The 181,284-nt window shown below is 64.0% G+C and carries 168 protein-coding genes, 9 tRNA genes, 1 other RNA gene, 1 pseudogene and 2 riboswitches; of the genes and pseudogenes, 108 read left to right on the top strand and 71 right to left on the bottom strand.

The window, feature by feature from the left end; translation table 11 throughout:
• Nucleotides 1–252 precede the first annotated feature (252 nt).
• The gene (gene rsmD, locus ACX80A_RS09125; RefSeq protein WP_459259380.1) at nucleotides 253–831 is read left to right on the top strand and encodes a 16S rRNA (guanine(966)-N(2))-methyltransferase RsmD; all 579 of its coding nucleotides are present in this window, start codon (nucleotides 253–255) and stop codon (nucleotides 829–831) included.
• 55 nt (nucleotides 832–886) lie between these two features.
• Here rsmD and ACX80A_RS09120 read toward each other — a convergent pair whose 3' ends face one another.
• The 9 genes from ACX80A_RS09120 to ACX80A_RS09080 form a co-directional block, all read right to left on the bottom strand.
• Nucleotides 887–1,975: a phosphotransferase gene (locus ACX80A_RS09120; RefSeq protein WP_459259379.1), complete on the bottom strand. Its 1,089-nt coding sequence runs from the start codon at nucleotides 1,973–1,975 to the stop codon at nucleotides 887–889.
• Nucleotides 1,972–3,183, bottom strand: coding sequence for a phosphotransferase family protein (locus tag ACX80A_RS09115; RefSeq protein WP_459259378.1), 1,212 nt, complete (start codon nucleotides 3,181–3,183; stop codon nucleotides 1,972–1,974). The genes ACX80A_RS09120 and ACX80A_RS09115 overlap by 4 nt, the downstream gene beginning before the upstream one ends.
• Nucleotides 3,180–5,144 (bottom strand): ABC transporter ATP-binding protein, encoded by a 1,965-nt coding sequence (locus ACX80A_RS09110; protein ID WP_459259377.1) that lies wholly within the window; start codon nucleotides 5,142–5,144, stop codon nucleotides 3,180–3,182. The genes ACX80A_RS09115 and ACX80A_RS09110 overlap by 4 nt, the downstream gene beginning before the upstream one ends.
• Nucleotides 5,141–6,274 carry a glycosyltransferase family 4 protein gene (locus tag ACX80A_RS09105; protein WP_459259376.1) on the bottom strand — a complete coding sequence of 378 codons (1,134 nt, stop codon included), beginning with the start codon at nucleotides 6,272–6,274 and terminating at the stop codon, nucleotides 5,141–5,143. The genes ACX80A_RS09110 and ACX80A_RS09105 overlap by 4 nt, the downstream gene beginning before the upstream one ends.
• Nucleotides 6,271–7,569 (bottom strand): glycosyltransferase family 4 protein, encoded by a 1,299-nt coding sequence (locus ACX80A_RS09100; protein ID WP_459259375.1) that lies wholly within the window; start codon nucleotides 7,567–7,569, stop codon nucleotides 6,271–6,273. Before ACX80A_RS09100 ends, ACX80A_RS09105 begins: the two co-directional genes overlap by 4 nt.
• Entirely contained in the window at nucleotides 7,556–8,806 is a 1,251-nt protein-coding gene (locus ACX80A_RS09095) for a glycosyltransferase family protein (RefSeq protein ID WP_459259374.1), read from the bottom strand. Before ACX80A_RS09095 ends, ACX80A_RS09100 begins: the two co-directional genes overlap by 14 nt.
• Nucleotides 8,807–8,998: 192 nt before the next feature.
• Nucleotides 8,999–9,289, bottom strand: coding sequence for a DUF1540 domain-containing protein (locus ACX80A_RS09090; protein WP_459259373.1), 291 nt, complete (start codon nucleotides 9,287–9,289; stop codon nucleotides 8,999–9,001).
• Nucleotides 9,290–9,451: 162 nt separating this feature from the next.
• Nucleotides 9,452–10,312, bottom strand: a complete 861-nt coding sequence (locus ACX80A_RS09085; RefSeq protein WP_459259372.1) for a spermidine synthase — start codon at nucleotides 10,310–10,312, stop codon at nucleotides 9,452–9,454.
• Nucleotides 10,309–11,547: an aminotransferase class I/II-fold pyridoxal phosphate-dependent enzyme gene (locus ACX80A_RS09080; RefSeq protein ID WP_459259371.1), complete on the bottom strand. Its 1,239-nt coding sequence runs from the start codon at nucleotides 11,545–11,547 to the stop codon at nucleotides 10,309–10,311. Before ACX80A_RS09080 ends, ACX80A_RS09085 begins: the two co-directional genes overlap by 4 nt.
• A gap of 78 nt (nucleotides 11,548–11,625) precedes the next feature.
• Here ACX80A_RS09080 and coaD point away from each other — a divergent pair, with 78 nt between their 5' ends.
• Together coaD and ACX80A_RS09070 are read left to right on the top strand one after the other, a co-directional pair.
• Nucleotides 11,626–12,099 (top strand): pantetheine-phosphate adenylyltransferase, encoded by a 474-nt coding sequence (coaD, locus tag ACX80A_RS09075; RefSeq protein ID WP_459259370.1) that lies wholly within the window; start codon nucleotides 11,626–11,628, stop codon nucleotides 12,097–12,099.
• A 52-nt stretch (nucleotides 12,100–12,151) separates the two neighbouring features.
• Entirely contained in the window at nucleotides 12,152–12,406 is a 255-nt protein-coding gene (locus tag ACX80A_RS09070; RefSeq protein WP_459259369.1) for a hypothetical protein, read from the top strand.
• A gap of 60 nt (nucleotides 12,407–12,466) precedes the next feature.
• Here ACX80A_RS09070 and ACX80A_RS09065 read toward each other — a convergent pair whose 3' ends face one another.
• The 7 genes from ACX80A_RS09065 to ACX80A_RS09035 all read right to left on the bottom strand — a co-directional run bounded on the left by ACX80A_RS09065 (nucleotide 12,467) and on the right by ACX80A_RS09035 (nucleotide 22,737).
• On the bottom strand, nucleotides 12,467–18,172 hold the full coding sequence (locus ACX80A_RS09065; protein WP_459259368.1) for a fibronectin type III domain-containing protein: 5,706 nt from the start codon (nucleotides 18,170–18,172) through the stop codon (nucleotides 12,467–12,469).
• A 244-nt stretch (nucleotides 18,173–18,416) separates the two neighbouring features.
• Nucleotides 18,417–19,454: a sulfate/molybdate ABC transporter ATP-binding protein gene (locus ACX80A_RS09060; protein WP_459259367.1), complete on the bottom strand. Its 1,038-nt coding sequence runs from the start codon at nucleotides 19,452–19,454 to the stop codon at nucleotides 18,417–18,419.
• A complete protein-coding gene (locus ACX80A_RS09055; protein ID WP_459259389.1) occupies nucleotides 19,451–20,179 on the bottom strand; it encodes an ABC transporter permease in 729 nt (242 codons plus the stop codon). The genes ACX80A_RS09060 and ACX80A_RS09055 overlap by 4 nt, the downstream gene beginning before the upstream one ends.
• Before the next feature lie 119 nt (nucleotides 20,180–20,298).
• The gene (gene modA, locus ACX80A_RS09050) at nucleotides 20,299–21,129 is read right to left on the bottom strand and encodes a molybdate ABC transporter substrate-binding protein (RefSeq protein ID WP_459259366.1); all 831 of its coding nucleotides are present in this window, start codon (nucleotides 21,127–21,129) and stop codon (nucleotides 20,299–20,301) included.
• The gene (locus ACX80A_RS09045; protein WP_459259365.1) at nucleotides 21,119–21,535 is read right to left on the bottom strand and encodes a TOBE domain-containing protein; all 417 of its coding nucleotides are present in this window, start codon (nucleotides 21,533–21,535) and stop codon (nucleotides 21,119–21,121) included. The genes modA and ACX80A_RS09045 overlap by 11 nt, the downstream gene beginning before the upstream one ends.
• A 157-nt stretch (nucleotides 21,536–21,692) precedes the next feature.
• Complete coding sequence (locus ACX80A_RS09040; protein WP_459259364.1) at nucleotides 21,693–22,031, bottom strand: DUF3140 domain-containing protein; 339 nt, start codon at nucleotides 22,029–22,031, stop codon at nucleotides 21,693–21,695.
• A gap of 112 nt (nucleotides 22,032–22,143) precedes the next feature.
• Complete coding sequence (locus ACX80A_RS09035; RefSeq protein WP_459259363.1) at nucleotides 22,144–22,737, bottom strand: YdcF family protein; 594 nt, start codon at nucleotides 22,735–22,737, stop codon at nucleotides 22,144–22,146.
• A gap of 263 nt (nucleotides 22,738–23,000) precedes the next feature.
• Here ACX80A_RS09035 and ACX80A_RS09030 point away from each other — a divergent pair, with 263 nt between their 5' ends.
• The 6 genes from ACX80A_RS09030 to ACX80A_RS09005 all read left to right on the top strand — a co-directional run bounded on the left by ACX80A_RS09030 (nucleotide 23,001) and on the right by ACX80A_RS09005 (nucleotide 27,684).
• Nucleotides 23,001–23,567 (top strand): YceD family protein, encoded by a 567-nt coding sequence (locus ACX80A_RS09030; protein WP_459259362.1) that lies wholly within the window; start codon nucleotides 23,001–23,003, stop codon nucleotides 23,565–23,567.
• Nucleotides 23,568–23,569: 2 nt separating this feature from the next.
• Nucleotides 23,570–23,773: a 50S ribosomal protein L32 gene (rpmF, locus tag ACX80A_RS09025; RefSeq protein WP_024476178.1), complete on the top strand. Its 204-nt coding sequence runs from the start codon at nucleotides 23,570–23,572 to the stop codon at nucleotides 23,771–23,773.
• Between the two features lie 63 nt (nucleotides 23,774–23,836).
• Nucleotides 23,837–24,643, top strand: a complete 807-nt coding sequence (gene rnc / locus ACX80A_RS09020; RefSeq protein ID WP_459259361.1) for a ribonuclease III — start codon at nucleotides 23,837–23,839, stop codon at nucleotides 24,641–24,643.
• A gap of 8 nt (nucleotides 24,644–24,651) precedes the next feature.
• Nucleotides 24,652–25,638 (top strand): bifunctional DNA-formamidopyrimidine glycosylase/DNA-(apurinic or apyrimidinic site) lyase, encoded by a 987-nt coding sequence (gene mutM / locus ACX80A_RS09015; RefSeq protein WP_459259360.1) that lies wholly within the window; start codon nucleotides 24,652–24,654, stop codon nucleotides 25,636–25,638.
• 329 nt (nucleotides 25,639–25,967) lie between these two features.
• Nucleotides 25,968–26,128: riboswitch (cyclic di-AMP (ydaO/yuaA leader) on the top strand.
• A gap of 3 nt (nucleotides 26,129–26,131) precedes the next feature.
• The gene (locus tag ACX80A_RS09010; protein WP_459259359.1) at nucleotides 26,132–27,022 is read left to right on the top strand and encodes an NlpC/P60 family protein; all 891 of its coding nucleotides are present in this window, start codon (nucleotides 26,132–26,134) and stop codon (nucleotides 27,020–27,022) included.
• A gap of 107 nt (nucleotides 27,023–27,129) precedes the next feature.
• Nucleotides 27,130–27,684, top strand: coding sequence for a DinB family protein (locus tag ACX80A_RS09005; protein WP_459259358.1), 555 nt, complete (start codon nucleotides 27,130–27,132; stop codon nucleotides 27,682–27,684).
• Between the two features lie 24 nt (nucleotides 27,685–27,708).
• On the opposite strand, the gene ACX80A_RS09000 is transcribed toward ACX80A_RS09005, so the two are convergent.
• From ACX80A_RS09000 to ACX80A_RS08990, 3 genes are read right to left on the bottom strand one after another with little or no spacing between them, the layout of a single operon-like run.
• On the bottom strand, nucleotides 27,709–28,680 hold the full coding sequence (locus ACX80A_RS09000; protein ID WP_459259357.1) for an NAD-dependent epimerase/dehydratase family protein: 972 nt from the start codon (nucleotides 28,678–28,680) through the stop codon (nucleotides 27,709–27,711).
• Nucleotides 28,677–31,319, bottom strand: coding sequence for an alpha/beta fold hydrolase (locus tag ACX80A_RS08995; RefSeq protein WP_459259356.1), 2,643 nt, complete (start codon nucleotides 31,317–31,319; stop codon nucleotides 28,677–28,679). The genes ACX80A_RS09000 and ACX80A_RS08995 overlap by 4 nt, the downstream gene beginning before the upstream one ends.
• On the bottom strand, nucleotides 31,313–32,335 hold the full coding sequence (locus tag ACX80A_RS08990; RefSeq protein ID WP_459259355.1) for a 3-oxoacyl-ACP synthase III: 1,023 nt from the start codon (nucleotides 32,333–32,335) through the stop codon (nucleotides 31,313–31,315). Before ACX80A_RS08990 ends, ACX80A_RS08995 begins: the two co-directional genes overlap by 7 nt.
• 237 nt (nucleotides 32,336–32,572) lie before the next feature.
• Here ACX80A_RS08990 and smc point away from each other — a divergent pair, with 237 nt between their 5' ends.
• Nucleotides 32,573–36,175 (top strand): chromosome segregation protein SMC, encoded by a 3,603-nt coding sequence (smc, locus tag ACX80A_RS08985; RefSeq protein WP_459259354.1) that lies wholly within the window; start codon nucleotides 32,573–32,575, stop codon nucleotides 36,173–36,175.
• A 4-nt stretch (nucleotides 36,176–36,179) separates the two neighbouring features.
• Here smc and ACX80A_RS08980 read toward each other — a convergent pair whose 3' ends face one another.
• The 4 genes from ACX80A_RS08980 to ACX80A_RS08965 all read right to left on the bottom strand — a co-directional run bounded on the left by ACX80A_RS08980 (nucleotide 36,180) and on the right by ACX80A_RS08965 (nucleotide 38,228).
• Entirely contained in the window at nucleotides 36,180–36,950 is a 771-nt protein-coding gene (locus tag ACX80A_RS08980) for a class F sortase (protein ID WP_459259353.1), read from the bottom strand.
• Between the two features lie 86 nt (nucleotides 36,951–37,036).
• Nucleotides 37,037–37,711, bottom strand: coding sequence for a hypothetical protein (locus ACX80A_RS08975; protein WP_459259352.1), 675 nt, complete (start codon nucleotides 37,709–37,711; stop codon nucleotides 37,037–37,039).
• Nucleotides 37,711–38,031 carry a hypothetical protein gene (locus tag ACX80A_RS08970; RefSeq protein WP_459259351.1) on the bottom strand — a complete coding sequence of 107 codons (321 nt, stop codon included), beginning with the start codon at nucleotides 38,029–38,031 and terminating at the stop codon, nucleotides 37,711–37,713. Before ACX80A_RS08970 ends, ACX80A_RS08975 begins: the two co-directional genes overlap by 1 nt.
• Complete coding sequence (locus ACX80A_RS08965) at nucleotides 37,950–38,228, bottom strand: hypothetical protein (protein WP_459259350.1); 279 nt, start codon at nucleotides 38,226–38,228, stop codon at nucleotides 37,950–37,952. The genes ACX80A_RS08970 and ACX80A_RS08965 overlap by 82 nt, the downstream gene beginning before the upstream one ends.
• A gap of 68 nt (nucleotides 38,229–38,296) precedes the next feature.
• On the opposite strand from ACX80A_RS08965, the gene ACX80A_RS08960 reads away from it, so the two are divergent.
• Nucleotides 38,297–38,830 (top strand): response regulator transcription factor, encoded by a 534-nt coding sequence (locus ACX80A_RS08960; protein ID WP_459259349.1) that lies wholly within the window; start codon nucleotides 38,297–38,299, stop codon nucleotides 38,828–38,830.
• On the opposite strand, the gene ACX80A_RS08955 is transcribed toward ACX80A_RS08960, so the two are convergent.
• Entirely contained in the window at nucleotides 38,827–40,095 is a 1,269-nt protein-coding gene (locus ACX80A_RS08955; protein ID WP_459259348.1) for an MFS transporter, read from the bottom strand. The genes ACX80A_RS08960 and ACX80A_RS08955 overlap by 4 nt on opposite strands.
• Nucleotides 40,096–40,159: 64 nt before the next feature.
• On the opposite strand from ACX80A_RS08955, the gene ftsY reads away from it, so the two are divergent.
• Entirely contained in the window at nucleotides 40,160–41,362 is a 1,203-nt protein-coding gene (ftsY, locus tag ACX80A_RS08950) for a signal recognition particle-docking protein FtsY (protein ID WP_459259347.1), read from the top strand.
• Here the strand turns inward: ftsY and ACX80A_RS08945 are convergent.
• Nucleotides 41,359–43,125: a hypothetical protein gene (locus tag ACX80A_RS08945; protein ID WP_459259346.1), complete on the bottom strand. Its 1,767-nt coding sequence runs from the start codon at nucleotides 43,123–43,125 to the stop codon at nucleotides 41,359–41,361. The genes ftsY and ACX80A_RS08945 overlap by 4 nt on opposite strands.
• Nucleotides 43,126–43,387: 262 nt before the next feature.
• On the opposite strand from ACX80A_RS08945, the gene ACX80A_RS08940 reads away from it, so the two are divergent.
• Together ACX80A_RS08940 and ACX80A_RS08935 are read left to right on the top strand one after the other, a co-directional pair.
• Complete coding sequence (locus ACX80A_RS08940) at nucleotides 43,388–44,686, top strand: ammonium transporter (protein WP_459259345.1); 1,299 nt, start codon at nucleotides 43,388–43,390, stop codon at nucleotides 44,684–44,686.
• Nucleotides 44,683–45,021 carry a P-II family nitrogen regulator gene (locus ACX80A_RS08935; protein ID WP_019482927.1) on the top strand — a complete coding sequence of 113 codons (339 nt, stop codon included), beginning with the start codon at nucleotides 44,683–44,685 and terminating at the stop codon, nucleotides 45,019–45,021. The genes ACX80A_RS08940 and ACX80A_RS08935 overlap by 4 nt, the downstream gene beginning before the upstream one ends.
• Before the next feature lie 114 nt (nucleotides 45,022–45,135).
• On the opposite strand, the gene ACX80A_RS08930 is transcribed toward ACX80A_RS08935, so the two are convergent.
• Nucleotides 45,136–46,506, bottom strand: coding sequence for a glucose-6-phosphate dehydrogenase (locus ACX80A_RS08930; RefSeq protein WP_459259388.1), 1,371 nt, complete (start codon nucleotides 46,504–46,506; stop codon nucleotides 45,136–45,138).
• 167 nt (nucleotides 46,507–46,673) lie between these two features.
• Here ACX80A_RS08930 and ffh point away from each other — a divergent pair, with 167 nt between their 5' ends.
• The 21 genes and pseudogenes from ffh (at nucleotide 46,674) to ACX80A_RS08825 (ending at nucleotide 62,882) form a co-directional block, all read left to right on the top strand.
• Nucleotides 46,674–48,251 carry a signal recognition particle protein gene (gene ffh / locus ACX80A_RS08925; protein WP_459259344.1) on the top strand — a complete coding sequence of 526 codons (1,578 nt, stop codon included), beginning with the start codon at nucleotides 46,674–46,676 and terminating at the stop codon, nucleotides 48,249–48,251.
• Nucleotides 48,252–48,287: 36 nt separating this feature from the next.
• Nucleotides 48,288–48,992 carry an alpha/beta fold hydrolase gene (locus tag ACX80A_RS08920; RefSeq protein WP_459259343.1) on the top strand — a complete coding sequence of 235 codons (705 nt, stop codon included), beginning with the start codon at nucleotides 48,288–48,290 and terminating at the stop codon, nucleotides 48,990–48,992.
• 149 nt (nucleotides 48,993–49,141) lie between these two features.
• The gene (locus ACX80A_RS08915; protein ID WP_459259342.1) at nucleotides 49,142–49,636 is read left to right on the top strand and encodes a GNAT family N-acetyltransferase; all 495 of its coding nucleotides are present in this window, start codon (nucleotides 49,142–49,144) and stop codon (nucleotides 49,634–49,636) included.
• A gap of 231 nt (nucleotides 49,637–49,867) precedes the next feature.
• Nucleotides 49,868–50,758 (top strand): VOC family protein, encoded by an 891-nt coding sequence (locus ACX80A_RS08910; RefSeq protein ID WP_459259341.1) that lies wholly within the window; start codon nucleotides 49,868–49,870, stop codon nucleotides 50,756–50,758.
• Between the two features lie 174 nt (nucleotides 50,759–50,932).
• Nucleotides 50,933–51,352 (top strand): 30S ribosomal protein S16, encoded by a 420-nt coding sequence (gene rpsP, locus ACX80A_RS08905; protein ID WP_459259387.1) that lies wholly within the window; start codon nucleotides 50,933–50,935, stop codon nucleotides 51,350–51,352.
• A gap of 1 nt (nucleotide 51,353) precedes the next feature.
• Entirely contained in the window at nucleotides 51,354–51,599 is a 246-nt protein-coding gene (locus ACX80A_RS08900) for an RNA-binding protein (protein ID WP_019482920.1), read from the top strand.
• 106 nt (nucleotides 51,600–51,705) lie between these two features.
• Nucleotides 51,706–52,329 (top strand): ribosome maturation factor RimM, encoded by a 624-nt coding sequence (rimM, locus tag ACX80A_RS08895; protein ID WP_459259340.1) that lies wholly within the window; start codon nucleotides 51,706–51,708, stop codon nucleotides 52,327–52,329.
• The gene (gene trmD / locus ACX80A_RS08890; RefSeq protein WP_459259339.1) at nucleotides 52,330–53,139 is read left to right on the top strand and encodes a tRNA (guanosine(37)-N1)-methyltransferase TrmD; all 810 of its coding nucleotides are present in this window, start codon (nucleotides 52,330–52,332) and stop codon (nucleotides 53,137–53,139) included. It begins immediately after the preceding gene.
• 199 nt (nucleotides 53,140–53,338) lie between these two features.
• The gene (gene rplS, locus ACX80A_RS08885) at nucleotides 53,339–53,698 is read left to right on the top strand and encodes a 50S ribosomal protein L19 (RefSeq protein WP_019482917.1); all 360 of its coding nucleotides are present in this window, start codon (nucleotides 53,339–53,341) and stop codon (nucleotides 53,696–53,698) included.
• Between the two features lie 21 nt (nucleotides 53,699–53,719).
• On the top strand, nucleotides 53,720–54,388 hold the full coding sequence (gene lepB, locus ACX80A_RS08880; protein ID WP_459259338.1) for a signal peptidase I: 669 nt from the start codon (nucleotides 53,720–53,722) through the stop codon (nucleotides 54,386–54,388).
• 31 nt (nucleotides 54,389–54,419) lie between these two features.
• A complete protein-coding gene (lepB, locus tag ACX80A_RS08875) occupies nucleotides 54,420–55,250 on the top strand; it encodes a signal peptidase I (RefSeq protein ID WP_459259337.1) in 831 nt (276 codons plus the stop codon).
• Nucleotides 55,247–56,026 (top strand): ribonuclease HII, encoded by a 780-nt coding sequence (locus ACX80A_RS08870; RefSeq protein ID WP_459259336.1) that lies wholly within the window; start codon nucleotides 55,247–55,249, stop codon nucleotides 56,024–56,026. Before lepB (ACX80A_RS08875) ends, ACX80A_RS08870 begins: the two co-directional genes overlap by 4 nt.
• A 7-nt stretch (nucleotides 56,027–56,033) precedes the next feature.
• Nucleotides 56,034–56,360, top strand: a complete 327-nt coding sequence (locus ACX80A_RS08865) for a DUF2469 domain-containing protein (RefSeq protein ID WP_019482913.1) — start codon at nucleotides 56,034–56,036, stop codon at nucleotides 56,358–56,360.
• A 52-nt stretch (nucleotides 56,361–56,412) separates the two neighbouring features.
• Entirely contained in the window at nucleotides 56,413–56,763 is a 351-nt protein-coding gene (locus ACX80A_RS08860; protein ID WP_459259335.1) for an ArsR/SmtB family transcription factor, read from the top strand.
• On the top strand, nucleotides 56,760–57,254 hold the full coding sequence (locus tag ACX80A_RS08855; protein WP_459259334.1) for an SRPBCC family protein: 495 nt from the start codon (nucleotides 56,760–56,762) through the stop codon (nucleotides 57,252–57,254). Before ACX80A_RS08860 ends, ACX80A_RS08855 begins: the two co-directional genes overlap by 4 nt.
• A gap of 165 nt (nucleotides 57,255–57,419) precedes the next feature.
• The gene (locus tag ACX80A_RS08850) at nucleotides 57,420–57,776 is read left to right on the top strand and encodes a YraN family protein (RefSeq protein ID WP_459259333.1); all 357 of its coding nucleotides are present in this window, start codon (nucleotides 57,420–57,422) and stop codon (nucleotides 57,774–57,776) included.
• Complete coding sequence (locus tag ACX80A_RS08845; RefSeq protein ID WP_459259332.1) at nucleotides 57,776–59,320, top strand: YifB family Mg chelatase-like AAA ATPase; 1,545 nt, start codon at nucleotides 57,776–57,778, stop codon at nucleotides 59,318–59,320. Before ACX80A_RS08850 ends, ACX80A_RS08845 begins: the two co-directional genes overlap by 1 nt.
• Nucleotides 59,317–60,534, top strand: a pseudogene (dprA, locus tag ACX80A_RS08840) (DNA-processing protein DprA). Before ACX80A_RS08845 ends, dprA begins: the two are co-directional and overlap by 4 nt.
• 28 nt (nucleotides 60,535–60,562) lie before the next feature.
• Nucleotides 60,563–61,207 carry a methylated-DNA--[protein]-cysteine S-methyltransferase gene (locus tag ACX80A_RS08835; protein ID WP_459259331.1) on the top strand — a complete coding sequence of 215 codons (645 nt, stop codon included), beginning with the start codon at nucleotides 60,563–60,565 and terminating at the stop codon, nucleotides 61,205–61,207.
• A gap of 81 nt (nucleotides 61,208–61,288) precedes the next feature.
• Nucleotides 61,289–62,209: a tyrosine recombinase XerC gene (locus ACX80A_RS08830; RefSeq protein ID WP_459259330.1), complete on the top strand. Its 921-nt coding sequence runs from the start codon at nucleotides 61,289–61,291 to the stop codon at nucleotides 62,207–62,209.
• A 169-nt stretch (nucleotides 62,210–62,378) separates the two neighbouring features.
• The gene (locus ACX80A_RS08825) at nucleotides 62,379–62,882 is read left to right on the top strand and encodes a DUF3145 domain-containing protein (RefSeq protein WP_459259329.1); all 504 of its coding nucleotides are present in this window, start codon (nucleotides 62,379–62,381) and stop codon (nucleotides 62,880–62,882) included.
• A gap of 115 nt (nucleotides 62,883–62,997) precedes the next feature.
• Here the strand turns inward: ACX80A_RS08825 and fabF are convergent, their stop codons facing one another.
• The 6 genes from fabF to aceE form a co-directional block, all read right to left on the bottom strand.
• Nucleotides 62,998–64,233: a beta-ketoacyl-ACP synthase II gene (gene fabF, locus ACX80A_RS08820; RefSeq protein ID WP_459259328.1), complete on the bottom strand. Its 1,236-nt coding sequence runs from the start codon at nucleotides 64,231–64,233 to the stop codon at nucleotides 62,998–63,000.
• Between the two features lie 104 nt (nucleotides 64,234–64,337).
• Nucleotides 64,338–64,583 (bottom strand): acyl carrier protein, encoded by a 246-nt coding sequence (locus tag ACX80A_RS08815; RefSeq protein ID WP_459259327.1) that lies wholly within the window; start codon nucleotides 64,581–64,583, stop codon nucleotides 64,338–64,340.
• An 83-nt stretch (nucleotides 64,584–64,666) separates the two neighbouring features.
• Nucleotides 64,667–65,719 carry a beta-ketoacyl-ACP synthase III gene (locus ACX80A_RS08810; RefSeq protein ID WP_459259326.1) on the bottom strand — a complete coding sequence of 351 codons (1,053 nt, stop codon included), beginning with the start codon at nucleotides 65,717–65,719 and terminating at the stop codon, nucleotides 64,667–64,669.
• Nucleotides 65,716–66,681 carry an ACP S-malonyltransferase gene (locus ACX80A_RS08805; RefSeq protein ID WP_459259325.1) on the bottom strand — a complete coding sequence of 322 codons (966 nt, stop codon included), beginning with the start codon at nucleotides 66,679–66,681 and terminating at the stop codon, nucleotides 65,716–65,718. Before ACX80A_RS08805 ends, ACX80A_RS08810 begins: the two co-directional genes overlap by 4 nt.
• Before the next feature lie 96 nt (nucleotides 66,682–66,777).
• Nucleotides 66,778–68,013, bottom strand: coding sequence for a PucR family transcriptional regulator (locus ACX80A_RS08800; protein WP_459259324.1), 1,236 nt, complete (start codon nucleotides 68,011–68,013; stop codon nucleotides 66,778–66,780).
• 171 nt (nucleotides 68,014–68,184) lie between these two features.
• Nucleotides 68,185–70,923: a pyruvate dehydrogenase (acetyl-transferring), homodimeric type gene (gene aceE / locus ACX80A_RS08795; protein ID WP_459259323.1), complete on the bottom strand. Its 2,739-nt coding sequence runs from the start codon at nucleotides 70,921–70,923 to the stop codon at nucleotides 68,185–68,187.
• 377 nt (nucleotides 70,924–71,300) lie between these two features.
• Between aceE and ACX80A_RS08790 the strand changes: the two genes are divergently transcribed.
• The 5 genes from ACX80A_RS08790 to ACX80A_RS08770 all read left to right on the top strand — a co-directional run bounded on the left by ACX80A_RS08790 (nucleotide 71,301) and on the right by ACX80A_RS08770 (nucleotide 73,749).
• Complete coding sequence (locus ACX80A_RS08790; RefSeq protein WP_459259322.1) at nucleotides 71,301–71,720, top strand: DUF3052 domain-containing protein; 420 nt, start codon at nucleotides 71,301–71,303, stop codon at nucleotides 71,718–71,720.
• A gap of 1 nt (nucleotide 71,721) precedes the next feature.
• Nucleotides 71,722–72,210, top strand: a complete 489-nt coding sequence (locus ACX80A_RS08785) for a peroxiredoxin (protein WP_459259321.1) — start codon at nucleotides 71,722–71,724, stop codon at nucleotides 72,208–72,210.
• Complete coding sequence (locus ACX80A_RS08780) at nucleotides 72,207–73,139, top strand: NAD-dependent protein deacetylase (RefSeq protein ID WP_459259320.1); 933 nt, start codon at nucleotides 72,207–72,209, stop codon at nucleotides 73,137–73,139. The genes ACX80A_RS08785 and ACX80A_RS08780 overlap by 4 nt, the downstream gene beginning before the upstream one ends.
• A 93-nt stretch (nucleotides 73,140–73,232) precedes the next feature.
• A tRNA-Val gene (locus tag ACX80A_RS08775) sits at nucleotides 73,233–73,305 on the top strand.
• A gap of 87 nt (nucleotides 73,306–73,392) precedes the next feature.
• Nucleotides 73,393–73,749, top strand: coding sequence for a DUF732 domain-containing protein (locus ACX80A_RS08770; protein WP_459259319.1), 357 nt, complete (start codon nucleotides 73,393–73,395; stop codon nucleotides 73,747–73,749).
• On the opposite strand, the gene ACX80A_RS08765 is transcribed toward ACX80A_RS08770, so the two are convergent.
• Nucleotides 73,750–74,484, bottom strand: a complete 735-nt coding sequence (locus ACX80A_RS08765; RefSeq protein ID WP_459259386.1) for an SGNH hydrolase domain-containing protein — start codon at nucleotides 74,482–74,484, stop codon at nucleotides 73,750–73,752. It abuts the gene before it with no gap.
• The gene (locus ACX80A_RS08760) at nucleotides 74,477–75,712 is read right to left on the bottom strand and encodes an acyltransferase family protein (RefSeq protein ID WP_459259318.1); all 1,236 of its coding nucleotides are present in this window, start codon (nucleotides 75,710–75,712) and stop codon (nucleotides 74,477–74,479) included. Before ACX80A_RS08760 ends, ACX80A_RS08765 begins: the two co-directional genes overlap by 8 nt.
• Nucleotides 75,713–76,007: 295 nt before the next feature.
• Here ACX80A_RS08760 and gndA point away from each other — a divergent pair, with 295 nt between their 5' ends.
• Nucleotides 76,008–77,447: an NADP-dependent phosphogluconate dehydrogenase gene (gene gndA, locus ACX80A_RS08755; protein ID WP_459259317.1), complete on the top strand. Its 1,440-nt coding sequence runs from the start codon at nucleotides 76,008–76,010 to the stop codon at nucleotides 77,445–77,447.
• A 63-nt stretch (nucleotides 77,448–77,510) separates the two neighbouring features.
• Here the strand turns inward: gndA and epsC are convergent, their stop codons facing one another.
• The 3 genes from epsC to msrA all read right to left on the bottom strand — a co-directional run bounded on the left by epsC (nucleotide 77,511) and on the right by msrA (nucleotide 79,682).
• Nucleotides 77,511–78,098, bottom strand: a complete 588-nt coding sequence (gene epsC / locus ACX80A_RS08750) for a serine O-acetyltransferase EpsC (protein WP_459259316.1) — start codon at nucleotides 78,096–78,098, stop codon at nucleotides 77,511–77,513.
• Nucleotides 78,099–78,121: 23 nt separating this feature from the next.
• Nucleotides 78,122–79,057 carry a cysteine synthase A gene (gene cysK, locus ACX80A_RS08745; protein ID WP_459259315.1) on the bottom strand — a complete coding sequence of 312 codons (936 nt, stop codon included), beginning with the start codon at nucleotides 79,055–79,057 and terminating at the stop codon, nucleotides 78,122–78,124.
• A gap of 100 nt (nucleotides 79,058–79,157) precedes the next feature.
• Complete coding sequence (msrA, locus tag ACX80A_RS08740; RefSeq protein WP_459259314.1) at nucleotides 79,158–79,682, bottom strand: peptide-methionine (S)-S-oxide reductase MsrA; 525 nt, start codon at nucleotides 79,680–79,682, stop codon at nucleotides 79,158–79,160.
• Between the two features lie 110 nt (nucleotides 79,683–79,792).
• Here msrA and ACX80A_RS08735 point away from each other — a divergent pair, with 110 nt between their 5' ends.
• The 3 genes from ACX80A_RS08735 to ACX80A_RS08725 all read left to right on the top strand — a co-directional run bounded on the left by ACX80A_RS08735 (nucleotide 79,793) and on the right by ACX80A_RS08725 (nucleotide 82,603).
• Nucleotides 79,793–80,746: a Nif3-like dinuclear metal center hexameric protein gene (locus ACX80A_RS08735; protein WP_459259313.1), complete on the top strand. Its 954-nt coding sequence runs from the start codon at nucleotides 79,793–79,795 to the stop codon at nucleotides 80,744–80,746.
• A gap of 129 nt (nucleotides 80,747–80,875) precedes the next feature.
• Nucleotides 80,876–81,616, top strand: a complete 741-nt coding sequence (locus ACX80A_RS08730; RefSeq protein WP_459259312.1) for a zinc ribbon domain-containing protein — start codon at nucleotides 80,876–80,878, stop codon at nucleotides 81,614–81,616.
• Between the two features lie 9 nt (nucleotides 81,617–81,625).
• Complete coding sequence (locus ACX80A_RS08725) at nucleotides 81,626–82,603, top strand: reverse transcriptase-like protein (RefSeq protein WP_459259311.1); 978 nt, start codon at nucleotides 81,626–81,628, stop codon at nucleotides 82,601–82,603.
• A 5-nt stretch (nucleotides 82,604–82,608) separates the two neighbouring features.
• Here ACX80A_RS08725 and ACX80A_RS08720 read toward each other — a convergent pair whose 3' ends face one another.
• Nucleotides 82,609–83,373: a YaaA family protein gene (locus tag ACX80A_RS08720; protein WP_459259310.1), complete on the bottom strand. Its 765-nt coding sequence runs from the start codon at nucleotides 83,371–83,373 to the stop codon at nucleotides 82,609–82,611.
• A 42-nt stretch (nucleotides 83,374–83,415) separates the two neighbouring features.
• Here ACX80A_RS08720 and rnpB point away from each other — a divergent pair.
• An RNA gene (rnpB, locus tag ACX80A_RS08715) (RNase P RNA component class A) lies at nucleotides 83,416–83,823 on the top strand.
• 115 nt (nucleotides 83,824–83,938) lie between these two features.
• Nucleotides 83,939–85,222: an MFS transporter gene (locus ACX80A_RS08710; protein ID WP_459259309.1), complete on the top strand. Its 1,284-nt coding sequence runs from the start codon at nucleotides 83,939–83,941 to the stop codon at nucleotides 85,220–85,222.
• A 26-nt stretch (nucleotides 85,223–85,248) separates the two neighbouring features.
• On the opposite strand, the gene def (ACX80A_RS08705) is transcribed toward ACX80A_RS08710, so the two are convergent.
• From def (ACX80A_RS08705) to orn, 4 genes are all read right to left on the bottom strand, one after another.
• Nucleotides 85,249–85,821 (bottom strand): peptide deformylase, encoded by a 573-nt coding sequence (def, locus tag ACX80A_RS08705; RefSeq protein ID WP_459259308.1) that lies wholly within the window; start codon nucleotides 85,819–85,821, stop codon nucleotides 85,249–85,251.
• A 44-nt stretch (nucleotides 85,822–85,865) separates the two neighbouring features.
• The gene (locus ACX80A_RS08700; protein ID WP_459259307.1) at nucleotides 85,866–87,020 is read right to left on the bottom strand and encodes an acyl-CoA dehydrogenase family protein; all 1,155 of its coding nucleotides are present in this window, start codon (nucleotides 87,018–87,020) and stop codon (nucleotides 85,866–85,868) included.
• 115 nt (nucleotides 87,021–87,135) lie between these two features.
• A tRNA-His gene (locus ACX80A_RS08695) sits at nucleotides 87,136–87,211 on the bottom strand.
• Nucleotides 87,212–87,350: 139 nt separating this feature from the next.
• A complete protein-coding gene (gene orn / locus ACX80A_RS08690; RefSeq protein ID WP_459259306.1) occupies nucleotides 87,351–87,953 on the bottom strand; it encodes an oligoribonuclease in 603 nt (200 codons plus the stop codon).
• 455 nt (nucleotides 87,954–88,408) lie between these two features.
• Here orn and mptB point away from each other — a divergent pair, with 455 nt between their 5' ends.
• From mptB to ettA, 5 genes are all read left to right on the top strand, one after another.
• A complete protein-coding gene (gene mptB, locus ACX80A_RS08685; RefSeq protein ID WP_459259305.1) occupies nucleotides 88,409–89,938 on the top strand; it encodes a polyprenol phosphomannose-dependent alpha 1,6 mannosyltransferase MptB in 1,530 nt (509 codons plus the stop codon).
• A 55-nt stretch (nucleotides 89,939–89,993) separates the two neighbouring features.
• On the top strand, nucleotides 89,994–90,404 hold the full coding sequence (locus ACX80A_RS08680; protein ID WP_459259304.1) for a DUF3224 domain-containing protein: 411 nt from the start codon (nucleotides 89,994–89,996) through the stop codon (nucleotides 90,402–90,404).
• Nucleotides 90,405–90,654: 250 nt separating this feature from the next.
• A tRNA-Arg gene (locus ACX80A_RS08675) sits at nucleotides 90,655–90,730 on the top strand.
• A 337-nt stretch (nucleotides 90,731–91,067) separates the two neighbouring features.
• On the top strand, nucleotides 91,068–91,757 hold the full coding sequence (locus ACX80A_RS08670; protein WP_459259303.1) for a single-stranded DNA-binding protein: 690 nt from the start codon (nucleotides 91,068–91,070) through the stop codon (nucleotides 91,755–91,757).
• A 109-nt stretch (nucleotides 91,758–91,866) separates the two neighbouring features.
• On the top strand, nucleotides 91,867–93,549 hold the full coding sequence (ettA, locus tag ACX80A_RS08665; protein WP_459259302.1) for an energy-dependent translational throttle protein EttA: 1,683 nt from the start codon (nucleotides 91,867–91,869) through the stop codon (nucleotides 93,547–93,549).
• 93 nt (nucleotides 93,550–93,642) lie between these two features.
• Here ettA and ACX80A_RS08660 read toward each other — a convergent pair whose 3' ends face one another.
• The gene (locus ACX80A_RS08660) at nucleotides 93,643–94,524 is read right to left on the bottom strand and encodes an acyl-CoA thioesterase (RefSeq protein WP_459259301.1); all 882 of its coding nucleotides are present in this window, start codon (nucleotides 94,522–94,524) and stop codon (nucleotides 93,643–93,645) included.
• 173 nt (nucleotides 94,525–94,697) lie between these two features.
• Here ACX80A_RS08660 and ACX80A_RS08655 point away from each other — a divergent pair, with 173 nt between their 5' ends.
• Together ACX80A_RS08655 and ACX80A_RS08650 are read left to right on the top strand one after the other, a co-directional pair.
• Nucleotides 94,698–95,180, top strand: coding sequence for an acyl-CoA thioesterase (locus ACX80A_RS08655; protein ID WP_459259300.1), 483 nt, complete (start codon nucleotides 94,698–94,700; stop codon nucleotides 95,178–95,180).
• 3 nt (nucleotides 95,181–95,183) lie between these two features.
• Nucleotides 95,184–95,852 (top strand): hypothetical protein, encoded by a 669-nt coding sequence (locus tag ACX80A_RS08650; protein WP_459259299.1) that lies wholly within the window; start codon nucleotides 95,184–95,186, stop codon nucleotides 95,850–95,852.
• A 70-nt stretch (nucleotides 95,853–95,922) separates the two neighbouring features.
• Here the strand turns inward: ACX80A_RS08650 and ACX80A_RS08645 are convergent, their stop codons facing one another.
• Complete coding sequence (locus ACX80A_RS08645; RefSeq protein ID WP_459259298.1) at nucleotides 95,923–96,399, bottom strand: globin; 477 nt, start codon at nucleotides 96,397–96,399, stop codon at nucleotides 95,923–95,925.
• Nucleotides 96,396–97,001 carry a mechanosensitive ion channel family protein gene (locus tag ACX80A_RS08640; protein ID WP_459259297.1) on the bottom strand — a complete coding sequence of 202 codons (606 nt, stop codon included), beginning with the start codon at nucleotides 96,999–97,001 and terminating at the stop codon, nucleotides 96,396–96,398. Before ACX80A_RS08640 ends, ACX80A_RS08645 begins: the two co-directional genes overlap by 4 nt.
• A gap of 93 nt (nucleotides 97,002–97,094) precedes the next feature.
• Here ACX80A_RS08640 and ACX80A_RS08635 point away from each other — a divergent pair, with 93 nt between their 5' ends.
• On the top strand, nucleotides 97,095–98,084 hold the full coding sequence (locus tag ACX80A_RS08635) for an NAD-dependent epimerase/dehydratase family protein (protein WP_459259296.1): 990 nt from the start codon (nucleotides 97,095–97,097) through the stop codon (nucleotides 98,082–98,084).
• Here ACX80A_RS08635 and ACX80A_RS08630 read toward each other — a convergent pair.
• Nucleotides 98,081–98,575 (bottom strand): OsmC family protein, encoded by a 495-nt coding sequence (locus ACX80A_RS08630; RefSeq protein WP_459259295.1) that lies wholly within the window; start codon nucleotides 98,573–98,575, stop codon nucleotides 98,081–98,083. The genes ACX80A_RS08635 and ACX80A_RS08630 overlap by 4 nt on opposite strands.
• A gap of 30 nt (nucleotides 98,576–98,605) precedes the next feature.
• Complete coding sequence (pepN, locus tag ACX80A_RS08625) at nucleotides 98,606–101,155, bottom strand: aminopeptidase N (RefSeq protein WP_459259294.1); 2,550 nt, start codon at nucleotides 101,153–101,155, stop codon at nucleotides 98,606–98,608.
• A 174-nt stretch (nucleotides 101,156–101,329) separates the two neighbouring features.
• On the opposite strand from pepN, the gene ACX80A_RS08620 reads away from it, so the two are divergent.
• A complete protein-coding gene (locus tag ACX80A_RS08620; protein WP_459259293.1) occupies nucleotides 101,330–101,803 on the top strand; it encodes a ribose-5-phosphate isomerase in 474 nt (157 codons plus the stop codon).
• A 5-nt stretch (nucleotides 101,804–101,808) separates the two neighbouring features.
• Nucleotides 101,809–102,726 (top strand): Fpg/Nei family DNA glycosylase, encoded by a 918-nt coding sequence (locus ACX80A_RS08615; RefSeq protein WP_459259292.1) that lies wholly within the window; start codon nucleotides 101,809–101,811, stop codon nucleotides 102,724–102,726.
• 89 nt (nucleotides 102,727–102,815) lie between these two features.
• Here the strand turns inward: ACX80A_RS08615 and ACX80A_RS08610 are convergent.
• Nucleotides 102,816–102,889: transfer RNA gene (locus tag ACX80A_RS08610), tRNA-Gly, on the bottom strand.
• Nucleotides 102,890–103,021: 132 nt separating this feature from the next.
• Between ACX80A_RS08610 and ACX80A_RS08605 the strand changes: the two genes are divergently transcribed.
• The 6 genes from ACX80A_RS08605 (at nucleotide 103,022) to ACX80A_RS08580 (ending at nucleotide 108,429) form a co-directional block, all read left to right on the top strand.
• A tRNA-Pro gene (locus ACX80A_RS08605) sits at nucleotides 103,022–103,095 on the top strand.
• A gap of 86 nt (nucleotides 103,096–103,181) precedes the next feature.
• The gene (gene tig, locus ACX80A_RS08600; RefSeq protein ID WP_459259291.1) at nucleotides 103,182–104,729 is read left to right on the top strand and encodes a trigger factor; all 1,548 of its coding nucleotides are present in this window, start codon (nucleotides 103,182–103,184) and stop codon (nucleotides 104,727–104,729) included.
• A gap of 244 nt (nucleotides 104,730–104,973) precedes the next feature.
• On the top strand, nucleotides 104,974–105,570 hold the full coding sequence (locus tag ACX80A_RS08595) for an ATP-dependent Clp protease proteolytic subunit (protein WP_459259385.1): 597 nt from the start codon (nucleotides 104,974–104,976) through the stop codon (nucleotides 105,568–105,570).
• A 53-nt stretch (nucleotides 105,571–105,623) separates the two neighbouring features.
• Nucleotides 105,624–106,298, top strand: coding sequence for an ATP-dependent Clp protease proteolytic subunit (locus ACX80A_RS08590; RefSeq protein WP_459259290.1), 675 nt, complete (start codon nucleotides 105,624–105,626; stop codon nucleotides 106,296–106,298).
• A gap of 160 nt (nucleotides 106,299–106,458) precedes the next feature.
• Nucleotides 106,459–107,751 (top strand): ATP-dependent Clp protease ATP-binding subunit ClpX, encoded by a 1,293-nt coding sequence (clpX, locus tag ACX80A_RS08585; RefSeq protein ID WP_459259289.1) that lies wholly within the window; start codon nucleotides 106,459–106,461, stop codon nucleotides 107,749–107,751.
• A 48-nt stretch (nucleotides 107,752–107,799) separates the two neighbouring features.
• Nucleotides 107,800–108,429: a mycothiol-dependent nitroreductase Rv2466c family protein gene (locus ACX80A_RS08580; protein ID WP_459259288.1), complete on the top strand. Its 630-nt coding sequence runs from the start codon at nucleotides 107,800–107,802 to the stop codon at nucleotides 108,427–108,429.
• Between the two features lie 73 nt (nucleotides 108,430–108,502).
• Here ACX80A_RS08580 and valS read toward each other — a convergent pair whose 3' ends face one another.
• A complete protein-coding gene (valS, locus tag ACX80A_RS08575; RefSeq protein ID WP_459259287.1) occupies nucleotides 108,503–111,121 on the bottom strand; it encodes a valine--tRNA ligase in 2,619 nt (872 codons plus the stop codon).
• Nucleotides 111,122–111,152: 31 nt separating this feature from the next.
• Between valS and ACX80A_RS08570 the strand changes: the two genes are divergently transcribed.
• The 7 genes from ACX80A_RS08570 to ACX80A_RS08540 all read left to right on the top strand — a co-directional run bounded on the left by ACX80A_RS08570 (nucleotide 111,153) and on the right by ACX80A_RS08540 (nucleotide 119,759).
• Complete coding sequence (locus ACX80A_RS08570; RefSeq protein ID WP_459259286.1) at nucleotides 111,153–111,923, top strand: SDR family oxidoreductase; 771 nt, start codon at nucleotides 111,153–111,155, stop codon at nucleotides 111,921–111,923.
• A gap of 313 nt (nucleotides 111,924–112,236) precedes the next feature.
• Entirely contained in the window at nucleotides 112,237–115,599 is a 3,363-nt protein-coding gene (gene ileS / locus ACX80A_RS08565) for an isoleucine--tRNA ligase (RefSeq protein ID WP_459259285.1), read from the top strand.
• Nucleotides 115,596–116,990, top strand: a complete 1,395-nt coding sequence (locus ACX80A_RS08560) for a bifunctional folylpolyglutamate synthase/dihydrofolate synthase (RefSeq protein ID WP_459259284.1) — start codon at nucleotides 115,596–115,598, stop codon at nucleotides 116,988–116,990. The genes ileS and ACX80A_RS08560 overlap by 4 nt, the downstream gene beginning before the upstream one ends.
• A gap of 12 nt (nucleotides 116,991–117,002) precedes the next feature.
• Entirely contained in the window at nucleotides 117,003–117,476 is a 474-nt protein-coding gene (locus ACX80A_RS08555; protein ID WP_459259283.1) for a DUF4233 domain-containing protein, read from the top strand.
• Between the two features lie 41 nt (nucleotides 117,477–117,517).
• Nucleotides 117,518–117,934 carry a nucleoside-diphosphate kinase gene (ndk, locus tag ACX80A_RS08550; RefSeq protein WP_459259282.1) on the top strand — a complete coding sequence of 139 codons (417 nt, stop codon included), beginning with the start codon at nucleotides 117,518–117,520 and terminating at the stop codon, nucleotides 117,932–117,934.
• Between the two features lie 71 nt (nucleotides 117,935–118,005).
• Entirely contained in the window at nucleotides 118,006–118,971 is a 966-nt protein-coding gene (locus ACX80A_RS08545; protein ID WP_459259281.1) for an aldo/keto reductase, read from the top strand.
• 53 nt (nucleotides 118,972–119,024) lie between these two features.
• Nucleotides 119,025–119,759, top strand: coding sequence for an EAL domain-containing protein (locus ACX80A_RS08540; RefSeq protein ID WP_459259280.1), 735 nt, complete (start codon nucleotides 119,025–119,027; stop codon nucleotides 119,757–119,759).
• A gap of 72 nt (nucleotides 119,760–119,831) precedes the next feature.
• On the opposite strand, the gene ACX80A_RS08535 is transcribed toward ACX80A_RS08540, so the two are convergent.
• From ACX80A_RS08535 to ACX80A_RS08515, 5 genes are all read right to left on the bottom strand, one after another.
• A complete protein-coding gene (locus tag ACX80A_RS08535; protein WP_459259279.1) occupies nucleotides 119,832–121,952 on the bottom strand; it encodes a 3-hydroxyacyl-CoA dehydrogenase NAD-binding domain-containing protein in 2,121 nt (706 codons plus the stop codon).
• Nucleotides 121,949–123,208 carry a thiolase family protein gene (locus ACX80A_RS08530; protein ID WP_459259278.1) on the bottom strand — a complete coding sequence of 420 codons (1,260 nt, stop codon included), beginning with the start codon at nucleotides 123,206–123,208 and terminating at the stop codon, nucleotides 121,949–121,951. The genes ACX80A_RS08535 and ACX80A_RS08530 overlap by 4 nt, the downstream gene beginning before the upstream one ends.
• Nucleotides 123,209–123,323: 115 nt before the next feature.
• Nucleotides 123,324–124,631 (bottom strand): HRDC domain-containing protein, encoded by a 1,308-nt coding sequence (locus ACX80A_RS08525; protein WP_459259277.1) that lies wholly within the window; start codon nucleotides 124,629–124,631, stop codon nucleotides 123,324–123,326.
• A gap of 81 nt (nucleotides 124,632–124,712) precedes the next feature.
• Nucleotides 124,713–125,321 carry a DUF3000 domain-containing protein gene (locus ACX80A_RS08520; RefSeq protein WP_459259384.1) on the bottom strand — a complete coding sequence of 203 codons (609 nt, stop codon included), beginning with the start codon at nucleotides 125,319–125,321 and terminating at the stop codon, nucleotides 124,713–124,715.
• Nucleotides 125,322–125,430: 109 nt separating this feature from the next.
• Complete coding sequence (locus ACX80A_RS08515) at nucleotides 125,431–126,516, bottom strand: threonine aldolase family protein (protein ID WP_459259276.1); 1,086 nt, start codon at nucleotides 126,514–126,516, stop codon at nucleotides 125,431–125,433.
• Between the two features lie 167 nt (nucleotides 126,517–126,683).
• On the opposite strand from ACX80A_RS08515, the gene ACX80A_RS08510 reads away from it, so the two are divergent.
• The gene (locus ACX80A_RS08510) at nucleotides 126,684–128,294 is read left to right on the top strand and encodes an LTA synthase family protein (RefSeq protein ID WP_459259275.1); all 1,611 of its coding nucleotides are present in this window, start codon (nucleotides 126,684–126,686) and stop codon (nucleotides 128,292–128,294) included.
• 12 nt (nucleotides 128,295–128,306) lie between these two features.
• On the opposite strand, the gene ACX80A_RS08505 is transcribed toward ACX80A_RS08510, so the two are convergent.
• From ACX80A_RS08505 to ACX80A_RS08490, 4 genes are all read right to left on the bottom strand, one after another.
• A complete protein-coding gene (locus tag ACX80A_RS08505) occupies nucleotides 128,307–129,059 on the bottom strand; it encodes an SDR family NAD(P)-dependent oxidoreductase (RefSeq protein ID WP_459259274.1) in 753 nt (250 codons plus the stop codon).
• Entirely contained in the window at nucleotides 129,056–130,462 is a 1,407-nt protein-coding gene (locus ACX80A_RS08500) for a DUF6421 family protein (RefSeq protein ID WP_459259273.1), read from the bottom strand. Before ACX80A_RS08500 ends, ACX80A_RS08505 begins: the two co-directional genes overlap by 4 nt.
• 129 nt (nucleotides 130,463–130,591) lie before the next feature.
• A complete protein-coding gene (gene msrB / locus ACX80A_RS08495; RefSeq protein ID WP_459259272.1) occupies nucleotides 130,592–131,014 on the bottom strand; it encodes a peptide-methionine (R)-S-oxide reductase MsrB in 423 nt (140 codons plus the stop codon).
• A gap of 14 nt (nucleotides 131,015–131,028) precedes the next feature.
• Nucleotides 131,029–131,520: a hypothetical protein gene (locus tag ACX80A_RS08490; protein WP_459259271.1), complete on the bottom strand. Its 492-nt coding sequence runs from the start codon at nucleotides 131,518–131,520 to the stop codon at nucleotides 131,029–131,031.
• A gap of 114 nt (nucleotides 131,521–131,634) precedes the next feature.
• Here ACX80A_RS08490 and ACX80A_RS08485 point away from each other — a divergent pair, with 114 nt between their 5' ends.
• Entirely contained in the window at nucleotides 131,635–132,876 is a 1,242-nt protein-coding gene (locus tag ACX80A_RS08485; protein ID WP_459259270.1) for an alpha/beta hydrolase family protein, read from the top strand.
• A gap of 18 nt (nucleotides 132,877–132,894) precedes the next feature.
• Here the strand turns inward: ACX80A_RS08485 and ACX80A_RS08480 are convergent, their stop codons facing one another.
• Both ACX80A_RS08480 and ACX80A_RS08475 read right to left on the bottom strand, forming a co-directional pair.
• Nucleotides 132,895–133,341 (bottom strand): SufE family protein, encoded by a 447-nt coding sequence (locus ACX80A_RS08480; RefSeq protein WP_459259383.1) that lies wholly within the window; start codon nucleotides 133,339–133,341, stop codon nucleotides 132,895–132,897.
• A complete protein-coding gene (locus ACX80A_RS08475; protein ID WP_459259269.1) occupies nucleotides 133,335–134,234 on the bottom strand; it encodes a sulfurtransferase in 900 nt (299 codons plus the stop codon). The genes ACX80A_RS08480 and ACX80A_RS08475 overlap by 7 nt, the downstream gene beginning before the upstream one ends.
• A gap of 152 nt (nucleotides 134,235–134,386) precedes the next feature.
• Here ACX80A_RS08475 and zapE point away from each other — a divergent pair, with 152 nt between their 5' ends.
• Entirely contained in the window at nucleotides 134,387–135,418 is a 1,032-nt protein-coding gene (gene zapE, locus ACX80A_RS08470; protein ID WP_459259268.1) for a cell division protein ZapE, read from the top strand.
• A gap of 114 nt (nucleotides 135,419–135,532) precedes the next feature.
• Here zapE and ACX80A_RS08465 read toward each other — a convergent pair whose 3' ends face one another.
• Nucleotides 135,533–135,784: an antitoxin gene (locus tag ACX80A_RS08465; RefSeq protein WP_459259267.1), complete on the bottom strand. Its 252-nt coding sequence runs from the start codon at nucleotides 135,782–135,784 to the stop codon at nucleotides 135,533–135,535.
• Between the two features lie 159 nt (nucleotides 135,785–135,943).
• Nucleotides 135,944–136,005: riboswitch (guanidine-III (ykkC-III) riboswitch) on the top strand.
• Between the two features lie 15 nt (nucleotides 136,006–136,020).
• Between ACX80A_RS08465 and ACX80A_RS08460 the strand changes: the two genes are divergently transcribed.
• Entirely contained in the window at nucleotides 136,021–136,335 is a 315-nt protein-coding gene (locus ACX80A_RS08460) for a DMT family transporter (RefSeq protein WP_459259266.1), read from the top strand.
• 37 nt (nucleotides 136,336–136,372) lie between these two features.
• Here ACX80A_RS08460 and ACX80A_RS08455 read toward each other — a convergent pair.
• From ACX80A_RS08455 to ACX80A_RS08440, 4 genes are all read right to left on the bottom strand, one after another.
• Nucleotides 136,373–136,449, bottom strand: a tRNA-Gly gene (locus ACX80A_RS08455).
• 51 nt (nucleotides 136,450–136,500) lie between these two features.
• Nucleotides 136,501–136,572: transfer RNA gene (locus ACX80A_RS08450), tRNA-Val, on the bottom strand.
• A gap of 26 nt (nucleotides 136,573–136,598) precedes the next feature.
• A tRNA-Cys gene (locus ACX80A_RS08445) sits at nucleotides 136,599–136,672 on the bottom strand.
• A 54-nt stretch (nucleotides 136,673–136,726) separates the two neighbouring features.
• Nucleotides 136,727–136,800 (bottom strand) — tRNA-Gly (locus ACX80A_RS08440).
• A 173-nt stretch (nucleotides 136,801–136,973) separates the two neighbouring features.
• Between ACX80A_RS08440 and ACX80A_RS08435 the strand changes: the two genes are divergently transcribed.
• From ACX80A_RS08435 to rpe, 5 genes are all read left to right on the top strand, one after another.
• Nucleotides 136,974–137,825, top strand: a complete 852-nt coding sequence (locus ACX80A_RS08435; protein ID WP_459259265.1) for a cytochrome — start codon at nucleotides 136,974–136,976, stop codon at nucleotides 137,823–137,825.
• Nucleotides 137,826–137,993: 168 nt separating this feature from the next.
• Nucleotides 137,994–138,614, top strand: coding sequence for a peptide deformylase (def, locus tag ACX80A_RS08430; RefSeq protein ID WP_459259264.1), 621 nt, complete (start codon nucleotides 137,994–137,996; stop codon nucleotides 138,612–138,614).
• Complete coding sequence (fmt, locus tag ACX80A_RS08425; RefSeq protein ID WP_459259263.1) at nucleotides 138,611–139,579, top strand: methionyl-tRNA formyltransferase; 969 nt, start codon at nucleotides 138,611–138,613, stop codon at nucleotides 139,577–139,579. The genes def (ACX80A_RS08430) and fmt overlap by 4 nt, the downstream gene beginning before the upstream one ends.
• 13 nt (nucleotides 139,580–139,592) lie before the next feature.
• Nucleotides 139,593–141,125, top strand: a complete 1,533-nt coding sequence (locus ACX80A_RS08420) for an RsmB/NOP family class I SAM-dependent RNA methyltransferase (RefSeq protein WP_459259262.1) — start codon at nucleotides 139,593–139,595, stop codon at nucleotides 141,123–141,125.
• Between the two features lie 319 nt (nucleotides 141,126–141,444).
• The gene (gene rpe, locus ACX80A_RS08415; RefSeq protein WP_459259261.1) at nucleotides 141,445–142,119 is read left to right on the top strand and encodes a ribulose-phosphate 3-epimerase; all 675 of its coding nucleotides are present in this window, start codon (nucleotides 141,445–141,447) and stop codon (nucleotides 142,117–142,119) included.
• A 48-nt stretch (nucleotides 142,120–142,167) separates the two neighbouring features.
• Here the strand turns inward: rpe and ACX80A_RS08410 are convergent, their stop codons facing one another.
• Nucleotides 142,168–142,824: an acVLRF1 family peptidyl-tRNA hydrolase gene (locus tag ACX80A_RS08410; RefSeq protein WP_459259260.1), complete on the bottom strand. Its 657-nt coding sequence runs from the start codon at nucleotides 142,822–142,824 to the stop codon at nucleotides 142,168–142,170.
• Between the two features lie 93 nt (nucleotides 142,825–142,917).
• Between ACX80A_RS08410 and ACX80A_RS08405 the strand changes: the two genes are divergently transcribed.
• The 14 genes from ACX80A_RS08405 (at nucleotide 142,918) to ACX80A_RS08340 (ending at nucleotide 156,040) form a co-directional block, all read left to right on the top strand.
• Complete coding sequence (locus ACX80A_RS08405; protein ID WP_459259259.1) at nucleotides 142,918–144,315, top strand: replication-associated recombination protein A; 1,398 nt, start codon at nucleotides 142,918–142,920, stop codon at nucleotides 144,313–144,315.
• A 284-nt stretch (nucleotides 144,316–144,599) separates the two neighbouring features.
• A complete protein-coding gene (rpsD, locus tag ACX80A_RS08400; protein WP_019482828.1) occupies nucleotides 144,600–145,226 on the top strand; it encodes a 30S ribosomal protein S4 in 627 nt (208 codons plus the stop codon).
• A gap of 146 nt (nucleotides 145,227–145,372) precedes the next feature.
• Nucleotides 145,373–145,747: a DUF948 domain-containing protein gene (locus ACX80A_RS08395; protein ID WP_459259258.1), complete on the top strand. Its 375-nt coding sequence runs from the start codon at nucleotides 145,373–145,375 to the stop codon at nucleotides 145,745–145,747.
• Nucleotides 145,748–145,754: 7 nt separating this feature from the next.
• Nucleotides 145,755–146,012, top strand: coding sequence for a DUF6167 family protein (locus tag ACX80A_RS08390; protein ID WP_459259257.1), 258 nt, complete (start codon nucleotides 145,755–145,757; stop codon nucleotides 146,010–146,012).
• A gap of 99 nt (nucleotides 146,013–146,111) precedes the next feature.
• Nucleotides 146,112–148,790: an alanine--tRNA ligase gene (gene alaS, locus ACX80A_RS08385; RefSeq protein ID WP_459259256.1), complete on the top strand. Its 2,679-nt coding sequence runs from the start codon at nucleotides 146,112–146,114 to the stop codon at nucleotides 148,788–148,790.
• Nucleotides 148,791–148,808: 18 nt separating this feature from the next.
• Complete coding sequence (gene ruvX, locus ACX80A_RS08380; protein ID WP_459259255.1) at nucleotides 148,809–149,405, top strand: Holliday junction resolvase RuvX; 597 nt, start codon at nucleotides 148,809–148,811, stop codon at nucleotides 149,403–149,405.
• Nucleotides 149,402–150,640 (top strand): endolytic transglycosylase MltG, encoded by a 1,239-nt coding sequence (mltG, locus tag ACX80A_RS08375; protein WP_459259254.1) that lies wholly within the window; start codon nucleotides 149,402–149,404, stop codon nucleotides 150,638–150,640. The genes ruvX and mltG overlap by 4 nt, the downstream gene beginning before the upstream one ends.
• Nucleotides 150,641–151,552, top strand: a complete 912-nt coding sequence (locus ACX80A_RS08370) for a shikimate dehydrogenase (protein ID WP_459259253.1) — start codon at nucleotides 150,641–150,643, stop codon at nucleotides 151,550–151,552.
• A 32-nt stretch (nucleotides 151,553–151,584) separates the two neighbouring features.
• Nucleotides 151,585–152,784: a chorismate synthase gene (aroC, locus tag ACX80A_RS08365; protein WP_459259252.1), complete on the top strand. Its 1,200-nt coding sequence runs from the start codon at nucleotides 151,585–151,587 to the stop codon at nucleotides 152,782–152,784.
• Complete coding sequence (locus ACX80A_RS08360) at nucleotides 152,784–153,371, top strand: shikimate kinase (RefSeq protein WP_459259251.1); 588 nt, start codon at nucleotides 152,784–152,786, stop codon at nucleotides 153,369–153,371. Before aroC ends, ACX80A_RS08360 begins: the two co-directional genes overlap by 1 nt.
• Nucleotides 153,361–154,470, top strand: a complete 1,110-nt coding sequence (aroB, locus tag ACX80A_RS08355; protein ID WP_459259250.1) for a 3-dehydroquinate synthase — start codon at nucleotides 153,361–153,363, stop codon at nucleotides 154,468–154,470. Before ACX80A_RS08360 ends, aroB begins: the two co-directional genes overlap by 11 nt.
• Nucleotides 154,471–154,593: 123 nt before the next feature.
• Complete coding sequence (efp, locus tag ACX80A_RS08350) at nucleotides 154,594–155,157, top strand: elongation factor P (protein WP_459259249.1); 564 nt, start codon at nucleotides 154,594–154,596, stop codon at nucleotides 155,155–155,157.
• The gene (gene nusB / locus ACX80A_RS08345; RefSeq protein ID WP_459259248.1) at nucleotides 155,154–155,564 is read left to right on the top strand and encodes a transcription antitermination factor NusB; all 411 of its coding nucleotides are present in this window, start codon (nucleotides 155,154–155,156) and stop codon (nucleotides 155,562–155,564) included. The genes efp and nusB overlap by 4 nt, the downstream gene beginning before the upstream one ends.
• A gap of 113 nt (nucleotides 155,565–155,677) precedes the next feature.
• On the top strand, nucleotides 155,678–156,040 hold the full coding sequence (locus tag ACX80A_RS08340; protein WP_459259247.1) for a nuclear transport factor 2 family protein: 363 nt from the start codon (nucleotides 155,678–155,680) through the stop codon (nucleotides 156,038–156,040).
• Nucleotides 156,041–156,141: 101 nt separating this feature from the next.
• Here ACX80A_RS08340 and ACX80A_RS08335 read toward each other — a convergent pair whose 3' ends face one another.
• A complete protein-coding gene (locus tag ACX80A_RS08335) occupies nucleotides 156,142–157,341 on the bottom strand; it encodes a PrsW family intramembrane metalloprotease (RefSeq protein ID WP_459259246.1) in 1,200 nt (399 codons plus the stop codon).
• A 131-nt stretch (nucleotides 157,342–157,472) separates the two neighbouring features.
• Between ACX80A_RS08335 and pyrR the strand changes: the two genes are divergently transcribed.
• The 13 genes from pyrR to ACX80A_RS08270 all read left to right on the top strand — a co-directional run bounded on the left by pyrR (nucleotide 157,473) and on the right by ACX80A_RS08270 (nucleotide 172,655).
• Nucleotides 157,473–158,072, top strand: a complete 600-nt coding sequence (gene pyrR, locus ACX80A_RS08330) for a bifunctional pyr operon transcriptional regulator/uracil phosphoribosyltransferase PyrR (RefSeq protein ID WP_459259382.1) — start codon at nucleotides 157,473–157,475, stop codon at nucleotides 158,070–158,072.
• Nucleotides 158,069–159,079 (top strand): aspartate carbamoyltransferase catalytic subunit, encoded by a 1,011-nt coding sequence (locus tag ACX80A_RS08325; protein ID WP_459259245.1) that lies wholly within the window; start codon nucleotides 158,069–158,071, stop codon nucleotides 159,077–159,079. Before pyrR ends, ACX80A_RS08325 begins: the two co-directional genes overlap by 4 nt.
• A complete protein-coding gene (locus ACX80A_RS08320; RefSeq protein WP_459259244.1) occupies nucleotides 159,076–160,419 on the top strand; it encodes a dihydroorotase in 1,344 nt (447 codons plus the stop codon). The genes ACX80A_RS08325 and ACX80A_RS08320 overlap by 4 nt, the downstream gene beginning before the upstream one ends.
• Nucleotides 160,407–160,979, top strand: a complete 573-nt coding sequence (locus ACX80A_RS08315) for a PH-like domain-containing protein (RefSeq protein WP_459259243.1) — start codon at nucleotides 160,407–160,409, stop codon at nucleotides 160,977–160,979. The genes ACX80A_RS08320 and ACX80A_RS08315 overlap by 13 nt, the downstream gene beginning before the upstream one ends.
• Nucleotides 160,980–161,020: 41 nt before the next feature.
• Nucleotides 161,021–162,184, top strand: a complete 1,164-nt coding sequence (gene carA / locus ACX80A_RS08310; protein WP_459259381.1) for a glutamine-hydrolyzing carbamoyl-phosphate synthase small subunit — start codon at nucleotides 161,021–161,023, stop codon at nucleotides 162,182–162,184.
• Nucleotides 162,185–165,499 carry a carbamoyl-phosphate synthase large subunit gene (gene carB, locus ACX80A_RS08305; RefSeq protein WP_459259242.1) on the top strand — a complete coding sequence of 1,105 codons (3,315 nt, stop codon included), beginning with the start codon at nucleotides 162,185–162,187 and terminating at the stop codon, nucleotides 165,497–165,499.
• Nucleotides 165,486–166,376, top strand: a complete 891-nt coding sequence (gene pyrF, locus ACX80A_RS08300; RefSeq protein WP_459259241.1) for an orotidine-5'-phosphate decarboxylase — start codon at nucleotides 165,486–165,488, stop codon at nucleotides 166,374–166,376. The genes carB and pyrF overlap by 14 nt, the downstream gene beginning before the upstream one ends.
• 104 nt (nucleotides 166,377–166,480) lie before the next feature.
• Nucleotides 166,481–166,810, top strand: coding sequence for an integration host factor, actinobacterial type (gene mihF, locus ACX80A_RS08295; protein WP_459259240.1), 330 nt, complete (start codon nucleotides 166,481–166,483; stop codon nucleotides 166,808–166,810).
• Nucleotides 166,811–166,848: 38 nt separating this feature from the next.
• Nucleotides 166,849–167,418: a guanylate kinase gene (gmk, locus tag ACX80A_RS08290; protein ID WP_459259239.1), complete on the top strand. Its 570-nt coding sequence runs from the start codon at nucleotides 166,849–166,851 to the stop codon at nucleotides 167,416–167,418.
• Nucleotides 167,419–167,475: 57 nt separating this feature from the next.
• On the top strand, nucleotides 167,476–167,739 hold the full coding sequence (rpoZ, locus tag ACX80A_RS08285; protein ID WP_459259238.1) for a DNA-directed RNA polymerase subunit omega: 264 nt from the start codon (nucleotides 167,476–167,478) through the stop codon (nucleotides 167,737–167,739).
• 19 nt (nucleotides 167,740–167,758) lie between these two features.
• Nucleotides 167,759–169,051 carry a bifunctional phosphopantothenoylcysteine decarboxylase/phosphopantothenate--cysteine ligase CoaBC gene (gene coaBC, locus ACX80A_RS08280; protein WP_459259237.1) on the top strand — a complete coding sequence of 431 codons (1,293 nt, stop codon included), beginning with the start codon at nucleotides 167,759–167,761 and terminating at the stop codon, nucleotides 169,049–169,051.
• Nucleotides 169,052–169,132: 81 nt separating this feature from the next.
• On the top strand, nucleotides 169,133–170,347 hold the full coding sequence (metK, locus tag ACX80A_RS08275) for a methionine adenosyltransferase (protein ID WP_459259236.1): 1,215 nt from the start codon (nucleotides 169,133–169,135) through the stop codon (nucleotides 170,345–170,347).
• A gap of 73 nt (nucleotides 170,348–170,420) precedes the next feature.
• Nucleotides 170,421–172,655, top strand: a complete 2,235-nt coding sequence (locus ACX80A_RS08270) for a primosomal protein N' (protein ID WP_459259235.1) — start codon at nucleotides 170,421–170,423, stop codon at nucleotides 172,653–172,655.
• Here the strand turns inward: ACX80A_RS08270 and ACX80A_RS08265 are convergent.
• The 4 genes from ACX80A_RS08265 to ACX80A_RS08250 are packed head-to-tail and all read right to left on the bottom strand — an operon-like array spanning nucleotide 172,652 to nucleotide 176,554.
• The gene (locus ACX80A_RS08265; protein ID WP_459259234.1) at nucleotides 172,652–173,773 is read right to left on the bottom strand and encodes a glycosyltransferase family 4 protein; all 1,122 of its coding nucleotides are present in this window, start codon (nucleotides 173,771–173,773) and stop codon (nucleotides 172,652–172,654) included. The two genes, ACX80A_RS08270 and ACX80A_RS08265, sit on opposite strands and share 4 nt — an antisense overlap.
• Nucleotides 173,770–174,666, bottom strand: coding sequence for an alpha/beta fold hydrolase (locus ACX80A_RS08260; protein WP_459259233.1), 897 nt, complete (start codon nucleotides 174,664–174,666; stop codon nucleotides 173,770–173,772). The genes ACX80A_RS08265 and ACX80A_RS08260 overlap by 4 nt, the downstream gene beginning before the upstream one ends.
• A gap of 3 nt (nucleotides 174,667–174,669) precedes the next feature.
• Complete coding sequence (locus ACX80A_RS08255) at nucleotides 174,670–175,506, bottom strand: aldo/keto reductase (protein WP_459259232.1); 837 nt, start codon at nucleotides 175,504–175,506, stop codon at nucleotides 174,670–174,672.
• Between the two features lie 28 nt (nucleotides 175,507–175,534).
• Nucleotides 175,535–176,554: a sugar-binding transcriptional regulator gene (locus ACX80A_RS08250; RefSeq protein WP_459259231.1), complete on the bottom strand. Its 1,020-nt coding sequence runs from the start codon at nucleotides 176,552–176,554 to the stop codon at nucleotides 175,535–175,537.
• Between the two features lie 122 nt (nucleotides 176,555–176,676).
• On the opposite strand from ACX80A_RS08250, the gene ACX80A_RS08245 reads away from it, so the two are divergent.
• The 3 genes from ACX80A_RS08245 to glpK all read left to right on the top strand — a co-directional run bounded on the left by ACX80A_RS08245 (nucleotide 176,677) and on the right by glpK (nucleotide 180,915).
• Nucleotides 176,677–178,425, top strand: a complete 1,749-nt coding sequence (locus ACX80A_RS08245; RefSeq protein WP_459259230.1) for a glycerol-3-phosphate dehydrogenase/oxidase — start codon at nucleotides 176,677–176,679, stop codon at nucleotides 178,423–178,425.
• Nucleotides 178,426–178,557: 132 nt separating this feature from the next.
• Nucleotides 178,558–179,304, top strand: coding sequence for an MIP/aquaporin family protein (locus tag ACX80A_RS08240; RefSeq protein ID WP_459259229.1), 747 nt, complete (start codon nucleotides 178,558–178,560; stop codon nucleotides 179,302–179,304).
• Nucleotides 179,305–179,400: 96 nt separating this feature from the next.
• The gene (gene glpK / locus ACX80A_RS08235) at nucleotides 179,401–180,915 is read left to right on the top strand and encodes a glycerol kinase GlpK (RefSeq protein WP_459259228.1); all 1,515 of its coding nucleotides are present in this window, start codon (nucleotides 179,401–179,403) and stop codon (nucleotides 180,913–180,915) included.
• Nucleotides 180,916–181,284 lie beyond the last annotated feature (369 nt).

Genomic DNA, 181,284 nt, shown 5'->3' with positions numbered 1-181,284 from the left:
ACGATCGAAGTCAGGGACCGGGTTCCCTGGTTCATCCCACCCCCGTATATTGACCCAACCCAGAAACCCCGACAAAACCACTACCACCGAGACCGAAACCCACTGCTCTAATCCGCGGCGTCGGCTCGACCCGCATTCTTTGGGCATGCGTATTCTCAGGATGAGCAGTACGTCGTTGTCCGCCAGCTATCGCGCTTATCAGCTGGCTATGAGACGCACGGGCGGCACTCCCGGACTCGATACAGTGGAATCATGAGTCGAATCATTGCCGGAGCCGCTGGCGGCATACCGTTATTCAGTGTTCCGGGAACGGCAACACGACCCACCACCGACCGCGTCAAAGAGGCACTTTTCTCACGGTTGGACGCGTACGAAGTTATTGCCGATGCCCGGGTCCTCGACCTCTATGCCGGGTCCGGATCTCTCGGTGTTGAAAGTGCCAGTCGAGGGGCAAAGGTCGTCGATCTGGTGGAATCGGGCGACAAAGCTGCAGCCGTCAGCCGGACCAATGCTGACCTGGTGAATAAAACCCTCAAAGACCAAACCGTTCGAGTGCATCACCTCAAGGTCGAGACCTACCTGGATCGTGCCGTCCCAGAGGACCAGTGGGACCTGGTCCTAATGGACCCTCCCTATTCGGTAGAGAACGAGACACTAACCGGCCTCCTCGAAGCCCTGGTTCCCCATCTGACTGAGGGCGCCGTGGTCGTCCTCGAACGTTCATCGCGGTCTAAAGAACCAAAATGGCCAAGCGGCCTGGAACGGTTTGCCGAGAAGAAGTACGGAGAAACCAAACTGTGGTTTGCGGAGCCGTCGACCGTGGCTCTCTAGGGTCTGCACCGCTTTGACTCTAGGGTCTGCACCAGCCAAGCTTCAAGGTCTGGACCTATGCCGTGGATGACTCAGCGAGATCCTGTTCAAGACGCTCAAACCAGAGGTGGGCAACGGTTCTGTAGGGCGGGCGAAACGCGTACAGACACGCCAGCCGCAGTCTGGTCGATGCTGCATAGGCGTGCATACGCGCCTCGGACACCTCCATGGTCGACGCAGTTGCCAGGATCGCCTGCTTAGCAGTGTGCGTGGCAGCAGCAGAATAGACTCCCTGCGCTTTACGGAGATCGATATGGACCAACAGATTCGCCAGATCCAGCGCAGGCTCAGCGACAGCAACGGTGTCGCAGTCGATCAGCCCAACCGAGCCTGAATCAGCATTGAACATCAACTGCTTATCGTGGAGATCCCGGTGGGACAGCACAGCCGTCTGGGGAGCCCCGGAAATCAGTAGACGGGACACCTGAGCTGACGCCTGCTGCAACCGATCAGCCGACACCGGCAACACACCGAACTGCTGGGCATAGTTCACCCAACGAAACACGGTGCGAGCCTCATCCCGGGTTGAGTGGGTTGGCAGTTCAGGCACTCCACCTGTTGCCGACTCCTGTGAAACTGCCAACAACGGCCACCGCGCCGACCACTGCTGCCAGGCCCCGGCCCAGTTCTCCTTCGCTAGCAGATCCGCCTGAGAATCAATTTGCCCCAACTCATGAAAACTGACGCCGTGGACAGCGGTCAAGGTAACACTTTCCGGATGGTGAACCACCACGTCCGGAATCACGATCCCCGACGACCGCGCTAACGAACGCATCAACCGATGAGACGTAGCAACCGCTTCAGCCTTACCCGGCGCCAAAAGCTTGGTGAATCCCGCAGCATCGCGCACCACGGCACGGCGCTTGTAGCGGTGAACCAACAACTGTCCCTGAGCCGCAGCACCAGGTAGCCCAGACAGCACCGGATCTTCCGCAAACGGAGACAGCCGCACCCGGCCGTCAGCCTCGACCGCTCCGGCACGAATCTGGCCGCAGTCACTGTCCGATGCTTCAAAGATGAGTCGACCGCCATCCCGCGGCCACGCCCGATGAATGGTCAACTGTCGCCCGGCACGGTCGGTCACCGCCTCGGGAATAGTTGTCACCACAGGATGTCCTCCATCAGACCGAGACGGTCAGCCATGTCCTGCCGCCAGGTGGGGGAGCAGGAGCGAAAAGGGTCACTCAGACGACTGAGCAAATGAAAAATGGTCCAGGCCAACACTTCGGAGTCGGTGGCACCGGAAGCCCCCGCGCTGTACCCATCGAGCATCGCCGCGGTGCGGGGAAGTGACAGAACATCCGTGCCTCCAGACAGTGGGGTGCTGTGCAAAATTTCCACAGCAGCAAAACTGCCCAGGTCTGATGCACCAGCACCATAGGTGCAGCGCTCCAGATCGGTGAGACGAATATCGCTGCCCTCAACCAGCACCTGATCGGCGGAAAAATCGCCATGCATCAGGGCTGCCCGTCCGGGTCGACGCAACAGCGGCTCCAACCCGGCCCGCAACCGCTCCAGCCGCCCCGCAAGCTCCGGAGACAGCAGCGAATTCTCTTCGACCAGATCCTGCAGCGAACCAGCCGGTGCCCGCCACCGATGAGTACCAAAGGCAGGAGGCTGCGCATGCAGGAGCGCCAATGCCATTCCGGCAGCATGCGAAGCTGCGCCCGCAACCCCTGACTTCACGGTGCTGAGGTCACCCGAACCAAACCACCTGAAGTACTGGGCATGGCGGGGGAGGGGCAATCCTGACGGCTCGACGGCTTCCAGCACAGGCACTCCGCTGGCCACCAGCGTCGTCAACAGCTGTCCGTCAGCGTGAGGCTTGGAAGCCCCTACCTTGCACACCAACCGTTCATCGTTGTGGCGCAGTTCAAAGACCACCCTGCGCTGCGGGTTGTAGTTGAGAACCGTCACCACCCGATCGGTGAAGATCCGTCCCATCCCCGCCTCACGAAACCGTGTGAGCGGCTTATAGAGACGATGGTCCAGGTCGATTGGCCCAGACACCAGATGGTGGTCCGGATGGTCCGGCACAGTGATGTGTTCAATCTCCAGGCCACTGGCGGTCGCCCGACTGACCGCCTTCTCCAGCTTCACCGCTGCAGCCGGACTATAGGTAGCCAGCCAACGGATGCCGCCGTCGTTCTCCCGAAGCCTCGCGATCGCCGACGTGCCCGGCTTATGCCGCAGCCGATCAACGCGCACAGGACGACCCACCACATCGCTCAACCGGTCACTGTCGAAAAAGTCGCCCAGCCCGGGAAGCGTGGGATCCACAGTGGACACCGGATCGACTGTCGCAGCCCTCACTCGGCACCTCTGGCTGCCTGCTCCGCAAGATGCGCCTCATCGGCTGCCTGCTGCTGAAGTATCCAGGTGGCAAACATCTGGTGCTTCATCAGGTCGGAGGGAGAGCCGTCCAGCAGAATCCGGCCGTCCTGCAACCAGACCACCCGATCATGCGTCAAAGCCACAGACGCCTCATGGGTGATCGTAATAGTGGTGCGACCCTCGGTCAGCGTCGCAAGCCCGGCCAGCACCTCGGACCGCGAGTCCTGATCCAGCCCCGTAGTCACCTCGTCGAGAATCACCACCGGCGAATCACGAAGCAGCGCCCTCGCAATGGTGATCCGCTGACGCTGCCCACCAGACAAGGTGCCACCGCGCTCGCCGACCAGCGTGTCGTAGCCATCGGCAAACCCCGATATGAAGGTGTGCGCGTTGGCCAACTGGGCAGCATGCTCTACCTCTTCGTCAGAGGCATCAGCCCTGCCATAGCGAATGTTCTCTCGGATGGTGCCGGTAAACAGCACCGCATCCTGCAGCACCAGGCTGATATTCGACCGCAACGACTCCAGTGTGACAGTCCGCAGATCAAGGCCGTCGACATGCGCAGAGCCCGACACGGGATCCATCATTCGCACCATCAGTGACACCAGCGTCGATTTACCAGAGCCAGACGGACCCACAATCGCCGTCTTGCGTCCTCCCACCAACGACAGATTCAGGTTCTTCAGCACGGGCGGCCCATCGCCATACGCCGCCGTCATGTCACGGAACTCGACATCGCCCCACGCCTTCCCAAGCGCCACAGCACCCGGTGCATCAACGATGTCCACCCGTTCATCGAGCAGGTCAGCCACCCGCTCGCCCGACGCCGTTGCCCGGGCAATCCGGCCCGTGTACTTGGCAAGATCACGCAACGGCTTCATCGAGGTCTTCAGGTACATCAGAAACAACACCAGATCGCCCGGAGTCATCGCTCCCTGCACCACCCGCCATCCACCGCCAGCCAGCACGACGGCGGTAGCGACGCCGACAATGACGTCGGTCCGACGTTCCAACGCGGCTGCCAACCGCCGGGACTGCACGCCGTCCTTCAGCGTCTTCTGGTTGCTGCTGCTAAACCGATCCGACAGAGTCTTCTCCAGACCGTAGGTCTGCACCACCCGAATAGCGCCAAGACTTTCCTGGGCGGTATTAGCTAGCGATCCCTCGCCCTTACGCGTTTTACGGGCAGCAACAGTGATCTTCCCGGTACTCAACCGAGACAACAGCAGGAAACTCGCACACGCGATCACCACGACCAATGCAAGCAGAGGATCCAGCCAAAACATCACCCCGCCCATCACCACCAGCGTGATGCAGTTGGCAATCAACGGTAGCCCCGCACTGACCGCTACCTCCTGCAGCCGGCCGACATCGCCCACCAACCTCTGAATGGTGTCTCCGGTTCGCGACGACGAGTGATACCGGGTGGACAGAGACTGCACATGCTCAAAAACGCGCGCCCGCAGTTCGGTGGCCACCCGTGATCCCGCAAGGGCGAAAGCCACCGTCGCAAGATAGTTACACAACGCCCGCATCCCAATGATCACCATGAGACCAATGCCGCATGCCAGTAGCAGCCCTTCGGTGGCTACCGGACCGGTGCCAGCAAGGTCGGCGCCCAGGCTCCGGGAGATGGCATCCACCACGAACTTCACCGGCCATGGCTCAAGCACCCGGAAGATGACCTCGAAAAGCAACGCCACCACACCGCCGCTCATGAGCATCCGATGCTTCCGCAAATGTGGTTTGGCGATGTTGAGGGTCCGACGCAGCGGGCTTCGGGCCAGTTTCGGCCCAATTGTCGGCAGACTGGTCGGTTTGGGGGTCCTGACGATTTCGGGCGCGCTTGCGATCTGCGGAGCGCGGACGATTTCCGGCGTGCTGGCAGTCTGCGGAGCGCTGACGAGCTTCCGGGGCGGAGGAGTCTTGGAGATGGTCATGACAGCACCCCTTCGGTAATGCGATCGAGCACGCTGTCCCAGCTGTGATGACCCGTGGCCATGCTGCGGGCAGCCTGCGCCATCGTTGCCCGGGCGAGCGGAGCCCCGGCCAGATCGTCGATTGCCGCCGCGAGTGCAGCAGGGCTGGACGGATCCACCAGCAGCCCGGTGACGCCGTCGTCAATGATTGACGGCACCTGCCCCACCCGCGACGCCACTACCGGCAACCCTGCGGCACAGTATTCGTAAATCTTCAGTGGGGAAAAGTACTGATCATTGGCATCGTCCATGACCGGGTACGGAGCCGTTGCGACAGCGCAGCCAGCCAACGCTGCCGGAATGAGTTCCGGAGTGATGGCGCCCATGAATTCGACGGTCGTCTCATGCGTTGCAGCAAGTTCGCGAAGTCTCGGACCTTCCGGCCCGTCGCCAACAATCCTCAACGCCCACTCAGTGGACGCAGCAGCTTTCGCTTCGATCAGGGTCTCGACGCCATGCCACGGCTTAAGCGTTCCGACAAACACCACCACCGGGAGACCAGCCGTTTCAGGGGTCGGCTGAATCCGGTTGACGTTGACGCCGTTCGGTACCACCGCCACCTTCGGATGATGGTCGGTGGCCACCCGTTGTTTCACCCAATCGGCCACCGGCTCCGACACACAGACCGTGCGGGCCGCTGCAGCCACCTGACGGTCCAACGCCTCTAACGCAGCGTCCTCATTGACCAGGGAACGGTGGATGCGCTGCTCATCGATCAGCGGCGCATTGACCTCGAGAAAACCGGGAATACCCAAAGCTGCCGTGACCCGCGTCAAAGCGTCGCTGAACAGTGAATAGCGTTCGTAGACCACGGTTGCGCCGTCGGAGATCGCCCGTTCGGCAAGCGTCGCCGCAGCGGCAGCCTGAGCGTGCTCACGCTCGGCACCGCTGCCCTTCGGAATGGGCTGAACCACCACGGGCACGTCGGCAAGATCGGCTGGAATATCCGTGCCCGGCCGAGTGCAGTAAATGGTCACCTTGGCACCGCGGGCACGCCAGCTACGGATGATCTCCTGCACATGGACAGAAGCGCCCTTGGAACCAAACACCGGAACCCCAGGGTCAAGGCATAAATAAGCAACCTGCGTCATGAGAGAGCCACCGCTTCCGCCATGGTCCGGGCTGTTGGAAGGCCCGATTCAAGTTCCTGCAACCTGGCCGACTGGCGGTGGGAATCAAAGGAAAGTTCGATCACCCGTCGCGCCGCCCGAGTGACTCCCTGACGATCAAAGGACGACGACGCAACCGTAACCAGGGCGTCAACCAACTCATCGACCACACCGCTGCGCACAAGAATCCCCGTCTGCAACCCATCACCGGGCCCCGCATTTGAACCAAACACACCGCCCCCATTGCTGATCACCTCGGGAATCCCCGTCACATCGCTGGCGACGCACGGCACCCCCATCGCCATCGCCTCAAGCAGCACGGTGGGCAGACCGTCGGCGTTGCCGTCCTGACCCACCACACACGGCGCCGTGAAGACGTCGGCCCACCGCAGCAGGTCCACCACCTCGGCCTGGGTTCGGGGACCCAGCAACGTGATGGTGGACCCCACATTGTGCTGGGCGACCTGCTGCGTCAACCCGTCGTGAAGTTCGCCGCCGCCGGCAATCCGGACGTCGAGTGCAATCCCGCGCTGGACCAGCTCCGCAACGGCATCGATCAGCAGACTGAAGCCCTTTTTCTCGACCAGCCGACCGACCGCAGCAACCCGCAACACCGGTCCGGGTGCTGCTGGGGCAACAAAGGGAAACCGGTCCAGTTCAAGCCCGTTGTAGACGAGATGAACCCGGCCCAGTTGCTCCGGGAAAAGCCGCTCAAGATAGGCCAGATTGAAATCGCTGACTGTCACCACGTGATGCGCAGCGTCGATGAGGCCTTGCAGAACCTCCAGGTCCACTTCTTCGTGGAAGATGTCCTTGGCGTGTGCGGTAAAGGAAAACGGAATACCCGTCAGGTCCGAGGCAATCTTCGAAGTGCGCGCAGCAAGCGACCCGAAATGAGCATGGACGTGCGTGATGCCTCGCTGACACAGCAGTGTCGCAAGTTCGACTCCCTGGTGGACCTCCAACGGATCCAGCCCGGCGAGGCTGGGAAGCAGCTGTGCAAACCGTTCGCCAAAGTGGGGGATCACCCTGTCTGCGGCAGCCATGATGGCCCAACCCTCGACCAGTTTGGCTGGCTTGGAAACATAGGTGACCGGGGCCTGCACCCGGGCCAGCTCGGGGTGGAACCGTGGATCGATTGGAGACCTGAGAGAGAAGATCTCGAGGTCATCCCCGGCCGCTTCGCGAGCAAGAATCTCGGTGACGATGAAGGTCTCGGAAAACCGGGGATAGATCTTCAGGATGTACCCGGTGCGGGATGGGTTAGACGGCTGCAAGGGTCTGCCAATCGTCGAGGAGGTCGGCGTCCGGAGCGGGAACGGTGAAGCCGAGCAGTTCGGCGGCGTAGCCGCCAACCGTGTGAAGCCCGCTGAGGTCAACGTCGACGCGCTGCGATGGGGTCCCCACCACGGCGTCGAACCAGTCGGTCAGCACCTTGGGGGTGAACTCGTCGGGGTGGCACATATCGGTTAATTCATGCCGGGCCAATGACTGGGCACGGATTAGCTGTTCACGGCGGGGACTGACCCGGGGCACCACCAGCGCCGGGGTATTGGTGCTCATGATCTCGCACACCGAGTTATACCCGCCCATTGACACAATCGCCGACGCCTCCCTCATCTCCGCCAGACCGTCACGCACCATCGAAATGACCCGGGTGCCCGGCGAGGCCGACCGTTCGATCAACACCCGATCCTCCTTGGGCATCTGGGGTCCAGTGACAATCAGGTGCTCGTAGCCGTGGGGGACTGTCGCCTTGGCCGCGGTCAGCAGCACAGCCCGACCATCGGAACCGCCGCCAACCATTGTCAGGACGTAGGGTTTTCCGGATGATCCGGTCCGACGTCGTGACTGCCTGCCAGCCGCCAGATACCCGGTATAGCGGACCATCGACCCCAACTTGCCGGGAATTTCGCCGGACTTCACCGGATCGTGGATTGCCGGGTCTCCGTAGACCCACAGCTCATCGAAGTAGTCGCGGAGCCGATCCAGATCGCCGAGAGCGTTCCATTCGCGCCGCGCCACCTTTGGAGCGTCCAGGATTTCCCGCAGACCCAACACCACCTTGCAGTCGGGCCGTGCCTTCCTGAGCTTTGACAGAGCCGCGATAAGTTCCTTGTCGACGCCGAACGCGTGGCGATCCACCACCACCAGATGGGGCCGGAACTCCGACAGCACAGCATCCATGAGCTGCGACCGCAGCCGGATGAGTTTGGATTGTTTGATGGCCAGGTTGCGTGGGGTGTAGCCGTCGCTGCCCTTGGAAATGCCGGGAAGTACCACCCAATCCCAGTCATCGGGGCTATCAAACCGGGTTGCCTGGGATTCGCCGGTCACCAACAGCCCGGTCACCGTGCGGCCGGTCAGTCCAGGAAGGGTCGCCGCAAGGGAGTGCGCCAGCGCGAGGTTCCGTCGGGTATGCCCCAGACCCTGGGAGTCGTGCGAGTACAACACAACCCGGAGCTTTTTCGAGGACAGCTCCCGCTCTGGCTGCTGGAGCGAATGCGTTTCCATGCGGTGACCAATCTTTCCCTGCGGTGATGTAACTGCTGCAGGCTCTCTATCTAGTCAGTCGCCCATGAGACGTTTGTGAGGCGCTAATGAGAGAGTTCTCATCCGGGAGTAGTGCCGCCGCCGTTCGAGCATGCAAAAACCCGGCCGTCGCAAGGACAACCGGGCTGGTGGTGCTGCGATACCTCAGCAACCCTATTGCGGGGAATACGAGAGGCAGTCGGCGGCGTCGGCGCCGGTTCCGATCTTCACGTCGGCTTTGCCGCACATGAGATGGTCGTTGAACACACACTCAATACGCTGGCAGGCGCCCACATGAGCCAACACCACCGGCAGCCCGCCGGTGGCTGACGTATCGATGAAGGTGGCGCATGACGCATGGTCACGGCTACCACCGACAGTGATGGCGTACGCTGTGCAGCCATCGTGATTGAAAGAACAGGAATTAACACTGCAGTCTGAGACTGTCGCAACCTCGGTAGTCATGATTCCTCCGGTGATAGCCATCAACCATTGCGGTTCACATTGTTAACGGTACTGCTGGCCGGAAGAAAAAACACCCATCAAATGCAATTTGATAGCGCACAATAAATTAGCGCATTTATTGTTTTCGTATTGGATCATCGTCCGCTCGGGTGGATCATCCAGTTACATCTTTGCCCCGCAGAATGACTTCAGCTCCGCACCGGTCACCACCACCCCTGGATGCGGACCCGCCGCCACCAGTTCGGGGGTCCAACCGGACGGCCACTTGCGATCAGTGCCCACCAGGACAACGTTTCCCGCCATCCGCCCACTGACCATTCCCGCGTCAGCCAGGAGCGCGACGTCGTCGGCAACTCTTCGCAACAGCCGAGCCTGGGCGCGGGCGAAGGTCAACGGCGGATCGTCGCCCACATTGACCAGCACGACGCCGTCCGGTGCCGTGAGTGCCAGCAGGGCCCGGTAGAACCCGTCGTCGGTAAGATGCGCTGGAGCGTCAGCGCCAGCAAACACGTCGAGCACCACGGCATCGAAGCAGTGTGGCTGGAACCGGTCGAGGGCAGCACGGGCGTCAGCGACCACCATCGAACACCTGGTGCCTTCTGCCAGCGGTAGATGCTCCAGCACGAAGTCCAGCAACTCGCGTTCCAATTCCACTGCCACCTGTTCCGAACCCGGCCGCTTCGCCTGCACATACCGGGCAAGGGTCAACGCGCCGGCGCCCAGATGCAGCACCCGAATTGGCTCACCAGCTGGCTTGAAGATATCCAGCACATTGGCAATACGCCGCAGATACTCATAAAAGACGTTGCCGGGATTTCCCAGATCCACATGCGATTGTTGGGCACCGCCAATACTAAGAATGAAAGCGCCCTCCGTGAAGGCATCTTCGTCGATTTCGGCGAGCTGACCAATACCGGCAAGCTGTTGGGTTGGCACCCAGCCGTCCTCCTCCGGGCCCACCTCGACACCCTTCATCCCGCAAGCGTTCCTGTCGACACCGGCACTCAGGTCATGGCCGCTCATAACCGGGACCGTAACGAGGCCAAACGCTCGGCCGCCTCTTCCAGGACCTCGAATTTCTTGCAGAACGCAAACCTCAACAGTGAACGGGTGCGGGCAGCGCCGTCGGGATGGCAAAATACCGCCACCGGGATGGCCGCAACACCCAACAGTTCAGGCAACTGTCTCGCCAATGCCGTGGCATCAGAGATCCCCAGCGGAGCCGCATCGACATTCACAAAATAGGTGCCCTGCGGCGAAAAGACGTCGAAACCCGCGGCCTTCAGCCCCGCGCTGAGAATGTCCCGCTTACGTTGCAGTGTGGCGGCGGTCGACTCGTAGAACTCGTCGCCAAGACCCAACCCGTGAGCAACAGCGCTCTGAAACGGGGTGCCGGAACTATAGGTGAGGAAGGTTTTCACCGTGCGGACGGCTGAGATGAGCTCCTTCGGCCCGGTGATCCACCCGATTTTCCATCCGGTGACGGAGAACGTTTTGCCGGCGGACGAGATGGTGAGGGTCCGGTCCGCGGCGCCCGGCAACGTCGCAATCGGCATATGCGGGACGTCAAAGGTCAGGTGCTCGTACACCTCGTCGGTCACGATCACCGCGTCATGCTTCACCGCCAGATCGACGATCTTCTGCAGCACCGCCTGCGTGAACACCGTGCCCGTGGGATTGTGGGGGTTGTTCAGCAGGATAATCCTGGTGCTTGAGGTCACAGCCCGCTCCAAAGCGCCAAGGTCCGGCTGGAAATCGGGAGCCGACAACGCAACCGTCGTGTGGGTGGCGCCGCTCAAACCGATCACCGCCCCATAGGAGTCGTAGAACGGCTCAAAGGTCAGCACCTCATCACCCGGTCCGGCGAGCGCCAACACCGCCGACGCGATGCCTTCGGTGGCGCCGGTACTGACAATCGTCTCGGTGTCGGGGTCAGGAGTCAGCCCGTAGAACCGTTCCTGGTGGGCAGCGATTGCCTCTCTCAGCACCGGCAGCCCCTGGCCTGGCGCATACTGGTTGGCGCCGGCAGCAATGGCAGCACGGGCGGCGTCAAGGATCTCAGCGGGGCCGTCCTCGTCGGGGAACCCCTGACCGAGGTTGATCGCTCCATGCCGCATCGCCAACGCGGTGATCTCCTCGAAGATGGTGACGCCCAGCCGCCCGTCGGACGCCAACAGGTTAGCGCCTGACGCCGTCCGTTGCCACGGCGTGGGGGTTTTAGCGGTGCCGGTCACCAGCGAAGAAGTAGTTGAAGTCATGCACCCAAGTATTGCGGTTTTGAGGACCCGTGGTGTGGACCGGCTGTGCTGAAGCGCAGTTCACGGTAGATTCGAACCATGCGTCGTGCAGTCTGCCCCGGATCCTTCGACCCCATCCACAACGGTCATGTGGAGGTCATTGCCCGAGCGGCCAGCCTTTTCGATGAGGTGATCGTGGCGGTGTCAACCAATCCAGCCAAGAATTACCGGTTCGACCTTGATGAACGCCTCGACAGTGCACGCGAGACGCTCAGGTATCTTCGTGGTGTGTCAGTGCTGCCGATGGGGGAGGGCCTGCTGGCCGACTTTTGCCGCTCCCATGGTGCTAACCTCATCGTCAAAGGGCTGCGCTCCAGCCAGGACTTCGACTATGAGCTGCCAATGGCGACCATGAACCGTCAGCTCACCGGCGTCGAAACCGTCTTCATTCCCGCCGAAAACAGTTATACCCACCTTTCGTCGACACTGCTCAAGGAGGTTGCTTCCCTGGGCGGGGACATTTCTCCCTTCGTCCCCACAGGGGTGCTGAAACGGCTCAACCGCCCCACCTGAGAGCGATAGGGCCCCGGGGTCTGAACTAGGCCGATGCAGTAGGGTGTTGGCTATGAATGACAAGACGCGCCTAGCGCCCGAAGATCCGTTTCCTAAGGATCTCGACTCCCTGCCAGACGGTGAAGTGGAAGTGCTGAACAGCAAGGTCACCCGTCAGATTGACGAGGAATATGTCGAGGATGGCGAGCCCGACCCGGAGACCGAATTCCGGAAGGAAGAGCTGAACGAGGAACTCGACGAGCGCGATGACGAGACTGATTCTGAGAACGACGATTCTTCTGACCAGAAAGACTCCGCCGCAAACTGATTGTTAACTGGGAGAGGGAGCGACCAGATGGTCGCTCCCTCTTTCAGTCAGTCCCAGTTGCTACCGGGGTTGGACGATCGCTGACCGGGCCGAAGCAAGGCTCGAGCCAATGGCGTTGACTGCTACGACATCAAACCGGTAGTTACCGGCCGGAAGCGTAAACGACAACGTGCGGGCAGTAGCTGCGGCAGTCGCGGTCACTGGTGTGCCGGAGATAGTCACACCATCGGCCGCCATCCGCAGTGCCCTGACCCGGTAGCTCGTGATGGGCGACCCGCCGGTTGACGTCGGAGCGGCCCAATTAGCATTGGCCGTCAGCGCGCCGCCCAACGCACCCTGTGTGGGAGCCAGGATGGTCGGCCGCCCCGGAGGGCCCAGAGGTGTCACCGCAGCTGAAGCCGTGGATAAGGCTCCGGCGCCCATGAGGTTGACCGCCTGGACCCTGAAGGTATAGGCGGTACCGTTCAAAAGGCCGGTCACCACGCGACCGGTTGTTGCCGTTCCCGTGAAGCTCACCGTGCGAACCAGTGTCGTCCCGGTGAGTACCTGCACCCGGTACCCCGTGATAGCGGTTCCGCCATTGGCTGCAGGGGCGGTCCAGGACAGAGTGGCCGAAGCGTCTCCGCGAACACCCACCACGTTCGTGGGAACTCCAGGTACCACATTCGGGGTCACCGCTGCGGACAGGGCCGAGAAGGCACTTGCCCCCGCTGCGTTGACCGCCTGCACCTGGAACCGGTACGCCTGGCCGTTGACCAGTCCGGTCACCACAACGCTGGTCGCTGTACCGGCAGCCGGCCGCAGAGCGCCCACCTGCGTTCCGGCCGCATTGACTACCCGCACGTTGTAGCTGGTGGCTCCAGTGGCTGCGGTCCACCTGACCGTCGCCGAGGTGTTACCCGCTGTGGCGGTCCCAATGACCGGTGCCGCGAGGGTACCGCCTGGCGTCACCACGGCCGAAGCCGTGGACAGCGCTCCTGCGCCCATGGCGTTGACTGCCTGGACCCGGAAGTTGTACGCGGTGCCGTTAGTCAGACCGGTGACGATCCGGCCCGTCGTTGCCGTTCCGGTGAACGTTACCGTCCGAACGACGGTCGTGCCGGTACGGACCTGCACCCGGTAATCGGTGATGGCCGTTCCACCATTGGGTGCCGGAGCGGTCCAGGACAGGGTCACCTGCGCGTTTCCGCTGACCCCCACCACATTCGTGGGAGCCGCGGGAACCACATTCGGGGTCACCGCCGTGGAAAGAGCCGAGAACGGGCTTGCACCCACCGCGTTGACGGCCTGCACCTGGAACCGGTACGCCTGCCCGTTGGTCAGCCCTGTGACAACAAGACTGGTTGCGTCGGCGGCAGCCGTCCGTAATGCGCCCACCGTGGCGCCAGCAGAGTCGATGACCCGCACGTTATAGCTGGTCACAAGACCCGTTGGCGCGGTCCACCGGACAGTAGCGGAGGCGTTGCCTGCTGTGGCAGCGCCTATAACCGGTGCTGCTGGCGCAGCGGAGTCCGAGTACCGCAGCTGTTCGACATTCCGCAGGGTATCCGTGCCATCGGCCAGGGTGCCCCGGGCATGAACCACTGTGGTGACCGAACCCGGCGAACCCAACGTGGCTCCGGCGGGGGTGGTGGTTACATCGTAGTTGGCCTCGAGATCGGAGAACTGGGCAATGTCCACCGACGTTCCGTTGGCTGGGGTGAGAATCTCCCTGACGATGAAGATGTTCCCCGGATCGACCACTCCAGCAAAGACATCCTGCTGCAAGGTTGGCCCGGTGAGATTGCCATCGACGTCGCGCAGGTACTGGGCAGCCATGGCACTCTGACCGGCTCCCTCAACGGAGGCGCTGCCGATCTGCTCACCCGCTGCGTTACGGACGCTGAGTCGGACACTGAGGTAGCTGTCGCCGTCGATGAGGTCGTTGGCTCCGCGGCCCTCAATCAGGTCGCTTCCCGCGCCGCCGAGCAGGATGTTGCCAGCACCCCATACCGGACCATCAAGTCCGGAACATTCACCCGGACCGATCACCGAGTTGGCTGCAACATCAGCCAGCGGCGTGGTCAAAGCGGAGGTAGGAACCAACGTACTGAGTCCGTCGATGCGGTTCACCCCTGCCTGGTCGAGGACGTCACAGCCAATAAATCCGGCCCCGCCCACCTCACTGGGAATAACATCGTCCCCACGGATTTTGTCGTTGAACTTCCAACCCGACAGAGCCTCGGTCTCGTTGAACTTGTCCCTTACCCCTGCAGTGAGAATGTCCAGGGGCGTGAGGGGGAGCGCAAGGTCGGAATCCATTGGCTGTGGATCTCCCTGGCTGATGGACCAGTCGTAGCCTGCAGCGCCGACGTTCTTTTCGATTCCGGGACCAGCGATACCAATGTCGTCGCCGCCTTCCAGGTCGTAGTCGTCGTCGCCGCCCTGGCCGACGGCAATATCGTGGCCTGGCTTGTTGTCGTCGGTGAAGAACAGGTTCGAGCTGTCGCCGATCAACCCGTCAGGCTGATCTCCGCCCTCAATCCAGTCGTCGCCGCCGTCGCCGATGCCGGCATCAATACCCTCGCCGAGGATCAGGAAATCGTCTCCCTCACCGGCGAAGGTGGTGTTGGCGTTACCGCCGCCGTTGGTGAAGTCCTTACCGTCGCCGCCCATGAGCAGGTCCAGTCCAGGACCGGCGTCAATGGCGTCGTTGCCGGGACCTCCCTTCAGGACGTCGTCACCGGCGATGTCGGTGATCGAATCGTTGCCGGCGCCGCCCAGAGCCACATCGGCTCCGTCACCGCCCTCAATGATGTCCCTCGAAGCGTTGCCCCAGAAGGTATCGCTGTCATTGCCGCCGAACATCCGGTCGGTGCCCGACGTTCCGTTGTAAACGCTCTGTCCGTTGATTCCGGCTGGGTCGACCGTATTGCGTGCACGGTACTTGATCGTCCCGTCGGACATGCGGATCAGGAGTGCCGATTCATCGCACTCACTGCTCGGATCATCGGCAACGGTATTGCCGAACTGGGTGAATCCGGCCGCGGTTCCGGCAAGGTTCTTCAGCTCGAACTTGCAGTCCGACGTTGCAAACGGATCGGCCTTCAGACTCTTCGCGTTTGTATTGCGCATGACCAACTCGGCGAAGGAGTTCCCCTCCAGCTGTGTCCGCAGGTTCATTCCGGGTGTACGTGCGAGGTAGTACAGCCGGTCGCCGTTCTGCAGGTCGGTCAGCTGACTTTCAAACACGTAGTTGAAGGTGCTTCCCAGCAGCCCGCCGAAAACGTTCGTCTGCTCTGCCAAGCCGCCAATCCAAAGATCGACGTTGTCCAACCCGGTAATCGAGGAGGTGCCGTTGTTGGCCCAGGCCCCGGTACTGTTCATGAAATCCGCTGCGTCTACAGGAGGCACATCGCCAGCGGCCACATTCGGATTGACGATTTCCCTGGCCGCAGTGCGCTTGTTCTTCAGTGTCGTGGCGCCGGTGATCGTCGGGTGCAACCCGTAGGCTGCGACGAAGTTCACCAGGGACTCAGGATGCTTGATGCTGTCACCAAAGTCGATCCAGTTGACGTAGGGCCTCAACTGGGCGTCGTTGGTTGCCGCGTGGAGGGTGCGGCGCAGCACGTTGAGGCGTGGAATACCCTCAGACCGTGCCCGGGTGATGTTGATGGTTGCCAGGTCGAGCGGTAAGCCCAGCAGGTTGTTGCGGAGGGTTTCGGTGACAAACTCATCGAGTTCGTTACCCACCTGGTCGGACATTCCCATGAAGATGCTGCCCGCAGCCTCCTCCGAGGTCAGGGCTCCGGCCGGACCGCCGTCGGTGTAGGCCGGGGGATTGAGGAATCCTTCAAGAAGGGAAATGTCGTTCTGGGAACCCGCAATGTCGTCGGAGGTTCCGAATTCGCCGTCGGGACCCGGCCGGTCTTCATTGCGGCGGGAAATGGTCTCGGTCAACATTGAATGGCCGAAACGATAGACCGCGTGAGCAAATTCAGCGGTAACCGCTGGATCCAGCTCGGTCTGGGTGAAGGCGAACGGTTCGAAGGGGTTGATTCCCGGCTGAACCTTGCGGGCGAACTCCTCGAAGACCAGATGCTGGTATTCCATTTCGGTGACGAAGCGGGCGGCCTGGAACAGCCTTTCACCGTTCCAGCCGCCGGCGCCTAGGGCTGACTTCCATTCGGCCAGAGCCTTGATGCCTGCGGCTGAGGTGTCAGCGGTCAACGTGCTTTTGATGTCTCCGACCATCCGGTCGTGCTCGGAATGGAACACCTGGTGGATGGCGGTCAGCCCGATGTTTTCGTTGACCCTGCCGTCGCCCGCAGCGAAGTGTAGGTCCAGAATCTCGTCGTCGTACTGGTTGACGCAGCCTGCAGGAAAATTTGGTTGCGCACAGGGCGTCAGCGAGGGGGTGACGACGTCGTCAGGGTCAGGGGTGAAGCCGGGCTTCGGTACCGCGTTGTGGGCGATATCCGTGAGGAATGGCGTCTCAAAATACCTGACGTTTTCCGGAACTGGTACGGGGGATGCAATGTCGCCTTCGACCAGTCCGGTGAGCGTCACGTACTGGGGCAATCCTCGTGCGGGACCCGGAATGAATTTTCCGTAGGGATCAGCGGCGATCATCGGGACGTCCAGTGCGTCCTTGTCTTCAAGGCGCAGGCCGAGCAGGGTTGCCGCCTGATCTTTGACGTTTGCCCACGTGGCCATGCCGCCCTCGGTTGGCCCTGCAGGCCCGCCGAGCAGCTTACCCGTCGATACCGGGCGTCCATTGGTGTTATTGACGTACTCGCGCACGAACACCTGATGTGAGGCATGGGAGGTGTAGGTCTGGCTCTGATCGACCCAGGGGGTGTCTGTGTTGAGCGCGTCACGAACGTCGTCCGCGGTGCCCAATTGCCCGTCCGGGCCCACCTGGTTCTTGCCCCGAGTCAGGACCATGAACCGCAGATTCGGGTTCAGGTCGTCGGCAGTGCCGACCTTGTGGTCTGGTCCGGCGATCAGCGGGTCGTCACTTTTGAGCGGGACGAAAACCGTGCCGCCGCCCTTGACGGTCTGATCGATCCCATGATCGAAGAACTGTCCGAAAAGGGTGAACAGCGAGTTGTACGGCGGGGAAAGCCCCACGTCCGTGGTGACATTCGGGATGAACAGGGTTTGGAAGGACGGCGTACAACCGATGGGGAATCCTTCCACAGGAGGTACGGCCAACGGGTCCGGGTCCGTAGTACAGGGAGTGACACCCGTGCTGTTTTGGCTGCGGATCGGCAAACCGGCCGCGGCTACCGCTGCGGGGTTGGTGGAGGTTTGATCCACGATCAGGTTGCTGATGACCCTGGGCTGCGAATCGAAGACGCTGCCAGACGTTTGCTGGTAACTGGTTGGTGCGGGAGGGCCCCCCAACGATCCCGCTTCGGCAGCCCCGAATCTGGCCGGTGTCAACCGCGGGAACACCTGGTCGGCCGCGCCGAAGGTCTCCTGCCCTGGTTGCAGATTGTTGCAGGAACCGTCGACTGTCCTCAGTCCATGCGAAATGAGGGGAGTCGCGATTTGGTTCACCCCCGTACCCACCAGTGCGCCACATGGCCCGGTTTCTGAGGTGGTGTTTGCGACGTGTGCTTCGGAGATCTTGATCTGCTTCAGGATGAAAGCGAGATCCGAGGGGGTGACAGTGAAGCCTTGACCCGTGGGGGCGACGACGGCGCTGGCCCCGGTAACCGGCAGCAACATGCCGAGGGGAAAGATCAACGTGGTGGCGATCGCCGCTAGCCGAACCGACAATCGTCGGTCCGATCCCGGTGGTCGGGCCCGAACCCGGTCGGGGGTGCGTGGAACCGCGTCCTTAGCCCCCTGAAATGACTGTTGGGTTAGTGACGCATTCTTCCTGCCAAAAATATTCATGACACACCCCGGTGCTTGGACGGATCTCGACGCCCTCATGCTGACGGATGCAAGCTGTGAAAAACCTATAGTTCCGCCGGGCGTCCCGTTAGGTAGAGATTGCTACCGTCGACGGCGGCGATTCCTACCGCGGATAGACCGCCACCTCGGTGGACTTGACCACAAAGAACACCTGCACGCCGGGCGCCAGGTCGAGATCGGCCGCCGCCACCGCGGTGATATCGGCACTGAGATGGCCAGCACGGACGCTGACCAGGTCACCCCGCTGATCCAGGTCACTGACCACTACCGGCAACACATTCCGCGGGCTCCCTTTCGGCTCGACAACAAACACCGACACCGCGCGTGGGCTGAACACGGCCGCTGCATCCTGCCCCACCTCGAGCGACTCTTCGGCGAGAGCCGACACTCGAAGCCCCTCGGGGGTAACCAGGCCGCCCTCGACGCTGGTGCCGGTGATCAGATTCAACCCGGCGAGCCCTGCACCGAACGCACTGCGCGGGCGTTCCAGCACCTCACGGGTGGGTCCCATTTCCGCTACCCCGCCGGCGTCGACGATGATCGTCCGGTCGGCGAGCATCAGAGCGTCCAGCACGTTATGGGTGACGATAATGGCGCTACGCCCCGTCAGCACCCGCCGTAATGTCCGCCGCATCGCCGGAGTAACCGCGATGTCCAACGCAGCCATCGGTTCATCAAGGAGTAACAGCTGTGGATGGGTGGCCAGCGCCCGGGCGACTGCCACCCGCTGTGCCTGACCACCCGAGAGCTCTGACGGACGACGGTCCGCAAATTTCTCAGCCTCAACCTCGTGAAGCCAACGCAGCGCTTCGGCTCGTGACGCCGCCCGGCTGGCGCCCCGGCTCCGCGGCCCGAAGGCCACGTTATCCAGCACGCTCAGGTGGGGGAACAGGAGCGCTTCCTGCGCCAGCAATGAGACGCCCCTGTCGTAGGGCGGCCGCCAGCACGTGTCATCAAAGAGGACGGTGTCACCCAGGATGGCGCTGCCGCCGTCGGGACGCAAGAGGCCCGCAAGGACAGCGAGGAGCGTCGACTTGCCAGCACCATTGGGGCCAAGGACGGCCACGGTCTCACCCCTCTCCACGGTGAGCTGAAGATTCAGCCCCCGAGAGGACACCCGCACATCCGCTACCAGGCTCATAATGTTCCTCCGCCCGGAGTGCGCGACCGGTGTGCCAGGCCCACCACCAGCACAGCCACCACCACCAGCACCAGGGCCAGGGCGACGGCGGCATCGGGATCAGTCTCCCGCTGGAGATAGATTTCCAGGGGCAGCGTCCGGGTGGTGCCCTGCAGGCTGCCCGCAAAGGTCAGGGTGGCACCGAACTCGCCGAGCGCCCGGGCGAAGGACAACACCATGCCCGAAATCAGTCCCGGCAACACGAGGGGGAGGGTGATCCGCCGCAGGACAGTCCCGGGATGTGCTCCGAGCGTCGCCGCCACTGCCTCATACCTGCTGCCCGCCGACCGGATGGCACCCTCGAGGCTAAGCACCAGAAAGGGGAGAGCAACAAAGGTCTGGGCAATCACGACGGCGGTCGTTGAGAAGGCGATGTCGATGCCCAGGACCTGCAGGCTGTTCCCCAGCAGTCCTTGCCGGCCAAAGGTGTAGAGCAGGGCAATTCCGCCGACCACCGGGGGAAGCACCAGTGGTAGCAGCACCAGGGCCCGCAGCAGTTGTTGGCCGGGAAAGTCAGTGCGGGCCAGCACCAGAGCCATCGGCACCCCAAAGACCACGCACAGTATGGTGCTGATGAGGGAGGTCCGCAGACTCAAACCCAGGGCCGCCAGCGACGATTCGGACGTGATGAGCGAGAAAAACTGGAGCCAGTTCACCTGCGCGATCATTGCTGCGAGCGGCAACATGACGAAAAGCGCGCCGGCGCCGGCGACGACGAAGACCCATTGGGGGATCCCGTGGCGGATTGACGCGGTCCTTTCTGCTGGGCGTCCTTTTAGCCGCCGTTGGCTGCTGGTACGGCCGCTCATGGGGAGCCGAAGCCCGCATTGGTCAGGACCTCCTGACCCTCCGGGCCCGTCAGAAAGTCGAGGAAGGCGGCCGCAAGATCGGGGTTGCCGTTCGCAACCGCCCCCGCAGGGTAGAGGTTCACGACGCCTGCTGCCTCGTCGAAGGGCACACCTTCAACCTCGCCGTCAGCCGCCAGAACGTCGGTGACGTAGACCAGCCCGGCGTCGGCTTCACCGGAGCGCACCTTCCCGAGCACGTCTGTCACCGATGACTCCTCGCTGACAGCGTTCACCGTGATACTGGCTGCCTCCTGCGCCTGGGTGGCCGCGGCACCGCAGGGCACCTGGGGAGCGCACAGCACCACACTCGTCCCGGCGTCGGCCAGGTCACTGAACTGCTCGACACCCGCCGGGTTGCCCGGCGGGACAGCAATAATGAGGGTGTTGGTGGCAAAGGGCACCGGGTCTCCGTTGATCAGGCCCTCCTGGACGAGCCGTTCCATGGTGGCGGTATCGGCCGAGGCGAAAACGTCGGCGGAGGCGCCGGCGGACAACTGGGTGGCGAGCTCCGACGATCCGGCGAAGCTCAGGGTCACTGTCGCGCCGGGGTGTGCCACCTCAAAGTCGTCGGCCAGTTCGGTGAAGGTTGACTGGAGCGATGCTGCAGCGAAGACGGTCAGAGTTTGGTCGTCGGCCATGGAGTCGTTAGCCGGAGTGCAGGCACCAAGGGCCACAAGGGCACCGCAGGAGCCGATGGTCAGAAAACTGCGGGTCAGGAGACTGCGGGTCAGGAGAGCGCGGCTCCTGTGGCTGGGGAGGGTGGAGGTTCCGATCGGTCTAGTGCGCATCTCTGGATCTCTGTCCCGGGGTCTCGACAATGACGGTTGTTGACTTCACCACCGCGACAGCTACCGAACCCGGCTCCAGCGCCAGGTCGCGAACCGCCTCGGCGCTCATCAGCGACACCACCCGATGCGGCCCGCACTGCAGTTCCACCTGGGCCATGACCTTGTCCGTGACCACACGGGTGACTAGCCCCACAAACCGGTTGCGTGCCGAACTGTCCATCCCCGATGGGTCCTCGGGGAGGACTGCGCGTTCCTGGGCGAGGTGGGCCAACTCGAGTCCGTCGACAGTGGTGGCTCCCGGCCCCGACTTGTCGCTGGATAGGGTGCCGTCTTCCACCCAGCGGCGTACCGTATCGGTGCTGACCCCGAGGTAGTGGGCAGCATCTTTAATGCGTATTTGCGACATAAATGACACTCTATCGCAGCAAATGCCATCGCAGCTTTCATGGACTGCAACGCCGGGCTCCCTAGTGCAACGGTGCAAAAAGACATAGTGCCAAGGTGTAGAAAGACGTAGTGCAGGGGGCAAAGCGAAGTAGTGGCTGACTGGAGTGTCCTACTCTTTACGTGAGCGGATCATGCCCCCAGTTCATCAGCGAGTAGCGCCAACGAGAGTTTTCCAGGTCCGACGAGGGTTTTTGCGCCAGATGTCGGTGGATGTAGCCCACGACTTTGTGCATGTGCGCCACGTCGGCTTTGTTGAGGTCCGGTTTATTGGTCCGCAGAATCTTGACAATCCGCCGACCGGATTCATGGCCCACAGATTCCTTGCTGTCACCCTTTTGGCCGACGGCTTTGGAATCGTCGGATTCAAGCCAGCGCTCCAACGTGGAGGCGTTCATATTGACAGTTTGTTTCCAGTCGGACCAGATTGAATCCAGCGCCTCTTCGGAATCGCTCATGGTTGACGCTCCCCTCAGGTAGTTGGTGGTGCTCCGCCTCAGTAGCGGGCCCTGATAAAGCTAAGGATACTGACTAATGTCGGGAATGCATCATGACGTGGGGGAGGCCCGATCAGATGCGGTTGGCGCAGACGGGCCGCAGGTGGCTGGCCGCCAACGCGGCACTCTCCTCCACAAAGCGGGGAAGCCAGCCGAGGAAGCCGTAGTCCGGCTCGGAGGGCACCATGACCACTTTCGAGTCTGAGCATTGGCTCAGGTTCGTGAAGGCACGAAGCGCGTGATAGTCCGAGGTGACGACGATCATCGTGTCCCATCCCCGGTCCACGGCGAGGCGCGCCAGGGCCCGCGCCTCGCCGCGGGTGGTGCGCGGATCTGGTTCGAAGCACACCCGCGACGGGTGGGCCGGCCGCCTGCACAACTTGTCGGCGTCGACGTTGCCTGGAGTGTCGGTGTTGGACATGACCAGGACGGGGGCGCGTCCGGCGGCCACCAACTCCCGCCCAACAGGGAGGCGTTCCGAACTGTCACCGCCTAGCACCACGACGGCGTCCGCCTTGAGCCCGGCCACGTAGTCGGCGCCGAACACCGGCGGGTTGATGAAGAGGGAGTAGCAGGCGAGAAGCCAGACGCAAAACAGGGTGGCCACCAGGGTGATTGATCGTCGCAGCCACGGCCAGAAGGCACTGGTCGCTGGGGGAATCTTCACTGGACAAAGCTTACGGGCAGGCCCGCCGGTGATGAGGGATCAGCGGTGGTCGGAGCGCCGTCGAACCCGTCTGTACCCGCGTGGCGCGTTTGGAACTGCACCCGATCCGTGGTGAGGTGGGGCATGAGCGGCACACGCCGTCGCCGTCGGCGTATGCCGGGCCTGCAGGCTCTGGTTTGAGCAGGGCGGGCTTATCAGGCTAAGATAATACGTCGGTCATATGTTCTACAGGAGTTCCCATTAAGAGCGATCTCAGTTCGCCTTTGATCTTCAATGTCAAAGACCTCGGGCGCAGCCCGGGCAGCATGCGAACAATCGAAGAACATGTACCCGCACCAAAGGATTTCGGTGTGGTTCTCATCGGTGTTCAGGAAGGTTCCCCCGTGGAACTGGATCTGAGACTTGAGGCAGTTCATGAAGGCATTCTGGTATCAGGTACCGCAGACGTCGAGATTGTGGGCGAATGCGGCCGATGCCTGGATCCCATCAGGTACGGCAGCAGCATCGATGTACAAGAGCTTTTCTATTACGACGACGTCGAGTTGTCCGAGGGAGATGAACTTGTTGAAGAGCACCGGGTTGATCGGGATTCAATTGATCTTGAGCCGGTGCTGCGGGACGCAGTGGTAACATCGCTGCCGTTCCAGCCGGTGTGTCGGGAGGACTGCGAGGGTCTGTGTTCTGAATGTGGAGCACGCCTTGCGGATGACCCCGACCATCAGCACGAAATTTTGGATCCCCGCTGGTCCGCCCTCACCGGGCTGGCTGGCACTGCAGCGTCAAGCGACGCGGCAGCAAGTACAGAGTCTGTCGAGAGAGAAGAGAGTTAGTCGTGGCTGTTCCTAAGCGGAAAATGTCCCGCTCGAATACCCGTGCACGCCGGTCCCAGTGGAAGGCAACTGCGCCCAAACTGGTGAAGACCGTGGAGAACGGCCGCGTTACCTACAGCCTGGCGCACCAGGCCAAGGTAGTAACCGACTCCGCCGGCACTGCACTGTTCCTTGAGTACAAGGGACGCAAGGTAGCCGACGTCTAACGACCGCTGCATACCCCGGCAACGGGGTAATCGCAGCGTTCTTATGCGAACGCGTAAGTAGACGTGGCTACTACTGAAGACCTTTTGAAGCGTCTCGGTGTCTCTATAGACGCCGGGACGCTTCGTCTTGCCCTAACGCACCGCTCATTTGCCTATGAGCAGGGGGGGATCCCCACCAACGAACGTCTCGAGTTCCTGGGCGACTCGGTGCTGGGGTTGGCGGTCACTGACGCGTTGTACCGCGACAACCCCGACCTGTCTGAAGGTGACCTCGCCAAGCGGCGGTCCGCCGTCGTCAGCACCCGTGCCCTGGCCGGGATAGCGCGCGACCTCGAGCTGGGTCAGCATGTCCTGCTCGGCCAGGGGGAAAAGCTGACTAACGGCAAAAACAAGGCGTCAATCCTTGCCGACACCATGGAAGCTGTCATCGGTGCCACGTATTTGAGTAATGGTATTGAGGTTGCCCGAGCCATGGTGATGCGGCTGGTTGCTCCACTGCTCGGCAGCGCTGCAGCGATGGGTGCCGGCACCGACTGGAAGACCAGCATCCAGGAAATCGCCGCCGCACGCCGCCTCGGCGTTATTGACTACAAGGTCACAGGCTCCGGGCCCGACCATGCCCGTTCCTTCGAGGCTCTCCTCACGGTGGGCGGTCTGCCGTATGGCTCGGGATCCGGTCCGTCGAAGAAGGAAGCGGAGCAGGAAGCGGCTGCCGCGTCATGGAAGATGCTGCGGGTCGTCGCCGCGGAACCCAAGTCGTCCGCCTCCTCGGCGTCGGTCCCTGCTGCTGCCGCCCCGACCGAGGACGCTGCCGATCCTACTGCTGCCGATCCTGCTGCTGCCGCCACGACTTCGACTGAGTCAGCCTAGGCTTCACGATGCCCGAACTACCTGAGGTCGAGGTGGTGCGCCGCGGCCTGGCCCGCTGGGTGTTGGGGCGAACCATCGACGACGTCGACATCCTCGACTCCCGGTCCATCCGCCGTCATGGGCTCGGGGTCGAGGACTTTGCAGGAAATCTGGTGGGGGCACGGGTGCTGGACGTAGTGCGGCGCGGAAAATTCCTGTGGATGCCGTTGGCTGCGCCGGCCGAGACCGCCAGCGCTGGTTCTGCTGCTGTCGCACCGGTCGCTCTGATGGCGCATCTGGGCATGAGTGGACAGTTACTGGTGAAGGATGCCGGTGCCCCAGCGGAAAAGCATCTGCGGGTCAGGCTGACACTGTCGGCTGCCGAGGATCCGTTGACCGGGCCTTTGCCGCGGGAACTGCGATTTGTTGATCAGCGAATTTTTGGTGGTCTCTTTGTCACGTCAATGGTGTCCACCGCGGACGGCCAGCCGGGCGGCCTCGGGGAACACCCGGTGCCGTTGATTCCGGCAGAGGCTTCCCACATTGCCCGCGACCCGCTCGATCCGGCGTTCTCCTTTGACGGGTTCTACGCGAAGCTGCGACGGCGCAAGACGGGTATCAAGCGGGCGCTTCTCGACCAGGGCCTGATTTCCGGGATCGGCAACATCTACGCGGACGAAGCACTTTGGGCTGCCAGGGTGCATTTCGCGCGGCCGACCGACTCCATGCGCCGGGCCGACGCCCTGCGGTTGGTGGATGCCTGCCGGGACGTCATGGTCCGGGCGCTTGAGGCGGGCGGTACCAGCTTTGACTCCCTGTACGTGAACGTCAATGGTGCGTCCGGATACTTCGAGCGTTCGCTGAATGCCTATGGCCGGGAGGGTGAACCGTGCACCCGCTGCGCCAGCGATCCGCTGTTGCCGGGGGTTTCGCCGATCCGGCGAGAAATGTTTATGAACCGTTCGTCGTTCAGCTGCCCGCGGTGTCAGCCCAAGCCCCGGAATGGCCGCTGGTAGGTCCTGGCCGCTGTCTCCGGAACCTTTTGCCCACTTGTCCTCCACCCGGGAGACTTACCCACATAGCGCAAGTGGGTCGGTAGCAGGTGCCTAGGGTGGGTAATCATTGGGTATGGACACACTAGACGACCATGAACGAACCGGAGACGTTTCTGGATCTCGTCCAACGCTGCCTCCGACCTCTTAGATCCGACATCAGCACCGAAGGGAGGTCCCTTTCCAAGGCACTGCCGCCGTAATCCAAATGTGACAAAACCCCCGGAGCGAAATGTACAGTAAACGGCACGCCGGGTTCCGTTCAACTCAGCGTCCTCCCGACAGATTGCCTAATTCTGCCGCTGCCGCGAGGTCCGTTCGCATACATCCGGCAGAAGCGGGGGAACCAGTAGTGGTCGCCGAAAGACGGCCTAGGGGTGAAGGCGTGGCATCACGCCCGGGTGGCTCCCATCCGAATCCGACAGCTAACCTCGCAGGCACTGGGAGAGGCAACATCATGTCCAAGAATCGTTACATCGCGCGCCACCGTGCAACCCCGCCAAGCGCCATGCAGACCGTGTCCAAGGCAGTCAGCTCACACGCTGGCGCTATCGGACGTCCAGCAGCAGTCGTCGTCGCAGCATCAGGTCTGATGTTGAGCGCCGGACTGCCAGCCAACGCTGCTGGAGAAATCAACGTCCAGGCCGCGCCGGCACCTGTCGCTCAGGCTGCCAGCGCCCCCGCCCCGGGCACGACCACTCACACCGTTCAGGCCGGAGACACTCTGGGCAGCATCGCAGGCGCCTACGATGTCAGCCTTGAGTCGATCTTCACCGCCAACGGTCTCGGCTGGGACTCGGTCATCTTCCCAGGCGAGGTCATCTCACTGACCGGCAGCACCGGTCCGGCAGCGCAGGTAGCGGCACCGGCTCCAGCAACTCAGGTAGCAGCACCGGCCCCGGCAACTCAGGCAGCGGCACCAGTTGCCCCCGCCGAGACCAGCAACCTGGGCATCACCACCGCCTCGGAGGACATTCAGCCAATCGCTGCAGCGTCCACCGGCGGGCAGGTGTCCAGCGCAGGGATCGCCGGAACCGCCCAGTCAATGATCGGCTCACCGTACGTCTATGGCGGCACCAGCCCAAGCGCTGGCTGGGACTGCTCAGGGTTCGTGCAGTGGGTCTATGCCCAGCACGGCATCGATTTGCCCCGCACCAGCCAGGCACAGATGGGCGCCCTGACCCCCACCAGCAACCCTCAGCCAGGTGACCTCGTCGTCCAGAACGGCGGCGGACACATCGGCATCTACATCGGTGGCGGCCAGATGGTCAGCGCACTGAACCCAGGCCAGGGCACCCTGGTCCACGCGGTCAGCGCCATGCCACTGGTTGGGTACTACACCCTCTAAACCCTCCGCTCCGGCGGTACGGGCACGAGTATTCGGATGCGTCATCGGAGAAATCCGGTGGCGCATCCATGCTTTCCGGACAGAACGGTCACCGATAAGGTAAGCCAATGACACCAGAAGCAACAGACGGTTCAGGCCGGGTCAACGGAAGATTGTGCCACGTCACCGAGCCCGCGCACCTCGGTGACGAACTGACAATCACCCTCGGCTTCCTGCAGCGCCAACGCGACCTGGTGGCCTGGAAAATGGAGGGAGCCGACGATGACGTGCTGCGCTCAGTCGCAACTCCGACCGGACTCACCCTGCACGGGCTGGTGCGTCATCTGGAGAACGTCGAACGGTCATGGCTCAGGGATGTCTTCGCCGGAGAGCAGGGTCTCGACTATGACTGGACCGATGAGGACCCCGACGGCGAATTTCACGTCCCACCTCACACCGCTATGGCACGGCTGCTCGAAGACTATGCGGCCGAGGCTGCACGCTGCGACGCCGTGGTCCAGGCAGCCGTCTCCCTTGACGCCACCTCGTCACGGGACGGCTACACGCTCCGATGGATCCTTCAGCATCTGGTGGAAGAAACAGCACGTCACCTGGGCCACATCGATGTTCTGCGGGAACAGGCCGACGGCGCCGTCGGCGAAGAGCCGGCCAATGGCAATTAGGGCGCCGAGGGGGAGTGGGGAAGCCTAGCGTCCCTGATAATGCAGTGCCAGACGGGACAGACCCTCATCGATTGACACGGTCGGCGTCCAGGCCAGCAGCTCGCGGGTGCGGCGCTGATCAAACCAGTGAGCGGTCGACAGTTGCTCGGCAAGGAACCGGGTCATGGGCGGTTCGCTTTCGATGCCACCCCGCTGCCACACGAACTCCACCAGCGACCCAGCGACCCGCGCCATCCGGCCCGGAACCGACCAACGCGGCGGCTGCACCCCACCAGCCCGGCAAATCCCCGCGATCAGCTCGCCGATTGGCCTCGGTTCACCGTTGGTGACCACCACGGCCTGCCCCGCCAACCGGTCCACGCCGTCAAGCGCGGCGGCGATCGCTGCTGCAGCATTGTCCACATAGGTGGTATCGACCAGGGCGGTGCCGGCGTCCAGGAAGGGCAGACGCCCGGCCCGGGCGCGCTCCATCACCCGCTCCACCAACTGGGTATCCCCGGGGCCCCACACAATGTGGGGTCGGACGGCGGCGACCCGGAAGTTCTCGCTGCTGGCGGCCAGAGCCAGCAGTTCAGCCCGTGCCTTGGTTTGGGCGTAGTTACCCCGCACCAGGTCCGGGGTGGCTTGCGTGGCACCCTGTCCCACAAGCGCCTCGCCCACATGCGCCACCGACGGCGACGAAACGAAGACGACGTCCCGCACCCCAGCGGAACGCGCAGCAGACAGCAGCAGCCGGGTGCCCTCCACATTGACTGCCTCAAAATCGGCCGCAGCACCCGCGAAGGACACCTTGGCCGCAAGATGTACCACCGCGTCCCTGCCCTGCACCGCCCGCCGGACGGCCGTCGAATCGGTGACCGATCCGAGACAATCATCGATACCGGTCAGTCCTGATGGTCGACGCTGGAACGCCCGCACCTCGTGCCCCTGCGACCGGAGGAGAGCTGCCGTCACCCGACCCAGCATTCCGCTTGCGCCGGTGACCAAAACCTTCACAGGGCGCCGATCTTCCCGCCAGCGAGCACCCCGGCCGCCCAGGACGCCACCCGGGTTCTGTCGATCTTCGCGTTGTGCCGGATATCCGTGGGCAGCGAAGGAACCACCAGCACCGCCGACAGTTCAACCCCGGCGGAACGGGCTGCGTCTCGTGCGCCGGCGGCAAGAGCGGCAGGTGCCAGCCCCGGCTTCGTGACCGGTGGCACGGACTCCACGACGGCAACCACAGCTTGCGTACCGGTCGGCCCGACGCCGACCACGGCTGCCAGCCCAACGGCGTCGACGGTTTCGAGCGCCTGTTCAACCCCGACCGGGGTAACGACGCCGGTCGGTGAAGTAACGATGTGGGGAAGACGCCCCTCGACCCAAAGCCGGCCCTCGTCGTCGAAATGTCCTACGTCGCCGGTTCGGTGCCAACCGCCGGTCCGTGAGCTGTCACTTTGGGTGATCCACAGCCGGTGGTACCGCTCCTTGACGTGCGGGGCGCTGACCAGAATTTCGCCGGTAACCCCGGCTGCGGTGGTGGGTTGGCCGTTGGCCGTTCCTGACTGATCAAGCGGACTGATGGTGATGCGGGCGCCAGCGACAGCGCGCCCAACACAGACGCCGTTCCCGGCGTCGGGAACGGTCGACCCAGCGGCATAGGTTTCGGCGGACAGGATCGACTCGAGGTCGACGTCGGTAACCGGCAGCGCCTCGGTCATCCCATAGGGAGTGTGAAGAGACGCCGCCGGGAGGATCTCGAGCAGGTCCGTCAACAGCGACGATGGTACCGGCGCCCCAGCCGAAAGCAGCAGTGACACACCAGTCAACGCCTCCCGCCCCGCGGCCGTCAGGTTACCCCGGGTGGCAAGGATGTTCCTGAGCGCTGCAGGAGACGCAAACACGGCGGTGGCGTTGATCGCAGCGACGGCATCGGCAAGGGCCGCCGCCGACAGGGTTTTGGGCTTGGTGACGTCCATCGCGGGAGTGATCGACGTCGTTCCCAGCGCCGGACCGAGCAGCGCGAACGGGGCGAAACCGGCTACCAGACCGTCGCCGGGCTGGATCCCAAACGTCTGGGCGACGGTATCCCGCATCGCCGCCAACCGTCGATGCGTGTATACGACGCCCTTGGCGGGTCCGGTCGAACCCGAAGTGAACAGGATGGCGGCGTCGGCATCGGGATCCAGCACGTCAGCGGCAGCAGTCCCTGAAGCCGCAGTAGTCGCAGGAGTCACCGAAGCCCGAGCCCCGGCGGCTCGGAGCTCCGCCAGCGAATGCTCCACCCCCAGCACCTTCCGTTTGGCCGTGGGCAACGGGGCAACACTGATGCGGCGCCCCGGCCAGCGGAATAACCGCGCAGCGGTGAGGGCCAGATCAATGCCGACCAGGAAGTCGGGAACCGTACCCCGGACCGCCTTGCTCAGGCCCTGACGTCCGAGGCCCGCGTCAGCGACGATGATCACCGCCCCAATCCGCAGGCAGGCGTACAGGAGCACGGTCAGCTCAACTCCGGGAGGCACCATGAGACTGATCCGGCTGCCCCGGCTGACACCAACGCTCCGCAGGGCGGCCGCGAGGGACTGCACCTCAGCCTCGAGCCCCCGCCAGGACAGCGACCGTCCTATCGAGCCGTCGGTACCCATGTCGGCAACCGCCAATTGGTCCGCATCAGCCCCCTGTGCGCGTTGCGTCATCTCGTGGTCGAGCGGCGTGAACGACAACGCCGGACCAGCTTCGGGGCCCGGCGCCGCGGTGCTACCAAGCCACCGGAACAGCGGCGTCGCAATGTCCCGGTCCTCGCCCACCAGGTGGCCAGCACCCTCGAACCGGTGAATATCGGCCTGGGGGAGGCGCTCCGCAAGGTCATTGAGGTACGTGTCGGAGAATATTGGGTCCTCGGGCCCCCACAACATGAGCGCCGGCACGTTGAGGGTCCGGATGCCCTCAGCGATGCTCCGAAGCGCCTGATAGCTGGGATGCGACGGATTGGCAGGGATATCAGCAACAAAATCCGCGATCCCCTCACGCCGGGCGGCACCTTTGTACGGCAGCAGAAAAGCTTTCCGCACCTCCTTGGGCAGCGACGGCCGGGCCAGGGAATGGGTGACATCAAGGAAGGCCGACGTGTCCCTGGTGCCCCACCGGTGCACCAGTGGGTGCAGTGCCAGCCGAAGCGCAGCGGGAATCGGACGGTCGGGGTCCTGATGGATTGCCGTATTGGTCAGCACGACGCCGGCCACCAGATCTCTGCGCCGGTCGGCGAAGCCGAGACTGACCACGCCGCCCCAGTCGTGGCCCACCGTGGTGACCGGCGCGGTCAGTTCCAGAGACTCGACAAAGTCGGCCAGGTCAGTCACACGGTCAGCGAGGCGGCGGAACCGTCCGGTCCGTTCGGACAGTCCCATGTTCAGCTGGTCGACGGCGATCACCCGCCAGCCGTGTACAACCCCCGCGGCAAGGACGGTCCGCCACAGGTAGGACCAGGTGGGATTGCCGTGCACACACAGCAGGGTGCCACGGGCCAGCCCGGTTAGCTGGGAGCCGTTGTCGAGATAGTGCCAGCTGTTGGTGGTTCCTGCCGGGTCTACGGCGGCGGTGGACGGGACGTCTCGGTAGGCCGGCCACGACGGGTCGACGCCGGGAAGTGCTACCACGCAATCTCCAGCATCGCGGTATTCAGCCCCGAGCCGACGCCCATGCAGAGCACCCGGTCGCCCGAGGTGAGCGTCTGGGCCTCGGCTGCCAGGGTCATCGGCAGGGAGGCGGGACCAACGTTGCCCCACTTTTGGAATGTCATCGGCACCCGAGAAGGGTCCAGGTCGATCGCCTCGACAATGGCCTTCGTGTGGGTGCTGCTGACCTGGTGGGTGATGTAACGGTCCATCGACGTCCAGTCCCACTCCTGTTGTGCTTCCTTCCAGGCATCGACGACCAACTCGAGGCCGCCGTCGAGCAACCCTTGCGCATCCGTATACATGCCGTCCATGCCGCCGACGCACAGCTCATGGTGCTCGGTACCGGCACGGGCCACGCCGCCCAACACGCGGTGGGCCCCGGGATGGGCGTCAGCTGTCCCCAGCACTGCCGCGGCTGCCCCCGACCCGAGGGTGAGCGTGGCGAACTCCTGCAGGAAGCCCGCCCTGGTGGCGTCCGGCTGGTTGAGGCGGCGCAGCGTGGCTTCCTGGGTGGCCTGGGAATCCTCACCATTGACCACCATTGCGTACTGGATCTGCCCGGCTTCGATCATGTTCGCGGCGAGGGTAATCCCATTTACGAACCCGAGGCAGGCATTGGCGACGTCGAAGTTCATTGCCGACGACGGTAGCCCCAGCCCGTTGTGGATTTTGACGGCGACCGAAGGCTCAAGGTTGGTGCGGGTGACGGAGGTGTTGATGAGGAGGCCGATCTGCGAGGCCTCGATGCCCGAGGAGGCCAGCGCCTTGGCGCCCGCTTCGATGGCGGCGTCGTCAAACCGGGTCCCCGGAGCCCACCAGCGGCGTTCAGTGATGCCAGCCACCCGCTGGAGCAGGCCGCTGGAGAGCCGGAGGCGCTTGAGCGCCGGAGCCAAAACACGGTCAAACTCGTTAGAGGTGACGATGACCGGGGCCTCAACACTTTCCACGCCAAGCAGCGCTGTGTTGTGGTGTCGGAAGTTGAAATTGCCGGTCAAATTTCCTGCCTAGTCGACTTGTCGGTGCGCCGCGGTAACCTGCGCTGAATGGTCTCTGGGGCACTCGGACGCACAAACGAATCTGACGATTCGTTATAAAGCCTACTTCCTTTCGCATTCCCCAGCCCGCAGTGATGCCTAATTACGCGGTCCGTGAACCCACACAATGCTGCTGAACAGGCCCTCAACGCAGTAGATTGGGGGAAACCATCATCTTCTGGAGACCTAAGAGACCCTGTGCATCTGAAAAGTCTAACCGTGCGCGGCTTCAAGTCTTTCGCGTCCGCGACGACGTTCGACTTCGAGCCGGGTGTCACTGCCGTGGTGGGGCCCAACGGGTCAGGTAAATCCAACGTGGTGGACGCCCTGGCCTGGGTGATGGGGGAGCAGGGTGCCAAAACGCTCCGCGGCGGCAAGATGGAAGATGTCATCTTCGCCGGAACCTCGGGCCGACCGCCCCTCGGCAGGGCCCAGGTATCGCTGACCATCGACAACGCCGATGGCGCCCTCCCCATCGAATACGCCGAAGTGACCATTTCCCGCACCCTGTTCCGCACCGGTGGCTCGGAGTACGCAATCAACGGCAGCACCTGCAGACTCCTCGACATCCAGGAGTTGCTCTCGGATTCCGGGCTGGGCCGGGAAATGCACGTGATCGTGGGGCAGGGCCAGTTGGACAAGGTGTTGCACGCCACCCCCGAGGACCGCCGTGGGTTCATCGAAGAGGCAGCAGGGATCCTCAAACACCGTCGTCGCCGCGAAAAGACGGTGCGCAAGCTCGACGCCATGCAGGCTAACCTCACCCGTCTGACCGACCTGACCGGCGAAATTCGCCGTCAACTCACGCCGCTGGGTAAACAGGCCGACGTCGCCCGCCACGCCAGGACCGTCCAGTTCGATGTCAGGGACGCCCGGGCACGCCTGATGGCTGATGACCTGGTGCAGCTGATGAACTCCTTTGAGCGCGACGTAGCGGACGAGGCGGCTCTCAAGGAACGCCGCGCCGACGTCGAGCAGCTCCTCGCCGCCGGACGGTCCCGGCAGACCGACCTTGAACGGTTCGCTGCCGAGGCAACCCCCCGGCTCAACGCGGCCCGAGATACCTGGTATCAGCTCGCCAACACCCGTGAACGGTTCAGGTCGCTGGGCAGCCTCGCTGAGGAGCGTCGGCGGCTCCTTGGCGACAGCGCCGACGACGGCGCCTCCCGGGCCGGCGGCAGGACCCCCGATGAGTTGGATCAGCAGGCGGCGCGCGTCCGCGTTGAGGAAGCCTCGCTGCGGGATCGGGCTGAGGAACGTCGCGAAGTGCTCGAGACGGCCGTCGAACTGCGGGGCGACGCCGAGGATGCCGCGGCGGTCGAGGACAGACGGCTCACCGGGTTGCTTCGTGCTGCGGCCGACCGGCGTGAGGGCCTGGCCAGGCTCACCGGCCAGGTTGGCGCCGCCCGGTCACAGGTGGAGTCGGCCGAGGCCGAACTGGGCCGGCTTCGCGCATCCGTGGCCGACGTCGACGTGCGCCGTGCCGCCGCCCAGCAGGAGTTCGCCGCCCTGGAGGTGCAGGTGGCAGGGGTCGAGGAGGGCGAGGAGAACCTCGACGCACAGTACGAAACCGCCAGCCGTGCCCTGGCGGCTGTGCAGGCGGAACTGGAGGAGCTGACGAGCCAGGAGCGCGCCGCTGACCGTGAACGGGACTCGTTGCAGGCCCGCCGCGATGCGCTGGCGACCGGGCTGCAACGCAGGGATGGTAGCCAGGCGGTGCTTGACGCCGGCCTGGACGGAGTCCTCACCGCCGTCACCGACCTGATCACTGTGCAGCCGGGGTATGAGACGGCGATTGCCGCCACCCTTGGCACCGCAGCCGACGCCGTCGCGGTCGAGGACCTGCAGGCGGCCCAGCGGGTGCTGCGGCGGGTCCTTGACGACGACGCCGGCCAGGTGACGCTACTCGTCGCGGGAGTGTTGGGTGGGGGTGCGCAGTCCACGGAGGCAGCGGCGGCGGAGAAACAGGCACCCGAGGGCGCCGTGCTGGCGACGGACCTGGTCCGCTGCGACAACCGACTGATCGGCGTGGTAACCGGGTTGCTCGCCGACAAGGTGGTGGTTGAGGGACTCGCCGAAGCGTTTGCCGTGGTGGCGGCGCAGCCGCAACTGACAGCGGTGACCCGGGATGGCCAGGTGATCAGCGTCGCCTCGGCGCGGGGTGGCTCTGCCGGTGAACCGGGGGTCCTGGAGGTGCAGGCAGCGGTTGATGAGACCACCGGGCGGCTGGACGCCGCGGCCAACCGGATGGAACGCGCCAGATTTGAGATTGTTGCTGCCACCGCCCGGCTCCAGGATGCCCAGACGGCGGCCGACACTGCGCTAGAACAACTCCACGATTCGGATGCCCGGCTCGCGGCGGTCGCAGAGAAGCTGGGGCAGCTGGGATCGGTGGTGCGGTCGGCGGCAGGAGAGACCGAACGCCTGACCCGGCTGGCCGATGCTGCCGCCGCCAATCTGGCCGCCGAGCAGGACCGGCTGCACGAGATGACCGAGCGGCTTGCCGCCGCCCAGGAAGCCCCCACGGAGAGCGAACCCTCCACCAAGCATCGTGACCAGCTGGCCCTCGGCGCAGCCCAGGCGCGGCAGGCGGAGATGGAAGCCCGGTTGTCCTTGCGTAGCGCGGAAGAACAACTCCGGGCCATCACCAACCGGGCGTTGTCGCTGGAACGCGCAGCGCTGGCCGAACGGCAGGCACGCGACCGGGCCGCCGAGCGGGCGAGGGTCCGCCGCCTGCATGCGAGACGGGCCGCGGCCGTCGGGCAGGCGGTGCACAGCGCGCTCGCCTACCTCGACGTGTCAGTGGACCGGGCGGCCCGCCACCGGGATGCCGCCGAGGAGCGGCGGGCGCAATGGGACGCCGAACTGGCCGCGGTCCGCACCGACAACGACCGGCTACTCGCCGAGCTGGCTGAGCTGACCGACTCGGTGCATCGCGACGAACTGGCGCGCGCCCGGCAGCGGGCCAGAATCGAGACACTGGAGAACCGTTCGATTGATGAGCTCGGATTCACCACGGACCATCTGATTGCCGAGTATGGGCCCGACGTGCTGGTACCGGTCCCCGCAGCGGCCGCCGACAAATGGGCTGAGCTCCGGACGCCGGTGGACGACGCCGGAAATCCGCTACCCACCGGGACCCCCTTTGTACGAGAGGTCCAGGAGAAGCGGTTGAAGCGTGCCGAGAGGGACCTCGCATCGCTGGGGCGGGTCAACCCGCTGGCGTTGGAGGAGTTCGCCGCCCTTGAGGAACGCCACCAGTTCCTGAGCACCCAACTGGAGGATCTCAAAGCGACGCGCAAGGACCTGCTCGATATCATCCGCGAGGTGGATGAAAGGGTGGAGCAGGTTTTTACCGCCGCGTACCATGACACTGCCGTTCAGTTTGAGCGTGTGTTTGGGCGGTTGTTCCCCGGCGGCGAAGGCAGGCTGGTCCTGACCGATCCGGACAACATGCTCACCACCGGGATCGAGGTGGAGGCGCGCCCGGCGGGCAAGAGGATCAAGCGCCTCTCCCTGCTCTCGGGGGGTGAGCGCTCGCTGACCGCCGTAGCGCTGCTCGTCGCGATCTTCAAGGCCCGGCCGTCGCCGTTCTATGTGATGGACGAGGTGGAGGCGGCCCTTGATGACACCAACCTTGGCCGGCTGATCACCATCTTCGAGGAGCTCCGAGAATCCAGCCAGCTCATCATCATCACTCACCAGAAGCGGACCATGGAAGTGGCAGACGCGCTGTACGGGGTGACGATGAGGGGCGACGGCGTCTCCACGGTCATCAGCCAGCGGCTGGTGGACGCGTAGTCAGCTAGCCGGCCGGTACCGCTGTGACGATGACGTTCTTCCCCCACAGGTCGTCCGTGTAACAGCTGATGAGGACCACGCGGTGGGGCACAATGTCCCAGATGTCGCTAGTTTTCAAGGTGTCCTTATCGTGGGTCGTCACTGATTCGACGACGTAATCCAGCGTGCCCGTCTCAGTGGTCAGCGTGAGCGGATCCCCAACGACGACGTCGGTGCTCAGCCGGTTGAACGGCGTCTCGCGGTCCTCCCAGCTGTGCCCGGTGATGTAGGTCGTGTTCGTCGATCCCTCGCCGGGGCTGCCGTAGGAAGTCAGCCAGTACGCGTCGAGGGTAAATGGCGGCACAATCGATTGGGAGGCAACCTCACCCTCAGTCGGCGTCAGAGCCAGGACCTGAACATCGAAGTCGGCTGCGGGAACTGTGAGCCTGATGGGTGGTAAGGCGGCCGGTTCTTCCGTGCCGTCGTTGGTCGTCGGAGCGGCGGAGACGGTCAGACCCGGAATGGCCGGAGCCGATTCGACCGGAGAAGTCGGTTCAGCTGGAGGAGCCGATTCGACGGGAGCCGATTCGACCGGAGAAGTCGGTTCAGCGGGCTCCACTGCCGGCCGCGAAAGGGCGCTGGGAGTGGGTGCAGCAGACGTTTCGGACTGCGGGGAAATGCCGCTGGAGCATGCTGTCGAAAGAATCAGCAAGACACACGCCAGGACGTACCCTATCCCGCCACGGGCGGCGGCGGTTCGCTGCCGGTGTGGGCTGGGGGTGTGCTCAGAGTTCATCGGTCCTCGTTTCACGCTACGAGAGCGGCGCCGACAGCAATGGTCGTCGGCGCCGCTCTCGTGGGTGCTAGCTAGGGAAGGCGGAGTTAGCCGATCGTGCGCGTGTTGCGGCGCAGTTTCAGAACTGCCGCAGTTGCTGCTGCACCACCCGCTGCCAGGAGCGCGCCCAGTCCGAGGAAGCCTGGGGTCGCGGATGCGGACTGTAATGCCGGAGCAGCAGTAACCTCCGCGACGTCACCGGCCGACTGGATGTTCATTCCGCCGTTGGAGCCTGCCGCCCGGGGGGGGGTTCCTGACCCGCCCGCGCCACCGGCACCGCCGGTACCACCGCTGCCACCGCTGCCACCGCTGCCACCGACACCGCCGTTGCCGCCGTCGCCTCCGGTTCCGCCGTTGCCATCGGTTCCGCCGTCGACATCAACAATGATGTCAACATCAAGGAGCACGTCGCCGACTCCGCAGTTGGCGATCGCCGTCGCGAACAAACCTTCAAGTTCGACAATTTCGGCGTCGCTAATGCCAGGAGCGGAAAGCTGGAGCGAGACCAGATCTTCGAGGGCAGCATCGAGGGCACCCTGGGCTGCAAGAATTGCATCGGCATTGACTGCCACCTCGAGGGCCAGCTCAGCGGCGGCCACGTCAGCCTGGGCGTCAGCAACCACGACGACCGTGGCGTCCACAACCACCTGAAGATCGTCGACCGCAGCCTGCGCATCTGCTTCCAGCGCCACGGCCGCAGCCAGTGCCGCCCGGGCCGCCATCACGGATCGGTTTCCACCGCCAGTAGGGCATCCAGTGCAACCTGGGCGTTTGATACCGCTACATCAGCATCGACCTGAGCTGCCAGCGCAGCATCCAGGGCCACCTGGGCTGCTGCGATGGCAACCGGATCCCCGTCGGCAATGGCTGTCGCCAGGTCGGCTTCTGCAGTAACCACCGCTTCATCCGAGATGACCTGGGCAGCGACCGCCACGTCGAGGATTGCCTGTGCGTCAGCAATCAGGTCGGCCTGGACAACCAGCGCAGCATCGAGGGCAACTGTGGCATCGTCAACGTTGACACCGGCGTCGAGCAGCACCACCAGCGCAGCATCGAGGTCTCTTGAAGTGCGGCGTCGAGGTCCAACTGCGCTGCGGCGATGTCCACCGTTGAGGCATCCACCAGCGCGTCGAGGGCCGCCTGTGCGTCCAGTACTGACTGAAGGGCTACCGCAAGTTCGGCCGAGAGTTCGGGGTTGGCCCCGGTCAGTTCCAGGGCGGCGCGGAAATCCGCCTGCACTGCTGAACCAGTCGGGCTTCATCGAGGTCACTGGAATCAGCACGCACGGCGCCGACGCGATTATCCGTGTGGAAGCGGAACATCCCGGCGTCGTCCTGGTGGACGCACTGATTTCCGGCCACGGGCCGGCGGAGACCGTCTCGGAAATCTGTCGGCTCCCCGTCGCTCCCAAGGTAGCTATCCTGTCGGCCCACCGGACCGGTGACTCCGGCAGCGACATGGATGCTGCGTTTGCCGCCGGGGCATCGAGCTACATTGTGCGGGACCTTACCGTCGAGGACATAGCCGCTTCCTTGCGGATAGTGCACCGCGGCGGTCTGGTGAACGCTGTTTTCCCGTCCTGCCGACATGCCCCGCGGCCGGAGAACGGATTGGATGCACAACTGGCGAGCCGCTTCGAACTGTTGAGTGCACGCGACCTGCTGATTGTCGCCGCGCTCGCCAGCGGCCACACCAACCTGCAGATATCCCGAAAGATGAACCTGAGCGAGGCGACGATCAAGGCGCGTCTGGCACAGGTGATGCAGTCGCTGGGAGTGGATAATCGGGTGCAGATTGCCGTCGCAGCGGTAAAGGCCGGGATCCCAATTTCCTGCAGTTAGGCGGTGTTGCGTTCGGGAAGCGTCTCCCGGGCGCCCAGCCAGACCAGAAACGCCGCAAACGCGACGACACCAGTCAGGGCAAAGGCCCACCCGAAGGACAAGGCATCAACGAGCAGTCCAGCGATAATGGGCCCGATGATGGCGCCCGTGTCGGCACTCATCTGGAACGCTGCCAGCACCTTTCCTCCACTGCGCTGGTTGCCAATCACATCGGCGACGGCGGCCTGCTGGGCGGGGTTCATCAGGCCAGCCCCCAGGCCAGCTACCACCGAGACGCCGAGGAACATCACCAAATCCGTGGTGAAGCCGAGGCCCGCCATCGCCGCGCCGTTGACCGCCAGTCCGGTCAGCACCAGGGGTTTGCGGCCCAACTGGTCCGCCAGTCTTCCGGAAAAGGTCAGGGCCAGCGCGGTGCCCGCTGCGAAAAAGGTGAGCGCAATGCCAGCCACCTCAGGACCCTCGCCCAGTACCGCCGCGGCGAACAGCGGGACGAGAGCCATCCTCACTCCGAACGATGACCAACCGTTGGAAAACCCCGATGCCAGTGCCGCCCGGTAGGCAGAATCGCCGAGCGCCTCACGAACCGAAAGGGACGGGAGCGGCGCCGCGTTGGCTGCCTTGTCCCGGAGAGCCGAATCCCGCAGCTGGATAAAGACCAGCGCCGCGACGATGATCAGGGCCCCCGCATAGACGAGGAACGGAACCCGCAGCCCGAAAACGGCCAGCAGCCCACCGATCAAGGGGCCAAAGATACTGCCCAGAAGGAAAGCTGAAGCGTAGGAACCCGACACCCTGCCGCGCAGGCGCGGTGGCGCCAGCCGAACGATCAGGCCCATCGCCGACACGGTGAACATGGTGGAACCGATACCGCCCAGCCCCCGGAAAATCAGCAGCTGCCAATAATCGGCGGCGAACGCGCACGCCGCCGTCGACAGTGCGACGATCAGCAATCCCGATACATACACCGGCCGCTCACCGAGACGTTCGACCAGTTTGCCGCCCGCCGGGGCGAAGACCAGCCGGGTGAAGGCAAACGCGCTCACGATGATCGCCGATGCGGTCACCCCAAGGTCGAGCCGGGCCACAATCGGTGGGAGGTCGAAGCTTTGAGCGAACTGGGGGAGCACCGGTGCAACCAGTCCGAAACCGATGGCGATCACGAAGGCAGCGGCAATCAGGACCCGGATCTCCCGGGGGATGGTGATGCGTTCGGCGGGTTCAACGGCGGCCGTGCCGGTGGTGGGGGAGCGTCTGAGGCTGAACATGATGGGCTTAGTCTTTCACCAGTTTCCTCCCGGCCACGCCAGAGGCGTATGAGAAGCTAGGTCTGTGAACGAGACGACGCTCCAGATAGTAATTTACGTAGCCATTTCCCTCGCGGTGATCGGCTCACTCGCCGTACTCCTGCTGAAGGGACGCAAAACGCCTCCGGGCACCTACACCACCACCCGCGACGACGACGACCGCGTCACAGGTGGAACCGCCTGGACCTCCACCGACACAATGGAGCGACCGACGGGCACAGCGCCCGACGTCGTCGTCCCCGACGACCTGCGCGACCTCGATGAGACGACCATCGGCACCGAAACCGTGCCGGTGGAAACTCCCGACGAGGTGCAGGGTCGCCTGGCCCGCCTCCGCGCGCGACTGATCCGGTCGAACAACGCGCTCGGCAAGGGTCTGCTCGCCCTGCTGTCCCGCGACAACATCGACGAGGACGTCTGGGACGAGATCGAAGAGACGCTGCTGCTCGCCGACTTGGGCACTGAACCGACCATGGAACTGGTCGACGCACTGAGGGCACGGGTGAAGGTAGCGGGCAGCCGCAGTCCCGCCGAGGTCAAGGACATGCTGCGCCAGGAACTGATCAAGCTGGTCGATCCGACGATGGACCGTTCCCTCGCGACCGACCGGCACGCCGACCGTCCTGCGGTGGTCCTGGTCGTCGGCGTCAATGGCGTCGGCAAGACCACGACCGTCGGCAAGCTGGCACGTGTTCTGGTTGCCGATGATAAGGACGTCCTGTTGGGCGCCGCTGACACCTTCCGTGCCGCAGCCGCCGAGCAGCTCGCCACCTGGGGGCAGCGGGTTGGAGTGCCGACGGTGCGGTCCGACGTCGACGGCGCCGATCCGGCGTCGGTAGCGTTTGAGGCCGTGAAGGCAGGCATCGACGGCGAAGTGGACGTGGTCATGATCGACACCGCCGGCCGGCTCCAGAACAAGGTGGGTCTGATGGATGAACTCGGCAAGGTCAAGCGGGTCATCGAGAAGCTCGCCACGGTCGATGAGGTGCTGCTCGTGCTCGACGCGACCACCGGTCAGAACGGACTCAACCAGGCGCGGGTGTTTGCCGAGGTGGTGAACGTGACGGGCATCGTGCTGACCAAGCTCGACGGCACAGCGAAGGGCGGCATCGTCGTCGCGATCCAGCGTAGCCTCGGGGTTCCCGTGAAGCTCGTGGGTCTTGGTGAAGGCGCCGACGACCTCGCACTCTTCGAGGCGGAAACCTTCGTGGACGCCCTGCTCAACTAGAAGGTGAAGTGGAACACGGACACGGTTCCGGCCGTCACCGGCAGCTGTACCGATTCTGCACCCGGGACAAACCCGGGGATGGCTGGCCGATCGGCGGCCGGGATTGGCGCAGCGAATTCACCGTCGATCACCGTTGAATCCTCGGCACCATAGGACGGCCCGGCAAGCTGGGTCATGGAGCTCGTACGAGCCCCGGCCGGCAGTTGCACGGTGACATCGGTCTGCGCAGCAACTTCGGGATTGTTTTGGTTGACCAGGACAACACTCAGGCTGCCGTCGTCGTGCTGAACCGCATAACTGTAGGACAGGCCGCCACCCTCGGCGGCGTGCTTAAGGAACGCTCCGGGTGGGAGCTCGGCAACCATGGAGAGGCCGTAGTAGTTGGCCCGCTCATTGAGGGTCGCATCAGGCTGAAGGTAGGCTCCGCCCGAGCAAATGGACGACATGGGGGGGCCGCCCTCGCAGGTCAGCAACGAGCTGTGGAAGCTCAGGCGGGGAATCCCGAGCTGCGCGGCACTCAACGCGTAGTCAACGCTCCACAGCGCTGATGCGTGGGTCTTGGTGGTCTCGTTGGATCCAGGGCAGGCAGAAATCCCCGTTTCGGGGATCCAGGTTTCCAGGCCGGCCGCACTGGCCGGAGCAAGGGCCGCACGACGGTAATCCTCGGCGCGGTCATGGATCGGCGCCGCCATCAGGTTCTCCATGATGGGCTCGCCCAGGGGATCGTTGGATCCATCGCACTGCGAAAGCGGGTAGTGGTGGAACGAGAGAATCTTCTCCTGCTGCAGGTCGGCCTGGGTGAACGGCTCCCACCAGGCTTCGGCATACGTGCCCGGGCCGACGATCCGAACGTCTGGCGCAACGTCATACATTGCGTCGGCATACGCCTTCAGTTCGTTCAGGTAGTCGGGGATGCCCCACTCGGAGGGGCGCAGACCATTGGTGGGATACCCATTCGGCTCGTTGCCGATGGTGATTCCGACCAGCCGGTCACCGAAGATGTTGGCTGCGTGCTTGGTCATATCGGCAGCACGCTCGGGATCATAGTTGGCCAGATCCACAGTCAGGCTGATCGTGGCGTCGGCTGCCTCCAGGAGGGTATTGACCCGCTCCAGGTCCGCCGGACCGGCCGCACGCACTGGATGGGCCTTGTCGCCCTTGAGGTTTCCGGGGATTGCCTCGTTGGAAGAGGTCCAGAAGAACCGTCGGTCCACCGCATTGCCGCCGAAGCGAAGCATGGGACGCCCCAGACCAGTCAGGCTGGCCACGATTTCCGGATTGTCACCCGACATCCGCGGATCGGCCAGGTCCGTGGCTTCAAGCGATAGGCCGATGAAGTTGGACGGCAGTTCGGTGCCGGTTGGTTTGTCGGTCACCTCGATGGTCAGCGGCTCGACAGCTTCCAACGGCGAACCGGCCGGCGGTCCCGCCTGCTCATAGAACACCGTCGGTGCCGGCGGGAGCGGCTCGGTCGACGCCGGGACCGGTTCCGGTGGGGGAGCCGGCGATGTCTCCACAGCTGCGGCGCTCGACGTGGCCGGAGACGGTGACGATGACGATGACGACGATGACGACGGTGTCGCCCCCGGCTCGTCGTCCTGGACCAGGGCCGAGATGCCCACGCCGGCACCGATCAGCACAGCGACGGTCGCCAAGCCAGCGGCAACCATCACTTTGGGGCTCGGCCGGGTACGCGGGGCGGCTGCTTGCTCGGTCTCCTCCGGCAAAGGGTCGGGCGTGGGGCTATGAGGGTAATCGGACATTATTCTCCATCGTTGTCAGCTCTAAGCCAGTCTAACCAGCCCGCAGTCTTCCTCTTTCTCTACCCCCGGTCGGGTTCCCAGTCCAGTGGCCCGCCCCAATTCGAGTGCCAGTTCACCTGCCGGAAACATGTCTGTCACCCAGTCTTTACCGGGGCGCAAGTTCTGTAACCTCCCGGCAATCAATTGGTTCACGGCACCGAAACACAGCGCGGGCAGACTTGAAATCGCGGGAACTCCCCGCCACTCGCGAGAGGATGTGACGATGGATCTGACAGCAGGTCACGTCTGGGTAATGATTTCGGCCGCCATGGTGCTTTTGATGACACCCGGGTTGGCATTTTTCTACGGCGGCATGACGCGTGCCAAGGCCGCACTGAACATGATGATGATGAGTTTCATCGCCGTCGGGTTGGTCGGCATCGTCTGGGTTCTTTGGGGGTACTCAATGACAGGGGGCGACGGAGTCGCTCAGCTTTTCGGCAACCCCTTCGCCTCGTTCGGCCTCGAAGGCCTGATCGGCACCGAGGACATGATCGGAGCCGGCTACGGAGTGACCTTCGCCATCATCACCGTCGCCCTGATCAGCGGCGCCATCGCCGACCGGGCCAAATTCGGTGCCTGGTCACTCTTCGTCCCCATCTGGGTTACCGCCGTCTACTGCCCGTTGGCCTTCATGGTCTGGGGTGGCGGACTGCTCAGCGCCGACGGCGCAATCGGCGGTACCGTAGGTGAAGCTATCGACTTCGCCGGTGGAACAGTTGTTCACATCAGTGCGGGCGTAGCAGCCCTCGTCCTGGCTCTCATCCTCGGGAAGCGACAGGGCTTCGGCAAGGATCCCGCACACCGCCCGCACAATGTGCCGCTGGTCATGCTCGGTGCAGCTCTGCTGTGGTTCGGCTGGTTCGGATTCAACGGTGGTGCCGCGGGTTCCGCCGAAGAGGCTGGCCTCATCTGGGTCAACACCATGGCAGCCCCGGCGGCGGCGATGGTCGGCTGGCTGGTGCTTGAGCGCTTCCGCGATGGACGACCGACATCCCTGGGTGCAGCATCGGGTATCGTCGCCGGACTCGTAGCCATCACCCCGGCCTGCGCCAACGTCAGCCCCATCGGCGCCATCGGCCTGGGCCTGGTAGCCGGCGCAATGTGTGCCCTCGCCGTCGGCCTGAAATACAAGCTCGGCTTCGACGACTCGCTCGACGTTGTCGCCGTACACCTGGTTGCCGGCACGATCGGCACCATCGCACTTGGTTTCATCGCGATGCCGGTAAATGGCGAAGGCGGCGGCCTCTTCTACGGCGGGGGCGGCGGCCAGCTGCTGGCCCAGATTGTGTCGGTCCTCGTGGCCGTGACCCTCTCGGCAGTCATGACGGCAATCATCGGCCTCGGTATCCACAAGACCATCGGCTTCCGTATTACCGCTGACGACGAGGTCTCCGGCGTCGACCTCTCGGAGCATGCAGAGACGGCCTACGAATTTGGCGGCCTCGGCGTCGGCGGACAGTTCCACCCCACACACAATGTTTCGGCTACGGAGAATGCTTCGGAAAAGGTGAACTCATGAAGCTGGTAACAGCAATCGTCCGGCCGGATAAGCTCGACGGCGTCCGCGGAGCCCTGGAAACCTACGGCGTACAGGGCCTCACGGTCAGCGGCGCAAGCGGCTACGGAAGGCAGCGCGGCCACACCGAGGTGTACCGCGGCGCCGAATACACTGTCGACCTCCTCCAGAAAATCCGCGTCGAAGTCCTCGTGGCGGATGCCTGGGTCACCGACATTGTCGATGTCTTGGTCTCGACAGCCAACACCGGTCGGGCCGGTGACGGGAAGGTCTGGGTTATCCCGGTGGAGGACGCCGTCCGCGTCCGCACCGGGGAACGCGGCGACGCCGCGCTCTAGCCCACACCACACCGGTTGAAGTCACCCCTCATTTCGGGATCGGCCCAGTAACGGGCCTCCGGACGCGAGGGGTGACTTCGGCAGTTAACAGCTTGGGCAGTCAACCGCCGACGGTTATTTCTCCCACGCAGTAGGGCCCGCCGATCCGGCCGGATACTCGTCCAGCGGCACTTCGTTGGCTGCCCACGCGTCAAGCACCGGATCCACAATCCGCCAGCAGTCTTCGGCGGTATCCCCGCGTACCGACAGGGTGGGGTCACCGGTCAGCACCCCTTCGAGGACTTCGCCGTAGGGCAGTAGTTCCGACGCGTTTAGCCTGGCCTCGAGCACCGCCCGGTCCAGCGAAAAGATGTCCCCGGGTCCGTTCACGTCGATCTCGAGCTGGAGCGTCTCGGGTCCAAACCCGATCCGCAGCCTGGTGGGCGTGTCCTGACCGGTGAATCCCGCGGGCAGATGGCTTACCGGTTTGAACGTGATGAGTGCTTCCTTGCGTTTCCCGCCGAGTGCCTTCCCCGAGCGAAGGATGAACGGCACGCCAGCCCAGCGCGCGTTGTTGATCGAAACGGTGATCTCGGCGAGGGTTTCCGTCCCGCGGGAGGGGTCGACGCCGGCCTCGGCCGCGTAGTCGGGAATGCTGCGCCCGCCGATGGTCCCGGCCGTATACCGGGCGCGCCGGGTACTCGTCGCGAAATCCGGGTCAACCTCGCTGGCACGCAACACAGCACCAATGCCATCCCGGAGGTCGCGCTCGTGCAGACTGACCGGCGACTCCATCGCGAGGATGGCCATGGCGTGGAGCAGGTGACTCTGGATCATGTCCCGGAGGGCCCCGGCGCCGTCGTAGTAGCCAGCGCGGCCTTCAAGGGCCAGATCTTCGTCGTACACCACCTCCACCCGATCGATGTGCAGGTTGTTCCAGACCGGATCGAGCAGGCGGGTCGCGAACCTGAGGCCAAGGATGTTCAGCACGGTGGCCTTCCCCAGGAAGTGATCCACCCGGTGGATGTGATCCTCGGGAACCAGCTGAGTCAGCGTCTCATTGAGCCGGAACGCCGACTCCTGATTGGTGCCAAACGGCTTTTCCATCACCAACCGGGTACCGGCCGGCAGGTCCTCGGGGGAGAGCAGCTCGCACGCCTTTTCACTGATCGCCGGGGGCAACGCGAAGTACACGGCGACCGGCCCCCGCAGGGTGGCGACGAGTTGAGCCAGCGCACCGGGCGCTGTGACGTCGAGCTGCCGGTATTCGCTCGTGGTCCTGAGCTGGTCGAGCGCCGTCCGACCGTCGTCGTCGGCGTCCTCGGCCGCGGCGGCGAAGGAGTCCGTGAGCCGCGTCGCCCACCGCTCGGCGCTCCAGTCATCGGAGCCGGCGCCCACCAGGTGAAGACCAGTGGCTCGGCCGTGCCGAACCAGCCGGGCCAGACCGGGGAGCAACAGCCTGCCGGTCAGATCCCCCGACGCGCCGAGAATGAGCAGCGTTGCCACCTCCTGATCGGGGGAGAGCGGCGTGTGGTCCTGGACTGAGTTTGTATGCGTTTCCACACCACCACCCTGCCACGGCGCTACCGGGATGTCCCGCAAACCGCCAGCTGCCCCAGTTGGTACCCTTGATACCAGATCCACCATCCATCGAAGAAAGCAGTTCACGGCACGTGTTCAATTCACTCTCTGACCGGTTGACAGAAACTTTCAAGAACCTCCGTGGAAAGGGTCGGCTCTCCGAAGCCGACGTCGACGCCACAGTTCGCGAGATCCGGCGCGCCCTGCTCGACGCCGACGTCGCGGTCACGGTGGTCCGCGAATTCACCGCCAAGGTCAAGGAACGCGCTTTAGGTCTCGAGGTCTCGCAGGCGCTGAATCCGGGCCAGCAGGTCGTCAAGATCGTCAACGAGGAGCTCGTGGGCATCCTCGGCGGGGAAACCCGCCGCATTCGTCTCGCGAAGAATCCGCCGACGGTGATCATGCTGGCCGGGCTTCAGGGTGCGGGTAAGACCACTCTCGCCGGCAAGCTGGCCAAGTGGCTCAAGGGCCAGGGCCACAGCCCCCTCCTGGTGGCATGCGACCTGCAACGTCCCAACGCCGTCAAACAGCTGCAGGTCAATGGTGAGCGCGCGGGCGTGCCGGTTTTCGCGCCGCATCCGGGCGTCAGCTCCGAGTTCGAGACCGCCACCGGGGACCCCGTGTCGGTGGCCCGAGCCGGTGTTGCCGAAGCGCGCAGCAAGCTGTACGACGTCGTCATCGTCGATACCGCTGGCCGCCTGGGCATCGACGCCGAGCTGATGCAGCAGGCCTCCGATATCCGCGACGCCGTCAACCCCGACGAAGTGCTGTTCGTGATTGACGCGATGATCGGGCAGGACGCCGTCAACACGGCGCAAGCCTTCAACGAGGGTGTCAACTTCACCGGCGTCGTCCTCACCAAGCTCGACGGCGACGCCCGCGGTGGCGCGGCACTTTCCGTGGCGTCGGTCACCGGAAAGCCGGTCATGTTTGCGTCGACCGGTGAGGGCCTGAACGACTTCGAGTTGTTCCACCCCGACCGGATGGCCTCACGCATCCTGGACATGGGCGACATTCTGACGCTGATTGAGCAGGCGGAGAAGTCCTGGGACAAGGACGAAGCCGCGCGGATGGCGCAAAAGTTCTCCGACCAGGAGGATTTCACGCTCGACGACTTCCTGGCGCAGATGCAGCAGATCCGCAACATGGGGTCAATGAAGAAAATGCTGATGATGATGCCCGGCGCTGCAGGGATGCGGGAGCAGCTGGAGAACTTCGACGAACGCGAAATTGATCGCGTCGAGGCAATTGTGCGGTCCATGACCAAACATGAGCGGGTCGCACCGAAAATCATCAACGGTTCACGCCGCGCCCGGATCGCGCGCGGTTCGGGAGTGCACGTTTCAGAGGTCAACGGCCTGCTGGAGCGTTTCGGCCAGGCACAGAAGATGATGAAGAAGATGGCGTCCGGCGGTGGAATCCCGGGGATGCCCGGCATGGCAGGACCCGGTGGGTTCAACGGTGGTGCACGCAAGGGCAAGGCGGTGGCCAAGGGGAAGAAGAAGGCAAAGTCGGGCAACCCGGCGAAGGCGGCCCAGGAACGTGTCGACGCCGAGGCGCGGCGCAACCGGCCATCGGTGCCGTCCGGAGCAGCCTTCGGCGCGCAGAACGACTTCGATCCGTCGTCCCTCAACCTCCCGAAGGGCTTCGAGAAGTTCCTCGGCAAGTAACCGCCGATAGCACCTCAAAACCCTAAGGGCGGCGCAATGACCCAGGAGCGGATCGTGTTTGTCCACGGCAGTGGCAGCTTTGGCGCCGCCGCCTGGCCAACCCAGCATGCCCTGGCGAGTACCTACGATTGCCTCTTTCTTCGCCGGCACGGTTTTGAAGCGGGAGTTGAACCGCTGCCCACCGACTTCGTTGAGGACCAGCGGATCGTGGTCGACGCCCTCGGCGACGGTGGGCATCTCGTGGCACACTCACAGGGCGCTATTTCGGCCATGATGGCTGCCGTCGACCGGCCAGATCTGGTCCGGTCGCTGGTGCTTGTCGAACCAGCGTGTTTGTCCCTGACCACAGACCTGCCAGCGACGGCGGCTCATCGGGCGTTGGTCGGCCAGCTGTATGAGCGCAGTGACTCCCTATCGGATGAGGCGTTCTTGCAAGAGTTTGTCCGCCTCGTGTTTTCGACCGAGGCGCGTCATCCTGCGACCTCCGAGGCCCGACGTGCCGCCCACCGGCTGAGATTACAGTCGCCGCCATGGGAAGCTCCGCTGGATATCGTCCCCGGAGTTCCGACCCTGATCGTGACCGGCGGCTGGGAACCGCTCTATGAGGAGATCGCCGACTACCTTGCCATCACCGGCGCCCGCCACACGAATGCCCCTGGTGGCCATCGGCCTCAGGACGGTCCCGAAGGGGACTCCTTGATCCGCGAGTTCATCGATGCGCACGCGATGTCGGTTGACTGAAGCGAATCCTTCGAGTGACAGGCCGATCATGGTGAGCAATCCGGACATCGGGCATCAGACTGGACCGCGGTGAGCGGCATTTCGGCCCGCGAGGTCCAGATTGCCCACCTGCAGGCCGCCGGCCGCTGCCCCGCCCTACACTTGTGTGCATGATCAGCATCCGCGAGGCCGAACCGCTGGACATCGCCTTCCTGCCGGTGATCGAGGCGGCAGCTGATTCACTGTTGACCGTCATCAATGGCGCACCTTTGCCAAGGTCACTACCAGCCGGTGCATCCCGGTCGGAAATGGCTCGATCACTGAAGCTGCTGGTTGCAGGGCGTCCGTGTCTCGGCTTCGCCCGGCTCGAAGAGGTCGACGGCGGCGCCCACCTTGAGCAGCTCTCGGTCCTCCCTCATCATGCGGGGCAGGGGATTGGCCGCGGGTTGGTCGAAGCCTCGATGGGCTGGGCACGCCGCCAGGGTTACGGATCCATGACCTTGAGCACGTTCGCCCACGTATCCTTTAATGCCCGGTTCTACGCGAGTTGCGGATTCAAGTTGGTGCAGGACCTGTCACCGGCGCTGCTGGAACTCCGACGACGTGAAGCAGCCATTGGCCTCGACCACATTGGCCCGCGCGTGGTCATGCGCGCCGCGCTCTAATAAGCGGCCCCACACCGGTACCGACCCCCACCTCCTGCTGCCTCGGGCCCCGAATACGGCTTGCCGGGATGGGCCACGCCCTTTTGCTGCCAGCACCTGGGGAATGCGGTACGCCACCCCCAAAAGTGTTCGGTACATCGCCACCTAGGAAGACGATTCTCAAAGGGCGGGAATAACTTGAACGTTAAACTAGTTGATCCGGGTAACGCATCACGCAAAAAGGAGAACCCCATGACGGCCCCCCAGGATCTATTGCCCGCCGACCTGTCGATGGGCACCGTACTGCTCAAGGTCGGCGACCTACCCAGGATGGCCGATTACTACCAGCGAGCCCTCGGACTCGAAGTCATCGAGGAAACCAGTGAGGGCCTCCGCCTGGGCCGCGGAAACACGCCGCTGATTCACCTGGGGCCCGCAAAAAACCTTCAACTTCCGGCTCAGGGAGAGGCCGGCCTGTTCCACACCGCGCTCCTCTTCGACGACCGGTCGGCGTTAGCCGCCGCCGTCGCCGCCACAGCCCAGTACGACGCCGGTTTGTACGTGGGGAGCGCTGACCACCTGGTCAGCGAGGCCTTCTACTTCGCCGACCCTGAAGGCAACGGGATCGAACTCTACTTCGACAAACCCCGTGACACCTGGCAGTGGAGCACTGACGGCAGCGGAAAGACGGCAGGAAAGTCAGTCGTGATGGACAGCCTCCGCCTTCCAGCCGATGACTACCTGCGGGACCACCTGACCCAGGAAGCGGTGACAGCCCGGAAAACGGCCGCCGCCGTCGTCGGGCACGTCCACCTGCAGGTCGGGGATGTCGAAACGGCCGAAAAGTTCTACGTAGACACTCTCGGCTTCGAACGCACCGCCGGTTGGCACGGACAGGCCCTGTTTGTTTCCGCTGGTGGATACCACCACCACATGGCAATGAATGTGTGGAACAGTCGCGGTGCCGGACCCCGCAAGGACACGCTGGGTTTGGGCGAGGTCCTGATCCGGGTTCCTGCCGATGACCACGTCGGGGCGTTGGCGGACAGGCTGACGGCTGCCGGCATCGACAACCACCACACCGGCAGCGAACTCCGCTTCAATGACCCGTGGAACAACCAAATCCGGGTCGCTGTCGGTTAGCGTGGCGTGATTCGTGCTGGCGTCAGGGATCTGGCACAATAGACCTGTACTCGATCCGGGCAGCCCCTCTCTCTGCGCGCGCATCTTGTCCTTTTGAACCCTCAGAGGTGGCCCGCCCCACGGGAGCACTGAGTAGGGTTCACCCCTTTAGATCATCAAGGAGTGACCACAACAGTGGCCGTAAAGATTCGCCTGAAGCGCATGGGTAAAATCCGCGCACCTTTCTACCGTGTCGTCGTCATGGATGCACGCGCCAAGCGTGATGGCCGTGCCCTCGAGGAGATCGGTAAGTACAACCCCACCGAGGAGCCCTCGTTCATCGAGATCAAGTCGGACCGCGCACAGTACTGGCTCGGCGTTGGCGCACAGCCAACCGAGCAGGTTGCTGTGTTGCTCAAGATCACCGGTGACTGGCAGAAGTTCAAGGGACTCGAAGGCCAGGAGGGAACCTTGCGGACCAAGGCTCCCAAGGAAACCTTTGTTGCCCCTGAAAAGGGTTCGGTAATCGTTCCTGAAGCCATCACCCCCAAGGCCAAGAAGTCCGACGCCGAGGCACCAGCCGAAGCCGAGACGGAAACCGCCGAGGCCAAGTAAATTGCTGGCTGAAGCGCTGGAACATCTCGTCCGGGGAATCGTCGACAGTCCTGATGATGTCAAGGTTTCCCTGAAGAACAACCGCCGTGGGGAAACCCTCGAGGTGCGTGTTCATCAGGATGATCTGGGCCGTGTCATTGGCCGCCAGGGTCGCACAGCCCGCGCATTGCGCACCGTCGTGTCAGCCCTCGCCGATGGCGAACCGGTACGCGTGGACGTCGTCGACACGGACCGCCGCCGAGGCTAACAGCGCTTCAGCACACAGCTGCAATACAGTAGTTCAATGAGTTTGGCCCCACACCGGATAATGGTGGAGGGGCCAAATTTATGCCCACCTAATCCAGGAGTGTCAGATGGAAGTTCAGGTTGCCAGGATCGGCAAACCCCACGGTATTCGCGGCGAGGTCACCGTGCAACTGTTCACCGACGCGCCCGAAGACAGGTTCGAAGCCGGCGCCATTTTCCGCGTCGAACCGGCCACCCTCAGCCCGCTGACGGTCAGCGGCGCCCGCTGGAACAAGGACATCCTGATCCTCGGTTTCGACGGGTACGCCGATCGAAACGCCGCCGAAACCCTCCGTGGAGCCAAACTGTTCATCGATACCGATGAGGCCGATGACGACGACGACGCCTGGTACGAACACGAGCTGGTGGGCCTTGAGGTGCGGGTCGGGGACGACGTCGTCGGCAAGGTCAGCGGACTTCGCACCCTCGAGGTGCAGGACCTGTTGATCGTCGAAACCTCGGCCGGCCACGAAACGCTGGTCCCGTTCGTGAACGAAATTGTGCCCGAGGTCAATGTGGCTGGCGGCTACGTGCTGCTCACTCCACCGGAGGGCCTGTTCGAACTGAATCTGCCCGGGTCCAACCAGGCGGGACCCGACGATGGCGAGGTCAGCGAACTCGACGACGACGCCCCAGCAAGCGACGCCCCTGCGAGCGACGCTGCGGCCGGCACCGAGGGCAGCGGACGCTAAGTGCGCATCGACGTTGTCAGCATTTTCCCGGAGTATCTGGCCGCCCTTGATCTTTCGCTGATCGGCAAGGCGCGCCAGGAGGGGCTGCTCGATCTGCGGGTCCATGACCTGCGCAGTTTCACCACCGACCGTCACCGCACCGTAGACGACACGCCCTACGGTGGCGGGGCTGGCATGGTGATGAAACCTGAACCGTGGGCGCTGGCGCTGCAGTCAGTGATCGACGCGTCGCCAGCGGAGGGCCGTCCGGTGCTGATCGTTCCCTCTCCTGCGGGGGAGGTATTCACCCAGCGGATGGCCCACGACCTGGCCAAGGAACCACACCTTGCGTTCGCCTGCGGCAGGTACGAAGGGATCGACGAACGGGTGCTCGACTGGGCCGGTGACCAATTCGACGTCCGGCCGGTGAGCCTGGGCGATTACGTCCTCAATGGTGGGGAGGTCGCCGTGCTCGCGATGGTGGAGGCTGTCGGCAGGTTGCTGCCCGGAGTGGTGGGTAATCCCGACTCGCTGGTTGAAGAGTCACACTCCGATGGACTCCTGGAATACCCGGTCTACACCAAGCCCTCCGACTGGCGCGGCCGCGGTATCCCCGAAGTCCTCCTCAGCGGGAACCACGCACTGATCGCCCGGTTCCGGCGGGACGAGCAGTTCCGTCGCACGGCCCAGCGTCGCCCGGACCTGCTGGACGGGCTGTCGACCGGGACGTTGAGCAAAGCGGACCAGGCGGCACTGGCGAGGCTGGGGTACGCCGTCGTCGGCGGCGTACTGACACGCCAACCGGTGAACGCCCCGCCAAGCGGTGACTGACTGGGCTCGCTCCTATGGCATAATTGAACTTTGTGTCACTGGGTTGTTTCCTGCCACAGGGGGAGAACTACCAACAGACTGACACGCTGGCGGCCCACCTAAGGGTTTGCTGGTCTCCTAATTTTCGGCGGACATTGCCTAGGCCTTGACCGTTGTGACCAACGTAAATGACCTGTGGCGTTTACCAGGAGCAATATCCATGCATATTCTTGACGCCGTCGACGCAGCATCACTGCGTACCGACATTCCCGCATTCCGCGCCGGTGACAACCTCAAGGTGCACGTCAACATCATTGAAGGCAAGAACACCCGTGTTCAGATCTTCCAGGGCTTTGTTGTTGGCCGCCAGGGCGATGGCCTCCGCGAAACCTTCACTGTCCGCAAGGTCAGCTTCGGTGTTGGCGTGGAGCGTACCTTCCCGGTCCACTCTCCGGTCCTCGACAAGATCGAGGTCGTTTCACGCGGCGACGTCCGCCGCGCGAAGCTGTACTACATGCGCGATCTCCGCGGCAAGGCCGCCAAGATCAAGGAAAAGCGCGAACCCAAGACCGCCAAGTAACACCCCTTTTTGAACCGCACCATGCCGGGATCAGATCTTCCCCGGCACTCTGCGGGAGCACAACCAGAACGCCGGCCCTTCCGGGGCTGGCGTTTTGTGCTGTCCGCACTCCTGGTTGCCATGGTGCTGGCCTCGGTGCTCAGGGCGACCGTCGCGGACATCTACTACATCCCCTCCGAATCGATGCAGCCGCTCCTGCAGGAGGGGGACCGGGTGCTGGTCTCCCGGGTCGAGCGGGAACCGCAGCGCGGAGACGTTATCGTCTTCGACGGCCGGGGATCCTTCGACCCGATCAGTGGAAGCGGGACAGCAGAAATATTCGGCACTATCGGTCACTGGCTGGGAGTCTCGGGCAGCGACACCGTCTACGTCAAGCGGGTGCTCGGCGTCGGTGGGGACACGGTGTCGTGTTGTAGCAGCCCGGGTGGGCCGGTCGAGGTGAACGGGAACCCGCTGAAGGAGCCCTACGTTTTCCTCTCGGATGCCCCCAGCGACCAACAGTTCGAGGTGGAGGTCCCACAGGGTAAATTGTGGGTAATGGGTGACCACCGCTCCGCCTCGTTCGATTCACGGTCGCTGCTGGGTGCTCCGGGTGGAGGATTGATCTCAACCGAACGGGTCCTCGGCCGGGCCGTGCATACGATCTGGCCGCCCTCACGGTACGGCCCCATCGAACGTTTCAACGATTGACCAACCACCAACTTTAGGTAGTGACCAGCAGATGGCAACGAGCATCCCCGGCAAGCCGAACGACGACGCTGACGCCCGCCCGGATGCTACCCGCGCTTCGTCGTCGGGGAGCCACCGTCGTGGCTCGTCGAAAAAGAGGAAGGCGGACGACGACGGCGCCCGCGGCCTGGGCGGGTGGCTCAAGGAAATCCTCATCATCGTGGGTATCGCGATCCTGCTGTCCTTCCTCATCAAGACGTTCCTGTTCAGGGCGTTCTTCATCCCCTCAGGCTCGATGGAGGACACCCTCGAGATTGACGACCGCATCTTCGTCAACCAGCTCGTTCCCGCCCCGTTCGACCTGCAGCGCGGTGACGTCGTCGTCTTCCAGGACACGGAAGGCTGGCTGCCCGCACCGCCGCCCGGCACCGGGCCGGGCTCCAACTGGGTCAAAGACGGGTTGATTTTCGTCGGGCTGCTCCCGGACGACACCCAGCAGCATTTGGTGAAGCGGGTCATCGGGATGGCCGGCGACCGGGTGGTGTGCTGCGACGACGACGGGCGGATCACCGTGAACGGCGAACCACTCGAGGAGCCGTACCTCTTCCCCGGTGCGAGTCCCTCCGATACCGAGTTCGACGTAACAGTTCCTGAAGGCAAAATCTGGGTGATGGGCGATCATCGCAACGCCTCGGCCGACTCCCGCGCCAACATGGATAAGCCCAACTCGGGGTTCATCGACGTCGAGGATATTGAGGGAAAGGCGGCGGTCATCGCCTGGCCGCTGGACCGGGCGGGTTTCCTCGGCAACTACCCTGACGTTTTCGATAGCGTGCCGGAACCCGCAGTTGCCTCAGACGAGACGGCTCTTTCGTCGCGATGAAGTCTGCCGCTCCGACGCTTCGTTTTGAACGGTCCTTCCTCGATGCTGGCCATCGGTACCTGGCCGGGTGCGACGAGGTGGGCAGGGGCGCCCTCGCCGGACCGGTCTCGGTAGGCCTGGTGGTGATTGACCTTTCGGCGGTGAAGGGGCTTAGGGGAGTCCGCGACAGCAAGCTGCTGTCGCCCGCAAATCGGGTTCGACTGGTGCCGCGAATCAAGAAATGGGCCCTCGCTCATGGGGTGGGGCACGCTAGCGCCGTCGAGATCGACGCCCTCGGGCTGATGCGTGCGCTGCAGTTGGCAGGTAACCGCGCGTGGGAGCAGGTTGTAAGCACCGCTCGACCCGATGCGGTGATCCTGGATGGGAACCACGATTGGCTCTCACCGCGAGTGCAAGCCGCGCTGTTCGAGGCTGAGATTTTTGGCACGAAGGCTGCTGGCGCTGGGACTGTCAACGCGGAGACGCTTGCCCTCGGGGCGTCCGACACCGAAGTGTTCACCGGCTGCGACGTCCCCGTCCACACCCGCATCAAGGCAGACCTCCAGTGTCTGAGCGTGGCGGCAGCGAGCGTGCTGGCCAAGGTGGAGCGCGACGCCATGATGGTCGCCTACGCCGCCGACCACCCCCAGTACGGTTGGGAGATCAACAAGGGGTACGCCACCGTTGGTCACCGCGCGGCGATCGACGGGCTTGGCCCCACCGGCCTGCACCGCACCACGTGGCGGTTAGGGACCAGGGATAGCATCGGCATGCCCCGGATGGAAATTGGGGGATGATGGGGACATGAGTGCTGAGGACCTTGAGAACTACGAAACCGATATGGAGCTGCAGCTCTACCGCGAGTACCGCGACGTCGTCGGCCTGTTCAGCTACGTGGTGGAGACCGAACGCCGATTTTACCTGGCCAACCACGTCGACCTGCAGGCGCGATCGGCCGACGGCGAGATTTACTTCGATCTGACACTCCAGGACGCGTGGGTGTGGGATGTCTACCGCACGGCACGGTTCGTGAAGAACGTCAGGGTGATCACCTTCAAGGACGTCAATGTCGAGGAACTGACCAAGTCAGACGACATTGCGCTGCCGAAAGACGGCCCACTCGGGAACTGAACCCCCATCTACCTCTTGACGTCTGGTCAGGTGTTCGCTAACGTACAACCTTATGGTTGTAGATCAGTTATCCGGCATCGAGGTGGACCGGCTGTTTCAGGCATTGGCCGATGCTACCCGCCGGGACATCGTCGCCCGAGCGCTGGTCGTCGACTACTCGGTATCCGGATTGGCCGCCCACTACACCATGAGTTTCGCCGCAGTGCAAAAGCATGTGGCCGTCCTGGAACGCGCCTCCCTCGTGACAAAAGAGAAGCGCGGAAGGGAGCAGATTGTGCGGGTTCATCTCGAGGGATTGAGACGGGCACGGCGGCTGCTTGAGGAGTACGAGGCGATCTGGCGACAGCGCGTCGACCGAATTTCCGCCATCCTGGCTGAGGAAGAAGGGAAACCACCATCATGACAGTTATCACTACACACAAAGACCTTGAGGCATTGACCCTCACGGTCATTGCCGAGTTTGATACGAGCACCGAGCGGCTCTGGCAGGTGTGGGCGGACCCGCGGCAACTCGAGCGCTGGTGGGGGCCACCAACCTGGCCCGCAACCTTCGATAGCCACGACTTCGTACCGGGCGGAAAAGCCAGCTACTTCATGACTGGTCCCAACGGAGAGAAAAGCCGCGGCTGGTGGAAGTTCACCGCCATCAACGAGCCGACTCACCTCGAGTTCGATGACGGCTTCGCCGATGACAGCGGGATCCCGGTGGACGAGCTGGGGACAACCCATGGGGCAGTCACCTTGGAGGCCATCGACGGCGGAACCCGGATGACGACCGTGTCGAGTTTCGAGAGTCTGGACCAGCTGGAGAAGATGATCGACATGGGAATGGAAGAAGGCATCAGGGAAGCGATGGGTCAGATCGACTCGGTGCTGGAGCGTTCCTCGGTCTAACCCGCCCGGAGTTTCAATTGGTCGTCGCCTGTGTCGATCGTTGACCTCAGTAATTCAGCGGCACTAGTCCTGCACAGGACTAGTGCCGCTGGACTTTCCCACATAGCAGATAAATCGGGACACCTCCGGCGCCAGCCGTATCAGGCTGGAACCGGAGGTGTTGTGATGTTGGCGAAAGACAGGCTGGGCCGAAGAGGAGAGGCGCTGGCCGCTGCCTATCTCGAGCGGGTGGGGTTACAGCTGGTGGACCACAATTGGCGGTGCCCGCTGGGCGAGATTGATTTGGTGGCCATTGACGGCTCCACCCTGGTGATCATTGAGGTGAAAACCCGCTCCTCGCTGAATTTCGGCCATCCGCTGGAGGGCATCAGCGCGGTCAAGCTGCAGCGGCTCTATTTGCTGGCAGCTCAGTGGGCGCTGGCTCATGACCTGCGCTTCCCCGAGGTTCGGGTGGATGCTGTCGCAGTGGTCGACGACGGCACCGGCAGTCCCCAGATCGAGTATCTGCGGGCGGTGACCTGATGCCGCTGGGACGCACCTACGCCGTGTCGTTGGTTGGACTGAACGGCTACATCGTCGAGGTTGAAGCCGACATTGGTCAGACCCTCCCCGCGTTCGTGATCCTGGGGCTCCCCGACGCGTCGCTGAATGAGGCCCGCGAACGGATCAGGGCAGCCGCTCGTAACGCTGGCCTTCCCCTGAGCCGCCGCAAAATCACCGTCAACCTGATTCCTGCCTCACTCCACAAAAAGGGCTCGGGCTTTGACCTGGCCATCGTGATGGCAGCTCTCGCCGCTACCGGCGATGTTCGTGGCTGTGCCGACACGGTGTTCATTGCCGAGGTGGGCCTCGACGGTCGGCTTCGGCCAATTAGCGGCGTGCTCCCCGCTGTCATGGCTGGTGTCAAGGCCGGCCACACGCGCTTTGTCGTGGCCACCGGTAACCACGGCGAGGCAGCGCTGGTACCGCAGGCGGAGGTGAAGGGTTTCGCCAGCCTGGCCGAGGTATTCCTCGCCTTCGGCGCCGATCCAACAAAAGTGACCCTCCCAGAGCCCGCGTTGGACCCGGTGCCGGTACCGGCTTCTGCCTCGCCTCATCCCCGAATTTCGTTGAAGGACATGGCTGACATTGCTGGCCAATCCACTGCCCGCTTCGCCATCGAAATCGCTGCGGCCGGTGCCCACCACATGATGATGGTGGGCCCACCCGGCGCCGGCAAGACAATGCTGGTTGAGCGCATGCCGAGCATCCTCCCCGACCTCAGCGATGACGAGGCAATGGAGGTGACGGCCATCCACTCGCTCGGGCGGATCCTCTCCTGTCGGGGGCTGCAACGGCGACCGCCCTTTGAAAGCCCCCACCACACGTCGTCTACCGCCTCAATCATCGGCGGCGGAAGCGGCATACCGCGCCCCGGTGCAGCATCGCGCGCGCACCGCGGCGTGCTCTTCCTCGATGAGGCGCCCGAATACCAGCGCGGTGTGCTTGAGGCGCTGCGTGAACCGCTGGAGAGTGGTGAGCTAGTGCTGCACCGCTCCGCCGGCACCGCCTCCTACCCTGCCCGGTTTCAACTCGTCATGGCGTTGAACCCGTGTCCCTGTGGACTGGCCAGCGGCAAAGGGATTGACTGCGTGTGCACCGCAGAACAGCGACGTCGATATTTTAACCGCCTGTCCCAACCGCTTCTGGACCGGGTGGATCTGCAGCTTGCCGTATCGCGGGTCTCGCTTGCCGACTACGCCGACGGCGCCACAGCCGAAACTTCGCAGGTCATCGCGGCGAGGGTCGCCGCCGCGAGAGCAGCCCAACGGGAACGCCTGGCCAAATGGGAGGCCACAACCAACGCTGAAATGTCTGCCGCGGTGTTGAACGACGAGCTTAGGCTCCCCAGATCTGTGACTGCACCGGTGGACCGTGCCATGGAAAAGCAGACACTGACGATGCGTGGCCACGATCGGGTGTTGAGGGTGGCCTGGACCCTGGCAGATCTGGGTGGACGCACATCACCCATCACCCACGACGTTGACGTCGCACTGACCCTTCGCCTTCAGGAGACTCCATCGTGACACCGTCACCGGATCCGACCATTACCGCGCGGGCCGCCCTCTCCCGCCTCTTCGAGCCATCAGACACGGTAGGTCTTGCGCTGGTGGTCGCCGCCGGACCGGTCGATGCTTTGAGGATTGCCACCGGTCAGATAACAGTCGGGCCACGGGTGATTCGGGAGTTAACGGGACTACTCGAATCGCAGGGGATCAGTAACCGTGCGCACGCGCTCCACGAGGGGCTGGAACGATGGAGACCGCGGGTCGCCGACCTTGCACCCGACCGAGACCTTGCGACGCTGGAACGCCTGAACGGGATCCTGATTACCCCCGAAAGCGACCTGTGGCCCGCAGCACTCGACGACCTGCAACTTACTGAACCATAGTGCCTCTGGGTGCGCGGCAACTTCTCGCGAGGCATTCCCGAACTCGACCGCATGGTGGCAGTTGTGGGATCACGCGATAGCACCGCCTACGGCGCAGCTGTGACTGGCGACCTCGCCGCAGGCCTGGTTACGCGCGGCCACACGGTGGTTTCTGGCGGGGCCTATGGGATTGATGCTCAGGCCCACCGCTCGGCGCTTGCCGCGGCGGGAGAGGATCATCCGATGCCGACCATCGGCGTTACCGCATGCGGTGTTGACCGCTATTATCCCGCCGGTAACGAGCAGCTCCTTCGCGAGACAGCGCGTCGGGGCCTGCTGGTTGCGGAAGTTCCGCCCGGCTCCTCGCCGACGCGGTGGCGGTTCCTGCAACGTAACCGCCTCATCGCCGCACTGTGTGCGGTGACCGTAGTGGTGGAGGCCCGGTGGCGGTCGGGGGCACTGAACACCGCCCACCACGCGGCCGGCCTGGGACGAGCGGTCGGGGCAGTGCCGGGGTCGGTGCACTCGGCAAACTCGGCCGGATGCCATCGCCTGCTGCGCGACGGAAGCGCCGTCTGTGTCACCGATGCCGCGGAGATTGCTGAACTCGCCGGACCCATCGGCACCATCACCGTCCCCGAGCCCGACGAACAGCAGGCAGATCATGACGGACTCAGCGTCGAAGACCTGCTCCTTCTCGATGCCCTCCCCGTGCGGGCGTCCACCACGGTCGACAGGCTCGCCTCGGTGGCCGGCCTGAGTGTCCGCGATGTCCTGGCCGGGCTGAGCCGGTTGGATCTCAGTGCCCTCGCGGAACGAACCGACGACGGCGGCTGGCGTCGCGGAAACACCCGTCGCAATCACACCTGAGTCGCAACGATAAGAGAGGAACCATCCCATGAAGACTCATAGGTTCATCGCCAGTCCGATCGGCCGGCTACTGCTGGTCGTGGAACGAGGGGTACTGACGGCTGTCTATCACGAGGTTCACGATCCGCCGCCCGTACCATCGGCCGTCGGCGTCCCGTTCGCCACACTCGCGGTCGCTCAGAGCGCTGCCGGCACGCCGGTAGGTCCAGCGGTCACGCCGCCAGGACTGGGAGCCGGGGCGCTGGGAGGTAATAACCCGGGGGCCGGGGACCGGGTAGCCAGTGGCGTCACCGCCGCGGGTCTGAAAGCCGACGCAGCGACCTTCGAGCGTGCAGTGGACCAGTTCAGTGCCTACTTTGCAGGCACCAGGCGGGCCTTTAGCCTACCCGTCCATGCCAGCGGAACCGACTTTCAGCAGCAGGTCTGGGGCGCCGTGTTGGGCATCCCCTATGGGGAAACGCGAAGCTATAAGGATCTCGCCGCCCAACTGGGAAATCCGTCGATGGGGAGGGCCGTTGGCGCCGCTATCCGGGTGAACCCGTTGTCGATCATCATTCCGGGGCATCGGGTGGTCAGGTCCAGTGGCGGAATCACCGGCTACTCGGCGGGCCCGGACATCAAGAGGTTCCTGCTCGACCTTGAGGCGGGTGACGCTGCGCGGCCCGCGGCCTGACGACCATGCCATGCCGCAGTGCTCGACCGCCGTGCGGAGCGCCTCCTTGAGGATACGCACCGCAGGGCCCACAGTAAGAGGATGGAGCAGCTGCCAGAACCGTTCGAACCCATCGTGGGGCGGTACCAGAGCTATCTGAGCGCTGAACGCAACCGTTCGGTCCACACCATCCGCGCCTACCTCGCCGACATTGGTGGGCTGCTCCGCTTCGCCCACGGCGCGGGTGTGACGCGCCTGGATGAGTTGACGCTGGCCGATCTCCGATCCTGGCTTGGGTCGATGGACGCGCAGGGCCAGGCGCGGTCCACGATCGCGCGGCGTGCTGCCACTGTCCGGAGTTTTCTGGCCTGGGCGGTGCGCGAGGACCTCATCGCGGTTAACCCGGCGCTGCGTCTCCGTGCACCCAAACGGGAAAAGACACTGCCCGGAGTGCTCTCCGGGAAACAGCTTGAGGGGGTATTTGGTGCGTTGCACAAGGCAGCGGTCGAGGGTGACCCGGTTGCGCTGAGAGACGCCGCACTCGTCGAGGTGCTGTATGGCACGGGCATCAGGGTGGGGGAGTTGGTGGGCCTCGACGTCGACCACCTAGACATGGACCGTCGAACCCTCCGCGTGCTCGGCAAAGGCAACAAGGAGCGCACAGTTCCCTATGGGGTGCCAGCGGCCCACGCGCTGGATGACTGGCTTCGACGCGGCCGCCCGAAGCTAGCCGCGGCCGCAAGCGGGCACGCGCTGTTCCTCGGCCAACGCGGCGGACGGATGGATCAGCGACAGGTCCGGTCAACGGTCGAAAAGCTGTTCAGCGCTATCGCGGACACCTCGGCAACCGGCCCGCATGCGCTCCGTCACAGCACGGCCACCCACCTATTGGACGGTGGCGCCGATCTGAGGGCCGTGCAGGAGATCCTCGGACATTCCAGCCTTGCCACCACCCAGCTCTACACCCATGTCTCGGTCGACCGGCTCCGCAAGAGCTATGAGCAGGCCCACCCGCGAGCCTAGCGAGGGGTCCCCGACGGGCTGTAACTAGCACCCACCTCGTTGCAGTGGCGCAATCAGGCGATGTAAGGCAGAATGAACCCTAGTCTGCCGTGTCGGCAGACACATCCAGAAAATTTCGTTCCTGTTGCAGGTCGTTGGGGAAGACGTACCTACAGCTATGGAGGATGGAATGTCTGGTATCACGGCGCGCGGAGTGTTGTATATTCACTCAGCCCCTTCTGCGCTATGCCCACATATCGAGTGGGCGATCGGTTCGGTGATTGATCAGCGAACCGATCTAGAGTGGTCCCCTCAGCCTGCCTCACCGGGTATGTTCCGGGCCGAACTTTCATGGGTCGGGACTCAGGGATCCGGGGCTCAGTTGGCGTCAGCGCTACGGGGCTGGGCTCATCTGCGTTACGAGGTCACCGAAGAGCAAAGCGCCGGCGCCGACGGCGGCCGATGGTCGCACACCCCCGATTTGGGTATCTTCCATGCCACTACAGACGTGCATGGCAACATCATGGTTACCGAAGACCGGATCCGCTATGCCTACGAGACAGGTGCCGGTGACCCGGCTGCTGTCTACCATGAGCTTTCTCTGGCCCTTGGCGAGTCATGGGACGAAGAGCTCGAGCCCTTCCGCCACGCCGCTGAAGGCGCGCCAGTCAGGTGGCTCCACCAGGTGGGTTAATAACCCTTGGTGTGCCAGCCCTCAAGTGGGCCAACCCCCGAACGTTCTCTACAGCAGAAGGCGCCTACCCTGCGGGGTAGGCGCCTTCTGTGTCAGTGGCGAATCCGGCGATTGGCTAGACGCTCCGCACCACAATCACTGCGTTGTGTCCGCCGAAGCCGAACGAATTGCTCAACGCGACCAGGTCGCCCTCCGGCAGGGTGCGTTCCGTGGTGACAATGTCCAGCGGAATCTCGGGGTCCTGATTTTCCAGGTTGATGGTCATTGGCATCCTGCGGTCGTGCACAGCGAGGACCGTCATGACAGCCTCCACCGCACCGGAGGCGCCCAGCAGGTGGCCGGTCTGCGACTTGGTTGCGGACACCGCCACATTGTCAATGTGCGAGCCGAGAGCGGTCTTCAACGCCACGTACTCTGGCTTGTCGCCCACCGGGGTGGACGTGGCATGGGCGTTAACGTGGGCGATGTCGGAGGGCTGTACCCGGGCGTCAAACATTGCTGCCTTCAGGGCACGGGTTGCGCCGAGCCCGCCGGGATCGGGCGCCGTGATGTGGTAGGCGTCAGCGGTGACGGACGTGCCAGCCAATTCGGCGTAGATCCGGGCGCCGCGGGCCAACGCGTGCTCTTCCGCCTCGATCAAGAGTGCTCCCGCGCCCTCGCCCATGACAAAGCCGTCGCGCTCGGTGTCGTAGGGCCTGGACGCGTGCTCGGGATCGTCGTTGCGCCGGGACAGGGCATGCATTGAGGCGAACGCAGCAATAGGCATGGGGTGGATGGCTGCTTCGGCGCCGCCGCACATCACCACGTCAGCTTTGCCGGAACGAATTAGCTCAAGCCCCTGGTGCAGCGCTTCGGTACCCGAAGCGCACGCCGACACGGGGGTGTGCGCTCCCGCCCGGGCGCCAAGGTCAAGGCTCACAGCGGCGGCGGGGCCGTTGGGCATCAACATGGGAACTGTCATGGGCAGTACCCGTCGTGGGCCCTTGGCGCGGAGTGTGTCCCACGCATCCAGCAGCGTCCAGACACCGCCAATGCCGGTGGCGAATGCGACTGCGAAACGGTCATGGTCAACTTCTTCAAGCCCTGAATCCCGCCACGCTTCACGGGCTGCAATGACCGCGAACTGGGTGGAAGGGTCCATGCGCTTGGCTTCGACGCGTGAGAGGACCTCGCTGGCGGGGGTGGTGACCTGCGCGGCGAAGGTCACGGGCAGTTCGTACTCCTTGACCCAGTCGGCTTCGATGGTTCGAGCACCGGAAACACCTTTGAGGGCGTTCTTCCACATGGTGGGAACGTCTCCGCCAATTGGCGTCGTCGCGCCCAGTCCGGTGATGACTACTTTGCGTGCCATGGTTCACTCTCTAAAACGTGGGGTGTGGCTGTGGAACGTAATGGTGTGCGCCTTCGGGACCGCCGGCACCAGTCGGTGCTGGCGGTCCCGAAGGTGGAGCATACTTAGGCCTGCGCGCCGGCGATGAAGTTGACGGCGTCGCCGACGGTCTTCAGGTTCTTGACCTCTTCGTCGGGGATCCGGACGCCGAACTTTTCCTCGGCGTTGACCACGATGGTCATCATCGAGATGGAGTCGATGTCCAGGTCATCGGTGAAGGACTTGTCCATCTCAACCGACTCTGGGGCCAGGCCAGTTTCCTCGTTGACGATTTCGGCCAGGCCGGCCAGGATTTCTTCGTTGCTAGCCATGGATGGCTCCTTTTCTTGTCTTGCCGGATTACAGATCCGACATGGATAATCAAACCGCGGTTGACGGTTTGGCTTGGGGAAAACTAGGGAAGTACTACCACCTGCGCGCCGAATACCAAACCGGCACCAAAACCGATCTGTAAGGCAAGGCCCCCACTGAGGGTGGGGTGTTCCTGCAGCAGACGGTGCATGGCTAGGGGAATGGAAGCGGCTGAGGTGTTTCCAGCGTCAACAATATCGCGAGCCACCTCAACGTGCTCGGGAAGCTTCAGCTGTTTGACCATTTCGTCGATGATGCGGATGTTGGCCTGGTGGGGGACAAATGCTACAAGATCATCGGCGGTAACTCCCGCCGCGTCAAGGGCCTGTTGAGCGACCTTCGCCATTTCCCAGACCGCCCACCGGAAGACCGTCTGACCATCCTGGCGCATGGTGGGCCAGGACACCTTCGGCGCGTCCTCGAGTGCCCCGCCCACAGTGCCAACCGAGGCCAGCTCAGCGTCCCGGAAATCCAGTAGCGAGTGGGACATCCTGATGGCCTGGTGCTTGCTGCCATCGGACCCCCAGACTGATGGGCCAATGCCAGCGCTTTCCGCCGGCCCAATTACCACAGCCCCAGCGCCGTCCCCGAGGATGAACGAAATGGTCCGGTCGGCGTTGTCGATAAAATCAGAAAGCTTCTCGACACCGACCACCAAGACGTATTCTGCGGTTCCAGCGTGGACCATCGCGTCGGCCTGGGCGATGCCGTAGCAGTAGCCGGCACAGGCAGCCGAAATGTCGTAGGCAGGGGCTGGCGTGGCTCCCAGTCGGTCGGTGAGCTGTGCAGCCGCCGACGGCGTGGCGTAGGGGTGCGTGACAGTCGAGACCAGGACCGCGCCCACTTGAGACGCCGCAATCCCAGCGTTCTCCAGTGCGGACCGTGCCGCGGTTTCCGCCATGTCAATCACACTGGTGTCCCGATCGGCGCGATGCCGGGTGACAATACCAGTGCGCTGGCGGATCCATTCATCGGACGAGTCGATCCACTGACAGACATCCTCATTGGTGACAATGACACTGGGACGGAAAATTCCGATCCCGTGAATGCGGGTGTGCTCGCGCAGCGGAGCTTGCTTCAAAGCCGGGACGTTCACTGGTGCCCTTCTGCAATGGGGAAAATGACCGGATCGGGAGTGCGTGAGTGCTCGTCGATAAACGAAGCAGCGGCATCGAGATCCTCTGGTGATTTTACGGCCATTGCCGGTGTACCGCGCATTCCGCGCTTCATCAAGCCTGTCAAAGTTCCTGCCGGCGACAGTTCGACGACGCCGGTTACGCCCATCTGCTCCAGCCGTGCCATGCAGAGATCCCATCGGACTGGCCGTGAGACCTGGGCAATCAGACTGTCAAGATTGCCGTCCCCCGTCACCACCGGCGCGCCATCGAAGTTCGAGAGCAGGGTCGCGACGGGATCCATCGGCGTCAGGGCGGGCCGCAACGTCTGGAGCGCGGCGGCAGCGGGGCTCATATGGTGGGTGTGGAACGCGCCGGCGACCTTCAGGGGAATCACCCTGGCCTTGGCTGGTGGGTCGGCGGTGAGTGCTGCCAGCTGTTCAAGGGTACCGGCGGCGACCACCTGACCACCACCGTTGCTGTTCGCCGGCGTCAGCCCGTGCCGTGCAAGGACCGCGGCGACGTCATCGGGGTCGCCGCCCAGGACCGCACTCATCCCGGTGGCGACGACCGCCCCGGCCTCGGCCATGGCGGTGGCCCGCACCCGGACAAAGGACACGGCGTCCTGTTCGGACAGGGCTCCGGCAATGGCCGACGCCGTCAGTTCGCCCACCGAATGTCCGGCCACCACGGTGGCGGCGGTCATCGGACGGTCGGCGAGGAGCACACGGGCGGTTACCAGCCCGGCAGCCACGATGAGGGGCTGCGCGACGGCGGTGTCCTTGATCGTCTCCTCATCGGACGTGGTGCCGTGCTGGATCAGATCCAGGCCAGCCTGGATGCTGAGGGACTCAAGATGTTCACGGACGCCCGGGAGTTCCAACCAGGGGCTCAGGAAACCGGGTGTTTGGGACCCCTGACCGGGGCAGACAATTGCAAGCACTTATCAAGCTTTCCAAACTGGGAGAGGATTATTGGGTAGCCCGGTGCACGAAGCTCCGGAGGCCGCTTTGTAGGAAGTCTACAACGAGACGGGGGGTTACGGACGAGTAACAGGGCGCTCCGACGGCGTTGAGGGCGGCTGGCTCAGCCGCCCCACCACCAGCGCTGTCTGGAGTACAAACGCCTCACGGGGGAGCAGCGGATCCCAGCCGGTGATGTCGCAGACCCGCCGGAGTCGGTACCGAACGGTGTTGGCGTGCACGAAGAGCGCGCGGGACGTGGCTTCAAGTGAGTGCCCCAAATTAAGGTAGGCCGACAGCGTTTCCTCGAGGCCGTTCGACGCGCCGACCAGCGGACGGTAAATGTTTCGGATGAGCGCTTTTCGCGCCGTGTCGTCGCCGGACATGACCCGTTCGGGCCACAGGTCGTCAGCGGCGACCGGGCGCGGCGCTGCCGGCCAGGCCCGCGCCGCGGTGAGCCCGGCGAACGCTGCCTGCGCGGAACCGCTGGTAGCCACCAACGATTCGGATTCGGGCCCGTAGACCACCGGTCCCGGACCAAAGAGGTCACTAAGTCGGCTATAAATGTTTTCCTTATTCTCCACCCCGCCGAGCACCAGGATGAGGCGGTCCCCCTGGATGCCTACCAGGGTGTCTTCGGCAATCCTGTCGGTGGTACGACGCAATTCGCTGAGGAACATTGCGTTGGGTTCCGGCGGCGAACTGCCTACCATCACCGTGATCCTGGCCTGGGACTTCCAGCCCACCGCGGCAATCCGGGAGCGCAGGGCATCGGAACTTTCTCCGCGGAGGATGGCATCGACCACCAGCGCTTCAAGGCGGGTGTCCCATGATCCTCTGGTTTCAGCGGCCCGAGCGTAGACGTCGGCCGCGGCGAAGGCCACCTCCCGCGAATAGCGCAGGACTGCTTCGCGAAGCGCGCCCTGGTCAGCGTCGGCAGCGAGGTCAGGCACCCGGTCCTCCACCACCTGAACCACTACGCGGATCAGCTGCAGGGCCTTTTGCAGGCTGATGGACCGGGTCAGTTCGGTGGGGGCCGTGCCGAAGACATCGCTGAGCACCCAGGCGGGTGACACCGGGCGCTGATACCAGTTCACGAAGGAGGCGATCCCCTTCTGTGCCACGAGGCCCAGCGCAGACCGTTCATCGGGCCGGAGGCCCCGATACCAGGGCAGCGACGCGTCGAGTTGCTGGAGGGTAGCCGTGGACAGGGCACCGATTTTCAACTTCAGCCGCACCAGAGTGTCAGGATCGGCCTCCGGGATCTGGGTCCTGCGGGAGCTGGGTGGGAAAGGGCGTTCGGACACGGGCATTTCTTGAGCATACGGCCGAAGCGGGCCAAGGCCCATTTTGTGTGGAGGCTACAAACACGCCGCCACCTTGATGAGTGCCCAACCAAAACTGCCCTGGCGCTCGGGACCACCGGTTACCACCGACAGACCGAGCCCCAGGGCAGTTTCAGGGAAGACTGACCCCGCAGCGAGCTAGCTGTCGCCGCCGGTGTTCCCGGTGGTGCCGGCGTTGACGTCGAGCAGCTTGTACTTGTCGATCGCTTCAGCCGGTGCACCAGCATCAACCTCGCCACGGCGTGCCAGCATCTCAAGTGCCCGCACAACCACCGAATGGCTGTCGATCTTGAAGAACCGTCGCGCTGCAGCCCTCGTGTCGGAGAAACCGAAGCCGTCAGCTCCCAGGGTGGCGAACTCGTTGGGCAGGAACTGGCGCACCTGGTCCGGTACGGCCTTCATATAGTCAGTCACAGCCACGATGGGGCCGGTGGCGCCTTCGAGCTGCTGGGTAATGAATGGTACCCGTGCCTCGTCGGACGGGTGGAGGAACGCGTCTTCCTCGGCTGCCAGCCCGTCCCGCCGCAGTTCGGTCCACGAGGTTACCGACCAGACATCAGCGGACACGCCCCAGTCCTCGGCGAGGATCCGCTGGGCGTCAAGCGCCCACGGAACCGACACGCCGGAAGCGAGCAGCTGCGCCCGTGGACCGTCGATCTTGGCTGGGGATAGCAGGTAGATGCCCTTGAGGACGCCCTCGACGTCGAGCTCGTCCGGCTCTTTCGGTTGCAGGATGGGCTCGTTGTAGACGGTGATGTAATACATGAGATTTCGGCTGTCCGAACCCTCACCGTACATCCGGTTCAACCCGTCCCGCATGATGTGGCCAATCTCGTAGCCATATGCCGGGTCATAGGTCACCACTGCAGGGTTGGTGGAGGCCAGGAGCGGTGAGTGGCCGTCAGCATGCTGCAGGCCCTCACCGGTCAACGTGGTGCGGCCCGCCGTTGCTCCGATGATGAACCCCCGGGTCATCTGGTCGGCTGCCGCCCAGTAGGAGTCGCCGGTGCGCTGGAACCCGAACATCGAGTAGAACACGTAGACGGGGATCAACGGTTCGCCGTGCGTCGCATAGGCGGTCCCCGCGGCGGTGAACGCCGCAACGGAGCCGGCCTCATTGATGCCAGCGTGCAGGATCTGACCCTCAACCGACTCCTTGTAAGCCAGAACGAGGTCCCGGTCCACTGAGAGGTAATTCTGACCGTTCGGGTTGTAGATCTTTGCGGTCGGGAAGAACGAGTCCATCCCGAACGTGCGGGCCTCATCCGGAACAATCGGGACAATCCGTTTCCCGAATTCCTTGTCCCGCATCAGATCCTTCAACAGCCTGACAAACGCCATGGTGGTGGCGGCCTGCTGCTTTCCGGAGCCCCGCTTGGCCACTTCGTAGGCGTTATCGCCCGGAAGGGTAATCTCGGTGTGCTCCTTCCGGCGCTCCGGGACAAAACCGCCCAATGCCTTGCGGCGGTCAAGCAGGTACTTGATCTCCGGGGCATCGGCTCCCGGGTGGTAGTACGGCGCGTTGTAGAGATCGTCGTCGATCTGCTCATCAGTGACGGGGATGCGGAGGTGATCCCTGAACGCCTTCAGATCTTCCGAGGTGAGTTTCTTCATCTGATGGGTCGCGTTGCGCCCCTCGAAGTGCGGCCCCAGGCCGTACCCCTTGACGGTCTTCGCCAGGATGACCGTCGGCTTGCCCTTGAACTCGGTTGCTGCTTTGTAAGCGGCGAAGACCTTCCGGTAATCGTGTCCGCCGCGCTTGAGCTTCCAGACCTGGTCGTCGCTGTACTCAGCGACCATTTCCTTGGTCTGGGGCGTCTTGCCGAAGAAATGCTCGCGAACGAATCCGCCGGATTCGGCCTTGTAGGTCTGGTAATCGCCGTCGGGGGTGGAGTTCATGATCCCCACCAGGGACCCGTCCTCATCCTTCTCCAACAGCTCATCCCACTCGCGGCCCCAGACCACCTTGATAACGTTCCAGCCTGCGCCCCTGAAAAAGGCTTCCAGTTCCTGCATGATCTTGCCGTTGCCGCGGACCGGTCCGTCGAGGCGCTGCAGGTTGCAGTTGATGACGAAGTTCAGGTTGTCGAGGCGTTCGTTGGCTGCGAGCTGCAGCAGGCCACGTGACTCGGGCTCGTCCATCTCGCCGTCGCCGAGGAATGCCCACACCTGCTGGTCGGAGGTGTCCTTGATCCCTCGGTTGTGGAGGTACCGGTTGGACTGGGCCTGATAGATGGCGTTCATGGGGCCGATACCCATCGACACGGTAGGGAATTCCCAAAACTCCGGCATCAGACGCGGGTGGGGATAGGAGGAGAGGGCATGGCCCTCCTTCGACTTTTCCTGACGGAAGCCATTGAGGTCTTCCTCCGTCAGGCGCCCCTCGAGATAGGCCCTGGCATACATGCCGGGGGAGGCGTGCCCCTGGAAGAACACCTGGTCGCCACCGCCGGGGTGGTCCTTGCCGCGGAAGAAGTGGTTGAAGCCCACCTCGTACAGGGTGGCGGCACCCGCGTAGGTGGAGATGTGTCCGCCGACCCCAATCTCGGGGCGCTGGGCACGGTGCACCATGACGGCGGCGTTCCAGCGCATCCACGCTCGGAACTTCCGCTCGATTTCCTCGTCACCGGGGAAATCGGGTTCCTGATCCACCGGGATGGTGTTCACGTAGTCAGTGGTTGTCACCATCGGCACGCCGACGCTGCGTGCACCAGCGCGCTGCAGCAGTGAGCGCATGATGAACTGGGCCCGTTCGGTGCCCTGAACCCGGATCAGGTCATCAAGCGATTCAATCCACTCTGCCGTTTCCTCTGGATCACCGTCCGTGCCGCCGGTCAAATTGCTTAGAATTTCCGGTCCACCCTGCTCTACAGCCACGCCAAACCTCTCCCGCGCCGCAGATGATGTCTGCGATGCTTAAAACTCCCGCGACGGAGCAGTGCCCCGAAGCCTGTCTGGAGCCACAATCCGAGACCGCCGGATCGTGACGGATCACCTAGTTACTCTAGCCGCGACGCGTCGGGGATGCGTAGCCGAGACTGCGGAGCAGTTCGCATTCTGCTCTCGGCACAGACCAGAACCCGCGAAATGACGGTGAACGGGTCGGAATCCGCGGGTCCACTGCAGCTATAAGCTGTAGCTAAGCCCCCGTAAGATTCAACCGAAACTCGCGCTGGCTTGATGCATGGCGTTAAAGGGTGTTGGCTGGTAATAATGCATAACAAGGTAACTAGCAGTCTCTTGGGAGGACAACAGTGAGCGAGGCCGAAGCCGCCACAGCGGATACCGTGGCGGGCAAGTTGGGTTTCAAGAACGGGGACCTGCTGCAGGAACTCGGATATGACGAGGATGTGGACTTTGATTTCCGGGCCACTCTCGAAGATGAAACCGGGTCGGAATTGCTCACCGAAGACGACCAGGACGTGGTTGACGGGGTGCTCCTCTGGTGGCGAAGTGAGGACGGAGACCTGGTCGACGCCCTGGTCGACGCCCTGATCTGCCTCGACGAAGGCGGCACTGTGTGGGTTCTTACCCCCAAGTCAGGACGCGACGGTTACGTGGCGCCGGCGATCATCCAGGAAGCCGCTCCTACCGCAGGACTGCACGCGACGTCGTCTGCCGGGGTGTCCAAGGACTGGGCTGCTACCCGATTGGTCAGCCGGCGGAAAAGCTAGCATGACCGGGCTCCCGGCGATCGGTGGGCCAGCGCCCGACTTTGAGCTAGCCAACCAGTTCGGCGAGCCGATCCGTCTCAGCGAGCTGCGTGGCACTCCCGTTGCGCTGGTGTTCTATCCGTTCGCCTTCTCGGGGGTGTGCACTGGCGAACTGTGCGAGTTGCGGGACAACCTGGCCATGTTCGACGACGAGGGTGTGCGCCTCCTTGCCCTCTCGGTCGACTCGAAGTACACGCTCCGCGCCTACGCCCAGGATCAGGGTTTCACGTTCGATTTACTTGCTGACTTCTGGCCGCATGGCGACGTCGCCGCCCGGTACGGCGTGCTCGACGCCACCCGCGGCTACGCGGAACGGGTTACCTACCTGATCGACTCGGCGGGGATCATTGCGGCCACCCTCCGGACGCCGCTGGGGGAGCCACGCAAACTTGACGACTACCGATCCGCGCTCGCGGCCCTCCCGGCAGCAGTCCAGCACCGCGGGTCATGACAGGCCACGCCGCAGACCCCCAGGCCGTTCGGCGGGGCTTCGGATTGACCGGATTCGCCAGCGCAGATCCAGTCGCCGCTGCTGGCACCCTAGCCCACGAACAGCGTGGGCGGATGGGGAAGGTGGTCAGGCTCCTGACCGGGCGCCGGCTCGCTGTCCTCACCGGCGCTGGCCTGAGTACTGATTCGGGTATTCCCGATTATCGGGGGCCGCACTCGGTTCCCCGCAACCCGATGACCTATCAGCAGTTCGTCGGAGACGAGGCGCTACGGCGTCGTTACTGGGCTCGCAACCATGTGGGCTGGCATCACCTTCGCCACGCTGACCCCAATCCAGGTCACCGGGCGCTGGCCGGGTTGGAGGCCCGAGGACTCCTTTCCGGGCTCATTACGCAAAATGTTGACCGGTTGCACTCGGCTGCCGGACACATGGACGTGATCGACCTGCATGGCACCTATGACCGCGTGGTCTGCCTGCAGTGCCGGCGGCGTTACAGCAGGTCCGATATTGCCGTTGTCCTGGAGCGGCTGAACCCCGGTTATCTTGAACGGGAGTCCGATGCCGGGGATGTGGCGCCCGACGCCGATGCCGACGTCGATGACACCGGCGACTTTGTCATGGCGTCCTGCCCCACCTGTGGGGGCATGCTGAAGCCGGACTTCGTGTATTTCGGGGAGAACGTTCCCAAGGATCGGGTCGCGGAGGCCTACCAGGTGGTCGATTCGGGGGCTGCGCTGTTGGTTGCTGGCTCATCGCTCACGGTGATGAGCGGGCTGCGTTTCGTCCGGCACGCAGCGAAGGCTGGCAAGCCGGTGGTCATCATCAACCGGGGGAAGACCCGCGGCGACGATCTGGCGACCATCCTCGTCGATCTGGGAGTCTCGGAAGCGCTCACCTTCCTCGCCGAATCATTACCCGATCTTGAGTAGCTGTAGGCGCACGCGGATTGGCATTCGACCTGGAATGCCAGTAGAGTAAATTTTCGTTGGTTGGCCGGTCCGAGGATCGCCGATCGCATATTTGGGTCTTTAGCTCAGCTGGTAGAGCGCCACGTTTACACCGTGGATGTCATCGGTTCGATCCCGGTAGGACCCACTATTGAAACCCCGCTTTGCCAAGCAATAGTGCTTGAGAAGGCGGGGTTTCTCGGTTTCAGAGCAGACAGTGGGGCAGGGAAGTCGAGTGCTGGACCGTAGAGTATCGAAACGCGCCGCCAGCGCCACGCTGCTATGCCTGATGGTGGGATTAGTGGGTTGCTCGGCCTCCGATGACGGAACGGCAGGGGCTGGCGAACCCCGTGAGGCCTCCCGGCAACGTTTCCTTTCGGAGTTGCGTGATGCCGCCCCCGATTCGGCGTACTCCAAGGACGAGCAACTCATCGCCACGGGAGAGCGGGTCTGCGCGGAGTTGGCAGCCGGTGCAGACCTCGACGAGCTTGGGGCCCGTGACCCGGCGGAAAACCTTACCGACGAAACTGTCGAACGTATTCGGATCACCCAGGCCCTGGCGTCAGAGCATCTATGCCCGGACGCCGCTTGATTATCTGACCTTGTCGAGTTCGGCGCCGAGCGGCCCAGCCAACGCCAGACTGAATTCCGTTGTGATGTGGTGCTCGTCCCGGTAGACCAGCAAATCCCCGATGATGGACGGGCAGATCTCGGTACACAGGTAGCCGTTGAGGTCGACAAACGTCGAGTTGGTTCCCTGCGCGGCGGCCCGCTCCTCTCTGGCGCCGAGCTCCTTATCAAGGCCCTCGGCGCGCGAAAGGTCACAGGCGTTGGCGTCCTCGGTGTGCTGGGACAGGCAGGACAGCGGTGACGCGGGATGCCGCGGAGTGTCGGCCAGCACCAGGGCACGCGATGACTCGGGGAGCGCGGACAGCGTGGAACGCAGTCCGGTTTCCCACTGCTCCAGCAGCCCTCTCGATGAGTCAGCCGGAGCCACGTCGCCGTAATTGCTGAGCAGAACCAGTTGGGGGTTCAGCTTCTCAATGTAGTCAAGGGCGCTCCGGCGCCACTGTTCGCACTGAGAATAGGGCGACTGTTCGTGTAGGATCTCGATGTCCACCGACGGGCAACTCGACTTGGTGAGGTTATGCAACCGATACGAACTGCCGGTGGCGTACGCGTCGATGGCCGGGAACCACTGGGCTGCATGGGAGTCGCCGAACAGGACAATGTCCAGGTCAGCTTCCTCGTCGCCATACACGCACCCTGATTGAACGTCGGTCACAGCGAAGTCAGCGTGGCAGCCGTCGTCGTAGGTCTCAGGAATGCTGTCCGGCGCGTCGCGCAGGGTGGGGGTCAGATTGGCAGGAACGAACCCAGATCCGGCCGGGGAGACCTGATGCGAGTGCGATGCGGCATCCCTGGAGGAGGCGATCGGGGTGGTGCTCTGCACAGCGCTGAGCCCCGCCGCGGTCGCAACGAACATCAGCGACGCCCGCGCGGTCATGGCGATGACCCGGCGTGCCCGCACCGGGCCTGCCGGAGGGATGGCGGAAACGGTTCTCGACGTACGTGTACAACAGAACGGCGAGCGGGACGCTCAGCGCACCCAGGGCGAGCGTGACAGGCAGCGGCAGCGGATTCTCATAGCCGACCGCGGCCTGTGGGACGATCAGCAGCGGCCAATGCACCAAATAGATCGAGTAGGACCAGGCGCCCACCTTCTGCATTGGTGCCCGGCTCAGCAGCACTCCAGCGCCGATGCCCGGGCGCGAGCTGCCGCAGACGATGGTGACGGCGGTGGACAGCACGGGCAGCAGTGCAGCCCAGCCGGGGAACACCGTGGCCGCGTTGAGTGCCAGCAGGCTTACCCCGATACCCGCCAGCCCCACCCACGTGCCGATGGCCGATGACCGGGCGTTGAGATTGATCATGCCCGCGTGCAGTGCGAAGGCAGCCAGAGCGCCGACGCCCAACTCCCAGGCCCGGGTGGGCAGGAGGAAAAAGGCTGCCGGCTGCGATGTACTCGTCAGGAGGACACAGAGGATGAAGGAGAAGACAACGATTGCCAGGACCATCCAGAACAGGCGTTTGATGGACTTCCTGGCGAGTAGGAAGCCCACCAACAGGATCAGCGGCCAAAAAAGGTAGAACTGCTCCTCAATCCCCATCGACCAATAGTGCTGGAAGGGCGATGGTGCCGTTTCAGCAAGGTAATCGGACCCCTGCAAGGCGAACAACACATTCGGGACGTACAGCGCGGTCGCGATGGCGTCCTGCAGTGCCCCCGGGCGGGTGGAGGGCGGTAGGAACAGCAGCGAGGCCACGGTAGTCAGGGCCAGCACAGCGAACGACGCCGGGATGATCCGCCTGATCCGTTTGGCGTAGAACTCCCCAAACGGGATCCGGCCGCGGGCTTTGAGCATCGAAATCAGCTGGCCAGTGATCAGGAATCCGGAGATGACGAAGAAGATATCCACACCGACGTAACCGCCGGGAACCGCCGCGAGACCAGCGTGATAAAGGACCACCGCCCCCACCGCGACAGCCCGCAAACCCTGAATATCTGGCCGGAACGCCGCCGACTGTCGGGCTGCGCGGTGCGAACTATCAAGTCCTTTTGTCGGTAACCATCTCGCCTTAATCTATCAATTCGACAACAATGTATCGATTCCTGCCAGGCTTGGGCAGGATTATGAAGCCGAAGCTCCCCTTCATGATCCGACACCGTCTGGCCAGTGGACTGCCAGCGGTAATAGGGTGAAAGAACTGTTTCGTGGCGCGGAGCTGCCTGGCTGACCGCGCATCGGCCCCCGTGGTTGGGGGCATAACCCCAGTATTGGAGACTTCATGAGTGCACAGATCGGTGTCACAGGCCTAGCAGTCATGGGCGCAAACCTGGCCCGTAACCTCGCCCGCAACGGTTACACAGTCGCGCTGCATAACCGTTCGGTCGAGAAGACCGACGTCCTGCTGGAGAAGCACGGGCACGAAGGCGACTTCATCCGTACGGAGACGCTGCAGGAGCTGGTCGACTCGCTGGAGACCCCGCGCCGGGTGCTGATCATGGTCAAGGCCGGAGCGCCGGTCGATTCAGTCATCGGCCAGCTCGAGCCGTTGCTCGAACCAGGGGACATCATCATCGACGCCGGCAACTCCCACTACGAGGACACCCGCCGCCGCGAGGCTGCCCTCGCCCAAAAAGACCTGCACTTTGTCGGAGTCGGCGTCTCCGGCGGTGAAGAGGGAGCCCTGCTGGGTCCCTCGATCATGCCTGGCGGTTCCCGTGAGTCCTACGACTCGCTGGGTCCCATGCTCGAAAAAATCTCCGCCAAGTACGACGGCGAGCCCTGCTGCCGGTGGATCGGCACCGACGGTGCCGGACACTTCGTGAAGATGGTCCACAACGGCATCGAATACGCCGACATGCAGGTCATCGGCGAGGCCTACGACCTGCTCCGGTCCGGTGCCGGCATTGAGCCAGCCGAACAGGCCGCGATCTTCACTGAGTGGAACACCGGCACCCTGTCCTCCTTCCTGGTTGAAATTACCGCCGAGGTCCTCGCCCACACAGACGCGGCTACGGGGAAGCCCTTTGTCGACGTCGTTGTCGACTCTGCAGGCCAGAAGGGGACGGGCCGCTGGACTGTAGTGTCGGCGCTGGAGCTGGGCAGCCCGACGTCGGGCATCGCCGAATCGGTGTTCGCCCGCGGACTGTCGGCGCAGCGGGACCAACGTGCCGAAGCGCAGGAGATTCTCGCGGGCCACGAGGGGACCGTTGAACTGCCTGAATCTTTCGTTGAAGACGTTCGCCTGGCGCTCTACGCCTCGAAGCTGGTCAGCTACGCGCAGGGCATCGACATGCTCACCGCCGCCGCGAGGGAGTATGGCTGGGACCTGCAGCTCGATGAGATCGCGTCGCTGTGGCGGGCAGGCTGCATCATCCGGGCCGAACTTCTTGACGACATCATGAAGGCCTACGCCGAAGTCGACAGCCGCCCGCTCAACCTGCTCCTCGCCCCAGCCTTCGCCGAGTCGATCGCCGGTGCGGTTCCGGCCTGGCGCCGGGTGGTCTCCACGGCGGTGCAGCTGGGCATCCCGGTACCGGTGTTCTCGGCGTCGCTTGCCTACTACGACGGCCTGCGCCGTCGTCGGCTCCCCGCAGCTCTCACCCAGGGCTTACGGGACCTGTTCGGCGCACACACCTACAACCGGGTCGATAAGGACGGCACCTTCCACACCCTGTGGGGGGAAGACAAGGCTGAAATCGAGGCAGTGGACACCCACTAGTCCTGTTAGACATCTGATGGTCCAGGCAGAAATGCCCGGACCATCAGATGTTAACCAGAAAATCTAAATGTAGAGCGCCGGATCGATGTACTCGGCCGGATCCACCGCGGGCAGGGTTTCCCGCGCTGAATCACGGTGCCGGAAGGTCGCCGGGATACCCGTCGCGATCGAATCCGGTGGCGTGTCCTTCACGACGACGGCGTTGGCTCCGATGGCGCTCCCGGCACCAATGGTGATGGGGCCCAGCACCTTCGCCCCAGCACCGATGGTGACCCGGTCGCCAATCGTCGGATGCCGCTTGATCTTCTCCAGCGAGCGGCCGCCCAGGGTGACCCCCTGGTAGAGCATCACGTCGTCGCCGATCTCCGCGGTGCCGCCGATCACCACACCCATGCCGTGGTCGATGAAGAACCGCCGGCCGATGGTTGCGCCGGGATGGATTTCGATCCCGGTGGCGGCGCGTGCCAGTTGGGCGAGCAGCCGTGCCGGAAACCGAAGGCCCGGCCTGGCCCACATGCGGTGGGTCAGGCGGTGCACCCAGATGGCGTGCAGACCGGAATAAACCAGCCCATTCTCAAAGGAGCCTCGGGCGGCCGGATCGTGCTCTCGGGCCGTCTGAAGATCCTCGTGCAGTCGCGCTAGAAAACTCACAGACCACTTTCTGTTGGGAGGGCTTAGCCCCGAATATCGTCGAACAGGACAGTTGAGATGTATCGCTCACCGAAGTCGCAGACCACAGCCACAATGAGCTTACCCGCGTTTTCGGGTCGCTTGGCGAGCTCCAGGGCCGCCCAGACAATGGCGCCGGACGAAATGCCACCCAGGATCCCCTCCTGCGTTCCGAGGGCACGGGCTACGCGCACCGAGTCCTCCACCGAGGCATCGATGACCTCGTCGTAGGCGTTTTGGTCGAGGATCTCGGGGATGAAGTTGGCGCCCAGACCCTGGATTTTGTGCGGACCGGGGGCGCCACCGTTGAGGATCGGTGAATCGGCTGGTTCCACGGCGACGATCTGCACGCCAGGCTTGCGTTCCTTGAGGACCTGCCCGACGCCGGTGATGGTTCCGCCGGTGCCCACGCCTGCCACGAAGATGTCGACGGCGCCGTCGGTGTCCTCCCAGACTTCTTCGGCGGTGGTGGCACGGTGAATGGCAGGGTTGGCCTCATTGGCGAACTGGTGGGCCCAGATCGCGTTTTCGGTGGTGGCGACAATGTCCTTCGCCTTCTCCACGGCGCCGCGCATCCCCTCGGAACCTGGAGTCAGCACAATCTCGGCGCCGTAGGCACGCAGCATGACGCGGCGTTCGGTGGACATGGTCTCTGGCATCGTGAGCAGCACGCGGTAGCCGCGTGCTGCGCCCACCATGGCCAGGGAGATCCCGGTGTTTCCCGAGGTTCCTTCAACAATGGTGCCGCCGGGCTTGAGCGCTCCCGCTTTCTCGGCGGCGTCGATAATCGCGACACCGATCCGGTCCTTGACGCTGTTCGCCGGGTTATAGAACTCCAGTTTCACGGCAACCTGGGCGTCGAGGCCCTCGGTCAGGCGGTTGAGCCGCACCAGCGGGGTGCGTCCCACGAGCTGGGTGACGTCGTCGTAAATCTTTGCCATTGGTACCTGCCTAGGTTGGAAGTCGGGGACTGCTCGCCGGGTGCTCCGGTGCACGCTGGGATTCAGCCTAGCGGCGCGGGTGTTCGCGCGGGTGGGAACGTTACTCGACCAGCCACTGCGCGTAATACTTCCGCGCCTTGGCGAGCTTCGGGTTGATGATCACCTGGCAGTACCCCTGCTCGGGATGTTTGACGTAGAAGTTGTTGTGCCATTCCTCGGCTGGATGGAAACGGGGCAGCCGGGTCACCTCGGTGACGATCGGCTTGGACCAGCTTTCCTGATTCCGTTCGACCGCACGCTCAAACAGTTCCTTTTGCTCGGTGTCCTGGTAGAACATCGACGACCGGTACTGGGTCCCGACGTCGTACCCCTGACGGTTCAGCGTGGTCGGGTCGTGGGAGACAAAGAACATGTCGAGGATCACTTCCGGGGGGATGATCGACTCGTCGAAGGTCACTGCCACCACTTCGGCGTGACCGGTGGTGCCGGTGCAGATCGCCTCGTAATCGGGGTCCGGGGTGTGTCCACCGGTATAGCCGGAGATGACGTCGGTGACGCCGCGGGTTTTTTGGTAGAGGGCATCAAGGCACCAGAAGCAGCCTCCGCCGAGCACGAATGTCATCATGCCTTTAACAATGCGTTGCCTCACCAGAAGATTCCCGGAGCTTGAATCCAGTCTTCCGGCCGCCCGATGGGAATTGGTCGACGGCGGCCCTAAGGGGTACAACTGGTGCTATGGAACCGGACCATCAGACGACTGAGCGACCCGCCGAACAGGCCGATCCGGACGGGCAGGTCGACCCTGCTCCGCAGATTGATCGGGCCGGGCAAATCGCCCCTGGTTCCGCAACACCGAGTGTGGGCGACGCGATGCTGGCTATCGAGGAACTGTGGCCGGAGGCTCTCGCGGAGAGCTGGGACGCTGTTGGCCTGGTGGTGGGGCGGGCCGACAGCAGCGCCGCGAAAATCCTGTTCGCTGTGGACCCCACCCACGACGTCATCAGCGAAGCCCTTGAATGGGGAGCTGACCTGGTCATCGTCCATCATCCACTGATGATGAAACCGGTCAATTCGGTGGCGGCGAGCCACTTCAAGGGCAACGCAGTACATCGTCTGATCGAGGGTGGCTGCGCCCTCGCGACGGTGCACACGAATGGCGATAGCGCCGTCGGGGGCGTCTCCGACGTCCTTGCCGATGCGTTTGGTCTGCAAGAGGTTGAACCGTTGTCAAAGGCCACCGATGGTCTGCCCGAGGAAGGCATCGGGCGGGTGGGAAACCTTGGCGAAGCGACCACGCTGGGCGATTTCGCCGCCGTGGTGTTCTCGATCCTCCCCGCGGTGGCCGGCGGTGTCCGGGTTGCCGGTGACCGTGACGGGGTGGTCCGCAGGGTGGCCGTTTGCGGAGGCGCGGGCGACAGCCTCCTGGACCAGGTGCGGGATAGCCGCGCCGATGTCTATGTGACGGCCGACCTACGCCATCACCCGGTCTCGGAGGCGCGTGAAGGGGCGGAGAACGGCAGGCCGTACCTGATTGACGTATCGCACTTCGGCAGCGAATGGCTGTGGCTGACGCCCGCGGCCGCGGCCCTGGAGAATGTGTTGGCTGATCAGGGCTTCACAGCCGACATCAGGGTCAGCAGCGTTAACTCCGACCCCTGGGATTTTGTCCTCACCGCTGGCCAGGACTAATCCTGGCCGCCGCGGCGGCCGGCCGACGGTGACCACCGGGTTCGGTGGCGCCCGGCCGACGGTGACCACAGGGTACGGCGTGCAATAGGCTAGCTGGACGGCTCATCGGCAACCGCGGAGGTAAATACTGTGGCAAAAGCACCACCGGCAGAGCAGCTTCGGCTGTTGGAACTACAGGCGCTCGATTCGCGGTTGAACCAGCTGCAACGCCAGGCGGCCTCGGCGCGGGCCAACCCCGCCATCGTTGAACTGTCTTCCCAACTTGAGGGTACCGACAGCGAACTGGTAAGCGCTGCGACGGTCCTCAGCGACCAGGAGCGGGAGCTGACCCGTTCCGAGGACGATGTGCAGTCGGTGGTCAACCGCCTTGAGCGCGACCAGAAACGCCTCGACAGCGGCACTGGCAGCCCCAAGGATCTCACTGCGCTTCAGAGCGAGGTTGCATCACTGACCAAACGCCGCTCCGACCTCGAAGACATTGAGCTCGACATCATGGAGCGGGTCGAAACGGCTCGGGAAGCGAAGCAGGCCGCCCAGCAACGAAAGGAAGACGCGCAGGAACGGCTCAGGTTTATTGAATCCACCCGTGACGCCGAGCTCGCCGCCATTGATGCTGAAGCCTCCTCGGTCAGGGCGCAACGCGGCGATCTTGCGGCAACGTTCGACGCCGGATTCGTGGCTCTTTACGAAAAAACCCTGGCCCGCCGCGGCGTCGGCGCGGCCCGGCTATTCCACGGCACGTCGGAGGGATCGGGGATGCAGTTGAGCCCCGGCGACCTGGCCGACCTCCGAAAAGCAGCCGAGGACGACATCGTGTTCTGCCCGGATTCGGGGGCAATCCTGGTGCGCTCCGCCGAGTGGGGCAACTGAACGGTGCCCGTGGAACAAACCCTCTTCGACCACTCCGACGAAACACCCACCAAGTCCTCAGACCCACCCCTTTTGATCGTGGAAGCTGACGGCGGGTCCAGGGGCAATCCCGGCCACGCCGGCTACGGTGCGCTGGTGCGTGACCCCGAATCGGGGTCCATTCTCGTGGAAAAAGCCGCCTACATTGGGAAGGCTTCCAACAACGTCGCCGAATATTCCGGACTGGTGGCAGGCCTGGAACTCGCGAACGAACTGGATCCCACCTGCCGCATTCTGGTCAAGATGGATTCCAAACTGGTGGTAGAGCAGATGGAGGGGCGTTGGAAGATCAAGCACGCCGACATGCGGGCTCTCGCCACCAAGGCGCGCGCGGTCCTGGACCCCAAACGGGTCAAGTACCAGTGGATCCCCAGGGAGCTCAATAAGGACGCCGACCGTCTCTCCAACGAGGCCATGGACGCTGGCATGGCCGGTATTCCCTGGATACCGCGTACCAGATCGCAGAAAACGGATGGCGTGTCTGGCACCGCCACCGACGTGGCGGACGACGGGCCGGAGCGAGTTAAACCACCCACAGGGCGGCTGCATCATATTGAGCTTTGGGTCCGGAACCTGGCGGAAGCCTCCGAGTCCCTGGGCTGGCTGTTGCTGCAGCTCGGTTTTACGGAGAAGGACTCATGGACCGGCGGCGTCAGCTTCACGGGCGCCGATGGCTTGTACGTGGTGATCGAGTCGGGTCCGCACGTCACCGATGAACCTCACCAGCGTCGTCGTCCTGGGCTGAATCACCTGGCGTTTCAGGCGGGTACTCCGGCAGAGGTGGGTTTGCTCGCGCGCCGCGCCACCAGCCACGGTTGGACTACATTGTTCGCCGACGCGTATCCGCATGCTGGCGGCCCGGATAGCTATGCCGCCTATCTGGAGAACGACGCCGGGTTTGAAGTTGAGCTCGTCGCTGACTGGGCTGGGCCGGCTGCAGCCAGGTAGCGCGTTTAGCCCGGCAGGATAATGCTGAGCTGGGCTGGTTTCCGCGTCGTTGCCGGGGTGAGCTCGGTTGGCCATCGTTCACGCGTCGCGGCGAGGAGTTGAGCAGGAGTGCCCGGCTGGTTACCCCGGCGGGTGAGCAGGTGCCGTGCCAGCAGCCCCCGGGTATGTTTCGCTGAATGCGATACCACGGTGCGCTTCCCATCTCGTTCCTGTAGCACGTTCACCGCCACCGTCCGTTCCGGTAACCCCGCCCACGCCGACGCGTAGGTGCTGGAGCGGCAATCGACCACCAGCGCGTCGCCGGACCTCTCGTTGAGCGGGCCGCCCAGCCGTTGCTTCCAGAACGAGGAGAGCGTCCCAGTTTCCGGGAGCGACACCGACATGGACAGCCGGTAGGCAGGGATAGCGTCAGCAAACCCGAGGGCGCCCCAGAGCGCGGAGATCACCACCACGGATTCCTGAGCTTTCCGGCGCTGCACCGGGGTCAGTGTCTTGTAGCCCAACGCGTCGTAAAGCACGCCAGAGTAGATCGTGTAGGCGGGCGCCGCGGGCTGATCAACCAGGGTGACGTTCCGCAGCACCTCGGCGCTGAGCGAATCACCCACGCCGAGAATGCTGTGGGCCTCGGCGGTGGCACTGGTGGCCGATAGGGATGTCAGCACGGTCTGTCGGGCAGCAGTGAGCTCAGGAAACTCAAGGGTTTCGAGGTCCACCGCCAGGCCCTTCACGGCGGGCGATTTACCTTCGGACGGCGGCAGCAGAATTAGCACCGCACCACTTTACCCAATCACCCCGGTAGAATCGATAGTGGATGGGTTGACCAGGCGGTCGCGTTGAACCGACTGAAGTGCTACATGCATGGACGGCGGTTCGCCGAGGAACGTCCGGGCTCCGCAGAGCAGGGTGGTGGGTAACGCCCACTCGGGGTAACCCGCAGGAAAGTGCCACAGAAAACAGACCGCTGGGCCGCGCAGAAATACGCGGCGTAGTAAGGGTGAAAAGGTGGTGTAAGAGACCACCAGCGTGCCGGGTGACCGGCACGGCTCGGTAAACCCCACCCGGAGCAAGGCCAGACAGGGCGCGTTTGAAGGCTGCTCGCCTGAGTGTCCGGGTAGGCCGCTGGAGGGCGTCGGTAACGGCGTTCGTAGATGGATGGCCGCCACTTCTCCGCCGGCAACGGCAGGGTGGAACAGAACCCGGCGTATCGGTCAACCCATCCCCTGCAATTCTGTGATTATCGGGGCGGCAAACCGGCCGGTCAAGACCCCAGATTGAACTTTCAACAAAATTTCCAATTTGGCCGTTCTGTCGTAATGGCTCGGCTACGCTGTCTCAATGACCGACACCATGGCGCCGCGGAAGTCGCTGCTGGTACGCAACCCCAATTTCCGAGCGCTGTGGCTTTCCGGCACTGTCGGAGTGCTGGGAACTGCGGTCACGTCCATTGCGTTTCCCGTCATTGCCGTCGTCGAACTGCAGGCCAGCGACTTCGCTGTCGCAGCACTGGCAGGGATGACCTTCCTCCCATGGCTCCTGCTCGGGTTACCGGTGGGGGTCTGGGTGGACCGCTGGCCGCGGAAGTCCGTCATCGTCTGGTCCCTGATCGGCCGGATCACCGTCCTGGCCACCATCCCGGTGACGTTCTGGCTCGGCGTAATGTCAGTGGCCCAATTATTCGGCGTCTCCTTTCTGGTGGGCCTCTCGGCGGTCTTCTTTACCCTGGCCGACCAGGCGCTGATTCCGCAGGCCGTTTCGAAGGATGAGCTGGTTGAAGGCAACGGCCTGATGACCGCTTCCTCGGCGTCGGCCGATGCGGCCGGCCGCGGAATGGCGGGCTGGCTTACCGTGGCAATTGGTGCCTCAAACTCGTTGCTGGTCCAGATCGCGACGTCGTTGGCCTCGCTGTTCGCCATCTCATCCCTGAAGCTCAAGGAAGCGCAGCCGCCTCAGGGGGAGCGGCGCATCTTCAGGGAGATGAAGGACGGGCTGCGCTACACCTTCAGTACCGGCCCGCTGCGCGCGATCCTGTTCAACGCGGCCCTCTGGAATCTGGGCGGCAGCATGGTTGCCTCGTTGCTGGTGCTCCTGGTCCTTCGTACCCTGAACGAATCTGAAATCTGGCTGGGTGTGCTGATGGCCGCCGCATCGGTCGGGGGGGCATTAGGCGGTATTACTGTCAAACGTGCCACCGAGCGGTTCGGGTCCGGGCCGGTCTGGCGCTACGCGATGATCCCGGGTGTGTTCGGATACGCCTCCCTGCTGGTGATGACGCCGGGCTATGGCATGCTCTGGGGCGTTCTGGGCATGTTCGTGATGGGCGTGTGTATCGCCTGGAACATTGTCGTCGGGTCGGCCTTTAGACAGCGGGTGTGTCCGCCAACCATGATGGGCAGACTCGGTGCGGCCTCCCGCATGGTCAGCTGGGGCATGCTCGGGGTGGCAAGTATTCTCGGCGGGGTCCTGGCGGAGCTGGTAGGCATCCGTCTCGCTGTACTTATCGGCGTCGTCCTTGCGGTCGGGGCGCCGCTGGTGGCGGTCTTCGGGCCGTTGCGACACGTTGAGCGCCTCGAAGACCTCGAGCCCGAGCAGGAGCCGGAAACAGAGCCCCGGAACGCCTGACCCGTCCGGAGTGGACCGTCGGTGGTTCAGTGACCGAACGGGTCCGGATCCACCCCGGGCAACCAGGTCAGTCCTGGAACGCCCCACGCGTTGTTCTTGATTGCCTTGCGTGCCGCGCGCACGTAAGGTTCGACAAGCCGGTCGACGTACAGCCTGCCTTCAAGGTGGTCGTATTCGTGCTGCATGCAGCGCGCAAACCAGCCCGTGGCGACAAACTCGAGCGGTTCGCCGAAGCCGTCAAAGCCAGTGACCTTGACCCACTCGGCACGCTTCAGGGGGAAGGACTCGCCGGGAACCGACAGGCAGCCCTCCGACTCCTCTTCCGGGTCAGGCTCGGCGCCGGAGACCTTCGTGGTCACCAGCGACGGGTTGACCAGCACCCCGCGCGGCGGCACGTCGTCGTCGTTCACCATCCCATACACGAAAATCCGCTGGCCCACGCCGATCTGCGGTGCGGCCAGTCCCACGCCGTTGGCCTCATCCATGGTCTCGAACATGTCGGCAATAAGGGTGCGTAGCTGCTCGTCAAACTCAGTGACGACGGCGGCGCGGCGGTGCAGCACAGGCTCACCGGTGATGGTGACTGGGTGAACGGTCATGATCGCTTTCCTGGAACGTATTGGGAAAAGTCAGGGGGTGGGTGTTAGCCAGCGATGTGGCGGCCGACGACGTCGCGCATGATTTCGCTGGTACCGCCGAAGATGGTGAGTAGCCGGGTGGCGAGGAATGCTTGGGCGACCGGGTATTCGAGGATGTATCCGTACCCGCCATGGAGCTGGAGGCAGCGGTCGGTGATGGAAGTGGCACGCTCACTCGCCCAGAGCTTGGCTCGGGCGGCGCCGGCGGCGTCAAGGGTGCCAGCGTTGAAAGCAATCATGGCCTGGTCCACGTAGGTTTCGGTGACCTCAACCTCGGTGAGGATGTCGGCTAGCTGAAAGCGGGTGTTCTGAAAATCGATGACCCGTTCACCGAATGCGTTGCGTTCCTTGGTGTAGGTAACCGTGGCCTCATAGATGGCGCGGGAAACGGCCGAGGCGGCGACGGCGATCGCCAGCCGCCCCTGCGGCAACTGCTCGGCGGCGTACCTAAGCCCGTGGCCCAGTTCTCCCACCAGGTTGTCGCCCGTGACCCGGACCTCGTCGAAGAACAGCTCGGCGGTATCCGAGGCTTTCAGCCCCATCTTGTCGAGCTGCTTCCCGGTATTGTAGCCCTTCCCCTTCTCGACCATGAAGAGCGAGAAGGAGTCGGCCGAGCCGCGGCCGGTGCCGCCATCGGTGCGGGCCATTACCAGGGAAGCGTCGCCGCTGATGCCGTTGCCGATGAAGGTCTTTTGCCCCGAGATCAGCCAATCGTCGCCGTCGCGCACTGCCTTGGTGCGGATGCCGCGCAGGTCGCTCCCGGCGCCTGGTTCGGTCCAGGCGACGCTGGTGACGCGTTCGCCGGTGACCATTGGGGGGAGCCAGAGGGCCTTGAGATCGTCGGAAGCATAGGCGAGGAGGTGGGGGAGCACCATGTCGTCGTGGAGATGGAAAGCCAGTGCGACGGCGAGATGGTTGGTTTTGGCGAATTCCTCATCCAGCACCGCGCGGAAGCGGTAATCCGGCATACCCGCCCCGCCGAATTCCTCAGGCACGGCGAGGCCCAGGAGCCCCTGCTCACCGGCAGCGGTCCACATCGAGCGCGGCATGAGGTGATCGCGGTCCCACTTCGCATAATGCGGCGCCACCTCACGGGAGGCGAATTCGGCTGCGACCTCGCGGAACAGCAGATGGTCTTCCTCGAATACTGTGCGTTCCATGCGGTGCAACCTCCACGGTGGTTGAACGCCGGCTGACGCCGGCCTCGGTCCTACAGGTAAGGCCGCCCCCGATATTCATCAGGAACGGCCTTCCGAGGTCATGCTTTTGACCTTTTGGGGTGAGTAACGGGGCTTGAACCCGCGACCTCCTGGACCACAACCAGGCGCTCTGCCAACTGAGCTATACCCACCATGTGCCTTCGGCCAAAATGCCAACTCCGCGGGATGAATCCCGTTGGTTGTCACCTACAAAAGGCAGCGCAGACAAGTCTACACAATTTTTGGGGTCCCTCTGCCACCGCCAGGGCAACCGAGGGATCCAGTCCTTTACTATTCGCCCATCGACCCGGCAATTGCCTTGCTGGTGGCCGAATCAGGCCCGGGGCTGGGCACGAAAACCGATTCGCGGTAGTAACGCAGCTCACGGATGGAATCGCGGATATCGCCGAGGGCCCGGTGTCCGCCGCTCTTCGCGGGGGACTGGAAGTAGGCGCGGGTGAACCACCGGCGGGCGAGCTCCTTGATGGTCGACACATCGATCACGCGGTAGTGCAGGTGCTCAATCACTGCGGGCATGTCACGGGCCAGGAACGATCGATCGGTTCCGACAGAGTTGCCCCCCAGCTGAGCCTTTCGGGGTTCGGGAACCCACTTGGTGATGTAGCTGAGCACCTCGGCCTCCGCCTCCGCCATGGTGATGCCCTGCGGCAGTTCAGTCAGTAGCCCCGACGTTGTGTGCATATCGCGCACGAAATCACCCATCTGGGCGAGGGCGGCGTCGTCGGGCTTGATGACGACGTCTACCCCGTCCCCGAGAATGTTCAGCTCGGAATCTGTCACGAGAACTGCAACTTCGATGAGTGCGTCAGCTTCGAGGTCAAGCCCCGTCATTTCGCAGTCGATCCAGACAATGTGTTCATTAGATATCGGCACACCCCAAATGTACCGTGAGATCAGGCGCGGGAGTGGCTTCACTGGCGGCCGCCGGCACGCCAGTCCACCGACCCCGCAAACCCAGATCAAGAATCCAGAAGGAGCCTGCACAGGCCACCGAGATAAACACACCCCACGCAAGAAGGTCATAAACGGGTTTCTGCCGTCTGACAGATACCGCACTGTGGCGCCCCAAGCCATCAACCACCAAATCGTCAGGGAATACTGGTGCTGCCCAGTTCAGGCTCAGATCGACCCTGCATGACGCCTTGAGGAGTGCGGCGATCCCGGTCCGGGACCAGGGGGCAATGCTAAAATCTAGCCAGTCTGCCCGGCCGACAGCACACCGGTCCGGTACCAGCAGTCCAGCACCACAGCTTTCTCGAGCATCAATGCAGTTCCCGAAGGCCGCAAGACAGAGATCTATTGATTGACCAATGATTGGATAACCCCAGATGACTGCCCAGGTGCCGGCCGACGCCTCGCAGCCCCGGACGGACGCAGCGTCGCCCGACCGGCCGAACGTCGCTGTCATCCAGGGATTCGTCGGATCCTTGCTGATGATGATCGGTTCCTATGGTGTGGGCTGGCTATCGCTGGCTTCCGTTGAGTTGCGCCGGGTGCCCACCATCATCTGGATGCGGTTTGAACCGGCAGGCGCGGTGGTGTCGGTGCTGATCCTGGCCCTTGGCGGCATGCTCCTGGTCCGTTCCTGGTTGCGGCTTGGCCAGCGCCTGCACGGCTGGGGGCCCGAATCCCGGCCGGTAATCCTGCGTGCTGTCGTCGCCTGGGGCGCGCCGATGTGCCTTGCTCTTCCGCTCTTTAGCAGGGACGTGTTCGCGTACATTGCGCAGGGCCAGGTGATGGTGTCCGGTCTGAACCCGTATGTCGATGGGTATTCGCAGATCTCGAACTACCTACAGATCGGTGCCGACGATATGTGGGCCCAGAGTCCCACCCCGTACGGTCCGGTGTTCCTGTGGATCGAAGCCCTGGTTGTCGCGATCACCAACGGGCAGCCGGATTTTTCGGTGTTGCTGTTCAGGCTGATCGCGATCGTCGGTGTGGCGCTGTGTGTCTACTATGTGCCCAAGCTGGCCGAACTGCACGGCGTCAACCCCAACCGCGCCCTCTGGCTGACCGCCGCCAACCCGCTCTTCCTCATCAATTTCATTGCCAGCATTCACAACGATTCGTTGATGATCGGCCTTGCTCTCTGGGGTCTGCACCTCGCGGCAACCCAGAAACCGTTGCGCGCCATCGTGATCGTCACCCTTTCAATAGCCATCAAGCCCATCACCTTGATCTTCCTTCCCTTCATGGGGTTGATGTGGGCGGGAAAGGGGGCCAGCTGGTCACGGAAGTCTCTTTATTGGGCGCTGACCGCTGGCATGTCCTTCGGAATTCTCTGGATTATGGGGATGATCAACGGATTTGGGTTTGGCTGGGTGGGAGCGCTGAGCACCCCCGGTAGCGTGTGGATCTGGTACGCACCGATTGGCTTCCTGGGCATGATTGTCATGATTCTCGCTGACGCGCTGGGCTTCGACGGTCAATCGTTCGCCGAGGTGGTGTACCTGCTCGGCCGTCTCGTTTCGCTTGCCATCATCGGGTGGCTGATGTTCACAGGGGAGCACAGCAGGCTGGTGCGGCGGCTGGCTCTCGCCTTCGCTGCCATCGTCTTCCTTGCGCCAATGATTCAGTCCTGGTACGTGGTCTGGCTGATCCCATTGTTCGCCGTAACGGGAATCCGCAACGACTGGCAGGTCAAGACCCTGTACTTCATGGTGTCCTTCTTCATGATCTACGCAATCTCGGATCAGCTGGACATTTTTCCGTACTTCGAGCTGAGTTTGACGGTGGCCCGGCAGGTGGCTGCAGTGGTGGCTTTGGGCTTCGCCCTATACCTCGTGTTCCTCGATCCGAAGACCAAAATCCTGTTCAGAAAACGCTACGGGGAGCCAGTCGCAGGAGAACTGCGCTAACCCCTGGAGCCCTCCCAAACATGCTTTCTAGGCCCGAACCGGCGATACTTGGTCAATGACCGACTCCACAGAACACATCATCAGCGGCGATTTCGAGATATCCGACTGGAGTCCTCAGCCCTACACAGTTCCGGGATCGTCCAGCGAGCTATCCAAAGTCAGCGCCACCAAGGTCTTCAGTGGGGACCTTATAGGAACCAGCTCAGCCGAGCTTTTGATGGCGGGCAACGACTTCGGCGCCGGCTACGTCGCGTCGGAGGTTTTCACCGGGTCGGTCGACGGTCGGATGGGCACCATGATCGTCCAGCATTGGGGTATCGCCGAAGGAACAGCTGCAGCCAGTTCCGGCCACATCATCCCCGGGTCAGGAACAGACGGGCTCAAGGGCATCTCGGGCAAGGCAGTCTATTCGCAGGACGCGGCCGGTCAGCACCATCTGGAGCTCAAGGTGACCTTCGACGCGTAGTGTTTGACCGCAGGCGGGCCCCTCGGCGCGGCCGCCCGGCACCGCCCGCCCGCCCGGTGTGGTGGATGCCGTCGCATGTCTGGCCCGGTTCCCCCGGTTCTGGCCCGGTTCTGGCCCGCCCGCCCGGTTCTGGTGGCCAATCTAGACATACCGGTCCGATATTCCCATCCCGAATGTCCGGGTTGACCCCTCGTGTCCAGCATGCGCACCGTCGCGACGACGGCGGGCAGCGTAGTAACCTAGAAAAGTCGCCCCCGTAGCTCAGTGGATAGAGCAACGGCCTTCTAATCCGTTGGTCGCGCGTTCGAATCGCGCCGGGGGCACCAAGCATTACCGCGGTGACCGGCTGGCTACGCCGACCGCGGAGCAGCGGGCCGTGGAGATCGCAACGCCAATGCGATTAGACGGCGCACGATCGTCCTGGCTGGTATGCGACCCCGCAGGTATGCGGCCCCGCAATGATGCCGGCCACGCAATTGCCCTGACCGTGCAAAATCGCTGACCAGACGATTTCGGCGATGGACGTCTTTTCCTCCACACCGCACCGGCCTCTCGGATTGTCCACATTCCAGCGTCGACCAGCCCGCAGGGCTGTCCTTGGGGATGGAATTGGTTGTGCTGGCATGCCCGCCAGCGCACCCAATTCCGCTGAAGGGGAATTCGATGAGCGACAACATCACAGTTCGAGGCTATGTAGCCACCGATATGAAGTCCGGAGTCGCCGAGAGCGGCCTTGCGTACGCCAATTTCCGAATGTGTTCGACCGAACGCCGGTTCGATCGGAACAACAATTCGTGGACTGATGGGCAAACCAACTGGTACGCAGTGTCAATGTTCCGTCAACTCGCAACCAATGCTGGGGTCAGCATCAAGAAGGGCGACAAGGTGGTGGTGAGCGGCCGCCTTAGGGTACGGCCGTGGATCCGTGAGGACGGGCGTACCGGTACCTCGGTGGACATTGACGCCGAGACCGTCGGACACGACCTTATGTGGGGGACCGCGCACTTCCATCGCACCAGCTCCGACCGCTCGGGTGGCGACTCGTCCACCGCAGGTGATCCGCTCGATGTGGATGCGGCCGACGTGAACTTTCCGAACGTGGATCAGGACACAGGAGAGATCCTCGGTGATACGGGCGGGTACGCTGACGCAGCAGGTGATCCCGCTCCCTCCGACTCAGGTCCCTCCGATGCAGACGTGGGTGGGGGCCTGGGCGCAGGCAACGTCACCCCGGAGGGTCAGGGAGGGGCCGACGGCGGGGATCCGGCTGGTCATGGGGATCCGGAGGGACCCTCTGGTGACCGACCCAAGTCCAAGCGGTCCGGACGCCAGCTCACTGATGCACCATTCTAGAGGGCGGGTGGGTGCGCGGGGGTGATGAACGTGTAAGGGCTAGCGCAGGTCAGCGCGAGCTGGCGCACACAAATGGGAGATAGTTGGCTGCACCGACTAGCCTTGAGTCATGGCGGAATTTATCTACACAATGACCAAGGCACGCAAGGCTGTCGGCGACAAAGTTATCCTCGACGACGTCAGCATGTCCTTCTACCCCGGCGCGAAAATTGGCGTCGTGGGCCCCAACGGCTCGGGCAAGTCCACCATCCTGAAGATTATGGCAGGCCTGGACACCCCTTCGAACGGTGAAGCGAAGCTCAGCGCTGGGTACTCGGTAGGGATCCTGCTGCAGGAACCTCCGTTGAACGAGGAAAAGACTGTCCTGGGCAATGTGCAGGAAGGCGTCGGCGAGATCTACGGCAAGATTCAGCGGTTCAACGAGATTTCCGAAGAGATGGCCAACCCCGACGCTGACTTCGACAACCTGCTTGAGGAAATGGGCAAGTTGCAGGAAGCCATCGACGCGGCTGACGCCTGGGACCTGGACTCGCAGCTGGAGCAGGCCATGGACGCGCTGCGCTGCCCGCCACCGGAGACTGACGTCACCATCCTCTCCGGTGGTGAACGGCGCCGCGTCGCCTTGTGCAAGCTGCTGCTGCAGAAGCCTGATCTGTTGCTCCTTGATGAGCCCACTAACCACCTCGATGCTGAGAGTGTGCTGTGGCTGGAGCAGCACCTCAAGAGCTACGCCGGCGCCGTCCTCGCCGTAACTCACGACCGGTACTTCCTGGACCACGTTGCCCAGTGGATTGCCGAAGTGGACCGCGGCCACCTCTACCCCTACGAGGGCAACTACTCCACTTATCTGGAGAAGAAGCGTGCCCGTCTTGAGGTGCAGGGCAAGAAAGACGCGAAGCAGTCGAAGCGTCTGACCGAGGAACTCGAATGGGTGCGCTCCAACGCCAAGGGCCGCCAGACCAAGTCCAAGGCCAGGCTCGCCCGCTACGAGGAAATGGCCTCGGAAGCCGAGCGGACCAAGAAGCTGGACTTCGAGGACATCCAGATCCCGCCGGGCCCACGTCTGGGCAGCCAGGTCATCGAGGCGACCGACCTGCGAAAGGGCTATGACGACCGCATCCTGATCGATGGCTTGTCCTTCTCGCTTCCCCGCAACGGAATTGTCGGAGTGATTGGTCCCAACGGTGTCGGTAAGACCACGCTGTTCAAGACCATCGTGGGGCTCGAACCCATTGACGGGGGCAAGCTGACCATCGGTGATTCGGTCAAGATCTCCTACGTTGACCAGTCACGTGGCGGAATCGATCCCGAGAAGACCCTGTGGGAAGTTGTCTCCAACGGACACGACTTCATCCAGGTGGGCCAGGTCGAAATGCCCTCACGCGCCTACGTGTCCGCCTTCGGCTTCAAGGGCCCGGATCAGCAGAAGCGTGCGGGAGTCCTCTCCGGTGGTGAGCGTAACCGTCTGAACCTGGCGCTGACGCTCAAACAGGGCGGAAACCTGCTCCTTCTTGACGAACCGACCAACGACCTCGACGTCGAAACCCTTTCCAGCCTGGAGAACGCACTGCTCGAATTCCCGGGCTGCGCCGTCGTGGTCTCGCACGATAGGTGGTTCCTCGACCGGGTGGTCACCCACATCCTGGCCTACGAGGGCACCGAAGAGAACCCGGACAAGTGGTACTGGTTCGAAGGAAACTTCGAGTCCTACGAGGAAAACAAGGTGGAGCGCCTCGGCCCCGACGCCGCAAAGCCTCACCGCGTCACACACCGCCGCCTGACCCGCGACTAACAGCGGACCCACTGGAAAAAGGAGCGCCCCGACCGTCAACGGTCGGGGCGCTGTGTTGACTCGACCCCGATCTAAACCCAGATGGCGCGGGGCTCAGGGAACCCGGACCATCCCCTCCTGAGCCACTGTTGCGACCAGGTCGCCGGCCCGGTTGAAGATCTGGCCGGTCGATAGCCCGCGCGCGCCCGAGGCGCTGGGGGACTGTTGCACATAGAGCAACCACTCATCCACCTTCACCGGACGGTGCCACCACATGGCGTGGTCCAGACTTGCCACGCTCATCCCCGGGGTGACCCAACTCAGGCCATGCTGGCGCAGAATCGACTCGAGCAGCGTGTAATCGCTGGCATAGGCAAGGGCTGCCCGATGCAGTCCCTGATTCTCGGGCATTGGTGAAAAAGTCCTCATCCAGACCGCATTTCGTGCCACCCGATCGCCGCCGTGCTGCACATACAGCGCACCATCAACATGGCGAATGTCGAACGGCCGGTCAAAGGACCACGCCCGTGCCAGCGGGTGATCCAGCTCGCCCAGCAGGTCGGCGGTGCTCGGCAGCGACTCCGGGTCAGGCATCCCCTCAGGCATCCGCTCCTGGTGGGACAGTCCGTCGTCGGGCTGCTGGAAGGAAGCGATCATCGACAGGATGGGAACACCATTTTGGTAGGCGTGGGTGCGCCGGGCCGAGAAGGAGCGCCCGTCACGCAACCGCTGCACCCCGAAGGTGATCGGTTCAAAAGCATCTCCCGCCCGCAGGAAGTAGGCATGCATGGAGTGGACCTCCCGCGTCGGCTCGACCGTGCGGATCGCTGCAATCAGTGCCTGGGCCAACACCTGACCGCCGAAGATTCGACGCCCCGCCTGCTGTGCTGAGGTGCCCACGAAGATTTCCTCGTCGGTCCGCGCTCCATCCGCGCTGCTTAGATCGAGCAGGTCGACCAGCGTTTGGGTTGGCTCGACAGTGGACTCGACAGCCATCGGTCAGTTCTCCTCGTAATGCAGTGATTTAGTGATGCGCGGGGTAGAAGCGCCGCAGGAACGACGCCGGAGGTACCTCTGACCTTAGTTGCACACGCGTCCGTCCCTCAACACCACCCGGGTTTGGGTTGCAGCGTTTAGTTGGGTCGTGAACCGTTTGAGAGGATGGAAGCATGCCCCGGATCCAGCGCTTCCCCATTCAGCTCCGCTTCGGCGACGAAGATTCCTACGGACACGTCAACAATGTGCGATTCCTTCAGTACCTCGAAGACGCGCGCGTACAGTTCATCCACCTGCCCCTCTTGGATGCGGCCCAAGGCCGCGGTGAACCGTCAGACACCCTCCTTGACCTGATTGGCCCGGATCACTTCACCCTCGTGGCACGGCACGAGATCGAGTACTCGGCGCCGCTGAATTACCGCCCCAGCCCGCTGGAGATCAGCATTTGGGTGACCGGTGTCGGCGGCTCAAGCTTTGACCTGGGCTACCGGATTGCCGAACCCGACGGAACGGTCAGCTATGCGCTGGCCGCCTCCACCATGATCCTGGTCAACCGGACCACTGGTCGGCCCACAAAACTTAGCGACCCTCAACGGGCAACTCTTGAGCACTGGCTTGGCGAACCGGTGGCCTTCCGACGTCGACAGAACGCGTGACCGGTGAAGTCACCCCCGGCGTCAACTGAACTGGTTTTCGTGGAACCGCTGGTCGTCGCCGACCTGCGCACGTTCATCGCCCGGGCCAGGGCGGCTGAAGACGGCGCCGTCCGGTTTCAGGCGTCGGGTTCCGTGCTCGCCGCCTATATCTGCATTCTGCGACCGCGGATCCTCGGCGAGGCAACGCCCACCGTGTTGGGACTGCGGACTATGCCTTTGGCCACTCCTGCGCGCGTGGACACGACCGTTGCCCTGGCCTCGGTGTCGGATCGACTCGCGCGGATGGGAGAATCCGACGTCGTCATGCAGATCCCGCCGACCACAGTCACTGAAAGCTGGTCGGGAGTTTTGCCCCCGCGGGCGGGCTGGGAACCCCGGGGCGATCTCAGCTCGGATCTGGTAGAGACGGCGGCCAGGAACGGTATCCGCGAAGTCGCCGAAACGGTCCCGAACAATCCCGGAGCCCTGATCGTGAACAGCGCCCGGGGAGCCATCTGGGGCAGAAGCATCGAGGATCTGTCAGTCGAGGTCCCCGCCGGTGCAGCCTTTGGCGCCTTCGCCCTGGGATTCCTGGCGAAGGATGAACGGCCGTCAATCCTGACCAACGGCCGCTGGACGAGGATCAGCACCTCACGCGGCCATGTGCTTTCACGCACCCCGACGGTGCTTTGAGAAAACGGTGCTTTGAGAAAACCGTGCTGTGAGAAGCCATGCCGTGAGCCATGACAGGGTCTCCCAGCCGTCAGGCCGAATTGACCATCGAATGGGCTGCCCGTTCGAGGTAGTCCCACAGGGTCGTTTCGTGGAGGGGTGCCAGCTCCAGGGAGTCGAGGGCGGCGCGCATATGCGTCAACCAGTGATCCCGGGCCTGCGGCGACACGGTGAACGGCATGTGCCGCATCCGTAGTCGGGGATGACCTCGCTGATCACCGTAGGTTTTCGGGCCGCCCCAGTACTGTTCGAGGAACATCAGCAGCCGCTCCTTGGCGGGTCCAAGGTCCTCTTCCGGGTACATCGGGCGCAGCAACTCATCGTTGGCGACGCCGTCGTAAAAGGCGTCAACGAGTTTCACGAACACGGGATGCCCGCCGACCGCCGCATAGAAGTTGTCGGTGTAGGCAGGTTGGTCGAACCGCGGTCCCACCGGCGTCAGTTTAGCGAGCGGCTCCCCGAACCGGGAGGGGATGGGAATACCTTCGGCGTCTCCGGGCGTGGTCATGGTTTATCTCCAGTTGGTTCGGCGGCCGCTACCGGGGCCACATAGTCTCCCTGTGAACGGTTGCCCACCTTCATGATGTCCCCGTTGCGGATGTACCAGATGGCGCCGTTCTCGTCGATCAGGCGGGTGATCCGCAGTCCGACCGACTGCACCACCCCCACGGTGTCGCCCACCTCGATCGTGTCACCAATTCCATACTGGTCCTCAAGGGTGATGAAGAACCCGAGGAACGCGTCTCTGATGATTTCGCGGGCGCCAAAACCGATCGCTATGCCCACGATTCCCACGCTGGCGAGGATGGGACCGATGTCCACGCCGAGCGCCTGCAAGGCCATCATGATGGCGATCACCGCAATGGTGAGCCCTGAGACACTGCGCAGGAGGGCACCGATCGTCTCGGTGCGCTGGACCCGCCGTTTGTGGTCCAGGGTGCGAAGCACCGGTTGCGCCCATTTGAAATGCGGCTTCTTGAACAGGTCGGATCCGTCCCTGACCCGCCGGACCATCCGGTTGATGATGAAGCGGACCACCAGCCACAGCACCAGCGCCGCCATGAGAATGAATGCGGCATTGAGGAGCTGATCTCCTAGATCAAACTGCATGGTGGCGTGACCGTTTCCTTCACTGGCGGGGGTTTCTCTCCGCCCGCGGCGGAAAGGGTGTCTGCTTCTAGGCTAGCGCCGTAGGCTGAGCCGATGCGCATCCTGATCCTCGGCGGTACCGTATTTCTCTCCCGGCGGATCGCCGAACTGGCCCTTGGTCTGGGGCACCAGGTCACCTGTCTGGCCCGGGGGACTTCGTCACCCCCGCCGGACGGAGCCGTCTTTGTCCGGGCCGACCGGGATGGCCCAGCCCCGTACGCCGCCGTTGCCCAGGACTGGGACGCCGTCATCGAGGTGTCGTGGCAGCCGCACCAGGTCAGGGCAGCCCTCGAAGCGCTCGCCGCACGGACCACACACTGGATCTACGTCTCAAGTTGCTCGGTCTATGCGGATAACACGGCGCCGAGCGCCGACGAGACCGCTGCCCTGTTGCCCGCCTACGACGGCGACGGGCCCGCTCCGAACGAATCCTACGGCGAGGCGAAGGTGGCGTGCGAGCACCTGTGCCAGCAGTACCAGGACGGGCAGGTACTGATCGCCCGGCCCGGGTTGATCTGCGGCCCGGGCGACGGCAGCGACCGGTTCGGCTACTGGCCGGCCCGGCTGGCCCGCGGAGGCGAGGTGCTGGTCCCCGCCATCCGGGACGCCCCCACCCAGACCATCGACCTGGACGATCTCGCTGAGTGGCTCATCGGCGCCGCAGACCGGCGGCTGACCGGAGTGTTCAATACCGTCGGGCCGTCAGTGAGGTTCGAGGACCTGATCGACATCACCGCAGCGCAGGTCGGGTTCAGCGGTTCCCTGACCTGGGTCGAAGCCGCCTGGCTCGCCGACCATGGTGCGGCGTACTGGGCTGGCCCGGATTCCTTGCCCCACTGGCTGCCCGAAGGCTATGAAGGGCATGGCGCCCGCTCGGTCGACGCTGCGCTTGGCGAAGGCCTCCAGCAGCGGCCAGTGCAGGACACGATCACCCGGGTGCTACAGGACGAACGACGGCGTGGGCTCGCCCGGGAACGGAAGTCGGGACTGACGTCCGACGCCGAATTCCGGCTCCTCGCCCGGTGGCACCAGGCGGGGAATTAGGCGCGCTGCTGTGCGTCCTCGGCGACCACGACGACCGGCTCATGGTTGACCGGAAAATTCACTGACCGCGCGATGAAACATGATGCGGCGGCGTCCCGGTGGATGGCTTGGGCCGTGTACTTGAGCAGCTGGTCAGTGATCGTCACGCGCGGTTTGAGAGTAACGCTGAGGAACTCACCGCTGCCGTCGGCGTTCAACCGCATGGTGCCCACGGCCGCGTCCTCATAGGCAGTGACCACCACGCCGTTCTTCACCGCCATATGAAGGTAGGCCAGCATGTGGCATTGGGAGAGCGCAGCAAGCAGCAACTGTTCAGGATTCCACCGGTCCTTATCCCCATGGAACGTGGGGTCCGCCGTGCCAAGCAGCGTCGGCGGACCCACCGCAGACACTTCGTGCTCCCGGCCGTAGCCACGGTACGAACGGGTGCCTTCGCCGCGATTACCGGTCCAGGTGACGTCTACCCGATAGTGATGCTCGGAGAGGTTCATGTCTCAAAACTACACCCCAAAATCCCTGTTTTACCGGTCTACCGCCTGGGCTTTCAGAGCCCGCGCGATTCCATCCTGACTCTCCAGGATCAACCGCCGCAGGGAGGTACTCTCGGCGTCGAGCGTGTCGAGGAAAGCCGACGATTTGTCGAGCGTGTCCTGGGTCGTCAACCGTGACGGGTACAGGCCCACGATGATCTGCTGAGCAATCTCGTGGGTCCGACCCGCCCAGATGCCCTGCGCCGCCGCGAAATACTTGTCGACGAAGGGCGTGAGAACCGCCGGGTCATGAACGCGCATGAATCCGGCGATTGCTGACCGCTGGGCCGCGTTGGGCAGATCCGACCGCTCCACGATGTTGTGCCAGGCGTCGGCTTTCGCCTCGGGTGTGGGGATGGCCGCTGTGGCTTGAGCGGCAGCGAGCTGCCCGGTTGCTGTTGCATCGCGCTCAAGCTCGGCGTCAATGTCCTCCTGTCCGAACCTCCCGCCGGCCACCAACGAGGTAACGAGTTCCCAGCGCAGATCGGCGTCGACCTCCAACCCCTCGGGCACAGCAGAGCCGGTGAAAATGGCTTCAATCGAATCAAGGTGCACGTCGGTCTGCGCGTGTCCGGCGAACGCCTTCACGAACTGCAGCTGGGAATCCGAGCCGACGTCGGCGCGTTGGGCGAGCTCCCACAGGCTATCGGCGGCCGCGATGGTCATCGCCGACCGGTCAGCAGGGTTCACATAGAACGCGAGGGTGGTGGCGAGCTGGCGGAGCAGCACCAGCACCACCGACGAGTCGGATTCGGCCCCAATGTTCTGCAGGATCAGCTCCACATAGTTCCGGGCCGGGGTTTCGCCGTCGCGCGCTGCGTCCCACGCCGAGGCCCACACGAGGGTGCGGGGGAGTGAGTCGTTGAAGTCCTTGAGATGACGGGTTGCCGTGCGGAGGGACACCTCGTCGAGGCGGATCTTGGCGTAGGCCAGGTCATCGTCGTTGAGCAGTAGCAGGTTCGGCCGGGTGCGTCCCACCAGCTCCGGCACATCGGTGCGTTCGCCGTCGACGTCGAGCTCCACCCGGTCGGTGCGCTGCAGCTTGCCCTCGGCGTCGAGGGTGTAGAAGCCGATGGCGAGCCGGTGTGGGCGGATCGTGGGGTATTCCGCCGCCGCCGACTGGAGCACCGCGAAACCGGTGATGACGCCGTCGTCGTCGGTCGTCAGTTCCGGACGCAACGTGTTCACTCCTGCGGTTTCCAGCCACAGCGCCGACCACTCCTTGAGGTCGCGGCCGCTGGCGCGCTCCAGCTCGGAGAGCAGATCGCCCAGCTCTGTGTTCTTCCAGGAATGCTTGCCGAAGTATTCCCGGACGCCCTCCATAAATTTGTCCTGGCCCACCCAGGCCACCAGCTGCTTGAGCACCGAGGCGCCCTTGGCGTAGGTGATGCCGTCGAAGTTCACCTGGACGTCTTCGAGGTCGTTGATGTCGGCGACGATCGGGTGGGTCGAGGGAAGCTGGTCCTGGCGGTAGGCCCAGGCCTTTTCCAGGGACGCGAAGGTGGTCCACGACTGCTTGAACTCGGTGGCCTCGGCGGCCGCGAGAGTGGACATGAACTCGGCGAAGGATTCATTCAGCCACAGGTCATTCCACCAGCGCATGGTCACCAGGTCGCCGAACCACATGTGTGCCAGCTCGTGCAGGATGGTGATGGCCCGGCGTTCAACTGTGGCGTCAGTAACCCGGGACCTGAAGACGTAGCTCTCCAGGAAGGTTACGGCGCCGGCATTCTCCATGGCACCGGCGTTGAACTCGGGCACAAAGAGCTGGTCGTATTTGGCAAACGGGTAGGGAGTGCCGAACTGCTCCTCGAAGAAGGTGAAGCCCTGGCGGGTCAAGGCGAAGACGTTCTCTGCATCAAGGTGCTGCATCAGCGACTTACGGGCAAAAACACCCAGTGGGATGGCCCGCCCGTCCGAGCTGGTGAGCTCGCTGCGCACCGACTGGTAGGGACCCGCAATCAGGGCGGTGACATAGGAGGACAGGACGGGGGTTGGCTCGAAGGCCCAGGTGGCCTTGGCGCCGCCGTCGGCCGATCCGGCGTCGACTGGTGCGGGCGTGGGGGAGTTGGAGATGATGTCCCAGTGCGACGGCGCTGTCACGGTGAAGCGGAAGGTGGCCTTGAGGTCCGGCTGTTCGAAGACGGGGAAGACACGCCGCGAATCCGGGACCTCGAACTGGGTGTAGAGGTAGACCTCGTTATCCACCGGGTCCACGAAGCGGTGCAGGCCCTCACCGGTGTTCATATAGAGCATGTCGGCGTCGATGACCAGCTCGTTGGAGGCCGCCAGGCTGGGCAACTGGATACGGATGCCGTCGGAAACCTCGGCCGGGTCCAGCTCGATACCGTTCAGGGTCACGAGCGACACACTGTGGGTGACTGCGTCGATGAAAGTGGAAGCCCCCTGGCTGGCCTCGAACTTCACCACCGTCCTCGACCCGAAGACTGTGTCACCGCGGGTGAGATCGAGATTGATGTCGTAGGAGGTGACTGTCACAATGTTGGCGCGGGCTCGTGCCTCGTCGCGCGTCAGATTCATGCCTGGCAAGGTGATGCCTTTCGAAAATGGTGGCGGATGCCCTGCGGGTGGCGGGCGTCGTCTGTGATGCAGCTTACGCAGCACAGCCATTCTTCCACCAGCCGAGTCACACGTGCACCTCGGGGAGGAAGTACCCTTGACAGCACACACCCACCTCATCGAAACGGATTTTTCATGCGCGTTCATATCGCTACCGACCATGCCGGCATGGAGCTCAGTGCCCACCTGATCGAGCACCTGCGCCGCTCCGGTCACGAGGTTGTTGACCATGGACCCCAGGCCTACGACGCCGAGGACGATTACCCCGGGTTCTGCATCAACGCCGCGCAGGCTGTGGTCATTGACCAGCAGGCAGGGCGTGACGCGTTGGGTATTGTGCTGGGCGGGTCAGGTAATGGAGAGCAGATGGCCGCCAACAAGGTACGAGGTGTGCGCGCCGCTCTGGCCTGGAGCCTGGCGACAGCGAAACTGGCCCGGCAGCACAACGATGCCAATGTGGTGGCGGTCGGCGGACGGCAGCACTCGGTGGCTGAGGCAACCCTGATCATCGAGGCGTTCCTCGCCGAGCCGTTCAGCGACGCCGAGCGGCACGCGCGCCGGATCGGGCAGATCGCCGCCTATGAGACCACCGGCAGCGTCAGCGGGTAACTGCTATGCCCGAAGGCCATTCAATTCACCGGCTCGCGTTGCAGCTGTCATCAGTCTTCGGCGGCCAGCGGGTGGCAGCATCGAGCCCACAGGGCCGCTTCGTGGCCGGCGCGGCGGGCCTGGACGGCCGCGTACTGACCAGCGCCACGGCTCATGGGAAGCAGCTCTTCGTTGAGTTCGCCGACGCCCCCGACGAAAGTCCAACACCGCCCATCTTCCTGCGGGTGCATCTGGGGCTCTACGGTGCGTGGAGCTTCGGCGGCGACAAGTCCTTCATGGGGGCCTCAAGCATCGGAGCGCCGCGCAAGATCGGTGAACGGGAACTTTCCGGCGCGCCCCATGCCGCCTATGACGGACCCCCGGACCCGGTGGGAGCGGTCCGGTTGCGGCTGGTCAGTGATGACGGCTGGGCAGACCTGCGTGGTCCGACAGCGTGCGAGGTAATCACCGAACCCGAGCGGGACGCCGTCGTCGCCCGTCTCGGCCCGGATCCGCTCGCGGACGACGATACCGGCGACGACGTGCTCCGGTTCACGGTTGGCCTGCGCAAAAGCGCCAGCCCCGTGGGTCTGCTCCTGATGAATCAGGCGGTAATCGCCGGGGTGGGAAACATTTACCGGGCCGAAGCGCTCTTCCGGCAGAAGCTGTACCCCTGGCGCCCGGGTAAGTCGATCAGCAGTCAGGACGCAACGGCCCTGTGGAACGACATCGCCCTGACCATGCGGGACGGGGTACGTGCCGGACGAATCATTACGACGTCGCCGGCCGACCGTGCGTCGTCGTCGTCGCGGGTCAAGCGCGGGGACGCACACTACGTGTATGGGCGGGCGGCCTTGCCCTGCCGTCGGTGCGGCACTCCCGTTGCCGTTGCCGAGATGGCCGCACGGAAACTGTACTGGTGTCCCGGCTGCCAGGCGCCTTGAAGGCTCGTCAGGATAACAAGAAAGCACCCCGCGCCGTGTTGGTGGGGGTACTTTTTCGCTACGTTTCGCCGGAAGATCCACCAGCATTCTGGAGGGGATGACGGGAATCGAACCCGCATCATCAGTTTGGAAGACTGAGGCTTTACCACTAAGCTACATCCCCTGGAAACCTGAGCAAATCACGTGATACTTTGTGGCTCAGGCCGTCGGAACGCCTATAACTACACCACAGGCAGGGCCGTTTAGCCAAATGTGCAACTGGAGCGAAAGTTACGTAGACTGATGGCTGCACTTACGGGGTGTAGCTCAGCTTGGTAGAGCGCCTGCTTTGGGAGCAGGAAGTCGCAGGTTCAACTCCTGTCACCCCGACTCTGCATTATCGCCGCGGATACCGTTCCGGTAGATCCACGGACGCCGTGTGGTCATCATCTTCAATCATTCAGGAGTACTACGCCGTGAAGAGCGCTGTCGAAAACCTCACTCCCACGCGAGTGAAGCTAAATGTGGAGATTCCTTTCGAGGAGCTCAAGCCCAACATTGATGCGGCTTACAAGACCATCTCCGCGCAGGTCCAGGTTCCGGGCTTCCGTAAGGGGCGCGTCCCGAACCAACTGATTGACCAGCGAGTGGGTCGCGGCTACGTCATCGAGACCGCCATCAACGATGGTCTGAACGGCTTCTACCAGAGCGCCGTTCAGGAAACCGGGATCCGTCCCCTGACCCGTCCTGAGGTCGAGATCACCGAGGTGCCGGATCCGGCGGCGAAAGATGGACAGCTCCTGTTCACCGTCGAGCTGGACGTTCGCCCGGAGATCACCCTCCCCGAGTATTCGGGCCTCGAGGTAACCGTCGAGGCCGCTGAGGCGTCTGACGCCGACGTCGATAACGCTCTTGATGAGCTGCGCGGCCGGTTCGGAACCTTGACCGCGGTCGACCGTCCCGCTGCTGACGGTGACTTCCTCACCCTGAGCCTGGTAGCAACCGTCGACGGCGAGCAGGTTGACGCCGCCCAGGACGTTTCGTACCAGGTCGGCTCCGGCACCATGCTCGAAGGCATGGACGAAGCCGTCACCGGTCTGAGCGCCGACGAGGACGCAATCTTCGAAACCACCTTGGCTCGCGGCGACAACGCCGGCAGCAATGCCCAGATCAAGGTCGAGGTTTCTGCCGTCAAGGAACGCGAACTGCCTGAGGCTAACGACGACTTTGCACAGCTCGCCAGCGAGTTCGACACGATTGCCGAACTGCGGGCCGATCTCACCAAGCGCGCGGCCGATGAGAAGGTCACCGAGCAGGGTGTTGAGGCCCGCGATCTCGTCCTGGAGAAGCTCATTGAACTCATCGAGGTTCCAGTTCCGGCAGCGTTCATCGACGATCAGCTGGAACAGCACTTCACCGGCGAGAACGCCCACGCCAACGCTGAAGGCCACGACACCGAAGAGCACCGCACCGAGATCCGCGAAAACACCGAGCAGGCGTTCCGCAATGAGATGATCCTCGACGCGATCGCTGAGAAGGAAGAAATCGGTGTTAGCCAGCCTGAGCTGATTGACTACATCGTGTCGACGGCTGGTCAGTACGGCATGGAGCCAAACCAGTTCGCCCAAATGCTGGATCAGAGCGGACAGGTTCCGATGATCGTCGGAGAAGTTCGACGCCGCAAGGCACTCGCCAAGGTGCTGGAACTCGCCGTCGTGAAGGACAGCTCCGGTGCGGTTGTCGACCTGAGCGATTTCGTTCGCCCCGGCGACGAAGCAGCCGACGCCCAGTCGGAGGTCGAAGCCCCGGGGGACGAAGCCAACGAGTCAACTCCGGACGTGCCTTCGGAGGATGCCCCCTCGGAGGCACCCGTCGAGAAGAAGCCGGCCAAGAAGGCGCCTGCTGCCAAAAAGCCGGCTGTTGAGAAGGAGTCGGCTGCGAAGGCGACCGCCACCAAGAAAGCTGCCCCCAAGAAGTCAGCGAAGGCCAAGGCTGCAGCTGATGAAGAGTCCGGCAAGGCTTAGTAAAGCCTCGTCTCACCATTAACGATTGAGGGCCGTCTTCCCGTTGGGAGGGCGGCCCTCAGGCGTTAACATCCGCAGCCCCCGCGCTGGTGCGCCGTCAGCGAACAGCCTCCGCAGCGGGATCAAACGACCCCCCAAACAAGTTACTGTCCAATGAGAGACAAACGGTCGGCTGCCGGCATCCGGTAGACCGACCAGAGTGAGAGGCTAACTTCCAATGGCAATCGAACCCACCACACCGACCATGGCGACCGTAGACCCCGCTGGCCGGGATGACTACATCTATAACCGGCTCCTCAAGGAGCGCATCATCTGGCTCGGCTCCGAGGTCAGGGATGACAATGCCAACGCCATCTGCTCCCAACTGCTGCTCCTGTCGGCCGAAGACCCCGACAAGGACATTTTTCTGTACATCAACTCGCCGGGCGGGTCAGTCACCGCAGGGATGGCCATTTACGACACGATGCAGTTCATCCCCAACGACGTCGTGACAGTCGCCACCGGGCTTGCCGCATCAATGGGACAGTTCCTCCTGTCCTCGGGCACCAAGGGCAAGCGCTACGCCACGCCGCACGCCCGTGTGCTGATGCACCAACCGTCCGGCGGTATCGGTGGCACGGCCTCCGACATCAGGATCCAGGCAGAACTGATCCTGCACATGAAGCGGGTCATGGCTGAGCTCACCGCAGAGCAGACCGGGCAGACGGTCGAGAAGATTCTCAAGGACAACGACCGCGACAAGTGGTTCACCGCTCAGGAGGGCCTGGAGTACGGATTCTTCGACAAGATCGCTGCGCATGCCAACGCGGTATCGGGCGGCGGCGGCACGCAGCGCGACTAACCGCTGCGGCCTGCACCCCTACCCACCACAGCAGAGACCACCCAGGAGAGACCATGAACCACAATTTTGGAGCCGCAGCAGGCGGCACCGCACCCCAGTTGCCGTCCAACCGCTACGTACTTCCGCAGTTCGAAGAGCGCACCCCTTACGGCTTCAAGCGCCAGGATCCGTACACCAAGCTGTTCGAGGATCGCATCATTTTCCTCGGTGTGCAGGTTGACGACGCGTCAGCCGACGACGTCATGGCCCAGCTGCTGGTCCTTGAGTCCACCGACCCGGAGCGGGACATCACGCTGTACATCAACTCCCCGGGCGGATCGTTTACCGCCATGACAGCGATCTACGACACGATGCAGTTCATCCGGCCGGAAATCCAAACCGTGTGCCTGGGGCAGGCCGCCAGCGCGGCAGCCGTTCTGCTGGCGGCCGGAGCCCCCGGCAAACGCCTCGCTCTCCCGAACGCCCGGGTCCTGATTCACCAGCCAGCACTCGGTGGTGGCCAGGGTGGCCAGGCTTCGGACCTAGAGATCCAGGCCAACGAGGTCATGCGGATGCGCACCTGGCTTGAGGACACGCTGGCACTGCACAGCGGCAAGAGCTCGGAGCAGGTCAACATCGACATCGAGCGTGACAAGATCCTGACGGCCGCGGATGCCAAAGCCTACGGGCTGGTGGACGAGGTCCTGACGTCCCGCAAGATGACCCCGCCGAAGATCAACAAGCCGTAACCAGCTTTCCGCAGGACCGGGCCCGTGGTGTGAAACAAACGCACCACGGGCCTTCTGATGCTGAATAGCAGTCTCAATTGTCCTAGAGTGGAAGGTAGCCGATTCCGGCAACCTGGACATTGGCTGCCTATTCAACAGATCCACGTAAGGGGACTGACATATGGCTCGCATTGGTGAGAGCACAGATCTGCTTAAGTGCTCTTTCTGTGGGAAAAGCCAGAAGCAGGTCCGCAAACTGATCGCCGGGCCCGGCGTCTACATTTGCGATGAATGCATTGATCTCTGTAACGAGATCATCGAGGAGGAACTCTCCGAGGTCGCCGACCTGGGCACCTTCGAGCTGCCTAAGCCCCGCGAGATCTTCGACTTCCTGCAGGAATACGTCATCGGGCAGGAACCCGCCAAGCGTTCGCTCGCCGTCGCCGTCTACAACCACTACAAGCGGATCCAGTCTGGGCACACCCCGCGCAACACGGGAAACCTTTCCGACGCGGTGCCTACCGAAGACGTGGAGATCGCCAAGTCAAATATTCTTCTGATCGGACCCACCGGCTGCGGCAAGACCTACCTGGCGCAGACCCTTGCCCGCCGATTGAACGTTCCCTTCGCCGTCGCCGACGCCACGGCGCTCACGGAGGCGGGTTATGTTGGCGAAGATGTCGAGAACATTCTGCTCAAGCTCATCCAGGCCGCTGACTATGACGTCAAGAAGGCCGAGCAGGGCATTATCTACATTGACGAAATCGACAAGATTTCGCGCAAGAGCGAGAACCCGTCGATCACCCGTGACGTCTCCGGCGAGGGTGTCCAGCAGGCCCTGCTGAAGATTCTTGAGGGTACCGTCGCCTCGGTGCCACCCCAGGGTGGTCGCAAGCATCCCCACCAGGAATTCATCCAGATTGACACCACCAATGTGTTGTTCATCGTTGCCGGAGCCTTTGCCGGGCTCGAAGAGATCATCGGCTCGAGGGCAGGACGCAAGGGCATCGGCTTCGGCGCGCCACTGAGCTCGCTGAAAATGGAAGAAGCCAGCTATGGGGATGTGATGCCCGAGGATTTGCTGAAGTTCGGCTTGATCCCGGAGTTCATTGGACGGCTGCCTGTCATCACCACGGTGACCAGCCTGGACCAGAAATCGCTCATGCAGATCCTGACGGAGCCGAAGAACGCCCTCATCAAGCAGTTTCAGAAGATGTTCATGCTCGACGGCGTTGAGCTGACCTTCGAACCGAAGGCTCTTGAGGCAATTGCTGATCAGGCGCTGGAACGCGGCACCGGAGCCCGTGGGCTGCGGGCGATCATGGAGGAAGTGCTTCAGCCGGTGATGTTTGACCTGCCGAGCCGGGACGATATCGCCACGGTGGTCATCACCGAAGCGGTGGTCGCCAAGAAGGCGGAGCCCACCCTCATCTCGCACGACGTCGTCGCGAAGCGCCGCAATAAGTCAGCCTAACGAGCGGTCTGCCGGAATAGGCTGGTGAATGCTCCGGTTGTACGAAGCATGACTGAAACGAACGTTCCCACAGACAGCGTCCAAAAAGCCGATTTCTGGTTCGACCCCGCCTGCCCCTTCGCCTGGGTGACCTCGCGCTGGATCGAAGAGGTGGAAAAGGTCCGCAGCATCAAGGTGGACTGGCACGTGATGAGTCTTGCCGTCCTCAATGCGGGCCGGGACCTCCCCGAGGAGTACCAGGAGTTCATGAAGCAGGCCTATGGGCCGGTGCGCGTGATCATCGCTGCAGCCGAACTCCACGGCAACGACAACATCAAGAAGCTGTACGACGCCATGGGCACCCGGATTCACCAGGAAAAAAACGAGGACTTCGCTGCAGTTATCAGCGAGTCCCTTGAAGCAGTCGGTTTGCCCGCAGAGTTGGCCGCCTACGCCACCAGCGAGGAATACGATCCCCAGCTCCGTGCGTCGCACCAGGATGGAATCGACCGCGTTGGCGATGAAGTGGGAACGCCAGTCGTCGCGTTCAACGGCACCGCCTTCTTCGGTCCAGTGCTGACCCGCATTCCCCGCGGTGAAGATGCAGGACGGATCTTCGACGGCGCGGTCATGCTCGCCGAGTTCCCCGAGTTTTTCGAACTGAAGCGTTCACGCACCGAAGCCCCCGTTTTCGACTAAACAGGTAGCCAGGACGCAGAGAGGCCCCGCAGACTACCTGGTCTGCGGGGCCTCTTCACGCCTGACCTGAGCGCTACACCGCCTCGACGGGTGCCAGTTCCACCTCGAAGACGGATAGTTCGCCTTCGGCCTCGGCGAGGCGCAGTTCGCGCACGTTTCCCGCTGCGAGCAGATCGTTCAACCCGGCGTTGAGCTGGCGTAGTTGCGCAGCCGAGCCGTTGACGACGGCGCTGAGCACCTCGGTGCGCTGCTTCACCTTCGCCTCGGACTTCGACCGGCGGATGCCTCCGAGTGCGAGTGCCACCGTGCCGAGGACGCCGGTGTCGGCGGTGCGGATGGTGCCGGTGAGGTGACCCGACGTCGGCCATTCGGTCCGGTGCACCGATCCGGTGCGCCACCAGCTCCAGACCTCTTCGGTAGCGAAGGGCAGGAACGGGGCGAACATGCGCAGCAGAGCGTCAAGCGTTGTGGCCAGCGTGGCCAGCACCGAGGCCTGCTCGGCCTCGCCCGCCGCACCGTAGGCGCGGTCCTTGATCAGCTCCACGTAGTCATCGGTGAAGGACCAGAAGAACGTCTCGCTGAGCTGCAGGGCCTTCGCATAGTCGTACTTATCGAACGCGGCGGTCGACGCGTCAATGACCTGCGCCAGCTGGGCCAACAAGGACAGGTCCAGCTGGTTCGTGACCACCGAGGTGTCATCGGTGAGGACCGTGTGCTCGGTGGCACCCAGGTTCAACACAAACTTCGACGCGTTCAGCAGTTTGATCGCCAGCCGACGCCCGATCTTCATCTGGGCGATCTCATACGCGGTGTCGGCGCCCAGCTTGGCTGAAGCGGCCCAGTACCTGACGGCGTCGGCCCCAAATTCCTCGAGCACGTCGGTGGGGACCACCACGTTGCCCTTGGACTTGGACATCTTCTTGCGGTCGGGGTCAAGGATCCAGCCGGACAGCGCAGCATGCCGCCAGGGCGCCGAATCCTGCAGCGCATCTGCGCGCACAGCGCTCGAGAACAGCCAGGTTCTGATGATGTCGTGACCTTGCGGCCGAAGATCGAACGGGAAGACTTTGGCAAACAGGTCAGGGTTCTTCGGCCAACCACCCACGATCTGGGGTGTCAGGGACGAGGTGGCCCAGGTGTCCAGAACATCGTTTTCGCCCACGAAACCGCCCGGCTGGTTGCGCGAGCTTTCCTCGAAGCCTGGGGCGGGCTCGGCGGCCGGATCCACGGGCAACGCATCGTGGGAGGGAACGATCGGGGTCCCGTATTCGGGTTCACCGTCGGCGTCCAGCCGGTACCAGACCGGGATCGGCACACCGAAGAAACGCTGGCGGGAGACCAACCAGTCACCATTGAGGCCTTCGATCCAGTTCTCGTATCGGGACCGCATGAACGCTGGATGGAAGTCGATTTCCCGGCCCCGCTGAATGAGCTTCTCCCGCTTGGCCTCGTCACGTCCACCGTTGCGGAGGTACCACTGGCGGCTGGTGACAACCTCGAGCGGCTTGTCGCCCTTCTCATAGAAGTTGACCGGGTGGACCACCTTTCTTGGCTCGCCCTCCAGTTCCCCGCTGGCGCGCAGCAGGGCGGCAACGCCTTCCTTGGCACTGAACACGGTCTTCCCCGCGATCGCAGCGTAGTTTTCCTGCGCCTTCCCGGTGCTGATCCACTCGGGGATTTCGGACCGGATCCGCCCGTCGCGGCCCACAATGGCGCGGGTCGGCAGCTGCAGTTCACGCCACCAGATCACATCGGTGAGGTCACCGAACGTACAGATCATTGCGATGCCGGTGCCCTTGTCAGGCTTGGCCAGCGAATGGGCCTTGATTTCCACCTCGACGTCGAACAGCGGCGACGTCACAGTGGTGCCGAACAGGTGTTTGTACCGGTCGTCGTCGGGATTGGCGACCAACGCCACGCAGGCGGGTAGCAACTCGGGGCGGGTCGACTCGATGAAGATCTTTTCCCCGTCCGAGGTGTGGAACGCGATCCGATGGTAGGCGCCAGCCTGTTCCCGGTCCTCGAGTTCGGCCTGGGCCACTGCGGTGCGGAACGTGACGTCCCAGAGGGTGGGAGCCTCGGCCAGATAGGCGTCGCCAGCGGCGAGGTTCTCCAGAAACGCACGCTGGCTGACGGCCCGTGAGGTGTCGTCGATGGTGCGGTAGGTCAGGTTCCAGTCCACCGACAGGCCAAGGGTGCTGAACAGATTCTCGAAGACCAACTCATCCTGGACCGCGAGTTCCTCGCACAGCTCGATGAAATTCCGGCGGGACACGGCGTCGAAGTCACGCTGGTTCTTGGGCGGCTCGGTGGGAGGCGTGTAGCCGGCGTCGTAGGCGACCGACGGATCGCAGCGCACTCCATAGTAGTTCTGGACCCGGCGCTCGGTGGGCAGGCCGTTGTCGTCCCAGCCCATCGGGTAGAACACGTTCTTGCCGCGCATCCGCTGGTACCGCGCGACGACGTCGGTCTGAGTGTAGGAGAACATGTGGCCCACGTGCAGCGAACCGGATGCGGTCGGCGGGGGAGTGTCAATCGAGTACACCTCCGCCCGGGACGTCTCGGGGTCGAAGGTGTAGGTGCCGTTCGCCCGCCACTGCGCGGCGAGTCGGGACTCGAGACCCTCGAGAACCGGTTTGTCAGGGACATTTACGGTTGCGGGCGTGTCTGTGCCCGGAGTGTGTTCAGCCATACCGGCAATTGTTTCACGATAAGTTGGATCCATGACTTCCCCCCAGAACACGCCGACCCAGCGATCAGCAGTTGTCACCGGAGCAAGCACAGGCATCGGACAGGCCACGGTCCGCCTCCTTGCAGCCCAGGGGTGGCGGGTTTTCGCCGTCGCCCGGCGCGCCGACCGCCTGGCGGACGTTGCCGCCGAGACCGGGGCCATCGCCGTGCCCACCGATATCACCGAGGACGACGACGTCGAGCGGCTGCTCGGCATCGTCACCGACGCTGGCGGCGCCGATACACTGATCAACATCGCCGGAGGAGCGCGCGGCGCTGACCGGATGGTCGAGGCGAAAACCGCCGACTGGGACTGGATGTACCAGGCCAACGTGGTCGGGACCATGAAAATGATCAGGGCTTTCCTTCCCCTGCTGCGGGCGCAGGCAGTGGGTGGCACCGTCCTGAACCTCACCTCCACTGCCGGCATGGTCTCCTATGAGGGCGGTGGCGGCTACAACGCGGCGAAAGCGGCCCAGCGGGCCATGACCCAGGCGCTCCGCCTCGAAGAAGCCGAGCACGGGGTCCGCGTGATCGAGGTACTGCCCGGACTGGTGCACACCGAAGAGTTCTCCCTCAACCGGCTCGGCAGTGCCGACGCCGCATCAAAGGTGTACGACGGCGTCGAAAAGCCGCTCACCAGCGGGGACGTCGCGGATATCGTCGCCTACGCGGTCACGGTGCCCCATCATGTGAACCTCGACGAGATCGTCGTCCGACCGCTGGCGCAGGCGGCGGCGCACAAGGTGATCCGGAAGCAGTAGGCCCGGGTACCGGAGGCCCGCGCGTGCCGCCCGGTTTCCGCTAGACTTATAACAACAGCTTTGACCCGGCCATCACCGGTGAGCTTCCGGAAGAACCTCCGCCGTGCGCCAGACGGATCACCAATCAGGCGTACAGCGGGGTAGTAGAACCGGACGGGTAAGCCCGTCACAGCGGTCACGAAGTGGCAGCCGCGAGAGGTTTTCTTCTCGCTGGCGGCAAGTGAGGTGGTACCGCGGGTTCAACGTGGGGTTGCAGGCTGACCCAATTGTTGGACACGTCCTCGCAGGTAATGAACCACACCTTGCCTACAGGATGAACAACATGCCACAGATCTACCCCAAGGCCACCAGCCTTGACAGCGCCGTTGGCGCTTCCGTTTCCTCGGCGTCGCCGAGTTCGTCCTCGGCGTCGCCGAGGTTTCCTGAGATCGAGGAACGCATCCTCAAGTACTGGGGCGCGGATGGTACCTTCCAGGCGTCGATCGACCAGCGCCACGCCGATCTGCCCGACGGCGCTAATGGCTCCAACGAGTTCGTCTTCTACGACGGCCCCCCGTTCGCCAACGGGCTACCCCACTACGGTCATCTCCTCACCGGGTACGCCAAGGACCTGGTCGGCCGCTACCAGACCCAGCGTGGTCACCGCGTCGAACGCCGCTTCGGTTGGGACACCCACGGCCTGCCTGCCGAGCTGGAAGCCATGAAGCAGTTGGGCATGAGCGACAAGGCGCAGATCGAAGCGATGGGCATCGACAAGTTCAACGACGCCTGCCGCTCGTCCGTGATGAAGTACGCCGTCGAATGGCAGGACTATGTCACCCGCCAGGCCCGCTGGGTGGATTTCGACAACGATTACAAGACACTCAACATCGACTACATGGAGTCGGTCATCTGGGCGTTCAAGAACCTGTACGACAAGGGGCTCACCTACAACGGCTACCGCGTGCTGCCGTATTGCTGGAAGGACGAGACGCCGCTGTCCAACCATGAGCTGCGGATGGACGACGACGTCTACCAGGACCGCCAGGACCAGACGGTCACCGTCACGTTCCCTCTCCTTGGTGGCAGCTCGGCGCTGTCCCAGGAGCTCGCCGGAGTCCACGCCCTCGCGTGGACCACCACACCCTGGACCCTGCCCACCAACGCGGCCCTCGCCGTCGGGCCGGACATCACCTATGCCGTGGTTCCCGCCGGCCCGGCGCTGGCCGACGACGAGCGGCGCTTCCTGATCGCCGCCGACCTCCTGGGCAATTATGCGAAGGACCTGGGCTACCCCTCCGCGAAAGAAGGTACTGCCGCCGTCGAGCGGTCCCTGCAGGGTAGCGAACTCGCGGATCTGACCTACGAGCCCCTTTGGGACTACCTCACAGACCCCGAGCAGGGCGGCTACCGCAACGCCTTCCGGTTCCTGGTCGCCGACTACGTGACGACCACCGACGGTACCGGCATCGTGCACCAGTCGCCGGCCTACGGCGAAGAGGACCAGAAAATCTGTGAGGAGGCTGGCATCCAGGTCATCCTCTCCGTGGACGAAGGAGCCCGCTTCCTGCCCATGTACGGCCACGGGCCGCTCGCTGACATCGTGGGACTGCAGGTCTTCGACGCCAACAAGCCCATCACCCGGGTGCTGAAGGACGGTGGCCGGCTGGTACGCCAGGCCAGCTACGTGCACAGCTACCCACACTGCTGGCGGTGCCGTAACCCGCTGATCTACCGCGCCGTGTCCTCCTGGTTCGTCGAGGTCACCAAGATCAAGGACCGGATGGTTGACCTGAACCAGGGCATCAACTGGATCCCGGAAAACGTGAAGGACGGGCAGTTCGGGAAGTGGCTGGCCAACGCCAGGGACTGGTCAATCAGCCGAAACCGGTACTGGGGCAGCCCCATCCCGGTCTGGCAGTCCGACGACCCCACCTACCCTCGCACCGACGTCTACGGCTCGCTCGCCGAAATCCAGGCGGACTTCGGCCGGCTGCCGTTGAACAAGGCAGGGGAGCCCGATCTGCACCGCCCGTTCATCGATGAGCTGACCCGCCCCAATCCCGACGACCCGCGGTCGCCCGAGGAGGGCCAGTCAACCATGCGCCGCGTTGAGGATGTCCTGGACGTCTGGTTCGACTCCGGGTCCATGCCCTTCGCCCAGGTGCATTACCCGATGGAGAATCAGGAATGGTTCGAGTCGCACAACCCTGCCGACTTCATCGTCGAGTACATCGGCCAGACCCGTGGCTGGTTCTACATGCTGCACGTGCTGTCCACCGCCCTGTTCGACCGGCCCGCGTTCCGCAACGTCATCAGCCACGGCATCGTCCTCGGCAACGACGGGCAGAAGGCGTCCAAGAGCCTGGGCAACTACCCGGACGTCACCGAGGTCCTGGACCGCGACGGCGCCGACGCCATGCGCTGGTTCCTGATGTCGTCCCCCGTGCTGCGCGGCGGCAACCTGATCGTCACCGAGCAGGGCATCCGCGACGGCGTGCGGCAGGTCATCCTGCCGCTGTGGAACGTGTGGCACTTCTTCAGCCTGTACACGAACGCTGCTGCCGGCGGCGCCGGGTACGAGGCGAAATCGGTGAGCCCGGAACAGGCCGATCGTCTCGCCGAGCCACTGGACCGGTACATCCTCGCCTACACCGGAAATTTGGTGCGGGACACGACGGCAGCACTCGACGGGTTCAACATCAGCGACGCCTGCGAGGCGCTGCGCCGCTACCTGGACACCCTGACCAACTGGTACGTGCGGCGCAGCCGGCAGCGGTTCTTCGACGAGGACACTGATGCCTTTGATGTGCTTTACACCTGCCTCGAGGCCGTGTGCCGGGCGGCAGCCCCGCTGCTTCCGCTGGTCACCGAGGAGATCTGGCGTGGACTCACCGGTGGTCGCTCGGTGCACCTGACGGACTGGCCCGAGGCAACAGCGTTCCCTGACGCTGCGGAGCTTGTCGAACACATGGAGCGCACCCGCCAGATCTGCTCCACCGGGTCCAGCCTGCGCAAGGCAGCGAACCTCCGTGTCCGGCTGCCGCTGTCCAACCTGACGGTCGTAGCGCCGTCGGCCGGTGACCTGATGGGTCAGTACCAGGGGATCATCGCTGACGAGTTGAACATCAAGACCGTTCGGCTGCTTGATGCGAAGGACGCGTCGCCCGAGGAATTCGGGATAGTGCAGAAGCTCGTGGTGAACGCACGCGCGGCCGGACCGCGCCTCGGCAAGAACGTGCAGGCAGCGATCAAGGCCGCCAAGTCCGGCGACTGGTCGGTCTCCGCGGACGGCGCCGTGACTGCGGGGGAGCTGCCGCTCGAACCCCACGAGTACACGCTCGAAACCGTTGTTGCCGACGACAGCGACAACGCCGGCAAGGCCGTCACGGTCCTGCCGGGCGGTGGTTTCCTGGTCCTTGACACCGTGGTGACCGAGGAACTTGCGGCCGAAGGCTCGGCGCGGGATGCCATCCGTGCCATCCAGCAGGCCCGACGCGACGCAGACCTTCACATCAGCGACAGGATCACCACCACCCTGGGTGCCGCACCCGAGCTGGTCGACGCCCTGACGTCGAACGCAGCACTCATCAAAGCGGAAACGCTCACCCACGAGCTTCAGGTCGTCGCCGCGGCGTCGGCAGACGGCCAGCCAGCAGCCGGCGAGTTCACAGTGACAGTAGAGAGGCACCCATGAGCCAGCAGACCCCGGAGCCGATGGGCTCAGAGCCTGCAGCCTTCGACCAGTTCTCGGTCGAGAGCGTCTATGCGGAACTGTTGAGCCGGGCACCCGAGAACAAGATGGAACCCCGGATGGCACCGATGCTTCGGGCCATGGAAATCCTCGGTGAACCCAACAAGGCGTACCCGATCATCCACCTCACCGGGACCAACGGTAAAACCTCCACGGCGCGCATGGTCGAAAGCATCCTGCGGGCGCACGAGCTCCGGACGGGCCGCTACACGAGCCCGCACCTGAGCCGGGTCACCGAGCGCATCAGCATCGACGGCGAACCGGTCTCCGACGAAACCTTCGTCAGGATCTGGGACGAGATCCGTCCGTTCCTGGAAATCATCGACGCCGAGCTCGAGGCGGAAGGGAATCCCCGGCTGACCTACTTCGAAAGCGTTACCATCCTTGCGTTCGCTGTCTTCGCCGACGAACCCGTCGACGTCGCCATTATCGAGGTCGGTTTGGGCGGCATCACCGACGCCACCAATGTGGGCGATGGCCAGGTGGCAGTGGTCACGCCGATCTCGCTCGACCACACTGAGCTCCTCGGCGACACCGAATACGACATTGCTCTGGAAAAGTCGGGCATCATCAAACCCGGCGGTTTCCTGATCAGTGCCGCCCAACCCCAAGAGGCCGCCCAGGTGCTGCTGGAACGGGCGCGCGAGGTTGGTGTGGAGTTCCGATTCGAGGGAGTGGAATTCGGGGTCGAAACCAGGACCGTTGGGGTCGGCGGACAGGTCCTGTCCATCAACGGTATCGCGGGCCGGTACGAAGAGCTGTTGCTGCCCCTGCATGGCGCGCATCAGGCACAGAACGCCGCCGTCGCCGTCGCAGCGGTGGAGGCGTTCATTGGTGGCGGAAGCAGGGAACTCGATGCGGCGGTGGTCCGTGAGGGTCTGAGGACCGTTACGTCGCCGGGACGGATCGAAGTGGTGCGCACCGCACCCAGCATCATCGTCGACGCCGCCCACAATGCCGCCGGCGCCAAGGCGACCGCCGCGGCAGTCAGGGAGTCGTTCGACTTCAGCAGGCTCATCCTGGTGGTAGGTGTGCTGCAGGACAAGGACGCAGGCGCCATCCTGGCGGAGCTGCATGAGGAGCTGGGCGGAATTCTTGAGGACATCTGCCTGACCCAGTCGAACTCGCCCCGCGCTATTCCCGCCGCTGACCTTCTCCAGGATGCACTGGCGGCTGGATTCGCCGAAGAACATGTCCACATTGCCGAACGCCTCGATGACGCCCTGGAGTGGGCAGTCATGAAGGCCGAGGAAAACAACGACCTCGCGGGAGGCATCCTCATCACCGGTTCCATCACGGTGGTGGGGGAGGCCCGGACCCTGCTCGGCAAGTAAGGCGGATTGACGATGGAACAAAATCGAAAGCGCCGGATGACCAAGGCGCAGCGGGAGTGGCGGCCCGGGACGCCGAAAAAGCGGCGTTCCATCAAGGTGACCTTTGCCTCGGTGGTCCTCACCCTGGAAGCCCTGGTGGTGCTGTTCGCTACCCTCGCGGCGTTTGGTCTCCTCCGCGACACCATTCCACCCGCACTGATCCTGTCGGTCGGCGTGATCCTCGCGCTGGCGCTGGTGGGTGCGTGCGCCTTTCTCACCAAGCCCTACGGTATTGCCATCGGCTGGGCGCTGCAGCTGCTGATCATTGCCACCGGGATTATCGAGCCCACCATGTTCCTGATTGGTGTGCTGTTCGCCCTCACCTGGCTGTATGGGATCCGGACCGGCAGGCGCCTGGACGCGGAGAACGTGGAGCGGGACCGTCAGCAAGCTGAATGGGAACTGGCCAACCCCGAGGGCGGGTCGGAGCCCAGGGCTAATCTTTAGTAGAGTTCCACTGGCTATATCCAACACTTTGGAGGACTTCTGTGAGCGCTGAACGCACTCTTGTACTGATCAAGCCCGACGGCGTTTCCCGCGCGTTGACCGGGACCATCCTGACCCGGGTAGAAGCCAAGGGGTACACCCTGGTGGACCTGAAGCTGGTGTCCGCCACCCGTGATCTCCTAGAAGAGCACTACGCCGAGCATGTCGGCAAGCCCTTCTTCGAGCCACTCGTTGAGTTCATGCTCAGCGGGCCCATCGTTGCGGCCATCTTCGAAGGCGAACGGGTCATCGAGGGCTTCCGTTCCCTTGCCGGTGCCACCGAGCCAACTGCTGCCGCGCCCGGCACCATTCGAGGGGATCTCGGCCGGGACTGGGGCCTGAAGGTCCAGCAGAACCTGGTTCACGGGTCGGACTCAGCTGAATCCGCCCAGCGTGAAATTGGGATCTGGTTCTCCTGATCCCGCAGCAATGCTCCGTTACCCCGGGCATCGAAAGGTGCCTCGGGTAACGGGTGTTGTAGCGTAGTGCCATGACTGAATATCGCAGACTCGGCAACTCCGGACTGAACGTTTCGGTAGTGGGGCTGGGGTGTAACAATCTGGGTCGCGCCGGAACGCCGACGGAGACTCAGCGTGGTACCAACGCCGTGATCAATGCGGCCGTCGACGCGGGGATCAACTTTTTTGATGTGGCGGATTCCTACGGCAAGACGCCCGGTCTGAGCGAGGAAATGCTCGGCAAGGCCCTCGTCAAAAACCGCGACGACGTGCTGATCGCCACCAAATTTGGGCTGGACCTCAAAGGTGCCAACGGCCCCGATTGGGGTGCCCGCGGCTCGCGCCGCTACATCATGAAGGCTGTCGAGGCCTCCTTGCGGCGTCTCGGCACCGACTGGATCGACCTGTACCAGTTTCACGCGCCCGACCCGCTGACGCCGATCGACGAGACGCTGTCGGCCCTCCATGCGCTGGTCCAGAGCGGCAAGGTCAGGTACATCGGGCATTCGAACCGTGCCGGCTGGCAGATCGCCGAAGCAGAGTTTGTTGCCCAGCTGGGCGGGTATACCCCGTTCATCTCCGCCCAGAACCACTGGAATCTGCTGGAGCGAAAGATCGAGGCCGAGGTGGTTCCTGCCGCCGAATCCTACGGGATTGGCGTGTTGCCCTTCTTTCCGCTGGCCAACGGGCTTCTGACCGGCAAATACGGCGCCTCTAAGGTACCCATCGGTAGCAGGCTGACCCATTCCCGCACCAACCTGCTGGATGGTGCTGACTGGAACCAGCTTGCCGACTTCGGTGCGTTCGCCCGGGCCCGTGACCTGACCGAACTTCAGGTGGCGTTCTCTTGGCTGGCGGCTCAACCGTCAGTGGCGTCGGTCATTGCAGGGGCCACCAAGCCGGAACAGATCCAGCAAAACGCTGCAGCCGTATGCTGGGTGCCCTCCGAAACGGAGCGCCAGGAACTCGACCGGATCTTCCCCAGGACAGCTGGCTAGCCATGGCATGCGAGGGCTGCACTACAGCTTCACAGCTCGACTTCGACTTCAGCATGGCCTTCCAGCCGATCTACGACGCGGCTGCCGACCGCGTCTGGGGTTACGAGGCGTTGGTGAGAGGTATCACAGGGGAAAGCGCTTTTGAGGTCCTGTCCCAGGTTTCACCCAAGCAAAAGTACCGTTTCGATCAGGATTGCCGGGTCAAGGCTATCGAACTGGCAGCGCGGCTGTTTCCTGCGGGCGAGCAGCTGAAGCTCTCGATCAACTTTATGCCGAACGCTGTCTACGAACCGGCTGCCTGCCTTCGTGCGACACTGCGGGCAGCCGGACGGTGCAGCTTTCCGCCGTCGTCAATCATGTTTGAATTCACCGAGAACGAGGAGGTCGCGGATACCGGACACCTCACGAATATCATCACCGAGTATCGGAAACATGGTTTCACCACAGCCATCGACGACTTTGGCGCTGGACATGCGGGGCTGGGGCTCCTCGTCGATTTCCAGCCCGACCTGATCAAAATCGATATGAAGCTTATCCGGGGAATCGACACCAGTCCGGCGCGGCAGGCCGTCGTTACCGGCATCGTGGGCATGGCCAGGGACCTCGACATCACGGTGCTGGCAGAAGGCATTGAGACTGAGGCGGAGTTTCTGACCCTCAAGGCGGCGGGTATCGGCCTGTTCCAGGGATATTGGTTTGCGGAACCCGCATTTGAGGGGCTTCCGCAGTTAAATCCTGGGACGGGCGTCGCCGGGGGCGGGGGCGGTGAGCAACCTGGAGATCGGTGAGTAACATATCGCTCACCGATCTCCAGGTTGACCCCGCCGGTCCAGGTCCCCCACCAGATGGCAGGTGCTGTCCTAACCCGCCGAGTGGAAGGTCTTCCAATTGACCCGCTCGGAGGCCCCCACCCGGTCCAGATACGGTGTGATACCGCCGAGATGGAACGGCCAGCCAGCGCCAAGGATGACGCACAGGTCAATATCCTCGGGGGCAGCGACCACGCCCTCGGCGAGCATCCGGCCAATCTCATCTGCAAGAGCATCCTGGGTCCGGCGCAGCACCTCGGCACCGTCCGACGGAGAGTTCCCCCGCGACATCAGGGTCAGGGTTGCATCGGGCACCGTCTCAGTGCCGTCGTCACCCTTCACCCACAGGCCCTTGATCCCCGCGTCAATCAGTTTCTGCTGGTTCGCTGAGACGTGGAAACGGTCGCCGAACGCAGCATGCAAGGACTCCTGCACATGCTGACCGACCGGTAGGCCGACCAGGGCTAGCAGCCGGAACGGAGTCATAGGCAACCCCATCGGGCGCAGGGCGTTGTCGGCCGTTTCCGCGTCGGTGCCTTCGTCGAAGACGGCTGTGATCTCGCCGAACATCCGCCCGAGAATCCGATTGACCACAAACGCCGTAGCGTCCTGCACCAGCACTGCTGATTTTTTCAGTTCCTTGGCCAACGCAAAGGCCGTCGCCAGGACAGCGTCGTCGGTGTGCGGCGCCTTGACGATCTCCAGCAGCGGCATGGCGGCTACTGGATTGAAGAAGTGGAAACCCACCACCCGCTCGGGGTGGGCCAGATCCGCTGCCATCTCCGTGACGGACAGCGAGGAGGTATTGGTGGCCAGGATGCACTCGGCCGACACCACGGCCTCCACCTCAGCGAAGACTGTCTTCTTGACACTCATCTCCTCGAAGACCGCCTCGATGACGAAATCTGCGTCAGCGAACGCCTCCTTGGAGACCGATCCGGTGACCAGCGCTTTGGTACGGTTTGCCGCATCTGAGGAGAGCCGCTTCTTTGACAGCAGCTTGTCCACCTCGGCATGGACGTAGGCTACGCCCTTATCGACACGCTGCTGGTCGATGTCGGTGAGAACCACCGGGAGCTTGAGCTGACGGGCGAACAGCAGGGCAAGTTGTCCGGCCATCAGGCCGGCACCGACGACGCCGACCTTCGTCACCTTGCGTGCCAGTTTGCGGTCCGGGGCGCCTGCTGGACGCCTGGCCCGTTTCTGCACCAGATCCAGGAAGGCGTAGACGGTCGAATGGAACTCGGGGGTCTGCATGAGGAAGGTCAGCGCTTCGCACTCGGCGGCGGCCGACTCTTCACGGGTGAGGGTCTTCCCGGCCTCAAACAAGTCGAGCACCCTGCCCGGCGCGGGCGCGGCATTGGAGGTCTTGGCGGCCACGAAGGCACGCCCCGCTGCGGCTGCCGCGTCCCAGTCGCCGTCGGTGTAGGTGGCGTGGCCGGCGCGTCGGGCCACAACGGCCGAGGAGTCTGTGAGTACCGCGGCCGCCCAGGCGAGCGACTGCTCGAGGAAGTCGGCGGGTTCAAACAAAACGTCGGCGATGCCCAGCTCAAACGCGGAGCGCCCGTCCAGCATCCGGTTGTTGCTCAGCGGATTTTCGATCATGACCTTCACGGCGGCCGCCGGTCCGATCAGCCGGGGCAGCCGGTAGACCCCGCCCCACCCCGGAACCAATCCGATGAAGGCTTCGGGCAGGCCAATGCCGTTGGCTCCGGTGGAGATGGTGCGGTAGTCGGCCGCGAGGGCAATTTCAAGGCCGCCGCCGAGTGCCACACCGTTGATGAACACGAAGCTGGGAACGCCCAGGCCCCCCAGCAGGTGATAGGCCTCGTGGCCCAGTTCGGCCATCAGCTGGCCATACTGGGCGGCTTTGAGTGACTTGACGGTTGACAGGTCGGCCCCAGCCACCAGGAAGTAGGGCTTCCCGGTGATGCCGACGGCGGCCAGCTCGCCCTTGGCAGCGCGTGCCTTCAGCCCCTCCAGCACCCGGCCCAGCTCAATCAGCGTGTTCGGGCCTAGCGTGGTGGGCTTGGTGTGGTCCAGCCCGTTATCCAGGGTGATCAGGGCCAGGGTCCCGGCGTCATGCGGCAGCGGAATGTCCTGGACGTAGGAGTGAGTGATCACCTCGTCCGGGACCAGTGCTGCGAGTTCCTCAAAACGGTCAAAGCTCATGCTGCGTCCTCCGCTGTGGTTGCCGAGTAGTCGGGGTGGTGGGGGTTTTCCCAGATGACGGTGGCGCCCATGCCCAAGCCGATGCACATGGTGGTCATGCCGTACCGCACCGTCGGGTCCTCCTCGAACTGCCGGGCAAGCTGCAGCATGAGCCGCACGCCCGAGGATGCGAGGGGATGCCCGACGGCAATGGCGCCGCCGTAGCGGTTGACGCGGGGGTCGTCGTCGGCGATGCCGAAGTGGTCCAAAAAGGACAGCACCTGAACCGCGAAGGCCTCGTTGATCTCAAACAAGCCAATGTCCTCGATGGACAGCCCGGCCTGCCGCAGTGCCTTCTCGGTGGCAGGAACCGGTCCGATCCCCATCACCTCTGGTTCGACGCCGGCGAAAGCGTAGGCGACCAGGCGCATCTTGGCCGGCAAACCCAATTCTGCTGCCGCATCGGTCGAGGCCAGCAGGGCGGCGGTGGCCCCGTCGTTCAGGCCGGCAGCGTTGCCAGCGGTTACCCTGCCGTGGGAACGGAACGGGGTGCGCAGCGCGGCGAGGTCCTCAGTTGAGGTGCCGGGGCGGGGCGGTTCGTCGACGGTGTTGAGGGTCCAGCCAGCACCGTCTTTCCGGGAGGCGACGGGAACCAGATCAGGCTGGATCTGCTCTCCCGCATAGGCGGCAGCCAGCTTTGTCTGGCTGGCGACTGCGTAGGCGTCAGTGCGGTCCTTGGTGATGGCAGGGAAGCGGTCATGCAGGTTCTCGGCCGTGTTGCCCATGTTCAAGGCAGCCGGATCAACCAGCCGCTCGGACATGAACCGGGGATTCGGGTCGGTGTCGGTCCCCATCGGGTGGTTTCCCATGTGTTCCACGCCGCCGGCGATCACCACGTCGTAGGCACCAAACGCAATGCCTGACGCCGTCGTCGTCACCGCAGTCATGGCTCCGGCGCACATCCGGTCGATCGCGAAGCCGGGGACTGACCGGGGGAGACCGGCGAGGAGGGCAGCGGTCCGCCCAATGGTAAGACCCTGGTCTCCGGTCTGGGTGGTGGCGGCGATGGCGACGTCGTCAATCCGCTCCGGGGGAAGGGTTGGGTTGCGGCGCAGCAGGTCGCGGATGCACTTCACCACGAGATCGTCGGCCCGGACGCCCGCGTAGATGCCTTTTTCGCCTGCCTTGCCGAACGGAGTCCTGACCCCGTCAACGAAGACGACGTCCCTGATGCGGCGGCCTGCGGCGGTCTTTGCTGGCACTGGAGTGGTGCTCACCTGTTGCTCCTCATTGAGTCTGTACTCGGTTTGAGATCATGATTGACCCTATGTTACTCGCGGGTAACTTAGGCTGCAAGGACGGCAGGAAGAGTCGATCACCGCTGAGATGGTTTTAGCGGGCGGAGTCGGCGGTCCGGACGACTTTTTCGGGCAGGGGATCCGGATCGAGGAAGGCCACGGTCAGCACTGCTGCCGTCTTCTCTACCTGCCAGGGACGGGCACCCAGTTCCGCGAGCGCCGTACTGACTGAGTCAAGAGTGATGTCAGACGGCGGCCGCCAAGCCACCCGACGCAGATAGTCGGGCGTCAACAAATTTTCGATGGGCAGATTCAAGGTCTCTGCTATGGCTGCCAGCCGGGGGCGCGCGGTGGCAAGTCGCGCCGCGGCCTCGAGGTCCTTGTCGGCCCAGATCCGCGGGGGTGGTGGTGAGTTGGTCGGAAGCTGGAGCTCAGGCAGCTCCGTCAGTGAGCGGGCGTCGCTGATGCAGCGCAACCAGCGCGGCGCCTCACGCGCCGCAGCCCGGCCATGGAAACCGCTGGTGCCCAGCAACTGGGGAACAGTGGCAGGCATTGCCTTGGCCGCCGCAAGGATAGCCGAATCAGGGATTAACCTGCCGGGCGCGATGTCTCTGTTCTTCGCGAGATCCTCCCGTTCCTGCCACAGTTGACGAACCGCCGCCAGCTGGCGGCGGTCGCGGATCTGGTGCAGCCCCGAATTCCTGCGCCACGGATCAACGCGTGGCTCAGCAGGCGGGGTCTGACGGATGTGCTCGAACTCCTGCTCAGCAAAGTCCAGTTTGCCGTCGCGGGTCAGGAGGTCGATGAGTTCGCGGCGTAGTTCGGTGAGCACTTCGACGTCGAGGGCGGCATAGCGCAGCCATGGTTCGGGAAGCGGCCGTCGAGACCAGTCAGCGGCCGAGTGCTCCTTGGCGAGGGTGTACCCCAGCAGGCTTTCGATCACGGCGGCCAGCCCCACCCGGGGCATCCCGGCAATGCGGGCAGCCAGTTCGGTGTCGAACAGCCGGTCAGGCCACATGCCCAGTTCCGAGAGGCAGGGGAGGTCCTGGGAGGCTGCGTGGAGGATCCATTCGACGCCCTCCAGCGCCTCGTCGATGATGCGTAGGTCGGTGAACGGTTCGGGGTCGATCAGCCAGGTGCCTGATCCCTCGCGACGGATCTGCACTAGGAACGCACGTTGCCCGTAGCGGAAACCCGAAGCCCGCTCAGCGTCAACTCCCGCCGGTCCGGTGCCCTGTGCCAGGGCCCGCGCCGCCCGTTCCAGGCCGGCCTGGGTATCGATGACCAGCGGCACTCCGTCCTTCGGTTCGCTGAGGAGCGGGAGTGGCTCTGCGGCGGCCTGATCGGGCGCGCCATCACCTTGAGCGGGGTCGTCAGGAAGCTGGGAGGTCTGCGAGGTCATGGTCAATCCAGTCTAGCCGCGCGATTCGGACGACCGTGCCAGCGTTTCGCCGAGATTTAGCCGAGTCATTAGTGGGCGGCGCTAGTTTCTACGCCGATGTGGCAGCGACACCACGCCGTCCGGGAGCGGGGGGAGGCCCGCGAAGGTGCAGACCATGTCCGCCCAGGCCTCAAGATGATTCCTCACCAGGGATGAGTCGGGAGTCCAGGATGCCCGCAGCTCAATGTCGATGCTGTCCGGTCGGTCGGTCAGGGTGCCGTAGCTCTCCGAAAGAATCCGGGTGGCAGTCCCGCCGGCAGAACCGTACTCCGCGCCGTGATTCTGGAGGGCTTCCACCAGCCAGGTCCACGCGACCGAGCCCAGGAGCGAGTCGTTGCCCATTTCGGGTTCGAGTTGCGCCCGAATGTAGGTGACTATCCGAAAGGTCCCATCCCACAACTCGGAACCGTTCGGGTCATGAAGGAGGATGAATCGTCCGGTGGCCAGCTCTTCGGGTTCCGTGCCGGCGAAGGCAGCCCGCGCGGGTCCGTGCACGGGCATCCGTTGCGGTCCGGCCTGGAATACCTCGGCGCCCAAGGCCACAGCAAAAGGGGCCAGCCGCGAGGGGGCGGGAATTTCGTCCAGCCGGATCTCGCTGCGGCAGGTCGCCTGTCGGAGTTCTGTCAGGGCCGACAAAAACTCACGGGGCATCGGGGTCAGGTCGCCAATTGCGCTCACTCACGAAGGCTATGGCACGCCGCCGCCCGCTCCGGGCAGGCTCGCCGATGGACGGCGGCGGATTATGAGGAAGCGGGTCGGCCTAGGTCTGGCCCCCGCTGGCTGCTGTCTCCCTGCGGATTGCGGCAGCGAAGGCGTCAACATCCTCGGGGGTGGTGTCGAAGGAGCACATCCAGCGCACCTCGCCGGTGGAGACATCCCAGTCGTAAAACGCAAACTCCTCCCGGACCCGGTTCGCTGCGTCGCGGGGGAGCACAGCAAAGACTGCATTAGCTGCGGTCTGCTGCGTGAGTTGCACCCCAGGGATCTCGCTGACCAGCGAGGTGAGGCGGGCGGCCATCGAGTTTGAGTGGACCGCCGACCGCAGCCACAACCCGTCTTCCAGGAGCGCGATCAGCTGGGCGGAGATGAAGCGCATCTTCGAGGCCAGCTGCATGTTCATTTTGCGGAGATAGGTCAGCCCGGTGGACGCCTCAGGATTCAGGACCACAATACATTCCCCAAACAGCAGGCCGTTCTTGGTGCCACCGAAGGAGAGGATGTCCACGCCGGCATCCCGGGTGAAGGCCCTTAACGGCAGATTCAGGGCGGCTGCAGCATTGGCAAGGCGTGCTCCATCCATGTGCAGGTGCATGCCGCGGGCGTGCACGTGATCGGCGATCGCCCTGATCTCTTCAACCGTGTACAGGGTTCCCAACTCGGTGGTCTGCGTGACGGACACTGCCAGCGGCTGTGCCCGGTGCTCGTCGCCCCAGCCCCAGGCTTCAAGGTCGATCAGTTCCGGGGTGAGTTTGCCGTCAGGGGTGGGAACGGAGAGGAGTTTGATCCCGGCGATACGTTCTGGCGCCCCATTTTCGTCCTTGTTGATGTGAGCGGTCTGGGCGCAGATGACCGCACCCCACCGGGGCAGCAGGGACTGCAGGCTCAGGACATTGGCGCCGGTTCCGTTGAAAACGGGAAACACCTCGATACCCGCACCGAAGTGTTCCTGCATAAGTTCCTGCAGACGGTGGGTGTACACGTCGGCGCCGTACGCGGTCTGGTGGCCGCCGTTCGCCGCAGCCAGAGCTGCGAGAACTTCGGGGTGAACACCCGAATAGTTATCCGATGCGAAGCCGCGAACCTGGGGGTTGTGAAGGGAGGCAGAGGGCGCAATGGTTTCAGTCACCCCTCAATTATCACCCAGCTAGTGTGGCCTCAAACGCTCCGGGAAAAAAGTGCCCACTGATGGCCATCCACTCTCCGCTGGATGAACGGTTCATTACGCCCCGATGAACACCTGTTGAACGAGACATGAAACGGTACTACGCTGCTGTGTGCCCGAGGACGGGCTGGATGTCGAGGGTGTTCGTTGAACATCCAGGCACCTGGAAGGCAGAGGGCGCCATGCTTGGCCGTATTCTTCGCGTGACCCGACGGATCGGTGTCATCGTGGGACGCATTGTGGTCCACCTCCTGCTCGGAGCGGGGATCGCACTGCTCATGGCCGCCGTCATCATCCGCTTCTACTGGGGCGAGATCTCCGTCAACCAGATGCTCCTGAACATTGTCGCCGTGGAAACCGATGGCGGGGGCGGAGCGATCGTCTGGATCAGTGTCCTGGGAATCGGCGTGCTGCCCCTGCTCGTTACGGTCGGGATTGCTTTGTGGCAATACTTCCGGCGGCGCAGGCGTCGTCGCGATGATGACAGCCTACGTGCTCGTCGCTCGCAGTGGACCCCGCGTACCGTCTCCACCGCTCTGGTGGCCGCGGTAGTCGTCGGCGGTACCTCTGCCTTTGCCTCGACTGTGGGTGTGGAGGACTACCTCGAGGCGGTCAACTCCCGGTACGACATCGCCGACTTCTACACGGAGCCTGTCGTCACCGACGACGCCGACAAGCGCAACCTGGTGCTGATTTATCTTGAGTCCGGCGAGGCCACCCTCGCAGACGACGAACTCTTCGAGAAAGATGCTTTCGCCCCCCTCAAAGCGGTTACCCGGGCATCAGACGGCTGGCAGAGCGTGGACAACCTCCAGCAGTATGCGGGCGGAGGATGGACGATGTCCGGGCTCATCTCGACGCAGTGCGGCATCCCCTTGAAGGGCATCGGCTCCGCCGCGGGCGGTGGTGCCTACAACGCACTCGGAGGCAACGTCGACACCTACCTTTTGGGGTCTACCTGCCTGGGCGATGTCCTGGACAAGCACGGCTACAAGAACGTCTTCCTGGGCGGCGCCAACGCTTCCTTCGCCGCGAAGGACGTCTTCCTGGGCAGCCACGGCTACTCCGAGGTGAAGGACCTTTCCGACTGGCGCGCGGCGGGTGAGCCGGCCCAGTCCTTCCGCAGCGACTGGGGACTGAGCGATGAACGCCTCCTGGCCAACGCGAAGGACGAAATCGACGAACTGCATGCAGAGGCGGAGAGGACCGGTCAGCCGTTCAACCTCTCCCTGCTGACGCTCGACACCCACGAGCCGGTGCACATCTACGACTACTGCACCGTGGATACACAGAGTGAGGTCACCTCCGTGTTTTCCTGTTCCATGACGCAGGTGGCCGGATTTGTGGACCATCTCAAGCAGAAGGGCTATCTCGACGACACCGCTGTCGTGATTATGGGTGACCATTTGAAGCAGTTGGGCAACGGGTACGCTTTCAGCAAGGAGTTGGGTGACAGCAATAACCGCAGCATTTTCAATCGTATCTGGGTCCCGGACAGGGACAGGAACAGCACCCTGCGCCCCCATGTGGACCAGCTGAACATGTACCCGACCATCCTCGAAGCCGCCGGACTGACTCTGCAGGGTCGAGAGGCCGGGTTGGGTGTGTCGGCTTTCGCATCGAGGGCCGCGGTTGGTTCAGCGCAGGCACTGCAACCGAGCCTTTATGCCGAACTGGTGAAATCGCTCTCCCCACGGTTCTACGCGAAGGCTTGGGCTGGCGAGGAGGCCGTCGCGCAATAGCGCTGGTGACCTCTAGCCCGCCAGGATGATGCGCTGGCCATTGATGGTGGTTGCCTCGTCCGCGTAGAGCCCGACCACCGCCGCCGCGAGATCATTGACGTGGGTGTAGCCGGGAAACTTGCGGTCCGGGTGGGCGGACCTCAGCGCGTCGTCAACCAGCGCCTTGACCACGAGGATGGTGGCGGCGGAGGTCAGGCCGGCAGAGGTATTGCCGAAGTCGTCGGCGGTTGGCTGGTCCCGCCAAAATCCGTCCGCCACCGCTCGGGTCCAGGTTTCCGCGGCCGACTTGACTGCCGCGTAGGAGGCCACCGCCGCCGTCGGGCTGTCCACGGCAGTGGAGGAAACGATCGCCAGCCGTCCCGTCCGCGATGCCACAAGCGGAGCGTAGAAGGCGCGGCTCGTGTTTCTGAGGGTGGTGAGCCCGCTGGTGTGGAGAGCCGTGTAGTCGGCGTCGGACTGTCCGGTGATTCCGCTGCCCCCGCGCCACCCTCCCACCAGGTGAATCAGGCCATCGACTGACGGGTAGTCGGCGGTGAGCGCGCCGGCCAGGTCGGTGACTGCCGGCGCGTCGGTGAGGTCGCAGACCCTGCGGTCAACCTCCCCAAGGTGGTCCAGGGCGCCCTCAAGTCGGGCCGCATTCGATCCGACGGCTACCACCGAAGCCCCGTGCTGCCTCAGCCGGGTGACGCAGGCGACGCCCGACGCCCCCGCCGCACCAGCCACCACCACCGTCAAACCGTCCAGGGCGGGGGTAACAGTACTCACGCGGCGGTCCCGGTGATCCCAGCGGTCGACTCAATGACCTGTTTCATTTTCCGGTCGAGGGCCTCAAAGAACATGGAGAGCGGGAATTCGTCGTCCAGGACGGCGTCGGTCAGTCCGCGGGGAGGGCCGGTCAGCTCGAGGGCGTCGGGCCCCTTGGCCCAGACCGACGCCGGGTGGGGCGTCACGGTTTCAGTGACCAAATCGTAGGCGGCAAGCCAGTGGGCGGTCTTCGGCCGGTCGATGGACCGCCAGTACAACTGCTCAATTTTTTCGCCGAGGGCAATGACGACGTCGGGAACGTCGGCCCAGTCAATGCTCAGACGGCTGTCGGTCCAGTGCAGCACGTGGTGCTGGTGCAGCCAGGCGAACAGGAGCTGACCGCCCAGGCCGTCGTAGTTCCGGACCCTACCGCCCGTGATGGAGAAGCGGAAAATCCGGTCGAAGATGACCGCATACTGCACCAGCCGGGCGTGGCGGCGGGTTTCGTCCGGGGCTGACTCATCCAGGGCGATCTTCACCGATTCGCGGAAGGCGGTGAGGTCACACCTGAGCTCTTCGAGGGAGTACAGGAAGTAGGGCATCCGCTGCTTGATCATGAAGGGGTCAAAGGGCAGGTCCCCGCGCATGTGGGTGCGGTCATGGATGAGGTCCCACATGACAAAGGTGCTCTCGGCCAGCTGTTGGTCTGCAACCAGCTCAGCGGCTTCGGGCGGGAGCTCCAGTTTGGTGATGTCAGCTGCGGCCGTGACCACGCGGCGGAAGCGCGCTGCTTCACGGTCGGCGAAGATGGCGCCCCAGGTGAACTGCGGAGTGGAGCTAACGGCCACCGTCTCCGGGAAGAGGACGGCCGAGTTGGTGTCATAGCCTGCGGTGAAGTCGAGGAACCGGATCGGGACGAACAGCTTGTTCGAGTAGTCTCCCGCTTCCAATTCGGCGATGAATTCTGGCCACAGCACCTCGATCAGAACTGCCTCGACCAGCCGGTTGGTGCTTCCATTCTGGGTATACATCGGGAACACCACCAGGTGCTTCAGGCCGTCGACCCGGTGCTGTTGCGGCTGGAACTGCAGCAGTGAGTCAAGGAAATCGGGCACTCCGAAATCCGAGGCCTGCCAGGCGCGGAAGTCATCAATCAGCGCGGTCAGGTAAGCGGCGTCGTGGGGAAAGATCGGCGACAGCGCCGTGATGGCCTCGATGATAGCGTCGACCAATTCGGCTGCGGCGGGAACCTCCGACCGCTCCGGGACGGACCCGTCCTTGACTTGGAGGGTCTGCAACGCCGATGCAGCAGTCTTGAGTCGATGCCAGGCGGCTGAATTTTCGGGGGCATCGGCGCGGGAGACGGCAGGGAGCGTGGCGCAACCGACCCGGGCGGGGCTGATGTCTGTGGTCGTCGAGGTCATAGGAAAGAGCCTAGCAACTGAATAGGGTTCCTTATGCGAAATACCGCTAAGCATAAGTAACTCTTATGACGCCATGGTTGCTGCTGCAGGGGAGGCCCAGCTTTACTGGACCTCCCCTGCGTCAGCGGGCTAGCCCTGTTCAACCAGTTTCATGGACACCGAATTGATGCAGAACCGCTGGTCGGTGGGGGTACCGTAACCCTCACCTTCGAACAGGTGGCCCAGGTGCGAATCACAGTTGGCGCATCGGACCTCGGTGCGCTTCATGCCCATGGACGTGTCGTGCAGGTAGCGGACAGTGTCCTGAGCCAGCGGGGCCCAGAAAGAGGGCCAGCCGCAGTGCGAATCGAATTTCTCGTTGCTGGTAAACAGGTCGTGGCCACACGCACGACACTGGTAGACACCCTTCATGTCGTTCTCGTAGTACTCGCCGGTGTAGGGACGTTCGGTACCGGCCTGGCGGAGGACGCGGTATTCCTCGGCGGTCAGCTCTGAACGCCATTCCTCGTCGGTCTTCTGGACAGGGACATCGCGGGGTTCTGTTGTGCTCATGATTTCTTCAACGCCTAAGAACCGCCGATAAATCCCGAACCGGAGTAGAGGTGCAGCACCGGCACTCCCAGTCGATCCTGTGCCTGGTTGGCCCAGTCGGTGTGCAGCGTGTCGGCGACGGCGTGTGGCCGGGTGATGACCACGGCCTGGCGGGCACCATGTTCAGCGACTGCCTCCACCAAGGCTTCGACGGCGTTGCCGGTTGCAATGAATCCGCGCGCCGAAAGCCCGTGGGACTCGGCCACCCGCATGGATGACTCGAGCGCTGCTTCGGCGCTGATCCGTGACTCCTGTGCTGATGGCTGCCCCTGGGACAGGTCCCGGAACGCGCCGGAGAATTCCAGCAGGCTCAGGTGGTGGAAGAACTCGGCCAGCACATTCTTGTGGCGGTCGTCAGGAATCAGCACCAGCAGCGTGGCCGGCTCGTCGCCGACCAGGGTCGACAGGTTCTTTGCATCACCGTCGTTGAGGCTTTCTTCGGTCAGTACCACTATCGTCTCGGCCATGAGCCAAGACTAGTGCTCAAGCAGCCGACGCCCTAGCATCCGGCACGACGGGGGCGACACGACACCCCGAGGCTGTGTGTCGACGATCCTTAGAACGTCAGGCAAGAATGGGGTATGCCTAAACTTAGCGCCTCGGTGCCGGCGCCGACCGAAACCGCACCATGGGTCAAATGGACCATGCTAGGGATAGGGATAGGTGGCGCCGTCGGGTCGACGGTAGCGGCCGCCACCTCGGGCCTTGCTGCCCACTTCGCACGGCAGGTAGTGACGCCGGCACGCGTCAGGGATGAAAACCTCGACATTCTTGCGGTGATCGGAACAGGTACCGGACAACAGGTCATCCTTCCGGCAAACGACGATACTACGGTCGAGGGAACGTACAGCCTTTACTTCGATGGCGGCCGCGGGCACGCCCGAATCGGAGCAATTCTGTCCTACGTACCACGTGAGGGCACCGTGCAACGTGAGGTGGAGGCCGTCTATGCGGGTCACCTGCCAAGCGCCACCAGAGGATGGTGGAGCGGCGCCGTCTACCCCTCACCGTCGTCGCTTGGCTTCGCCGAGGAAGAGGTGGGAATCCGTGTCGATGGGGGAGTGGCCCCCGCATGGTTGATCCGGGCCGAGGAATCCTCGAAGGATTGGGCGGTGATGGTCCATGGCCGGGGGGTACAGCGGACCGAGGGGCTGCGGGCCGTGCGGTTGGCCCGCTCACTCGGGATGACCTCCCTGCTGGCCTCGTACCGGAACGACGGCGAAGCCCCGCATGCCGCCGACGGCAGGTACGGGCTGGGGATGACAGAATGGCGGGACGTCGAGGCGGCAATTGACTATGCAGTGGCCCACGGCGCCGAGGGTGTGGTGCTTTTCGGCTGGTCAATGGGCGGTGCGATCTGCCTTCAGACCGCAGACCTCTCCGGGCACCGTCAGCGGATCAAAGCGCTCGTCCTCGACGGACCGGTGGTCAACTGGATTGAAGTTCTTGCGTATCACGCACAACTCAACCGGATCCCCGCGCCGATCGGGCGGCTGGGCCAGTGGCTGCTGACCAACCGTGCCGGCCGTAAGGTTACCGGGCTCGCAGCGCCGCTCGACCTGAAGAGCCTTGATTGGGTGGCCCGGGCAGAGCAGCTCACCATTCCAACACTGATTATCCACAGCGAAGACGACGAGTTTGTCCCGGTGGGTCCCTCAGCTGAACTGGCCGAACGAAATCCGGCCTTCGTGACTTTTGAACGGTTTCACCGGGCCCGGCATACCAAGGAATGGAATGTCGACCCGGTGAAGTGGGAGCAGACGGTGGCCGCCTGGCTCGCCCCGGTGCTGCACGGTCGTACCCGGCCGGGCGTCCGGGCCTGACCGAGTGCGTCGTCTGAGCTAGCCCGGACGACCGGCCCGGACCTTTCGTTTGATCCGGCCGAGCATGGCGGTCATCCCCCGCATGCGGAGCGGTGTGATGGCTCGGGTGAGCCCCAGCCGATCCGGGACGTCGTCGGGGACGGCGAGAATATCGGCGGAGGACAGACCGTCCAGGCCCTCGAGCAGCACGCCCGCAAAGCCGCGGGTGGTGGGCGCTTCCGGCGGCGCGGAAAAGTACAGGTGCACAATCCGCTCGGCGTCCTCGCCGATCTCGACGTTGAGAAACAGCGGCGTCTGACATTCGACCACCTGTTCCAGCAGCTCCGGGTGGTCCCGAAGGTGCTGGGGCAACTCGGGGAGACCCTGGGAGAACTCAAGCAATAACTGCAGTCGGTCGGGTTCGTCGAGGGCCTGAAAGTCCTCGACGATCTCCTCCAACTTGGCGGGAAGCGGCGTCGTCACGATATCGGAACCTCGCCACGCTCTTCACCCTTGACGATCGGGACCCGCACAGCGTTACCCCACTCGGTCCAGGACCCGTCGTAATTGCGCACCCGGGTGAACCCCAGCAGATGGAACAGGACAAACCAGGTGTGGCTCGACCGTTCCCCGATGCGGCAGTAGGCGACGACGTCGTCGTCCTCCTTCAAGCCGACCTCGTCACGATAGATGGCGTCGAGCTCCTTCCTGCTCCGGAAAGTGCCATCCTCGGCGGCGGCCCGGGCCCACGGCACCGACGCGGCGGATGGAATATGGCCACCCCGGAGGGCGCCCTCCTCGGGGTAGGCGGGCATGTGGGTGCGCGCACCGGTGTACTCATCCACCGAACGGACATCGATCAGGGGCTTCCCGAAGTGGTCCAGAACGTCGCTCAGGTAGGCGCGGATGGGCGCGTCGTCGCGTTCCACCACCGGATAGTCGGCGTTCTGGGCGGCAGGCACCTCGGTGATGGTTGGCCGTCCCTCGGCCAACCACTTGTCGCGGCCACCATCCAGCAGCCGGACGTCCTCATGGCCGAATAGGGTGAACACCCAGAGCGCATAGGCCGCCCACCAGTTGCTCTTGTCGCCGTAGATGACGACGGTCGAGTCGCGGGAAATGCCCTTCGCTGACATCAGCTGGGCAAACGCGGTGCCGTCGACATAATCGCGGGTAACCTCATCATTGAGATCGGTGTGCCAGTCCACCTTCACTGCTCCGGGGATGTGGCCAGTGTTGTAGAGCAGCACATCCTCATCAGACTCGACCACGACCAGCGACGGGGTATCGAGATTCTCCGCCAGCCAATCGGTGGAGACGAGCCGTTCCGGGTGGGCATAGTGAGCGAACTTCTCATTGGGGTCTGCTGCGACTGACATCCGTGGCCTTCCTCGTGACGTTTATGTGGTTCCTACTAGCCTAACCACGGGCACCCCCAATTATTTCCGGGCGTTCACCGCACGCCATAATTGTGCGCTATCTGGTGTCCGGAGGGCGTCCGGTCGGCGCAGGTGCCGTATTCTTGCCTACCGTGGCAACTATCGAGCAGCTCACCCAGCGGACCCCCAAGGTGTCGGTCGACGAACTTCTGACAGGGTTCTATCCGTCCCCGCGCTTCGGCGACGTCTCCTTTGACAGTTATCGCCCGGACCCCGGTCAGCCCTCGCAGGCCGCAGCAGTCAAAGCCTTGTCCGAGTTCGCGGACATGGTCAATCAGCCGGAACCGACGGGACTGCGTAAACTGTTCGGAGCAAAGAAGGCTCCGGCTCGTGCTGGGATCTATTTGGACGGCGGTTTCGGCGTCGGCAAGACCCACCTGTTGGCATCACTTTGGCATGCCACCTCCGGCGAGAAAGCCTTCGGGACGTTCGTCGAGTACACGAATCTGGTGGGAGCCCTGTCCTTCCGCCGTGCGGTCGATGCGCTCTCCGGGTATGCGCTGGTGTGTATTGACGAGTTTGAGCTCGACGATCCCGGTGACACAGTCCTGATGTCCCGTCTGATGCGCGAACTCGCTGACGCCGGGGTCAAGCTGGCTGCGACGTCGAACACCCTCCCGGGTTCGCTGGGCGACGGACGGTTCGCCGCCGTTGACTTCCAACGGGAAATTCAGGTGCTCGCCGATCAGTTTGACGTGCTCCGGATCGATGGGGAGGACTATCGCCACCGCGGGCTCCCTGAGGCGCCAGTTCCTTTCACCGAAATGGGACTTCATGATCGGGTGCGGGACCTCAAGGGTGTCGACGGGCTGCTCGCCGAGGACACATTCGGTGACCTGGTCAAGCATCTCGCCGGCGTGCACCCGAGCCGGTACCGTCAACTCATCGATGGGGTGGATTTCATCGCCTGGCACAACGTGGCGACCATCTCGGAGCAGGCCGTTGCGCTTCGGTTTGTGGTCCTCGCTGACAGGATTTACGACAAGGACATCCCGGTGCTCGCCAGCGGCGTCGCCTTCGACCAACTTTTCACCGAGGAAATGATGACCGGTGGGTACATGAAGAAGTATCACCGCGCGGTGTCACGACTGACAGCTCTGGCGCGTCAGGGCAGCGAGCTGTAGCGCGGCGGCGGCTCGGCCGCCAGCCAGCACAGCCCGTAGCACTCCTCCTGGCACGCAAAAAGTGCCGGCGCCGCCTCGCGACGGGACCGGCACTTTTCTGTCGAGCAGTAGGTCTTATACGGCCGGGGGAGTCCCGGGACCAGCTGGCCGGCTGGTGTCCCCGCGGTCGGTCTTATCGACCATTTCGGAGGCTTTGGACTGAACCTTGTCGATCTTGTCGGCGTACTTGCCTCCGGTCTTGCTGTCAACGAAGTTGCCAGCGTGACCGATGCCGTCCTTGATCTTTCCAGAGTTTTCGCCCACCAGTGCGGTTGCCTTTTCCTTCAGCATCCCGGCCTTGCCTTTGAGCCCGTCAAATACCGACACAGGCACCTCCTTTCGATCCGGGAACCTGATGTTCCCTCTGCCATCTATCGTAGAACGTCCGAATGGCAGTTCCAAGGACAAACCCTGTGCTTTGGCTGGTATCCGCCGTAGGCGTATTTTCGCCGGAAATTGCCCTAGGGCCGGGGGTGTGGCAGCGTAGTAGGGTCAGTTGGCACCCGGACGAGGTGCGCCGTACCCGGTCAGCGACAAGACGGCGTTTCAGGAGTGAGACTGTTATGGCTTGGATTGTTTTAGTCGTATCCGGCGTGCTCGAAGCCGTGTGGGCTACGGCCCTGGGAAAGTCCGAGGGGTTCACCCGGCTGGCACCCACCATCATTTTCGGTATCGCGGTGACGCTCAGCATGGTCGGACTGGCGTGGGCCATGCGGACGCTGCCTGTAGGGACGGCCTATGCGGTCTGGGTAGGGATCGGCGCGTCATTGACCGTTGCGTACGCCATGATCTTTGACGGCGAATCCGCGTCAATCATCAAGGTGCTGTTGGTCCTGGGGATCGTGGCTTGCGTGGTCGGCCTGAAGCTACTGCACTGACCCCCGGTTGTAAGGGCGTCATGGGTGCTGTGAAAAGTGGAGCGGACGACGGGATTCGAACCCGCGACATCCACCTTGGCAAGGTGGTGCTCTAGCCAGCTGAGCTACGTCCGCGAAAAAGCGGTACCCAGTGGATTCCGAAGAACCACGGAGAACCGCTTTGAGTGGGCGATACTGGGATCGAACCAGTGACCTCTTCCGTGTCAGGGAAGCGCGCTACCGCTGCGCCAATCGCCCATCGAAATGGGTGCAAGCTTTCGTACTGGAGGTGGGGACGGGATTCGAACCCGCGTATACGGCTTTGCAGGCCGCTGCCTCGCCTCTCGGCCACCCCACCGTGCCTAGTAAACCAGGACCGCCGAAAATGCTCCGGCAGTTACAGTGACTTGCGAGCGGACGACGGGATTCGAACCCGCGACATCCACCTTGGCAAGGTGGTGCTCTAGCCAGCTGAGCTACGTCCGCATTGTTGACTGATGATCCATAACCCGCAATAAACTGCTTGATTTACGGGGTTATTCGTCGTTTTCCAACGAGTAAAAACTCTATAGGAGGAAATGGGGTTCGTCCAATCCGCATCAGTGCCCGTGGGAAAGAGCCGAATGTAGATTGTCGGTATCCGGTGTCAGACTGGAAGCATGACTCAACCGCTGCTGGCTCATTCGACTGAGCACGGACGCATGTACTCCCGGTCGACCACTGATCGCCCAATTGTTCCGTCGATTACCACCGTCATTTCGCAGGCCACCACCTCGCTCGATGGGTGGATCGGCTATATGGCCGCGAACGCCGTCGCCAACGATCCCCGGGTGCCCGCGGCACTAGGCAATCCGTCGCAGCTTCGGACGGTGATCAAGGATGCTTCGGTCGCCGCGGAACGGTACCGAGATGAGGCTGCCGGCCGCGGCACCAGGGTGCACTACTACTGCGAGCAGGTTGCGCTGCGGGATCTTGAGCAGCCGCACGACGTCGACGCCGCCCGACTGGCCCTGGCCGAGAACGGTGAGGAGGCCTTCGCCGCCCGTTTCGACGAATGGTGGACGCTGTACCAGGTGCGACCCATCGCCGCAGAGCTGACCGTGTGGAACCACGAGGTCGGCTACGCCGGAACCCTCGATCTCCTTGCCGAAATCGGCGGGCGGATGTGCCTGATCGACTTCAAAACCAAAAACACCGACCGTGACGGTCAGGTCAAGCCACTGGATGACAAGGTGGTGATGCAACTGGTCGCCGGAATGAAGGCCCAGGAGGCCCTGGTCGACGGCGAAGCGGGTTCCTGGGAGCCGTGGAAATACGACCACGAACTGATCCTGTTGGGAGTGGCGATCGGTAAGACCGAGGTACGGGCGATGCGCGCCAACCCCGATGTTCTGAAAGAACACTGGTTCCGGTTCTGCGCGCTGAGACGGTCGTGGGAGGCCGGACTCGACGCCGCAGCCGCCGGCCGGGCGCTGCTCCCCATCGGTCCGCCGCCGGTCCCGGCCGCTTAGCTGACAGCCGGCATGCAAACCGTCAACCGATGGGAGTGCCGGTTCCCGCCTAGAATGGCAACGAACCCGGTGAAGGATCAACACGCGGTGAACCGGCAACGTCCGGTGAACGATCAACAGTGCACCATCAATTACTGAAGTGTCTACAACGTTAGGATTCCCCAGCGCATGGCCGTCTTGAGCATTCGGATCATCGGCGACCCGGTACTGAGAACCCCTGCTGCAGAGGTCACCGGGTTCGGCCCCGATCTCGCCCGACTGGTCGCTGACATGGCGGACACCATGGACGATGTACGCGGCGCCGGCCTTGCGGCCCCTCAGGTGGGCATCAGCCTGCGGGTATTCACCTTCAGGATCGACGACGCCTCGGGGTACGTCGTGAATCCACTCCTCGAAGTGGGCGCCGAGGTGGGGCCCAAAGACACGGAAGGGTGCCTGTCCATTCCCGGGCTTGGCTACCCGGTGGAGCGTGCCAGCTGGGCCAGGGTGAGAGGCGTGGACGTATATGGGGATCCGGTCGAGTATGAGGGCACCGGCATGCTAGCCCGCTGTTTCCAACACGAGACCGACCATCTCAACGGATCGCTCTACATCGAACGATTGGCGGGGGAGCACCGGAAAGCTGCCATGCGGGCCATTCGGAGCTCAAACTACTCGGCCGTCGCAGACCGGACGGCACGGGAGCGGTCGCAGTCCATCGGATCTAGTTTCGGGTTCGGCAATCCCTCGGTTCAACCCACCGGACGGCAGGCCGTGCAGGCACCCGGCCGCGGGAGCAGGCAACCATGAGGGTGGCCTTTGCTGGCACTCCGACCGTTGCGGTGCCGTCCCTTGATGCGCTGGTGGAAGCAGGATTCGACGTCGTCGCCGTGTTGACCCGCGAAGACGCACCACTCGGGCGGAAACGGGTACTGACTCCCAGCCCGGTGGCCGCCCGGGCCGCGGAACTGGGCATCCCGGTGATTCGGGCCAACCGGATTGAGGGTCCGGTTATTGAGCAGATCGCTGCGCTCGGCGTCGATGTGGCGGCGATTGTTGCGTATGGCGGACTGGTTCCGTCAGCCGCACTTGACCTCCCGGTGCACGGGTGGATCAACCTTCACTTCTCGCTGCTGCCGGCCTGGCGCGGCGCGGCACCGGTGCAGCATGCAGTGATTGCCGGGGATGAACTCACTGGAGCGTCCACCTTCCGCCTTGAGGTGGGCCTTGATACCGGGCCGGTGTACGGGACCATGACCGAAGCCGTGCGGCCCAGCGATACCAGCGGGGAGCTGTTGGACCGGTTGTCTCACAGCGGCGCCGTCCTTTTGGTGCAGACGTTATCCGCTGTGGCGGCGGGCCGTGCCGAGGCGGTCCCCCAGCAGGGTGCCGTCGGTCTCGCTCCGAAACTCACCATTGACGACGCGCGGGTGGACTGGTCCCAACCGGCACTCGCCGTCCGGCGACGGATCAACGGTGTAACGCCCGAACCGGGCGCCTGGACCCAGCTCGGAGACCAGCGGGTGAAGGTCGGTCCGGTGTCATTGACTGGTCCGTCACTGACTGGTCCGTCACTGTCCGGGTCGTCACTGACCTCGGACGTGGGCGCAGACCTGGCACCGGGCGAAGTCATACTGGACGGGACCTCAGTGCTGGTGGGCACCGGCTCGACCGCCGTCGTCCTTGGCGAGGTCCAGCCTGCCGGCAAAAAGAAGATGCGAGCACAGGATTGGGCGCGCGGCGCCCTGCAACAAGGAGAGCTGGTTTTTTCGTGACGAGGAATTTTTCGTGACCAAGCAACAGGGACAAGGCAACGCTGGCGGTTCGGAACGCCGTCGTAACGCTGCCGGCCGTGAGCGCAACCGGCCGGAGCCGCGCGGGTTTTCGACCGCTGCGCCCTCAGAGCGGACCCGACGCGCGGACCCGGCGCGCCTGGTGGCGTTTGAAGTGCTGCGAGCGGTCGCTGCCGATGATGCCTACGCCAATCTTGTGCTGCCCGTCAGTATCAGAAAGCACCGGCTCGACAAGCGTGATGCCGGGTTCGCCACCGAACTGGCGTACGGAGCGCTCCGGGGGCAGGGTACATACGACGCCGTTTTGGCGACGTGCGTTGATCGGCCCCTGGAAAAGCTTGACCCGGCGATTCTTGACGCACTGCGGATCGGCACCCATCAGTTGCTCGCCATGCGGGTACCAGCCCACGCCGCCCTGGACCAGACAGTGGGCCTGGCCCGCGCGGTCATTGGCGCCGGACCGTCGGCCCTCATCAACGCCGTTCTGCGGCGGGTCTCCGCGAAGACCCTTCAGGAATGGGTTGCTGAACTCACCGCCGGCCTCACCGACGCCACCAAAATCAGCTCGCTCACGCATAGCCACCCCGAATGGATTGTCCGCGCCCTGCGCCAGGCCCTCGTTGACCACGGCCGCGACGTGTCCGAGATCGAAACCCTGCTGGCCGCCAATAACGCTGCACCGGTGGTCAACTTGTTGGCCCTCCCCGGGCTGGGGTCCCTGGACGAGGCCTTCGAAGCAGGAGCCGAGCCCGGTGAACTCGCCGAAGGGTCGGCCCTGTTCTCCGCGGGTGACGTGGGCCGCCTGGAAAGCATTCGGATCGGCACCACGAGGGTCCAGGATGCAGGGTCCCAACTGGTCGCCCGAGCCCTGGCCGCCGTCGAACTGAACAGCGAAACCACGGGCGGTGGGACCGAGGACGGGCTCCAGTCTGAGCAATGGCTGGACCTCTGCGCGGGCCCCGGAGGGAAATCGGCCCTGCTCGGAGCGCTCGCTCAGCAGCGCGGCCACACCCTGGTGGCCAACGAACCAGCCGAGCACCGCGCCCAACTCGTGCGGCAGGCACTCCGGCCGCTCGATCCAGCGGTTTGGACCGTGCGCGTCGGCGACGGTCGGACCGTGGCCGACGAATTCCCCGACACTTTCGACCGCGTCCTCGTCGACGCCCCCTGCACCGGGCTCGGCGCACTCCGCCGTCGCCCGGAAGCCCGGTGGCGCCGGAAGCCCTCCGATATTGCGGGACTCGGGACCCTGCAGCGTGAACTGCTCGCCGCAGCCCTGAAGGCCGTCCGCCCCGGTGGAGTAGTGGCCTATGTCACCTGCTCGCCCCATCCGGCCGAGACTTCAGCAGTGGTCGAGGACTGTCTGCGCCGCCGCGACGACGTTGAGCTCATCGACGCCGGAGCAGCGCTCGACGGCGTCAGCCTCACCGGTGCGCTAGCGGCCGGCCACGAGTCGACGGCCCAGCTGTGGCCCCACGTCCATGGCACCGACGCAATGTACCTGGCATTGATCCGCCGCACCGCGTAACCACTGACCGTCCCCGGAGTGCCGCCGAGACCCCCGCGGTGATCCCCTGGGATCTAGAAGGCGGCACGATCTGCGCAGCTGTGGCGGGTGTCGTCCGGTGACTGCGCAGTAGTGGTGGGTGTCGCCACTCTCACCCCGCCACTACCGCGCAAATAATCACGAAGGCGCCGCGATGGGATGGAGCGACCCGCCACTACTGCACAGAATCGCCCGACGGACGCGGGCCCGTTGTGCGGGGGGACGTAGGGTGATGGGGGAGAGCCCCGCCCGAGGAACCCCGATCAGGGACCACCGACCACCTCAGCTTCAAAGGAGCGCCATGACTGCCTGCTGCATCAACCCAAGCATCCTGTCCGCCGACTTCGCGAACCTCCAGACCGAACTGGCACGCATCGCCTCGGCTGACGCGGTGCACGTTGACGTGATGGACAACAGCTTTGTCCCCAATCTCACCCTGGGGCTGCCGGTGGTCAAGCGGATTCAGGAGATCAGTCCACTCCCGCTGGACATTCACCTGATGATCGACGACGCAGACCGCTGGGCCCCCGGTTACGCCGAATTGGGTGTCGCCTCGGTAACCTTCCATGCCGAGGCGGCCGCCGCGCCGATCCGGCTCGCCCGCGAACTCCGCAGCATCGGCTCAAAAGCGGGGCTTGCGTTGCGCCCAGCAACGCCCGTCGAACCGTACCTGGATCTGCTGGCCGAGCTGGACCTCCTGCTCATCATGACCGTCGAACCAGGATTCGGAGGACAGCCGTTCCTCGATGTCATGCTGCCCAAGATCCGCAGGGCAGCCGACGCGGTCCGGGGGAGCGGCCTCGCAGTTGCCATTCAGGTCGACGGCGGCATCACCGAGGACACCATCCTGCGTGCCGCCGAGGCCGGCGCGACCGTCTTCGTTGCGGGCTCCGCTGTCTACGGCGCAGCTGAGCCTGACACCGCGGTCGGGAATCTCCGCGCTGCGGCGCAGCGCACCGCTGACAAGCGCCAGTAGTTCCCTCCCGACGAAAAGCGGGCTGGGCGGAAACGGGACCGGGTGAGGTCAGGGGTCAACAATCATGATCCTGATCGAGCGTGAATCGAGTGCCGCCTGCTTCAGGATGTCGAGTCTCGGATCGGGCACCACGAGGAACTTCATTTGCGGGAGGGATTGGTAGTCCCGCAATAGGGGGTTCGCTAGGGTCTCGGCGGACAGCGGCCGGTCGCCGCCCAACTGGAGAGCGCCCGGATGATGTTCACCGAACAGCCGTGCCGCGTGCAGTGCCGCGGCGTCGGCCAGCCCTGACGCCTGATTGGCTCGACGCCGGGCGAACCGCTGCTGGGACCAACCGCCGGCCGCGGTTCGGGACTGCACATATTTGGTGCCGGTCTTCGACGCGGTCAACCTGCCATTCTCGGCCACGCCGACCGCGTAACCACCCCGCCGCACCAGCACGATCCCGATCAGGCGCTCACTGGTGGCCGAGGCAATGAGGTCATCGACGCTTGTACCGTCAGGGCCGGATTCCGCCGCAAAGTTCCCCGGCGGCTCCAGCAGGGCCACGCACCCGTTGGTGCCGCGCAGCATCAGCCCGCCGCGCGAGCGGACGTCGGCGTCATGCTCTGCGGTCGCCGCCAGGCCGCCGTTCCCGGCAACGAACCGCTCCACCCAGCCGGGCAGGCGTTCGGGCGACACCAACACGTGGCGCGGTGATCCCATGACTACTCCTTCTGCCCGCTGACGGCGTGTACCTTGGCTCCAGCGCGGCTGCCGATGCTCCCGCCGTCAGTGCTTCACAGTAGCCTTGGCAGTGTGAATGATCTATTCAGTGCAGCCTACGGATCTGACGACGAGGACGACGACGCCGCGCCCACCCGCAGCGCCAGCAGCGAACGCCACCGGAGCCCGCTCGCGGTCAGAATGCGTCCTCGCTCCATCGACGAAGTGGTGGGGCAGCAGCACCTCCTCGGGCCGGGCTCGCCCCTGCGCAGCCTGGCCGGCGACGCCGACCGCACGGGACCGGCCGGACCGTCTTCGGTCATCCTGTGGGGCCCGCCGGGAACAGGCAAGACCACCCTCGCCCACGTCATCGCCCGGGGTCGCGGCAGAACCTTTGTTGAGCTCTCAGCCATCACCGCGGGAGTGAAGGACGTGCGCCGGGTCATGGACGAGGCGCTCACCGCCCGCGACCTACACCGCACCACCACTGTGCTGTTCCTCGACGAAATTCACCGGTTCAACAAGGCGCAGCAGGACGCTCTGCTGCCCGGTGTTGAGAACCGGTGGGTTGTCCTGATCGCGGCTACCACTGAGAACCCCTCGTTTTCGGTGGTGTCACCGCTGCTGTCCCGGTCCCTGTTGCAAACCCTGAAACCCCTGACCGAAGTCGACGTCGCTGGCCTCCTGACCCGGGCAGTCGAGGATCCGCGCGGCCTCGACGGGTCGGTGCGGGTCAGCGATGGCGCCATGGAGCACCTGGTCCGGCTCGCCGCCGGGGATGCCCGCCGTGGTCTGACGGCGCTGGAAGCGGCTGCGGGTGTTGCCCATTCGGCCAGCGACGATCCCACTATGCCCGTGCTGGTGGAGCTAGAGCACGCCGAGAAAGCTGTCGATGTGGCCGCCCTGCGGTATGACCGCGCCGGGGACCAGCATTACGACGTCGCCAGCGCGTTGATCAAGTCCCTGCGGGGGTCCGACGTCGACGCAGCGCTTCACTACCTGGCGAAGATGCTCGAAGCGGGGGAGGACCCCCGTTTTGTGGCACGACGGCTCATGATCTCGGCGGCTGAGGACGTCGGCATGGCGGACCCGACGGCGCTGCAGACAGCCGTTGCCGCCGCGCAGGCGGTGGCGCTGATCGGCATGCCGGAGGGACGGATCATCCTGGCTGAGGCCGTCGTGCACATTGCCACGGCACCCAAGTCCAACGCGTCCTACAACGGAATCAACGCAGCTGTCGCGGATGTGCGGGCGGGCCGAGGCCAGGGAATCCCGCAACATCTGCGGGACGCCCACTACCCCGGGGCCAAACAACTAGGTCATGGGAGCGGGTATGTGTATTCGCATGATGAGCCGCACGGCATCGCTACCCAGCAGTACGCGCCCGACGATCTGGCCGGGCACAACTACTACCTCCCGACCGACCGGGGCGCCGAACGGGACATTGGTTCGCGGCTGGCGCGCCTCCGGCGGATCATCCGCGGGAAGTGACTCCCCGGTGATTCCCCAGTGATTCCCCGGTGCCCGCCCGGCACTGCTAGGATTGTCGGTTGACTGGCAAGTCGCGTTGCGCGCACCCACCATCTACTAGATATTCGCTCCGGCGGTCTCCTGTAGTCATGGGTTGCCCGCAGGGTGAACTGTAGTACCGGGAAGCGGCCACTCCCGGCTCTCCGCAAGTGGAGGCCAGCGACACTGAAAGTGCCTGCCGTTCAGCTGGGTTACACCGGTTGAACTGCAGTGCTGCTTTGCCGCAAAAATAATGGAAGGTATTCGTGGCTAACAACACACGTGCCCGCCGTAAGGTTCGCATTTCGCGTGCCCTCGGCATTGCTTTGACCCCAAAGGCCGAAAAGTATCTGGAACGTCGGCCGTACGCGCCCGGCCAGCACGGACGCGCCCGTCGCAAGCAGGACAGTGACTACGCTGTACGGTTGCGCGAAAAGCAGCGTCTGCGCGCCCAGTACGGCATCCGCGAAGCCCAGATGACCCGGGTCTTCGAAGAAGCCCGTCGGACCAAGGGCCTGACTGGTGAGAACCTGATTGAACTGCTCGAAATGCGTCTCGATGCCCTGGTGCTCCGCGCCGGTTTCGCCCGCACCAGCGCGCAGGCCCGTCAGCTTGTGGTTCACCGTCACATCATGGTTGACGGTTCACGCGTTGACCGCCCGTCCTACCGCGTCGCCGAAGGACAGCTCATTCACGTTCACCCTCGCAGCGAGGTCCTCGACCCGCTGCAGGTTGCCGCCGCAGGCGCGCACCGCGACGTGTTGCCAGCAGTTCCCGGGTACCTGGAGGTCCAGTTGGACAAGCTTCAGGCTCGCCTGGTGCGCCGCCCCAAGCGCTCCGAGGTCCCCGTGACCTGTGAAGAGCAGCTCGTGGTGGAGTACTACGCACGCTAATTCCTGCGCTATTTCAGCAAGGATCCTACTCGAAGGCCCGCGGCACACGCCGCGGGCCTTCGAGTAGGTAAGGTACAGAGGTAACTTATCGCCGCTGAGCTATCGACGCCCAGGCGGCCTACCTGATTCAAAAGGAGACACGATCCATGTCTGGTGGAGATATCGCCGGTCTCATCGCAGCCGGTGTGTTCGCAGTGCTGGTAGCGCTGCTCGCTGTGCCGGTGTGGAAGCTCGGTAAAGTTTTTGACGAACTGCGGACCACCATCAGGTGCCTCAGCAACGAGACCACCCCCCTGATCGAAGAGGTGACAAGCACTGTCACTACCACGCATCAGCAGTTGAAGAACGTTGATGGCATCACGTCCAACGTCTCCGACGCGACAGCCAACCTCTCCGCCCTGTCCTCGCTGGTCGCAGCTACCGTCGGCGCACCGCTGATCAAGGTGGCGGCGTTCTCCTACGGGGTCCGGACCGCCCTCGCCGGTCGAAGCAAGCCAGCCCCCCGCCGTCGGAGCCGTTGAGGAAACCATGAAAAATACAATGATTATGCGGGTTATCTGGATGGGTGCCGGTGTCGCTATCGGCGTGATCGCCGTGCGCAAGCTGACCTCGGTTGCTGACAGCTACGGACCGGCCGGGCTGAACCGTGCGATGGGCGAGGTCACCGACGGCATCGCCAACTTCGCCGATACGCTGCGATCCGGAATGCAGGAGCGCGAAGCCGACCTCCGCGCGGCCCTTGGCATCGACCCCGCCGCCAGCCGCCCCGAGCGGGCCGGTCACTGACTTGCCCGCTGGCTTTCAGGCCGGCCCTGCACTGCGGATCCAGTGAGGCGCTACCCACAGGATCCTTCACTGAACAGATCATAAGGACTGATAGCTTTCATGAAATCGCATGAGATTGCACGCCGCTGGCTCGCCTATTTCGAGGGCAAGGGGCACACTGTTGTGCCGTCGGCGTCGCTGGTGTCGACCGACCCGTCCCTGCTGTTCAATATTGCTGGCATGGTTCCTTTCATCCCTTATCTGACGGCGCGCGAAAAGGCGCCGTTTGACAGGGCCACCAGCATTCAGAAGTGCATCCGGACCGGAGACATTGAGGAAGTCGGCAAGACGGCCCGCCATGGCACGTTCTTCCAAATGTGCGGCAACTTCTCCTTCGGTGATTACTTCAAGGAGGGCGCCATCCCCATGGCGTGGGAACTCCTGACCTCCTCTCTCGACGACGGCGGTTTCGGCCTGGACCCCGACCGCCTCTGGGTCACCGTGTATCAGGACGACGACGAAGCCCTCGCCATCTGGCGCGACCAGGTGGGCATTCCCGCCGAACGGATCCAGAAGCTTGGCGAAGCCGAAAACTACTGGAGCACCGGGCAGCCCGGCCCCGGCGGCCCCTGCTCGGAAATCTTTTACGATCGTGGACCGGAGTACGGTATTGCCGGCGGTCCCGCCACCGACTCACCCCGGTACATTGAAATCTGGAACCTGGTGTTCATGCAATACCAGCTTTCAGCGGTCCGCAGCAAGGAAGACTTCGATATCGCCGGCGAGCTGCCAGCGAAGAACATCGACACCGGCCTGGGCCTGGAGCGCCTTGCGCTGGTGCTGCAGGGTGTCGAAAACATGTACGAAACCGATCAGGTTCGCCCCGTCCTCGACCGTGCTGCCGAACTGTCAGGCAAGACCTACACGAGCGCGGAGTCGGACACCGATCCGCATCACACGGACGACGTCCGCATGCGGGTCGTCGCCGACCACATTCGGTCAGCCCTGATGCTCATCGCCGACGGCGTCACCCCCTCCAACGAGGGCCGCGGGTATGTGCTGCGCAGGCTGATCCGCCGTGCCGTCCGTGCCATGCGCCTGCTCGGCGTCGAGCGCGCGTGTCTGCCGGAGTTGCTGCCGGCGTCCCGGGATGCCATGAAGGGCACCTACCCGGAGGTGGAGAAGGACTTTGAGCGGATCAGCCGGATCGCTTATGCCGAGGAGCGTGCGTTCCTGCGCACCATTGCCTCGGGCACCGCGCGCCTCGAAGGAGCGGTCCAGGAATCCAAGGCTGCAGGCCGGCCTCTGTCCGGTGAGGACGCGTTCGCTTTGCACGACACGTTCGGGTTCCCCATCGACCTGACCCTGGAAATGGCCGCCGAGGCTGGCCTGGCTGTCGACGCGGACGGGTTCCGGGCGCTGATGCTGGAACAGCGCCAGCGTGCACAGGCCGACGCCCGGGGCAAAAAAGCCGGTCAGGCCGACCTCTCGGTCTTCACTGAACTGCTGGCCAGCGGCCAGACAGTCTTCACCGGGTACGACGAGCTCACCACCGAGTCACACGTCGCCGCAATAGTGCGCGACGGCGTCGCCGTGCCCGCTGCGGCCCAGGGCGAGGAAATCGACCTGATCCTGGACCAGACCCCGTTCTACGCCGAGGCTGGTGGTCAGGCCGCCGACGTCGGCCTCATCACGGGCAACGGTTTCGTCGTCGAGGTGCTGGACGTTCAGCGACCCGTGAAGGGTCTGAGCGTGCACCGCGCCGTCGTCAGGGAGGGCGAGTTGTCGGTCGGTGCACCGGTCGTGGCAGCCGTGGACCGGCAGCGTCGTCACGCGGGGGAGCAGGCCCACTCGGGTACCCACATCGTGCATGCCGCCCTGCATCAGATTCTCGGCCCCGAGGCGCTGCAGCGCGGCTCTTTCAACAAGGCCGGTTACCTGCGGTTCGACTTCTCCTGGGGTGAAGGGATCAGTGCCGGGGCCAAGTCGGAGATCGAAGAGGTCTCCAATATTGCCATCCGTAACAACCACACGGTGGAAACCAAGCTGATGAAACTCGCCGAGGCAAAAGCGCTCGGCGCGACAGCGCTGTTCGGTGAGGCTTACGGCGACACCGTGCGGGTGGTCGAGATTGACGGCGACTGGTCTCGTGAACTCTGTGGCGGCACCCACGTCGGGTCGACGTCGCTGATCGGTTCCCTCACCCTGCTCGGTGAACAGTCGGTGGGTTCAGGAAACCGACGGGTCGAAGCCCTGGTCGGCATGGACGCGTTCCGTCATCTCGCGGCTGAGCGTGCATTGGTCACCGAGCTGTCCGACATGCTCAAGGTGCCGTCAGTCCAGCTCCCGGAACGGCTGTCCGCCACCCTGGCCAAGCTCAAGACAGCCGAAAAGGAACTTGAACGGCTCCGCAGGGAGGCCCTGAGTGCTTCCGCTGCGGCGCTCACGGGGAGCGCTGTCGACGTCGACGGCGTCCGCCTCCTCGCACACGACGCTGGCACGATAGGCGGCGCCGACGACCTGCGGACTCTCGCACTGGATCTCCGGAACCGGCTCGGATCGGGCCCCGCGGTGGTGGCGACTGCGGGAGTCAGCAACGACCGGCCCATGGTGCTGGTGGCGACCAACGAGGAAGCCCGCGCGGCCGGCGTGAAGGCTGGCGCCCTGGTCCGGGTTGCCGCCGGAATACTCGGTGGCGGCGGTGGTGGTAAGGACGACGTCGCCCAGGGTGGCGGCTCGGACCCCGCTCAGGTTGGCGCCGCCCTGACGGCCATCCGGGCCGCTGTCGCGTCCCGCTGACCGGCTCCCGTGGCATCAATGACCGATCACCCAGCCATTCCTGCCGACGACTATCCGCGCGGCGTCAAGCTCGGCGTCGACGTTGGGATGGTCAGGGTGGGAGTGGCCAGCAGCGACAGCGGGTCTCTCCTCGCCACACCGGTGCGGACCATGAAACGGGATCTGAAGAAGAAGTCAGACCTCAATATCCTGGTCCGGGAGATCACCGAGCGTGACGCGGTTCAGGTGTTTGTCGGGTTGCCCCGGAACCTGAACGGCAGTGACTCGGCCTCAACTGACATGGCGCGCGGGTACGCGGTGGAGCTGGCGAACGCCATCGCGCGGGCGGGCCTTTCCGTCAGCGTCCGGCTCATTGACGAGCGACTGAGCACCGTTTCAGCGCACCGGTCGTTGCGTCAAGCTGGCTTGAATACCCGCAACCATCGTAAGGTGGTAGATCAGGTGGCAGCTGTGGAAATTCTCCAGCACGCCATCGACATGCAACGGTCGCAGCTGCGGGATGTGGGGGATCCGGTCGCAGCGCGGCAGCGGATCCACTCATCAGGGGATCCGCTGACCCCTACCAAGGAGCCAGACATTACGGACAACAGCTGCGAAAGGAACCCCGAACTGTGAGCCATCAGCACCCGCAGTTCCCGGCCGCCGACAGCGAGCCTGGCCGTCACACCGACGACGGTCGGCACGACGACGGGTACGACGATCCTCACGAGGAGACAATCCAGCCGGTGGAACAGTTCTTCGAACCACGGTCGGGCCACGGGCGTACCCGCCGGCCCTCGAAGGCCAAACTGCGTCGGCGTCGGCGCCGTACGGTGATCATGCTGGTGGTCGTCCTTGCCTTCATCGGCGTGGTTGTGGCCGTATCGCTCATGCTGCGTGACCTGCTGGGGCTCAACGACATTACCGACTACGCAGGACCCGGCGAGGGCAGCGTGGTCTTCACCGTCCCCGAGGGTGCCGGCCCACTGGCCATCGGCACTGGCCTCGAAGCCGAGGATATCGTCGCTGACGGGTCCGAATTCGTTTCCGCCCTGCAGCAGGTAGCGGACGGTCGGGAGGTGCAGCCCGGGGAGTATGAGCTGAGTTACCAGATGACCTCCGAGGGTGCCGCCCTTGCCCTGCTCGACGTTGAGGCGAATAAGGTGAACTACGCCGCCGTCGCGCAGGGCCTCCGGCAGGGCGAAACGCTGGATATCCTTGCCGAATCGACGGCCATTCCGCGTGAAGAATTCGATGAGCTGGCCGCCGAACCCACCCAGTTCGGCCTCCCCGAGAACGCAAAGAATCTTGAGGGCTACCTCGCACCGGGTGAATACAGGTTCGACGTCGACGCGACCGCGACCGAGATGATCCAGAGCATGGTGGATGCGTCGTTCGCCCTGCTGGAGGACGCCGGGGTCACCGATCCCGCGGAGCAGTTCAAGATCCTGACCATCGGCAGCATTATCGAAGCTGAGGCAGGTGAAGCCGATTACGCTGCGGTGTCCGGTGCCATAGAGAACCGTTTGCAGGAAGATAATACCGAGACAAACGGGCTCATCCAGTCCGACGCGACGGTCACGTATGGCCTGGACCGGCGGAGTTTTGACTTCACCGAAGAGGAACGCGCCGACGAATCCAATCCCTACAACACGTTCGCCAACCCGGGATTGCCGGTGGGACCGATCGGCTCGCCGGGGGCCGAGGCCATCGCAGCGGCAGTCAATCCCGCCGACGTGCCCTTCTACTATTGGGTCACTGTCGATCTCGACACGGGCGAAACCAAGTTCTCCGAGACCCTCGCCGAACATGCTGTTTATGTTGCCGAATACCAGGCCTGGTGCTCCGAGAACCCCGGCAGGTGCAGCTAGGTGATCTCGTCGGCGGTCTCCGCCGCAGGCACACCTGACCGTAACCGCCAGCAGCGGGCAGCAGTGATCGGGAGCCCCATCGTGCACTCCCGATCACCAGCGCTGCACCGTGCCGCCTACGCCTACCTGGGCTTCGACTGCAGCTACGACGCTATCGAGGTTCCGCCGCCGGAGTTGGAGTCATTCGTCGCGCAGGTCCGCGCCGCCGACGAGTGGCGCGGCGTCTCGGTTACCATGCCACACAAGGCAACCATGGTTCCCCTGGTGGACCGGTTGAGCGGACCCGCTGCAGTGATTAGGGTCCTGAACACGGTAACTGTCGACGGGACCGGCCCGGAGCGTGTCTTGACCGGCCACAACACCGACGTCGCCGGCATTGTCGGCGCGCTTAGGTACGGCGGGGTACCCGACCCTCCCGGCTCGGCAGTCGTTCTGGGCGGCGGGGGAACTGCGGCAGCGTCGCTGGCGGCGCTGCAACTGCTTGGTGCGGACCGGGTCACCGTCGTCGTCCGTTCCCCGGAGCGGGCCGCCTCCCTGCGGAACCTGGGACGGACCCTCAACCTCGGTATTGAGCTCCGGGAGTGGAGCAGTGCAGCGCAGAGTGTCCGGAACGCCAATGTCGTCATTTCCACGTTGCCTCCGCGCGGCGCCGACATGCTCGGTCAGGAACTCCTCGCAGCCCCTTCAGTACCGGCAGCAGTTCCGCCAGTGTTGCTTGATGTCGCCTACGAGCCCTGGCCCAGCCCTCTCGCCAGCGCCTGGCACTCAGGGGGAGGCGTCATCGTTCCGGGGCTGGAGATGCTCATCTATCAGGCGGTGGAGCAGGTCAGACTGTTTTCGGGGACCGCTTTCACCGATGAGGCTGCGGTCCTAAAAGTCATGTGTGACGCGGTCGGAGCTCCCGCACGCTGAAACAGCAGCGTCACCGTGGCAGGATTGGAAGCATGTTGCGTTGGTTAACTGCCGGAGAATCCCACGGACCGGCACTGGTGGGAATTATTGAAGGAATGCCCGCGGGCGTGGAAATCACAAGCAGTGATATCCAGGCCGCGCTGGCCCGCAGGCGTCTCGGCTACGGTCGGGGCGCCCGGATGAAGTTCGAGCAGGATCAGGTCAGCATCATCGGGGGTGTCCGGCACGGGGTCACGCAGGGCGGGCCGGTCGCCGTACAGGTGGGCAACACCGAGTGGCCCAAGTGGGACCAGATTATGTCCGCCGACCCGGTGGACCCGGCCGAACTGGCCGAGCTGGCCCGTAACGCGCCGCTCACCCGCCCGCGTCCGGGCCACGCCGACTTCACCGGAATGCAGAAGTACGGGTTCGATGAGGCCCGGCCGGTACTTGAGCGTGCCAGCGCCCGGGAAACGGCTGCCCGCGTTGCCTTGGGCGAGGTAGCCGCACGATTCCTGTCCGCGCTCGGCATCAGTCTCGTCAGCCACACGGTTGCTATCGCCTCGGTCGCTGTCCCCGAAGGTTCAGCGCTGCCCCGGCCCACCGATGTGCTTGCCCTGGATCAGGATCCGCTGCGCTGCTTCGACCGGGAGACGTCCCTGGCCATGGTCTCGGAGGTGGATGCCGCCCACAAGGAGGGCGAAACCCTCGGCGGCGTGGTTGAGGTAGTGGTGTACGGACTGCCACCGGGTTTGGGAAGTTACGTCCACTGGGACCGGAGGCTCGATTCCCGGCTCGCTGCGGCACTCATGGGGATTCAGGCCATCAAGGGCGTCGAGGTGGGCGACGGGTTCCTCACCGCGGCCCGGCGAGGGTCGAAAGCACACGACGAGATGGTGCGCGGTGACTCAGGCATGATCGAGCGCACCAGCAACCGCGCAGGCGGGATCGAAGGTGGCATGAGTATCGGCGACACCCTCCGGGTTCGCGCCGCCATGAAGCCCATCGCTACCGTCCCACGGGCTTTGCGCACCATCGATGTCAGCACCGGAGACGCAGCCCGCGCCCACCACCAGCGCTCCGACGTCTGCGCCGTACCAGCAGCAGGCGTGGTCGCCGAGGCCATGGTGGCCCTGGTGATTGCCGAAGCGGTGACCGAGAAGTTCGGCGGGGACTCAGTCCAGGAAACCGCCCGCAACCTCGCCGCGTACCTGGCAGCCATTCCCACGTCGCTGAATTCGGCCGGGAACTGATGCCCTCACCCGCCGTCGGGCCGGTAGTTTTCATCGGACTGATGGCTACCGGAAAATCCGCCGTCGGAGCCAGCCTCGCCGCCCGCCTGGGCTGGAGCTTCGTCGACACGGACCAGCTCATCGTCAAACGGCACGGTCGGATCAGCACGATTTTCGCCCAGCAGGGCGAGCCTGCGTTCAGGGCGCTGGAGGCGCGGCTGGTCGCCGAGGTTCTCAGTGACGCTTCAGCCAACCAAGTGGTCTCACTGGGCGGCGGCGCCGTCCTCGACGAAGGAACCCGGACTCTCCTCGGCGGCGCGCGGGTAGTCTTCCTGGACGCTGACCTGAGTACCGTGCGAGGCCGGATAACCCGCGACCGGAGCAGGCCGCTCCTGGCCGGCGACCCGATCGAAGCCTGGTCCCGGATGGATCGGGAACGCCGACCGGTTTACGAAAGCCTGGCCAACTATGTGCTCGACACCCGGGGCCGCAGCATCGATCAACTCGTCGCCGAGCTCACCCAAGAACTGCAGTCCGCACAGAACAGTCAGCCTGCACAGAACAGTCAGCCCGCACAGAACAGAGGAAGGGACAGTCATGGCGAATGAGCCGACAGCCGCCAAAGACCCGACAGTCATCAAGGTCACCGGAACCACCACGGCTGAAAACTATGAGGTCATCATCGGCCACGGGCTGCTGGAACGGCTCCCGGCCGTCCTGGGTGAGCGGGTGCGCCGCGTCCTGGTGATCCACCCACGGGCGCTCAGGAGCACCGGCGACACCGTGCGCGCCGAGTTGGCGGACGCCGGTTTCACCGCCGTGACGGCAGAAATTCCCGACGCCGAAGAAGGCAAGCATATTCAGGTAGCCGCCTTCTGCTGGCAGGTCCTGGGGCAAAACGACTTCACCCGCTCCGACGCAGTCGTCGCAGTGGGTGGAGGAGCGGTCACCGACCTGGCCGGCTTCGTCGCTGCCACCTGGCTGCGCGGCGTGAAGGTGGTGCACCTTCCTACGAGCCTGCTCGGTATGGTTGACGCCGCCGTCGGCGGTAAGACCGGAATCAACACGGCCGAGGGTAAAAACCTGGTCGGAGCGTTCCACCCACCGGCGGCCGTTCTGGCGGACCTCGATGCTCTGGCCACGCTGCCCCGCAACGAGCTGCTGACCGGCATGGCCGAGGTAGTCAAATGCGGTTTCATCGCCGATCCACGCATCCTTGAGCTGATTGAGGCCGATCCCGCTGCAGTGTCTGACGCCGGCTCCGCCACGGTCCGGGAACTCATCGAGCGGGCCGTGGCCGTGAAGGCCGAATTTGTGTCGGAGGACCTCAGGGACCACGGGCGCCGCGAATTCCTCAATTACGGGCACACCCTGGGCCACTCCATTGAACTAGCCGAACGCTACTCCTGGCGTCACGGCGCCGCCGTATCGGTGGGACTGGTGTTCGCCGCCGAGCTTTCCCGCATGGTCGGCCGGCTCAGCGACGAGGCAGCCGACCGCCACCGCAGCGTTCTCGAGCTCCTCGAGCTGCCGGTGACTTATCGCCGGGACCGTTGGGCGGCCCTGCTGGACGGGATGCGCCGGGACAAGAAGTCACGGGGTGACCTCCTACGCTTCGTGGTGCTCGACGACGTCGCCCGCCCCGGAATGCTCGAGGTACCCGACACCTCGCTGCTGTTTGCCGCCTACCAGGAGATTGCTTCCTAACACCGCACCGCGCCCGGTGGTCGCACCGCAAGGTAGAATGGGCTCTGGACTTTTCCCACCTCATCACATGTGGCTCCGGATGTTACTGCCCGGGCGCTGATGGTTTAACACGAAAGAGACCCTGTGGCTACCACAAACGACATCAAAAACGGCACGGTGCTAAAGCTTGAAGGCAACCTGTGGAACGTTCTCGAGTTCCAGCACGTCAAGCCAGGCAAGGGCGGCGCCTTTGTCCGTACCAAGCTGCGCAACATCCTGTCGGGCAAGGTAGTCGACAAGACTTTCAACGCCGGCCTGAAGATCGAGACCGCCACAGTGGACCGCCGTGATTACCAGTACCTGTACAAGGACGGCGAAGATTTTGTGTTCATGGACACCTCGGACTTCGATCAGCTCACCGTTCCCGGCAAGACTGTCGGCCCGGCCGAGAATTTCATGCTCGAAAGCCTGATGGTCACCATTGCCATGCACGAAGGGTCGGCCCTCTATGTCGAGCTTCCACCGTCGGTGGTTCTCGAGGTGACCTACACCGAGCCGGGTCTGCAGGGCGACCGCTCCACCGGTGGCACCAAGCCGGCCACCGTCGAAACCGGTTACGACATTCAAGTCCCACTGTTCCTGGAGACCGGCACCAAGGTCAAAGTCGATACCCGGACTGGCGATTATCTGGGACGCGTCAACGAGTGAGCGCCCGCAGTAAAGCCCGCCGCAGGGCACTCGACATCCTTTTCGAGGCGGAGCAGCGCTCCGTCTCGCCCCTTGAGGCGCTCAAAGCCCGGCGCGAGAAGACCGACACGGTGGTGGCCCCCTACTCGGTGGACATCATCGAGGGCGTCATGACCCAGGGCGAGCAGATTGACGAGTTCCTGGGCACCTACTCACAGGGCTGGACCCTTGACCGGATGCCGGCAGTGGACCGGATGATCCTCCGGGTGGGCGCCTGGGAGTTGCTTTACAACGCGGACGTGCCCGACGGCGTCGCCGTTAGCGAGGCGGTCGAGCTCGCTAAAATGCTCTCCACCGACGAGTCGCCAGCCTTCGTCAACGGCCTGTTGGGTCGCCTCCAGCAGCTCAAGCCGACGCTGCTCGCCTAGCAGCAGCGCCCGGCCCTGGCTGGGCCGTTGGCCCAGCGGATAAAGGCATAGCCTTGCCCGGAAATCGGTAATAACATTGGTTATTACTGGATTCACTGGCAGGGAGAAAAGTCATGAAAACCAAATCTTCGTTCGGGATCGAGGCGCTCCGCCGCGGCATTGAGGGACGGGACGCCACCCTACTGGCATCGCTCTACTCGGAGAATGCGGAGCTTACCGAAGTAGACAACGAGCACCCGCCGGCGCGGCCGCGTACCTTCCGGGGCAGCGAACAGATTGCCGAGCATCTCCGCGATGTCTGTTCGCGGGAAATGTCCCACAAACTGGAAAGCCCGGTGGTAAGCGGCAATCGGTTGGCCTACACGGAGGCCTGCCGGTACGACGACGGTACGGACGTCCTGTGCATGGCCACCGCCGATCTGGACAGCGAGGGCAAGATCGTTCGGCAGGTGGCGGTCACCGCCTGGGGCAGCTGAGCCGTAGCCAGAACTGAGCCGGATCCCGGGACTGAGGCGTAGGCTTCAAGACGGCGTAAATTCAAGACGGCGTAGGTTTCAAGACGGCGTAGGTTTCAAGACTAGGTTCCGTCCCGGTGGTGTGCGTTGCCCGCTGCCGTTCTCACGAGTTCGTTGCGGAGCCGGGTGACGTCGGCTAGGAGCAGTTGTTCGCGGGCGAGGTTCAGTTGCGGGTCATGGCCGGCAAGGAGGCGCTGCCGGGTAAACGCCAGGCGGGTGGCGGACCTGATGAAGGCCTTCATGCTGCGCTGTCGGCCGAACCGGCGTGACCAGCCGAGCGCCTGCGACCGCCCGCCCCTGGTGGCCAGCATGGTGACTTCCTGCGGGGTGAACCAGCCAGCCGCCGCATAGCCGCCGAGTCGGTCCTCGGTGAGGCGCCGTTCGGCCCGCCGCAGAACTATGATGCTTGTCAGTGCGGCGAGAAAGAGCGGGAGCTGGATCAGGAAGTAGAACTCGAAAAAGTCGGTAAACAGCACCAGCAGGCCGCCATTCCACAACATGTGCCCGGCAATAGCCGGCACCAGGCCCGCTACGAAAGCCGGAAAGATATACCGTGTGCCGGTGCGGGCAACGGCCACGCCCAGCACCGCACCCAGCGCGGCGGTAAACATGACATGGGCAAACGGGGAGAACAGGCCCCTGATCACGAAGACCGCAACCAGTTCACCCAGGCCACCGCCATCCAGTGCCGCAGCCCCGAAGTACAGAATATTTTCGGTGAACGCGAATCCCGCGCCGACCATCCCGGCGTACACAATGCCGTCCACCGGCCCGTCAAAGTGGCTACGCCGGGAGTACACCAGCACCAGGACGCCGAGCCCCTTGGCGATTTCCTCCACCAGGGGCGCCTGCAGTACGGGGCCGATCACGTCCGACGGGGTCGACGCCAACGCGAGCGACAGCAGTTCTGTGACATAGCTTCCCAGAATCAGGGTCGCGACTACCGAGATGCCGGCGCCCCACAGGAACGCAAACCAGAGCGCGCCGCGCGGTTCGGGATCCCAACGGTCAATCCACATCAATCCCGCCACGCAGATGGACAGCGGGATCAACGCGAGAATTCCGCACACGATCAAGGCTCCGCCGCCGAGGGTAGTGCTGAGGAACCAGGTCAGAATCACCAAAACCAGCGCTGCCACGGCCACCAGAAGCACATTGAGCACACCGGGACCCCGACGGATGGCCCGGTCCCATAGGGGCTGGACAGGTTGCGGTGATCCCCAGGGTGGTGGTGCAGTAGTCGTTTTCGCGGTTGCTCTCATCTTCACAGACTAGATCGTCACGGGGCTGATCGGGATGGGAAGGTCGGTTACCCGCTGTGATAGTTTTGACAACGCAACCAACCTTTAAGTTCCGTCCTGTGAGGCGGGGAAGGAGGAAGCGTCCAATGACCATGCCTGCACCTCAGCCCGAGAGTGTTGTGTCGCGTGTCGTTCTCGCCGAAGCCGATATTGACCGAGCGCTTACCCGCATCGCCCACGAAATCCTTGAAGCCAATAAGGGCACCGCTGATTTGGTGCTGTTGGGCATCCCGCGGCGAGGTTATCCGCTCGCCCAGCGTCTTGCCCGCAATATCGCCGCAGCCGAATACCAGGCCACCGGGTCGCGGCTTGATCCGGCCCTCATAGTGGGCCAGCTTGATGTGACGATGTTCCGTGACGACCTCCGCCACCACCCCACCCGGCCGCCACTGCCAACCCAGCTGCCGCCGTCGGGCATCGACAACAAAGTGGTGGTCCTGGTTGACGACGTCCTGTATTCCGGGCGGACCATTCGCGCCGCTCTTGACGCCCTGGTGGACCTCGGCCGTCCGCGGGCAGTCCGGCTGGCGGTCCTCGTGGACCGTGGCCACCGCGAGCTGCCCATCCGCGCCGACCACGTAGGCAAGAACCTCCCCACGTCATCGGCCGAAAAGGTCCGCGTTCAGCTGGCCGAAATCGATGTGGTGGCCGGCCGGCCCGTCAACCACGTGGTGATCGAGGGCCCGGCATGAGGCACCTGCTCTCCACCCGCGACCTGTCCCGCGAGGACGCCATCCGTATCCTCGACGTTGCCGAGGAAATGTCGGCGGTCGGCGAACGGGAAATCAAGAAGCTCCCGGCCCTCCGCGGCCGGACGGTGGTGAACCTCTTCTTCGAGGACTCCACCAGAACCCGGATCTCCTTCGAGGCCGCAGCCAAACGGTTGTCCGCTGACGTCATCACCTTCGCCGTCAAGGGCTCCTCGGTGTCCAAGGGCGAATCGCTGAAGGATACTGCGCAGACCCTTGAGGCCATGTCCGCCGATGCGGTGGTGATCAGGCACTGGGCGTCCGGTGCGCCGGCCCGGCTGGCGACGTCGGACTGGATCGATGCGGCGGTGATCAACGCTGGCGACGGGATGCATGAGCACCCCACCCAGGCGCTGCTCGACGCGTTCACGCTTCGCCGCCACTGGGCGAAAATCTCCGGCGTCCCCTCGGTGGGCTCCGACCTGACGGGGATGGCGGTGACGATCGTCGGCGATGTCCTGCATTCCCGGGTGGCCCGCTCCAACCTGTGGCTGCTGGAGACCCTTGGCGCTTCGGTGACACTGGTCGCCCCGCCCACCCTGGTCCCGGTAGGCGCCGAGCAGTGGCCGTGCAGGATCACTTACAACCTTGACGAGGCGCTGGCGGCGGGCCCCGACGCGGTGATGATGCTGCGGCTGCAGGCCGAGCGCATGAACGCGGCCTTCTTCCCCTCGACCCGCGAGTACTCCCGGCGTTGGGGGTTCGACGACGCCCGGCTGGCGGCGCTGGACACCCACGGACTGGAACACACGGTCATCATGCACCCCGGCCCGATGAACCGGGGCCTTGAAATCTCGGCTGCAGCAGCAGATTCACCCCGCTCCACGGTTCTTGCCCAGGTGCGCAACGGCGTCTCAGTCAGGATGGCCGCCCTCTACCTCCTGCTCTCCGGCGAGGACCAGCCCCATTCCAGCGCAGCCAGCACCCTTACCCAGGAGAACCCACGATGACCTCACCAGCCCCGGCCAGCTACCTCATTCGCGGCGCAGCGCTGCTTGGTCAGGAACGGGCAGACCTGCTCATCTCCGACGGGATCATCGCCGGAGTCGGCCAGAGACTCTCAGCTGCGGGCGCCACGGTCATCGACGCCGATGGTCTCGTTGCGCTCCCCGGTCTGGTGGACCTGCACACCCATCTCCGCGAACCAGGCCGCGAGGACGCGGAGACTGTCGAAACCGGGACCCGCGCCGCCGCGCTGGGCGGGTTCACCGCGGTTCACGCCATGGCCAACAGCACTCCTGTGGCCGACACCGCTGGGGTAGTCGAACAGGTCTACAGCCTGGGACGGCGCGCCGGTTGGGTGGAAGTGCGCCCCGTGGGCGCTGTCACGGTGGGTCTCGGCGGTACCCAACTCGCCGAACTCGGCGCCATGGCGGACTCCCGGGCCAGCGTCAGGGTGTTCTCCGACGACGGCGTGTGCGTCAGCGACCCCGTCCTGATGCGCCGCGCGCTTGAGTACGTCAAGGCGTTCGACGGCGTGATCGCCCAGCATGCCCAGGAACCCCGACTGACCGAGGGCGCCCAGATGAACGAGGGCACTGTCTCCGCGGTGCTCGGACTCGCCGGCTGGCCCGCCGTCGCCGAGGAAAGCATCATCGCCCGGGATGTCCTCCTGGCCCACCACGTGCAGTCCCGGCTGCACGTCTGCCACGTTTCAACAGCGGGGTCGGTGGAGATCATCCGGTGGGCCAAGGCCCGCGGCATCAAGGTCACCGCCGAGGTCACCCCGCACCACCTGCTGCTCACCGACGAACTGGTCCGCAGCTACAACCCGGTTTACAAGGTGAACCCGCCGCTGCGCACGGGCGAGGACGTCCAGGCTCTGCGCGAAGCCCTCGCCGACGGCACCATCGACGTCGTGGGCACCGACCATGCGCCGCACCCCTCCGAACACAAGGACTGTGAGTGGGCGCAGGCAGCGATGGGCATGACCGGACTGGAAACCGCGCTGTCAGTGGTGCAACACACCATGATCTCCACAGGGCTGATGGACTGGGAAGGGTTCGCCCGGGTCACCTCGCGCACTCCGGCACGGATCGGCGGCCTCGACCACCAGGGCCGCCCCCTGTCCGAGGGCGAGGCAGCCAACGTCACACTCGTCGATCCGGCGGCACGCTGGGTAGTCGATCCGGATAAAATGGCCACCATGGGCCGCAACAGCCCGTTTGCCGGCACTGAGCTCCCTGGGGCCGTCCACGCCACGTTCTTTAGGGGCCACCCCACAGTGCTGGAGGGCCGCTTGAATACACCACACCCGACTGCAGCTGAGGAATCATCATGGACTGGCTAACGCCCGTCGCCCTATCACTGGGCACCATCGCCGTCGTCGTCGCCCTCGGCGCCTTGGGCTGGCGCAATCGCCTCGCCCGGCAAAGGGATATCCCGGCCCCGTTCGAGGCCCCCGCAACCCTCAGCGAGCCGCTGTACGTCGCGAACGGACAGTACGTCGTCACGACGACGGCGGGAGACTGGCTCGATCGCATCGCCGTCCATGGGCTGGGCGTCAGGTCCAACGCCACCGCGAGTGTGCATGAGGAAGGCATCCTGATCGTCCGCGGCGGCGCACGTGACCTGTTTATCAGGCGGTCCGACCTCATCAGCGCCAGGCTGGACCGGGGGATGGCCGGCAAGTTCGTTGAAAAGGACGGACTGGTGGTGTTCACCTGGACCCTCAACGGAACCGCCGTCGACACCGGCTTCCGGACCCGCCGCGCCGACGCCCGCACCGGGCTCCTCCATGCCGCCGTGGACCTCGCACCAACGGACCACCGGCACGCAGCCGCGCCTCCACCGATCACCGCTCACCGCACCCCGTCACAGACCCAGAACCCCCCGAAGGACGTACAGTGACAGATTCCAGCCAGCCCGCGCCAGAGAGCGCCGCAGTCCTGATGCTCGAGGACGGCCGCACCTTCCGCGGCCGCAGCTACGGTGCGCAGGGCACCGCCCTGGGCGAAGCAGTCTTCGCCACCGGAATGACCGGGTACCAGGAGACCATCACCGACCCGTCCTATGCCCGCCAGCTGGTGGTGCAGACGGCACCCCACATCGGCAACACCGGGGTAAACGCCGACGACGCCGAATCCCGCCGGATCTGGGTGGCCGGCTATATTGTGCGTGACGCCGCCCGCCGCCCCTCCAACTGGCGATCCGAGCAGAGCCTCGATGGCCAGCTCCGCGACCAGGGCATCGTCGGCATTCAGGGCGTCGACACCCGGGCCGTCACCCGCCACCTGCGTGAGCGCGGCGCCATGAAGGCAGGGATCTTCTCCGGACCGGCGGCCACCGGTTCCGACGCAGACCTGCTGGCACTGGTCGCCGGACAGGAGTCCATGGAGGGTGCCCGCCTCGCCGATGAGGTCAGCGCGACAGCCCGGTACGTTGTTGAACCGTCCGATCACGGCTGGGAGGGTGAACCCCTGTTCACCGTTGCCGCCCTTGACTTGGGGATCAAATCCATGACCCCCAAGCACTTCGCCCAGCGGGGGGTGCGCACCGTGGTGCTTCCCGCCAGCTCAACCTTTGCCGAGGTGGCGCAGGAGCATCCCGGCGGCGTGTTCATGTCCAACGGACCCGGCGACCCGGCCACCGCCGACCCGCAGGTCGCCCTGCTCCGCGAGGTGCTCGACGCCCGGATCCCGTTCTTCGGCATTTGCTTCGGAAACCAGATCCTGGGCCGCGCGCTTGGCTTCGGCACCTACAAACTCAGGTACGGGCACCGGGGCATCAACCAGCCCGTCCTTGACCGGCGCACCGGCAGGGTGGAAATCACCTCCCAGAACCACGGCTTCGCCGTCGACGCGCCCCTCGACGGCCCCACTCCGGCCCCCGAGGCCCGCTTTGGCAGGGTCGAGGTCAGCCACGTGAGCCTGAACGACGGCGTCGTGGAAGGCCTGGCCTGCCTTGACCTGCCCGCTTTCTCCGTCCAGTACCACCCCGAGGCGGCAGCGGGCCCCCACGATTCCGCGTACCTGTTTGACCGGTTCATCCAGTTGATGACCGACACCCGCTCCGATGACCAGCCGGGCAGCGCCAACGATAAGGAAACCAACTAGATGCCACGCAGAACCGACCTCAAGAGCGTCCTGGTCATTGGCTCCGGTCCGATCGTCATTGGCCAGGCCGCCGAATTCGACTATTCGGGAACGCAGGCACTCCGGGTGTTGAAGGAGGAGGGCCTGCGGGTCATCCTGGTGAACTCCAACCCGGCCACCATCATGACCGACCCGGAATTTGCTGACGCCACCTATGTGGAACCCATCACCCCGGAGGTGGTGGCGAAGATTATCGAGAAGGAACGCCCCGACGCCCTCCTGCCGACCCTGGGCGGGCAGACCGCCCTCAACACAGCGATCGCTCTCGACAAAAACGGGGTGCTCGACAAGTACGGCGTGGAGCTGATCGGTGCCAACATCGCGGCCATCGAACTGGGGGAGGACCGCGAGAAGTTCAAGGGCGTCGTCGCCCGCTGCGGCGCCGAATCCGCCAGGTCAACGATCATCCACTCCATTGACGGCGCCCTGGACGCCGCCACCGACCTCGGGTACCCGATGGTGGTCCGCCCCTCCTTCACCATGGGAGGCCTGGGCTCGGGTCTCGCGTACGACGAGAAGGACCTGCGCCGGATCGTGGGTCAGGGCCTGCAGTACAGCCCCACCACTGAGGTGCTCCTCGAAGAGAGCATCCTCGGCTGGAAGGAGTACGAACTCGAGATGATGCGGGACAGGAACGACAACGTGGTGGTTGTCTGTTCCATCGAGAATCTTGACCCGGTGGGCGTTCATACCGGCGACTCGATCACCGTAGCCCCGGCCATGACCCTCACGGACCGCGAGTACCAGCGGCTGCGTGACATTTCGATCGCCATCATCCGTGAGGTGGGCGTCGACACCGGTGGGTGCAACATCCAGTTCGCCATTGAGCCCGACACTGGCCGCATCGTCGTCATTGAGATGAACCCGCGGGTCTCCCGGTCCTCGGCGTTGGCTTCCAAGGCCACCGGCTTCGCGATCGCGAAGATCGCCACGAAGCTGTCCCTCGGCTACACCCTGGACGAGATCCCCAACGACATCACCCAGAAGACTCCGGCATCCTTCGAGCCGACCCTCGACTACGTGGTGGTCAAGGTGCCCCGGTTCGCCTTCGAGAAGTTCCCCGCCGCGGACCCCACCCTGACCACCACCATGAAGTCGGTGGGCGAGGCGATGGCCATCGGCCGTAACTTCACCGAAGCGCTCCAGAAAGCGCTGCGATCCCTGGAGCAAAAGGGCTCCCAGTTGTCCTTCGACACGTCGATCGATATTGACGTACCAGCCCTGATCACCGCAGCCAAACGGCCCACCACGGAGCGGCTCGCCCAGGTCCAGCAGGCACTGCTCGGCGGCGGCACCATCGACGAGCTGTACCAGGCGACGGGCATTGATCCCTGGTACCTGGACCAGCTGGTGCTGCTCAACGAGGTTGCTGCGACGGTCCGGGAGGCGCCGTCGTTGACCGAGGATTTGTTGCGGCTCGCCAAGCGCCATGGCTTCTCCGACGAACAGCTCGGCTCGCTCACCCACACCCCAGAGGCGGTGGTGCGCGGGGTCCGCCACGCCCTCGGGGTGCGGCCGGTCTACAAGACCGTCGATACGTGCGCCGCCGAATTCGCGGCTTACACCCCCTACCACTACTCGTCCTACGACGAGGAGGACGAGGTGGGCCCCCACGCCAAACCCTCCATCATCATCCTGGGCTCCGGGCCCAACCGGATCGGCCAGGGCATCGAGTTCGACTACTCCTGCGTCCATGCGTCGATGGCGCTGCGTCAGGCCGGTTACGAGACCGTGATGGTCAACTGCAACCCGGAGACTGTGTCCACCGACTACGACATCTCCACCCGGCTGTACTTTGAGCCGCTGACCCTGGAGGACGTCCTTGAGGTCATCGCTGCCGAGCAACGTACCGGCGGCGTGCTGGGCGTGTTCGTGCAACTCGGCGGGCAGACTCCGCTGAAACTGGCTCAGGAACTGGCCGACGCCGGCATCCCGATCCTCGGCACGTCACCGGAAGCCATCGACCTGGCCGAGCACCGCGGAGCCTTCAGCCGTGTCCTCGACGCCGCCGGGCTGATCTCGCCGAAGAACGGCACCGCCGTCTCCTTCGAGGACTCCAAGAAGATCGCTGACAAAATCGGCTACCCGGTCCTCGTTCGCCCGTCCTACGTCCTGGGCGGTCGCGGCATGGAGATTGTCTACGACGAAGCGAACCTTTCGCGCTACATCGCCAACGCCACCGAGATCACCGAGGCGCATCCAGTCCTGATCGACAGGTTCCTTGAAGACGCCATCGAGATCGACGTCGACGCCCTCTACGACGGCACCGACCTGTACCTCGGCGGCATCATGGAACACATCGAGGAAGCCGGGATCCACTCCGGGGACTCGGCCTGTGTCCTGCCGCCGATCACGCTCGGCGCCGACATCCTGCAACGCGTCCGGGAAGCCACCCTGGCCATCGCCGAAGGGGTGGGGGTCCGTGGACTGATCAACATCCAGTTCGCCCTTGCCTCCGACGTGCTGTACGTCCTGGAAGCTAACCCCCGGGCGTCGCGCACCGTGCCCTTCGTCTCGAAGGCCACCGGGGTGCAGTTGGCCAAGGCCGCAGCGCTGATCGGTACTGGCGTGCCAATCGCCGCCCTGCGCGCCGACTATGGTCTGCTGCCCGTGGTCGGCGACGGCGGCGATCTGCCCCTCGACGCTCCCGTCTCGGTCAAGGAAGCGGTGCTGCCATTCAGCAGGTTCCGCACCACCGATGGCACAGTGGTAGATTCCCTGCTCGGACCGGAGATGCGGTCCACGGGCGAAGTGATGGGAATCGACAAGTACTTCGACACCGCCTTTGCCAAGAGCCAGGCCGCGGCGAACGCTGCCCTCCCCACCGAGGGACGGGTGTTCGTCTCGGTCGCCAACCGGGACAAGCGCTCGATCATCATGCCGGTAAAACGGCTGGTGGATCTCGGCTTCGAGATCCTGTCCACCGGCGGCACCGCCGATGTGCTGCGTCGCAACGGTATTCAGGCCACCACGGTACGAAAGATCGCCGAGGGTACAGGAGACCAGGGCGAGGGCACAGTGGTCGACCTGATCACCGACGGCACCATTGACATGATCATCAACACTCCGTCCGGCGGCCAGGCCCGCGGCGACGGGTACGAGATTCGTGCCGCCGCAACGTCCTACGGGCTGCCAGTAATCACCACCATCCCCGAGTTCGGCGCAGCGGTGCAGGCGATCGAGGCAATGCGATCCTACGAATGGTCGGTCACCAGCCTGCAGGAACACGCCGCCAACCTGCGTGCCGCCACCGAAGCCCGCGATGCAGGACGCTAACCTGACCTTCGGTGCGCGTCTCGCTGCCCGGATGCAGGCTCGGGGTAGCCTCTGCGTCGGAATCGATCCGCACCCGGCGCTACTCAGAGCCTGGGGGCTGAGCGACGACGCCGCCGGGTGTGAACGGTTTGCCCTGACGGTGCTGGACGCGGTAGGGGAGACGGCCTGCATTCTCAAACCACAGGTGGCGTTGTTTGAACGGCACGGGTCCGCTGGGCTGGCAGCGCTGGAACGCTTCCTCGCCGCTGCCGCAGACCAGGAGGTGCTGACCATCGCCGACGCGAAGCGCGGCGATATCGGCTCCACCATGGCCGCCTACGCGGACGCCTGGCTGCGGAATGGGTCGGCGCTGGCTGCCGACGCAGTGACCTTGAACCCGTATCTGGGGTTCGAGTCGCTGCGCCCCGCCCTGAAGCTTGCTGCCGAGACCGGCCGCGGAGTGTTCGTGCTGGCCCTGACCTCCAACCCTGAGGGTGCCGAGGTTCAGCACGCCCGGGTGAGAAGTGCTGGAGCGGGACCCGGCGGCGGGCCTGACGCCGGCCCCACGGTCGGTCACGCCGTGGCCCGGGTGATCGCCGACGCCGCGGCCCGGGAGAACCGGGACGCCGTCGGGCTCGGTTCGGTGGGGTTGGTGGTCGGAGCCACAGCGGGCGTTGCGGTACGTGAGCTCGGCCTGGATCTTGGCCGGTTGAACGGTCCGATCCTGGCACCAGGAATTGGCGCCCAGGGCGCAGGGGCCGCTGAACTTACTGACACGTTTGGTGCTGCATCAGCCCTGGTGCTCGCCAGTGCCAGCCGCAGCATCCTCGCTGCTGGACCCGATCCCGACAGGCTGCGGGCGGCTGCTGAACTCGCGTTGGCTGACCTCGGCAATTGATTTTGGGACCGCAGTACAGATAGGTTCAGTGCAAGCCCATTCCACAAGAATTGCATTTGCCCGAGCGTTCAGCGCGGGACGGTGCCTACTGCAGGGGAGCACTTGTGAGCTTGAAGCCGCTATCCGACTCCGAACGGACGCAAGCGCGCGAAAAAGCCACAGCGGCCCGTGCGGTCCGGGCTGAACTGAAGGTGAAGTTGAAAACCGGGGAGACCACTGTCAGCGAGGTGGTCAACGGGATGTCCAGGGATGAAGCCGTCAGCCGGTTGAAAGTCCTCGACCTCCTGAAGGCTCTCCCCGGGGTCGGTGACGTGCGGGCTGCGGGCATCATGAACGACGTCGGCATCGCTGCGACGCGCCGCGTACGTGGGCTGGGAGTCCATCAGCGCCAGGCCCTGATCGAACATCTAGCAAAGCAGGATCCTTCGCCCTGACCGGGGCGAACCCAGGAACCCTACAAGTGAGGAACCACGTGTCGCAGCCTCGGCTGACAGTACTCGCCGGGCCAACGGCCGTCGGTAAGGGAACCGTATCGACCTTTATCCGCGACAACTATCCGCAGGTCTGGCTGTCGGTTTCGGCCACCACCAGGCCCGCCCGGCCGGGGGAGATGGATGGCGTCCATTACTACTTTGTCAACAACGACGAATTCGATGACCTGGTCGCGTCGGAGCAGATGCTGGAATGGGCGCTGGTGCACGGACGGAACCGCTACGGCACCCTCCGCCGAACAGTGGACGCCGCCATGGCCGACGGAAAATCGGTGTTGCTGGAGATAGATCTGCAGGGCGCGCGACAGGTCAAGGAGTCGATGCCCGGTGCGAATTTCGTGTTTCTCGCCCCTCCTAGCTGGGAGGAAATGGTGCGCCGGCTGGTCGGCCGCGGGACCGAAAGTGAGGAAGAACAGCGGCAACGGCTGGAAACCGCTAAACTAGAACTTGCTGCGGAACCTGAATTTGATCATACGGTGGTCAATGACAGTGTTCAGCGGGCAGCGGACGAGCTTGTATCACTGATGGGACTGAGTCCTCTGGAGCGCTAGACACGCGACCCGGGAGCTCGGCAGCCACCAACAATCTGAACCATTTACGGAGTATTTGTGTCAACACAGCCTGAAGGCATCATCAACCCGCCGATCGACTCTCTGCTGGAGGCGTCGGACTCGAAGTATGCCCTGGTGATCTACGGCGCCAAGCGCGCCCGTCAGATCAACGCGTACTACTCCCAGCTCCACGAGGGCCTGTTCGAGTATGTTGGCCCGCTGGTCGACACCCGCCTGAATGAAAAGCCACTCTCGATCGCCCTGCGCGAAATCAACGAGGGCATGCTCGTCTCCACACCGGTCGAATCCACCGAGCAGTAATAACGCGTCTCCTCATCACGTGCGCATAATTCTCGGAGTCGGGGGAGGGATCGCCGCCTACAAGGTGGCGTCCCTCCTCCGACTTTTTACTGAAGCTGGGCATGACGTCACGGTAATCCCCACCGACGCCGCCACGCGGTTCGTAGGAACTGCCACGTGGGAGGCCCTGTCCGGCAACCCGGTCAGCAACAGCGTGTTTGACGACGTCGATAAGGTCAACCACGTCCGTCTGGGGCAGCGCGCCGATTTGGTTGTCGTCGCGCCCGCCACGGCTGACCTGCTCGGGCGGGCAGCCGCTGGCATAGCCAATGATCTGTTGACCGGGACCCTGCTGATGGCCGGCTGCCCGGTCCTGATGGCGCCCGCGATGCACACCGAAATGTGGCATCACCCGGCCACCGTCGCCAACGTCGCGACCCTCCGAAGCCGTGGCACTGTGGTGCTCGAGCCTGCCTCCGGGCGGTTGACCGGCACCGATTCCGGTGCGGGCAGGCTCCCCGAACCCGCCAACATTTACGCCGCCGCATTGGCCGCCTATGGTGCGGCACATGGTTCCGCAGCAAGTCGTGCCAGCGGGGGCGCGCCCGTTGACGGTTCCCTCGTGGGCCGGCGGGTTGTCATCACGGCCGGAGGCACCCGCGAGCCTATCGATCCGGTCCGATACCTCGGCAACCGGTCCTCGGGCAAACAGGGCATGGCCCTTGCCGTCGCTGCCCTCGCCGAGGGGGCAACCGTAGAATTGATTGTCGCCCACATCGAGGTGGCGGCGCCCGACGGCGTCGAACTGGTTCGGGTGGAAACCGCCGAAGAGCTGAGGCTTGCCACCCTCAGCGCAGCCAAACAAGCCGACGTGCTGATCATGGCTGCAGCGGTAGCCGACTTCCGGCCCGCGGAGCCGGTGCTCACCAAAATCAAGAAGCGCGCCGATGGCGTCAACCCGGTGATCATGCTGGTGCGGAACCCCGATATCCTCCGGGAAGCAGTCGAGCAGCGCAGCGCAGTTGAGCAGCGCAGTGCGGTTGAGCAGCGCGGCGAGGCGGGTGCCGGACCGGTCATCGTCGGGTTCGCCGCCGAAACCGGCGACCCGACCGGAAGCTCCCTGGACCATGCACGGGAGAAGCTGGCGCGTAAGGGGTGTGACTACCTGGTGCTGAACCAGGTGGGCGATGGCAAGGTGTTCGGCCGTGATGACACGGTCGCAACCATCCTCGACGCTGGCGGCGCCGAACCTGTTGAGGTCATCGGATCCAAAGCCGACCTAGCCGCTGCTGTGGTGGCCCGGGTAGCGGCAGCCTTATCCGGCCGTGGCTAGCCGCGCGCCAGCCACACAGCCCCGCACACAGTCCGTCACATAACCCGCCATCCTGTCGGTCGAACCAAGTAGAGTGATCAAGTGAATTCAGCCCATCCCGTCCGCAGCGACCTGCGCCTGTTTACCTCGGAATCTGTCACCGAAGGACATCCGGACAAGATCTGTGATCAGATCAGCGACGCCATCCTCGACGCCATGCTGGCGAAGGACCCCAAATCGCGGGTCGCAGTGGAAACCCTCGTCACCACGGGCCTGGTCCATGTGGCAGGCGAAGTCACCACCGAGGCTTATGTGGAGATTCCCGAGTTGGTGCGTCAGACCCTGCTGGGGATCGGCTATGACTCGTCAGCGAACGGGTTTGACGGCGCACGCTGCGGCGTGTCGGTGTCGATCGGCCAGCAGTCACCGGAAATTGCCAACGGTGTCTTCAACTCGCTGGAAACCCGGCAGGGCACCGGGCTGGACCCCTATGATGCGCAGGGCGCCGGGGACCAGGGCATCATGTTCGGGTATGCGAGCGATGAGACCTCGGTGCTCATGCCAACCCCCATCTGGCTGGCCCACCGCCTCTCCGAACGCCTGACCAAGGTGCGCAAGGACGGTACCCTCGACTATCTACGTCCCGACGGCAAGACCCAGGTCACCATCGGTTACGACGGCGACGTTCCCGTTTCCGTGGATTCCGTCGTGGTGTCATCCCAGCACGCACAGGGGGTCGACCTGGAGCAGTTGCGGGCTGACCTTGTCATCCACGTCATCGACCCGGTCCTGGCGGCTTCCGAACTGGACGTCAGCAACGTCCGGCACATTCTCAACCCCGGCGGCGACTTCGTCATCGGTGGCCCGGTAGGCGACGCCGGTCTGACCGGACGCAAAATCATTGTCGACACCTACGGAGGCATGGCCCGCCACGGCGGCGGCGCGTTCAGCGGCAAGGACCCCTCCAAGGTGGACCGCTCGGCTGCCTACGCCATGCGGTGGGTGGCCAAGAATGTCGTCGCCGCAGGGTTGGCTCGGCGCGCCGAAATCCAGATCGCCTATGCGATCGGTATGGCGCAGCCCGTCGGGATCTACGTCGAAACTTTCGGCACCGAGACCGTCGACCCGGCCGCCATCGGCAAGGCAATCCGCGAGGTCTTCGACCTTCGTCCGCTCGGCATCATCAACGCCCTGGACCTGCTGCGGCCGATCTACCAGAAGACCGCCGCCCACGGCCATTTCGGGCGCGAGGATGTCGGCTTCAACTGGGAACTCACAGACCGGGTGGACAAGCTGCGGAGCTATTTCAACGCCTAGGACGCGCTTGTCCGGCGGGGAACACGGGGACGGTTCCGGCGGCAGCGGCTCTGCACAGCCCCCGCGACGCAGCGTGCCCGCAGCTACCAGCCGCGCCCTGAAGCGGCCGGATGGGTTGGGCAGTGGGGGAGCCGTGCAACCGTCGCTGCTGCAGGGATTCCCGACGGCGCCGCACTCCGTGGGAGCGCCGGTGCCTGCCGGGGACCTCCCGGTAGCCCAGGTCATTCTCGATTCACCGTTGCCGCACCTCGACCGGGTGTTCGACTATGCCGTGCCCGAGGAACTCGCCGGGTCGGCCCAGCCCGGAGTTCGGGTGAAGGTGCGTTTCAGCGGGCGGGAGCACACCGGGTTTATCGTTGAACGCTCGGCCACCAGCGAAAGCACCACCCGGCTGCTGCCGCTGATGAAGGTCCTGTCGGAGCAGCGGGTCCTCACTCCGGAAGTGCTGGCCCTCAGCCGTGCGGTTGCCGCTCGCTATGCCGGGACCGTCAGCGACGTACTCAAGGTGGCCATCCCGCCCAGGATGGCGCGGGTCGATACTGCTTTCGCCGTTGCGACAGAATTTGCTGCGCCTGGCCCGGCAGTTTCTGACTTCGCTGCGCCCGAACCTTTTGCGCACGAACCTGCTGCGCCTGACTCCGCTGCGCCCGGCCCGGCCGATCCGACGGCGGCCAGGGAAGCTCTTTTCGACCGTTACAACAACGGCGCCAGTTTCCTCCGGCATCTAGCCGCCGGGCACAATCCCCGCGCGGTGTTGACCAGCCTCGGCGGGTACGGCCCGCGGGACTGGCCCGCCGAGATCGCCGAAGCGGTGGCCGCGGTCTGGCACGCAGGGCGCGGCGCCGTCGTCGTCGTCCCCGACCAGCGGGACCTGGCACGCGTCGAAGCGGCGCTCGACCACCGGCTTGGCGCTGGGAATGTGGCGCGGCTCACCGCGGAGGACGGCCCAACCCCCCGCTACCGTAACTTCCTGAAGCTACTCCACGGTCGGGTGCGGGTGGCGGTGGGCACCCGGTCGGCAGCCTACGCTCCGGTTCAGGACCTGGGCCTGGTGTGTGTGTGGGACGACGGCGATGAGCTCCATCAGGAACAGCGGGCGCCCTACCAACACATCCGTGAAGTGTTGCTGCTCCGCGCCGAGCAGGAGGGCTGTGCGGCGTTACTGGCAGCGGGGTCACAAAGCACCGAGGCGCACCGGCTGGTGTCCACGGGGTGGGCTCAGATGATCGCTGCCAATCGTTCGGAGGTCCGCCGGAGCGTGCCGCGGGTCATCCACACGGGGGACGAGTTTCAACTGGCCCGGGATCCGCTCGCTGCCCGCGCCCGCATTCCGCATGTCGCATGGCAGGCCGCCTCCGAGGGACTCGCCCGCGGTCCGGTGTTGCTGCAGGTGGCACGCACCGGGTTCTCGCCTGCCCTGGCCTGTGAGGAGTGCCGCGAACCGGCCCGCTGCACGGCGTGCACCGGGCCGCTTGCCCAAACCGGCCGCGGCGGGGCTCCCGGATGCCGCTGGTGCGGAAAGCCCGACCCGCGCTGGACCTGCGCGAACTGCGGGAGCCCACGGCTGCGTGCGACGGTCGCCGGTGCCACCCGGACCGCCGAGGAGCTGGGCCGGGCCTTCCCCGGGTCGAAGGTGTACTCCTCCGCCGGGGAACACATTCTCGACACCGTACCCAGCACGCCAGCGGTGGTGGTTGCCACCCCGGGCGCCGAACCGCTGGTGCAGGGCGGCTACGCGGCGGTGATCCTCCTGGACGGTTCGGCGATGCTGTCCCGCGAATCCCTGCGGGCTGGGGAGGACACTCTGCGCCGCTGGATTACCGCAGCGTTACTGGCCCGCCCTGCTGCCGACGGCGGGCTGGTGGTGATCACTGCCGACGATTCGACGGCGGTGGGGCATCTGGTGCGCTGGGACCCGCAGGGCGCGGCGGGCCGCGAACTCTCCACCCGGACCGACCTCGGGTTGCCGCCCGCCGTCCGATTCGCCGCATTGTCCGGATCCAGGGAGGCGCTGGCGGCCTTTTCCGGGGATCTCGATTCGGGGCTATTCCTGCGAACTGTTGGTCCGATGCCTGTCCCAGGGCGGACCGGTCGCGCGGCGGGTGGGCGGCCGGCAGGACACGGCCAACGAGCCGATGAATCCGATACCCAGACCTCCAGCGTGGATCAGCACCGGCTGCTGTTGTTCTTCAGCTACCGCAGCGCGCCTGCGGCGACTGCGTGGCTGAAGGCCCGTAAGTCGGCCATGTCAGCCAAAGGGACCACCGAGCCCGTGCATATCCGCTGCGATGCTGCGGACCTGATCTAGCTGATCCCTCGGCGGAATGGGCGGAGTCTGCCGAGCCCTGCCCGGCCGGCGTACTCGACCGTTGCAATGGTGGCAGCCTCGAGCAGCTGATCTGCCGACCGGTTCCAGGAGTAGGTTCCAGCCTGAGCCTTGCCTGCCTGCGACACCCGCTGCCACAGCTCGGGTTCCGCCAGGGTACGGACTGCCGCTGTGAATTGAGCCGGCTCGTCGGGGTCCACATAGAGGGCAGCATCCCCACCGACCTCCCGGAAAATCGGGGTGTCCGCGGCGATCACCGGGGTCCCGGCGGCCATGGCTTCGACGATCGGGAGGCCATACCCTTCGGCGCGGGATAGGGTCACCAGGGCGGCGGCCGAGCGCAGCAACTCCTGGTAACGCTCATCGCTGACCCCGTTGTGGAAGATGACCTGTTGCCCGGGTGGAATCAGTCCCGCCAGCTCGCCGCGACGGCTAGCGGTGATCCGACTGAGCAGGTGCAGCGTGTACCCGTCGAGTCCCCGCAGACCCGCGACGATTGCCTCAACATTCTTGTACGGCATGAAGGATCCCATGTACAGCAGGTCCCGGCCAGGCTCAACACCCGCTGCACGAACCACGGTATCTGCCTGCGGTGCGTTGCCGACCAGCCGCACCGGACGACGTGTCAGCCGATGCTCAGCCATAAGCTGACGGGTGGTCTCGGAGATGGTAGCAACGACGTCGGCCCGGTTGAGCAACAGCCGCTGTGGCCAGTACGCCAGATGGTAAAGCCGCCAGAGCGCCCTCACCGGAAAGGGGAGGAAGCCCGGCGGTTGCGGGTTCTGGTAGTAGATCAGGTCATGCAGGGTGAGCACCAGGGGATACGTGCGGCCCCAGGTTCCCATTGTCTGCATCGGGCAGATCACGACGTCGGGTCGCAGCCGATTGATCCGGGCCGCCACGAACAGCTCACGCGGGGACAGGGGGGAATTGATCATGACGTGGGGGACGTCGGGGAGCAACTTCAGCTGGCGCTGGTCGGAGACGAGCATCACCACTTCGGCACGCTCCGCTACCGCTGCGATCAGGCTGGCACCGTAGCGGCTGATGCCGTCATGCTGACCCAACCGCGTGAATCGGGCATCGAACAGGATCCTCATCGGAGAGTCTCCATCAGGAAAGTGTCGATCAATCCAGCAGCCTCGCCGGGGGTTTCATAGTGCACCAGATGCCCCACCCGTTTTATGATCTCCAGCCTGCAGTCGGCGATCATTGCGGCGAGTTCCCGCTGACCGGTGACTGAACCCAAATCGTCCTTCTCCGCCGCGATGAGCAGCACCGGCATCGCGAGCTGCGCCGCGCTGTCCCGCACCGTGCCGGTGATCGATGCCTGGAACGCCTCCAGCAGTACCCGGCGGCTGGCGTACTTGCTGAAATAACTCAGATGCTGGCCATGAATGTACTTGCGCAGGGCACGGTTCCGGGTTTTGGCCAGCAGGGAGCTCATCCCAAGCACTATCAGCGGATTACCGAGCAGAGCCAGACCAAGCTTCTCGGGGAGCGCAGCCCCCACTCGGTAGTACAGGGCAGCCAGCTTCGAAGCGAACCGGTTGGAGCCCTCGAGGGCGGGTTCGCAGATCGGGTTAATGAGTACCAGGGCTGCGATCGCCGTCGGGTGGGATGCTGCCCACCGGGCCGCCACAATGGATCCGAACGAGTGCCCGAGGAGCACGGAGTCGTTGGCGAGGCGGAGCGCCGTGACGCTGAAGCCGACGAAATCGGCATACGCGTCGACGTCGTGAATCCCGTCCAGCGCCTCCGATTGGCCGAACCCGGGGAGGTCAGGAACGACGACCCGGTGCGCGGGCAGCTCTTCGACGATGCGGAGCAACCCGTGGTGATCACCCCTGAAGCCGTGCACCATGAAGACGGTGGGCCCAGCCGGATCCGTGCCGGATACCGGTGGGAAGTCCCAGTAGCGCTGGGCCGCACCGCGGTAGGACAGGGTCATCATGGTGGCCTCGCGGGTCACCGTGATGGGGGGGATGGGCACGATCTAGTTCACCCGATCCGGGTGGGAACCGAAACGGGTGTCCCGGTCGAGGCCTTGCAGCGCTTCAAGGTGCGCGGGGCTGAGGTCGAATCCGTAGACGTCGAGGTTGCTGGCGATGCGGGCGCGGTTGCTCGCCTTGGGGGTGACCGCGTGGCCGGACTGCACATGCCAGCGCAGCACCACCTGGGCCGGGGTTCGGCTCAGCTCGGATGCGATCCGACCAATCACCGGGTCAGCCAGGATGGCGCCCCGGCCCAACGGGCTCCAGGCCTGGGTGAGGATGCCGTGGGTGTCGTGGAACTCACGCAGGGCGTGCTGCTGGAGGTAGGGGTGCAACTCGACCTGGTTGATGGCGGGGACTACCGATGTTTCAGCGAGCAGCCGTTCAAGGTGGGGAAGCTGGAAATTGGATACCCCGATGGCCCGCACCCGACCATCGTGATACAGCTGTTCCAGCGCGCGGAACGTATCGACGTAGAGGTCCTTGTCCGGGCAGGGCCAGTGGATCAGGACCAAGTCAACGGCGTCCAGGCCGAGCTCCTTTTGGGAGGCATCAAAGGCGCGCAGGGTCGAATCGTAGCCGTGATGGTCATTCCACACCTTGGTGGTGACGAACACGTCGTCGCGCTCCAACCAGCCGGCGGCGACGGCGTCGCGCACTGCGCTGCCCACCCCCGCCTCATTGCTGTACATCGCGGCGGTGTCGATGGTGCGATAGCCCGACTCCAGCGCCAGGGCGCACAGGTCCCGTGTCGCTTCGGGCGGCACCTTGTACACGCCGTAGCCGATCTGATCGATCTGTACCCCGTTGTTGAGCGCAATTTTCGGTGCCTTATGCATACCTCGACCATACCGAAGTGGGCGTGGGTCAGCGGGACCCGCCGTGCACCAGCCGCCGTGCCGAGCCCTCATCAAGAATCAGATCGGTGGCGAGGCCGGCCGCCAGCGCGCCGCGCAGCCCGTTGATCTTCGTCTCGCCGGACACCACACAGATCCGCCTGCGGACCTGCCTGAGCAGGTCGAGTTCGGGGCCGGTGCTGCGTTGGTTAAGGAGGAGGTCGCTGTGCGAACCGTCGGCCCTGAAGAACATGGTTGCGACATCGCCGACCACGCTGTGTTCCTCCAGGGCGCGTAGGTCGGCGTCGTCGAGATAGCCACCCGAGTACACGTGGCTGGGGATGCCAGCTCCGGTCGAACCGACGCCGAAAATGGCCATGGTCATCCGCCGCTGGAGGTCGAGAATCCTCAGGACGCTTCGTTCCGCCCACATGGCGGTCTTGGTCTCGGCATGATCGAAGAAGGCTGGCACCGGGAACTGTTCCACCCGGGCGCCGTAGGCCTGGCCGAATCGGCGCAGGATCTCGCTGGCATAGGTAATGCCGGTGGTCTGGGTGTTGCCGGCGCCGTTGAGCTGCACGATGGTGCTGTCATGGGTGACCTTGCGGGTCAGGTGATAGCTGACGGCGCTCACCGTTGAGCCCCAGGCCACGCCAATAATAGCGTTGGAGTCGACGAGGGGGCCGATGGTGCGCGCTGCCTGGATGGCGACGCGGTCCAGTACCTCGGAGTCGCTGACAATGTCGGTCACCGGAACCACATGGGCTTCCACCCCATACTGGCGCCGGATCTGCTGTTCCAGGGACGGCGCCCGCTGCAGCGGATTGTTCACCTGGATCTGCACCAGACCGGTTTCCCGGGCCATCGACAGCAGTCGCGACACGGTCGAACGCGAGGTCCGTAGCTCGCGGGCAATGGCGTTCATGGTCAAATCCTGCAGGTAATACATCTGGGCGGCCCGGAGGGCGTCACCGCTCCTAGACCGCTTGAGGTCCTCAGCGGAAGATTGTGCAGCGGAATCGGTTCTTTCAGTCTCAGGTCGAACGTTCATAGCCAAATCCTCAGTCTCTCGTGCACGTATGTGCAACACCATTGACTATTATTCCCAGCATTTCAAGAATAGGTGGAACGGCTGCGGATCCAGTGCTGCCGAATGACGTCGAGGAGAATGTTTTGGCTGAATCTGCCAGTGCTAATGGTGCAGTCAGCACACCCGCTGAACGGCCAGGGGTGCAGCAGTTGAGGAAGACGTCGCGCGCCTCGGTGCTGATCATTGGTGGCGGGATCAATGGCGTGGGAACGTTCAGGGACCTTGCACTCCAGGGCGTCGATGTGACTCTGGTGGAGCGCGGCGACTATTGCCAGGGAGCCTCGGGGGCGTCCTCCCACATGATCCACGGCGGAATCCGGTACCTCGAAAACGGCGAGTTCCGGCTGGTCCGCGAATCGGTGGTTGAGCGCAACGCCTTGCTGAAAACGGCACCCCACTACGTCAAACCGCTGCAGACCACCATCCCCATCTTCAGCACCTTCTCCGGGATTCTCGCTGCACCGCTGCGGTTCCTCACCCATCGCCAGCACGGCCAACCGCGCGAGCGGGGTGCCTTCCTGATCAAGGCGGGCCTGACCATGTACGACTGGTTCTCCCGGGACGGCGGGGCCGTGCCGCGGCACCGCTTCGCCGGTCGCCGGGTGTCGCTTGCCCAGCTTCCTGACCTGCGGCCCGATGTACGGTACACGGCCACCTACTTCGACGCGTCGGTGCACAACCCTGAACGGATGACCCTCGACGTCCTCCGCGATGGCCTTGCCGCTAATCCCGAAGCTCGGGCCAGCAACTATGTCAGCGCAATTGGGCGTGACAACGGGTCGGTCCTGCTTCGGGACGAACTCACTGGTGAGGAATTCAGCTTCGCCGCCGACGTCGTCGTCAATGCGACGGGTGCCTGGGTCGACGGGACCAATGACGCCCTCGGCGAGGCCAGCGCGTTCATGGGCGGCACCAAAGGCTCGCATATTGTCCTGGATCACCCAGAATTGCTTGCGGCCTGCGCAGGACGCGAGATTTTCTTCGAACACATCGATGGCCGTATCGTGTTGGTCTACCCAATCGGTGATCGCGTTCTGGTGGGCACCACAGACATCGACACCGAGATGGACACGCCCCCCGTGTGCACACCCGAAGAGGTCGACTACTTCATCGAGCTGATCGGTCACGTGTTCCCGGCGATCGTTGTGGAGCCGGCCGATGTTGTCTACAGTTTTTCGGGCGTCCGCCCGTTGCCGCGGCACGACGACACGCAGCCAGGTTTCGTGTCACGTGACTACCGGATCGAGAAGCGGCAGGATCAGTCGGGAAGCCGGGCAGTGACCACGCTTAGCCTGGTTGGCGGCAAGTGGACCACTTTCCGCGCCTTGTCCGAGCACTTGACCAACGACGTCCTGGCCATCCTCGGGAAACAGCGGACGACGACGACTGCCGGTCTGGCGATCGGCGGTGGACGGGGCTTCCCCACCACCCCGTCCGGCGAAAAGGCCTGGGTGACTGCCCACGTTGAACCCGGACTATCCGCCGCGCGCGTCGAGGGTTTGTTGACCCGATATGGAACCCGCGCCGTCGACGTCATCGACTACCTGCGGGCTGGCCCCGACCGGCTGCTGTCCTCTACGCCGGAGCTGAGCCGCCGCGAGCTGGCCTACATGGTTGATCACGAGCAGGTGGGCCACTTGGCCGATGTGTTGATCCGCCGGACCTCGATTGCCTTCAGGGGGTTGGTGACCAGCGAGTTGCTGCAGGAACTCGCTGATACCCTTGCCCCATTGGTGGGCTGGAGCGGCGCCACAGCCGCGGCAGAGATCGAACTGGCTGAACGGGTGCTGCGGGAGTCGCACCACGTCAGTACTGAAGATTTGGTTGCGTAGCGGTACCTGGCGCGCAGCTAATTGTCGCTCCCTGAGCGGCTGTAGGACCAACGGCAGCAGCTGCCGGGGGGAGCAAGAGAACCACAGCCGTGGGCTGGGTTCGCTAAAAATGAATAATCAAAGGAGTCAAAGATGTCTCTGGAAGCATTCGTTGCCGAAATGTTCGGCACCATGCTGCTGTTGCTGCTAGGTACAGGTGTCGTTGCCAACGTCGCGCTGGCCGGTACCAAGGGCAACAACGGCGGATTCTTGATGGTCAACTTCGGGTGGGGCCTGGCGGTGTTCGCGGGCGTTTACGTCGCGGCGCTCTCGGGTGCGCACCTGAATCCCGCTGTCACGGTCGGCCTGCTCGTCAACTCCGATATTGACGCGTTCGGCCCCGATATCGACAAGTCATTCGTCAATGTGTTGGCGTATTTCGCTGCGCAGCTTATTGGAGCCATGCTCGGTGCCTTCCTCTGCTGGCTGGCCTACAAGCAGCACTTCGACGCTGAGCCCGACCCGGCCAACAAGCTGGGCGTGTTCTCCACCGGACCGGCCATCCGGTCCAGTGCCTGGAACCTGATCACCGAGATCATCGGGACCTTCGTGCTGGTGTTCGTGGTCATCGCTTTCGCCGGCACACCCTCGGGCCTCGGCCCACTCGCCGTCGCACTCCTTGTTGTTGGTATTGGTGCGTCCCTTGGCGGGCCCACCGGTTACGCCATCAACCCGGCACGTGACCTCGGTCCCAGGATTGTCCACGCGTTGCTGCCCATCAAGGGCAAGGGCGGCAGCGACTGGGGTTACTCATGGGTGCCAGTTGTCGGTCCACTGATCGGCGGCGTACTGGGTGGCCTGGTTGCCATGCTGGTCACCTTCCCCGCAGTTACCGGCTAGCACAGTCCTTCGTTAGCACACCTACCCGGTGCGACGGTCCCGAGGCCGCCCGCGCCGGCACCATTTACCGACGGAATACTCAAAGAGGAGCACTACATGTCGAAGTACGTTATTGCGATTGACCAAGGCACCACCTCCAGCCGGGCGATCGTCTTCGATCACAGCGGGGACATTGTGTCTTCGGGTCAGAAGGAACACGAGCAGATCTTCCCCAAGGCAGGCTGGGTGGAGCATGATCCCATCGAAATCTGGAACAACACCCGCGAGGTCATTGGCAACGCGTTATCGCAGGCGAACCTGACGCGGCACGATATTGCCGCCGTCGGCATCACTAACCAGCGTGAGACGGCGGTGGTCTGGGACAAGACCACCGGTGAACCCGTGTACAACGCGATTGTCTGGCAGGACACCCGTACGCAGTCCATTGTTGACGAACTGGCGGCTGATGGGGGAGTGGAGCGGTTCAAGCAGCAGGTCGGACTTCCGCTGGCCACTTACTTCTCGGGCACCAAGATCAAATGGATCCTTGACAACGTTGAGGGCGCGCGGGCGAAGGCCGAGGCCGGCGAACTGCTGTTCGGCAATACCGACTCGTGGGTCACCTGGAACCTCACTGGAGGTACCGACGGCGGTGTACACATCACTGACGTCACCAACGCCTCACGGACCATGTTCATGGACCTGGAGACCCTGTCCTGGGACGACGACATTCTCGCCGCGTTTGGCGTGCCGAAGTCCATGATGCCGGAGATCAAGTCATCCTCCGAGGTCTACGGAACGGTCCACACGTCGCAGCTGCTGCGTGAAGTTCCAGTTGCAGGCATTCTCGGTGACCAGCAGGCGGCGACGTTCGGGCAGGCGGCGTTCGAGAAGGGCGGAGCCAAGAACACGTACGGCACCGGCAACTTCATGATCGTCAACACTGGTGAAGAGATCGTTCACTCCAAGAACGGACTTCTGACCACCGTTTGCTACAAGCTCGGTGACGCCAAGGCGGTTTATGCCCTCGAGGGTTCGATCGCCGTAACGGGATCCCTGATTCAGTGGCTGCGGGACAATCTGGGCATCATCAAGTCGGCGCCCGAGGTTGAGCAGCTCGCGGAAACGGTTGAGGATAACGGTGGCGTCTACATCGTGCCAGCGTTCTCCGGTCTGTTTGCGCCATACTGGCGCGGAGAGGCCCGCGGCGCGATTGTTGGGCTCACCCGTTTCGTCAATAAGGGCCACATTGCCCGGGCGGCACTCGAAGCCACTGCGTTCCAGACCCGTGAGGTCCTGGATGCGGCGAATGCCGACTCCGGAGTGGACATGGAGGATCTTCGGGTCGACGGCGGCATGGTGGCCAACGATGCGCTGATGCAGTTCCAGTCCGACATCCTGGGCATCCCGGTGATCCGTCCCAAGGTCACAGAGACCACGGCGCTTGGTGCAGCCTATGCGGCCGGCCTGGCGGTGGGGTTCTGGAAGGACACCGACGAATTGGCGACCAACTGGGCTGAAGACAAGCGGTGGACGCCCTCCATGGATACCGGAGAGCGGGACCGCCAGATGCGGCTCTGGAAGAAGGCTGTCACTCGGACGTTCGACTGGGTCGACGAGGACGTGAAGTAGGGCTCAATCCCCCTCAATCACACGTCGTCCTACAGCAGGGGCGGTGGCCATCCGGAAGGGTGGTCACCGCCCCTGCTGCGTGATTCGGCGGTGCTTGAACTCCAGGTCTCCACCCATCCCGCCTCCCCCCACTCGTCGAAGAGTGGGGTTTGGTGGGTCGACCGTGTTCCGAGTCGTCAGAGCTCACTCTCGGCGAGCCTTTTTGGAATGGTCCAGCACTACTCAAGAGGGAAACACTACTCAGAACGGACTTCACCTTAGAAGGGTGGTGGGGTTTCCGGTGATGGTGTTGGTGGTGTTGGTGGTGGGTCTGGTTTGGTGAGGTAGGTTTCCCCGGCAGGGGAAATCGCGATGATGGTCCCGGGTTCG

The sequence above is a fragment of the Arthrobacter sp. TMN-50 genome, from assembly GCF_054511125.1.
The sequence above is the reverse complement of the archived record's forward strand: the minus strand, read 5'-3'. Positions and strand labels throughout refer to the sequence as shown.

Bases quoted from the DNA above. Each gene is read 5' to 3' on its own strand.
- rsmD (WP_459259380.1), top strand. From the start codon at position 253: ATGAGTCGAATCATTGCCGGAGCCGCTGGCGGCATACCGTTATTCAGT.
- ACX80A_RS09110 (WP_459259377.1), bottom strand. From the start codon at position 5,144: ATGACCATCTCCAAGACTCCTCCGCCCCGGAAGCTCGTCAGCGCTCCG.
- ACX80A_RS09105 (WP_459259376.1), bottom strand. From the start codon at position 6,274: ATGACGCAGGTTGCTTATTTATGCCTTGACCCTGGGGTTCCGGTGTTT.
- ACX80A_RS09095 (WP_459259374.1), bottom strand. From the start codon at position 8,806: ATGGAAACGCATTCGCTCCAGCAGCCAGAGCGGGAGCTGTCCTCGAAA.
- ACX80A_RS09090 (WP_459259373.1), bottom strand. From the start codon at position 9,289: ATGACTACCGAGGTTGCGACAGTCTCAGACTGCAGTGTTAATTCCTGT.
- ACX80A_RS09085 (WP_459259372.1), bottom strand. From the start codon at position 10,312: ATGAGCGGCCATGACCTGAGTGCCGGTGTCGACAGGAACGCTTGCGGG.
- ACX80A_RS09080 (WP_459259371.1), bottom strand. From the start codon at position 11,547: ATGACTTCAACTACTTCTTCGCTGGTGACCGGCACCGCTAAAACCCCC.
- coaD (WP_459259370.1), top strand. From the start codon at position 11,626: ATGCGTCGTGCAGTCTGCCCCGGATCCTTCGACCCCATCCACAACGGT.
- ACX80A_RS09070 (WP_459259369.1), top strand. From the start codon at position 12,152: ATGAATGACAAGACGCGCCTAGCGCCCGAAGATCCGTTTCCTAAGGAT.
- ACX80A_RS09060 (WP_459259367.1), bottom strand. From the start codon at position 19,454: ATGAGCCTGGTAGCGGATGTGCGGGTGTCCTCTCGGGGGCTGAATCTT.
- ACX80A_RS09055 (WP_459259389.1), bottom strand. From the start codon at position 20,179: ATGTTGCCGCTCGCAGCAATGATCGCGCAGGTGAACTGGCTCCAGTTT.
- modA (WP_459259366.1), bottom strand. From the start codon at position 21,129: ATGCGCACTAGACCGATCGGAACCTCCACCCTCCCCAGCCACAGGAGC.
- ACX80A_RS09045 (WP_459259365.1), bottom strand. From the start codon at position 21,535: ATGTCGCAAATACGCATTAAAGATGCTGCCCACTACCTCGGGGTCAGC.
- ACX80A_RS09040 (WP_459259364.1), bottom strand. From the start codon at position 22,031: ATGAGCGATTCCGAAGAGGCGCTGGATTCAATCTGGTCCGACTGGAAA.
- mutM (WP_459259360.1), top strand. From the start codon at position 24,652: ATGCCCGAACTACCTGAGGTCGAGGTGGTGCGCCGCGGCCTGGCCCGC.
- ACX80A_RS09010 (WP_459259359.1), top strand. From the start codon at position 26,132: ATGTCCAAGAATCGTTACATCGCGCGCCACCGTGCAACCCCGCCAAGC.
- ACX80A_RS09005 (WP_459259358.1), top strand. From the start codon at position 27,130: ATGACACCAGAAGCAACAGACGGTTCAGGCCGGGTCAACGGAAGATTG.
- ACX80A_RS08980 (WP_459259353.1), bottom strand. From the start codon at position 36,950: ATGAACTCTGAGCACACCCCCAGCCCACACCGGCAGCGAACCGCCGCC.
- ACX80A_RS08975 (WP_459259352.1), bottom strand. From the start codon at position 37,711: ATGGCGGCCCGGGCGGCACTGGCTGCGGCCGTGGCGCTGGAAGCAGAT.
- ACX80A_RS08955 (WP_459259348.1), bottom strand. From the start codon at position 40,095: ATGTTCAGCCTCAGACGCTCCCCCACCACCGGCACGGCCGCCGTTGAA.
- ACX80A_RS08945 (WP_459259346.1), bottom strand. From the start codon at position 43,125: ATGTCCGATTACCCTCATAGCCCCACGCCCGACCCTTTGCCGGAGGAG.
- ACX80A_RS08940 (WP_459259345.1), top strand. From the start codon at position 43,388: ATGGATCTGACAGCAGGTCACGTCTGGGTAATGATTTCGGCCGCCATG.
- ACX80A_RS08935 (WP_019482927.1), top strand. From the start codon at position 44,683: ATGAAGCTGGTAACAGCAATCGTCCGGCCGGATAAGCTCGACGGCGTC.
- ACX80A_RS08920 (WP_459259343.1), top strand. From the start codon at position 48,288: ATGACCCAGGAGCGGATCGTGTTTGTCCACGGCAGTGGCAGCTTTGGC.
- ACX80A_RS08915 (WP_459259342.1), top strand. From the start codon at position 49,142: ATGATCAGCATCCGCGAGGCCGAACCGCTGGACATCGCCTTCCTGCCG.
- ACX80A_RS08910 (WP_459259341.1), top strand. From the start codon at position 49,868: ATGACGGCCCCCCAGGATCTATTGCCCGCCGACCTGTCGATGGGCACC.
- rimM (WP_459259340.1), top strand. From the start codon at position 51,706: ATGGAAGTTCAGGTTGCCAGGATCGGCAAACCCCACGGTATTCGCGGC.
- rplS (WP_019482917.1), top strand. From the start codon at position 53,339: ATGCATATTCTTGACGCCGTCGACGCAGCATCACTGCGTACCGACATT.
- lepB (WP_459259338.1), top strand. From the start codon at position 53,720: ATGCCGGGATCAGATCTTCCCCGGCACTCTGCGGGAGCACAACCAGAA.
- lepB (WP_459259337.1), top strand. From the start codon at position 54,420: ATGGCAACGAGCATCCCCGGCAAGCCGAACGACGACGCTGACGCCCGC.
- ACX80A_RS08870 (WP_459259336.1), top strand. From the start codon at position 55,247: ATGAAGTCTGCCGCTCCGACGCTTCGTTTTGAACGGTCCTTCCTCGAT.
- ACX80A_RS08865 (WP_019482913.1), top strand. From the start codon at position 56,034: ATGAGTGCTGAGGACCTTGAGAACTACGAAACCGATATGGAGCTGCAG.
- ACX80A_RS08860 (WP_459259335.1), top strand. From the start codon at position 56,413: ATGGTTGTAGATCAGTTATCCGGCATCGAGGTGGACCGGCTGTTTCAG.
- ACX80A_RS08855 (WP_459259334.1), top strand. From the start codon at position 56,760: ATGACAGTTATCACTACACACAAAGACCTTGAGGCATTGACCCTCACG.
- ACX80A_RS08850 (WP_459259333.1), top strand. From the start codon at position 57,420: ATGTTGGCGAAAGACAGGCTGGGCCGAAGAGGAGAGGCGCTGGCCGCT.
- ACX80A_RS08845 (WP_459259332.1), top strand. From the start codon at position 57,776: ATGCCGCTGGGACGCACCTACGCCGTGTCGTTGGTTGGACTGAACGGC.
- ACX80A_RS08835 (WP_459259331.1), top strand. From the start codon at position 60,563: ATGAAGACTCATAGGTTCATCGCCAGTCCGATCGGCCGGCTACTGCTG.
- ACX80A_RS08830 (WP_459259330.1), top strand. From the start codon at position 61,289: ATGGAGCAGCTGCCAGAACCGTTCGAACCCATCGTGGGGCGGTACCAG.
- ACX80A_RS08825 (WP_459259329.1), top strand. From the start codon at position 62,379: ATGTCTGGTATCACGGCGCGCGGAGTGTTGTATATTCACTCAGCCCCT.
- fabF (WP_459259328.1), bottom strand. From the start codon at position 64,233: ATGGCACGCAAAGTAGTCATCACCGGACTGGGCGCGACGACGCCAATT.
- ACX80A_RS08815 (WP_459259327.1), bottom strand. From the start codon at position 64,583: ATGGCTAGCAACGAAGAAATCCTGGCCGGCCTGGCCGAAATCGTCAAC.
- ACX80A_RS08800 (WP_459259324.1), bottom strand. From the start codon at position 68,013: ATGCCCGTGTCCGAACGCCCTTTCCCACCCAGCTCCCGCAGGACCCAG.
- ACX80A_RS08785 (WP_459259321.1), top strand. From the start codon at position 71,722: ATGACCGGGCTCCCGGCGATCGGTGGGCCAGCGCCCGACTTTGAGCTA.
- ACX80A_RS08780 (WP_459259320.1), top strand. From the start codon at position 72,207: ATGACAGGCCACGCCGCAGACCCCCAGGCCGTTCGGCGGGGCTTCGGA.
- gndA (WP_459259317.1), top strand. From the start codon at position 76,008: ATGAGTGCACAGATCGGTGTCACAGGCCTAGCAGTCATGGGCGCAAAC.
- cysK (WP_459259315.1), bottom strand. From the start codon at position 79,057: ATGGCAAAGATTTACGACGACGTCACCCAGCTCGTGGGACGCACCCCG.
- msrA (WP_459259314.1), bottom strand. From the start codon at position 79,682: ATGATGACATTCGTGCTCGGCGGAGGCTGCTTCTGGTGCCTTGATGCC.
- ACX80A_RS08735 (WP_459259313.1), top strand. From the start codon at position 79,793: ATGGAACCGGACCATCAGACGACTGAGCGACCCGCCGAACAGGCCGAT.
- ACX80A_RS08710 (WP_459259309.1), top strand. From the start codon at position 83,939: ATGACCGACACCATGGCGCCGCGGAAGTCGCTGCTGGTACGCAACCCC.
- def (WP_459259308.1), bottom strand. From the start codon at position 85,821: ATGACCGTTCACCCAGTCACCATCACCGGTGAGCCTGTGCTGCACCGC.
- ACX80A_RS08700 (WP_459259307.1), bottom strand. From the start codon at position 87,020: ATGGAACGCACAGTATTCGAGGAAGACCATCTGCTGTTCCGCGAGGTC.
- mptB (WP_459259305.1), top strand. From the start codon at position 88,409: ATGACTGCCCAGGTGCCGGCCGACGCCTCGCAGCCCCGGACGGACGCA.
- ACX80A_RS08680 (WP_459259304.1), top strand. From the start codon at position 89,994: ATGACCGACTCCACAGAACACATCATCAGCGGCGATTTCGAGATATCC.
- ACX80A_RS08670 (WP_459259303.1), top strand. From the start codon at position 91,068: ATGAGCGACAACATCACAGTTCGAGGCTATGTAGCCACCGATATGAAG.
- ettA (WP_459259302.1), top strand. From the start codon at position 91,867: ATGGCGGAATTTATCTACACAATGACCAAGGCACGCAAGGCTGTCGGC.
- ACX80A_RS08660 (WP_459259301.1), bottom strand. From the start codon at position 94,524: ATGGCTGTCGAGTCCACTGTCGAGCCAACCCAAACGCTGGTCGACCTG.
- ACX80A_RS08655 (WP_459259300.1), top strand. From the start codon at position 94,698: ATGCCCCGGATCCAGCGCTTCCCCATTCAGCTCCGCTTCGGCGACGAA.
- ACX80A_RS08645 (WP_459259298.1), bottom strand. From the start codon at position 96,399: ATGACCACGCCCGGAGACGCCGAAGGTATTCCCATCCCCTCCCGGTTC.
- ACX80A_RS08640 (WP_459259297.1), bottom strand. From the start codon at position 97,001: ATGCAGTTTGATCTAGGAGATCAGCTCCTCAATGCCGCATTCATTCTC.
- ACX80A_RS08635 (WP_459259296.1), top strand. From the start codon at position 97,095: ATGCGCATCCTGATCCTCGGCGGTACCGTATTTCTCTCCCGGCGGATC.
- ACX80A_RS08630 (WP_459259295.1), bottom strand. From the start codon at position 98,575: ATGAACCTCTCCGAGCATCACTATCGGGTAGACGTCACCTGGACCGGT.
- pepN (WP_459259294.1), bottom strand. From the start codon at position 101,155: ATGAATCTGACGCGCGACGAGGCACGAGCCCGCGCCAACATTGTGACA.
- ACX80A_RS08620 (WP_459259293.1), top strand. From the start codon at position 101,330: ATGCGCGTTCATATCGCTACCGACCATGCCGGCATGGAGCTCAGTGCC.
- ACX80A_RS08615 (WP_459259292.1), top strand. From the start codon at position 101,809: ATGCCCGAAGGCCATTCAATTCACCGGCTCGCGTTGCAGCTGTCATCA.
- ACX80A_RS08595 (WP_459259385.1), top strand. From the start codon at position 104,974: ATGGCGACCGTAGACCCCGCTGGCCGGGATGACTACATCTATAACCGG.
- ACX80A_RS08590 (WP_459259290.1), top strand. From the start codon at position 105,624: ATGAACCACAATTTTGGAGCCGCAGCAGGCGGCACCGCACCCCAGTTG.
- clpX (WP_459259289.1), top strand. From the start codon at position 106,459: ATGGCTCGCATTGGTGAGAGCACAGATCTGCTTAAGTGCTCTTTCTGT.
- ACX80A_RS08580 (WP_459259288.1), top strand. From the start codon at position 107,800: ATGACTGAAACGAACGTTCCCACAGACAGCGTCCAAAAAGCCGATTTC.
- valS (WP_459259287.1), bottom strand. From the start codon at position 111,121: ATGGCTGAACACACTCCGGGCACAGACACGCCCGCAACCGTAAATGTC.
- ACX80A_RS08570 (WP_459259286.1), top strand. From the start codon at position 111,153: ATGACTTCCCCCCAGAACACGCCGACCCAGCGATCAGCAGTTGTCACC.
- ileS (WP_459259285.1), top strand. From the start codon at position 112,237: ATGAACAACATGCCACAGATCTACCCCAAGGCCACCAGCCTTGACAGC.
- ACX80A_RS08560 (WP_459259284.1), top strand. From the start codon at position 115,596: ATGAGCCAGCAGACCCCGGAGCCGATGGGCTCAGAGCCTGCAGCCTTC.
- ACX80A_RS08555 (WP_459259283.1), top strand. From the start codon at position 117,003: ATGGAACAAAATCGAAAGCGCCGGATGACCAAGGCGCAGCGGGAGTGG.
- ACX80A_RS08545 (WP_459259281.1), top strand. From the start codon at position 118,006: ATGACTGAATATCGCAGACTCGGCAACTCCGGACTGAACGTTTCGGTA.
- ACX80A_RS08540 (WP_459259280.1), top strand. From the start codon at position 119,025: ATGGCCTTCCAGCCGATCTACGACGCGGCTGCCGACCGCGTCTGGGGT.
- ACX80A_RS08535 (WP_459259279.1), bottom strand. From the start codon at position 121,952: ATGAGCTTTGACCGTTTTGAGGAACTCGCAGCACTGGTCCCGGACGAG.
- ACX80A_RS08525 (WP_459259277.1), bottom strand. From the start codon at position 124,631: ATGACCTCGCAGACCTCCCAGCTTCCTGACGACCCCGCTCAAGGTGAT.
- ACX80A_RS08520 (WP_459259384.1), bottom strand. From the start codon at position 125,321: ATGCCCCGTGAGTTTTTGTCGGCCCTGACAGAACTCCGACAGGCGACC.
- ACX80A_RS08510 (WP_459259275.1), top strand. From the start codon at position 126,684: ATGTCGAGGGTGTTCGTTGAACATCCAGGCACCTGGAAGGCAGAGGGC.
- ACX80A_RS08500 (WP_459259273.1), bottom strand. From the start codon at position 130,462: ATGACCTCGACGACCACAGACATCAGCCCCGCCCGGGTCGGTTGCGCC.
- msrB (WP_459259272.1), bottom strand. From the start codon at position 131,014: ATGAGCACAACAGAACCCCGCGATGTCCCTGTCCAGAAGACCGACGAG.
- ACX80A_RS08490 (WP_459259271.1), bottom strand. From the start codon at position 131,520: ATGGCCGAGACGATAGTGGTACTGACCGAAGAAAGCCTCAACGACGGT.
- ACX80A_RS08485 (WP_459259270.1), top strand. From the start codon at position 131,635: ATGCCTAAACTTAGCGCCTCGGTGCCGGCGCCGACCGAAACCGCACCA.
- ACX80A_RS08475 (WP_459259269.1), bottom strand. From the start codon at position 134,234: ATGTCAGTCGCAGCAGACCCCAATGAGAAGTTCGCTCACTATGCCCAC.
- ACX80A_RS08460 (WP_459259266.1), top strand. From the start codon at position 136,021: ATGGCTTGGATTGTTTTAGTCGTATCCGGCGTGCTCGAAGCCGTGTGG.
- ACX80A_RS08435 (WP_459259265.1), top strand. From the start codon at position 136,974: ATGACTCAACCGCTGCTGGCTCATTCGACTGAGCACGGACGCATGTAC.
- def (WP_459259264.1), top strand. From the start codon at position 137,994: ATGGCCGTCTTGAGCATTCGGATCATCGGCGACCCGGTACTGAGAACC.
- fmt (WP_459259263.1), top strand. From the start codon at position 138,611: ATGAGGGTGGCCTTTGCTGGCACTCCGACCGTTGCGGTGCCGTCCCTT.
- rpe (WP_459259261.1), top strand. From the start codon at position 141,445: ATGACTGCCTGCTGCATCAACCCAAGCATCCTGTCCGCCGACTTCGCG.
- ACX80A_RS08410 (WP_459259260.1), bottom strand. From the start codon at position 142,824: ATGGGATCACCGCGCCACGTGTTGGTGTCGCCCGAACGCCTGCCCGGC.
- ACX80A_RS08395 (WP_459259258.1), top strand. From the start codon at position 145,373: ATGTCTGGTGGAGATATCGCCGGTCTCATCGCAGCCGGTGTGTTCGCA.
- ACX80A_RS08390 (WP_459259257.1), top strand. From the start codon at position 145,755: ATGAAAAATACAATGATTATGCGGGTTATCTGGATGGGTGCCGGTGTC.
- alaS (WP_459259256.1), top strand. From the start codon at position 146,112: ATGAAATCGCATGAGATTGCACGCCGCTGGCTCGCCTATTTCGAGGGC.
- ruvX (WP_459259255.1), top strand. From the start codon at position 148,809: ATGACCGATCACCCAGCCATTCCTGCCGACGACTATCCGCGCGGCGTC.
- aroC (WP_459259252.1), top strand. From the start codon at position 151,585: ATGTTGCGTTGGTTAACTGCCGGAGAATCCCACGGACCGGCACTGGTG.
- ACX80A_RS08360 (WP_459259251.1), top strand. From the start codon at position 152,784: ATGCCCTCACCCGCCGTCGGGCCGGTAGTTTTCATCGGACTGATGGCT.
- aroB (WP_459259250.1), top strand. From the start codon at position 153,361: ATGGCGAATGAGCCGACAGCCGCCAAAGACCCGACAGTCATCAAGGTC.
- ACX80A_RS08340 (WP_459259247.1), top strand. From the start codon at position 155,678: ATGAAAACCAAATCTTCGTTCGGGATCGAGGCGCTCCGCCGCGGCATT.
- ACX80A_RS08335 (WP_459259246.1), bottom strand. From the start codon at position 157,341: ATGAGAGCAACCGCGAAAACGACTACTGCACCACCACCCTGGGGATCA.
- pyrR (WP_459259382.1), top strand. From the start codon at position 157,473: ATGCCTGCACCTCAGCCCGAGAGTGTTGTGTCGCGTGTCGTTCTCGCC.
- ACX80A_RS08325 (WP_459259245.1), top strand. From the start codon at position 158,069: ATGAGGCACCTGCTCTCCACCCGCGACCTGTCCCGCGAGGACGCCATC.
- ACX80A_RS08320 (WP_459259244.1), top strand. From the start codon at position 159,076: ATGACCTCACCAGCCCCGGCCAGCTACCTCATTCGCGGCGCAGCGCTG.
- ACX80A_RS08315 (WP_459259243.1), top strand. From the start codon at position 160,407: ATGGACTGGCTAACGCCCGTCGCCCTATCACTGGGCACCATCGCCGTC.
- carA (WP_459259381.1), top strand. From the start codon at position 161,021: ATGCTCGAGGACGGCCGCACCTTCCGCGGCCGCAGCTACGGTGCGCAG.
- carB (WP_459259242.1), top strand. From the start codon at position 162,185: ATGCCACGCAGAACCGACCTCAAGAGCGTCCTGGTCATTGGCTCCGGT.
- pyrF (WP_459259241.1), top strand. From the start codon at position 165,486: ATGCAGGACGCTAACCTGACCTTCGGTGCGCGTCTCGCTGCCCGGATG.
- ACX80A_RS08265 (WP_459259234.1), bottom strand. From the start codon at position 173,773: ATGAGGATCCTGTTCGATGCCCGATTCACGCGGTTGGGTCAGCATGAC.
- ACX80A_RS08255 (WP_459259232.1), bottom strand. From the start codon at position 175,506: ATGCATAAGGCACCGAAAATTGCGCTCAACAACGGGGTACAGATCGAT.
- ACX80A_RS08250 (WP_459259231.1), bottom strand. From the start codon at position 176,554: ATGAACGTTCGACCTGAGACTGAAAGAACCGATTCCGCTGCACAATCT.
- ACX80A_RS08240 (WP_459259229.1), top strand. From the start codon at position 178,558: ATGTCTCTGGAAGCATTCGTTGCCGAAATGTTCGGCACCATGCTGCTG.
- glpK (WP_459259228.1), top strand. From the start codon at position 179,401: ATGTCGAAGTACGTTATTGCGATTGACCAAGGCACCACCTCCAGCCGG.